This is a genomic window from Pontibacter sp. YIM B11418 (genome assembly GCF_059278805.1).
Genome location: NZ_JCAEMH010000004.1, coordinates 115,344 through 346,029, shown reverse-complemented (window position 1 = coordinate 346,029; position 230,686 = coordinate 115,344). Strand labels below are relative to the sequence as shown.

187 protein-coding genes and 2 tRNA genes (2 of these 189 only partly in view) are annotated in these 230,686 nt (G+C 50.4%); 116 read left to right on the top strand and 73 right to left on the bottom strand.

Annotated features, from left to right (window positions below):
* The 5 genes from AC4QZR_RS11980 to AC4QZR_RS11960 all read right to left on the bottom strand — a co-directional run.
* A protein-coding gene (locus AC4QZR_RS11980) for a S41 family peptidase (protein WP_494481129.1) crosses the window boundary here: on the bottom strand, window positions 1-895 show its start. It extends 929 nt beyond the left edge of the window; only the first 895 of its 1,824 coding nucleotides appear in the window; its start codon is at window positions 893-895; its stop codon lies off the left edge, out of view.
* Between the two features lie 40 nt (window positions 896-935).
* Window positions 936-1,367, bottom strand: coding sequence for a GNAT family N-acetyltransferase (locus AC4QZR_RS11975; protein WP_494481128.1), 432 nt, complete (start codon window positions 1,365-1,367; stop codon window positions 936-938).
* A 114-nt stretch (window positions 1,368-1,481) separates the two neighbouring features.
* Window positions 1,482-2,897: an alpha/beta hydrolase gene (locus tag AC4QZR_RS11970; RefSeq protein WP_494481127.1), complete on the bottom strand. Its 1,416-nt coding sequence runs from the start codon at window positions 2,895-2,897 to the stop codon at window positions 1,482-1,484.
* 55 nt (window positions 2,898-2,952) lie between these two features.
* Window positions 2,953-3,621, bottom strand: a complete 669-nt coding sequence (locus AC4QZR_RS11965; protein WP_494481126.1) for an SdpI family protein — start codon at window positions 3,619-3,621, stop codon at window positions 2,953-2,955.
* Window positions 3,622-3,626: 5 nt separating this feature from the next.
* Window positions 3,627-3,881 (bottom strand): autorepressor SdpR family transcription factor, encoded by a 255-nt coding sequence (locus AC4QZR_RS11960; protein ID WP_253402424.1) that lies wholly within the window; start codon window positions 3,879-3,881, stop codon window positions 3,627-3,629.
* Between the two features lie 289 nt (window positions 3,882-4,170).
* Here AC4QZR_RS11960 and AC4QZR_RS11955 point away from each other — a divergent pair, with 289 nt between their 5' ends.
* A complete protein-coding gene (locus tag AC4QZR_RS11955) occupies window positions 4,171-5,100 on the top strand; it encodes a DUF1684 domain-containing protein (protein ID WP_494481125.1) in 930 nt (309 codons plus the stop codon).
* 435 nt (window positions 5,101-5,535) lie between these two features.
* Window positions 5,536-6,195, top strand: a complete 660-nt coding sequence (locus AC4QZR_RS11950) for a thioredoxin family protein (RefSeq protein WP_494481124.1) — start codon at window positions 5,536-5,538, stop codon at window positions 6,193-6,195.
* 72 nt (window positions 6,196-6,267) lie between these two features.
* Here the strand turns inward: AC4QZR_RS11950 and AC4QZR_RS11945 are convergent, their stop codons facing one another.
* On the bottom strand, window positions 6,268-8,244 hold the full coding sequence (locus AC4QZR_RS11945; RefSeq protein ID WP_494481123.1) for a peptidylprolyl isomerase: 1,977 nt from the start codon (window positions 8,242-8,244) through the stop codon (window positions 6,268-6,270).
* Between the two features lie 128 nt (window positions 8,245-8,372).
* Here AC4QZR_RS11945 and AC4QZR_RS11940 point away from each other — a divergent pair, with 128 nt between their 5' ends.
* The 7 genes from AC4QZR_RS11940 to cysK all read left to right on the top strand — a co-directional run bounded on the left by AC4QZR_RS11940 (window position 8,373) and on the right by cysK (window position 14,060).
* Entirely contained in the window at window positions 8,373-8,867 is a 495-nt protein-coding gene (locus AC4QZR_RS11940; RefSeq protein ID WP_494481122.1) for a hypothetical protein, read from the top strand.
* Window positions 8,868-8,871: 4 nt separating this feature from the next.
* Window positions 8,872-9,366: a hypothetical protein gene (locus AC4QZR_RS11935; RefSeq protein ID WP_494481121.1), complete on the top strand. Its 495-nt coding sequence runs from the start codon at window positions 8,872-8,874 to the stop codon at window positions 9,364-9,366.
* Between the two features lie 507 nt (window positions 9,367-9,873).
* Window positions 9,874-10,230: a hypothetical protein gene (locus tag AC4QZR_RS11930; protein WP_494481120.1), complete on the top strand. Its 357-nt coding sequence runs from the start codon at window positions 9,874-9,876 to the stop codon at window positions 10,228-10,230.
* A 262-nt stretch (window positions 10,231-10,492) separates the two neighbouring features.
* A complete protein-coding gene (locus AC4QZR_RS11925) occupies window positions 10,493-10,729 on the top strand; it encodes a hypothetical protein (protein WP_494481119.1) in 237 nt (78 codons plus the stop codon).
* A 180-nt stretch (window positions 10,730-10,909) separates the two neighbouring features.
* Window positions 10,910-12,079, top strand: coding sequence for an MFS transporter (locus tag AC4QZR_RS11920; protein WP_494481118.1), 1,170 nt, complete (start codon window positions 10,910-10,912; stop codon window positions 12,077-12,079).
* A gap of 208 nt (window positions 12,080-12,287) precedes the next feature.
* A complete protein-coding gene (locus tag AC4QZR_RS11915; protein WP_494481117.1) occupies window positions 12,288-13,130 on the top strand; it encodes a serine O-acetyltransferase in 843 nt (280 codons plus the stop codon).
* Between the two features lie 12 nt (window positions 13,131-13,142).
* On the top strand, window positions 13,143-14,060 hold the full coding sequence (cysK, locus tag AC4QZR_RS11910) for a cysteine synthase A (RefSeq protein WP_253402441.1): 918 nt from the start codon (window positions 13,143-13,145) through the stop codon (window positions 14,058-14,060).
* 57 nt (window positions 14,061-14,117) lie between these two features.
* Here the strand turns inward: cysK and AC4QZR_RS11905 are convergent, their stop codons facing one another.
* Window positions 14,118-14,552: a DUF2267 domain-containing protein gene (locus tag AC4QZR_RS11905; RefSeq protein ID WP_494481116.1), complete on the bottom strand. Its 435-nt coding sequence runs from the start codon at window positions 14,550-14,552 to the stop codon at window positions 14,118-14,120.
* A 274-nt stretch (window positions 14,553-14,826) separates the two neighbouring features.
* On the opposite strand from AC4QZR_RS11905, the gene AC4QZR_RS11900 reads away from it, so the two are divergent.
* On the top strand, window positions 14,827-16,554 hold the full coding sequence (locus AC4QZR_RS11900; RefSeq protein ID WP_494481115.1) for an SIR2 family protein: 1,728 nt from the start codon (window positions 14,827-14,829) through the stop codon (window positions 16,552-16,554).
* A gap of 6 nt (window positions 16,555-16,560) precedes the next feature.
* On the opposite strand, the gene AC4QZR_RS11895 is transcribed toward AC4QZR_RS11900, so the two are convergent.
* From AC4QZR_RS11895 to AC4QZR_RS11865, 7 genes are all read right to left on the bottom strand, one after another.
* Window positions 16,561-17,151: a DUF4236 domain-containing protein gene (locus AC4QZR_RS11895; protein ID WP_494481261.1), complete on the bottom strand. Its 591-nt coding sequence runs from the start codon at window positions 17,149-17,151 to the stop codon at window positions 16,561-16,563.
* Between the two features lie 248 nt (window positions 17,152-17,399).
* Window positions 17,400-18,011 (bottom strand): hypothetical protein, encoded by a 612-nt coding sequence (locus AC4QZR_RS11890; protein WP_494481114.1) that lies wholly within the window; start codon window positions 18,009-18,011, stop codon window positions 17,400-17,402.
* Window positions 18,012-18,064: 53 nt separating this feature from the next.
* Window positions 18,065-18,754: a YbjQ family protein gene (locus tag AC4QZR_RS11885; protein WP_494481113.1), complete on the bottom strand. Its 690-nt coding sequence runs from the start codon at window positions 18,752-18,754 to the stop codon at window positions 18,065-18,067.
* A gap of 336 nt (window positions 18,755-19,090) precedes the next feature.
* Window positions 19,091-19,164, bottom strand: a tRNA-Ala gene (locus AC4QZR_RS11880).
* A gap of 119 nt (window positions 19,165-19,283) precedes the next feature.
* Window positions 19,284-22,637: a TonB-dependent receptor gene (locus AC4QZR_RS11875; protein ID WP_494481112.1), complete on the bottom strand. Its 3,354-nt coding sequence runs from the start codon at window positions 22,635-22,637 to the stop codon at window positions 19,284-19,286.
* 236 nt (window positions 22,638-22,873) lie between these two features.
* On the bottom strand, window positions 22,874-26,008 hold the full coding sequence (locus tag AC4QZR_RS11870) for a TonB-dependent receptor (RefSeq protein ID WP_494481111.1): 3,135 nt from the start codon (window positions 26,006-26,008) through the stop codon (window positions 22,874-22,876).
* Window positions 26,009-26,337: 329 nt separating this feature from the next.
* Window positions 26,338-26,976, bottom strand: coding sequence for a C40 family peptidase (locus AC4QZR_RS11865; protein ID WP_494481110.1), 639 nt, complete (start codon window positions 26,974-26,976; stop codon window positions 26,338-26,340).
* 72 nt (window positions 26,977-27,048) lie between these two features.
* Here AC4QZR_RS11865 and AC4QZR_RS11860 point away from each other — a divergent pair, with 72 nt between their 5' ends.
* Complete coding sequence (locus AC4QZR_RS11860) at window positions 27,049-28,452, top strand: FAD-binding oxidoreductase (RefSeq protein WP_494481109.1); 1,404 nt, start codon at window positions 27,049-27,051, stop codon at window positions 28,450-28,452.
* A 78-nt stretch (window positions 28,453-28,530) separates the two neighbouring features.
* On the opposite strand, the gene AC4QZR_RS11855 is transcribed toward AC4QZR_RS11860, so the two are convergent.
* A complete protein-coding gene (locus tag AC4QZR_RS11855; protein WP_494481108.1) occupies window positions 28,531-28,776 on the bottom strand; it encodes a hypothetical protein in 246 nt (81 codons plus the stop codon).
* Between the two features lie 11 nt (window positions 28,777-28,787).
* Entirely contained in the window at window positions 28,788-29,687 is a 900-nt protein-coding gene (locus AC4QZR_RS11850) for an alpha/beta fold hydrolase (RefSeq protein WP_253402475.1), read from the bottom strand.
* Between the two features lie 585 nt (window positions 29,688-30,272).
* Here AC4QZR_RS11850 and AC4QZR_RS11845 point away from each other — a divergent pair.
* Both AC4QZR_RS11845 and AC4QZR_RS11840 read left to right on the top strand, forming a co-directional pair.
* Complete coding sequence (locus AC4QZR_RS11845) at window positions 30,273-31,625, top strand: UDP-glucose dehydrogenase family protein (RefSeq protein WP_494481107.1); 1,353 nt, start codon at window positions 30,273-30,275, stop codon at window positions 31,623-31,625.
* 1 nt (window position 31,626) lies between these two features.
* A complete protein-coding gene (locus AC4QZR_RS11840; protein WP_494481106.1) occupies window positions 31,627-32,592 on the top strand; it encodes a UDP-glucuronic acid decarboxylase family protein in 966 nt (321 codons plus the stop codon).
* Window positions 32,593-32,673: 81 nt separating this feature from the next.
* On the opposite strand, the gene AC4QZR_RS11835 is transcribed toward AC4QZR_RS11840, so the two are convergent.
* Complete coding sequence (locus tag AC4QZR_RS11835; RefSeq protein ID WP_494481105.1) at window positions 32,674-33,918, bottom strand: tetratricopeptide repeat protein; 1,245 nt, start codon at window positions 33,916-33,918, stop codon at window positions 32,674-32,676.
* Window positions 33,919-34,028: 110 nt separating this feature from the next.
* Between AC4QZR_RS11835 and AC4QZR_RS11830 the strand changes: the two genes are divergently transcribed.
* The 12 genes from AC4QZR_RS11830 (at window position 34,029) to AC4QZR_RS11775 (ending at window position 46,306) form a co-directional block, all read left to right on the top strand.
* Entirely contained in the window at window positions 34,029-34,943 is a 915-nt protein-coding gene (locus tag AC4QZR_RS11830; protein WP_494481104.1) for a M20/M25/M40 family metallo-hydrolase, read from the top strand.
* Between the two features lie 306 nt (window positions 34,944-35,249).
* Window positions 35,250-37,496, top strand: coding sequence for a sodium-translocating pyrophosphatase (locus AC4QZR_RS11825; RefSeq protein WP_494481103.1), 2,247 nt, complete (start codon window positions 35,250-35,252; stop codon window positions 37,494-37,496).
* A 98-nt stretch (window positions 37,497-37,594) separates the two neighbouring features.
* Entirely contained in the window at window positions 37,595-38,137 is a 543-nt protein-coding gene (gene hpt, locus AC4QZR_RS11820) for a hypoxanthine phosphoribosyltransferase (protein ID WP_253402487.1), read from the top strand.
* 115 nt (window positions 38,138-38,252) lie between these two features.
* Window positions 38,253-38,843 carry an adenylate kinase gene (locus tag AC4QZR_RS11815; RefSeq protein ID WP_494481102.1) on the top strand — a complete coding sequence of 197 codons (591 nt, stop codon included), beginning with the start codon at window positions 38,253-38,255 and terminating at the stop codon, window positions 38,841-38,843.
* A 111-nt stretch (window positions 38,844-38,954) separates the two neighbouring features.
* Complete coding sequence (gene obgE / locus AC4QZR_RS11810; RefSeq protein WP_494481101.1) at window positions 38,955-39,947, top strand: GTPase ObgE; 993 nt, start codon at window positions 38,955-38,957, stop codon at window positions 39,945-39,947.
* 172 nt (window positions 39,948-40,119) lie between these two features.
* Window positions 40,120-40,686 carry a nucleotide exchange factor GrpE gene (locus AC4QZR_RS11805; protein ID WP_494481100.1) on the top strand — a complete coding sequence of 189 codons (567 nt, stop codon included), beginning with the start codon at window positions 40,120-40,122 and terminating at the stop codon, window positions 40,684-40,686.
* Between the two features lie 3 nt (window positions 40,687-40,689).
* Window positions 40,690-41,841: a molecular chaperone DnaJ gene (gene dnaJ, locus AC4QZR_RS11800; protein ID WP_494481099.1), complete on the top strand. Its 1,152-nt coding sequence runs from the start codon at window positions 40,690-40,692 to the stop codon at window positions 41,839-41,841.
* 195 nt (window positions 41,842-42,036) lie between these two features.
* Entirely contained in the window at window positions 42,037-42,948 is a 912-nt protein-coding gene (locus tag AC4QZR_RS11795) for an ABC transporter ATP-binding protein (RefSeq protein ID WP_494481098.1), read from the top strand.
* The gene (locus AC4QZR_RS11790; RefSeq protein WP_494481097.1) at window positions 42,941-44,275 is read left to right on the top strand and encodes an ABC transporter permease; all 1,335 of its coding nucleotides are present in this window, start codon (window positions 42,941-42,943) and stop codon (window positions 44,273-44,275) included. Before AC4QZR_RS11795 ends, AC4QZR_RS11790 begins: the two co-directional genes overlap by 8 nt.
* A 92-nt stretch (window positions 44,276-44,367) precedes the next feature.
* On the top strand, window positions 44,368-44,730 hold the full coding sequence (locus AC4QZR_RS11785) for a hypothetical protein (protein ID WP_494481096.1): 363 nt from the start codon (window positions 44,368-44,370) through the stop codon (window positions 44,728-44,730).
* Between the two features lie 93 nt (window positions 44,731-44,823).
* On the top strand, window positions 44,824-45,360 hold the full coding sequence (locus AC4QZR_RS11780; protein WP_494481095.1) for an STM3941 family protein: 537 nt from the start codon (window positions 44,824-44,826) through the stop codon (window positions 45,358-45,360).
* A gap of 58 nt (window positions 45,361-45,418) precedes the next feature.
* The gene (locus AC4QZR_RS11775; RefSeq protein WP_494481094.1) at window positions 45,419-46,306 is read left to right on the top strand and encodes a ChaN family lipoprotein; all 888 of its coding nucleotides are present in this window, start codon (window positions 45,419-45,421) and stop codon (window positions 46,304-46,306) included.
* A 332-nt stretch (window positions 46,307-46,638) separates the two neighbouring features.
* Here the strand turns inward: AC4QZR_RS11775 and AC4QZR_RS11770 are convergent, their stop codons facing one another.
* On the bottom strand, window positions 46,639-46,986 hold the full coding sequence (locus AC4QZR_RS11770; RefSeq protein WP_494481093.1) for a HesB/IscA family protein: 348 nt from the start codon (window positions 46,984-46,986) through the stop codon (window positions 46,639-46,641).
* Between the two features lie 156 nt (window positions 46,987-47,142).
* Here AC4QZR_RS11770 and AC4QZR_RS11765 point away from each other — a divergent pair, with 156 nt between their 5' ends.
* A complete protein-coding gene (locus AC4QZR_RS11765) occupies window positions 47,143-47,676 on the top strand; it encodes a DUF7935 family protein (protein ID WP_494481092.1) in 534 nt (177 codons plus the stop codon).
* A gap of 273 nt (window positions 47,677-47,949) precedes the next feature.
* On the opposite strand, the gene serA is transcribed toward AC4QZR_RS11765, so the two are convergent.
* From serA to AC4QZR_RS11750, 3 genes are all read right to left on the bottom strand, one after another.
* Window positions 47,950-49,842 carry a phosphoglycerate dehydrogenase gene (serA, locus tag AC4QZR_RS11760; protein ID WP_494481091.1) on the bottom strand — a complete coding sequence of 631 codons (1,893 nt, stop codon included), beginning with the start codon at window positions 49,840-49,842 and terminating at the stop codon, window positions 47,950-47,952.
* Window positions 49,843-50,069: 227 nt separating this feature from the next.
* Window positions 50,070-51,218, bottom strand: coding sequence for an N-acetyl-alpha-D-glucosaminyl L-malate synthase BshA (gene bshA, locus AC4QZR_RS11755; protein WP_253402509.1), 1,149 nt, complete (start codon window positions 51,216-51,218; stop codon window positions 50,070-50,072).
* A 69-nt stretch (window positions 51,219-51,287) separates the two neighbouring features.
* Window positions 51,288-54,239, bottom strand: a complete 2,952-nt coding sequence (locus AC4QZR_RS11750) for a serine hydrolase domain-containing protein (RefSeq protein WP_494481090.1) — start codon at window positions 54,237-54,239, stop codon at window positions 51,288-51,290.
* Window positions 54,240-54,600: 361 nt separating this feature from the next.
* Between AC4QZR_RS11750 and mutL the strand changes: the two genes are divergently transcribed.
* The 3 genes from mutL (at window position 54,601) to AC4QZR_RS11735 (ending at window position 58,305) form a co-directional block, all read left to right on the top strand.
* Window positions 54,601-56,427: a DNA mismatch repair endonuclease MutL gene (mutL, locus tag AC4QZR_RS11745; RefSeq protein WP_494481089.1), complete on the top strand. Its 1,827-nt coding sequence runs from the start codon at window positions 54,601-54,603 to the stop codon at window positions 56,425-56,427.
* 132 nt (window positions 56,428-56,559) lie between these two features.
* Window positions 56,560-57,321 (top strand): rhomboid family intramembrane serine protease, encoded by a 762-nt coding sequence (locus tag AC4QZR_RS11740; RefSeq protein WP_494481088.1) that lies wholly within the window; start codon window positions 56,560-56,562, stop codon window positions 57,319-57,321.
* A 69-nt stretch (window positions 57,322-57,390) separates the two neighbouring features.
* Complete coding sequence (locus AC4QZR_RS11735) at window positions 57,391-58,305, top strand: rhomboid family intramembrane serine protease (RefSeq protein WP_494481087.1); 915 nt, start codon at window positions 57,391-57,393, stop codon at window positions 58,303-58,305.
* Window positions 58,306-59,052: 747 nt separating this feature from the next.
* Here AC4QZR_RS11735 and mdh read toward each other — a convergent pair.
* Together mdh and tilS are read right to left on the bottom strand one after the other, a co-directional pair.
* The gene (gene mdh, locus AC4QZR_RS11730; protein WP_253402519.1) at window positions 59,053-59,994 is read right to left on the bottom strand and encodes a malate dehydrogenase; all 942 of its coding nucleotides are present in this window, start codon (window positions 59,992-59,994) and stop codon (window positions 59,053-59,055) included.
* A 160-nt stretch (window positions 59,995-60,154) separates the two neighbouring features.
* Window positions 60,155-61,495 carry a tRNA lysidine(34) synthetase TilS gene (gene tilS, locus AC4QZR_RS11725; RefSeq protein WP_494481086.1) on the bottom strand — a complete coding sequence of 447 codons (1,341 nt, stop codon included), beginning with the start codon at window positions 61,493-61,495 and terminating at the stop codon, window positions 60,155-60,157.
* A 121-nt stretch (window positions 61,496-61,616) separates the two neighbouring features.
* Here tilS and AC4QZR_RS11720 point away from each other — a divergent pair, with 121 nt between their 5' ends.
* The 9 genes from AC4QZR_RS11720 to AC4QZR_RS11680 all read left to right on the top strand — a co-directional run bounded on the left by AC4QZR_RS11720 (window position 61,617) and on the right by AC4QZR_RS11680 (window position 69,853).
* Window positions 61,617-63,455 (top strand): OstA-like protein, encoded by a 1,839-nt coding sequence (locus AC4QZR_RS11720; RefSeq protein WP_494481085.1) that lies wholly within the window; start codon window positions 61,617-61,619, stop codon window positions 63,453-63,455.
* 55 nt (window positions 63,456-63,510) lie between these two features.
* Window positions 63,511-64,335: an outer membrane protein assembly factor BamD gene (locus tag AC4QZR_RS11715; protein ID WP_253402525.1), complete on the top strand. Its 825-nt coding sequence runs from the start codon at window positions 63,511-63,513 to the stop codon at window positions 64,333-64,335.
* An 11-nt stretch (window positions 64,336-64,346) separates the two neighbouring features.
* Window positions 64,347-64,673: a DNA-directed RNA polymerase subunit omega gene (locus AC4QZR_RS11710; RefSeq protein ID WP_188502514.1), complete on the top strand. Its 327-nt coding sequence runs from the start codon at window positions 64,347-64,349 to the stop codon at window positions 64,671-64,673.
* 5 nt (window positions 64,674-64,678) lie between these two features.
* A complete protein-coding gene (locus AC4QZR_RS11705; RefSeq protein ID WP_494481084.1) occupies window positions 64,679-65,239 on the top strand; it encodes a flavoprotein in 561 nt (186 codons plus the stop codon).
* Window positions 65,223-65,882 (top strand): bifunctional phosphopantothenoylcysteine decarboxylase/phosphopantothenate--cysteine ligase CoaBC, encoded by a 660-nt coding sequence (coaBC, locus tag AC4QZR_RS11700; protein ID WP_494481083.1) that lies wholly within the window; start codon window positions 65,223-65,225, stop codon window positions 65,880-65,882. Before AC4QZR_RS11705 ends, coaBC begins: the two co-directional genes overlap by 17 nt.
* Window positions 65,875-66,780, top strand: coding sequence for a type IX secretion system protein PorD (porD, locus tag AC4QZR_RS11695; RefSeq protein ID WP_494481082.1), 906 nt, complete (start codon window positions 65,875-65,877; stop codon window positions 66,778-66,780). The genes coaBC and porD overlap by 8 nt, the downstream gene beginning before the upstream one ends.
* 69 nt (window positions 66,781-66,849) lie before the next feature.
* On the top strand, window positions 66,850-67,080 hold the full coding sequence (locus AC4QZR_RS11690; protein WP_494481081.1) for a hypothetical protein: 231 nt from the start codon (window positions 66,850-66,852) through the stop codon (window positions 67,078-67,080).
* Window positions 67,081-67,155: 75 nt separating this feature from the next.
* Complete coding sequence (recN, locus tag AC4QZR_RS11685; protein WP_494481080.1) at window positions 67,156-68,835, top strand: DNA repair protein RecN; 1,680 nt, start codon at window positions 67,156-67,158, stop codon at window positions 68,833-68,835.
* 199 nt (window positions 68,836-69,034) lie between these two features.
* Window positions 69,035-69,853 (top strand): enoyl-ACP reductase FabI, encoded by an 819-nt coding sequence (locus tag AC4QZR_RS11680; protein WP_188502518.1) that lies wholly within the window; start codon window positions 69,035-69,037, stop codon window positions 69,851-69,853.
* A 251-nt stretch (window positions 69,854-70,104) separates the two neighbouring features.
* On the opposite strand, the gene AC4QZR_RS11675 is transcribed toward AC4QZR_RS11680, so the two are convergent.
* Window positions 70,105-70,476: a cupin domain-containing protein gene (locus AC4QZR_RS11675; RefSeq protein ID WP_494481079.1), complete on the bottom strand. Its 372-nt coding sequence runs from the start codon at window positions 70,474-70,476 to the stop codon at window positions 70,105-70,107.
* Between the two features lie 17 nt (window positions 70,477-70,493).
* Complete coding sequence (locus AC4QZR_RS11670; protein WP_188502520.1) at window positions 70,494-70,724, bottom strand: Kazal-type serine protease inhibitor family protein; 231 nt, start codon at window positions 70,722-70,724, stop codon at window positions 70,494-70,496.
* A gap of 191 nt (window positions 70,725-70,915) precedes the next feature.
* Between AC4QZR_RS11670 and AC4QZR_RS11665 the strand changes: the two genes are divergently transcribed.
* The 3 genes from AC4QZR_RS11665 to AC4QZR_RS11655 all read left to right on the top strand — a co-directional run bounded on the left by AC4QZR_RS11665 (window position 70,916) and on the right by AC4QZR_RS11655 (window position 72,557).
* Window positions 70,916-71,305, top strand: a complete 390-nt coding sequence (locus AC4QZR_RS11665) for a CsbD family protein (protein WP_494481078.1) — start codon at window positions 70,916-70,918, stop codon at window positions 71,303-71,305.
* A 180-nt stretch (window positions 71,306-71,485) separates the two neighbouring features.
* Complete coding sequence (locus AC4QZR_RS11660; protein ID WP_494481077.1) at window positions 71,486-71,815, top strand: YtxH domain-containing protein; 330 nt, start codon at window positions 71,486-71,488, stop codon at window positions 71,813-71,815.
* A gap of 235 nt (window positions 71,816-72,050) precedes the next feature.
* Window positions 72,051-72,557: a YtxH domain-containing protein gene (locus AC4QZR_RS11655; RefSeq protein ID WP_494481076.1), complete on the top strand. Its 507-nt coding sequence runs from the start codon at window positions 72,051-72,053 to the stop codon at window positions 72,555-72,557.
* A gap of 89 nt (window positions 72,558-72,646) precedes the next feature.
* Here AC4QZR_RS11655 and lysS read toward each other — a convergent pair whose 3' ends face one another.
* Both lysS and AC4QZR_RS11645 read right to left on the bottom strand, forming a co-directional pair.
* Window positions 72,647-74,173 (bottom strand): lysine--tRNA ligase, encoded by a 1,527-nt coding sequence (gene lysS / locus AC4QZR_RS11650; protein ID WP_494481075.1) that lies wholly within the window; start codon window positions 74,171-74,173, stop codon window positions 72,647-72,649.
* A gap of 744 nt (window positions 74,174-74,917) precedes the next feature.
* Entirely contained in the window at window positions 74,918-75,946 is a 1,029-nt protein-coding gene (locus AC4QZR_RS11645) for a hypothetical protein (protein ID WP_494481074.1), read from the bottom strand.
* Between the two features lie 265 nt (window positions 75,947-76,211).
* Between AC4QZR_RS11645 and AC4QZR_RS11640 the strand changes: the two genes are divergently transcribed.
* The 3 genes from AC4QZR_RS11640 (at window position 76,212) to AC4QZR_RS11630 (ending at window position 81,497) form a co-directional block, all read left to right on the top strand.
* A complete protein-coding gene (locus AC4QZR_RS11640; protein WP_494481073.1) occupies window positions 76,212-77,372 on the top strand; it encodes a trans-sulfuration enzyme family protein in 1,161 nt (386 codons plus the stop codon).
* 181 nt (window positions 77,373-77,553) lie between these two features.
* Window positions 77,554-80,958 carry a choice-of-anchor J domain-containing protein gene (locus tag AC4QZR_RS11635; RefSeq protein WP_494481072.1) on the top strand — a complete coding sequence of 1,135 codons (3,405 nt, stop codon included), beginning with the start codon at window positions 77,554-77,556 and terminating at the stop codon, window positions 80,956-80,958.
* 152 nt (window positions 80,959-81,110) lie between these two features.
* Window positions 81,111-81,497 carry a hypothetical protein gene (locus AC4QZR_RS11630; protein WP_494481071.1) on the top strand — a complete coding sequence of 129 codons (387 nt, stop codon included), beginning with the start codon at window positions 81,111-81,113 and terminating at the stop codon, window positions 81,495-81,497.
* 100 nt (window positions 81,498-81,597) lie between these two features.
* Here the strand turns inward: AC4QZR_RS11630 and ggt are convergent, their stop codons facing one another.
* Together ggt and AC4QZR_RS11620 are read right to left on the bottom strand one after the other, a co-directional pair.
* Entirely contained in the window at window positions 81,598-83,340 is a 1,743-nt protein-coding gene (gene ggt / locus AC4QZR_RS11625; protein WP_494481070.1) for a gamma-glutamyltransferase, read from the bottom strand.
* A gap of 88 nt (window positions 83,341-83,428) precedes the next feature.
* A complete protein-coding gene (locus tag AC4QZR_RS11620; protein ID WP_253402555.1) occupies window positions 83,429-85,543 on the bottom strand; it encodes a carboxy terminal-processing peptidase in 2,115 nt (704 codons plus the stop codon).
* Between the two features lie 343 nt (window positions 85,544-85,886).
* Here AC4QZR_RS11620 and AC4QZR_RS11615 point away from each other — a divergent pair, with 343 nt between their 5' ends.
* On the top strand, window positions 85,887-86,450 hold the full coding sequence (locus AC4QZR_RS11615) for an arylesterase (protein ID WP_494481069.1): 564 nt from the start codon (window positions 85,887-85,889) through the stop codon (window positions 86,448-86,450).
* A 42-nt stretch (window positions 86,451-86,492) separates the two neighbouring features.
* Here the strand turns inward: AC4QZR_RS11615 and AC4QZR_RS11610 are convergent, their stop codons facing one another.
* From AC4QZR_RS11610 to AC4QZR_RS11590, 5 genes are all read right to left on the bottom strand, one after another.
* Complete coding sequence (locus AC4QZR_RS11610; RefSeq protein WP_494481068.1) at window positions 86,493-87,077, bottom strand: DUF4142 domain-containing protein; 585 nt, start codon at window positions 87,075-87,077, stop codon at window positions 86,493-86,495.
* 188 nt (window positions 87,078-87,265) lie between these two features.
* Window positions 87,266-87,802, bottom strand: a complete 537-nt coding sequence (locus tag AC4QZR_RS11605; RefSeq protein WP_494481067.1) for a hypothetical protein — start codon at window positions 87,800-87,802, stop codon at window positions 87,266-87,268.
* Between the two features lie 207 nt (window positions 87,803-88,009).
* Window positions 88,010-88,687, bottom strand: coding sequence for a fasciclin domain-containing protein (locus tag AC4QZR_RS11600; protein ID WP_494481066.1), 678 nt, complete (start codon window positions 88,685-88,687; stop codon window positions 88,010-88,012).
* Between the two features lie 168 nt (window positions 88,688-88,855).
* Complete coding sequence (locus AC4QZR_RS11595) at window positions 88,856-89,953, bottom strand: trypsin-like peptidase domain-containing protein (RefSeq protein ID WP_494481065.1); 1,098 nt, start codon at window positions 89,951-89,953, stop codon at window positions 88,856-88,858.
* Between the two features lie 50 nt (window positions 89,954-90,003).
* Window positions 90,004-90,576 (bottom strand): RNA polymerase sigma factor, encoded by a 573-nt coding sequence (locus tag AC4QZR_RS11590; RefSeq protein ID WP_494481064.1) that lies wholly within the window; start codon window positions 90,574-90,576, stop codon window positions 90,004-90,006.
* Window positions 90,577-90,719: 143 nt separating this feature from the next.
* Here AC4QZR_RS11590 and AC4QZR_RS11585 point away from each other — a divergent pair, with 143 nt between their 5' ends.
* The gene (locus AC4QZR_RS11585; RefSeq protein ID WP_188502535.1) at window positions 90,720-90,923 is read left to right on the top strand and encodes a hypothetical protein; all 204 of its coding nucleotides are present in this window, start codon (window positions 90,720-90,722) and stop codon (window positions 90,921-90,923) included.
* A 253-nt stretch (window positions 90,924-91,176) separates the two neighbouring features.
* Here the strand turns inward: AC4QZR_RS11585 and AC4QZR_RS11580 are convergent, their stop codons facing one another.
* On the bottom strand, window positions 91,177-92,364 hold the full coding sequence (locus tag AC4QZR_RS11580; RefSeq protein WP_494481063.1) for a proline dehydrogenase family protein: 1,188 nt from the start codon (window positions 92,362-92,364) through the stop codon (window positions 91,177-91,179).
* A gap of 173 nt (window positions 92,365-92,537) precedes the next feature.
* Between AC4QZR_RS11580 and AC4QZR_RS11575 the strand changes: the two genes are divergently transcribed.
* From AC4QZR_RS11575 to AC4QZR_RS11560, 4 genes are all read left to right on the top strand, one after another.
* Complete coding sequence (locus AC4QZR_RS11575) at window positions 92,538-93,659, top strand: chorismate mutase (RefSeq protein WP_494481062.1); 1,122 nt, start codon at window positions 92,538-92,540, stop codon at window positions 93,657-93,659.
* 76 nt (window positions 93,660-93,735) lie between these two features.
* Window positions 93,736-94,773 carry a 3-dehydroquinate synthase gene (gene aroB / locus AC4QZR_RS11570; protein ID WP_494481260.1) on the top strand — a complete coding sequence of 346 codons (1,038 nt, stop codon included), beginning with the start codon at window positions 93,736-93,738 and terminating at the stop codon, window positions 94,771-94,773.
* Window positions 94,770-95,999 carry a 3-phosphoshikimate 1-carboxyvinyltransferase gene (gene aroA / locus AC4QZR_RS11565; RefSeq protein ID WP_494481061.1) on the top strand — a complete coding sequence of 410 codons (1,230 nt, stop codon included), beginning with the start codon at window positions 94,770-94,772 and terminating at the stop codon, window positions 95,997-95,999. Before aroB ends, aroA begins: the two co-directional genes overlap by 4 nt.
* Window positions 96,000-96,005: 6 nt before the next feature.
* Window positions 96,006-96,524 (top strand): hypothetical protein, encoded by a 519-nt coding sequence (locus tag AC4QZR_RS11560; protein ID WP_494481060.1) that lies wholly within the window; start codon window positions 96,006-96,008, stop codon window positions 96,522-96,524.
* On the opposite strand, the gene AC4QZR_RS11555 is transcribed toward AC4QZR_RS11560, so the two are convergent.
* The 5 genes from AC4QZR_RS11555 to AC4QZR_RS11535 form a co-directional block, all read right to left on the bottom strand.
* Window positions 96,521-97,330 (bottom strand): ABC transporter substrate-binding protein, encoded by an 810-nt coding sequence (locus tag AC4QZR_RS11555; protein WP_494481059.1) that lies wholly within the window; start codon window positions 97,328-97,330, stop codon window positions 96,521-96,523. The two genes, AC4QZR_RS11560 and AC4QZR_RS11555, sit on opposite strands and share 4 nt — an antisense overlap.
* A gap of 92 nt (window positions 97,331-97,422) precedes the next feature.
* Window positions 97,423-98,493 (bottom strand): M42 family metallopeptidase, encoded by a 1,071-nt coding sequence (locus AC4QZR_RS11550; protein WP_220625301.1) that lies wholly within the window; start codon window positions 98,491-98,493, stop codon window positions 97,423-97,425.
* Window positions 98,494-98,592: 99 nt separating this feature from the next.
* Window positions 98,593-100,152, bottom strand: coding sequence for an acyl-CoA carboxylase subunit beta (locus AC4QZR_RS11545; RefSeq protein WP_494481058.1), 1,560 nt, complete (start codon window positions 100,150-100,152; stop codon window positions 98,593-98,595).
* 141 nt (window positions 100,153-100,293) lie between these two features.
* Window positions 100,294-102,894, bottom strand: coding sequence for an ATP-dependent Clp protease ATP-binding subunit (locus tag AC4QZR_RS11540; protein WP_494481057.1), 2,601 nt, complete (start codon window positions 102,892-102,894; stop codon window positions 100,294-100,296).
* 116 nt (window positions 102,895-103,010) lie between these two features.
* Window positions 103,011-103,616, bottom strand: coding sequence for a WbqC family protein (locus AC4QZR_RS11535; RefSeq protein WP_253402584.1), 606 nt, complete (start codon window positions 103,614-103,616; stop codon window positions 103,011-103,013).
* 196 nt (window positions 103,617-103,812) lie between these two features.
* Here AC4QZR_RS11535 and AC4QZR_RS11530 point away from each other — a divergent pair, with 196 nt between their 5' ends.
* Window positions 103,813-104,724, top strand: coding sequence for a lysophospholipid acyltransferase family protein (locus AC4QZR_RS11530; RefSeq protein WP_494481056.1), 912 nt, complete (start codon window positions 103,813-103,815; stop codon window positions 104,722-104,724).
* Between the two features lie 53 nt (window positions 104,725-104,777).
* Here the strand turns inward: AC4QZR_RS11530 and AC4QZR_RS11525 are convergent, their stop codons facing one another.
* Window positions 104,778-105,404 carry an L-threonylcarbamoyladenylate synthase gene (locus AC4QZR_RS11525; protein ID WP_494481055.1) on the bottom strand — a complete coding sequence of 209 codons (627 nt, stop codon included), beginning with the start codon at window positions 105,402-105,404 and terminating at the stop codon, window positions 104,778-104,780.
* 211 nt (window positions 105,405-105,615) lie between these two features.
* Between AC4QZR_RS11525 and mltG the strand changes: the two genes are divergently transcribed.
* From mltG to AC4QZR_RS11480, 9 genes are all read left to right on the top strand, one after another.
* Window positions 105,616-106,686 (top strand): endolytic transglycosylase MltG, encoded by a 1,071-nt coding sequence (gene mltG / locus AC4QZR_RS11520; RefSeq protein ID WP_494481054.1) that lies wholly within the window; start codon window positions 105,616-105,618, stop codon window positions 106,684-106,686.
* A 102-nt stretch (window positions 106,687-106,788) separates the two neighbouring features.
* A complete protein-coding gene (locus AC4QZR_RS11515) occupies window positions 106,789-107,202 on the top strand; it encodes an acyl-CoA thioesterase (RefSeq protein ID WP_494481053.1) in 414 nt (137 codons plus the stop codon).
* Window positions 107,199-108,173 (top strand): YihY/virulence factor BrkB family protein, encoded by a 975-nt coding sequence (locus AC4QZR_RS11510; RefSeq protein ID WP_253402594.1) that lies wholly within the window; start codon window positions 107,199-107,201, stop codon window positions 108,171-108,173. Before AC4QZR_RS11515 ends, AC4QZR_RS11510 begins: the two co-directional genes overlap by 4 nt.
* A gap of 174 nt (window positions 108,174-108,347) precedes the next feature.
* Window positions 108,348-108,432, top strand: a tRNA-Ser gene (locus tag AC4QZR_RS11505).
* Between the two features lie 216 nt (window positions 108,433-108,648).
* On the top strand, window positions 108,649-109,899 hold the full coding sequence (locus AC4QZR_RS11500; RefSeq protein WP_494481052.1) for a site-specific integrase: 1,251 nt from the start codon (window positions 108,649-108,651) through the stop codon (window positions 109,897-109,899).
* 420 nt (window positions 109,900-110,319) lie between these two features.
* On the top strand, window positions 110,320-111,087 hold the full coding sequence (locus AC4QZR_RS11495; RefSeq protein ID WP_494481051.1) for an AlbA family DNA-binding domain-containing protein: 768 nt from the start codon (window positions 110,320-110,322) through the stop codon (window positions 111,085-111,087).
* Window positions 111,088-111,195: 108 nt separating this feature from the next.
* Complete coding sequence (locus AC4QZR_RS11490) at window positions 111,196-111,975, top strand: ATP-binding protein (RefSeq protein ID WP_494481050.1); 780 nt, start codon at window positions 111,196-111,198, stop codon at window positions 111,973-111,975.
* Between the two features lie 822 nt (window positions 111,976-112,797).
* Window positions 112,798-112,926 (top strand): hypothetical protein, encoded by a 129-nt coding sequence (locus tag AC4QZR_RS11485; protein ID WP_494481049.1) that lies wholly within the window; start codon window positions 112,798-112,800, stop codon window positions 112,924-112,926.
* Window positions 112,927-113,049 carry a Fic/DOC family N-terminal domain-containing protein gene (locus tag AC4QZR_RS11480; protein WP_494481259.1) on the top strand — a complete coding sequence of 41 codons (123 nt, stop codon included), beginning with the start codon at window positions 112,927-112,929 and terminating at the stop codon, window positions 113,047-113,049. It begins immediately after the preceding gene.
* Here AC4QZR_RS11480 and AC4QZR_RS11475 read toward each other — a convergent pair.
* From AC4QZR_RS11475 to AC4QZR_RS11465, 3 genes are read right to left on the bottom strand one after another with little or no spacing between them, the layout of a single operon-like run.
* Window positions 113,046-113,735 carry a hypothetical protein gene (locus tag AC4QZR_RS11475; RefSeq protein ID WP_494481048.1) on the bottom strand — a complete coding sequence of 230 codons (690 nt, stop codon included), beginning with the start codon at window positions 113,733-113,735 and terminating at the stop codon, window positions 113,046-113,048. The genes AC4QZR_RS11480 and AC4QZR_RS11475 overlap by 4 nt on opposite strands.
* A gap of 16 nt (window positions 113,736-113,751) precedes the next feature.
* Window positions 113,752-114,501, bottom strand: a complete 750-nt coding sequence (locus AC4QZR_RS11470; protein ID WP_494481047.1) for an LVIVD repeat-containing protein — start codon at window positions 114,499-114,501, stop codon at window positions 113,752-113,754.
* Between the two features lies 1 nt (window position 114,502).
* A complete protein-coding gene (locus AC4QZR_RS11465; protein ID WP_494481046.1) occupies window positions 114,503-115,018 on the bottom strand; it encodes a hypothetical protein in 516 nt (171 codons plus the stop codon).
* Between the two features lie 223 nt (window positions 115,019-115,241).
* Between AC4QZR_RS11465 and AC4QZR_RS11460 the strand changes: the two genes are divergently transcribed.
* Together AC4QZR_RS11460 and AC4QZR_RS11455 are read left to right on the top strand one after the other, a co-directional pair.
* On the top strand, window positions 115,242-115,580 hold the full coding sequence (locus AC4QZR_RS11460; protein WP_494481045.1) for a transposase: 339 nt from the start codon (window positions 115,242-115,244) through the stop codon (window positions 115,578-115,580).
* A 382-nt stretch (window positions 115,581-115,962) separates the two neighbouring features.
* Window positions 115,963-116,487 (top strand): transposase, encoded by a 525-nt coding sequence (locus tag AC4QZR_RS11455; RefSeq protein WP_494481258.1) that lies wholly within the window; start codon window positions 115,963-115,965, stop codon window positions 116,485-116,487.
* Between the two features lie 600 nt (window positions 116,488-117,087).
* Here AC4QZR_RS11455 and AC4QZR_RS11450 read toward each other — a convergent pair.
* Window positions 117,088-117,426, bottom strand: coding sequence for a YegP family protein (locus AC4QZR_RS11450; protein ID WP_494481044.1), 339 nt, complete (start codon window positions 117,424-117,426; stop codon window positions 117,088-117,090).
* Between the two features lie 125 nt (window positions 117,427-117,551).
* Between AC4QZR_RS11450 and AC4QZR_RS11445 the strand changes: the two genes are divergently transcribed.
* Window positions 117,552-118,538, top strand: a complete 987-nt coding sequence (locus tag AC4QZR_RS11445; protein WP_494481043.1) for a helix-turn-helix transcriptional regulator — start codon at window positions 117,552-117,554, stop codon at window positions 118,536-118,538.
* Between the two features lie 357 nt (window positions 118,539-118,895).
* Here AC4QZR_RS11445 and AC4QZR_RS11440 read toward each other — a convergent pair whose 3' ends face one another.
* The 3 genes from AC4QZR_RS11440 to AC4QZR_RS11430 form a co-directional block, all read right to left on the bottom strand.
* Window positions 118,896-119,852 carry a DUF8464 domain-containing protein gene (locus AC4QZR_RS11440; protein ID WP_494481042.1) on the bottom strand — a complete coding sequence of 319 codons (957 nt, stop codon included), beginning with the start codon at window positions 119,850-119,852 and terminating at the stop codon, window positions 118,896-118,898.
* A 297-nt stretch (window positions 119,853-120,149) separates the two neighbouring features.
* Window positions 120,150-121,094: an ArdC family protein gene (locus AC4QZR_RS11435; RefSeq protein ID WP_494481041.1), complete on the bottom strand. Its 945-nt coding sequence runs from the start codon at window positions 121,092-121,094 to the stop codon at window positions 120,150-120,152.
* A 77-nt stretch (window positions 121,095-121,171) separates the two neighbouring features.
* Complete coding sequence (locus tag AC4QZR_RS11430) at window positions 121,172-121,636, bottom strand: JAB domain-containing protein (protein WP_494481040.1); 465 nt, start codon at window positions 121,634-121,636, stop codon at window positions 121,172-121,174.
* Between the two features lie 515 nt (window positions 121,637-122,151).
* Between AC4QZR_RS11430 and AC4QZR_RS11425 the strand changes: the two genes are divergently transcribed.
* Window positions 122,152-122,442, top strand: a complete 291-nt coding sequence (locus tag AC4QZR_RS11425) for a helix-turn-helix domain-containing protein (protein WP_494481039.1) — start codon at window positions 122,152-122,154, stop codon at window positions 122,440-122,442.
* 21 nt (window positions 122,443-122,463) lie between these two features.
* On the top strand, window positions 122,464-122,700 hold the full coding sequence (locus tag AC4QZR_RS11420) for a DUF1016 N-terminal domain-containing protein (RefSeq protein WP_494481038.1): 237 nt from the start codon (window positions 122,464-122,466) through the stop codon (window positions 122,698-122,700).
* A 393-nt stretch (window positions 122,701-123,093) separates the two neighbouring features.
* Here AC4QZR_RS11420 and AC4QZR_RS11415 read toward each other — a convergent pair whose 3' ends face one another.
* The 6 genes from AC4QZR_RS11415 to AC4QZR_RS11390 all read right to left on the bottom strand — a co-directional run bounded on the left by AC4QZR_RS11415 (window position 123,094) and on the right by AC4QZR_RS11390 (window position 130,297).
* Complete coding sequence (locus AC4QZR_RS11415; protein WP_494481037.1) at window positions 123,094-124,161, bottom strand: LacI family DNA-binding transcriptional regulator; 1,068 nt, start codon at window positions 124,159-124,161, stop codon at window positions 123,094-123,096.
* Window positions 124,162-124,432: 271 nt separating this feature from the next.
* Window positions 124,433-125,866, bottom strand: coding sequence for a Gfo/Idh/MocA family protein (locus tag AC4QZR_RS11410; RefSeq protein ID WP_494481036.1), 1,434 nt, complete (start codon window positions 125,864-125,866; stop codon window positions 124,433-124,435).
* Between the two features lie 47 nt (window positions 125,867-125,913).
* Window positions 125,914-126,606: a carbohydrate-binding family 9-like protein gene (locus tag AC4QZR_RS11405; protein WP_494481035.1), complete on the bottom strand. Its 693-nt coding sequence runs from the start codon at window positions 126,604-126,606 to the stop codon at window positions 125,914-125,916.
* Window positions 126,607-126,610: 4 nt separating this feature from the next.
* On the bottom strand, window positions 126,611-127,759 hold the full coding sequence (locus AC4QZR_RS11400; RefSeq protein WP_494481034.1) for a phosphotransferase enzyme family protein: 1,149 nt from the start codon (window positions 127,757-127,759) through the stop codon (window positions 126,611-126,613).
* Window positions 127,756-128,676, bottom strand: coding sequence for a nucleotidyltransferase family protein (locus AC4QZR_RS11395; protein WP_494481033.1), 921 nt, complete (start codon window positions 128,674-128,676; stop codon window positions 127,756-127,758). Before AC4QZR_RS11395 ends, AC4QZR_RS11400 begins: the two co-directional genes overlap by 4 nt.
* Before the next feature lie 577 nt (window positions 128,677-129,253).
* Entirely contained in the window at window positions 129,254-130,297 is a 1,044-nt protein-coding gene (locus AC4QZR_RS11390) for a LacI family DNA-binding transcriptional regulator (protein WP_494481032.1), read from the bottom strand.
* Window positions 130,298-131,055: 758 nt separating this feature from the next.
* Between AC4QZR_RS11390 and AC4QZR_RS11385 the strand changes: the two genes are divergently transcribed.
* From AC4QZR_RS11385 to AC4QZR_RS11365, 5 genes are all read left to right on the top strand, one after another.
* Complete coding sequence (locus AC4QZR_RS11385; RefSeq protein WP_494481031.1) at window positions 131,056-134,181, top strand: SusC/RagA family TonB-linked outer membrane protein; 3,126 nt, start codon at window positions 131,056-131,058, stop codon at window positions 134,179-134,181.
* A gap of 55 nt (window positions 134,182-134,236) precedes the next feature.
* On the top strand, window positions 134,237-135,694 hold the full coding sequence (locus AC4QZR_RS11380) for a RagB/SusD family nutrient uptake outer membrane protein (protein ID WP_494481030.1): 1,458 nt from the start codon (window positions 134,237-134,239) through the stop codon (window positions 135,692-135,694).
* A gap of 609 nt (window positions 135,695-136,303) precedes the next feature.
* Window positions 136,304-136,438: an Arm DNA-binding domain-containing protein gene (locus tag AC4QZR_RS11375; RefSeq protein WP_494481029.1), complete on the top strand. Its 135-nt coding sequence runs from the start codon at window positions 136,304-136,306 to the stop codon at window positions 136,436-136,438.
* A gap of 429 nt (window positions 136,439-136,867) precedes the next feature.
* The gene (locus AC4QZR_RS11370; RefSeq protein WP_220627772.1) at window positions 136,868-137,329 is read left to right on the top strand and encodes a mobile mystery protein A; all 462 of its coding nucleotides are present in this window, start codon (window positions 136,868-136,870) and stop codon (window positions 137,327-137,329) included.
* Entirely contained in the window at window positions 137,320-137,916 is a 597-nt protein-coding gene (locus AC4QZR_RS11365; RefSeq protein WP_494481028.1) for a mobile mystery protein B, read from the top strand. The genes AC4QZR_RS11370 and AC4QZR_RS11365 overlap by 10 nt, the downstream gene beginning before the upstream one ends.
* Before the next feature lie 450 nt (window positions 137,917-138,366).
* Here AC4QZR_RS11365 and AC4QZR_RS11360 read toward each other — a convergent pair whose 3' ends face one another.
* Together AC4QZR_RS11360 and AC4QZR_RS11355 are read right to left on the bottom strand one after the other, a co-directional pair.
* A complete protein-coding gene (locus tag AC4QZR_RS11360) occupies window positions 138,367-139,938 on the bottom strand; it encodes a Kelch repeat-containing protein (RefSeq protein ID WP_494481027.1) in 1,572 nt (523 codons plus the stop codon).
* Between the two features lie 7 nt (window positions 139,939-139,945).
* Complete coding sequence (locus AC4QZR_RS11355) at window positions 139,946-142,354, bottom strand: SGBP N-terminal domain-containing protein (RefSeq protein ID WP_494481026.1); 2,409 nt, start codon at window positions 142,352-142,354, stop codon at window positions 139,946-139,948.
* A 401-nt stretch (window positions 142,355-142,755) separates the two neighbouring features.
* On the opposite strand from AC4QZR_RS11355, the gene AC4QZR_RS11350 reads away from it, so the two are divergent.
* Both AC4QZR_RS11350 and AC4QZR_RS11345 read left to right on the top strand, forming a co-directional pair.
* Window positions 142,756-142,989, top strand: coding sequence for a hypothetical protein (locus AC4QZR_RS11350; RefSeq protein WP_494481025.1), 234 nt, complete (start codon window positions 142,756-142,758; stop codon window positions 142,987-142,989).
* 11 nt (window positions 142,990-143,000) lie between these two features.
* Window positions 143,001-143,141 carry a hypothetical protein gene (locus AC4QZR_RS11345; protein ID WP_494481024.1) on the top strand — a complete coding sequence of 47 codons (141 nt, stop codon included), beginning with the start codon at window positions 143,001-143,003 and terminating at the stop codon, window positions 143,139-143,141.
* 50 nt (window positions 143,142-143,191) lie between these two features.
* On the opposite strand, the gene xylE is transcribed toward AC4QZR_RS11345, so the two are convergent.
* From xylE to kduI, 13 genes are all read right to left on the bottom strand, one after another.
* Window positions 143,192-144,646, bottom strand: a complete 1,455-nt coding sequence (gene xylE, locus AC4QZR_RS11340) for a D-xylose transporter XylE (RefSeq protein WP_494481023.1) — start codon at window positions 144,644-144,646, stop codon at window positions 143,192-143,194.
* A gap of 40 nt (window positions 144,647-144,686) precedes the next feature.
* Complete coding sequence (gene xylA / locus AC4QZR_RS11335; protein ID WP_494481022.1) at window positions 144,687-146,018, bottom strand: xylose isomerase; 1,332 nt, start codon at window positions 146,016-146,018, stop codon at window positions 144,687-144,689.
* 32 nt (window positions 146,019-146,050) lie between these two features.
* On the bottom strand, window positions 146,051-147,535 hold the full coding sequence (locus AC4QZR_RS11330) for a xylulokinase (RefSeq protein ID WP_494481021.1): 1,485 nt from the start codon (window positions 147,533-147,535) through the stop codon (window positions 146,051-146,053).
* 94 nt (window positions 147,536-147,629) lie between these two features.
* Window positions 147,630-148,928: a TRAP transporter large permease gene (locus AC4QZR_RS11325; protein ID WP_494481020.1), complete on the bottom strand. Its 1,299-nt coding sequence runs from the start codon at window positions 148,926-148,928 to the stop codon at window positions 147,630-147,632.
* Window positions 148,929-148,955: 27 nt separating this feature from the next.
* The gene (locus AC4QZR_RS11320; protein ID WP_494481019.1) at window positions 148,956-149,450 is read right to left on the bottom strand and encodes a TRAP transporter small permease; all 495 of its coding nucleotides are present in this window, start codon (window positions 149,448-149,450) and stop codon (window positions 148,956-148,958) included.
* Between the two features lie 12 nt (window positions 149,451-149,462).
* Entirely contained in the window at window positions 149,463-150,524 is a 1,062-nt protein-coding gene (locus tag AC4QZR_RS11315) for a TRAP transporter substrate-binding protein (RefSeq protein ID WP_494481257.1), read from the bottom strand.
* Window positions 150,524-151,189, bottom strand: coding sequence for a bifunctional 4-hydroxy-2-oxoglutarate aldolase/2-dehydro-3-deoxy-phosphogluconate aldolase (locus AC4QZR_RS11310; protein WP_494481018.1), 666 nt, complete (start codon window positions 151,187-151,189; stop codon window positions 150,524-150,526). Before AC4QZR_RS11310 ends, AC4QZR_RS11315 begins: the two co-directional genes overlap by 1 nt.
* Window positions 151,179-152,198: a PfkB family carbohydrate kinase gene (locus AC4QZR_RS11305; protein ID WP_494481017.1), complete on the bottom strand. Its 1,020-nt coding sequence runs from the start codon at window positions 152,196-152,198 to the stop codon at window positions 151,179-151,181. The genes AC4QZR_RS11310 and AC4QZR_RS11305 overlap by 11 nt, the downstream gene beginning before the upstream one ends.
* Before the next feature lie 6 nt (window positions 152,199-152,204).
* Window positions 152,205-153,638 carry a glucuronate isomerase gene (gene uxaC, locus AC4QZR_RS11300; RefSeq protein WP_494481016.1) on the bottom strand — a complete coding sequence of 478 codons (1,434 nt, stop codon included), beginning with the start codon at window positions 153,636-153,638 and terminating at the stop codon, window positions 152,205-152,207.
* Between the two features lie 102 nt (window positions 153,639-153,740).
* Complete coding sequence (locus tag AC4QZR_RS11295; RefSeq protein WP_494481015.1) at window positions 153,741-155,168, bottom strand: tagaturonate reductase; 1,428 nt, start codon at window positions 155,166-155,168, stop codon at window positions 153,741-153,743.
* A 173-nt stretch (window positions 155,169-155,341) separates the two neighbouring features.
* Window positions 155,342-156,367, bottom strand: a complete 1,026-nt coding sequence (locus AC4QZR_RS11290; RefSeq protein ID WP_253402223.1) for a LacI family DNA-binding transcriptional regulator — start codon at window positions 156,365-156,367, stop codon at window positions 155,342-155,344.
* 37 nt (window positions 156,368-156,404) lie between these two features.
* Window positions 156,405-157,193: a gluconate 5-dehydrogenase gene (locus tag AC4QZR_RS11285; protein ID WP_253403331.1), complete on the bottom strand. Its 789-nt coding sequence runs from the start codon at window positions 157,191-157,193 to the stop codon at window positions 156,405-156,407.
* Window positions 157,194-157,200: 7 nt separating this feature from the next.
* Window positions 157,201-158,040, bottom strand: coding sequence for a 5-dehydro-4-deoxy-D-glucuronate isomerase (gene kduI, locus AC4QZR_RS11280; protein ID WP_253402225.1), 840 nt, complete (start codon window positions 158,038-158,040; stop codon window positions 157,201-157,203).
* A 440-nt stretch (window positions 158,041-158,480) separates the two neighbouring features.
* On the opposite strand from kduI, the gene AC4QZR_RS11275 reads away from it, so the two are divergent.
* The 20 genes from AC4QZR_RS11275 (at window position 158,481) to AC4QZR_RS11180 (ending at window position 189,510) form a co-directional block, all read left to right on the top strand.
* A complete protein-coding gene (locus AC4QZR_RS11275) occupies window positions 158,481-161,738 on the top strand; it encodes a SusC/RagA family TonB-linked outer membrane protein (RefSeq protein WP_255594012.1) in 3,258 nt (1,085 codons plus the stop codon).
* A gap of 21 nt (window positions 161,739-161,759) precedes the next feature.
* Complete coding sequence (locus AC4QZR_RS11270) at window positions 161,760-163,571, top strand: RagB/SusD family nutrient uptake outer membrane protein (protein ID WP_220625131.1); 1,812 nt, start codon at window positions 161,760-161,762, stop codon at window positions 163,569-163,571.
* A 35-nt stretch (window positions 163,572-163,606) separates the two neighbouring features.
* Window positions 163,607-165,208 (top strand): DUF5123 domain-containing protein, encoded by a 1,602-nt coding sequence (locus AC4QZR_RS11265; protein WP_220625132.1) that lies wholly within the window; start codon window positions 163,607-163,609, stop codon window positions 165,206-165,208.
* A 56-nt stretch (window positions 165,209-165,264) separates the two neighbouring features.
* A complete protein-coding gene (locus AC4QZR_RS11260) occupies window positions 165,265-166,755 on the top strand; it encodes a pectate lyase (RefSeq protein ID WP_220625133.1) in 1,491 nt (496 codons plus the stop codon).
* 17 nt (window positions 166,756-166,772) lie between these two features.
* The gene (locus tag AC4QZR_RS11255) at window positions 166,773-168,050 is read left to right on the top strand and encodes a DUF4861 domain-containing protein (RefSeq protein ID WP_494481014.1); all 1,278 of its coding nucleotides are present in this window, start codon (window positions 166,773-166,775) and stop codon (window positions 168,048-168,050) included.
* A gap of 62 nt (window positions 168,051-168,112) precedes the next feature.
* Complete coding sequence (locus AC4QZR_RS11250) at window positions 168,113-169,546, top strand: pectate lyase family protein (protein ID WP_494481013.1); 1,434 nt, start codon at window positions 168,113-168,115, stop codon at window positions 169,544-169,546.
* A gap of 3 nt (window positions 169,547-169,549) precedes the next feature.
* On the top strand, window positions 169,550-170,518 hold the full coding sequence (locus AC4QZR_RS11245) for a pectinesterase family protein (RefSeq protein ID WP_494481012.1): 969 nt from the start codon (window positions 169,550-169,552) through the stop codon (window positions 170,516-170,518).
* 202 nt (window positions 170,519-170,720) lie between these two features.
* Complete coding sequence (locus tag AC4QZR_RS11240) at window positions 170,721-173,705, top strand: SusC/RagA family TonB-linked outer membrane protein (RefSeq protein ID WP_494481011.1); 2,985 nt, start codon at window positions 170,721-170,723, stop codon at window positions 173,703-173,705.
* Window positions 173,706-173,734: 29 nt separating this feature from the next.
* Window positions 173,735-175,432, top strand: coding sequence for a RagB/SusD family nutrient uptake outer membrane protein (locus AC4QZR_RS11235; RefSeq protein WP_494481010.1), 1,698 nt, complete (start codon window positions 173,735-173,737; stop codon window positions 175,430-175,432).
* 87 nt (window positions 175,433-175,519) lie between these two features.
* A complete protein-coding gene (locus AC4QZR_RS11230) occupies window positions 175,520-176,758 on the top strand; it encodes a glycoside hydrolase family 88/105 protein (protein ID WP_494481009.1) in 1,239 nt (412 codons plus the stop codon).
* Window positions 176,759-176,767: 9 nt separating this feature from the next.
* Window positions 176,768-177,760 carry a pectinesterase family protein gene (locus AC4QZR_RS11225; RefSeq protein ID WP_220625140.1) on the top strand — a complete coding sequence of 331 codons (993 nt, stop codon included), beginning with the start codon at window positions 176,768-176,770 and terminating at the stop codon, window positions 177,758-177,760.
* 29 nt (window positions 177,761-177,789) lie between these two features.
* Window positions 177,790-179,496 (top strand): glycoside hydrolase family 43 protein, encoded by a 1,707-nt coding sequence (locus AC4QZR_RS11220; RefSeq protein WP_255594013.1) that lies wholly within the window; start codon window positions 177,790-177,792, stop codon window positions 179,494-179,496.
* A gap of 10 nt (window positions 179,497-179,506) precedes the next feature.
* Window positions 179,507-181,261, top strand: a complete 1,755-nt coding sequence (locus AC4QZR_RS11215) for a glycoside hydrolase family 28 protein (RefSeq protein WP_220625141.1) — start codon at window positions 179,507-179,509, stop codon at window positions 181,259-181,261.
* A 96-nt stretch (window positions 181,262-181,357) separates the two neighbouring features.
* On the top strand, window positions 181,358-182,176 hold the full coding sequence (locus tag AC4QZR_RS11210) for a rhamnogalacturonan acetylesterase (protein ID WP_494481008.1): 819 nt from the start codon (window positions 181,358-181,360) through the stop codon (window positions 182,174-182,176).
* Between the two features lie 78 nt (window positions 182,177-182,254).
* Window positions 182,255-184,738, top strand: coding sequence for a glycoside hydrolase family 95 protein (locus tag AC4QZR_RS11205; protein WP_494481007.1), 2,484 nt, complete (start codon window positions 182,255-182,257; stop codon window positions 184,736-184,738).
* 48 nt (window positions 184,739-184,786) lie between these two features.
* Complete coding sequence (locus AC4QZR_RS11200; RefSeq protein ID WP_494481006.1) at window positions 184,787-186,019, top strand: dienelactone hydrolase family protein; 1,233 nt, start codon at window positions 184,787-184,789, stop codon at window positions 186,017-186,019.
* Between the two features lie 21 nt (window positions 186,020-186,040).
* A complete protein-coding gene (locus AC4QZR_RS11195) occupies window positions 186,041-186,445 on the top strand; it encodes a VOC family protein (RefSeq protein ID WP_494481005.1) in 405 nt (134 codons plus the stop codon).
* A 51-nt stretch (window positions 186,446-186,496) separates the two neighbouring features.
* Entirely contained in the window at window positions 186,497-187,921 is a 1,425-nt protein-coding gene (locus AC4QZR_RS11190; protein ID WP_494481004.1) for a glycoside hydrolase family 28 protein, read from the top strand.
* Window positions 187,922-188,074: 153 nt separating this feature from the next.
* Window positions 188,075-188,779, top strand: coding sequence for a rhamnogalacturonan acetylesterase (locus AC4QZR_RS11185; protein WP_494481003.1), 705 nt, complete (start codon window positions 188,075-188,077; stop codon window positions 188,777-188,779).
* Window positions 188,780-188,823: 44 nt separating this feature from the next.
* A complete protein-coding gene (locus AC4QZR_RS11180) occupies window positions 188,824-189,510 on the top strand; it encodes a LamG-like jellyroll fold domain-containing protein (RefSeq protein WP_494481002.1) in 687 nt (228 codons plus the stop codon).
* Between the two features lie 108 nt (window positions 189,511-189,618).
* On the opposite strand, the gene AC4QZR_RS11175 is transcribed toward AC4QZR_RS11180, so the two are convergent.
* Window positions 189,619-191,265, bottom strand: coding sequence for a UxaA family hydrolase (locus tag AC4QZR_RS11175; protein ID WP_494481001.1), 1,647 nt, complete (start codon window positions 191,263-191,265; stop codon window positions 189,619-189,621).
* 308 nt (window positions 191,266-191,573) lie between these two features.
* Here AC4QZR_RS11175 and AC4QZR_RS11170 point away from each other — a divergent pair, with 308 nt between their 5' ends.
* The 11 genes from AC4QZR_RS11170 (at window position 191,574) to AC4QZR_RS11120 (ending at window position 205,358) form a co-directional block, all read left to right on the top strand.
* Entirely contained in the window at window positions 191,574-191,768 is a 195-nt protein-coding gene (locus AC4QZR_RS11170) for a hypothetical protein (protein ID WP_494481000.1), read from the top strand.
* A gap of 567 nt (window positions 191,769-192,335) precedes the next feature.
* Window positions 192,336-193,061, top strand: coding sequence for a DUF6088 family protein (locus AC4QZR_RS11165; protein WP_494480999.1), 726 nt, complete (start codon window positions 192,336-192,338; stop codon window positions 193,059-193,061).
* A gap of 1 nt (window position 193,062) precedes the next feature.
* A complete protein-coding gene (locus AC4QZR_RS11160) occupies window positions 193,063-194,037 on the top strand; it encodes a nucleotidyl transferase AbiEii/AbiGii toxin family protein (protein WP_494480998.1) in 975 nt (324 codons plus the stop codon).
* Window positions 194,038-194,605: 568 nt separating this feature from the next.
* Window positions 194,606-195,172 carry an RNA polymerase sigma-70 factor gene (locus AC4QZR_RS11155; protein ID WP_494480997.1) on the top strand — a complete coding sequence of 189 codons (567 nt, stop codon included), beginning with the start codon at window positions 194,606-194,608 and terminating at the stop codon, window positions 195,170-195,172.
* Window positions 195,173-195,235: 63 nt separating this feature from the next.
* Window positions 195,236-196,291, top strand: coding sequence for a FecR family protein (locus AC4QZR_RS11150; protein ID WP_494480996.1), 1,056 nt, complete (start codon window positions 195,236-195,238; stop codon window positions 196,289-196,291).
* A 91-nt stretch (window positions 196,292-196,382) separates the two neighbouring features.
* Window positions 196,383-199,505: a SusC/RagA family TonB-linked outer membrane protein gene (locus AC4QZR_RS11145; RefSeq protein WP_494480995.1), complete on the top strand. Its 3,123-nt coding sequence runs from the start codon at window positions 196,383-196,385 to the stop codon at window positions 199,503-199,505.
* 18 nt (window positions 199,506-199,523) lie between these two features.
* Window positions 199,524-200,852 (top strand): RagB/SusD family nutrient uptake outer membrane protein, encoded by a 1,329-nt coding sequence (locus AC4QZR_RS11140; protein WP_494480994.1) that lies wholly within the window; start codon window positions 199,524-199,526, stop codon window positions 200,850-200,852.
* 90 nt (window positions 200,853-200,942) lie between these two features.
* The gene (locus AC4QZR_RS11135; RefSeq protein WP_494480993.1) at window positions 200,943-201,935 is read left to right on the top strand and encodes a phosphodiester glycosidase family protein; all 993 of its coding nucleotides are present in this window, start codon (window positions 200,943-200,945) and stop codon (window positions 201,933-201,935) included.
* Between the two features lie 23 nt (window positions 201,936-201,958).
* Window positions 201,959-203,149, top strand: coding sequence for an Sb-PDE family phosphodiesterase (locus AC4QZR_RS11130; RefSeq protein WP_494480992.1), 1,191 nt, complete (start codon window positions 201,959-201,961; stop codon window positions 203,147-203,149).
* Window positions 203,150-203,186: 37 nt separating this feature from the next.
* Window positions 203,187-204,143 (top strand): sugar phosphate isomerase/epimerase family protein, encoded by a 957-nt coding sequence (locus AC4QZR_RS11125; RefSeq protein WP_494480991.1) that lies wholly within the window; start codon window positions 203,187-203,189, stop codon window positions 204,141-204,143.
* Between the two features lie 132 nt (window positions 204,144-204,275).
* Window positions 204,276-205,358 carry an SGNH/GDSL hydrolase family protein gene (locus AC4QZR_RS11120; RefSeq protein ID WP_494480990.1) on the top strand — a complete coding sequence of 361 codons (1,083 nt, stop codon included), beginning with the start codon at window positions 204,276-204,278 and terminating at the stop codon, window positions 205,356-205,358.
* 173 nt (window positions 205,359-205,531) lie between these two features.
* Here AC4QZR_RS11120 and AC4QZR_RS11115 read toward each other — a convergent pair whose 3' ends face one another.
* Genes AC4QZR_RS11115 through AC4QZR_RS11105 form a run of 3 tightly spaced genes read right to left on the bottom strand, consistent with a single transcriptional unit; the run spans window position 205,532 to window position 208,789 of the window.
* Window positions 205,532-206,908: a GH1 family beta-glucosidase gene (locus AC4QZR_RS11115; protein ID WP_494480989.1), complete on the bottom strand. Its 1,377-nt coding sequence runs from the start codon at window positions 206,906-206,908 to the stop codon at window positions 205,532-205,534.
* Window positions 206,909-206,963: 55 nt separating this feature from the next.
* Complete coding sequence (locus AC4QZR_RS11110) at window positions 206,964-207,950, bottom strand: glycosyltransferase family protein (protein WP_494480988.1); 987 nt, start codon at window positions 207,948-207,950, stop codon at window positions 206,964-206,966.
* A complete protein-coding gene (locus AC4QZR_RS11105; protein ID WP_494480987.1) occupies window positions 207,947-208,789 on the bottom strand; it encodes a UDP-2,3-diacylglucosamine diphosphatase in 843 nt (280 codons plus the stop codon). Before AC4QZR_RS11105 ends, AC4QZR_RS11110 begins: the two co-directional genes overlap by 4 nt.
* Before the next feature lie 591 nt (window positions 208,790-209,380).
* Here AC4QZR_RS11105 and AC4QZR_RS11100 point away from each other — a divergent pair.
* The 13 genes from AC4QZR_RS11100 to AC4QZR_RS11040 all read left to right on the top strand — a co-directional run.
* Complete coding sequence (locus tag AC4QZR_RS11100; protein WP_494481267.1) at window positions 209,381-209,662, top strand: hypothetical protein; 282 nt, start codon at window positions 209,381-209,383, stop codon at window positions 209,660-209,662.
* Window positions 209,548-211,044: a peptide MFS transporter gene (locus AC4QZR_RS11095; protein ID WP_494481256.1), complete on the top strand. Its 1,497-nt coding sequence runs from the start codon at window positions 209,548-209,550 to the stop codon at window positions 211,042-211,044. Before AC4QZR_RS11100 ends, AC4QZR_RS11095 begins: the two co-directional genes overlap by 115 nt.
* A gap of 276 nt (window positions 211,045-211,320) precedes the next feature.
* Window positions 211,321-212,043: an SGNH/GDSL hydrolase family protein gene (locus tag AC4QZR_RS11090; protein WP_494480986.1), complete on the top strand. Its 723-nt coding sequence runs from the start codon at window positions 211,321-211,323 to the stop codon at window positions 212,041-212,043.
* Window positions 212,044-212,099: 56 nt separating this feature from the next.
* A complete protein-coding gene (locus AC4QZR_RS11085) occupies window positions 212,100-213,128 on the top strand; it encodes a LacI family DNA-binding transcriptional regulator (RefSeq protein WP_494480985.1) in 1,029 nt (342 codons plus the stop codon).
* A gap of 127 nt (window positions 213,129-213,255) precedes the next feature.
* On the top strand, window positions 213,256-215,559 hold the full coding sequence (locus AC4QZR_RS11080) for a GH92 family glycosyl hydrolase (protein WP_494480984.1): 2,304 nt from the start codon (window positions 213,256-213,258) through the stop codon (window positions 215,557-215,559).
* Window positions 215,556-217,832 carry a GH92 family glycosyl hydrolase gene (locus AC4QZR_RS11075; protein ID WP_494480983.1) on the top strand — a complete coding sequence of 759 codons (2,277 nt, stop codon included), beginning with the start codon at window positions 215,556-215,558 and terminating at the stop codon, window positions 217,830-217,832. The genes AC4QZR_RS11080 and AC4QZR_RS11075 overlap by 4 nt, the downstream gene beginning before the upstream one ends.
* A 101-nt stretch (window positions 217,833-217,933) precedes the next feature.
* Window positions 217,934-219,373 (top strand): glycoside hydrolase family 125 protein, encoded by a 1,440-nt coding sequence (locus AC4QZR_RS11070; RefSeq protein ID WP_494480982.1) that lies wholly within the window; start codon window positions 217,934-217,936, stop codon window positions 219,371-219,373.
* 52 nt (window positions 219,374-219,425) lie between these two features.
* The gene (locus tag AC4QZR_RS11065) at window positions 219,426-220,370 is read left to right on the top strand and encodes an ROK family protein (RefSeq protein ID WP_494480981.1); all 945 of its coding nucleotides are present in this window, start codon (window positions 219,426-219,428) and stop codon (window positions 220,368-220,370) included.
* Window positions 220,371-221,007: 637 nt separating this feature from the next.
* Window positions 221,008-224,163, top strand: coding sequence for a SusC/RagA family TonB-linked outer membrane protein (locus tag AC4QZR_RS11060; RefSeq protein ID WP_494480980.1), 3,156 nt, complete (start codon window positions 221,008-221,010; stop codon window positions 224,161-224,163).
* An 11-nt stretch (window positions 224,164-224,174) separates the two neighbouring features.
* Window positions 224,175-226,061, top strand: coding sequence for a RagB/SusD family nutrient uptake outer membrane protein (locus AC4QZR_RS11055; RefSeq protein WP_494480979.1), 1,887 nt, complete (start codon window positions 224,175-224,177; stop codon window positions 226,059-226,061).
* Window positions 226,062-226,072: 11 nt separating this feature from the next.
* Entirely contained in the window at window positions 226,073-226,771 is a 699-nt protein-coding gene (locus AC4QZR_RS11050) for a DUF3823 domain-containing protein (RefSeq protein ID WP_494480978.1), read from the top strand.
* Between the two features lie 89 nt (window positions 226,772-226,860).
* Window positions 226,861-228,597, top strand: a complete 1,737-nt coding sequence (locus AC4QZR_RS11045) for a DUF4886 domain-containing protein (RefSeq protein WP_494480977.1) — start codon at window positions 226,861-226,863, stop codon at window positions 228,595-228,597.
* 124 nt (window positions 228,598-228,721) lie between these two features.
* Window positions 228,722-230,686: the 5' portion of a GH92 family glycosyl hydrolase gene (locus tag AC4QZR_RS11040; protein ID WP_494480976.1), read on the top strand. Its footprint extends 327 nt past the window's final position; 1,965 of the gene's 2,292 nt are visible here — the first part of the coding sequence; the start codon lies at window positions 228,722-228,724; its stop codon lies off the right edge, out of view.

Genomic DNA, 230,686 nt, shown 5'->3' with positions numbered 1-230,686 from the left:
GGCGATTATAAATACCCGTGCTGTTAGTAAAAGCCAGGTAAGCGTGCCCATCGTTGAGCGAGGTGGTTAAGTTTCTTGCTACACGCATAAAATCAGCCCTGGTCATGGAAGGGGATAGTTGCTGCACAGTCTGTACAAACACGCTGTCCCAAGCTGCTGCATTGTCCAGGTAAGGATGAAAGTGCTGGAACACATTCCAGAAGATGATCACTGTGGCCAATTTGTCTTCGTGTCGGTGGAGGTTAAGCTGGTATTTTTGGCTGAAGTGCCTGTGGGCCTGATTGCTTTTATAGTTGCTTTCGGTTAATACTAGCGGGAGGGAACAATGCAACTTATCTGTAAGCGGTACCGAGTAGAGGCTATCTGCAGAAAGTATTCTGTCTTTTGCCAGCAGATCCAGATAGGTCTTATGGTCAACATCCATTATCCTGCTTTTGTAAAGTCCCGAAATTTTTCTGGTGAGGATGGGGAGGTCGGCCTTATCTTGCCCAAGCCCTTGGTGAAGGTTATAATAGTAGCGGTTGCTGCTTTCCTGACCCGTAGTGCTTATACCTATGCCATCATCGGCACTGTGAATGCTTAAAAGCGGGGCAATCGGTCTAAAAACAGCTCGCAAAGCTTCTGCTAAAGCTTCTTCAGATGCCGCATTCAAAACACGTTGACTACCATGCGCGGCAATGTAGCTCCAGTTTATCTTGTCCTTTTTCTGCAGCGGATAAAAGTATTTGACAAAGCCATACACCCTGGCAAAAGCGAATAAATTTTTCACCTGATTTTCAGATAGGTGACTGTCGCGTGTTTGGGTCGTTTCAGTTGGCTGAGCCAACACAGAAGATGAAGTAAAAACGCAGAAAACCAAGGAAAGGGCTAAAAGAGCAAAGGACTTTAAGTTCATTTTTAAGGTATAAGGGGTGTGTCAGCGTATAGAAATCAGGCTAGAAAATCAGGTCGAACACTTTCTGTTCTTTGCTTTCGGTAAGGCCTGCTTTCAGGTAAAATTGGTGGGCGTCGGTTCGTGTTGTGTTGCAGCGTACCCTGATTTTTTGAACTGCAAAACCACTAGCCCATCCCTTTACTTTGGCAATCAGCTGTTGCCCTATACCTTGCCTTCGAAAGCCTTCGTCTATAACCAAACCTCCAATCTCCACAAAGGGCTCCGATTCCAGCCGGAAGGTATAGAAACCATGAATCCAGCCGATAATCTGTTGTTCTGCTATTGCTACAAAGCCACAATGATCTTCCCGGGCTAGCATCTGTTCCGTCCGATCCCGCATTTCCTTAACGGTCACGCTGTAGCCGAACTGGTGTGACAGAGCTGCCAGGGCTGGGGCATCCGCCAAAATGATTTCTCTGAATGCGAGTTGCATAGGTATAGCGATGGGTTTGAGAAGCTGAAGTGATAGCCCACTAAATGCGTATGCTATACCTTGAGGACCCACTAAGTGCTACTTCAGTTGCATCGGGCAAATCAACTTAAGTTTTTACTTAATCACTCCCTTCATCCAGTTACTAATAGTTTCCATCGCCACAGGTGCCATGGTTTCCTCTATAGTCCCGTACTCATGCACCTGGCCAGTGTCGGCGGTCTGGAAAATGTGGTTGAGGCCGGGCAGTTCCTTGATGGAATAGCGCTTGTTACCGGCGGCTTTCAGGGCTTTTTCGGTGGCGGCGAGGTTGGCGGCGGCAGGTACCTGCAGGTCTTTGCTGCCGTTCAGGGCGAGCACGGGCATTTTAAGCTGCTGCAGGGCAGGGGCAGGGTCGTAAGCCAGGAAATAGCGCATCCAGGGTGTCATGATCTGAGCGACAACGGCATTTTCTGCCTGGGGTGAGAACATAATCGCTAGCTGCTTGTCTTTATCGGTCAGGCTGGCTCTGGCTTCTTGCTCCAATGCCCGTATTTTTTGGGAGGCTTCAAACAACTCGGTATTTGAGGCAGCTACTTCAAACTGGGCGCGGCGCAGTTTCAGGTACTTTTGCAGTTCCTCTGTCTGTAACTGTGACTTCAGGATAGCTTCGTTCTGCGACACCAACAAGTCCACACCTGGTACGGCACTGCCCGCCATGAGTACCACAAAAGCTACGTCCTTGTTCGTGGCGGCCACACTGCTCGCTATCAGGGCACCCTCGCTTATACCCAGCAAGCCAACCTTTTCAGGGTTCACCTGCTGGTGCGTTTTCAGAAAGGTATAGGCTGCCTGCGCATCTGACACAAAATCCTGCGTCGTGGCCATGGTATGGTTGCCTCCAGACTTGCCGGCGCCGCGGTCGTCGAGGCGCAGCACGGCAAAGCCCTGGCGGGTGAGGTGGTCGGCCAGCACCAGAAAAGGCTTGTGCCCCATCAGGCTCATGTCGCGGTCCTGCTTGCCGGAGCCGGTAAAGAGAATAACAGCCGGATGTTTTCCCTTGCCAGTAGGTATGGAGAGTGTGCCTGCCAGTGTTATACCTGCTGCCTTGTTCTCCACGGTTACTTCCTGCTCCTGGTAAGGGTAAGGTTCTACGGGCATTTGCGGACGCTTCACTTCTGCTGGCTCGCCTTTGGCAAGGGGAAGCGGGAAAGCCATGCCTGCCTGCTTCCAGCTACCGCTTATGGTTTCCGGACCGGTAATTTTGCCAGCATAGGCAATACCGCCTGCCGGTATGCGCAGGTATAGGCTGTCTTGTTTGAGTTCGGTTTCAGGTATAGCCATGCCTTTTACTCCCTGCATCGGGATGTCCATGGTGGCAGTCAATTGGCCGCTTTCGCTGTTGCTTAGCCTGAAAATTACTGTTACGCGTGTGCCGGGGGCTTCTAGAGTGCCATGCCAGGGACCCGTGATCTGTGTTGGAGCCGTCCGTTGGGCCAGTGCGGTTACGGTACTGAAAAGGATAAGGCTGAGTGAAAGAAACAGGCGTGTCATGTTGAGCTTTGTGCGTTTTGGTGAGAAAGATTATACCTGTATAAATGTGTTCGTTTTATGAGTGCGACCCTAGTTCGCGTCGCTCGCGCCGGTAGGCCATAAACGAATAGACCACCGGGATGAGCACTGTCAGGGCGATCACGGCGATATAGAGCGTTTGCTGCATACCCATTTCAGGCAGAAATGCCAGCAGTATGAGCAGAATGCCACCGATGATCCACAGGATGCCGCCCAATCGGTGCGTCTTGCGCCATACCTGCTCGCTCTCCAGCGTCCAGGGCGTGCGAATGCCGATGAAGTAATTGGGCTTCACCGCCTGAAAGTAGTTGCCCAGGGCGATGAAAAGCCCGCCTATCAGCACGAAATGAATATTCTGACGGAAAACGTCCGGGTTCAAAGCATTGTGAATGAGAAACACAGAGAGTGCGGCCATAAAAATGACAAGGATGAAGCGCAATTGGTGGTACTTGCTGCCCATCTGGGTCAGTTTCCGTTTCGGGTCGATGTGCGGCAGGACCAGCATAATGAGGTTGAACAGGGCAGTTGTGCCTAGCACAATAAAGACCAGGGAGGTTTTGCTGGCCCAGCCGTCGGCCTCGCCTTGCAGGTTGAAGTGCACGGGCACTTGCTCTGGCAGACTGTTCCAAACCACAGCCAGGTATACCAGCGGAATGAAAACGATCGCCCAAAGGATGATTTCTCGGGTCAGGTTGTTGGCTTTCATAGTGTCTAATCTTTAAGCGTGATGATCCATTTCATTAAGTCGTCGAGCACTGTCGTGTTAAGCGAGTAAATCACGTACTGCCCCTGTTTCTGCGAGGTAACCAGCTCCGCCTGGCTCAGGATGTCGAGGTGATGCGATATACTGGGTTTGGTAATCTGGAAAGCCTCTGCAATATCGCCGGCAGTAAGATCCTTTTCCTTGAGCAGGTTCAGAATCTCCCTCCGTGTCTGATCATTCAGGGCCTTGAAAACTTTATTCACAATGTAATTTAGGTATTTAGACAAATATCTAAATAATAGCTAAAAGTTCAAAATAATTCGTAAATAATTATGACTGAAAGTCTGGTTGGATCTGCAGCAAGCTGCTCAATCTTCTTTTTGAGAATGAGACTCCAGGATCGCTACAGCTATACCTTGGGTACAAGCCTTTTCGTAGCCTTGTCTATGACATATCTCACCAGCCCTGCCAGAACTAAGCCTCCTAAAGTATGGGCTTCGTCAGGTTTTTTCTTACATTAGCAGAATTACATATTTTACCTGTTTAATTACCGTGCTTCGATTAAAACCCATTACGCTTTCCTTCTCCCTCTTTATCGCCCTGATACTGACAAGTGGATGCACCGAATACGACCAATCTGCTAAAAACCAGGCAGAAACAACACCCGAGTATGTCGCCAGTGTAGACGAGTGGCACCAGACGCGTGAGGCAAAGCTGAAGGAACCCGATGGATGGCTCACCCTGGCAGGTCTGTTCTGGCTGCAGGAAGGCGAAAACACATTTGGCAGCGGACCCGACAACAGCCTGACCTTTCCGAAGGGAAGGATTCCGGGTCGTGCGGGTGTGATCAATCTGAAGGGCGACACGGTAACCACCCGCATCAACCCGGGTGTTGAGGTACTACTGGAAGGTAAACCCGTGCGTGAAGCCCTGCTCTATACCTCCGGTATGGATTCCGTTCCCAAACTGTCGCACAGTTCGCTTACCTGGTTCGTAATCAAGCGAGGCAACAGGTATGGCATACGGCTCCGCGACCTGCAAAACGATGCTCTGGTACATTTCAAAGGGATAAAGCGCTTCCCTGTAAGAACCGACTGGCGTGTGAAGGCCAGTTTCGTGGCGCACCCTACACCAAAGCAGATCGCCATTACCAATATCGTGGGGCAAACCTCCATGCAGGAATCGCCCGGTACGCTGATCTTCACCCTGAACGGGCAGCAGTACCAGCTGGACGCGCTGCTGGAAGGAGAGGAGCTTTTCATCATCTTTGCTGACAGAACCAACGGCATCGAAACCTATGGCGCCGGCCGCTACCTCTACGCCGATAAGCCCGGCCCGGACGGCACCACAGTGCTCGACTTCAACAAGGCGTCCAACCCGCCCTGCGACTTTGTATCCTACGCTACCTGCCCGTTGCCTCCCCGCCAGAACTTCCTGCCCGTTATGATTGAAGCTGGGGAGAAGTCGTACGGAGAGTACTAAGCTATACCTTTAAGTCTTAATTGATTAAGTTTCTTTCATTGATTAGGTTCCTTCCTGGACTACCCAAGGTATACGGCCGGTTTTACCCGGGCAGGCAGATGAGCTACAGCCAGGGCACTTTAACGCTGGTATCGACCTACTGATTGCTGTCAGCGTCTGCAGTGTCAAGTATCAGGTATAACCAGCGTCGTCTTTGCATTTTGTCCAATTCGTGTTGCGCCCTGGTTTCAGCTACTTTGCAGCGATACAAAGCTGAGGCATCCATCTTCTGTTAATCCCGACGGGTTAAGCAAGACGCCTGACAGAAATTATAAACAATTTGGTGCAAAAAGGGTAGTATATAGCAGGGCACTCCACGGTGTTGGAATAGAACGAACTTATCGGGACATATAACTGTTAATATATAGTTTTGATAAAATTTTAAAGTAAAGCGTAATGATGAACAAGATGATGCCTAATACAGTAATTACAGCTGCACATCTGGCGCAGGCCATGAACTATACCCAGTACCGGGAATTAATTGACACACTGCTGGCCGAGAACAAAACCACGGGCACGGACCATTCTGAAGCCATGGTAGACTACACCCGCATGAACGCCCAGCGCATGCGCCGCGTCGAGAAAACCACGGAGCTGGACGATGAACTGGTAGAACTGATGCTGCGCGTACAGAACAAGATGATCTGGGTGATCGTGACGGAGGCCTGGTGCGGTGATGCCGCCCAAACATTGCCTGCCATTGTGAAGATAGCAGATGCCTCACCGCTGATTGACGTGAAGCTTTTGCTGCGCGACGAGCACCCGGAGGTGATAGACGCCTACCTGACCAACGGGGGCCGCTCCATACCGAAGCTAATCGTGCTCGACGCTGAAACGATGGAAGAGATCGGCACATGGGGACCAAGGCCGGCAGCCGCCCAGGAGCTGTTCATGGACATGAAAGCCCGGAACGTGCCTTACAATGAATTTGTAGAGAAGCTGCACGGCTGGTATGGCAAAGACCGCAGCAAAGCACTGTTGCAGGAGTTCAAACAGCTGATCCCGCAATGGGGCCGTCTGCAGCCAATCGAAGAGCAGCCAATGGAACGACTCTAAAAGTGCGTTTCATGAAAAAGCGGCGACCTTAGATAAAGGCCGCCGCTTTTTTTATACCTGTCTGATTCGGTCTTAGCGGGTTTTAGCTCGCAGGATCAGGTTGACTTGTTTGATCTTGTCGCCTACCTCCAGTTGGTGCACCACGTCCATCCCTTCTACTACCTTTGCAAAAATGGTATAGCGGCCATCCAGGTGCGGGGTGGGTGAGTGGGTGATAAACCATTGATTGCTCTCGGTGTCTTTTCCGGCAGAGGCCATGCCTACATAGCCTTCGCGGTAGTGCAGCGGAGCGAACTCAGAGCGGATAGAATAATCGGAGCTGCCCCAGCCGTCACCGCGCTTGTCGCCGCCCTGTGCCACAAAATTCGGTACCACACGGTGGAAGTACAGCCCGTCAAAAAACTGCTTGTTTACCAACTCCACAAAGTTAGCCACCGAGCCTGGGGCATCCTCCACAAAAAGCTCCAGTGTTATCGTTCCTTTCTCGGTTTCGATCACCACCTGCTGGTTGGGGTGCAGGGTCTGCACCAGTTTCCAGTCGATGGGGTGGGTAAATGGATTTTTGGGGGTTTCAGATTGCTCTTTCCCACTCAGGTAATCTATGGTTTTCTGCAATTCAATGTTGGTTTCCATGTCGCGGGGCAGCACAAGTTTCTGCTGCGCCTCGGTCAGGAAGGTGTGGTCGCGGTATACCTCCCGGAAGTTGAGTTTGGGGTTGCGGATCACACCCGCTGCCAGACCTGCCAGCGACACATCGCCGGAGGCTATACCTTGTTTAAAGATGTCGGCAAAGTTCTGCTCCATGGTTTTCGGGAAGTCTCCCTGCTGACGCATGGCGGTGAGCGCTTCCATGCCATACGTGCTGATGACAGGCTGCGACGACGCGGCGAAAGTTTCTTTGGCGATGAACTGGTAGTTGTTGTAGTCGGCGGAGAGGGCCTTGAGCAAGTGTGCTTTGTCGTATGGGTTGTCGGTGCTAAGGTATAGCTGCTGGTATTCCTGGCTCAGTTTGGCCTTGTCGGGGCTGTTGCGCAAGATCACCCAGATCAGACCGGCCCGCACCCGGCCGTCTTCCACTTGGGCAAGGGCTTTACGGAGTGTGTTGCTGTCCGCGCCGGCATAGTTGGCCTGCAGAAATTCTGTTGTGGCCACTGCCGTATTAATATTTTGATCGGTCAGGCCTGCCAGGATGGCCTTATCAATTTCCTCAAACTCAAGGCCTGCCATAGAGCGGATCGCACTCAGTCGCACGCGGTAATCGGGGTCGCTTTGCACGATACCGGAGAGCAAAGAAGCTTTATCACGGGCATTTACTTTGGCGAAAGCCTGTGCCACCGCCATGCGCACATCCGCCGATTCATCAGAAGTCACCACTGTAGTCAACTGCTGACGGTAAGGCGACAGGTCGAGCTTAGGGGTGCGGGCTAACTGGTGGGCAGCTGCCAGGCGCACCTCATACAATTTGCTGTCAGTCAGCCACTGCACAGCTTGTTTCACGGCCTGTGAGCTGCTGATTTGCCGCAAGCCCGCCCGGTACAATCCCCAGGCCTGGCCCGCCTGCGCGGTTTCGTTGGCCGCCTGGTAGTTTACCAGAAAGTTTAGCCCGCCGTTGTCAGCCAGTTTGCCGAGCGCCTCCAACACTTCCGCCTGCACTGCGGGGCGCTGCTCATGTTGCAGGTGCCGGATCATGGCCTGCTGGGCTTTCTTGTGCCCGATCTGGCCCAAAGCATAAGCCGAAGCTGTCCGGATCGCAGCGCTGGTGTCCGACAGTGAGGTCAGCAGCTGGGGTATGGCCAATGTGTCTTGTACCGAGGCAAATGCAAGTGCTGCCTCCCGGCGGTATTGCGGTTTCGGATGATTCAGGAAATTTAGGAGCTTAACCGTTTTGCGCTCGTCCTGCAAGGTATAGAGCTCGCGCAGGGTGGCGTCCGAAAACTTGTTGATGTGCTGCGATGTAGTATCGTTAGTCGCTGTCAAACTCTGCTGGGGCTGTTGACGGCAGGCTGCAAAGGCGGCAAGCGCAAATAGGAAGGTATAGCTTTTTTTCATCGTGTAGGCTTATGCGCTTCAATATACTAAATGCCTGTAATATCGCCCCGTTAAAATGTTTTGCCGTCAATTTGTTTGGCAGCTTTATAATTTTTAGTATATTGAATTCTTGAATATATATTTTTACGATGCAGCACACCAGCGTTAGCATACGTTTGTTCTCCAAACCCTATGGCATCAGGTCGCAGGTGGAGCGTCTGCTATTTGTACTTGCCCTGCTTTCTGTGGGTTTGCATGGTTGGCTTTTGTATCAGCTTATCGCTGTGCGGGACTTTCACTCCGCCATGACCTTCCTATACCTGTTTAGTCTATTGCCTTTCTCGCTTTTCATGGTCTCTGTGTGGCTCGACCACAATCCGGATTACCAGCGCCATCTGAGTATAACGGATTTTGGCGTGCGGTACCGACTGGGCTTTATGCAGCGGGAGCACGATTTTGAATGGGAAGAAGTCGAGCGCATGGTCATCAGCAGCCACGCACTTGGGTTTGAGCTCAAGAACGGAGAGCAGCACGCCGTTGCACTGGATACGGTGAACCATGCCAGAAAACTGCAGCGCATCCGGGACGAACTAGCGCAGATTGCAGCTGCAAAGGGTATAGCAATTGAAATAACACAAAACTAACCCTATGTATGTAAACCTCTACCCACACAAAGAGCTTAAAAAGACAAAGCAGATTCTGCTCTGGACAGGCATCCTGCTATTCTGCGGTGGTCTATCTGCCCTGGTCGTTGAGTTCATTGCCCGCGAAGAGATCCGGTGGGTTTGGACAAGCGGCGCCTTGATAGTAGGTGCAGTTGGTGCATTGGGTTTTGCCGTGGGGGCTGGCTATATTCAATTGAAGGATGCTTACTTTTCCATGACGCCGGAGCGCATCGCCTACCGGCTCACTTTGTATGGCCCTGAGCACACAATCTACTGGGACTCCATTGACAGCATACAGGCAACCGAGCATACCCTGGTATTTGACCTGAAAGACAGCAGGCAAATGATCATGCGGCTAGGGCATATCCAGAGTCCCGGAATTGCAAACCATGTGAGTGTTAGTATGCAGCTAGCCGCTATACAGCAGCAGGTTGAAGTAAACCAGGTACCTGCAAGCGCACAGGGCGTCAGGTCGTAGCTTTTATTTTCCTTACGGTCGTCGCATATAAGACTACTTCTTTTATACCTATTGGAGCAGGACTTTCTTCTTTCCCTGAGTCCCCTCAAAAGCCCGCATCTCTATACCTCTGTCGGCTATACCTGACTACTTTCCCTGTCCCTTAAACTGATTCCACGCTTGTCCAAATTCTCACTTATACTACCTAAATCAACTTCTTATAAATTGTATTTAATTTATTTTTAATAAAACAAACCAATTGTGTAGTACGGCCGTATTTTAAATTAATATTATTTGTAATTATTATTATATATTCTTTTAATATTTTTCGTTGCTGCCTGTTCGGTTCGTCTTGCTGTAGGTCTTCTATTCAATACAGTTTCCATGTACATCAGTCTTTATACAGCTCGACAATTGCGTAGGATCAAAGACCGGCTGCTTTGGTTGGGACTGTTTTTGGCTAGCGGGGGAGGATCAGCGCTAGTTTACAATCTTGTACTACGGGAAGATGCCCGCTGGCTATGGGGGATGGCAGCTTTCATAATTGTTCTGGTAGGGCTATACCTGCTGGCACTCAGCACAGATAAAATACCGCTCAAAAATAGCTTTGTGGACATATCACCTGATAAGATCTCCTACAGGCTCAACTTTTACGGCAAAGCATACAGCCTGGACTGGAGCGGCATCGCAGCCATGCATTTTAGCGACCACTGTGTGCTTTTCGACATAAGGGGCGGTTACCAGCGATCTCTGCTCCTCTCTGATATCGAGAGTCACAACAAGGCCAGCCAGGTGGCATTGGGCTTACAACTGGCCGCGCTGGAGCATAACATTACCGTCAATGGCGTCCGGTTTAATGTACCTGGTCCTGCCACGGGTTTGTAAGTCCCCTGTTTCTCCTCTCGTTCACACTGCGCCCGTCTTAAACCCGCGATAGCGCTCTCTTTCTCCTTTCTAATTTTCTTGTTTCAGGGATGCCTGGCGGCTATACTGCCCGTTACTGCGCTGCTTTCTTCCTTAGGCCGCTGGGCCAAGTGAGTGGTTTTAGTAATATGTATTTAAAAAGTATGATTAATTAATTTTTTAATATATATTTTTATTTTAATATTGCAATATATAATCTTCTCTCACCTTAAACAACCAGCTAATGAAATTAAGATTCTATGCAGCTTTAATCAGTGCCATGATGCTTTTCTCATTTGCCAGCTTCGCCAAAGCTGACCTGAAGTCTGATAAGTATGAGAAATCGACCAAAGCAAAGAAACAGGGAGTATCCGGTAACAAAACAGCTGCGAATTTTTCGTTTAAGTCTTCGGCGTACCAAAAAGATGGCCTGGTGAAAAAGAAGCGTTACAAAAAAGGCAGCTGCCCTGTCTTCGACTAATTTACAAGTCACCTTTCTATAACAAATTGAAGGCAGTCTGGAGGCTACTTATATTTTTAAATTGAAATCATACTTGACAACCAATTATAAGCACTTCAGCAACTAAATTACATACAGGCAGGTCTGCTGGGTTATAGTTTTGGAGCAATTGTTTTCGGAACTTGCGGCTTTAAACCGACTATGGCCGAACTGAAAACACGTGTGTATGGACTTCAATTTGGATTGCTGTGCCTGAGCTCTTTTCTTTTCTTTGCAAGCTTCAACATGATCATCCCGGAGCTGCCCAACTACATCACGCAGCTGGGCGGCGCTGAGTACAAAGGACTGATCATTTCCCTCTTTACGCTAACGGCTGGCCTGTCGAGGCCCTTTAGCGGGCAGTTGGCCGACAAGATGGGGCGTATACCTGTCATGCTGATCGGGGGAACTGTCTGTATCCTTTGCGGTTTCCTATACCCTATTACCGGCAGTGTGGCGGCATTTCTGCTGCTGCGTCTGGTGCACGGCTTCTCGACTGGGTTTACGCCAACCGGCACGGCTGCTTATGTAGCCGATATCATCCCGACGGAGCGCAGGGGCGAGGCGACCGGACTATTGGGTTTGGCCGGCAGTCTCGGTATGGCAGCAGGGCCGGCTATGGGAGCCTCTATCGCCAACAGTTTCTCGCTGGAAGCCATGTTCTATTCCTCTTCCGCCGCTGCTTTTTTATCAGTTGCCGTGGTGGCCCGCATGCACGAAACGCTGGACAACCCAAAGCGCTTCCGGATGGGACTGCTCAAAATATCCCGCAAAGAGATCTTCGAGCCCCGCGTGCTCAACCCTTCCATCGTCATGATGCTCACGGTGGTTTCCTTCGGCATCATCCTCACGATCATTCCCGATTTCAGTGAGCACCTGGGCATTCAGAACAAAGGCCTCTTCTTTACCAGTTTCACGCTTTCCTCGCTGGCGATCCGTTTTCTAGCCGGCCGGGCCTCCGATAAGTTTGGCCGCATTCGGGTGCTCAAGGTCAGTTCAGGGCTGTTGGTAGTCGCGATGGGCTTGATCGGCGGGGCTGACACGGCGACAGAACTGTTGCTAGCGGCGGCGGTGTTCGGTGTGGCGGTGGGCATGAACTCCCCCACGGTTTTTGCCTGGACCATCGACCTGAGTCACCCGGAGCGCCGGGGGCGGGCGATGGCCACTATGTACATTGCCATGGAGGCAGGTATAGGTTTCGGCGCCCTGGCCTCCGGCTGGATCTATGCCAACGACCCTTCCCGGTTTAGCCTGGTGTTTTGGACAGGCGGCGTGTTTGCCCTGCTCGGGTTCCTATACCTCAATTTGGTAGTGAAAGACCAGAAAAAGTAAATGGGTTATCATTTTGTAGGTATAGCTTATACCTACTATATAAGGTAGAGGCCTCCCACCAAAGGAGGTTTCTTTTTTTTGTGCCGCCAAATCACTGGCGACAATATTTCATGCAAGAGGTAGACAGAGGGTATTGCTTGGCCGTATAGCTATCTGTTGTGTAGACTGCAATAAAACTTTTGCCAGGACGAGTTGTTTCACCATCATCATGACCGCAATCAGCCAAGCTTTTATTGACCACCTGACAGCTGTGCATCAGCAGGCCCGCCATGTAGTGCCCCATTCCATGAGCTGTGCCTTTTTGGAAGGCGTGCTGCAGTTGCTCTTTCCATCGCTTTCAGAACGCTCTTTCAGCTCCCGATCCGAAGTAGAAGCCTATGCGATGATGTTGCACTCCGATCTGGAGAAGATACTGTTCAGAATAGAAGAGCGCCTTCCCGGTAAACCCCACGAGATAGCGGACGCCTACTTTGAAGCACTGCCTGGCCTGCAGCAGCAGCTCAACGATGACGCTGCTGCCATCGAGGCAGGCGATCCGGCTGCTGTAAACGTAGACGAGGTGATCCGGACGTATACCGGCTTTTTCGCCGTGGCCGTATACAGGCTGGCGCACCAGTTTTGCCGCATGGGTGTGCCCTTGCTGCCGCGCGTGCTCGCTACCTACGCGCACACCAGAACAGGTATAGACATCCATCCAAGGGCCAACATAGGCGCTCGCTTCTGCATAGACCACGGCACCGGCATCGTGATCGGGGAGACGGCCGATATCGGAAACAATGTGAAGATATACCAGGGAGTGACGTTGGGAGCGCTCAGCGTCGAAAAATCTATGGCCAATGTGAAGCGGCACCCAACCATTGAGGACAATGTGATCATCTATGCCGGCGCCACCATATTGGGCGGCAAGACGGTGGTGGGACACGACAGCATCATAGGAGGAAATGTATGGCTGACCGAAAGTGTTCCCTCTTTTGCCAGGGTATATCACCGTCCGCAGATAAAAGTGAGTTATTATGAAGATAGAACTGATGTTCTGAATTTTTCAATCTAAAAAGATACGCATATGAAAGCGCATAGCATACTGGAAACCATAGGCAGAACGCCCCATGTAAAGATCAACCGCATGTTTAAAGACAAAGCGGAAGTGTGGATGAAACTGGAGCGCGCAAACCCGGGCGGCAGCATCAAAGACCGCATCGCCCTGGCCATGATCGAGGACGCTGAGACAAAGGGCATTCTTAAAAAGGAAAGCGTGATCATTGAGCCAACCTCCGGCAACACCGGCGTGGGACTGGCTATGGTTGCCGCTGTAAAAGGCTATCACCTCATCCTGGTGATGCCGGAGTCCATGTCCATAGAGCGGCGCAGGCTGATGACGGCCTATGGAGCCAAGCTGGAACTGACACCACGCGAAAAGGGCATGAAAGGTGCCATTGAGCGTGCCCGCGAAATGCTCGAAGAACACGACTCCTCATGGATGCCCATGCAGTTTGACAACGAGGCCAACACGCAGGTGCACATCGAAACCACAGCACAGGAGATTCTGGCCGACTTTCCGGAAGGATTCGATTACCTGATCACCGGGGTGGGTACCGGCGGGCATATAACAGGTGTGGCCAAGGTGCTGAAGCGGCATTTCCCTAACCTAAAGGTATACGCAGTAGAGCCTTCCGCATCGCCGGTACTGAGCGGTGGCCAGCCGGGGCCGCACCCGATACAAGGTATAGGCGCCGGGTTTGTACCCGTTATAATGGATACCAGCCTGCTGGATGGCGTGGTACAGGTGGCAGCCGACGATGCCTATGACTATGCCAGACGAGCAGCTATGGAAGAAGGGATATTTGTGGGTGTGTCGTCGGGCGCGTCTTTGGCGGCTGTGCAGCAGAAGCTGGACGAAGAGATTCCGGATGGGGCACGGGTACTGACCTTCTGCTACGACACGGGCGAGCGCTATTTATCGGTAGAGGGGCTTTTTGTGTAGGGTATCTTCTAAAAAGCGCTGCCTGCTGCATTCTGCAACAGGCAGCGCTTTTTCTATTTAGGCAGCCAGTAGTTCCTGGATGTCCTCGTTCAGTGATTCTTTCACTTTCTGCAGCTGGCCATCGGTCATGGTGCGTTGCAGGGCTTGGAACACAGCCCGGAAAGCCGCCGTGATTTCTTCGTCCTGCTGAAAATCATTGTCTGCGGCAAAAGCGTTTTTGTTTCGGATGTAATTGATCCAGTCGTTTGCATCCCGGATTTTCACAGGTACCTTATTCAGGTCATAATGATCAAAGTAGACACCTTTCCAGAAAACGGGAAGTTGGGCAGCGAATTGTATGGCATCGTATACAGGCATTCTATCCCGTACAGATTGCAGCACAGCCCTGAAAATACGGCCGGCCTTGTTAAGATCCTCCGTCTGTAGCTCTGCTGCTACATCCTTCAGCAGCAATGCTGCGTCCTTGGTACTGTCTTCAAAAATAAATGGCATTGATCCTCCCTTCTTTAAGCGTTACGTCCTATATGTTACGGGCAGTAGGGGGGCATGTTCCGTTATACCTGTTTTCTCAGGTATAACTGTTCAGGATGTACAAATATAAAAAAACGAATCGCTGCATCGTTATAATTAACTACTGAATGATGCTATCGAAGCCTAAGGAGCATAAAATATGTAATTCTCTGAAACAGAATTATGTTAAGAAAATTATAGTGGATTTAGTATAAAATAATCTATATATTGTACCGGCAAAGATGCATCACATAGTATGAATACGCAAGTCTCCTCGGTAGCACATTCGATTTTTAACAACAAAGGCGCATTTGCGTTATTGCTCGGCTCTGGAGTGGCCGGAAGTGCTGGTATACCTGGCGATAAGGAAATAGCCTCTGATCTGATCAGGCAGATAGCTGTTCTGGAAAATGCGAAGTGTGAGCCGAATCCGGAGAAGTGGTTTTTCGAGCGGTTTGGAGAAAAGCCGGGCTATGCAAGCCTGCTGGAGCCGCTTGCCAACACCGAGACGGAGCGGCACAATCTGTTACGAAGGTACTTCGAGCCCAGTGAGGCTGAGTTGGAGCAGGGGCTGAAAAAACCAACGTCTGCTCATCAAACAATTGCCCGCCTGGTCAGCAAAGGATATGTACGGGTTATCCTGACGACTTCCCTGGACAGGCTGATGGAAAACGCCCTGAGGTGCATCGGCATAGAGCCTGTGGTGATCAGCAGCCCCAGCCATATCGTTAACTCCCTACCAATCGTGCATGCCCGCGTTACAGTCATCAAGATCAACGGAGACTACATTGATTCCAGCTTCCTGAATATAAAGAGCGAGGCAGACAAGTATGAGGAACGCCTTTCGGAGCTGCTGCGCTATGTGTCGGATAACTTCGGACTGATCACCTGCGGCTGGTCAGCCGAAAGTGACCGCGTGCTGAAGGAGGCGCTGGAGACCTCCAACAAATTCAGGTTCTCCAACTACTTCACTTACTCAGACCAGCTCGGAAACGAATTGGAGGAACTGGCCTACATCAGACGGGGAAAGGCTGTAAACGTGACGAACCCCGACTTGTTTTTCAAAGAACTGCAGGAGAAAGTGGAGACCCTTGAAAGTGCCAGGCCGTCCAACCTTTCAAAATCACAGATGGCAGTAATCAGCCTGAAGAAGTATATTGTGCAGGACGACCAGATCATATCGTTGCATGATCTGGTCAGGGGCGAAGCTGATCGGCTAAATGATAACTTTAATGCGCTGCCGGTTAACGGTATACCTGCCAAAGAAGAAATAAAGGCTCGGGTAAATTACTACTTCCATCAGTGCAATACGCTATGCGGACTGTTTGTGAACGGCGTTTATTGGGGCAGAGAACAGCACCATCCCATCTGGCTCAATAGCCTGGCCTGTTTTACGTCCGAAAAAGAGCGGGAAAGTGAGAGTGGCGTATGGCATGACCTGGAAACGCTGCCTGGCCTCATCTTCCTCTACAGTATTGGACTTGCCAGCGTCCTTAAGAAAGATTACAGGTTACTGTCGAAGATGTTTTCCATGACAGCGCACGTCAGGTATGGGGAGGCACCTATTCTGGATCACGTCCATGTTGCGAAGGTACTCGATTATGACACGTTGCGGGAAGCGATGGGAAACAGGCAGTTGGTGCCTATGTCCGAATTGCTGTTCTCGGAACTGAAGCCAATCTTCAGCTCCTTCCTTCCACACGATAGAGATTATGAAAACCTGTTCGACAGGTTCGAATACCTGCTGGCTTTGTCGCACACCAAGATAATGGGTAAAGGCAGGACTCCTGTCGGCCGATTCGGATATAGAGTGAAACAAAACGGCATCAAGCACCCCTTCGAACAGATCGCTACTGAGCTAGGAAACCACACGGAAGGCAACAGCCTGTTCTCGCCCTCCTTATTTGTCGATATCACTGACCTCAAGCATACCGAGAAGAAGTTTAAGGAATATTTTGACAAGCTTTCGGGGTATTATTTTTAGATGCTATTATAAGGCTTCAGGATTATTGAACGCAGATATTTGTAGCCAAAGTGTAAAAGCAAAAAGTATTAGACCTATAATCAATCTTGTTCTACCAAGCCGCCTTGATTCTGCAATCTCCGCTTCGCTTAGAGGTTCGTAACCTGTTATCACCTCTCTGTAGCCATTCAATCTTTGTCCTGTCTTATACCTTCTGTCTGATACATATACACCTTCCTGACCATAGATAGGTCTAGTCTTGGCATTGTATCGTTTATATGCCTTATAAAAGCAGTATATAGTAGGCAAATAGAAAGCGAAACCGAGTACTAGTGTACCAATAAAGATAAAATAGGAGGACCCTTGAGTTGACCCTAACACAGGCTTTTCTGAGCCTTGATATGTTGCAGAGGGTTGAGATAGTGACCCACCGCCTGAGCTTATTTTTTCTCTGTACGATAGTCCCGTCCCGGGTATCCCCATATTAGCATAAGCACCTCGATTGCCTATGTTGACACTTGCACCTCGTCTGCCGATTGTGGTGCTGACGCCGGATTTGCTGAAGTTGAGGCGAATACCTGGGACCACCTTAACACTCTTTCTGAACCTGAAACCCATCAGCATCTACAATTAGTCCTGTCCACGTATTCTTTGTTGCCGCTGCTGTTTTTATAATAGCATCCGCCTTGAGTTCCTTTATATAACGTATTGCCATTATAGCTTCCGCAGGAGGGGTCGGCGCTGCTATCGCCTCCGCATGACATTAACAGGCCGAAGCAGAATGTAGCTGTAAGCGTAAGTTTGTAGAGTTGTTTCATTGAGGAGTTTATGAAGGGTTATAGTTACATGTAGAATGCAACTTATTGCTATTTGCGCTTTACGTAGGTTTTGTTCCCGTTTTTATTGATGTAGTACTTCCCACCTCGGGGGCCCGTATGGATGGTTCTGCTTGGGGTGTAACTGCTGCTAGAAGAGCTATTAGTAGCTTTGTATGTAGAATTATTAGACTGCTTAACAGCAGGTGCTGCTTCTTTTGTAAGCAGCTTCTTGAAAGCATCTACGTCGGGGGTGCTGCCGATATACAATTCATTAACATACCCTATATGTTTACCTTTCTTTATAAGCCAATAGCCTTCAATGTAATCGGTAAGTAATACAGAGTCTCCCTTCTCGAGAGTGGATATGGAGGCTTCTATTGGATTGGGTTTAGATCGTAACTGTCCCGTCATTTTGATGGCAGCTGGGATGCTTAAGCCGCCATTTTTACCATAAGAAGCTAACAATTGTTGCTTTCCTTCCTGATACGCTAACTGCTCTTTTACTAAAGTGAGTGAGTCTGTTTTCTGGCGCACCTCCTGCTCTAAACGTGTCGCAGTTTGTTGAAGCCACTTGATGTCCTGAGGTAATTCCTTAATTTGGCTGTAAGCCATGCATGCAGACAGCAAGGTTAAAAGAAGGGTTGTTAGAAGTGTTTTCATGAGTTATCTATAGACTTATAAAGTTTTTAGAAGATATGGCTTATGTTGTTTTATCAGTTTGCCTCTACCGTTATAAAGGCACTGCTGGTAACGTCAATAGTCCGGAGATACTCTCTTCTCTCGACTACTTCTCTGAGCTTATCCAGATACTTCACTCTTTCTTGGCCAAGTACTTCTGTATTGTGTATTTTAACTGCAGTACCAGTCATGCAAACCATCAGCATGCCCTTATCACCACCAACCTCAGCGTAGTCTATATCGGCGCCGATAACCGCGTTACCCCCTAGCCGGATACACTTCAATCGAAGTTGTGTTAGGCAAAGATTCTCTCCATTGCTGATCTTGCTGTTATATGCTCCTGACTGTATACCGAAGAAATCCGTAAGGCTTGACTTGAATTCCGAAAACACACCGGTGCCGGTAGTAGACTGCCCCGTTACCATGTCAAGCACATTGTATTCCCACTTATGAGGGGACTGAAGAGAAATGACTGGCACGCAATCTATGATAGATTCAATAGTCTTGTCCAAAGCGTTGCGCTCAACAAAGAATTTCCCCTTTGAGACATCGTACAGTTTTTGTGCGCATTTCTCACAGTACTGTTCATGGCTTAGTCCAGAGTACTCATTGATAATCGGGATAAATTTTTTGCTTACCAGTTTGTTAGTGCCTAGTAGGCCTCCGGTCTTAAGTTTAGAGTCGCAATTTGGGCACTCGGTTAAGGTTTGTGCAGTTTGCTCCATATGACAAGGTAGATGTTTGGGGTGCTATAGTGTTCTTTTCAAAAGGTGAGCATCACCTGTACCGAGAAGGCTGACAGGCATAGGAGGCGTTGCGCCTTTTTAAGTCTGCATAACCGCAATCTATAATAATATTAGAATATATCAGTAAAAAATACTGATAATTTGTGACGCTTATGGCAGAGGACAAATTAATTTGCCGGTGGAGGGTAGGATGTAGAGTAACTAATAGTTTTCGATGGATCCGAAGGAACGGGAATAGAAGCTACTTACATGCAAATCGTATGCACAAAAAAAGGCCTTTATGAATTTTATTTCATAAAGGCCTTTTTATCAGTGTGGAGAATATCGGAGTCGAACCGATGACCTCTTGCATGCCATGCAAGCGCTCTAGCCAGCTGAGCTAATCCCCCGTTTGAGTGTCACAAAATTAGAACAAATTTTGAATATGCAAAAGCTGAAGCGCTAGTTTTTGTAAATAAAAAAGGCGGGACATTTGTCCCGCCTTTTTGTTGCAATGGTTGGATACTTCTTAGTTGAAGATGTAACGCAGACCAATTTGAGCATACCATGTAGTTGAAAGTGTTGTTACGTCTCTGAAAGGTTCTGTAGGAAGTACAGTTTTTCCGTTCTCTGTAACAGTTCTCATCTGGAAAGTAGGTACACCTTCAGCACTGATAGGTGCGTCTTTGGTGTTGGTTGTCAGGATGCTCTGCGCATTGTTGAACGCTGTGCTGATACCCCAGTTAGAGTTGATCAGGTTACCAATGTTCATCACGTCAGCGCTTATTTGAAGCGTGTTACGCTTACCACCGATGTTGGTGTAGATGTCCTGTAGCAATCTGAAGTCGAAACGGTTCAACCAAGGCATCAGAGCGCCATTACGCTCAGCATACTGGCCGCGTCTTGTGCTCAGGTAGTCATCGTTGTTGATGAAGTTGTTGAACGCTTCACGCTGCTGAGCCGCAGTGAATACTACAGTGCCTTTATCAACAATATCAACGAAGTTCAGGTTGTTAACATCATTTGGTACATACAGCAGGTCGGCGTTAATACCATCTTTGTTAATGTCACCATTGTAGGTATAAGAGAAACGTCCCTGATGTGAACCGTTGTAGAACAATGATACAGTAGTGGCCAGGCTATTGAAGTAGTTTACTTTGTAAGATAAGCTACCTACCACGTTATGAGGCACTGCATACTGAGAGTTGTAAAGGATCTGCTCGTTCGGGCCGTTTACAGACGGGCTGCCTAACCATGCAGAAGAGGCGTTTGATCCTGGGTTACTAGATACTTCAGTAGCGTAAGTATAGGTATAGTAAAGTGAACCAAACAAACCATTACGAGACGGAAGAGAAAGACCTACCGTGCTGCTGAAAGATTCGCCTTTCTCAGAAGTATTAGTCAGCACTACAGCAGTGTTAGCGTTAACAGCTTCATTGTATTTTGTGCTGTTTGCACCTGCAGGATAGTATCCTCTGTTGTCGTTCTCACCCTCACCGCCATAGTTCAGCGTTATAGGAGCATTTGCTCTGTTGGCACCAAACTGGTAAGCTGCATTCACGTCTTTTGTGTAGATAACGTCAGCAGTAGCTACCAGCGGCGTTCCAGGGATCGTGTAGTCAGCACCAACGCTCGTTCTCCATACCTTAGGCATTCTGAACTCGTTATCAACTAAGGCGAAGCTTGTAGGAACGCCAGCTCTTGGGTTCTTGATAAACACGTTCTGAGCACTTGCCGGCGTGTTGTTCAACCAGTAGTATTGTTCCGGTTGGAAACGGATGTCGCCAATCCAACCTGCAACTGATGCATAGCTGTTAGGTTCTACGTTGTTCTGGATTACACCAGAGTTCGAAGGCATGTTTGTCAACCACACGAAAGGAACACGGCCGTTGAACAGACCAGTACCACCACGCAGCTGCAAAGAACCATCACCGAAGGCATCAAAGTTGAAGCCGATACGTGGAGCCAGCATAATTCTGGATTTTGGCCATTCGCTGGTCGTGTACTTTTTGTCGCCACCTTCAGGAGATCTCAGCGTAAGTTCATCAATGGATTGGTTGGCAGTCAGGTCGTTCATGTAAACAGGCATGTCTGCACGCAAACCTAATGTCAAGTCCAGTCTGTCAGTAGCAGCAAACTTATCCTGGATGTAGGCGCCTGCTGTACCCAATACGATTGGAGCATAAGGATCCTGTCCCTCGTAAGGGTAAGTCAGACCGAACATGATTGGGGCTACTTCATTTTCAGTACCGGTTGTCAGGAAGTCTTCAACAGAGTTATAACGGTAGTAAGAAGTACCCAAACGGATGTACTGGTTACCAAACTTTTGTGACTCAAATGTAGCACCACCGGTTATCGTGTGCTTGCCAGCCAGGTAGGTCAGGTTGTTTGTGATGCTGTAGTTGTTATTCAGTACGTCGTTTCCATACGTAAACAACTCGTAGCCAAATGTCATGTAGTTGGTGCCACCATTCCAGATATCAACCATTGGGAAGATCTCGCTAGGAGAAGTACGCGTATCCTGGATGCGGCTATACGTTGCCAGTAACTGGTTAGAAAGACGGGAAGAGAATGTACTGTTCAATTCAGCAGAAGCTGAACGTACAATGTTTTCTGTATCGTACATGGTTTTAGCAAAAGCCATAGACTGATCGCTCACACGGTTTACAGTAGAGCGTGGGCTTGGGCCTGAGCTGCCGTTCACCAAAGAACCAGCCTCGCCTTTCACCTGGTTGTAACGAACCGCCAATTTGTGATTGTCGTTGATGTTCCAGTCAATACGAGCCAATAAGTTGGTGCTCTTAGTACCGTTATCGTTCGCGTAGCCTTCGTAAGCGCCCGGGTCATAACCCCAGGTGTTGATCAGGTGGTTACGCACCGCTTCAAGGTCAGATCTTTTAGTTCTGGCGATGTTCTGGTCAGGGTTAGCTACACCATCATCAGAGGCTTTCCAAAGGTTTACGGCAAATGGGTTCGTACCTTTTTCATCGATGTTCTCAGCATTTACGAAGAAAAATAGTTTATTCTTGATAATCGGGCCGCCTAAACGGAAACCTATAGTACGGCTTGATGTTTCATTGCCCTGATCAAGTTTTTCACCATTTACTCTTCTGCCATTCATGTCCTGGTTACGATAGAAACCATATACTGAACCAGAGAACTCGTTGTTACCGCTACGGGTAACGGCGTTGATGCCAGCACCGGTAAAACCTGACTGACGAACGTCGAAAGGAGCAATGTTTACTTGTACCTGCTCGATCGCGTCGATAGAGATAGGCTGCGAACGACCTCCAGGAAGTGGGTTGGAGTTTAAGCCGAAGCCGTTGTTAAAGTTTGCACCGTCAATCTGAACGTTGTTAAAACGACCATCACGACCTGCAAAGCCATTACCGTTAGCCTGTGGCGTAAGACGGGTGAAGTCTGTAAGGCTTCGTGTTACGGTAGGCAGCGTAGCAATCTGCTCAGTGCTTACGTTAGTCGCAGCGCCAGTTCTCTGGGCGTTGAATACGGAAGACTGGTCAGCTGTCACCATCACTTCCGATAACTGAGTACCACCGTCAGAAAGGGTAGCATCCAGCACGTAAGGGCGGCCAAGCTGCAAAGTGATGTTTGTGAAAGACATAGGCTGGTATCCTATGTAGCTTACTTCGATGGTGTAAGGACCACCGATACGGGTGTTGGCGATGTTAAAGCGACCTTCTGTATTGGTCACTGCGCCATACGTGGTGCCCGAGGGCTGGTGTGTTGCTCTTACGGTTGCCCCGATCAAAGCTTCACCTTTCGAATCCTTCACGGATCCACTCACGCTACTTGTAGTTACCTGGGCGTGTATAGTAACCACGCACAGCAACATAAGCAGTGTTGATAGTAATAACTTTTTCATAAAAGATTGATTGATTTTTGCTCGCAAAATTAGAGGGTATATTTCGAAATGCAACTACTTACAGATTAAATTATTATTAATAAAATGTCTTATGTTATTTGCTTTTTACCGCCAATAATTTATTGTAATTTGCAAACGTGCTATTAGTCTTAAACACTGATTGCCAAAAGGAAAGGCGAAGCCATAAAGCTTCGCCTTTCCTTTTGGCAATCAGTTAAAATAGGACGCCGCTTTCTTTAATTGAAAATGTACCGAATGCCAAACTGGGCCCTCCAGCGCGACGAAAAGTCGTTCACAAAATAGGGCTCGCCATCTGTCAGGCCGCGTCCGGTATAGTTGAACCGGGGTGTCGTGGTGCCCGGCTCGTAGCCAACAAAGTCAATGGCCTGGAAAGCGTTGAAAGTAGCCGTGTACTGACGGCCCCAGTCCTTGTTGAGCAGGTTGGTGAAGTTAAAAACGTCTAAGGTTAGCTGAAGCCGATGGTTGTTGTCATTCTGACCTATATAAAAGTCCTGCATCAGGCGCAGGTCAATCTGGTTCGTCCAGGGTAGCCTGTCCTCGTTTCGCTCCGCATACTGGCCGCGTCTGTTGCTCAGGTAGTCATTGCCACTGATAAAGGCGTCCAGCGCCTGCCATTGCTGTTCAGCTGAGACAACAGTGCCATCCCGTTCGGTATAAGGAACCAGGTTTATCTCTGACGCATTGCTCGGGATGTAGATCAAGTCATTCGTTCTGCCTGCATCGCTGTTCACGTCACCGTTATAGATGTACGAAAGCGGCACCCCCGACTGTCCGTTGTAGAAGGCGGAGATGGTGGTGCCTGCAAAGCCCAGGTAATTTAGATTATAGGTAAGGCCAGCCACCACCCTCGAACGTACATCATTGTCGGCAAACGCTTCTCTTACACTATTGAGGCCCTCTACCTGGTTTACATTGATCCAGTTGGACCGTGCCTGGCTGGAGTTGCCGGGGTTCACATCTTTGGCTCTGGAGTAGGTATAGGCCAACGAACCCGAAAGGCCGTTCTCCATATAGGTTTTCTGTAACTGAGCTGTCAGGCTGTAGCCATAGCCACGGCTGGTGTTGGTCAGGTAGATGATGTCCTGGAAATTGTTGCCCTGTATGCGGCCGAACACAGGCCGGTTGTCTGCCCCCGTCAAGGTGCCCGTCTGCTCCAGGTTCAGGTTCTGGTAATAGATGTTGTTCAGATTTTTGGAGTATATACCTTCCAGGGTCGCTACCAGGTCAAAGGGAAGTCGTTGGTCAATGGCTGCGTTGACCCGGAACAGCTGCGGGAACTTAAAGTCTGGATCGGTGATGTTGATCTCGGCTGTCCGGTCCGACAGGCCCACGGTGGTGGCAGTAGGCTGGGTGGTAGGGTCTGGGTTGAAACGGATCTGCTCCAGAATCGGGCCCGAAGTAAGTGAGAGGCTACCCAGCATTTGCCCTGTATTGGTATACTGATTGGCGATCCACACAAACGGAGCACGGCCAGTGAAGATACCGGCGCCGCCGCGCACCTGCGTATTGCCATCGTCCATTACATCCCAGTTTACGCCCACGCGGGGCGATAGCATAAATTGAGCGCCCGGTGTCTTGTCCGTAGCCAGGCCTCTGCTGGCGAATGCTTCGTTGAACTCCTCGTTGGCGGCAGGCTCGTCGTTAAAGGTCGGGATATCTAAACGTATACCTGCTGTCAGCTTCAGGTTGTTGAGAACCGCATATTCGTCCTGCGCATAGAAGCCGAGTTGAAAGGCGGAAAATTCGGCGCCCTGCTGGCGGTTGTCGGTCCTTGAATAATTTCGGAAGAACTCGCCTGGCGCTGTTTCGGCGGGGGTGCCGATCGCTTCAAAAGCCTCCAGCGAGTTGTATGTATAAGCACCGAACTCCTGGCGGATGAACAGGTTGTAGGTTTTGTAAAACTCATTGTGCGTTCCCAGCGTGATCGTGTGCTTCCCTAAAAACAGGTTAAAGTTGTCGGTGATGGTGATTACATCCTGGTCGAGCTGGTTTTGAGCTGAAAAGGGCTCGCTGCCCAGCGAAATGGTGCGGCCACCTGCCAAGCGGACTTGCACGCTCGGGAAAGGGTTGCCGATGATGTCTCGGTCATCACGCACTGCCGTAAAACCAATCAGGGCCTCGTTGGCATACCGGCCTCCAAACTGGCTGCGCAGCTGCAGCACGGTGGAGTTGGTCGTGCTTGGGAAATACTCAGCGTTGTTGGAGAACCGCAATGCGTTTGGTGTTCTGGAGTTGTCAATGTTCTCGCCATAAACGTAGCTGTGGCGGAGTGTAAGCTGGTGGTTGTCGGTGATGTTCCAGTCGAGTCGGGCAAAGATCTTGTCGCTCTGGGTTTCATCGTCTATGCCCCTGAAGCTGCCCGGATCGTAGCCCAGCCGATTGGCGACGCTCAGCACGCGGTTGGCCTCGTCTACTGTAATATTGGAGCCGGCGCTACCGGGTTCGAACAGGAGCGGGGCCACGCGTTTAGTTTTCTCACCGTTCACAAAAAAGAACAGTTTGTCTTTGATGATCGGGCCACCAATGCGCAGACCGGTCTGGTAGTCGGTAAAGTCCGGCAGCCTAGTGCGCGCATCATCCGGACTCTTGCCCACCAGGCGCTCATTGTTGCCAAAATAATAGGCCGAGCCCGTGAATTTGTTCGACCCGCTACGCGTGATGGCATTGATGCCGCCTCCCGTAAAGCCGCTTTGTCGCACATCGAAGGGTGCAATCACCACCTGTATTGCCTCAATGGCATCCAGCGAGATGGGCTGCACGCCGGTCTGTCCGCCGTTGGTGCCGCTGGCCGAGAGACCGAACACGTCGTTGTTCACGGTGCCGTCTATCGAAAAGTTATTGAAGCGATTGTTCTGGCCGGCAAACGATATACCTGATCCGGATGTAGTAGCCTGCGGCGTGATGCGGGTGAAGTCATTCAGACTTCGGCTGATGGTAGGCAGCGACTCCAACTGCTCTGTCGACACGTTGGTGGCAGCGCCCGTCCTGTCGGAGTTGATGACTTTGTCCTGTGTCGCGGTGATCTGTACCTCGCCAAGGGTAGTCGTGCTTTCTGAAATGGTGAGGTCCAGTCTGAAGTTTTGGCCAAGTGCCAGGTTAATGTTGTCGAATCGTTGCTCCTGGTAGCCAACATAAGAGGTGCGTACGGTATAGGGCCCACCTACACGCATGTTCTGGATATTGTAACGGCCTTCTGCATTCGTGGCAGCTACATACTGCGTGTTGGTCGGGTTGTGGACCGCAATAACTGTTGCGCCAGGCAGTGGGGAACCGTTCTGGTCCTGCACTACGCCGTTCATGGCCGCAGTTGTCGTACCCTGTGCCCATACCAAATGGCTGCTTAACAGCAAAAGGAGGGATATAAGCAACTTTGTGTAAATAGTCCTCATAATACTTATAAGTTAGATTGAAAAAATATAACTTCTTATAAGTACGTATGTATGAGGTTTTTATCTCTTATTTGATGTTAAATTTTAAGACCAGGCTGGGCGGTGCTTATTTTAATTAAAATAGTGCATGCTCTGTGGTTCAGGCATAATCCCTGTTGTACTTTTTAGGTATAGTGTAGGCCATACCTGTTCCGAGGTATAGCCAGTGCTGGCCAGAAATGAAATTATACCTGTGGCTGGTCGGTTTGTCTAAAAAATTTGCAGTGAAATGCCAAGGTCCCCTATGCACCTTACTCATCAAAAGGCCGCACCGCCTTGATGAAGATCTTTTGCCAGTAATCGGAGTAGAGGTTATTCTCGATAACACCCAGGCTGGTGGAGGCGTGTATGAATTTGACTTCGTTATCGTTGTTCACTTCCGTTACCATACCTACGTGCGTGATTTCCCGGCTGAATTTGTTAGCCCCGAAAAACACGAGGTCGCCCTCTTTCAGTTCTCTCACCTTTACAGTTTTTCCAAAGCGGCTCTGCTCCTCCGATGTGCGGGGCAGGTTCACATTAATGCTCTGGAAAGAGGTGCAAAGCAGGCCGGAACAGTCCATGCCTACGCGCGTGGTGCCGCCCCACTTATAAGGAGTGCCGGTGTAAGAGCGGGCTGTTTGTATAACCGTTTCCACGTTCTCATCGAGGCGCCGTGCGTTGGGCACATTCGTGCGGCTGGTCCGGTCTTTGGAAGCTACCTTGCCTTTCCCACCGCTCCGAGCGGCCATTCTGGCTTGTTTGCGGGACTGTCGCTTTTCTTCGGCTATCTCCCTGGCCGACTTATAGGTCTCGCCACGCTTGCTGAAGGTGGGCTTCGCTGACTGACACGAAGCCACCAAGCCGATAAAAAAGATAAATAATAGGTAATTGGTAATTGATGTTCTCAAAGCGTAACTTGGTAATTAGTGGCTAAAATTTTGTCAGGCTTGCTAAATTAAGCATAAGCTATTTAATATAAAATGAATTTTAATAAGATAACCCAGAATCTGGTGGAAGCCTTCGCCAATATCGTCGGGCAGGAGCACCTGGTACTGCCTGCTGACCAGGAAGGTATGGTGCGCTATACCCACGACGAAACCGAAGACCTGCGCTACCTGCCTGAAGTTGTGCTCAGACCTAAGAACGTTGAAGAAATCAGTCGTATTATGCGGCTGTGCCACGAAAACGCTATACCTGTAACTCCTCGTGGTGCCGGTACCGGATTAAGTGGAGGGGCGCTAGCCGTGCATGGTGGTGTCGTACTATCCATGGAGCGTTTCAATACTATCATCTCCATTGACGAGCGCAATCTGCAGGCTACCGTAGAGCCCGGCGTTATTACGCAGGTATTCCAGGAGGCAGTGATCGCGAAAGGGCTTTTTTATCCGCCAGACCCTTCGAGCCGGGGCAGCAGCCAACTGGGCGGTAATCTGAGCGAATCGTCGGGCGGACCTCGCGCAGTGAAGTATGGCGTGACGAAGGATTACGTGCTGAACATGGAAGTCGTGCTACCAACTGGTGAGATTACCTGGACCGGTGCCAATGTGCTCAAAAACGCCACAGGATATAACTTGACACAACTCATGGTCGGTAGTGAAGGGACTCTGGGGATCATCACCAAAATTGTCTTCAAACTTATACCTTACCCGACTCAGAACCTGGTACTTCTGGTGCCCTTCCGGAAAGAAGAGGAGGCTGCCGCTGCCGTATCGCGAATTTTTATAGCAGGCATCGTACCATCCGCGCTAGAGTTTATGGAGCGCGAGGCCATTGAGTGGACCTGTAGGTATGTTGGCCTAGAAGTGCCAATGGCAGCTGACGAACGCGCCCACCTGCTCATAGAACTGGACGGCAACGACATGGACCTGCTGTACAAGGATGCCGAGCGGGTGTATGAAGTACTGGAGACGTTTGATGTAGGCGATATACTCGTTGCTGACAATGAAAAGCAGAAAGAGGACCTATGGCGGCTGCGCCGCAGCGTGGGTCATGCCGTGAAAAGCAACTCTGTTTACAAAGAAGAGGACACGGTGGTGCCGCGTGCAGAACTGCCGGTGCTGCTTCGGGGTGTGAAGGAAATAGGAGAGAGGTATAAGTTCAAGTCGGTTTGCTACGGGCACGCAGGCGACGGCAACCTGCACATCAACATCGTGAAGGGTGACATGTCAGACGATGACTGGAACAACAAGCTGCCCGAAGGTATAAAGGAGATATTCAGGCTGTGTGTTTCGCTGGGAGGCACCATTTCCGGGGAGCATGGCATCGGTCTGGTGCAACGGCCTTACATAGGTATAGCGCTAAGCGATGTGCAACTTAGGCTGATGCAAGGTATAAAGCTGCTCTTTGACCCGAAAGGTATACTGAACCCCGGAAAGATATTTTAGAAAAGAAAGCGGCAGTCATACAATGGCTGCCGCTTTTATAGGTATAGAACCAAGGTATACCCTGGCTGTCGGTAATTATCAGGATTTACGGTCATGGTCCGGCTTTTTGTCTGCTAGATCCATATCCATTTGTCGAAGTGTGTCCCAGGACTGTAACAGGTTGCGCGGTGTTTCGTGCAGTTTGGGCTGCGATGCGTCTGGCTGCTCTCCTTTTTGCTGGCCTGTGCTCATGCTATGCAGCTCGCTCTGGGCCTGGTTGTCCTTCTCTGTCGCCTGGTGACTTCGAAATAAAGCTTCATTTAAGTTTTTATCGGGTTCCATCATAATCGCTCGTTTTAGGTGTTGTGTAATGTCTTCTCCTTTTTCTTGTCTTCCTCTTTTATAAAATTACTAACGTACTGTGCCACCTCATCGGCGTGCTCTTCCATCAGAAAATGCCCGCTGTCCTCAAAGTGCAGCACATAGCATTCATGGAAAAACTTTTTCCAGCGCTGCAATGCCTCGATTCTGACAAGTTTGTCACGTTCACCCCATAGGATAAGGGTCGGAATGTCCTGGATCTTTTTACGCTCCTTCCAAAGTTCATCATACCACTTGCTGACGCCCACCAACTCCCGTGCGAAGGCCAGCGAACTGACCGTGTCATCAGGGCCGCCCAGCCCGAGCGTGTATTGATCCTTTAGCTTTTCCGGCATGTTGCTCTCCTGCCCGAACAGTTCGTGCACCAGTTGGTTCGTAGTGAGATTGAGCTTGGAGTGCAGAAACTTGCCAAGGGGGCCGATCAGATATTTGCTGGCTTTTGAAAAGACATGATGGTTAGACAGTGACCAGGTCCAGGTGTTGAGCATCACGATGCTCCGGACTTTTTCGGGATATTTGATGGCATAGGCCAGGCCGATTGGTGCACCAAAGTCATGCACCAGCAGGGTGAAGTCGGTCAGCCCAAGGTGTGCCATCAGTTGCTCGAAGTTGACGGCATGGGCCCTTGGCTTGTAGCTCCAGTCCTTAGGCTTGTCTGACAGGCCAAAGCCAATCAGGTCCAACGCCACACAGCGGTACTTTTTGCTTAGGAGCTTGATCAGGTTGCGATACGCGAATGACCAGGAAGGCGTGCCATGAATCATCACGATCGGGTGACCTTCCCCCTCATCGATATAATGCATCTTGCCGGCTTCTAATTCCAGGAACTTGGATTTGAAGGGATATTCTTTGGTGTCCAGCCAGTCTGGTTTCATAGGTGACTCAGGGTGTTAGCTTCCCTTATCTATACTTGAGACCGGCACTCAGGTTGTAGGGAAAAGTAAAAATGTGCCCTGCGTATTTAAATTAAATGAAAAGCGGCACCTGGGCTACGTATAAAAACAGACGCCTTATCAACACAGGCTGTCAGGTCGGGAAAAGGTCGAATTGATTTATTTTAATTTTTGAGGACATACCGCAACACTTTTGTGCTGAACAAAGTAAGACAAGGCGCCGGTTCGCGGTATTTTGGAGGAAAGACACTGCCATGCGATCAAATCACCAGACAGTAGAGAGGTTATCGCAGTGTAGCCAATTCAAATCTTCTTAAAAAAAAATGTGTAATTTTGTCTTTTTAAAAGCGTGTGTTTCATGGGGAACATCCCTGTGCAACTATTTATAGTTTTATCAAGAAATGAGTGTTTCTTATATAAATTGCTGCTTTTAAAACAACAATTCCCTCGCTTAAAAGGGCAAAGAGGTAAGAAAAGACGGCAAGAACATGCTCGCTAGTTTGTTGAGACTGCGTATTGATTATTTTAAAAAATTTTAAGTTTGTATTTCAATAATAACATTTACCTATGAGAATAGCTGTAGTTGGCACCGGTTACGTGGGCCTGGTGACGGGCACCTGCTTTGCCGAGGTGGGCATTGACGTGACCTGCATCGACATCGACTCCAAGAAAATAGACAACCTCAAGCAGGGCATCCTGCCCATCTACGAGCCCGGTTTGGAGGAGATGGTGTTGCGCAACTCCCAGAAGGAGCGCCTTTCCTTCTCCACTAACCTTGCCGAGAGTATGCAGGGCTGCCAGGTGGCCTTCATCGCTGTGGGCACGCCTCCGGGCGAGGACGGCTCGGCCGACCTGAAATACGTGCTGGCCGTGGCCCGTGAGATCGGCCGCTCCATGACTGACTACCTGGTGGTGGTGACCAAGAGCACTGTGCCGGTGGGTACGGCCGCCAAGGTGCGCAACGCCATCCGCGAGGAGCTCGAGGCCCGCGGCGCCGACATCGCCTTCGACGTGGCCTCTAACCCTGAGTTTTTGAAGGAGGGGGCCGCCATCGACGACTTCCTCAAGCCCGACCGCATCGTGGTGGGCGTGGACTCCGAGCGTGCCGAGCAGGTGATGTCGAAGCTCTACAAGCCTTTTTTGATGAACGGCCACCCGCTCATCTTCATGGACATCCCCTCTGCTGAGATGACCAAGTACGCGGCCAACGCCATGCTGGCCACCAAGATCTCGTTCATGAATGACATCGCCAACCTGTGCGAGATCATGGGTGCCGACGTGAACATGGTGCGCAAGGGCATCGGCTCGGACGCCCGCATCGGCAACAAGTTCATCTACCCGGGCATCGGCTATGGTGGAAGCTGCTTCCCCAAGGACGTGAAGGCCCTTATCAAGACGGCCTCCGAGAACGGCTACCAGATGGAGGTGCTCAAGTCGGTGGAGACGGTGAATGATCGTCAGAAGTCGGTGCTCTTTAATAAAGTGATGAACTACTTCTCGGGCGACCTTTCGGGCAAAACCTTTGCCGTGTGGGGACTCTCTTTCAAACCCAAAACGGACGACATGCGCGAGGCCCCCTCGCTGGTGATCATCGAGAAGCTGCTCGCTCAGGGCGCCAGGGTAAAGGCCTACGACCCGGTGGCCATGAAGGAGGCCAAGCACTCGCTTGGTGATACGATCGAGTACGGCAAGGACGAGTATGAGACCCTGATCGACGCTGACGCGCTGCTGCTGGTGACCGAGTGGCCTGAGTTCCGCTCACCTAACTTTGCCGTAGTGAACAAGCTAATGAAAGAAAAGGTCGTGTTCGACGGCCGCAACATCTATGATGCCCGTGAGATGGAGGAAAAAGGCTTCACCTACTTCGGCATCGGTGTCAAGCAGGCCATGGTTCCACAACAAACAAAGGAGACGGTATAGCATGGCCAGAAAAAGAGTATTAGTAACGGGTGGTGCTGGGTTTCTCGGCTCCCACCTGTGCGACAGATTCATAGCCGAAGGCTACCATGTGATCGCGATGGACAACCTGATCACCGGCAACCTCGAGAACATCGAGCACCTTTTTAAGCTGGAGCAGTTTGAGTTCTACCACCACGACGTAAGCAAGTTCGTGCACGTGCCGGGCAAGCTGGACTACATCCTGCATTTTGCCTCGCCTGCCAGTCCGATCGATTATCTCAAGATTCCGATCCAGACGCTGAAGGTGGGCTCGCTGGGCACGCACAACCTGCTGGGCCTGGCCATGGCCAAGAAGGCCCGCATGCTGATCGCCTCCACCTCGGAGGTGTACGGCGACCCGCTCGTGCACCCGCAGAGCGAGGACTATTGGGGCAATGTGAACCCGGTGGGGCCGCGCGGCTGCTACGATGAGGCCAAGCGCTTCCAGGAGGCCATGACCATGGCTTACCAGATGCACCACGGGCTGGAGACGCGCATTGTGCGCATCTTCAACACCTACGGTCCGCGCATGCGATTAGACGATGGCCGCGTGCTGCCTGCCTTCCTGAGCCAGGCCCTGCGCGGGGAGCCGCTGAGCATTTTCGGTGACGGCAGCCAGACGCGCTCCTTCTGTTATGTGGATGACTTGGTGGAGGGCATTTACCGCCTGTTGCTGAGCGACTACCACATGCCAGTTAACGTGGGTAACCCGTCTGAGATCACCATCAGGCAGTTTGCCGAGGAGATCTGCAAGCTGACCGGCGTGGAGCTCAACATCGAGTACCAGCCGCTGCCGACCGACGACCCGCAGAAGCGCCAGCCGGACATCACGCTGGCTAGGCAGGTACTGGGCTGGGAGCCGAAGGTAGACCGCGCCGAAGGCCTGCAGCGTACGCTCGAGTATTTTAAGCAAAAAGTAAAGGTGCCAGCCGAACGTATGGTGAACTAGGCACTGCGCGAAAGATAAAAAAAAGCCCTGACAGCGAATCTGCCAGGGCTTTTTGTTTAAGGTATAGCAAGTATACCAAGCTTAGATCTTTTTGTGCGCTTTCATGAAGTCTTTTGCCTCTTTGTTGGCAGCGTGTTTCTTGTCGGTAGCTTCCAGTACTATATTATAGTAATGCTTCGCCGTTTTCAGCTCACGCTCCTGTTTGGCAATGCGGGCGAGGTTTAGGTAAGAGTTGACAAAATAACCGGAATCACGCTCATTGCTCATCTCGGCGAATGTAATGGAGTTCTGATAGTAAGCTTTTGCCTTCTGGAAATCACGGTACTTGTTCTGGTTGATGTAGGCCAGGATATAAGAGGCGTAACGCCCGCTAACAGCTTCGTAGCCCGGCATGCGCCGATCTAGCTTGCTCAGGATATCAAGGCACACCCGCTCGGCCATCGTAAAGTGACCCTGCACAAAAAGCGCACGTGCGTAGAAGCGCTGGAAGTAGGCATTGTTAGGATATTTCTCTACAAGTCCTTTTACTAGATCGAGCGCTGCTTCCATATTGCCTTCTTCGTTGGCGTATATTTTCATCAGGAAGAACTTTGCCTCCGTACCGGTATAGAAGCCGTTGTTGGCTACGTAGCGCAATTGTTTTATACCTAGTCGCTTGTCGCCGCTCGGGAAGAAAGCCAATACGGGGCGCAGCATCTTGTAGTTTTCGTGAATCCAGATGGAGTAGTAATTGAAGAGCGCCTCTCCAAACAAAAACTCCGGGCTCAGGCCGTTGCCGGCTTTGGCTTTTTCCAGATACTCGAGTGATCGCTTGCTGGCAATAGTGGCTTTGCGCCAGTTACTGCGTTCGGAATGCAGGCGTCCGGCAAAGCCATTTGCGGCTGACAAAAAGAAGGCGGCTTCGTAGTCCTTGTTATTGGCGTCGTAGAGCTTCTCCGCTTTCATGATGGTAGAGTCCATGTAAGCGAAGAACAGATCATCATACGCCAGGGTTTGAATATTGGTAGGCACGATCTTCCACCACTGGCTGAGACCCATCAGGAAATAGGGCAGCGGATGATTGGGGTAGCGGCGGCGCAGGGATTTGAATTGCTTTTCGGCCAGCTCGTACTTGAAGTTGTACATATTGTCCACGGCACCCTCCAGTTCGTATTGGATGTCTTTGTCCATGAGCAGCATGCCCTTGATGTTACCGGCCGCAGGAATCACCTCTACTGATTGTATTGTCACCTCTCTGATAGCCGTGTCAGACTGCTCCTTAGAACCCTGCCCAAAAGACAAGTTAGTCAGGATGATACCGAGAAACGCAAGTACAATCTTTTTCATAGGTCAAAAGAAAAGTCCGGAGTGCCGTGCTAATAGCTCCTTATCTGGAGAACAGGTACTAAAAGTACAACAATTATATTAATTTTGAATTGATACAAAAGAAATATTGCATGAAACTTCTGAAACGACTCTGCAGCATACACGCACCATCCGGCAACGAAAAAAAGCTATCCGATTTTCTGCTTAACTACATTGAGGAACAGAAAGTTCAGTGGAAGCGACAACCAGTAATTATACATGGAGAAGGTTTTCAGGATTGTATTTTGTTAATATTCGGAAAGCCTAGAACGGCCATTTTTGCACACATAGACTCAATTGGATTCACCGTGCGCTATGGCAGACAGCTGGTGAAGATCGGTGGTCCTGACCTGGAAACCGGTTATACGCTGGTGGGAGAGGACTCACAAGGGAAAATTGAGTGTACACTGGAGTTTGATGAGGAAGAGCACGAGATCAGCTACAAGTACGAACGGGAAATAGAGCGGGGAACGGAGCTTGTCTTTAAGTGCGATTTCCGTGAAACCCAGGAAACAGTGCAGTCGTGCTACCTTGATAACCGACTGGGGGTGTGGAGCGCATTAAAAGTTGCTGAGACTTTGGAGAACGGCATCATCGCATTTAGTGGTTGGGAAGAGCACGGCGGTGGCTCCGTGGCCTACCTGGCCAAGTATATCGCGGAGCGTTACGGCGTGCACCAGGCGCTTATTTCAGATATTACCTGGGTAACCGAGGGTGTGAAGCCGGGAGAGGGCGTGGCGATCTCGATGCGCGACAGCCTTATACCCCGCCGGGCTTATGTTGAGAAGATCATAGGTATAGCCAAAGCCTCCGGTATACCCTATCAGTTGGAGATAGAAGGTTCAGGCGGCAGCGATGCCAAGGAACTGCAACACGGACCCTACCCCTGGGACTGGTGCTTTGTTGGCGCTCCCGAAGACAATGTGCACACCCCGAACGAAATTGTGAACAAGAAAGATATTGAGAGTATGGTGGCAATGTACAGGGAGTTGATGGCGAAGTTATGATCTGAATTATCGGATAGGGTAAGAGGGCTGCCAGGTATAGGCGGCCTTTTTTATTTGTTTACGTGGCTGTAGTGAGGCTTTTGAGACAAGGGACTTTCCAAAAAGAGTTAGGTTCAAGCGTATGGTTTCGGTTGAAAGTGTAGTACTGTGCACAAATGACCTAACAATGAGCGGTATAACCTGCACATTAGGTACAGGGCTTTGGAAGTAAATATTTGGAAAAGTCAAACGAATAGGCTTTCTTTAATAGCTATATATAGCAATTTCAGAATCTCAACCCTTATTTACAAAACTAACTCTTATTGAATGGAACCTATTCTCTACGCAATTCCTGGATTTGGTCTGGCGGCCCTCATTTATACCTTTATAAGGTCGGCCTGGGTAACGAAGCAAGCAGCAGGCAACGAACGCATGACGGAAATCGCCCGTCACATTTCTGATGGCGCCATGGCTTTCCTGAAGGCGGAATACAAAGTGCTCTTCTACTTCGTAGTCATCGCCAGTTTATTTCTTTTTTATCTGGGCTATACCGGTGAGAAATCGCACTGGACGATTGTATTAGCCTTCATCATGGGTGCTCTTTTTTCAGCTGTTGCCGGCTTTATCGGTATGCGCATTGCCACTAAGGCCAATGTGCGGACGGCAGAAGCAGCCCGTACAAGTTTGTCACGCGCCCTCAGTGTGTCATTTGCCGGTGGTTCAGTAATGGGTATGGGCGTGGCCGGTCTGGCCGTGTTGGGCCTGGGCTCGCTCTTTATCGTGCTCTACTACTTCTTTGTTTACAGTGTGAATGGCAGCGTGAACGGCCACGAAATGGAAGTGGCCCTTGAGGTGCTCACCGGTTTCTCGCTAGGTGCTGAAAGTATTGCGCTTTTCGCGCGCGTGGGCGGCGGTATCTATACCAAAGCTGCCGACGTAGGGGCTGACCTGGTTGGTAAAGTGGAGGCAGGTATACCGGAAGACGATCCGCGTAACCCCGCAACCATTGCTGACAACGTGGGTGATAACGTAGGTGACGTGGCAGGTATGGGCGCCGACCTTTTTGGCTCGTATGTGGCCACTATTCTGGCCACGATGGTGCTGGGCCGTGAAGTGGTTTCGGAGGATAATTTCGGTGGTATGGCTCCGATCATTCTGCCGATGTTCATTGCGGGTCTGGGCATTTTGTTCTCTCTGATCGGTATGTTGTTCATCCGGGTAAAAGAAGGCGGTAACGTGCAAGGAGCCCTCAACCTGGGTAACTGGATCTCTGTCGCCCTGACAGCCGTTGGCGCTTATTTCGCCATCCACTGGATGCTGCCTGAAAACATGAACCTGCGCAACTTCGAATTTACCTCAAACGGTGTGTTCATCGCCGTGATCGTGGGTCTGGTAGTGGGTACTTTGATGAGTATCATCACGGAATACTATACGGCCATGGGCAAAAAGCCTGTTAATTCGATTGTGCAGCAATCTTCCACAGGCCATGCCACTAACATCATCGCTGGTCTGGCAGTAGGTATGCACTCTACGGTGTTGCCTATCATCGTTTTGGCTGCCGGTATCGTGTTGTCATATGCTTCTGCCGGTCTGTACGGTGTGGCGATTGCAGCAGCTGGTATGATGGCGACTACAGCCATGCAATTGGCTATTGACGCGTTCGGCCCTATTGCCGACAACGCCGGTGGTATAGCCGAGATGAGCGAACTGCCAAAAGAGGTGCGTGGTCGTACCGACATTCTGGATGCCGTGGGTAACACCACCGCCGCTACCGGTAAAGGCTTCGCGATCGCATCTGCCGCCTTGACATCACTGGCCCTTTTTGCGGCCTTCGTAGGTATAGCTGGCATTGATTCTATTGACCTTTATAAAGCACCCGTACTAGCCGGCCTGTTCATTGGTGCCATGATTCCGTTCATTTTCTCGGCGCTTTGTATCGCGGCGGTTGGTCGTGCGGCCATGGCCATGGTGCACGAAGTGCGCCGTCAGTTCCGCGAAATTCCGGGGATTATGGAAGGTACCGGTCAGCCAGAGTATGAAAAATGCGTGGCCATTTCCACAAAAGCTGCTATTCGTGAAATGATGCTGCCAGGTGCCATTGCCCTGATCGTGCCGGTGTTAGTAGGCTTTGGTTTCAGAGACGTATTCGCTGATACTCCGTCAGCAGAGATCCTGGGCGGACTGCTGGCAGGTGTAACCGTATCGGGTGTGCTGATGGCGATGTTCCAATCCAACGCCGGCGGCGCCTGGGACAATGCCAAGAAATCGTTTGAGAAAGGCGTGGAGATCAACGGTAAGATGGAGTACAAAGGCTCTGATGCTCATAAAGCTTCGGTAACGGGCGACACTGTGGGTGACCCATTCAAAGACACTTCCGGTCCTTCCATGAACATTCTGATCAAGTTGATGTCGATCGTGTCCCTGGTAATTGCGCCGCACATCGCCACGGAGCGTACGCCGGCTATACCTGAAGAACCGAACCTGAACATGGAGATACAGCAGGAGGCCCCGTCTACCGGGCAGATAATTAATCCAGACAATACAGTTATCGTGGCTGGTTTAGCAACCCGATAGCCAACACAATCTTTATCAGTATAAATAAGCCCAGCCATGAGGTTGGGCTTATTTTTTATTATCCGTACCTTTGTTTGCCAATAAGACCGATACGCTATATGGAGCCCCGTACCATCACGATTCACGATTGTGACTTCAGTACCTACCTGTACGAAGAAGAAATCATTGCACGCATAGTGATGCTGGCAGAGCAAATTGAGCAGGACTACACTGGTAAAAACCCACTGTTTCTTGCAGTACTGAACGGATCGTTCATGTTCACGGCCGATCTGATGAAGCGGATCAACATACCTTGTGAGATATCATTCATCCGCATGTCGTCTTACCAAGATATGCATAGCACCGGCCATGTAAGGGAAGTGTTGGGCCTGACAGAGGAAATTGAAGGGCGAGACGTGCTGATCATTGAAGACATTGTGGATACCGGGCACACGGTAAATGCATTGCTTCAACAGCTTCAGGAAAAGAACCCTGCGTCGATCGAGATCATTACTTTGCTCATGAAGCCGGAGTGCCTGCAGCACCAGCTGGATGTGAAGTATGTGGCCAAGGCTATACCGAACGATTTTGTAGTAGGCTACGGGCTCGACTATAACGGACTGGGCCGCAACCTGCGCGATATTTACAAGATCGTGTCCTAAATAAACTGGGCCACCTGAGACCAGAACGACCACCTGGGATTCGGCACAGCGCAAAAAATATTGAACAATACACCGTTTTTATACTTAAATTTGTTTTTTATCATAAATCATAGATATGCTCAACATCGTTTTGTTTGGCCCTCCAGGTGCTGGTAAAGGTACACAAAGCCAAAAGCTGATAGACAAGTATAACCTGATACACCTGTCAACGGGTGATTTGCTGCGCTCCGAAATTGCCGCAGGCACCGAACTGGGGATGAAAGCTAAATCGCTGATGGATAACGGCCTCTTAGTGCCAGACGAGGTAGTGATTGGCATGATCGCAAACAAAGTGAGAGAGAACAATCACGCTGGCGGGTTTATCTTTGACGGATTCCCACGCACGGTGCCACAGGCGCAAGGTCTGGACAAGCTCCTGATGGACCTTGGCACTGAGATATCCTGCATGATTGCCCTGAAAGTGGATGACGAAGAGCTGACCAAGCGCCTGTTGCTGCGCGGACAGACTTCCGGCCGCCCGGATGACCAGAATGAAGAGCTGATCCGCAAGCGTGTAGTGGAGTACAATACTAAAACGACACCAGTTGCGGACTACTATGCCGGACAAAGCAAGTATTACGCAGTAGATGGTATTGGGGAGATTGATGAGATTTTCCACAATATCTGCGCGCATGTCGATAATCTGAAAGAGAAGCAAAAGAAGTAATTTTCTGCTCAGCTTTTATTAGATAGAATACAGAAGGTATAAGCAGGCCGGAACTCAAACGCTCCGTTCTTGCTTATACCTTATAATTTATACCTGTTAGCATTACCTACATTGGCCCAATCCAACTTTATTGATTACGTAAAAATCTGTTCCCGCTCCGGACACGGTGGCGCTGGCTCAGCGCACCTTCATCGCGACAAACGCACCGCCATGGGAGGTCCTGACGGCGGTGACGGGGGCAGAGGAGGCCATATTATCCTGCGTGGCAACGCACAGCTGTGGACTTTGCTGCACCTGCAGTTCCGCAAGCACGTGATTGCTGAAAATGGTCAAGGCGGGGGGCCGAGCCATTCTTCAGGTGCGCAGGGAAAAGACGACGTGCTGGAAGTCCCACTGGGAACGATCGCCCGTAACGCTGAAACCGGCGAATTTATGTGCGAAATCACCGAAGACGGACAGGAGATCATCCTGACACCGGGCGGACGTGGTGGCCTTGGCAATGCGCACTTTAAGTCACCGACCAACCAGACACCGCGCTATGCCCAGCCGGGTGAGCCAGGTATAGAGGAGTGGGTAATTCTGGAACTGAAACTTCTGGCCGATGTCGGCCTGGTAGGATTTCCGAATGCCGGTAAATCTACTTTGCTATCTGTGGTATCAGCAGCGAAACCGAAGATCGCCAATTATGCCTTTACCACGTTGGAGCCTAATTTGGGTGTTGTTGCTTATCGTGACTACAGATCCTTTGTGATGGCCGATATACCGGGTATAATCGAGGGTGCTTCGGAAGGAAAAGGCCTTGGCCTGCGTTTCCTGCGCCATATCGAGCGTAACTCCATGCTCCTGTTTATGATCTCATGCGATAGCCCGGATATAGCGGAGGAGTATAAAATACTGGTGAACGAGCTGGAAACTTTTAATCCGGAGCTACTCGACAAGAAACGCATTCTGGCGATCACCAAAACCGATATGATCGACGACGAGCTGGAAGCGGAGATGCGTGAGACCTTACCAAAGGATATTCCAGCGGTTTTTATCTCCAGCATGACGCAGAAAAATATCACGCAATTGAAAGACATGATCTGGTCAGCACTCAACTCGTAGTCCGTCAGTCTTCATACAAATACAAATCGGTAGAGGCTGCAAGGCTTACTACCGATTTTTTTTAGCAGCAGCCATCTATCAATTAATAAATGCCAATCTGGCACGAAAGCAGAATTGGCAAGACAATTGAAAAGACCAAATAGACCTATCAACCTATAATTCTTAAGGCATTATGTCAGAGAAAGATATCAAGAAAGAGCAGGAAAACGCAGAACTACAGGATAACACTGCCAATACGGAAGAAAATAACGTGCAGGGGCAGACCGAGGAGACAGCAGAAGAAACTGGCTCTGAAACCCAGGCCGACGCCGAACTGGCAGAGATGAAAGATAAGTACATCCGCCTGATGGCCGAGTTTGAGAACTTCAGACGCCGCACTAACAAAGAGCGCATGGACCTGCTGAAAACAGCAAACGAAGATTTGATGAGCGAACTGTTGCCTGTGCTGGACGATATGGAGCGTGCCCGTCAGTCAATGGAAGCAACTAAAGAGGTAGACGCTTTGTTGCAGGGCCTGGAGCTGGTGTTTCATAAACTGAAGCACGTGACACAAATCAAAGGTTTGAAGCCGATTGAGATTAAGGCAGGAGATGATTTTGACAGCGACTATCATGAAGCTGTTACCCAGATCCCGGCTCCATCAGAAGAACTGAAAGGCAAAATAGTAGACGTAATCGAGAAGGGCTATACCTTGAATGAAAAGGTGATCCGCTTCGCGAAAGTTATAATAGGAGCTTAATCAATGGCTAAGAGAGATTATTACGAGGTTTTAGGTGTAAGCAAAGGAGCTAGTCCGGAGGAGATTAAGAAGGCTTACCGTAAGCTCGCTATTAAATTTCACCCCGACAAAAACCCCGACGACCACACGGCGGAAGATAAGTTTAAGGAGGCAGCTGAGGCATACGAAGTGCTGAGCGACCAGCAGAAGCGCCAGCGCTATGACCAGTTCGGCCATCAGGGTATGAACGGCGGCTTCGGCGGCGGTGGCGGCATGAACATGGAGGATATCTTCTCCCAGTTCGGCGACATTTTCGGTGGTGCTGGCGGTGGCGGATTTGAGAGCTTCTTTGGTGGCAGCAGCCGTCAGGGTGGCCGACGCACCCGCAAAGGCAGCAACCTACGCATTAAGCTAAAACTCAACCTCGAAGAAATTGCCAACGGCGTTGAGAAGAAGATAAAAGTAAAACGCTATGTAGCCTGCGGTACCTGCGGCGGCAACGGCGCCGAAAACGGTACCGATATGCAGACTTGCGGCTCTTGCCAGGGGTCGGGCCAGGTGCGCAAGGTGGTGAACACCATGCTGGGCCAGATGGTGAGCACGGCAACCTGCCCCACCTGTAACGGCGAAGGACGCATTGTAACCAAAAACTGCGAAGCCTGTCACGGTAGCGGTCGCGAACTGCAGGAAGAGGTGATCACGATCAACGTGCCGGCTGGCGTAATGGATGGCATGCAGCTGTCTATGAGCGGCAAAGGCAACGTGCCGGAGCGTGGCGGTGTGCCGGGCGATTTGCTGATTCAGATTGAAGAAGAAGAGCACCCAAGCCTGAAGCGCGACGGTAACAACGTGATATTCGACCAGTACATCAGCTTTATCGACGCTGCGCTTGGTTCCGATATAGAAGTGCCAACCATCGGTGGCCGCGTGAAGATCACAATAAAGCCGGGTACACAGAGCGGTGAGATCTTTAGACTGCGTGGCAAAGGCGTGAAAGACATCAACGGCTATGGCAAAGGCGATCAGCTGATCCATATTAACGTATGGACGCCGAAAACGCTGAGCAGCGAGGAGCGTGCCACACTGGAGCGTCTGCGCGATTCCAACAATTTTGCACCGCACCCTGGTAAGAGCGATAAAGGCTTCTTTGAGAAAGTGAAAGACTATTTCCAATAAGCTATTCAATGGCTAGATAAAAAAGCCTGCCTTTTCAGTAGAGAAGGCAGGCTTTTTTGTTGCTACTATACCGCAGCACCCGTATTTGGTATAGCCCATACCTGCGTTAGTCGATTAAGTATAGGGCTTTATTGATATTGCTTGTCACTCAGCCCTAAAAAGTCTATTTTTGAACATACCAAAAGGTTATAAGCATTGAGCATACTTAGAATAGATGGCGTCACCAAGCGTTACGCCAACCACACTGCCCTTGATAACGTCAGCTTCGATATCCCGGCTGGCTGCATTTTCGGCCTATTAGGACCAAACGGAGCAGGCAAAACATCCCTGATCCGCATCATCACCCAAATAACAGGAGCCGACTCCGGCGAGATATACTTCAAAGGCGAGAAACTGCGCCCGTCGCACATCAAGGACATGGGGTACCTGCCTGAAGAGCGCGGTCTGTACAAAAAAATGAAGGTAGGGGAGCAGTTGTTATACTTGGCCCAGCTCAAAGGCCTGACCAAAGACGAGGCTACGGCCAGAATCAAAGAGTGGGTGCTGCGCTTTGAGATAAAAGAGTGGATGAACAAACACATCGAAGACCTTTCGAAAGGGATGCAGCAGAAGGTGCAGTTTATGGCCACCGTGATGCATGAGCCTTCCCTGATCATTCTCGACGAGCCTTTTTCCGGCTTCGACCCCATCAATGCCAACCTGATCAAAGACGAGATCCTGCGTCTGCGCGACAATGGAGCGACTATCATTTTCTCGACGCATCGCATGGAGTCGGTGGAGGAATTGTGCGATAACATCGCCCTGATCAACCGTTCCCGCAAGGTGCTCGATGGGCCCGTGCGCGAGATCAAAGACACTTATAAGACCGATACTTACCAAGTGATCGGCAACGGACAATTGCTCATCACGTCGCCGGATTTTGAGGTGCTGGAGCAGCATGATAACCACGGTGTGTTCCGCGCTTCTATCCGTTTGCTCGACGGCGCTTCGCCAAACGACTTGCTGCGTTACCTGATCCAGCGCGTAGAGGTACACTCTTTTGTGGAGCTGGTGCCGAGTATCAATGACATTTTTATCCGAAAAGTAAAAGAAACCTACCATGCATAAGATCTGGCTCATCATACAACGCGAATACCTGACACGCGTGCGGAAGAAAAGCTTCATCATCATGACTTTCCTGACCCCGCTGTTGCTGGCCGCTTTCATGGTTATACCTGCCTGGTTGGCCACTATATCGGACAGTGAGGATGTGGTGATGGTGCTGGACGAGAGCGGACTCTTTGCCGATAAGCTGGAAAGCAAAGAAGACCTGAAAATCATCCCGATAGCCGCCGGTTCGCTGGAACAGGCCAAAACAGCCTATCAGGAGACCGACTATACCGCCTTGCTGCACATCCCGCAACTCGACCTGGACAAGCCGGAAGGTATACGACTTTACTCGAAGAAGAACACCAGTCTGCAGGTGAAATTCAGGCTGGAGAATATGCTCGAGAAAGAAATTGAGAGTCAGCGTTTTATGGCCTCAGGTATAGATCGCGAGATGCTCAACAAGATGAAAGCCAACGTGACCATGACGACCGTGAACCTGAGCGAAAGCGGCGAGCGCGACAGCAACGTTTGGGTGACCTCGGGCGCGGGTATCATCGGGGCGGTGATTATCTATTTCTTCATTTTCCTGTATGGCGTGCAGATCATGCGCGGCGTGATTGAGGAGAAAACCAACCGCATTGTGGAGGTGATGATTTCGTCGGTGAAGCCTTTTCAGCTGATGATGGGCAAGATCGTAGGTATAGCTGGTGTGGGCCTAACGCAGTTTTTGCTCTGGGTGGTGCTGTCAACCATTGTGGTGGGCAGTGTGCAGGCGGCGTTTGATATCAAGCCAGCGCCTACCCCAATTGAGCAGATGCAGGCCGGACGCGATTTAGCGACTGGCGAAGAGTCGGCCCAGACTCAGGAAGAAAGCCAGGCGAATATGCTGTCAGAGGTGAGCAGTGCCATTTCTAATTTGAACTTCCCGCTATTGCTGGGCTGCTTCCTGTTTTACTTTTTAGGCGGCTACCTGCTGTACGGCTCACTCTTCGGGGCCATTGGCGCCGCCGTGGATAACGAGACCGATACGCAGCAGTTCATGTTCCCGATTACGATCCCACTGATCATCTCATTCATCATGTCGTACACCGTAGTGATCCAGAATCCTGACGGGCCTGTGGCGTTCTGGATGTCGATCATTCCGTTTACGTCGCCGATCGTGATGATGGTGCGCATCCCGTTTGGCGTTCCGGCCAGCGAACTCCTGCTCTCGATGGGACTACTCATTCTGGGCTTCATCTTCACCACCTGGATCGCCTCCAGAATCTACCGCGTAGGTATACTGATGTACGGCAAGAAGATCAACTACAAAGAATTATCGAAGTGGTTGTTTTACAGGGTGTAGATTATACCTGTGTTCGGTGTAATCTGTTCAAGTATAGTTTTTTACTTACTGTTTTATTGCTCTTCTCTTGTGAGAGTAATAAGGCGAAAGACTTGGATAAGGCGGATAAGCAGCGTTTCAGCTTTGCCGAACTTCCCACGCCTGTAAAAGAGACTATTGAGGTATATATTACTGAGACTTATAAGCCGGAATCCAACCCTGCTATTTCGTTAGACGATGGCGTAGAGGTAAGCTATAACAGATCGGGAGGGGGTAAAAATTGGATTGAAGATATTCAGAATAACTTTCATGTGTTCACAGTAAACGGTACAGAAATGAGACTGAGGGGAAATCAAGGTGCTCCTTTTATAATTTACGATTCTGTACTTTACTACACTAAGGAGCTGAATTTTATGGAAGAACGATATGAAACTGCAATTTATATTGGTATTGACTTAGCCCCGTTTCTAAATTAAAACTTAATCTAATAAGGTATATATTTAGAATAGCTGGTTCTTCGGAGCCAGCTATTTTTTTGTAACTTGATAGGGAAAACTTAATATTTAAAAATGACCCAGAGAATAGAAATACCGCTTAGCAAAGCGAAAATGATGCTCTTTATGGTGGGAGCCGTCGCATTCGTCGTTATAGGCGCTTTCTTTGCAATAGAGCCGGACAGATTCATATCTTCAATTTTCAGAAGTGAGGAAATTATCCGGATAGCTGGAGTTGCTGCTGTGTTGTTCTTTGGGTTAGGAGCAGTGTACTTCTTTAGAAAATTATTCGATAAGAAGGTAGGGCTGACGATTGATGAGGACGGTATTACGGATAACTCAAGTGCGGTAAGCGTTGGTTTAATTGAGTGGCAGGATATAACTGGTGTAGAAACACTGGAGATCGCATCGAACAAGATAATGCTATTGCATACTAACAATCCTGAGAAATATATGGCGCGTGCTACTAATATGTTCTCCAGGAAATCAATGCAGGCGAATCATAAGATGTATGGAACACCCTTGTCCATTACAGCGAACTCGCTCCAGATTAAATATAAAGAATTAGAGCTGCTGGTATGTGAAGAATTAGAAAACAGGAAAGTGCTCTAAACCACTGAGCCGAATAAGTTTCCTAAACAAACAACTTGTTAAAGTAAATAACGAAAGGATGACCAATTTTTCCCTTCTCACACTCCTGTTGCTTATGTTGACTACAGGTATAGCAGCTGCCGCTGACAATGACAAACCCGCCTATCAGCTCTTCAACGCGAAGGGCAAGCAGGTAAGGTATAGCAAAATGCTGGAAGAGCTGCAGAAGGCCGATGTGGTGCTGTTCGGTGAGCAGCACAACGACCCAATTGCGCACTGGCTGCAGCTGGAAGTAGCCAAAGACCTGCACAAGGCGCACCAGCAGAACTTTGCCATCGGTGCTGAAATGTTTGAAGCTGATGTGCAGTTGGTGCTGAACGAATACCTGTCCGGGCAAGTAGCGGAGAACAACTTTGAGCAGGAGTCGCGGCCTTGGAACAACTACAAGACCGACTACCGACCGGTGGTGCGCTTTGCCAAGGAGGCATCTATACCTTTCATCGCGACGAATGTGCCACGCCGCTACGCCGCCATGGTATCAGCTGGCAGCCTGAAAGCGCTGGAAAATGTGTCGGCAGATGCCAAACGTTACATAGCACCGCTGCCTGTGCCGGTGGATATGGATTTGCCGGGGTATAAGAACATGCTGGCCATGTTCGGCGGCAGTACCCACGGCAATACCAAAAGCGAAAACATTGTGCAGGCCCAAGCCCTAAAAGACGCAACCATGGCGCATTTTATCTTACAGCAGGTAAACAGCGGTAAAAAAATGCTGCACCTGAACGGCGCCTACCACTCCGATAATTTTGAAGGGATTGGCTGGTATCTGAAGCAAGGCAATCCACAAGTTAAGACTCTCACCATTACCACCGTGCTGCAGGAAGATTTGGACAAGCTAACGGAGGAAAACAAGCAAAAAGCGGATTTTATACTAGTTGTGCCGGCAAGTATGACGAGGACTTATTGAGTTTGAGAGCTAATGAATCTGAGAGTTAGTCCATGGAATTTTTACTAAGTGATATCTTATTTGCCGGAGTAGGCTGGTTATACCTTCTGATAAGGTATAGGAAGAAAGAGTTTATTACAAAAGTTCTGGCGGACAAGTATGAAGGCAGCTACAGTAAGGCAGGGAGTTCACTGTCGCTAAGTGCCGTTGCTATCCTTTTTGGACTGATGCTTACGGCTTTTCTAATAGCCGTACTGTTTGTCTATTTGAAAAACGTTCTTCAGGTATAAAAACAACAAAGCCCGGCCAATTGGCCGGGCTTTGTCTTTCTACTAAAGAGAAAGAAGGTCCTTTTATGCAGAGAACGAGCTTCCGCAGCCGCAGGTACTCTTGGCCTGTGGATTGCTGAAAACGAAACCACGAGCGTTCAGGCCGTCCTGGAAGTCCACTTCCATGCCCAGCACATACATTGCATGCTTCTTGTCCATGATCAGGCTCAGGCCGTCCAGGTTGTAAACCTCATCCGTGTCCTTGGCCTTGTCGAAGCCCAGCAGGTAAGACATACCCGAGCAGCCACCGCCTTGCACGCCAATGCGCAGGCCGTATTCTGCAGGTACGTTCTTCTCTTGCATTATATTTCTAACCTCAACCAGCGCTTTTTCAGTAAGCGTTATCGGTGCAGTTTTTGTTTCAGTTGCCATAGTCTGTTCAAATTTGAAATGGAGCTGCAATTTACGCAATTACTTGCAATTTTGCTGCGGCTCCCGAATGTATTAGAGAAACAGCTATACCTTCAAAATGATTCATGCTAACCTAAATTAATTTTTTCCGATATTTAAGGTTCAAAACAATTGCAAATGGAAGAAGGTACCAATATTATACTCGACATACTTAAGATTTCTATACCTGCCATATTGGTAGCTGCAGTAGCTTACTCTATTATCAAAAAACACCTGGAGCGCGACTACAAACTGCGTCTCCTGGAACTGCGCCAAAAAAATGCCGAGGTGGTAACACCTATCCGTCTGCAGGCCTACGAGCGCATTGTGCTCTTGCTGGAGCGCATCACGCCAAGTAATCTCCTGTTGCGGGTGAGCGGTGGCGGCCATACTGCCGCAGAATACCACCGCATCCTGCTCACCGAGATCCGTAACGAGTTCAACCACAACATGTCGCAGCAGGTCTACATGACGGAACAAGCCTGGCAGCAGGTGCGCCATGCCCGCGAGGAAGTCGTGAATTTGATCAACAAATCCTATCAAAGTCTGGGCGAGAAGGCGAAAGGCACTGAACTGGCCAAGCGCATCCTGGAGAGCGTCCTCAACAACGAGATCGACCCAACCGCAAGAGCCATCAGCTTCCTGAAGCAGGAAATCGGTCAGGTGTTTTAGAGTTAGAAAAATTGAAGTGAAGCGGCGTTAACCATAACGTCGCTAATGCCGGGACAGGCTATACCCAATTATGCCAATTCTGGGCATATAGCCTAACATGTCATCTCGCAAGAATTGAGAGATCTGGATTATTGCATCACAGTGGTAGTGCTCCAGATTTCTCCCAAAACGAGGGCCTCTACCTCCAGGTCGAAATGACAAGAACATGTATTAGTTGACGGCACCGATTCTAGCCTTCCCAATACATGTTCCAGCCATACCTGAAACTATACCTTAATACAGAATCCTGAACTTGATTGTAGCCGGTACCTGCTTCATCTCCTCAATTACTTTCTTGTCATACAGCTTGTCGATGTCGGTGATCACGTAGCCGATTTGTTCGTTGGTTTTCAGGTACTGGCCAAGAATGTTGACCTGATTACCGGCCAGCACGTTGTTGATGTTGGCTAGCACTCCCGGCACGTTCTGGTGAATGTGGATCAGGCGGTGCGCGTTTTTCAGTTCCGGCAGCTGGATGTTCGGGAAGTTTACGCTCTGGTAGCTGTTGCCCGTGTTGATGTACTCCATAATACGGCTCGGTACAAACATACCTATGTTTTCCTGTGCCTCCTGTGTGCTGCCGCCGATGTGTGGGGTCAGGATAACGTTAGGCAGGCCACGCAGTTCGCTCACAAACTCTTCGTCGTTGGTGGCTGGCTCGTAAGGGTATACGTCTACCGCAGCGCCATGTATTTTTCCTGATTTAATAGCCGCTACCAAAGCAGGCAAATCCACGATATGGCCCCGACTCAGGTTCAAAAAGATGGCCCCGTCCTTCATGGCAGCAAATTCTTCGGCACCGAACATACCTTCATTGCTGGTGCGGCCATCCACATGCAGACTAACAATATCAGACGTTTTGAGGAGTTGTTTTAGCGTCTCGCATTTACGGGCATTGCCGAGCTGCAGGCGTTCTATCACATCATAATAGTACACATCCATCCCCAGCGCTTCGGCCAGCACCGAAAGTTGTGCTCCAATGCTGCCGTAGCCTATTATACCTAGTTTCTTATCGCGAACCTCTACACTGCCTGTCGCGGACTTGTCCCAAATACCCTGGTGCATTTTGGTGCTTTTATCCACCACGTTGCGGCAGAGCATGATGATCTCCCCGATGGCCAGTTCTACTACGCTTCGGGTATTGCTGTAAGGGGCGTTGAACACGGCTACGCCTGCATCAAGACAGGCCGTAAGATCGATCTGGTTAGTGCCGATGCAGAAAGCGCCGATACACATCAGTTTGTTCGCATGCTCGAGTACCCGTTTGGTTACCTGCGTTTTGGAGCGTATACCTAGCACCGACACATCTTTGATCCGCTCGCAGAGCTCGTCCTCGCTCAAAGCACCCGAAACAGTTTCGATCTGGTAGCCTTCGCGCTTGAACAACTCCACAGCCTTGGGATGCACATTCTCCAGCAAAAGTACCCGAATCCGATTCTTAGGATAGGAGATCGCCATCGGCAGGTTGTGCTGGTACAGGAACTCATCCAGACTAGGAGCTACGTTATCGGCTTTGGCCACTACACTATCGCGCACCACGTTTTCGGTGAACGCGTAGAACTTATTGGCCAGTCCAGCCTCCTTTATTTCGTAATCGGTATAGCCATCGCCAAGCACGTACACATCGCCTTCCAGCGCCAGCTCTTCGAGTAGCTTTATTTTACCCCGGTCCAGGCAAAGCAGGTTCTCTTCATCAAAACCAATGATATTACCCTGTTCATCAAACTTAAAAGTATTGGCATAAATATTCTCTTCCTTGATGCCATACTCGGTCACGATCGGGGTGATGAATTCCTTAAAGCCGCTCGACACAATCAGTATATTATCGGCGTAGGCCTGAAAGAACTCTTTGTTGCGTTTGATAGAGTCCGACACCCTGTTCTGCAAAAGGTGGATCAGCGGTTTCAGGTGACGGCGGTTCGCTTTGAGCAAGGCCAGACGCTTGGACAAACCTTCGGTAAACGAACTTTTTCCTTCCATGGCACTATTGGTCAGATCCATGATCTGCTGCAGAATCTCTGCTTTGTTCTCTTCACCTTCGAGCGTTATCTCGCCCAGTTCATCCAGCGCCTCTACCTGTGTAAACGTGCTGTCGAAGTCGATGATGTAGTATTGATCTTTTGCCATAGTTTGGTCGGGTAATAGGGTAGTAGGTATAGGTATGGATAAGGTATACAGGACGCTCACGCCATATTAGCAGTGAAATTTCCCTTAAGTGCCTCCCGATCCAGATCTCTTTTTTCGTCGAGGTGACAGTACTGGGATGATCGTGCACGACACCATAAAGTAAAGATAGGACATAAAAAAATCCGGCAACAGGTATAGCGGCCGGATTTTTTGTCTTTATTCCTGAATTACAGTGGATTACTGGTTTCAGCCAATTGTGCGTCGATGATGCGCTGATAGAATTGCTCGTAGAGCGGCACAATCTTCTCGATGTCGAAATCGTGGGCACGAGCCAAGGCGTTTGCCTTAAAAGTCGGCAGATTGGCATCGTCGAGGATAAGCAGTGCGTTGTGCACCATGTCATCCACGTCGCCTACGTTGCTCACAAAACCAGTGAGGCCGTGCACGTTCAACTCAGGTATACCGCCGGCATTGGTCGAAATTACGGGTACTTCGCAGGCCATCGCCTCGAGTGCAGCCAGGCCAAAACTCTCTTTCTCAGACGGCATCAGGAACAGATCGGCGACGGAGAGTACTTCTTCCACAGCCTCCAGCTTACCCAAAAAGCGCACATCATTGTAAATATTCAGATCGCGACACAGCTTCTCCATTTTAGGGCGCTCAGGTCCGTCACCCACCATCAACAGTTTGGAAGGCATTTGCTCACGTACTTTGGCAAAGATCCGGATCACGTCCTCCACGCGCTTCACACCCCGGAAGTTGGAAGTATGCACCAGGAGTTTTTCGTTGTTCGGACTGATGGCCGCCCTAAAGTGATCCTTTTTCTGGCGCTTGAATTTGTTCAGGTCGATGAAGTTAGGTATAACCTCAATGTCTTTTTCGATCTGGAAAAACTCGTACGTCTCGGTACGCAGACTCTCCGACACAGCCGTTACGCCATCAGACTGGTTAATGCTGAACGTTACCACCGGCTCAAAAGAGGCGTCCTTGCCCACCAGCGTAATATCTGTGCCGTGCAGTGTTGTGATGATAGGTATGTGGATACCCTTGGTGCGCAGGATTTGTTTGGCCATGTAAGCCGCCGAAGCATGCGGTATGGCATAGTGCACGTGCAGCACGTCGAGTTTCTCGAAACGGGCGATGTCTACCATCTTGCTGGCCAGCGCCAGTTCGTAGGGCGGGTACTGGAAGAGCGGGTAATTAGGGATGTAAACTTCGTGGTAGAACAGGTTCTCGTTGAAAAAGTCGAGCCGGGCCGGTTGGCTATAAGTGATAAAGTGTACCTGATGCCCTTTGAGGGCAAGCGCCTTGCCGAGTTCAGTGGCGACCACGCCGCTTCCCCCGAAGGTAGGGTAACAAACTATTCCGATTTTCATGGTTTTATGCTGAGGAAACAACAAGTGCAGCCCCACGCGGAGCTGCACTTGTTAACAATCCATTCTATGTTAAGTTTTAGGAACAATCGATTTATAAATCACATCGTGTATACGGGTGCGGATGTTATACTTCACCAGTTTAGAGTTGCCTGCGTCCGGGTATACCCTGTTGCTCAGGAAGATGTAGATCAGCTGGTTCTCCGGATCAACCCAGGCACCTGTACCTGTGAAACCTGTATGGCCGAAGGTAGCTTTCGAAGCCAGGTTCGAAGTCGGACCGTTGCCGTCAGGGTCGGGTTTGTCCCAGCCCAGGCCGCGGCGGCTGGTGGTGGACTGTCGCTTCGAAAACTCCGTCACCACCGGGGTGTTGTAGAACTTGTGGCCGCCGTAGTTACCGTTCTGCAGGTTCATTTGCAGGAGTACCGCCAGGTCGTTGGCGTTGGAGAACAAGCCTGCATGGCCACCCACACCGCCCATCATGGCAGCGCCCTGGTCATGCACCGTTCCCCAGATCAGATTCTTGCGGAAGTAATTGTCATCCTCGGTCGGCACAATCACATCGCGCTGGTGTTTCAGGAGCGGGTTATAGGTCATGGTGCTCAAGCCGAGCGGACCGTAAAAGTTCTGATCCATGAACTCATTCAGCGGCTGGTTCAGCATACGCTCCGACATGCGCTTGAGAATATAGAATCCCAGGTCGCTGTACTGATAGCTGTAGGTTTTAGCAGCTTTAGGCTTCACTAGCAGCGGCGAGCGCACTGTCCAGGCCCACAGCGAGTCCTCCATCGATTTGATGGAGTAGATGCCCGGCACCACTTCGTTCGGGAACACATCATTTTGCGCGCTGGCGTAGAAGGTCTGGTTCAGTTGTAGCTTGTCCAGCGTTTTCTGCCAGTGCGGTATACCTGCGCGCAAACCCGATTGGTGCGCAAGCACATCGCGAACCACTAAATTTGCTTTGTTGGTACCTTTCAGCTCCGGCAGGTATGTCGCTATTTTTTCATCGAGGTTGATCTTGCCCTGGTCTTTCAGGAACATCACGGCCTGCAGCGTAGCCGCCACTTTGGTGATGGACGCAATATCGTATACCGTGTTGTTTGTTACCGGCTTTTTCTTGTCGTAGGTATAGTGGCCGTATGATTTGTTGAAGATCACGGTGCCGTTTTTTACCACCAATACTTGCGCGCCCGGCGTTGCAGCATAAGCAATGGCTTCGGTAGCGATGTTGTCGATCTGGGTCAGGGTTCTGGAGTCCATGCCTACGCTCTCCGGCGTGCCGTACTTCAGGCGACCAAGGGAAGGCGTGGCTATACCTGTACCTGCTTTTAGGGTAGCCGAAGCGGTTACCGGCAGATTACCTTTTGCTGCACGGGCACCAAACAGCACCTGCGGCACCAGCGACTGCGAAATCGGGTTGTCTTCGTAGCCGGCCACCAGCCACTCGCTCTTGTCGAAAAACTTCAGGCTATAGGCGTTTCCAAATACGGCTACCACTACTTTTTTGTCGGTGCGATCCTGTAGATATTTGATGAAAGCACGTGTACCCAGACCAATTCCGAAGTCGCGGAAAGGGGTGTTGTTCATGCCATGCACACTCACGACCACCACATCATGGTCCTGCAGCTTAGATATAAGTTTAGTAAAGGCAGTATCCGGTGCGAAGCGGTCTTTGATGCTGAACTTGGTTACCGGAGCGTAGTTGCCCAGTGTTTGCTGGAAAATGCTGTTTGGTCCTGTGCCAATTGCCACCGATGCAATGCTCAAAGTATCAAGATTGCGGAAAGGAATGAGGTTGCTTTTGTTGCGGGCAACGGTTACGGCATGCTCATACAGCTGCTCCTGTACCACATTGCTCAACGGACGATCCACGTCTTGCTGCAGATTGGTCAGCGATACCGGCTTGTAATTGTTCAGACCGGCCCAGTACTTGGCATGCAGGATCTTACGCACACGCTGGTCAATGTCTTCTTGCTTAATTTGCTTGGCCGCAATGGCTTCGTTGATTTTGCGTAAAGCAGTTGGCACATCCTCCGGGAACAGCAATACGTCGTTACCGGCCATCAAAGCTTTTAAATCCACCTCACCAGGCTTGTAGAAGCTGCTCACGCCTTTCATGTTCAGAGCGTCGGTAAACACAAGGCCCTTGTACTTCATCTTTTCTTTCAGAAGTCCTGTTACAATGGGTTTGGAGAGCGTAGCTGCCTGGTTCTTAGTCGAGTCGATCTTGGGCATGTGCAGGTGCGCGACCATCACGCCCATCACACCGGCCTCAAAAGATTTATGGAAAGGATATAGCTCCACCTCCGAGAGGCGTTTCATGTCGTGATTCACTACCGGAAGGGTCAGGTGGGAGTCGGTGTCGGTATCGCCGTGGCCGGGAAAGTGCTTGGCTACGGCAATCACGCCGTGGTCCTGCAGGCCTTTGATATAGGCCACACCGCGACGAGCTACTTCTTCCTTGGTCTCGCCGAAAGAGCGGTTGCCGATCACCGGATTAGCAGGGTTCACATTCACATCTAATACCGGTGAGAAACTCACATGTACACCCATACGCTTCATTTTAAGCGCAATTTCGCGGCCCATCAGGTATACGTACTTGTCGTCATCAAGCGCGCCCAGCGTCATTTGCTTGGCGAAGTGCATGCTACTGTCTAGGCGCATGTTCAGGCCCCACTCAGCGTCCAAAGCGATCAGCGCGGGCACTTTTGCCTTGCTCTGGAAGCGGTTGGTTAGTTGCGCCTGCCGCACCGGGCCACCCTGCATGAACATGATACCGCCCACATTGTAGCGGGCTACAAGCGTATCGATCTGGCGGAAGTGTTTTTCGTCTTTGTTGGAGTAGGCAGCCACCATAAACAGCTGGCCCAGACGCTGATTGGGAGTCATAGATGTAAAGACACTGTCTACCCAACTTTGCTCTTTAGAAGCCACAATGATGTTGTCTGACGGAGTCAGTGACATCAGCGGACCCATGCCGAGAAAGATAAGTATAAGTAATCCTAAGCTAAAACTCTTCAACATCCTGTACTGGTATTATTATATTGGAACAAGTCGAAATTACCCCTATTTTTGCAGAAGGTGGTTCAAAAAACGAGAAAAATTATTTCCGGTCTTTTTTGCCTCCCTTAGGCGGTATGGCAGATGGTTCTTGTAGGTGCTAACGGCCCGAGAGTCACAAGTCATGCAGCTTCTCAAGTTAAAATCAGAACCCCAGACTTTCTATGATTTCCGATCACGTTTTGCAACTGGTCTGTAAATTAGTAATAAAATTCGTTCTGAATAAGTTCTGTTTTGACAAAATAGTATATTCAAAAACCCGGCCGTTTTCGGAAATCGGGTGCTCCGAAGGGAAGATACCATTAAATTGAATTTGAAATAGCGGATGTCCGATATTATACACTTATTGCCCGATTACCTTGCCAACCAGATAGCTGCCGGCGAAGTGGTGCAGCGGCCTTCATCTGTTGTGAAGGAGTTGCTCGAGAACGCCATAGACGCCCGCGCCACCAGCGTGCAGCTGATCGTGAAGGAGGCGGGAAAACAACTGGTGCAGGTAGTGGACAACGGAATCGGTATGTCGGAAACTGACGCCCGCATGTGTTTCGAGCGACACGCCACTTCCAAGATCAAATCCACTGAGGACCTCTTCCGGATCCGTACAATGGGATTCCGGGGCGAAGCCATGGCCTCGATCGGAGCAGTGGCGCAGGTAGAGCTTAAAACAAAGCCGCACGGCGCCGAAACAGGCACGCGCCTGTTGGTAGAAGGCTCCACGGTGGTGTCGCAGGAGCCCGCTGCTATACCTGCAGGATCATCTATTGCTGTTAAAAATCTCTTCTATAACGTACCCGCCCGCCGCAACTTCCTGAAGACGAACGCGGTGGAGATGCGCCATATCCTCGACGAATTCCAAAGGGTGGCGCTGGCGTACCCGGAAGTAGCTTTTACGCTGCACCACAACGATGTAGAGATTTTCAGTCTGCCGGCAGGTAAGCTGAGTCAGCGCATTGTGGGCGTGTTTGGCAACAACTACAAAGAGCAAATGGCTGGCTGCGAAGAAGAAACGCCTTTTATGAACGTGCGTGGCTACATCGGCAAGCCTGAGTTTGCCAAGAAGACCCGGGGTGAGCAATTCTTCTTCGTGAACAACCGTTTTATCAAGAGCGGCTACCTCAACCACGCCGTGATGACGGCCTACGAAGGACTCCTGCCAAAGGACAGCCATCCGTTCTATGTGCTTTTCATCGACATTGAGCCGGAGCGGATCGACATCAACGTGCACCCAACCAAGACCGAGATCAAGTTTGAGGACGAGAAGACGGTATACGCCATTGTGCATGCTGCCGTGAAAAAATCGCTGGGGACGCATAATATTGCGCCTTCGCTTGATTTTCAGAGTGATGTGAACTTTGCGCCGTTGCAGCCGATCCGAATGCAGCATGGGGGAGAGGGATTTGAAAATGAAGGCACATTCTCAGGCTTTAAGGCACCATCCTCACCCAAAAAGGCTAGTTCCAATGGCTGGGAACAGCTTTACGAACCTTTGCGCAATACGCAGCCGGTACAGCATCAGGAAGAGCGAATCACGTCGCCATCAGGTATGGGCTTGCTCGACGATACGTTTGCTGCACCCATGACCACGTCCAGCAAAACTTTGCAGGTACATCACAAGTATTTGTTGGTGCAGGTAAAGTCAGGGGTGATGATCATTGACCAGCAGGCGGCGCAGGAGCGGATCCTGTTTGAAAAATACATGGCCTCGCTGCAGAAAAAAATGGTGACCTCGCAGGCGCTTCTTTTCCCGCAGACCATCGAGCTGTCGCCAGCAGATTCGACTTTGGTGAAGGAGCTTCGGGCAGAGTTTCAGGAACTGGGTTTCCAGTTCGAGGACTTTGGCGGCAACACCATCATCCTGAACGCTATACCTGCCGACGTGCAGGCGGCCAACGAGAAAGAGCTGCTCGAGGAACTGATCGAACAGTACAAAAACAATCTGGCCACGCTCAAGTTGGATAAACGGGAGAACCTTGCGCGGGCCATGGCCAAGCGACTGGCTTCCAAGCTGCAGCCGCGCATGTCAGACCTTGAGATGAACTCGCTCGTAGACAAGCTGTTTGGCTGCGAGGTACCTAACTATACCCCCGGCGGACAAAAGACATTGGTTATCATGGAGCTCGGTCAGCTGCATGAGCTTTTTCTGAAGGGGTGATTTTGAATTGTTAAATTGTTGATTGTTAAATTGTTGTTTTTGCTTTTCTGAGTTCGTTCTTAGGTATAGGTATAGCCAACAGGTATAGCAAGCGACGCGAGAAAAGAGGATAAGATGTTCAATATAACCCCCATGGTCAGGAACCTCCTGATCATCAACGTGGTGGTGTTCATGCTGCAGTCAATTGGTGTGTTCGACTACCGATCATTCGCACTGCACCACTTCGGCTCCGACTATTTCCAGCCGGTTCAGATATTCACACACATGTTTCTGCATGGCGGCTGGGCGCATTTGTTCAGCAACCTATTTATGTTGTTCATTTTTGGGCCTCTACTGGAGCGCTTCTGGGGCTCACAGCGCTTTTTAGCTTTCTATTTGATTACAGGTATAGGGGCTAGTTTAATGTACTCTGGAGTGCGTGCATATGAATTGCATAACCTAGAGCAAGAAGCAGTGCAGTATATCGAAAATCCGACTCCGGTTGGCTTTCATAATTTTATGGAGTCGCATTTCTCTGGTAATTACGATAAGAGTTTAGCCATTAATTTTCAACGCAATCCTGATAGTCCGGAATTTGTTGAGCATACAAGCAGTATAGTACGAAGTGCATTTAGTGCTTCCTTTAATTCACCAATGCTAGGTGCCTCTGGTGCCATATTTGGAGTGCTTATGGCATTTGGTATGCTCTTCCCTAATCTTGAGCTCTTTCTGTTGTTTCTGCCTTTCCCCATCAAGGCCAAATATTTTGTGTTTGCTTATGGGGCTATAGAGCTGTACACGGGCTTTAACAGGGTGCCGGGCGATAACGTGGCGCACTTTGCACACCTGGGAGGTATGCTGTTTGCGTACATTCTTATTAAAATGTGGCAACGCAACGATTATCAGGATACGTAATAGTAAAAACAATAAGTATAAGATAGCAAGGCATAAAAGCCTTTCCGCTCTTTTCAGCTAACAGGTATAATGAGTATCATCCAAGACATAAAAGACTCTTTCCGGCAGCAAAACAATACCCTGAAGCAACTGATTCTGATCAACGTCATCGTTTTTGTGACTTTGATCGTGCTTCGTACGGTACTGTACCTGACCAGTAGCAGCTGGGCCTACACGGGGCTGATGCGATTTATCGCGCTCCCCTCTGACCCGCTCGTTTTCATCACCCGTCCCTGGACGATCATTTCGTATTTCTTTACTCACGAAGGTTTCCTGCATATCATCTTCAACATGCTCAACCTCTACTGGTTCGGGCAGCTGATTCGCGAGTACCTTGGTGAAAAGAAATTGCTGAGCCTCTACATATTGGGAGGTATAGCCGGAGGTATACTTTACATACTGAGCTACAACCTAATCCCGTATTTTGCCGACCGTGCTGCCTACGCCGTGATGATCGGTGCCTCGGCCAGTGTGCTCGCGGTGGTCGTGTCGGCGGCTACGCTGATCCCGAACTATACCTTCAACCTGATTCTGATAGGTCCGGTACGAATCAAGTACATCGCTGCCTTTCTGGTGATTTTGTCTATTTCCGGGGCTGTGGGAGATAATGCCGGGGGTAACATTGCGCACTTAGGTGGCGCTCTCTTCGGCTGGCTTTTCGTGAAGCAACTGCAGCGCGGCCGCGACATGGGACGTCCCTTACACAGCACCATGGATTTCTTCACAAACCTGTTCAGGCGCCGTCCGAAACTGAAGGTAACGCACCGGCAGAAAGCCACAGTCGGGAATGATTCCCGCCCATCTTCTGGCTACCACACAGGGTATGCCGGCAAGCCCAGCCAAATGGAGATTGATCTGATCTTAGATAAGATTTCTGTGTCGGGTTACGAGAGTCTTTCGAAAGAAGAGAAACAAAAGCTGTTTCAGGCAAGTCAGAAGGATTAATCAGGTATAATTATTTTCTCGCTTGGCCAGCGGGGCTCTGTGCGATGGCGCGAGCGTCCTCGCTCGTGTCTGCTATGGTGGGGCCTCCGGCCCAGGTATAGGTATAGCTTACTTTATTTTCTAGCAATTGCAATCACAGGTATAGCGACTCGAATAGCTTTATAGTTTCACCTGTGCGGCGGGCAGTTTTTGCTGTGTAGCTAAGGCTTGTACTAAGGTATAGCAACCTATGTTGTTTTATAGCTTGCCCTGGCCGGGCAGGCCTTACTTTTTTCCTTGATGAAAAGAAAGAGGGCCCCTACCCCCAGTAGGCAAAAAAATCAAGACGCTTCAAACTCGCTGAACGCTCAAACAGTGGAGCGTCGAAAAATGCACCTGGCTAATGCTGTTTGTTTCATGGCGCAGGTGCAAGTTAGCCTTGCTATACCTGCCAGTGGTACGTATGGCATGTGTCAAATCCTACAGCACTTATACCTAACTATAGCAATGGCAGAAAGGTCCCCCTTTGAAGGGGGCAGGGGGATGTTAATCGTGCACATGAAACTGTAGCTACATAGTATATACCTAGAGAATTGGTAGTTACAGATTCCCCGCCTTGGATAAGGAGGGGGTAGGGGTGGTTGGACCCGGTATCTGTGAGAATCTTGTCAATCCTGAGGGTAAGGCCCCTATGTAAAAATTCAAACAAAAAAAGCGCCGCTCCTTTGCAGAAGCGGCGCATTTCGTATCAATAAGTAGGTATAGCGATTAAGCTTTGGAGGCGTTGATGTTATCCAGCGCTTCCATTACTTCTTTCACGTGACCGCGTGAGGTTTCAAGCAGTTGCTTCTCGTCTTCGTTCAGTTGCAGTTCGATGATTTTTTCGATACCGTTCTTACCCAGGATTACCGGAACACCCAGGTATACGCCATCGATGCCATACTCACCTTCGAGCTTCACGCAAACAGGGAATACACGGCGCTGGTCGCGCACGATCGCCTCCACCATCTGAGCAGCCGCAGAACCCGGTGCATACCAGGCAGAAGTACCCATCAGTTTCACCAGTTCACCACCACCGTTCTTGGTGCGGTCAACAATAGCGTTCAGTGTTTCTTCGTCGATCAACTCAGTTACCGGGATGCCACCTACTGTTGTGTAGCGTGGAAGTGGAACCATGGTATCGCCGTGGCCACCCATCAGTACTGCCTGGATGTCTTTTGGAGATACGTTCAGGGCCTCAGCCAGGAATGCTCTGTAGCGGGCAGTATCCAGGATACCAGCCATACCCATAACCTTGGTGCGTGGCAGTTTAGAGGTGATATGCGCTGCGTAGGTCATCACGTCAAGTGGGTTAGAAACCACGATGATGATGGCGTCAGGCGAGTGCTTTACGATGTTTTCTGTTACCGACTGCACGATACCGGCGTTGGTAGAGATAAGGTCATCGCGCGTCATGCCCGGCTTGCGTGGCAGACCAGATGTGATTACTACCACGTCAGAACCCGCAGTTTTGCTGTAATCGTTGGTTACGCCAACAGTGCGCGTGTCGTATAGGTTGATGGGAGCTTTCTGCCAGATATCAAGCGCTTTGCCCTCAGCAAAACCTTCTTTAATATCCACTAAAACTACTTCGTTCGCGATTTCGCGGTAAGCCAATACATCGGCGCATGTCGCACCAACGTTACCAGCTCCAACTACGGTTACTTTCATTGTAGGATATACTTTAATTATGGTTTGAGAATCAGTTTACTTCCGTAAAATTAGAAAAATCTATTGTTAAAAGCGTGCTTTTCGGACAAAAGACTATGTGACAAAAGACAAAGGATTTTTAATTATCCGTACATGAAGGCTTTTGTCCAGGATTCATTTGTCAGGAAGCCGCAGGCTTCCGCTGCAACGAGACCTCCAGCACCTGTTCCGTCTTCTCAGTTACTTTAAAGCGGTTATCGAGTCGCTGGCCCACAATCCAGACAATAGACTGCTCTGATACCAATACCAGCGTTTTGGCTTTAAGGTTGGCCGGGATCTTCTTGTCGATCATGAAATCGCTGATTTTCTTTTTGCCGTTCATGCCGAGCGGTACAAACCAGTCGCCTTCCTGCCAGGGGCGCAACTTCAGCGGGAATTTAAGTAAGCCGGCATCCAGGGCAGCCACATGGGGTTTTGTGTTGAGCTTATACTCACTGGCAGGTACATAGCGCAGCGTCAGGTATACGTGCTCCTCGTTTACTTCAGTCTGTCCTTCGGCTATGCTTACACTGCCAAAGCGACTCAGGTTGCGGGGCGTGATCACGAGCTGGTCGCGGTCTTTGACCAGGGTATGGCTCGGCGAGTCGAATTGTTTGCCCGGTATACCTTCCAGCGCCTCCACCAGTTCCAGTACCACGGTATAGCTGAAATTAAAAGGTCTCAACAGCTCGTGCAGCACAACCGGCAGACCCGTCGCGTTCTGCAGCGGCACCAATGACAGGTATACGGCGTCTTCGGCCTCCTTTATACTTTGCTGGCGCAGGTTGTCGATGTAGGCGTGCACGATGGCCTCGGCCTGACTTACCCGCTCGGCCGTATGCTGCATGGTTTCCTCCAGGTTCGGGTTGATTTCCTTGAGCACCGGAATTACCTCATGCCTGATTTTGTTGCGCTGGTACTTTGTTGTCTCGTTGGAGGTGTCTTCGCGCCAGATCAGTCGCTGCTCGGTCACGAAATCGAAAATATCGTCTTTAGTAACGGTGAGCATTGGCCGGATGATGTAGCCGTTTTTGGCAGGTATACCGTGGAACCCTGCTATACCTGTGCCCTTGGTGAGGTGCAGCAATATGGTCTCTGTCAGGTCGTTGCTATGATGGGCTGTGGCAATATAGTCGTAACCTTCCTGCTGGCGCACCTGTTCAAACCAGGTATAGCGGAGTGTGCGGGCTGCCATCTGGGTCGAAAGTTTCTCCTGCGCAGCAAAGGCCCGGGTGTCGAAATTCTCGGTAAAGAAGGGCACCTCGTACTTTTTGGCCAGTTTTTTGGCGAAGAGTTGGTCGGCCTCTGCGTCTTCGGCACGTAGCCCGAAGTTGCAATGTGCAATGGCAAACGTATACTTAAGCTGGTGCAGCACTTCGCAAAGCACAATGGAGTCAATGCCGCCGCTCACAGCCGCCAGTATTTTGCTGTCGGGCTCGCAAAGGGTATGGGATTGGATGAAACCGGAAACTTTCTGTAGCATAAGGCAGCGGCTGGTATATTTTTTATAATTTTGAAGTTAAGATCAGGCAAAGGCTGCAGGTATAGCAACGTTGGAATGAAACGTCATCTCTGATCAAGCCCTTGTCTTTTGTCCATAAAGCATGAACATCACAAAACTAGTCTATTCTATTCTCTTTACGCTATTGTCGCTGACAGTTTTGGCGCAGGAGCAGAAGCCTCCGGTGACTCCGCGACAGGCGGCGCAGAAAGTTCGTCCGCCGCAGCCGCCCAAAATTGTGCCGCAGCAACAGCCACCACAGCCGCGCCTCAACCAACCGCAGCAGGCTCCCCAACAACCCCGCACGACACCACAGCAGGATACAGCACGTCCGATGCAAACGCCGGCACAGCAAGGGCCTCAGCAGCAGGGACAGCAGGATCGGGTGCAATTGAAAAATACAGAAGAATTGATAGGCACAATCATCAATGGGAAGCGTGTCAACAAGCTGATCGGCAATGTGATTTTTAAGCAGAAGGAGACATTGCTCTATGCTGATTCAGTGTACCAGTACCGTGACAGCGAAATACTGGAGGCTTTTGGTAACGTGCGCATCAACCAGGCCGATACCGTAACGATGACAGGCACGAAGGCGATTTACGATGGCGCCAAACGCACCGCCAAAATGAGTGGCGGCGTGACTATGCAGGACCCCAACATGACGCTCACGACGCCAACCCTGGACTACAATATGGATTCACGCACGGCAGTTTATACCGAAGGCGGCACCATCGTGCAGCCCGAAAACCGCCTGCAGAGCCAGCGCGGCACATATGACACGAATTCCAAGGTCTTCACCTTCCAGCAGAACGTAAAAGTGTTCTCGCCAGACTACGAGATCACGGCGCAGAACATGCGCTACAACACCGAAACCAAGGTAGTTTACTTCCAGGGGCCAACTTTTATAAAAGGCCAGAATGGCGACCTTTATGCGGAACAGGGTACTTACAATACCGTCACCAAAGTGTCGCGCTTTGGTCGCAATGCCTATATCGTGACGCCGGAGTACCGTTTGGGAGGCGATGACCTGTACTATGACGAAGCCCGTGGCTACGGAGAGGCGAAAGTGAATATGACCATGCGTTCCCTCAAAGACGACGTGACCATACGCGGACAGGTCGGTCGGTACTGGCGCGAGCAGGGCGTGGCCAAGGTATGGGGCAATCCGGTGATGGAATCGATCATGGACGGCGACACGCTGTACATGTCCGCCGATTCGCTTATTTCCCGCGAGGCAAAGGCAGACGGACAGCCGAGTATGCTGTTCGCTTTTAACAACGTGAAGATCTTCAAATCAGACCTGCAGGGCACGTGCGACTCGCTCAGCTACAACAGGACTGACTCGCTGATGTACATGCACCGCAACCCAACACTGTGGAGTGAGCAGAGCCAGATCGTGGGCGATACCATCCGCATCCACATGCGCAACAAGACCATCGACAAGATGTACATCTTCAATAACTCATTTATCACCTCCGAAGACTCACTCCAGAACTACAACCAGGTGAAAGGCCGCAACATGGTGGCGCATTTTCAGGACGGCCGCATGCGGCGGGTGAATGTGAATGGCAACGGCGAGAGCATTTATTTTGCGCTGGAGGGCGATTCGGTGCTGACAGGTATGAACCGGGCCGTGTGTAGCGATATGGTTTTAAACTTTGCAGAAAATAAAGTCAAATCTATTTCGTTTCTTGTTAATCCGGAGGCTAAATTCATACCACCGCACGAGTTGCAGGCCTCTGATCGAAGGCTGGAGGGATTTGCCTGGCTGGAAGAACTCAGACCCGATAAGAATGAGGTGGTGAACCCGCGGGCATCGGTAAAAGAACCGGCTGCGCCTGCAAAAGTCGGTACGCCAGCAAAAGGCAAGGCATCGGGAACCAAGTCAGGTCAGTCCAAAGGCAAAAAGCCTGCTGCCAAACCGACGCCGGTCCGCCAGTAAACACTATATTTTCACGCTTGTAAATCACAGGGATATTGTATAATTTTGCCCGTTCATGAACAAAGGAATCCTGCATACCGTCGTAATGTTGTGCCTGTTGGTTTTTGCAACCAGCTGCAGCAACTTCCAAAAGCTATTGAAAAGCAACGACGTTGACCTGAAATACAAAGCCGCGCTCGAATACTACGAGAAAGGAGACTACTACCGTGCCAACCAATTGCTGGAGCAGGTAATGCCTTTGATGACGGGAAGAGAAGAGGCCGAGAAAGCCCGTTTCTACTACGCCAACACGCACTACCAGCAGCGGGAGTATATGCTGAGCGCTTTCCAGTTCCGCACTTTCTACGAGACATACCCGCGCAGCGAGTTGGCTGAAGAGGCGATGTTCCTGCAGGCCAAGTCACTCTTCAACGACTCGCCGGACTTTGAACAGGATCAGACCAGCACCGTAACGGCCATGGAGTCGATCCAGGAATTCCTGGTGCGCTACCCGAACAGCCAATATGCGGCAGAGGCCAACACAATGTTCGATGATCTGAGCGCCAAACTGGATCGGAAGTCCTTTGAAAGTGCCCGCCTGTATTATAAGCTGCGTAACTATAAGTCGGCTGTAGTGGCATTCACAAACTTCCTGCGTGAAAATCCGTCTTCCCCTTATGCTGAGGAAGCCTCTTATTTGAGAATAGATGCACAGTACCGTTACGGGCTGGATAGTGTGCCGGACAAGCAGCAGGAGCGTTTCACAGAGGCAATTGACTTCTACCAGGCCTTCATCGACCAGTATCCGGACAGCCGTTTTCTGCGTAGTGCCGAGCAGGTATACGCCAGCACGCAGTCAGAACTCGAGAAAATAAAGAAAACTAACCCAAGCAATTCATAAATCAAGTATATATGGCAATCGTTCCATCATCAATCGTTACCCGTAACATGGCCGACTTCGCAAAGCAGACCGGCAATGTGTACAAGTCTGTTTCGGTGATCTCTAAAAGAGCAAACCAGATCTCTGTGAAGCTGAAGGAAGAGTTGAACTCTAAGTTGGCTGAGTTTGCGACAACAGTGGATAACCTGGAGGAGGTATTCGAGAACCGTGAGCAGATCGAAATTTCTAAATACTACGAGCGCCTGCCAAAACCAACTAACCTGGCTATCGAGGAATTCCTGGAAGGCAATGTATACGTTCGTACACCAGACGTAGAGACTGACGAAATATCGCTGTAAGGCGCATGCTCCGGAATCGGAAAATAGTATTGGGAGTTTGCGGGAGTATAGCTGCTTATAAAGCAGCCATGCTGGTCCGCCTACTCGTGAAGGCAGAAGCAGAAGTACAGGTAATCCTGACCACTTCTGCTTCTGCCTTTATAACCCCGCTCACGCTGGCGACCCTTTCCAAACGGCCGGTGCTCACCGAGTTTGTGCTCAACGAGCAGGGTGTCTGGAACAACCACGTGGAGCTGGGTCTTTGGGCCGATGCCATGGTGGTAGCGCCTGCCAGCGCCAACACAGTAGCCAAATTTGCCAACGGGTTATGTGACAACCTATTATCAGCTACTTATTTGTCGGCACGTTGCCCGGTGTTTGTGGCTCCGGCCATGGACCTGGACATGTACCGGCACCCGGCAGTGCAAGCCAACTTCACCAAACTGCGGGGGTATGGAAACTCCATTATTGAAGCAGGGTATGGCGAACTGGCCAGTGGACTGGTAGGACAGGGGCGTATGGCAGAGCCCGAGGAAATTATTCGCGTACTAGAAAACCACTTTTCAGGCATTGGAAAAACTGTTTGAGGGCAAAACCGTGGTGCTGACCGCCGGCCCAACGTATGAGCCGATTGATCCGGTGCGCTTTATCGGCAATCACTCGACCGGCAAAATGGGCTATGCACTGGCCGAGTGCTTTGCCAGTCGGGGCGCACAAGTAAAGCTCGTGGCTGGCCCTACTAACCTGCAGGCACAGCACGAAGGTATAACGGTTATACCTGTCACGACAGCCGATGAAATGTATGCGGCCGTAAAACAGCTGGCTCCTGCAGCTGATATTTGGGTATTTGCTGCCGCTGTAGCCGATTACAAACCCAAAGTCGTTGCTACCAAAAAGATAAAAAAAACCGGTGCCGAACTGACGATTGAACTCGTGAAGAACGTTGATATAGCAGCTGCGCTCGGCAAAGAGAAGCGAGACGATCAGTTTGCCTTAGGCTTTGCTTTAGAGACAGACAACGAAGACAGTAACGCCCGCGAGAAGCTGAAAAAGAAGAACCTGAACATGATCGTGCTGAATTCGCTCAATGATCCGGGCGCTGGTTTTAAGCACGATACAAATAAAATCACTATTATTGAGGAAGATAATACCACAGCTTTTGAGTTGAAACACAAAAGCGAAGTGGCACAGGATATCGTCAACCTGATCTGGGAGAGACTCTATGTTTAAGCGACTGTTTGTTTTGCTGTGTGTGATGGGAATGGCCCTGGGAACTCGCGCCCAGGAGTTGCAGTGCGATGTGGTGGTTAACAGCGAACAAGTAGCTTTTGCAGACCGGCAATTGTTCACCGAAATGCAGAACCGCATTTTCGAGTTCATGAACAACCGCCGCTGGACAAACCAATCTTACAGAGTAGATGAGCGCATTAAGTGCCGCATCCTGATCAACCTGACCGAGATGCCTGAAGTTGGTACTTTCCGGGCCAATGTGCAGGTTGTGTCGGTACGGCCAGCTTACGGTACCGGCTACGAATCCACACTTTTCTCGTTTATCGACCGCGACTGGCTTTTCCAGTTTAACGAGGCTCAACCGCTCGACTTTGCCGAAAATAATTTTACCGGTAACCTGTCGGCCATGCTTGCTTACTACGCCTACATGATCATCGGGATTGATAACGACAGCTTTGCCAAACTGGGCGGCTCACCTTCTTTTGACCGGGCACGTGGCATCCTGAACCTGGCAGCTTCACAGAACTCTATTTTTCCAGGTTGGCGTCCGTTTGAGGGCAACCGCAACCGCTACTGGATGATCGACAACATGCAGGACCCGGTGTTTGTACCGTTTCGGGAGGGCATCTATACCATGCATCGCCAGGGGATGGACCTGATGGTGCAGGACCCGGAAAAAGCCCGCAAGGCGACGCTCGACGTGTTAAGGAACATCCAGAAGATATCGCAGCAGAAGCCCGGCGCGGCGGTGATCCGCTCTTTTTTTGAAGCCAAGTCAGATGAGTTGGTGAATATTTTCAAAACGGCCGCTCCCGCCGATAAGCAGGCCGCTTATACCTTGCTCACGCAGGTGGACCCTACCAACAACACCAAATACGAAGTACTTCTCCAACGCTAAGCCTTTTCCAAATTTCACAGAAAGCGCGTATCTTCACGGGGCGGATGGGTATACCTGTGCGCTATACCTATGGGCAAACGCCAGATCAGAATCAATCGAAACAAATTGGCCGACCACCTGCCCGATCTTCTGCAACAGCAGACGGTGCAAGTGGTGTTGAGAACCCGCGTGGTGGTGCAGGGCGTGTTGCAGCATGTCTCCGCTGAAGAACTGGAGTTACTCGACGGCCGGCGTAGCAGGCACACTATACCTGTGGCGGAGGTAGAGGAAGTGATTTACGACATTGAAGCACCTTATTAAAATACACCTGAATTATCGAACTAAGTCCGGGCATTAAGTCTTATACCTTGTGACAAGCGTCTTGCATCCTGATATATGCTGATTGATCTTAAAATAAAAAACTACGCACTGATAGAGCAGTTGGAAATGAATCCATCGCCGGTGCTCAATATTATAACTGGTGAAACCGGTGCCGGTAAGTCCATTATGCTGGGCGCCATCGGACTGTTGCTTGGTAACCGTGCTGATTCTAAATTGCTTTTCAACCAGGAGCAGAAGTGCGTGATTGAGGGGGTGTTTGATATTTCACAGTATAACCTCAAAGAGGTGTTTGTAGCCGAAGACCTCGACTTTGATGAACAGTGCATTCTACGCCGCGAGATCAGCCCGAGCGGAAAGTCGCGTGCCTTTGTGAACGACACGCCGGTAACGCTGGATGTGCTCCGCAAAATAGGGGAGAACCTGATGGACATCCATTCGCAGCACGACACGCTGCAATTAGGCGACACCAGTTTCCAGCTCAACATACTCGACATCTATGCGGGCAACACCTCACTGGATATTTATGCGGGCAATCTCTCCTACCTGAAAGATTACAACGAGGCGTACCGCAGGTATAAGAAGCTCGAAGGCGACTACAAGAAACTGACCGATCAGCTGGCGCAGGCGCAGAAGGAGCTGGATTACAACACTTTCCTGCTCAACGAACTCGAAGAGATCAACCTGCAGCAAGACGAGCAGGAGCAGCTGGAGACAGAACTGAAGGAGCTGGAGAATGCCGAGGACATAAAACTGAAGCTGACGCAGGCCGTGCAGTACCTCACTGAATCCGAGTTTAACATCACTTCGGCCCTGAAAGACACCGTGCAATTGATCAATCAGTTAGCTGCTTTCTCACCGAAATATGAAGAGTTGCGCACACGCACCGAGAGCTGCATGATCGAGCTCAACGACGTGGCCGGTGAACTGGAGGACGCTGAGCGTCGCACGGAAGCAGACCCGGCGCGCACCACGGAGGTGCAGGAGCGCCTGAACACCATCTATACCTTGCAGCGAAAGCACCAGGTGCAGACCATTGCAGAGCTCCTCGAAATACAACGCGAACTCGAAAACAAAGTAGGCAGTGTCCTCAACCTGGACAATGCCCTTTCCAGCACCGAAAAAGCCATGAAAGAGGCCGAAAAGGAAATGCTGGAGAAGGCTGCTGTGCTTTCGGAGCGTCGTAAAGCCTCGTTTGGCCAGTTCGAAAAGGAGCTCTATACCTTGCTGGCCGAACTCGGAATGCCGAACGCCCGCATTGTCATTCAGCACAAAGCCGCCGCACCAACCGCTACTGGTACCGACGAGATCAGCATTCTGTTCAGTGCCAACAAAGGAGCCCAGCCACAAAGTTTGGTGAAGGCCGCCTCCGGTGGCGAATTCTCCCGCCTGATGCTGAGCATCAAGTACATGCTGGCCGACAAGACCGCCCTACCAACCATCGTGTTCGACGAGATTGACACAGGTATATCCGGTGAGGTGGCCGTGAAAGTGGGTAAGATGATGCAGCAAATGGCGCAGAAGCACCAGATCATTGCCATTTCGCACCTGCCACAGATCGCAGCGCAGGGCAACTCGCATTACTTCGTGTACAAGCATGACACCGAAGACCGCACGATCAGCCGCATCAAAAAGCTGAGCGAGAAAGAGCGTGTGGATGAAATCGCCCACATGATTGCGGGCGCCAACCCAAGTGCGAGTGCCTACAAGAGTGCCAAAGAATTGCTATCGTTGTAAGTTCACCCGAGTTGTTCCTTTACCGGGAATCCTAAACCAAAAACAGGAAAGGGGATGGACGGAGAAGCGGGCTTGTGTGAATGATGGCTGCTTTGAACTTGAGTTATACCTAGTTATTGCTATATTGCTGCCTGATTTCCGCGGACTATACCTAACTGGCGGGAATCATGAAATTTTAAAACATTAACCTGACAAATACATGTCTTATAATCTGCTTAAAGGAAAGAAAGGAATCATTTTCGGAGCGCTTGACGAAAAGTCTATTGCCTGGAAAGTAGCGATGCGTGCCAAAGAAGAGGGCGCAGAGTTTGTGTTGACCAACGCCCCGATCGCGATGCGTATGGGTGAGATCAACAAATTGGCTGAAGCCTGCAACGCGCAGATCATCCCTGCTGACGCTACCTCTGTGGAAGACCTGGAAAACCTGTTTGCCAAAGCGCAGGAGATTTTAGGCGGTAAGCTCGACTTCGTACTGCACTCCATTGGCATGAGCCCGAACATCCGCAAAGGCAAGTCTTACGGCGATCTGAACTACGAGTGGTTCCAGAAGACGCTGGACATCTCGGCGCTGTCTTTCCACAAAGTGATGCACGTGGCTGAGAAGCAGGACGCGATGAACGAGTGGGGTTCGATTGTTGCCCTTTCTTACATAGCAGCCCAGCGTGTGTTTCCAGACTATACGGACATGTCGCACGCCAAGGCATTGCTCGAGTCAATTGCCCGCAACTACGGTCACCGTTTCGGTAATCTGAAGAAAGTGCGCGTAAACACGGTATCGCAGTCGCCAACTAAAACAACGGCCGGTACCGGCGTGGGTGGTTTCGACGCGTTCTATGACTATGCTGATAAGATGTCGCCTCTTGGCAACGCTTCTGCAGAGTCTTGCGCCGATTACTGCATCACCCTGTTCTCTGACCTGACCCGTATGGTGACCATGCAGAACCTGATGCACGACGGCGGCTTCTCTTACATGGGTATCTCTGAGGATGTGGTAGAGATGCTCAATAAGCAGTCTTAGTCCTTAAGATTTGGAGATTTGAAAATGTGAAGATTTGAAAATGAATCTCGCAAGTCCTTAAAATATGAAAAGCCCCTAGTGCTATATGCATCAGGGGCTTTTTTTTGATCTTTTGCTCGTTTGAATTAAGTGGAAAGTAGCGAAACCCACGGTCACTCTTGTCTATGTACGACAGCACATCTCCAGATTTTCAAATCTCCACATTTTCAAATTCTCACATCTTCAAATCTCCAAATCTCCCCATCTTCAAATCAACCCTCCTCCCGGTGTACTTTGGTGAAATCGAACGCAGGGACGCAGACCGACCAGTACTCAGTTTCCTCGTCATAAGGGTTGGAGTAGCGGATGCGTGACCCGGCTTTGATCAGGATGGACTCGCCTGCTTCTACCACCACTTCCTCGCCATCAATCTCAATTAGCTTGCGGCCGCGCAGCACGATGGTGATCTCGTCGAACTCCGGCGTCTGGTGTGGCTCTCCCCAGTGCGGAGGCGCCACCATGTGGGCCACGCTGAAGGCGTCGGTATGTGTGGAGACTTTGCCGAAGTGTTCTTCTATTAGCTTGCCGTCGTTGGTCGGCACCCGGAAAGGCTTGGTCTGCTTGAAATATTTCTTCTCAGTCATAGGCTGGCAGGTATAGCTTAGGATTTAGTGGCGCACTCGCCTTTGGTATAGGAAGTCACACCGGAGCGGTCAGCTGTGCAGGCATTGCCATAGGTTTTTCCGTCGCAGCCGCACACCGGGTCGTACTGCATGGTACACATCCGGTCAGGGTCGATCTTCGCTTGATCGATGCAGGGTATTTCGCTGTTTTTGCAGGAGTAGAAGACACTCAGAGCCAGAAAGGCTGTTACGAACGCTGTTTTTTTCATGGTGTTTTATTTGTTGTGGTTTATACGCACTTATTGGAGGACGGAGCGGAGCAACATGCTGCAAACTAAGTATGCACCGCCCCGTATGTAATGGAACGTAAAATAAATCGAATATAAGTATAAGGACGATACTTTCTATTTTAAGAAACCAAGCCTTATCAAATAAACAGCACCAGAACATGATAAACAACATGAACGACGAAAAAGGAAAGATTTTGCTGGCCACGCTGGCCGGTATTGGAATAGGCGTAGCGGCAGGTATACTGCTGGCCCCCAACAATGGCCCGGACACACGCGACAGCCTGAAAAGAACATTGAGCAAAGCCGGTGAGGACCTGGAGCGCACCGTGAAAAACCTGATGGACAAGCTCGAGAGCAACAAGGTGACAGACGATGGCAGCAGCCTGGTGATGCGCGGATCCTGGGACGACGTAAAAGGCCAGCTGAAGCAGAACTACGCCGAGCTCACCGAAGATGACCTGACATATGTGGAAGGACAGGAGGATGAACTCTGGGGCCGTCTGCAGCAGAAATTAGGCAAAACCAAAAACGAGATCATGAAAGTGATCAGAGACTTATAAAAGCACACTGATCATAATTAAAAGCTCAGCAAAGTGTTTTGCTGAGCTTTTTTTCGTTAATTAGGTGCAGTATAGTATAAAACTGTAGTATAGTTATAACTTAATACATGGCTTCCTCGTTATTAGGTCAACAGTTGAAATTAAAGAAACCAAATCCAACAATTTATAATAAACAGAACTATGAAAGATAATAGCGGAAAAGTAATGCTTGCCCTGTTGGCAGGCGCTAGCGCTGGCGTAATTGCAGGTCTACTGATGGCTCCTGACACAGGTGAGCAGACCAGAACTGGCATCAAAAAGTGGGCTAACAAACTGAGCAAAGACCTGGAGAAAAACCTTCAGACTGGCCTTGACGAAATCAAGAACATGAGCAACGAAGCCATGAACAAAATGGGTAGTGCTAACAAAAACGGTGGCAACACTGGCGGCACTACTTCCTCTTCATCAACTGGCTCTACTGGCTCATCTGCTGGTACAAACACAGGTGGTTCTTCAGTAACTAACGTTTAGTACATAGCCCTTTCAGGAACTATACGAAAAGCTTAGCTCACGCCCGGGGCATATGTGCCCGCTGAGGCGAAGACTAGCTTTGAAAAGATGAATGGCCTGTCCCTAACTGGGGCGGGCCTTTGTTTTTAGGGCCTTTTGAGCTGAATTGCGCTAACCTTCGGACTTTACTCCCGTTATTATTTTAGAGCATATAAGAAGTTGGCAAGAAAGAATTCACATATAACCTAAGAAGACTATGAGAACGAAAACGGATTACAGCAGCCTGGGAGAGTCCAAAAGCACATACAGCAACACCCCACGAACTTCCTCAACACACAGCTACGTAGGCAAAGAATCGAGCGGAAACGTAACACATTCTTCAGTTCGGGAGCCCAAACACCAGCCGCAAACGCAGCAGCGTACTGTGTATAGCAGCGGCAGTCGTAAGGACTCTTCCTCCGGCTCGCATGGGGAGAGCAGCGGCACCTTGGGGGTCGCCATGGGCCTGCTCGCAGGCGCCAGCGTAGGTGTGCTGGCAGGTATACTGATGGCGCCCGACAGTGGCCGCATTACCCGTCGCCGCCTGTCCGACTCCGCCGCCTGGGTAGGCCGCGGCATCAACGAGAAACTAGGCACGGGCAGGGTTAAGACAGAGTCGTGGATCAGCAAGGCAGAAGGAAGCCTGAAAGATGTGACCAATAAGGTAAAAAGCAGCCTGTCAGGCGAAAACAGAGACAGGTACGAAACTGGAGACAGATACTAAAGAGCAACCGGCAGGATGCCGGCGCCTATAAAACAGAAATGGCCCGCTATACCTTAGCGGGCCATTTCTGTTTTATGAAATCTTATCTTTTACTCTTCCCTCTTCTCCGGCTTCATCTGCGGGAAGAACAGCACGTCCTGAATGGAATGCGAGTTGGTCATGATCATGCTCAGGCGGTCGATGCCGATGCCCAGACCGGCTGTTGGCGGCATGCCGTACTCGAGCGCACGCAGGAAGTCTTCGTCCAGCACCATGGCCTCGGTGTCGCCACGCTTGCCAAGCTCCAGCTGCTCCTCAAAACGGGCGCGCTGATCGATCGGGTCGTTCAGTTCAGAGAAGGCGTTACAGATTTCCTTGCCGTTGCAGATCGCTTCGAAACGCTCTACCAAACCCGGCTTGTCGCGGTGCTTCTTGGCCAGCGGGCTCATTTCCACTGGGTAATCGGTGATGAAAGTCGGCTGTATCAGGTATGGCTCGCAGGTCTCACCAAAGATCTCGTCGATAATCTTGCCTTTGCCCAGTTTTGGATCCACTTTTATACCTAGCGACTCAGCTGTCTGGCGCAGTTCCGGCTCTTCCATCTCCGAGATATCGATCTTGGTGAAGTGCTCGATGGCCTCAAACATAGTGAAACGCTTCCAAGGGCGCTGGAAGTTGATGATTTTCTCACCTACTTTTACCTCTGTAGTACCGTGCAGGTCCATGGCTACTTTCTCCACCATTTCCTCTACCAGGTCCATCATCCAGTTGTAGTCTTTGTAGGCTACGTACAGTTCCACCTGCGTGAACTCCGGGTTGTGGAAACGGCTCATACCTTCGTTACGGAAGTCCTTGGCAAACTCAAATACACCATCGAAACCACCTACGATGAGGCGCTTCAGGTATAGCTCGTTGGCAATGCGCAGGTATAGCGTCATGTCCAGCGTGTTGTGGTGCGTCTTGAACGGACGCGCCGCCGCACCGCCGTACAGTGGCTGCAGGATAGGGGTTTCTACTTCTAGGTAGCCTTGATTTGTCAGGTATGAACGCATGGAGTTTACCAGTTGCGTTCGCTTACGGAACGTCTCACGCACGTGTGGGTTCACAATCAGGTCCACGTAACGCTGGCGGTAACGCAGTTCCGGGTCTGTAAAACCATCGTGCACGATCTCGTTGCCGTTCTCATCAACCTCACGCTTTACGATCGGCAGCGGACGAAGTGACTTGGTCAATACCTTCAGCTCCGTTACGTGTACCGAAATCTCACCTACCTGTGTGATGAAAGCATAGCCTTTGATACCGATGAAGTCACCGATGTCGAGCATCTTTTTGAACACGGTGTTGTACATGTCCTTGTTTTCGCCCGGGGCAATGTCGTCGCGGGAAACGTAGATCTGGATTCGACCGGTGCTGTCCATGAGTTCAGCAAACGAGGCTTTGCCCATCACGCGGCGGCTCATCAAGCGACCAGCCAGAGTTACTTCCTGGTAGTTGTTCTTCTCCTTATCGAAATTCTCCTTTATCTCTTTGGCCGTGGCCGTCACTTCAAATGTTTCGGATGGATATGGGTTAATGCCCATTTTCTCCAGCTCTTCGCGCTCGTGGCGTCTGCGTAGTTCCTGTTCGCTGAGTTGCATGCGATTTTAGTACTAAAGGTGACTGTTATATATAAACTGCAAAATTGCTAAATAATCAGCAGCTTTTAAAAGGTTAATTGGTGATTGTTAAAGGTTAAGGGTAATAGAGTAGAGAAATGGAGTAGGGGGTTGCAATTGTGCATGGGCTATGCTTTGTAGTCACGGCTGGTGCAGGTGTAGTAAACTGTGTTGTATTATAGCTTCGCCTGTGCGGCGGGCAATGTCCTATGGCGCGAGCGTCCTCGCTCGAGACTAATATGGTGGGGCCTCTGGCCCAGGTATAGCTGATTATACCTTGCTGTGTTTCAACTGCGTGTTGTAGGTATAGCAACCAATCTTGTTCTATTGCTTCGCCTGTGCGGCGGGCACTCACTTTTTGTCTTGACACAAAAAGTAAGCAAAAAGGTCAAGACCCTCCAAACTCGCTGAACGCTCGGACAGTGGAGTGTCGTAAAGAGCACCTGGCTGAGGTGAATTGCTTCGTAGTGAACGTGCAAGTTAGTCTTGCTATACCTATCAGTGGCCTGTCACAGTCACAATTAAGACTTATACCTGAGAACCGGCAGTGCGGAAAACTCCCCCTTTGAAGGTGGCAGGGGGATGTTAATCGTGCACGATAATCCTGTCAATTCTTTAATCCTGTAAATCCTTGGGGTAGGGGCCCTATGTAAAGATTCAGACAAAAAAAGCCCCGGCAAGCAAAACTTGCCGGGGCTCCCATATATGTAGTAGAATAAATCGGACTTAAGCAGCGGTGCGGAGTTGCTGCTCGTCGTCCTGCAAAAGCGGTTTTACTTTATCCTGCAGTCTGGCTGCCACAAACGAGTTCTGCAGATAGGCCGGCAGTTCCTGCACAAAGGCCTCGTACTGCTGCAGACTCATGGCCTGCGCCACATAGCACTCATGTATACCGTTCAGGTAGCTCACAATCTGAAGCAGCGAGTCGTGGAACAGCTTGAAGTCGATATCGGACTGCACGAAGCGCTCGATCTCGCGGTGTGAGCTGGAGATGCGCAACCTGGCAAGCAAATCGAACAGCGTGGTATAGCCCATGCGCCAAGTCAGCTGCTGCCAATGCTGCGGACCAAACTTCTGCAACACTTCACCCGTGCGGCTGCTGCGGATGGCGGTGTTCGGGTTTGCCTGCACCTGCTGTCGCACAGATTTAGCCTTCATGCGACGCGTGGTCTTCAGAAACTGACCGATCTGCGACTGCGCTTCGAGCTCCTTGCCCGCAATCTGCAAGCCCGGCTTGTAATGCGCCAGCGGCAAACGGTTGATGCGGAAGTCATCGTAGTGCCCCGATGCATAAAAGCTCATCGCCTGCGGGTAAGCATTCTTCACGATCAGGCGGCCCGCTTCGCGCATCACCAGTGACTCATTGCTGGTCTTGATTTGGCGGGTATGCAGGAAAGCCTGCAAACTTGCAAACACGGTATAGTAAGCCTGCGGAAACGTCCAGTGCAGGGCATTTCGGATATAGTTCTCATCGCCCAATTCGGCTGTGGTGCGCAGAGCATACTCTGTATTCCAGCTGTTGAGCAAGAGTTTCTTCACCGCTTCCAGATCTTCATCCGATAACGCAGCAGGTACATCCTTAAAGTAAGCCAGCTGCTGCAGACCCATCCCTTCATAGTGGTCGAGGTGGTAATTGATCGCGAAAAAGTAGTTCAGGAACACCTGCGCCGGGATGGATTTATACCATTCCTTGTCCAGCTGTTTCTGCTCTTCCGGATACATGGATATGATGTTTTCTTCTTCTTTCTCTTTCATGTATTTACAACATTTTTAGCCTGCTAACAGTTGCATATTTCAGGTATAAATGTAGTGTTTTAATGATTTTATTGGTCTGATAATCAGTAGTTTATGAACTATCAGAAAAATATTTTCTATGCCCGTAAAATGCTGTTGCAGTGGCTGCTTTAAAGGCAGGTTTTGGTCATGCCTATACCTGTAAAAGAGAGGTAATTGTGAGAGGGAACATTGATAACCCGAAGTCCGAAATAAGAGTACAAGAGGGGGATACAACCCTTATACCATGGACCTATCTTACATCCTCAACGAACTGGGCGAAGACCGCGAACTGTACTTTAATGCAGTAACGCCTCCCATCCTGCAGACCAGCAATTTCGCCAGTAAAACAGTGGACGAGATGCGGCGAATGCTTCAGAATGAGGCGGAGTCTTACCTGTATACCCGCGGCAACAACCCCACTGTGACCATGTTCGAGAAAAAGATGGCGGCACTGGAAGGAGCGGAGCATGCCATTGCCTTTGGAAGCGGGATAGCGGCCGTCTCTGCGGCAGTGCTTTCGCAGCTAAAGGCAGGTGACCATGTAGTGTCGATTGATAAACCCTACGGCTGGACGAATATGTTGATGACACGCTTCCTGCCCAGGTTCGGGGTAGAAGTGACCATGGTGGACGGTACCGACACAGAGAACTATCGCCAGGCCATGCGGCCTAACACGAAGTTGCTATACCTGGAGAGCCCGAACTCCTTTACCTTTGAGCAGCAGGATATAGCAGCCATTGCGGCACTAGCCAAAGCGCATGGCTGCAGCACCATCATCGACAATAGCTTTGCCTCCCCGCTCAACCAAAACCCCCTGCAGATGGGCGTTGACCTGGTTGTGCACTCCTGCACCAAGTACATCGGTGGCCACTCCGACACCATGGGCGGCGTCATCTGCGGCAGTCGCGACATGATCAACAGGATATTCGGGGGAGAGTTTATGACGCTTGGCGCTATCCTGGCACCGCACGATGCCTGGCTGCTGATACGCGGTCTGCGCACGCTGCCCATACGCATGGAACGTGTCGCCGAGACGACCCGAAAGGTGGTGGCCTGGATGGAAAAGCAGGAGAAGGTTGAGAAGATCTATTACCCTTTCCTGCCCTCGAACCCGCAGTTCGAACTGACCAAAAAACAGCTGCGCAACAATACCGGGCAGTTCACGATTGCGCTCCGATCAGACGATATGCAGCGGGTGGAAGATTTCTGCAACAGCCTGCAGCACTTCCTGATGGCCGCCTCCTGGGGTGGGCATGAGTCACTGATCTACCCGGCAGCCGCTTACTACAACAAAGAAGGGAAGTACTCAGGCAAGCTCCCTTTCAACCTGGTGCGCTTTTATATCGGACTGGAGGATGCCGACTATTTAATAAAGGACATTGAGCAGGCCCTGGCTAAGGTATAGCAGGTCTAAAATATACATTTAAAATTATATTAATGTTTTGTTAACATTGGATTGAAAGCGTCTGCTTACCTTTGTATCCGATGGATCTTCATGCGCTCATCTGTGCCCGTATCCCATTGCGCGACAGTGCAGTACACTCTCGCGTCTCCTACTTATCAGAAATCAAATCTCTCTTATACCTATGTTTAAACATCTACAAAAAGCCTCTGCTTTTGTGCTGGTCAGCTGTGCCTTTTTGGCTGGCGGAGAAGCCTTAGCGCAGACAAACCCGCAGCCACAGCCGCTGCCTTATTCGCAGGACTTCTCTAGCCTGGAGCATGCTTCTACTGCGTATCCAGACGGATGGCAAGGATGGTTACTGGCTACTAGTCCCGGAGCTAGCTTCAGAACAACTCCGGCGACTGCTGACAGAGCCATGTTGGCCAACAGTACATCTACCACCACCAATGGTACGATTCACAACTACAATGGCAAGATAGGTTTGCTGAATAGCGGTTCTGTAGACCTGAGCCTGGCCTTTGCCATCAACACATTGCAAAAGACTGCTGTCAATGTGGCTTTTGATATGATGACGCTGCGCAATCCATATGACGGTGGAAGCAATACCCGTATCAACGAAATCGTGCTGCAATACCGCGTTGGAACAAGCGGAAATTTTATCAACATTGAAGGTACAGGATACCAGAACAACACGGAGAAATGGGCTACGAGCGGTAACACGGAGCCTCAGAAAGTAGAATCTTTTACCGTAACGCTACCAGAGGCAGCTGAAAACCAGGAGGTGGTGCAGTTGCGCTGGGCTACACGCCAGATCAGCGGCGGCGGCTCCAGACCCAGCTTTGCCGTGGACAACATTGAGGTGACTAGCCTGAGCGACAGCAAGAATCCCATCGTGCTGGCGCCTGCTTCACTTGCCTTTGGTGAAGTGGCCGCCGGTCAGCCAACTACTGTTTCATATACCTTGACCAGCGCCAACATCACCGACAATGTGCAACTAACGGCGACAGGAGGCTTCATTGTTTCAAAACAGGCGACTTCTGGTTTCGTTACCAACCTTTCCTTCACAGCTGAGGAGATGGCCGCCAACCCTACTGTGTTTGTGCAGGTAACGCCAACTACAACAGGCGCTTTGTCGGGCACGCTTTCGCATAGTGGCCAAGGTATAGCTACTGTCGTAACTGAGCTGACAGCCAATGCAGTTAGCCCATTTGCTCAGGACTTTAACAACTGCTCTACCACACTGCCAGGCGGCTGGAAAGCCTATAGCGTAACTGGCGACCAGGTATGGGGCTGTACGACTTTCGGAAGAGAAACTGCTGAAAACCCACGTAACAACGGCGTGCAAATTAACGGTTATGCCGGCGGCGCCCAAGACAACGAAGACTGGATGATTTCTCCTGCGCTGGACCTTGCTGATTTCAACATTGCCGCCCTTTCTTTCTGGAGCCGTACTGCCTTTACAGGTCCTGGTCTGAAACTGATGGTGTCGACAGACTATGATGGCAGCAGCGCACCTGCCACTGCCACCTGGACAGAACTGAATGGCGATTTCCCGGCTGCCGCTTCTGACGTGTGGAAGCAGTCGATTGTGAACCTCACTGCTTACAAAGGTGCATCTGTGCATGTGGCTTTCGTCTATACCTCTGGAGTTGACGTAAATGCTGCCCGTTGGACCCTGGACGATTTCGCTGTGGAGAATGTAGACCAACTGTTGGTTGCCAGTGACTTCAGCGTGGACTTTGGATTGGTGGAAGTACCGAATGCTTCTGCTCCTTATACCTTCAGTTTCTCTGCATTGGGCTACCCGGCAGGTATGACGCTGTCAGTAGGTACCGATTTCGAGCTCTCCAAAAACGGACAGGTATACGCTTCTTCCCTGACTTATACTGCTGCTGAAGCGAGTGCTTCAAACCAGGTATACCTGCGTTATAAGCCAGGCAGCACCAAGTTACGCTCCACTGGTCAACTGACCTACACAAGCGGCGATTTCTCTGTGGTGAAAGGAAACCTGACCGGCACCTCCCTGCCGAAAAGCAGCACCCTGGACATCGTGTCCTGGAACCTGGAGTGGTTTGGCGCTGACAAAGACGACAGAGGCGCAGAATTAGGTCCGGATAATGAGGAACTGCAGTTTGCTAACGCTAAAAAGGCACTACAGACACTGGACGCTGATATCATTGCCTTCCAGGAGATTGCAAACGATGCCGCTATGGCCAGCCTGATAGCTGAGTTGCCAGCCTATGATTTCGTTCGCTCTGATGTGCATTCGTACTCCTGGGACCCAAGCCGCAACCTGGTACCACAAAAACTTTATGTTGCCTACAAGAAGGACGTAATTAAAGTGAAGAGCCAGAAAGTGCTGCTCCACAAACTATATCAGGATGTGATTGCCGGTACAGCTACGTTGCCAGATTACCCGGCTGCACAGACCAGTTTTTGGGCAAGCGGTCGTCTGCCACTGATGGTGGAACTGGAAGCAACAGTAAATGGCGTGACGCAGCAGATTTATGTGGTGAACCTCCATACCAGAGCCAACTCCGGTACCAACGTGACGCCATACAACCAGCGCAAGTACGACGTGCAGGTGTTGAAAGACAGCCTGGCGGCACAGTACCCGAACGTAAACCTGGTGATGCTGGGCGATATGAACGACGATGTGGACGTTTCTGTAGTAAACGACCTGCCTTCTACCCTGAGCCCGTTTGTGCAGGACGAAAACTACAAAGCACTGACCTACGACCTGAGTGTAGCTGGTGGCTATACCTACGCGAGTGGCTCTTTCCAGAGTTTCCTTGACCACATCATCGTGTCTAAATCTTTGGTGGATGAGTATATCGAGGAATCTGTTACAATTGAAAACCAATTGCTCAGCCTGATCCCGAGCTACAGAAACACCACCTCGGACCACGTGCCGGTATCGGCTCGCTTCAGCTTCAGTGCTACGCCAGCCGTTGCTTTCTCAGCACCTACACTGACGGCAACTGAAGGCGATGCACCGTTTGCCGTGAACATGAGCATCTCGGCCGCACAGCCAAAAGCGCATACCGTATACCTGACTGTGAAGGACGGTGCCACCGCCACTGCAGTTGATTACATGACTGCCCCGGTAGCCGCAAACAACGTGATTGCAGTTGAGGTGCCTGCTTATGCTACATCAGCCACATTCGACGTGAGCATAGTAGACGACAAACTGACGGAGCCAACTGAGCAGGTAAAGTTCCACATCAACAACGTAACCACCGACCTGGGTATAGCCGCTGCAGCCCGTAGCTTCACGCTGGCCATCCGCGACAACGACTTCCCGGCAGGTATAGCCAACGGTCAGGACTTGGCTTTCCGTCTGTATCCGAACCCAACACAGGGCCCTGTGGTGAATATCTCTTTGCCAGTAGAAGTATCGGTGATGGATGAGATGACACTGGAGCTGCGTTCTGCCAACGGTACCAAAATGTATGAATTAAACGGTAACCTGAGCACCGTGCAGCAGCAGCTGAACGAGAAGGTAGCCGGTCTGCGTAACGGCATGTACTATGTGCAGGTAGCGGTGCAAGGCAAGGTATACCAAGCCAAACTGGTACGAAACTAGTTTATATCAACTCAAAAAAGCGGCCTCCTGTCTTACGGGAGGCCGCTTTTTTTATGTACAGGTATAGCAATTCCTTATCTGGAGTCGTTCAAACAGGTATAACTAAGCCGTAAATCAATCGGTATGAAGTAAACGAACCAATGGAAAAAACTATGACAGACAAACCGCAAATCATCAACAATGTGCATGCCGCCACTCTGATCGGAACAGGCCTGAGTAGCTATTTTATGAATGAGAAGCGACCCAAGACGGCGCTTATACCTGCTGTGGCCGGAAGCGGGCTACTGCTTCTGAGCAAAAATCTGGAGAAAGGCGACCAGACTATGGCCCATGTGGTAGTCGGCATCACCGGACTCCTGCTGGCCCAGACCCTGCGCTCGTTCCTGCAGGCTGCCGTACCCGACGCCGAAACAGAAGCAAAATTTGACACGACTACCTTAAACCGCCGGAAGCTGATGTTCGGCCTGATGAGTACCACAGGTATAGCCGCTATGGCCAATTACATAGGCGGATTCATTGAAAAGCGAAAGAACGGCTAAGGTATAGCTGACACAAAAGAGAGAACCCGCAGATGCTATACCTGCGGGCTCTCTTTGTTTTGTGAGTAATGAAATCAAAAAGCCGGTTGGCTATACCTGTTTAGAAGCCAACTGCAGTATCGTCGCCGCGCGGGTCGGCACCGCCTTCGAGTTTGCCGTTAGGTAGCACCAGTATACCTTCCACAGCGCCATACCTGCCTCTCTGCTTTAATTTATACCCTTTGCTCTCCAGCACGGCTCGTACTTCAGGCGAGATGGCATTCGGTTCGTGCTGTATCTCATCGGGGAGCCACTGGTGATGAAAGCGGGGAGCAGCTACAGCCTCCTGCATGGTCATATCATGCTCCACCACGTTCAGGATCGTTTGAAAAACGGAAGTGATGATAGTAGATCCTCCCGGGGTTCCCACTACCATAAAGAGCTTGCCGTCTTTTTCCAGGATAGTTGGTGTCATGGCGCTGAGCATGCGTTTACCGGGCTGCACGGAGTTTGCTTCGCCTCCAATCAGGCCAAACATGTTCGGTACACCGGGCTTCGCGCTGAAGTCGTCCATTTCGTTGTTGAGCAGGAAACCAGCACCTTCTACCACTACCATGGAGCCGTAGCCGCCATTGATGGTCGTGGTGATGGAAGCGGCGTTGCCAAACTGATCCACAATGCTGAAGTGGGTTGTCTGATCTGATTCGTACACCGGCAGCACACCGGCTTTCACTTCAGAAGATGGCGTGGCACGTTCCAGGTTCACGTTCTGCATACGCTCCTGCAAATAGCTACGATCCAACAGGCCATTGCTGGGCACTTTGTAAAAATCCGGGTCGCCGAGGTAGGTGGCGCGGTCAGCGTACACGCGGCGCTTGGCCTCCGTCATGATCTGGATGGTCTGGGGCTGCTGCCAGCCAAAGCTTTTCAGATCATAGGGCTCTACCATGGCGAGAAGTTGCATGAGTGCTATACCTCCGCTCGAAGGCGGCGACATAGAGGTAACTTTCAGGTCTTTATACTGACCCGTAATCGGCGTGCGCCATACCGCATTGTAATCACGCAGGTCCTGGTGCGAAACCAGTCCTCCACCGCGTTGCATTTCTTTCACGATCAGGTCGGCTGTCTCGCCTGCGTAAAAACCATCACGGCCTTTGTCGCGGATGCGCTCCAGGGTGCGGGCCAGGTCCAGATGATAAAGTGTATCACCTTGTTGCCAGGCCTGCTCACGTGTCAGGTAGGGGGTATGCTTGTTATACCTGATCATTTCTTCCTGGGCATTGTTGAGCATACGAGCTTCACGGGCAGTTAATATTACACCGCGGCGGGCTAGGTCGATGGAAGGCTGCACTAGTTCGGCAAAAGGCAGGGAGCCTAGTTTTTCGTGCAGCTTGATCATACCGTCAACAGAGCCGGGTACGCCTGCTGCCAGGTGGCCGAGCAGACTCAGGTCAGGTATAACATTGCCCAGCGAGTCGAGGTACATGTCGCGGTGAGCGCCTGCGGGTGCTTTCTCCCTGAAGTCAAGTGCTCCGGTTTCGCCGGTATGATGGCGGTACACCAAAAATCCGCCGCCGCCAATGTTACCTGCCACCGGATAGCAAACTGCCAGCGCGAACTGTGTGGCGATGGCTGCGTCGTAAGCGTTGCCACCCTTGCGCAGTATCTCTAAGCCAATGTCAGAAGCATCGGGGTGGGCAGACACCACCATGGCCTTGTCGGCTACGACGCCACGTTTACCGGCTTCGGGTTGGGTTTGAGGGCGGGGTGCACAACTTGAGAAGGCGAGGAGCACCGTTGCAATACAGGACAAGGTATAGCGCTTCGATCGGAAGAAGCTCTGAAGCGGGTTGAAGTGTTTCATGAGTAAGGTATAGGTAAGGCGAAGATGCAAAATAAAAAAAAGCCGGCTATCTACATAGCCGGCTTCCATTATTGTCAATTAAGAACGATTACTTAATATCGTTTTTAATGATCGCTACTGCTTCCTCCACATATACGTCTTTCTGCAGTGACTTCAGGAAGTCTTTGTTACGGGCCATTTTGGCAGTGTCTCCCGCCAAGGTCTGCAAATCAGTTTTGAGACGTGATACGTTGAGCACCGGAATGTTTTTCTGAGCGTCCTCCAGTTGCTTGTTCGCTACCTCGCTCTTTTTGTCTTCTTCCATGTACTTCTTCAGACTCAGGGAACGGGATGTGATGTCCACCTGCTTTTTCAGCCTTTCGCCGCTCTGCTGAATAATTTTGAAGCTCTCGTTACCAGAAACGCGACTCTTGCTGCTGGCCTGTATTGCCGGGATGTTAAGCTTGGCGCGCGACCATGGCTTATAGCGGGCCGGAGAAATTTCGTCGAACGGCAGGGCGTATTCCTGCTCTTTTTCACCGAACTCCAGGTAGCTGTAGGCGTCTGGTAGAATCACATCAGGCGTTACACCACGCAATTGCGTTGTGCCACCGTTGATGCGGTAGAACTTCTGGATAGTCAGTTTGAGCGCTCCGAATGGCTTGTAAGGGTCAAACTGCGATGGCAGGGCTTCGTCAATCTCCACGAACTGCTGTACAGTGCCTTTGCCGAAGGTAGGAGTACCTACAATCACGGCGCGCTTATAATCCTGCATGGCCGCTGCCAGAATCTCGGAAGCGGATGCACTGTTGGAGTTCACCATTACTACCAGCGGACCGGTATACTGTACTTCCGGGTCGCGGTCGTCGAGCACGACGGTTTTGCCGGCAGACGTACGGATCTGAACGATCGGGCCCTGGTCAATGAACAGACCGGCCATCTCAACAGCGTCAGCAAGCGAACCGCCTCCGTTGTTGCGCAGGTCCAGTACCAGTCCCTGCATACCGGCAGCTTTCAGTTTCTCGACTTCAGCCTTTACATCCTCGCCGCTGTTACGGCCACCTTTGCGCTCAAAGTCGGCATAAAAACCAGGGAGCTTGATGTACCCGATCTTCTGCTTGTCGTCAATCATCGCGCTCTGTGCGTAGGTCTCTTCAAACACGATCACGTCACGTACGATCGGGATGATGCGGGTACTACCGTCAGGCTTGCGCACGGTCAGGCGTACTTCCGTTCCTTTTTTACCACGGATAAGCTGAATAGCATCGTCCAGGCGCATACCTTCTACCAGTACAGGATCACCGCTGCCCTGGGCTACTTTCTGGATCGCATCGCCCGGCTTCAGATCGCCCTGCATATACGATGGGCTGCCTGGTACAATTTCCATCACCTTGATTTGTCCATCCTTCTCCTGCAGAGAGGCACCTATACCTTCTAGTCGGCCGGTAAACTCAATATCAAAGTCTTTCTTGGCTTTAGGAGGGAAATAACCTGTATGCGGATCGTATACGTTCGCTACTGCGTTGATGTAAGTAGAACGTCGGTCGTCACGCGTTACCTGGTCCAGGCGCTTATAGAGCTCATTGTAGGCTGTCAACACTTTTTCGCGTGCTTCTGCTTCCATCTGTTCCATGGTCTTGCGCGTTTCTTTGCTATCTGCGCTCGCGGTAGCTTTTTCCTGCTGCTTTTGCATGTCAGCCAGGCGCACCAATGTCTGGTACTTCAACTGCTTTCGCCAGGCTTCCTTCAACTCGTTTTTATCTTTGGCGAATTTGAGTTTCTTACCGTCCAGTTCAATGCTCTCCTCTTTAGAGAAGTCGAATGGCTTGCTTAGTATCTCTTTGTAAAAGGCTTCAGATTCCTTGGTGCGCTTCTCGATCAGGTCAGCTGAGATATCAAAAAACTCAAACGAACCGGCGCGAAGCTGGTCATCCAGTTGTGTCTCGTACTGGCGCAGCATGGCCACATCTGACTCAAGCAGAAATTTCTTGTTAAAATCGAGTCGGTCCAGGTATAGCCCAAAGGCTTTTTTCGAGAAGCTGTCATCTACCTTCTCCGGCTTGTAGTGCATGGTACTCAAACCCTGCATCAGGGCTTTGATCAGTATCTCGTTTTTCCCGGCAGGCGTGCTGTTGTTTTTGCTGTACAGGATAAATGAGCCCGTAAGCAGGACCACGGCCAGTACAGAAAGGAATATTTTTAATCTGGTTGTCAAGGATAGCATCTAATTAAGTTAGTTGGACCACACATTGTCTACGCAAAAGTAGTGCCGTAGATGAGGCCACGGGCATTTCTTTTAAGGCGAGTCCTAATGTAGTATAAATATCGCTTTATCGCAAAGCAGCGCGTCGGCTCAGCATAAACAAACAGGTTGCCTGCTTGTTTTACGGAAAGCCGCACTTCTTTATATAACTGTTCAGACTTTTTTTTCGTTTCCGAAGCATGCCTAAACCTTGCGACCTGACCCGGATGATCTCGTCTGGTATGCAGCACTTTTGCTCTCTTCCGCACAGGTATAGCTGTTGCAGCTCCTGGTGCTCAGCAAGGTATAGCAGGACCAAACGACTATGAAGACACTACTTTTTTTCGGGGATAGCCTGACAGCGGGGTATGGCTTGCCGACAGCACAGGCCTATCCGTCGCTGATACAGGAGAAGTTGAGAACGGAAGGATATAATAGCTATACCGTGATCAATGCAGGCATTAGCGGCGACACTACGTCAAGCGGCCTGTACCGGCTGGACCGCTGGCTGTCTGCGCCAATCGATGTATTTGTGCTGGCGCTCGGAGCCAACGATGGACTACGGGGCATACCTGCTCGGGAAACCTCCCAGAACCTGCAGCAGATCATTGACAAGGTAAAACACAAACACCCGGAAGCGCAGATCATTCTGTCAGGTATGGAGATCCCTGCCATTGTGCCGGGGCGCTACGCAGAGGAGTTCCGAAAACTGTTTCGGGAGTTGGCCATTAAAAATAATGTAGCCTTTGTCCCTTTTCTGCTGGAAGGAGTGGCCGGTATGCGCCACCTCAACCTTCCCGACGGCGTGCACCCGAATGCAGAAGGTCAGAAACTACTGGCCCGCCATACCTGGGCAGTTCTGGAAAACGTACTTAAGAAGGAAGTTTAAACAAAACAGGCGGTGCTGTCAGCTCCGCCTGTTTTTGTAGCATTAGTTTTTGTTGTCCTGCCTGAGCTCCATGGCATTTTCCATCTGCGCCCGGATTTCTTTTCCCGTATTACGGGCCCACAAATTAAAGGTGGTGTTGTCTGTCTCCGCAATGTCTTTCACGTTATCCTCAAACTTCTCAAGGGCATCTTTGTGGGCTTCTACCACGGTGTCCCAGTAGGCACGGTCAAATTCATCCGTATTTTTATCGCGGAGCTCCTGCACACGTCCGGCATGATCTTCTTCCATTTGCTGTGGCAGGGTAACGCTATACTGTCCTGACATGTCTTGCAGCTCGTCAAGCTTTTTGGAGTACAGGTCTACCATCTGCTGGCCATAGTCACGTACCTGCTGGGTTGTACCTTTTTCGACTGCCAATTTGCCCAGTTCTACCTGCTGTGTGCTGATGCTGTGTGCTTTGCCCATAAATTCACGCTTGTCTTCGCTCAGGGTAGAATCTACTAGGGTGGTTGTGTTCATTTCGGTGTCCACCTCAGCAGTGGTGTTGGTTTCCTGCGTATTGGAGTTGCAGGATGTAAAGGCAAGCGTGCCCAGTGTGAGGGTGGCTGCCATCCATAGGTTTTTCATAGTCTTATTTTTTTGCTTTTGATATTTCTGATTGTTTTAAGGGCATACGGAAAAACGGTCAGTATATGTTCATTTTATTGTATACCGGCCTTCCCTCTACATCAGGTAGGGTAGGCTATAAAGACAAAGGCTCGACTTTGCCACGAGGGGAAAGCCAAGCCTTTGATTTTATGTAAGGCAATCGGGCCTTAGTAATAAATATGCTCTCCGCGATTCTTCTGGAAATGCTCTTCGAAGTAACGGGCATCTTCTGATGTGCGCGGCTTAAAGCCCAGCACGATGTTACCTTCTTTCACGCCTTCTTCATAAACCTTAGCGCGTTCTTCAGGTATACCGGCGCCCACCAGGGCACCGATCAGGCCGCCTGTCAGGCCACCAGCACCAGCACCTGCCAGGGCAGCTGCCAACGGACCTGCCACTACCAGGCCCAAACCAGGTATAGCTACGGAAGTACCAATGGCTGCCACAGCACCTACAATGGCGCCGAGCGTACCGCCTATGGCCGAACCGGCTCCGGCTCCCTCCAGCGATTTGTTACCCAGTTCGGTATCGCCGTCGCGGTCCAGGTCACCGCTAAAGTGGCGCTTGCGTCCCTCGTCCGACAATACTACGTTGATATCGTCTTTGTCATATCCGCGTGCACGTAGTTCTTCATAGGCGCGCTCTGCGCTGTCACGGTCCCGGAACATGGCTGTCATCATGCTCGTATTGCTTACTCTTTCCATAGTTGAATTTTTAAGTTTGTATTAGTGTAATTTAAGGATGCCTACTTTTTTGCAGACTAGTTTATTGTAACGGCTCACCTACTCTATGGTTGCAAATTGAAGTTAGGCAGTACGCGTTTCCCCTAAAATAAGCGGGTTTTTTGAAAGATGATCATAAAAAAGCCTTCCGTATAGGAAGGCCTTTTCAGTTTATTATAATGTTGTTGGTTATTCTTTGTCAGTTACGGCATCAGCAGTTACCAGCACACGGTCCACCACATGGATCACACCGTTGTTGGCCTCAATGTCAGACTCTACAATACTGGCACCGCCAATAGTGAAGGAGTTAGGGGCAGCGCCTGCGCTAGCTACTTCAATATAGTCATCCTGACCTACCTGGATACGCTGGTTAGCCTGCAGCTGGCTTGTCATCACTTTACCCGAAATGATGTGGGCCTGCAGGATCTGAATCAGTTCGTTTCTGTTTTCTGGTTTTTTCAGATATTCTAATTGGCCAGCAGGGAGCTTCTCAAAAGCCTCGTTAGATGGGGCAAAGATGGTAAACTCACCTTCCTGCTCAAAGGCTTTTGAAATATTGGCTGCCTGTACCAACTCCATGAAAGTAGAGATTTCGCTCTTAGTTCTGGCCGCGTCTAATATAGCCATAGAGCTTGTCTCACCAGTTACGCCCATCGTGGAAGAAGTATCCAGGTCCGTGGTAGTGGTTTCAGTAGTTACTTCTGTTTCTGTGGTAGTAACATCATCACCGGCCATGGTAGTTGTTTCGCTCATGGTTGTGGTTTCGTCCATGGCAGTAGTGTCCATTGTGTCGTTACTGCTGGCGCAGCTGTATAAAAAGCCTGCGGCAAAGACAGCGGCAAGAGGTTTTAGCATTCGCATTTTCATAGTTGTTACTTTATGGTTCATGATTAAACAAATTGTACATCTTTTGTCAGGATATACATGGTCTATTTAACTGCATCTTTTTAAAAAAGTTATAAAAAAAGAGGACTATCTGTGCTTAAATGCCAGATAGTCCTCCATGGTGTTGCAATAAAGCAATATTACCGTGCCTTAGTTATACACTTTCACGACAAAAATATAGTCCTGAAGTTTCTTTAACTGCTGTGTACGCGAGGTTCCGCTCAGGTTGTTTTGCTGCGGCAGGCTTACTGTTAGTCCATTTTCTCTCTCCTTCATTTCTGTTACCATTTGCAGCAGGTAAGAGGATTTCACTGCAAAAGCGGCTCCTTCCTGACCTGCCTGCTTGCCGTTGATCACGCCAATGACGTTACCTTTGTCATCGAGCAGCGGACCACCACTGTTACCCGGGTTGAGCGGGATGGAAATCTGATAAGAAGTAGTATCGCCTTCGAAACCGGAAGCGGAGCTCAGCGAGCCCTCGCCAAACACGATGTCTTCGCGGGGGAAGCCGAGGGTATACACACGCTCGCCCAAATCGGAAATGGCTGTTTTGAAGGTATAAGGCAGTTTGCCGAAACCAGCAAAGGCCGGATCTTCTACTTTCAGAATGGTCAGGTCGTAATCGGTGTTGCGGTGCACTTCCGTTACCTTGTACTTCAGGCCGGCCTTATTTTCGATTAGGATAGAGTCTGCTCCCTGAATAACGTGTGAACTGGTGACGATGTATCCGTCGGGGCTGATGGCGAAACCAGTACCACTGAAGCGTGCCGAACGCGGGGCCGGTGCGGCGGCGTCCGCGCTGGCGATGCCATTGATGATGGCACGCTGTTCTTTTTTGATCTTTTCAACCTCACGGCGGAGTTCCACGTAGCGGGCAGTCTGCTGCTGAACAGGTTTCTTTATTTGCTGGACACTCCAAAGCGTGCCAAACACCGACAGCAGCGAAACGCTGGCAGCAACCGCCATGGTCTGGGCATGCTTCTTAAAGAACACTTTCCAGGCTATCAGCTCGCTGTTTACAGTTTGCGAACCGGTTGCCATTTCTGTGTGGATGCTGTTGAGTTTATGGCGCAACTGCTGGCGCTGGCCATAATGCTGCATGGCCTGCAGTACTTGCCGGTGCTCCTGTACCTGGTCAGCAAGCCGCGGGTCGGAGAGCAAAAGCGCCTCAAAGACAGCTTTCTCCTCAACCGGCATAGTGCCCGCCAGGTAGCGCTCTATTTGCTCGTAAATGCGGTGGTCAAACATGGTTATCTAAAAATACCTTTCACAAGGTGCTAAAATTCATTTCGTCTATGCTATACCTCTGGTTTGTAAGAGGTGAAGAATAACTTCTTGAGGCGTTGCAGGCACTTGTACTTCTGGTTTTTGGCCGTGTCGGTGTTGGTGTAGCCAAACTTCTCTACAATATCTTGCATGCCCTGCGCCCGGATGTAAAAGTCCTCCAGCAAGGAGCGGCAAGGTTCGCCAAGTTGGTCCAGCGCCTCGGCCATCACGCCGAACTGCTTTTCGTTCTCCTCATGCTGCGGCACGTCCTCCTCCAGCGACAAGTAGTTCTCAGAGTCCTCTATGCGATTCGCGTAGCGACCTTTCTCTGCCAGTCGCTTGAGCCACAGTCGGCGGCACACGGAGTAGAGGTAAGTCTTGATCTGGCAGCTGAGCTCCAGGCTGTTGCTTTTGATCTTCTCGTAGAAGACGATCACGCCTTCCTGATAAATGTCTTTCGCCTCGTCATCAGTTCCACTGTTGCTGATGATGAAATGAGAGATCATCGGGAAGTGCAGTTTATACAGATGTGCGAGTGCGCGGTCATCGTCATTCCGGATTCCCTCCATGATCGCCTCATCCGTCTCATACAAACTCTTCCTCATGCCGTTCTGATTTTAATACGCCGGGCCGCTTTTTGTAACCCAACAAAAAAATATTTTAAAAAATAAAAAATACCGGGTTACCTATCCGGGTTTCCGGTATGAAGTTCAAATTCGAAACCAAAACACTTAATCACAAACACAAAATGAAAAAATTGTTCAAATTCGCTTTCGTAGCGTTCGCCCTGGTAGCTTTCACAGCTTGCAACACTGAAGAAACTGCAACTGAAACTGAAGCTGTTGAAACTGAAGTAACTACTGAAGAAGAAGTTGTTACTGAAGAAGTTGAAGCTGACTCTACTGTTGAGACTACAACTGTTGAGACTGACTCTACTGTAACTGTACAGTAATCAATCAATAGCAGAACTACGGATTATACCTTATAGTTCTAAACACATAAGAAGGCCCTGCAGCAATGCAGGGCCTTCTTATTTTTTGTGCTGTTCAGTAGACTCAACGTAGTTTTAGAATTATTAAGTATCGCCTTTAGCGCATTTATAAAGTTAATTCAAAGCCTTACACCCCCATAGTCGCAAATTTCATACTCCCGTTCTCACCTGATCGCAAGAGGGCAGTCTCCTGTAGAGCCCGTTAAAATGGACCCTACCGCTTCGCTTTCTTACGGCGCTCCATCTCCTTGCTGATCAGGCCAAACTCGCGGCTGCTCTGCCCGGCAATCGCCGTGTTCTCGTTGGCGCGGCGCAGCAGGTAGGGCATCACAGCCTCTACAGGGCCGTAAGGCACGTACTTGGCTACATTGTAGCCGGCATTGGCCAGGTTGTAGGATAGGTTATCGCTCATGCCGAAAAGCTGGGCGAAGAACACGCGCTCATCGTTAGGCGCTATACCTTTCTCGTCCATCAGTTCCATCAGCAGGTAGCAGCTGGCTTCGTTGTGCGTGCCGGCGCAAAGCGATACGCGGTCGATGTGGTCGATGCAGAAGCGGAGACCGTCGTTGTATAGCTTGTCAGAAGCTGCTTTGGTCGGGTTGATCGGGCTTGGATAACCTTGCTCTTCGGCGCGCCTGCGCTCTTTTTCCATGTAGGCACCGCGCACGGGCTTGGCTCCGAGTATGTAATTTTTGGCTACGGCGTTCTCATAATCGCGTGCCAGTGCGTCGAGGCGGTCGTGGCGGTAGAGCTGGTAGGTGTTGTAAACGATGGCTTTCTCTTTGTTGTAGAGCTCCATCATGTCGTAGGCCATGTTGTCGATCGTGTCCTGAAACCAGCTTTCCTCGGCATCCACAAACACGCGCACGTCGGCTTCATGGCAACGCTGGCAAATGTCCTGCACCCGCTTCAGGCCACGCGCATAGGCGGCCTGCTCTTCAGCAGTGAGTTTTTCGCCTGCCTGCACCTTCTCCAGGAGCGCTGTGCTCATCAGGCCCGTCACTTTAAACACCGAGAACGGGATGTTCTTGTTGCCGCGCGCTTTCTCTACAGTGCGCAAGATCTCATCCCGGGTATCGTCAAAGCTTTTGTCAGAGCCTTCGCCCTCTACCGAGTAATCGAGGATGGTGCCGATATTGTACTTAGCCAGTTCACGGATGGCACGCTCCGACTCTCCGATCGTTTCGCCACCGCAGAAGTGGTTGAAAATGGTTGGTTTGATGATAAACTTAACCGGCAGGTGCAGTTTGAGTGCGAAGTTCAGCAGATTGCCACCCACCTTCACAAAGGTGTTGCTGTTCATGGACTTGAACAGCAGGTACATTTTATAAAGTTCAGCGTCTGACTTGGATGAAAAAGCGACGGCTGTATCGTCGAAAGAAACGTTGGTAACCGGGTTCATTTAATAACATGTTAATCGGCGCAAAGATAGTGTAAGTGTTAAAGTTATACACCATGGAAGCCTGGTCCTTGAGGTATATTTTTGTACTGTTCTTTAGAGTCACCATTCCCTTAAACCAGATCCGCTGCATAACTGTTGTAATTGTCGTACCTTTGTATGGACAATTGACACCGATGGATTTCAAAAATAAAGACACCTATTTCACTGATCTGCTGGCTGAGCGAGGCAGACCGCTGGTGATTGCCGGGCCTTGTAGCGCCGAGAGTGAGCAGCAGGTCATGCAGACCGCCGAGGCCTTGAAAAAGCTGGATGTGCACCTCTTCCGGGCGGGTATCTGGAAGCCGCGCTCCCGCCCCAACACCTTTGAGGGGGTAGGTGAGCAGGGACTGGCGTGGCTGGCCCGTGTGAAGGAGGAGCTGGGGATGCGGGTGACGACCGAGGTAGCCACCGGTCGCCATGTAGAGGAAGCCCTGAAACAAGGTATAGATGTGCTGTGGATTGGCGCCCGCACCACCGTAAACCCCTTTGCTGTGCAGGAAATAGCCGACGCGCTTAGCGGGGTAAATATACCTGTGATGGTGAAAAACCCTGTGAACCCGGATCTGGCGCTCTGGATCGGGGCGATCGAGCGCATTTACCAGGCAGGTATAACCGACCTGGCCGCCATTCACCGTGGTTTCTCTTCGTACCAACCTTCCAAGTACCGCAATGCGCCAGTCTGGCAAATTCCGATCGAGCTGAAAGCGCGTTTCCAGAACCTGCCTGTGATCGTGGACCCGAGTCACATTGGCGGCACCCGTGATTTGATCTACCCCCTGTCGCAGCGGGCGCTTGATATGGGCTGTGATGGCGTGATGATTGAGACGCATCCGAACCCGGCGGAAGCCCTGAGCGATGCGGAGCAGCAGGTGACGCCAGCCTCTCTGGCTGATATTCTGAGCAAGCTGCAGGTGCGCAAAACGAATTACGACGACGTGGAGTTGGTGAACCGGGCTGAGGAACTGCGTCTAAAAATAGACGCCGCCGACCACGACCTGATCGGGGCGCTGGCGAAGCGCATGGCATTGGTGGAGCAGATAGGAGAGTATAAGAAGCAGAACAATGTGCAGGTGCTACAGCTCGAGCGCTGGAAAGAAATTTTCCGGACCCGCGCTGACTGGGCCGCTGAAGCAGGTATAAACCCAACCTTTGTAGAAGAACTCTACAAGCTGATCCATGTGGAATCAATCCGTAAGCAAACCAGCATCATGCAGGCCGGAAATCCGAAGGCAAAACCTGACACCAAGCCGGAATAAGCCTCGTAAGCGTATACCTGAACGTCGGTTCACAGCCGACGTTGTTATACCTATACCTGACGAAACAAAAATCATCGTGACTGAAAGCATATACATCGGGCGGGACGTGCTGCCGCAACTGAAAGCGGTGCTGCAGAACCTCGCCTTCTCTAAAATAGCCGTGCTGGTGGACGAGAACACCCTGCTGCATTGCTATCCGCAGGTAAAGCCATACCTTCCCGAACACGACCTCATCCAGATACAGAGCGGCGAAACACATAAAACGCTGCAGACCTGCGAGCACATCTGGCAGCGCATGACCGAGCTCAACCTGGACCGCTGGTCGGTGCTGGTGAATCTGGGCGGCGGCGTGATCGGGGACATGGGCGGTTTCTGTGCAGCCACGTTTAAACGCGGGATGTACTTTGTGCAGGTGCCTACTACACTTTTGGCGCAGGTAGATGCCAGCGTAGGCGGCAAAACAGGTATAGATTTCCACGGACTCAAGAACCACATCGGGGTATACAAAGAGCCCAAAGCCGTCATCATCGACCCGACTTTTCTTAACACGCTGCCACAGCGCCAGCTCAAGTCGGGCTATGCCGAAATTATCAAGCACTGGCTAATCGCCGACACAGCGGCCTTTGAAGAACAGCGCCATATCGGGCTTTTCACCGAAGACTGGGACGCACTGATCCGTCATTCGGTAGGTATAAAGTCTACCGTGGTGGAGGCCGATCCGTTGGAAGGCGGCTACCGCAAAGTGCTTAACTTCGGCCATACCGTGGGCCACGCCGTAGAAAGCTATCTGATGGAGAAGCCCGGCCGAGAACTATTGCATGGTGAGGCCATTGCCGTCGGGATGCTTTGCGAGGCTTACCTTTCCGTGAAGAAAGAGTTGCTCACCAAACGGGAGATGGACCAGATCGAGACGTTTATGGTGTCGATCTATGAAAAGGTGAAACTCACGGAAGAAGATATTCAAAGCATGGCCAAACTGGCTTTGCAGGACAAGAAAAACACACACTCTACCATTAATTGCACGCTGTTGCAAGGTATAGGAAAGGCCGTTTGGGACCAGCCTGTTACCCTTGCCGAAATACAGGAAGCCTTGCGCTACTACCAACTACTATGATTAAAACCATTACTCTTTCTCACCCGACAGGTATACTGAAGGGTCGTGTACAATTGCCGGCCTCTAAAAGCGAAGCCAATCGTGCTTTAATTATCTCAGCTCTTGCCGGTGAAAAATCCGAACTGCAGAACCTGTCTGAGGCCAACGACACCCAACTCCTGCAAAAGCTCCTGAAAAGTGATGCTGACACAATCGACGCCGAGGATGCCGGCACGGTCATGCGCTTCCTGATTGCCTATTATGCTATAACCGGTCAGCAGAAAACACTGACCGGCACCGAACGCATGTGCCAGCGACCGATCAAGGTGCTCGTAGAGGCCTTGCAGGAACTAGGCGCAGGTATAGCATACCTGGGGGAAGAAGGCTATCCGCCCCTCCAGATCAGCGGCTTTAAAGGCAGCGGCAGAAAGCACTTGAAAGTGCGCAGCGACATCAGTAGTCAGTATATTTCGGCTTTGCTGATGGTCGCGCCTTTGCTGCCGGAAGGCCTGGAACTGGAACTGGAAGGCAAGATCAGTTCACGCCCGTACATCGAAATGACTTTGGCTTTGATGCAGCATTTTGGGATAGAGGCCAGTTTTGAGGACAACACGATCACGGTGCCGCATCAGAAATACCAGCCAGCCACATTCGCTGTGGAATCGGACTGGTCTGCGGCTAGTTATTGGTACAGCATGGCGGCCCTGGCCAAAGAAGCCGATATTACTTTGCTCGGGCTGCGGGAGGACTCTCACCAAGGCGACAAAGCCATCGTGGACATCATGCGCCGGTTGGGCGTGTATACGGAGTTCAAGCCCGAGGGAGTGCGACTCACCAAGAAGCATGCGGAGAAAAGAGTAACGTTTGACTTTAGCAACTGTCCTGATCTGGCGCAAACCATCGTGGCGCTGTGTGCCGCCTCCGGTATAGCCGTCGAGATGACTGGGTTGGAGAGCCTCCGCATCAAAGAAACGGATCGTATCCAGGCTTTACAGATCGAAGTTTTGGGTATGGGTGCTTCACTGGACGAGAGAACGCCGGGCATTTTTCAGATGAACCCGACACTGATGATCAACCGGGAATTGAATTTCAGGACTTACCAGGACCACCGCATGGCCATGGCGTTTGCTCCCATCGCTTTGCTGCAGTCTGTTCAAATTCAGGAACCGGAAGTGGTGCGCAAGTCCTACCCACGGTTTTGGGAGGATCTGGAGAAAATGGGGTTTGAGGTAAGGTATAATGATTAGGGATTAATGGATAAGCGCTATTTGTACGGAGATGCCGGTCTGATCGAGGTGCTGTTGCCACAGTTTGAGTTGATGGAGACTTCTGCTGGTGGGTATGCTGCCGTTTACAAAGATCCGCTCACCAACTCCTTTTGGCTAAAGTACTACGCGACCACAGCCGCAGCAGGCGGAGGCTACCTCACTTTAATGCGACTACCAGCCCCTTCCACCGAAAACCTAATCGAGATTGCCATTCGCACATTTTTCGAAGACGAAGCGGTTGCGGCTGTTTTGCGTCTGCTAGATGAAGAGGCAATTGAGAAGAAAGAGTTCCGGCGGCAACTCATTGAAAAGTTAGAGCAGGCAGTTGAAAAAGGCGATTTGCAGCGCGACCGTGCCTTTCAAATTATCAAGTTCGCGAACCTGGCTGACCCGATGAACAAACGGGAGATTGTAGGAAAAACCGGTGCTGACGTGCAAGTAGATGCCGCCTATTTTGCAGGTATAGCGGAGCGGGCAGAACGGTTGCTGAAGCGCCTTTCTTAGTTCGCTATACCTTGCTTGACTTCTTCGATTATACCCTGCAAATACGCTGGTGCCTGTAGTAAGCGGCTACCGTACCAGCTGAACATCTCCCCATCCACCACTTTAATCACTGCCTCCGGGCACATTTCCTGAAACTCGCCAAAATGCTTTTCCTGAAAAGGGTAAGGCTCCGATGACAGTAAAATTAGCTTTGGAGCGGCGGCCTGTAGTTGCTCCGGTGATACCTCCGGATAACGGGGCTGATCGGCGAAAATGTTTGAGAATCCGCAGCGCTGCAGCAGGTGGTCGATGAAGTTGTTGCTGCCCACGGCCATGTAAGGTTTGCGCCAGATGAAGTAGGCGGTAGGTATAGCAGGGTGCGCGGGCTGCAAAGTGTTGAAACCAGCCCCTATACCTTGTCTGATTTTCTCTGCCCTGGCCTCCGTTCCGGTCAATTCACCTACCTGGCTGATCATCTCAAGAGAGTCCTCTAAGGAATAGATATCGCTCATCCAGACCGGATACTTGTCCTGTAGACCAGCTATACCTTCTTCATAGTTCTCCTCCTTGTTCCCAATAATCAGATCAGGCTGCAGTTCATCAATCAACTCCAGTTTAAAGTTCTTCGTGCCGCCGATCATGGTCTTTTGTTTCACTTTCTCTTCGGGGTGGATGCAAAACTTGGTGACACCGACAATACGATCATCTAGTCCCAGGTCGAAAAGGAGTTCAGTTTGTGAAGGCACCAGCGACACAATGCGCTGTGGCAGTTGCGGCAGCGTAACGGTAAGGCCCATCTGGTCGGTGAAGGTATAAGGAAAGAGCATAGTCAAAAGTAAAGAATTCGGGAAGGCTTTAAAACAAAAAACCACACAAGCCGCTCAGGACTGTGTGGTTTCTCTCAGGCTAAAAGTGATTTCTATTTCAGGTACCGGAAGTCCTGATTGTCCTCAATTTTTAGCAGTGTTTCATATATCAGTTTCGTTACGTTCTCCACATCGTCTTTGTGTACGGTCTCTACGGTTGTGTGCATGTACTTCAGCGGCAGGGAAATCAAAGCCGAGGCTACACCCGCGTTAGAATAAGCAAACGCATCGGTGTCGGTTCCGGTTGCACGTGAAACGGCGGAGCGCTGGAACGGAATCTCTTTTTCCTGCGCGGTATTTATAATAAGATCACGCAGGTTGTTTTGTACCGCCGGACCATAGGCGATCACAGGACCTTTGCCACAGTGGATGTCACCGCTGTTCTTCTTGTCATACATCGGCGACTGCGTATCGTGCGTCACGTCGGTGATAATGGCTACGTTCGGGTTGATGCGGTGTGCGATCATCTCAGCGCCACGCAAACCAATCTCTTCCTGCACCGCATTCACGATGTACAGACCGAAAGGTAGCTTGTGCTTGCGCTCGTGGATCATGCGGGCCACTTCAGCGATCATAAAACCACCAACACGATTGTCCAAGGCACGGCCCACGTAAAACTTGTCGTTCATCACCGTGAACTCGTCCTCAAAAGTAGCCACGCAACCCACGTGTATACCCATTTTCTCTACCTCTTCACGGTTGCTGGCGCCGCAGTCCAGGAACACGGTTTCGATGGTAGGGGCCTTGTCATTCTCTACCTTGCGCACATGAATGGCCGGCCATCCGAAAACAGCCTTCACAATGCCCTTGGAGGTATAGATGTTCACGCGTTTGGAAGGAGCGATCAGGGCGTCGGAGCCACCGTTGCGCTTCAGGTATAGGTAGCCTTCTGGTGTGATGTAGTTCACAAACCAGGAAATCTCATCGGCGTGTGCTTCGATTACTACCTTGTATTCGGCCTCCGGGTTGATTACACCCACCACTGTGCCGTACGTGTCAACGAAATAGTCCTCAATGTAAGGTTTGATATACTCCAGCCATAGTTTCTGGCCTTCAGACTCAAAGCCGGTAGGAGAGGAGTTATTCAGGTATTTTTCTAGAAAATCGAAAGATTCTTTTCTCATTAGATTAGTTTTCAGTAATGTATACACAACGGTTGTTAAACATAACGAGCATGTACAGCCAGATGTTCTGTGGCTGCATATGCTCGTCGAACAACTTAATTAAAGCGGAATATTTCCGTGCTTCTTGCGTGGCAAGGTCACTGCCTTGTTCTCCAGCATTTTAAAAGCTTTGATCAGCTTGGCGCGGGTTTCGTTTGGCATGATCACCTCGTCGATGAAGCCACGGTGCGCAGCACGGTATGGCGTCGCAAATTTGTCTTTGTACTCCTGCACCTTCTCGGCCAGTTTCGCAGCCGGATCTTCGGCTTCAGCGATCTCACGTTTGAAAATGATTTCGGCAGCACCCTGCGCGCCCATCACCGCGATCTCAGCCGTTGGCCAGGCGTAGTTCATGTCGGCACCGATGTGCTTGGAGTTCATCACGTCGTAAGCACCGCCGTACGCCTTGCGCGTAATCACCGTGATACGTGGTACGGTCGCCTCGCAGAAAGCATACAGCAGCTTGGCTCCGTTCGTGATGATGCCACGCCACTCCTGGTCGGTACCTGGTAGGAAGCCCGGAACGTCTTCCAGTACCAGCAATGGCACGTTGAAGCTGTCGCAGAAGCGCACGAAGCGGGCGGCCTTGGTGCTGGCGTTGATGTCGAGTACGCCGGCGAGTACGGCAGGCTGGTTGCCCACGATACCAATGCTGCGACCACCCAGACGGGCAAAGCCTACCACGATGTTCTCACCGAAGTTCTTGTGAACTTCAAAGAAAGAGTCTGCGTCGATGATGCCCTCGATCACCTCACGCATGTCGTAAGGCTGGTTCGGGTTATCAGGTATAATGGTGTCGAGTACGGCACGGGTTTCGTCCGCTTTTTCCTCGTAGGGTACCGACGGTGGAAGTTCTTCGCAGTTCTGCGGCACGTAGCTCAACAGCGTCTTGATGTGATTAATACACTCCACTTCGTTGGCGCAGGAGAAGTGCGTGACGCCGCTCTTGGTGCTGTGCGTGCTGGCGCCGCCCAGTTCTTCAGACGTTACGTTTTCGTGCGTTACCGTTTTCACCACGTTGGGTCCGGTCACGAACATGTAGGACGTGTCCTCCACCATCATGATGAAGTCGGTGATGGCAGGGGAGTACACCGCGCCACCCGCGCATGGCCCCATGATAGCCGAGATCTGAGGTATAACGCCAGAGGCCAGTGTGTTGCGGTAGAAGATGTCAGCGTAGCCACCCAGCGATACAACACCTTCCTGGATACGGGCTCCACCTGAGTCATTCAGACCAATTACGGGTGCACCGTTTTTCATGGCCAGTTCCATGATCTTTACAATCTTTTCGGCATGTGTTTCAGAAAGTGAACCGCCCAAAACGGTGAAGTCCTGTGAGAAAACGTATACCAGACGCCCATTGATGGTGCCGAAGCCGGTCACCACGCCGTCGCCGAGGTAGTACTGCTTGTCCAGACCAAAGTCCTTGGAGCGGTGCATCACAAACTTGCCAATCTCCTCGAAAGAGTTTTCATCCATTAAAAGGTGAATGCGCTCGCGGGCCGTCAGTTTGCCTTTTTTGTGCTGTGCTTCTATTCTATCCTGTCCGCCGCCAAGCAAGGCTTCGGCGTTTTTGCGCTCCAGCGTTTCTATCTGGCCTTTTCTGATTTCTCCTGCCATGAAATGGGGTATATCTGATTTATCTGATACGAATTGATTAATTGTCAAATTTAAAAACTATAAGCCGAAAACAGCTATAAACCAGACAAAAAATAAGGGCTGTCCCACACGGGACAGCCCTTATACCTTAGGTCTTATGCCTTATTTGTCAGATTTCTCACCGTCGCCCGAAGACTTGGTTGGCTCGGTCTCTTCCTCTTCTCCGTCGTTGGCCATACCTTTGTTTTTCTTGCCATTGCCTTTTTTCGACGCGAAGGTCAGTTTCTCTTCGCCTTCCTTGTAGTCCACCATCATGGTGTCGCCCTGTGCGATCTCGGCTTTCAGTATCTCTTCCGCAATCGGGTCTTCGATATACTTCTGAATAGCACGGTTCAGCGGACGGGCACCATACTTCGGATCATAGCCTTTCTCAGCCACGAAGTCCTTCGCTTTGCTGGTGAGCTCAATCTTGTAACCCAGGGACTCGATGCGCTTGAAGAGCCTGCCAAGCGACAGCTCGATGATCTTGTGCATATCCTCACGACCAAGTGAGTTGAACACGATCACATCATCCAGACGGTTCAGGAACTCTGGTGAGAACGTCTTCTTGAGGGCACTTGCAATAGTGCCTTTCATGATTTCGTCTACGTTGTCCTGTTTGGTCTTCGACATGAAACCGATACCGGCTCCGAAGTCCTGCAGGTCGCGTGCACCAATGTTGGAGGTCATGATGATGATCGTGTTACGGAAGTCCACCTTGCGGCCCAGACCGTCCGTCAGAATACCATCGTCCAGCACCTGCAAGAGAAGGTTGTATACATCCGGGTGCGCTTTCTCGATCTCGTCGAGGAGTACTACAGAGTATGGCTTACGACGGATCTTCTCCGTCAGCTGACCACCTTCTTCGTAGCCTACGTAGCCCGGAGGCGCTCCCACCAGGCGAGATACGCTGAATTTCTCCATGTACTCACTCATGTCGATACGCACCAGCGCGTCGTCTTTGTCGAACAGGTAAGTGGCCAGCACTTTGGCGAGCTCCGTTTTACCTACACCAGTCGGACCCAGGAACACGAACGAGCCGATCGGCTTTTTCGGATCTTTCAGGCCAACGCGTGTACGCTGGATAGCTTTCACCAATTGCTTGATGGCTTTTTCCTGACCAATCACTTTTCCGCTCAGTTCATCGGCCATGTTCAACAGCTTCTGACCTTCGTTCTGTGCGATACGTTTCACCGGTATACCTGTCATCATGGCAATAACCTCTGCCACATTTTCCTCTTTTACCGAATAACGCTTCTTCTTGGTCTCTTCTTCCCAGTTCTTTTTTGCTTGTTCGAGCTGGTCAATCAGTTTTTTCTCTTTGTCGCGTAGTTGGGCAGCCTCTTCGTACTTCTGGCTCTTCACCACGCGGTTTTTCTCTACCTTGATATTCTCAATCTGCTCTTCGAGCTTCAGGATATCCTCCGGTACCACGATGTTGTTGATGTGCACACGCGCACCCGCTTCATCCAGAATATCGATCGCCTTGTCCGGAAGGAAACGGTCGCTCATGTAGCGGTCCGAAAGCTTCACACAGGCCTCGATTGCCTTATCAGTGTAGTTTACGTGGTGGTGATCCTGGTACTTGTCTTTGATGTTGTGCAGAATCTCCATGGTCTCTTCCGGTGTGGTAGGATCTACCATCACGATCTGGAAACGACGGGCCAACGCACCATCTTTCTCAATGTACTGGCGGTACTCGTCAAGCGTGGTCGCGCCAATGCATTGTATTTCGCCACGGGCCAGGGCCGGCTTGAACATGTTGGAGGCATCCAGCGAACCGGAAGCGCCACCAGCACCTACAATTGTATGCAGCTCGTCAATGAACAGGATCACGTCCGGAGACTTCTCGAGCTCGTTCATCACGGCTTTCATACGCTCTTCGAACTGACCACGGTACTTGGTGCCCGCCACCAGAGAGGCAAGATCCAGGGTTACCACACGCTTGTTGAAGAGCACGCGGCTTACCTTTTTCTGTACAATGCGCAGCGCAAGCCCTTCAGCAATAGCTGTTTTACCTACACCAGGCTCACCGATCAGGATCGGGTTGTTTTTCTTACGACGGCTCAGTACCTGGGCCACGCGTTCGATTTCTTTCTCACGGCCCACAATCGGGTCGAGCTTGTCATCTTCTGCCAGTTTGGTCAGGTCACGGCCAAAATTATCGAGCACCGGAGTGCGCGATTTTTCACCGGGCTTCTTGCTCGAGCTGCTGCCAGCGCGTGAAGAACCAAACAATTTGTCAGAATCATCATTATCGTCTGTGTCAGACGATGCCAGTGGATTATTGCTATGATAATCCAGAGAGTCTCTTATCGCTTCGTAGTTCACGTTGAATTTCGCTAGGATTTGTGAAGAAATATTGTCCTCATCCCGAAGGATGGATAATAAGAGATGTTCAGTACCTATTATATCACTCTTGAAGATCTTGGCCTCCAGGTAAGTAATCTTAAGCACCTTCTCAGTTTGCTTGGTAAGCGGAATGCTGCCGGTAATGTTGCTGTTCTGAGAAGCGGTGTTTCGTGTAGCCTGTTCCAAAGCGTACTTCAGTTCATCTATCGAAACACCCAGCTTCTTAAGCAAGGCGATAGCAGTTCCTTCTCCCTCGCGGATCATGCCCAACACCAGATGCTCAGTGCCAATATAGTCATGTCCGAGACGGATAGCTTCCTCACGGCTGAGTGAGATCACCTCTTTCACTCTGTTCGAGAATTTAGCTTCCATGTATACTCTTTAAAAAATGTAAAGGTCTAAAAATGTTGTAACTCGTTGAGGCTAACAGGAAAAGCCCCTGATTGTTAACAAGCCCGAGTCAGCAAAGGTTTAGTTTTGCAGGGGCATTATTGTAAGTAGGAAAGCGACTTCGGACCCTGTGTGAACAACAAGTCAATTATACTAAGGTCTTGTACAAATTGTTTGCCAAATACTTGTGTATAGGGTTGTACGTACAAGTTGTCAGGAATGATTTTAGGATGTATCCTATTTCTGAGGTCGAGCATCCCCTCCGGTTGCCCTGTCTGATAGCTGTCTGTGAACCCGATTGTCGGGTCTAGTTTCAGAAATTTAAGATAAAGCCGCAATAAATCAACGTTCAGGTCAAATAAATATTTCGGCTGCCGCTCATATACCTCTTTCAGGTAGTCGCTGTAAAATTCAAAATAAGGCGCCCGCCCGTAGGCCGCCTGTATCGTGCGCCAGTGCACGTTATACCATTTCTGGGTATAGTCAATCTCTATTTCAGTGATCAGGGTCTTGTCTTTGCTGTTGCCCCGCAGCACCGGCACGCTCAGCGGCACCATGCCCTGCGCCGTGAGCACATGGCAGCGGTTGCGGTAGCTCTGCTTCACGTAGTTCTCGTGTTTTTCTATGATCAAGCCATCCGCCCGCAGCGCCTGCGCGAAGTACTGGATGGGCGGGTGGTACATGGTTTCGGTAAGGAGAAGCAAGACAGTTTGGAAGTTAGAAAGTTAAAAAGTTAGACAATGGACTTTGTGACAAAGGATAAAAGACTAGGTAAATTCAAAAAAAGTCCTTTGTCTTTTGTCAAGTGATCTTTTGTCTGGAGTTACCTGCGAAATAAGCACGATTTCTTTAATTTCATAATGCAGGTATAGGTTGTACCTTTGCAGGCGATCTATACCTGTGAAAGAATCTCCGAACATACCCATACTTTATTATCCGCTTTGGTGGTTGCTCAAAGGCCTGTCTTTGTTGCCGCTGCCTGTCCTATACCTGCTCGCTGACTTTTTGTTTGTGCTGGTGTATTATGTGATCGGCTACCGCAAAAAAGTTGTGTTGCAAAACCTGCGCAATTCCTTTCCTGAAAAATCAGAGAAGGAAATCCAAGGTATAGCTAAGGCCTTTTACCAGCAGTTTCCCGACCTGATCGTGGAGATACTGAAGCTGGCCTCGATGGACGCAGCCGAAATGCGCCGCCGCATTGTGTTCACTAACCAGGAGGTGCTCGATGACTTTGTTCAACAGAATAAGACTGTCATCACCATGGGCTCTCATTCCGGCAACTGGGAATGGGTTTTATCAGCCGGCTCGGTTCAGTTTGGTTTCCCGTCAGAAGGTATATACAAACCACTCAAGAATGAATTCTTTGAGGAGTTAATGCTATACCTGCGCGGCCGGTTGGGTGCCCGCCTGATCAAGATGAAAGACACGATGCGCGATTTTGTGCGAAATAGAAAGACGCCGCGTGTGGTTGCCATGCTCTCAGACCAGACGCCTCCTTACGGCGAGATTCAATTCTGGACCACCTTCCTTAACCAGGATACGCCTTTCTTTGTCGGTGCCGAAAAACTGGCGCATGCTTTTGGGTGTCCGGTACTGTTCCTGGATGTGGAGCGAATCAAACGCGGCCATTATCGCCTTACATTTGAGGTGCTATCTGATGGCAGCACCAAACCCGAAGAAGGCACCTTTCCGATCACCGAGGCCTTCGCCCGCAAACTCGAAACCTCCATCCGCCGAAACCCTGCCAACTACCTCTGGACGCACAAGCGGTGGAAACATAAGCGGCCGAAGGCCACAAGTACAGAGTCCTGAGTGACTAGTTCTGAATTAGTAAATTCCAACTATGGACTCGAGACTCAGAACTCCTAAAGATATTCCTCAATATCTCCCGCACCTTCTCTAAGCACTTCAAAATTGTTGGCGACGTCTACTACAGTTGAGGCGATATTCTGGCCGGGACCACCGTCAATCACGGCATCTACTAAGTTGCGGTATTTTTCATAGATAAGTTCCGGATCGGTACTATACTCCAACACCTCGTCCTCGTCACGGATGGAGGTGGAAAGAATCGGGTTGCCGAGTTCCTGCACCAGCGCCAGGGCAATTTTGTTGTCGGGCACGCGTATACCTACCGTTTTCTTTTTGCTGCCGGCATAGCGGGGCACACGGCTACTGGCATCCAGCACGAAAGTGAAGGGGCCGGGCAGTGCCTTTTTCATCACCTTATAAGTAGGCGTGTCGATCTTGGCATAGTCGGAAATGTGCGTGAGGTCGGAGCAAATAAAGGAGAGATTCACCTTATCCGGCTTCACGCCTTTGATCTGGCAGACGCGCTCCACGGCTCTTGTATTGTGGATGTCGCAGCCGAGGCCATAGATGGTATCCGTCGGGTAAATGATCACTCCGCCGTTGCGCAGTATCTCGACCGCTTCCTGTATTCTTTTGGGCTGTGGATTATCCGGATGTATGTGGAGGAAAACAGCGTTGGCCATAGTTTTATCGTGTAAAGTTGAGCACTAGGTAGGACATACTGATTAAAAGCCCGCTGCGTTGCAGGTATAGCCTTTCAGATTAGTGGATGAAGCCATTCGAACAGATGCCGGTTCAAAATTAGTCAGATAAGAAAGAATAGTGTTATTTTTGTAGCCTAAACTATACAGGTCCGGAACCTGACATCCTTTTCCGGGCTTATTTATTTACATTATGGCTAACGAAGTCACCCCACGCAAACGCGTCAAGAAAGAGAAAAGCATGTGGCTACCCGGCATTATTGTGCTGTTTCTGTTCCTGTTTGTGAGCTTTTCCTACTACGCCTACCAGATCGTGTATACGGCCAACGTAGACACCAAAGGGCAGGATACTTATGTCTACATCCCGACCGGCGCCAGCTACGAGCAGGCCCTCGACTCAGTGGAGGCCACCGGTACCATCATCGACCGCCTGTCGCTGCGCTTCATGGCCAAACTTATGGACTATGACAAACTGGTAAAGCCAGGCAGGTATAAGATCGAGAACGACTGGAGTAACCGCCAGCTGATCGGCGTGCTGCGCTTAGGTGAGCAGGCACCGCTCAAAATCACGTTCAACAACATCCGGCTGCGCAGCCAGCTGGCCGAGAAACTGGCCGCTGCCGTAGAGCCATCGACTGAAGAAATTGACAGCCTGCTCAACGACCAAGAGTATCTGCAGACGCTCGGTTTCGATACGACCACGGTGGTGAGCATGTTTATACCTAATACCTACGAGGTATACTGGACCATTAAGGCGCCAGAACTCATGCAGCGCATGAAGACCGAGTACGAGCGCTTCTGGACCGACGAGCGCAAAGCCAAAGCCGAAGCGCTGGGCTTTTCTCCGAAAGAAGTATCGACGCTGGCCTCTATCGTTCAGGCCGAAACGATCAAGAACGACGAGAAGCCGCGTGTGGCCGGCGTATACCTGAACCGTCTGCAGCGCGGTATGAAACTGGAGGCCGACCCGACGGTGGTATATGCTGTGCGTGACTTTAGCATCCGCCGCGTTCTCAACGTGCACCTGCAGCACGACTCACCTTACAACACTTATAGGTATGCCGGTTTGCCTCCGGGCCCGATCAACGTGCCGGATATCTCCAGCATCGACGCCGTGCTCAATCCGGAAGCGCACAAGTACATCTACTTCTGCGCCAAAGAAGATTTCTCGGGTTACCATAGCTTCGCAGTTACGCACGCCGAGCACATCGCCAACGCACGCCGCTACCAGCGAGCACTGACAGAGCGGAATATTTTGAAGTAAATTGTTTAATTGCTGCATTGTTAAATTGTTGATTCGCAGGTATAATAAATGCCTGCAAGAGGTCAACCATTTAATAATTTAACCATCCAACCATTTAAACAAATGTTCGAATCAGAAGTACAGATACGCGTACGCTACGCCGAAACCGACCAGATGGGCTATGTCTATTATGGCAACTACGCGGCCTACTACGAGGTGGCCCGCACGGAGGTGTTCAGGAGACTAGGTATACACTACAAGGAGATGGAAGCGACCGGTACCATGATGCCTGTGCTCGAGCTGAAGTGTAAGTATATCCGTCCGGCCAAGTACGACGATCTGCTGACGATCAAGCTCTTTGTTAAGCACAAGCCCCATGGCTCGCGTATAAAGTTTGAGTACGAGGTGTATAACGAGGAACAGACGCTGCTGAACGTGGGCGAAACCACCATGGTGTTTGTCGATATGAAATCAGGGCGCCCAACGGCTATACCTGCGCTCATACACCAGAAGTTGGACGGATACTATAGCGAATGAGGCTGAACCAGCAATATCTGAAGCGCCGCAGAGCGTATCGCAAATTTATCGTGTTCCTGAAGAGGTGGCGATTCAACAACGGCCAGTCTTCGGTATACGAGGTGGCCGATGTGCTGTTGGGCGAACTCAGGCTGGACTCCGTTACCAAGCGCGCCTCGTACATGGCCTTCAACTTTACGCTGGCCATCTTCCCGACCATCATCTTCCTGTTCACACTCATACCTTACATGCCCAGCATCCTGTCGCTGGACCTGGGTGAGAGCATTCTCAACTTCCTGGCTGATTTCCTGCCCGAAGAGATGTACACGGTAGCCTACGGCACCATCGACGACATCGTGAACAAGCCACGCGGGGGACTGTTGTCCTTCGGTTTTCTATTCGCCCTGATTCTGTCCACTAATGGTATCATGTCGCTGATGGATGCCTTCGACAAGAAGTACCATACCTTTTACAAGCGGCCCTATTTTAAAAAGCGGGTGATTGCCACGGTGCTGACCATTGCGCTTTCTTCTATCCTGTTTCTGGCTGTAGCGGCGATCTTCTTTGGGCAGTGGATATTAGACGTACTTGTCTTTTACGAGGTCGTGACCGAGAGCTATACCTATACCTTGATCGTGATCCTGAAATATGTGGCCATTATCCTGCTATTTCTGCTGGCTACGTCGCTGATCTACTATTATGTGCCCGCCATCCAGGACAAGTGGCCTTTCATTTCGGCCGGTGCAGTAGTGGCGACTATCCTGATCTTTCTGGTGTCAATGATCTTTTCGCTCTACATCAGTGCCTTTGATACCTACAATAAGTTCTATGGTTCCATTGGCGCCCTCATCGGTCTCATGATCTGGCTTGACTTTGTGTCGATGATCTTGATCCTGGGCTTCGAGATCAACGTGAGCATCGACACGGTAACAAAGCGCCTCACCCGCAAGACGGCACAAAGCGAAGCAAAAGCTGCTTCGGCAGCGGTCTGAGAATCTAGTCGGCAGGTATAAGCGACCGTTGCGAGGTTTAGCAGCGATGCTCTGAAAAATTTTACGCTTCTAAATCAACTGCTTATACCTGAAATGCTCCAACCGGCGAAAAATATTTGCGTATAGCTTTGAAAATTCAGCGCGACACTATACTTTTGTGCTCGATTCAATTACAGAGAGTTGGCGGAGTGGTCGAACGCGGCGGTCTTGAAAACCGTTGACTGTAACAGGTCCGGGGGTTCGAATCCCTCACTCTCTGCGGAGTAACTTATCAGTTAGTATAAAAAGCCCTTAAATCAGCGATTTAAGGGCTTTTTTTGTTTTCAGCCCCACCTGAATTTTACGATTTCTCTCCTTTCTGAGGTAACCAATTCGGGTACCCGAAGCCGATCCTTTTCCGGGTACCCGAATTGAGGTGTAACTAGCTGGTTATAAATAAGATGTACAGATATTTTACATCTTGTGCAGCCTTTGATTGATTGTTAAATTCAAGCATAAAAGGAGGAGTTGTATGGACACCAAGATCAGTATCCTGTTCTACGGCAGGAAAGCCAAGACCACCAAGGACAACCTTTTGCCCATCTACCTGCGCGTCACGCTGCAGGGCAGGCGCCTGGAGCTCAGCACCCACCGCTACGTCTCACCTGACCGTTGGTCGATAGAGGCGGGCAAAATGAAGGGCAGCTCAGCCGAGGCCCGGAGCGTGAACGCCTATCTGGACACGCTGCGGGCTAAGGCCTATGGCCACCACCGGGAACTGCTCGAGGAAGGCAGGCCCGTGACGGTGGAGGCGTTCAAGGAGAAGTGGATGGGGGTGGAGGAGAAGCCGGTGCTGCTGCTGGAAGTATTCCAGATGCACAATGAGCAGATGAGGCAGCTGGTGGGCAAGGACTACGCCGCGGGCACCCTGGAGCGCTACAGCACCTCCCTGCAGCACACGAGGGACTTTATCCGCTGGAAGTACGGCTTAGAGGACATGGACGTGAAAAAGCTCTCCTACGGCTTCATCACCGACTACGAGTTCTGGTTCAAGACCGTGCGGGGCTGCGCCCACAACACGACCATGAAGTACCTGGCCAACTTCAAGAAGGTCATCCACCTGTGCCTGAAGAACGGCTGGCTGGAGCGCGACCCCTTCCTGGGCTACAAAATGAGCAAGCGGGAGGTGGTGCGCGAGTGCCTCACCGAGGCCGAGCTGCAGCGGATGGCGGAAAAGGACTTCGTCACCGACAGGCTGGGCCAGGTGCGGGACGTGTTCCTCTTCAGCTGCTACACCGGCCTTGCCTATGTGGACGTGCAGCAACTCAAACGATCCGAGATCGGGGAGGGGATGGACGGGGAGCGGTGGATCTTCACCCGGCGGCAGAAGACCGAGACGCCCTCCCGGATCCCGCTCCTGCCCGTGGCCCTGCAGATGGTGGAGCGCTACCAGGACCACCCGCAGTGCCTCTACCAGGACCGGGTGCTGCCCGTGCTCAGCAACCAGAAGATGAACGCCTACCTCAAGGAGATCGCCGACGTGTGCGGTATACGGAAGACGCTCACCTTCCACATCGCCCGCCATACCTTTGCTACTACTGTTACCCTAAGTAACGGGGTGCCCATCGAGACGGTCAGCCGCATGCTGGGGCACACTAACCTGAAGACCACGCAGCACTACGCCAAGATCCTGGACCGGAAGGTGAGCGAGGACATGCAGCAGCTCCGCGAGAAGCTAAAGCTATAGTTGACAGTAGGTACCATTTTAGCAACCAGCCCGACTATAAAATTCTTATTTTCAGCTTTGGCTCTTGATTTGCAATTCGCGAATTGAGAATTAAATATCATGAGAAAACACGGTGGCATGCGGCCGTAAGACATCGTCATACTGCTTGCCATCACGGTGAGAGGTGATGCGCCCTGGATGATGAAGGATTTGACCCATGAGTTTGGCATCAGTGCGTCGGAGGTGTTAGAATCCATCCACAAGTTCTACGTGGCAGGGCTTTGACAAGCCAAAGCAGAAAGTGATGCGCCAGGCATTACTCGAGTTCCTTGTCTTTGGGGTGCGCTACGTATTTCCGCAGTAACCCGATGCTATGGTAAGGGGAGTGTCTACCGTCATCAGCCCACCAGTATGGGTAAAAGTAAAAGAGACTAAATCGTTATGTTAGAAGATAGTGAATTCGATAAAAAATCGCTGAGGTTGGTACAGGGTAATACTACAGATTGGGCTGAGATGGCGAAGGATTGTGTTTGTTTTGCCAATGGCAAAGGTGGGACGATATATATCGGAGTCGAAGACGACTCCGATATGCCTCCTGCTGATCAAAGGATCAAAAAATCTATTGTAGAGAAAATCAATCAGGTAATTCCCCAGCGAACCATAAATGTGGGTATTAGTGCGACCATACAGACTGCACCTAATGGTGGAGATTTTATCGAGGTTAAAATATACAGAAGTACTCAGACTATTGCCTCCACGTCCGATGGTAAATACTATATGCGTATAGCCGATGAGTGTAAACCTTTGATGCCTGATGAAATGATTCGTGTGGCTGCTGAAAAGCAAGCGTTTGTATGGGAGGAAAAGGTGGCAAGAAAAGTACACATAAGCCAAGCTGATGGTGCTAAGCTAGGTAATTTTTTAAGTGATGTGCGGAATTCGGAGCGTGTAAGCGGCTTCGTTAAGGAAATGTCTCAGGATGAGATGTTAGAGTACTACTTCTTCACTAGCGGTGATTGCCTGACAAATTTAGGTGTGCTTTGGATAGGCCAGCGCAAAGACAGAGCCTTAATGCACTATTCGCCTGCTGTGCAGTTCATTAAATATGATGAAAACGGTGTTAAAGTGAACAAGCGAGTTTGGGACGATTACACGCTTAACCCGAAGGAACTTCTTAATGAAATAATTACAGGTATACCTGATTGGTGAGAATCAATAGAGATTGCCGATGGAATATTCCGGAGGACTATTCCCAACTATAATAAGGTAGTGATCAGAGAGCTGATAGCAAATGCTTTAGTACACCGGGTTTATACTATGCGTGGTGATATTTTCATTAATCTTTACCACGACCGCCTAGAAATTCATTCACCTGGGCTGCTTCCTTTAGGTGTTACCCCCTCCAACATCATTAGCAAATCTATTCACCGCAATACGCACCTGGCCAAAGTGTTCTATGACTTGATGCTAATGGAGAAGGAAGGTAGCGGTTATGACAAGGTATACGAAGTGTTACTACTTCATGGTAAGCCCGAGCCAATAGTAGAGGAATGGGATGATCGAGTAGTAGTAACGGTTATGAAGAATATCATCAGTACTGAGGTGGCTAAGCTTATGTCGCGAGCCAATGATGACTATGGCCTTAATCAAAAGGAGATAATTACACTGGGTTTGATTGCACAACACGGTACTATGACAGCTATAGAGCTGAGCAAGAAGCTTAATGTGAGAAATAGTGATGGGTTAGCTTATTGGTTGGGGAAGCTCTTGAAGCACGATATAATCCATAGTAAGGGCAAAACAAAAGGAACTGAATATCATGTCAACCCTGAGTTGCTTAGACAAATAGATTTCAAAGGCAAAACAGACCTTAAAAAGATTGAGCCGCACAGGCTTCAGGAACTTATCTTGATGGATTTGGAAACATATCCTGGGAGTTCCATTGGAGATATAAATGAGCGCATAGGGCCGGAAATAAATAGAAATAAAGTAAAAAGGAAGTTGGCTGAACTTGTTGATTCCAAAATTCTATACACAGAAGGTGTGTTGAAAGGTACTAGATACTTTATAGATCATAATCAAAGAAATAATGAATAAATGATCCATAAATGATCTATAAGTGATCCAGAAATGATCTTGGATAAAATACTGTTAACCCCAAAGAGGAAGTATGCGACTGAATAGATGCACTTTGAGTTTGTTTCGCATGAAATTGCTTATAATCCCCTAAACAAATTGTGTTTGACCATTCTAGAAAGATATAACGAAAACCCGCAGTGTCTGAACCAGGACCGGGTACTGCGGGTGTTAAGCAACCAGAAGATGAACGCCTACCTCAAGGAACCGACGAGTGCGGCATCTGCAAGACGCTCACCTTCCATTCCTTCGTTACCATCGTCACCCTCTCCAACAGGATATCGATCGAGACGGTCAGCCGGATGCTGGGGCACCGCAACCTGTAGACCACCCAGCACTACGCCAAGATCCTGGACCAGAAGGTGAGCAATGACATGCAGCAGCTCCGGGACAGGCTCAAGAGGAAAGCGTGAAATAAGGTCACTTTGTTAGTTCATTGGAGATGCACCCCCTCAGCCTCTGGGCAAGGGTAGGGGCTTGTCCAGACGGAGAGCAGGCACTAAATTTACTGTAAAGGTAAAACTTAGCAGCACTTTCCTTCACCGTTGATACGGTGTGTCTGATCGAGTGGAAAAGGGTGTTATTTTAATCAGATATTGGTGATGATAAAGAAATAGTAAAGGATATGCTCCTTGTAATGCAGGCCTTGCGGCACTTGCCATCAGGCTGTACACTGCTCGTGTACTAAGTTGGGACGTGAAGTGAAGAACGTGTACCATTGTGGTACATATAATATGATTCATGTACCAAAGTGGTAGTTGTGTCTCATATTGTATCAAGCCTATGAAATTAGAGACCGGCAAACCCTATAACAGTTTACTACCACTCCTTCCGCCACAGGATCAAATTGAGCCTGTCGCTGTCCTAAAGCAAGAGAGCAAGGCGGCCATTGCTTTGGCCGAGCTCAAGTGACTGGCACGGACACTCCCTAACCAGGGCATCCTCATCAATGCCATTGTGCTGAAGGAAGCGCAGGCCAGCTCGGAGGTTGAGAATATCATCACAACGCATGACAAGCTTCGCGAAAAAGATTAGAAAGCCGCCCCGATCATTATCCCGAGCAGCAAATGCAAGCCGGAATAGCCATAGTCCATGGCATTTCTGTTGTAGCGCTCATGGGAATAATCAGTTTGGATAGAGCTGTTTTTGATGCCTGCCCCGGAGTAAAAATCAAACAGGAGGTGGCCATCCAATGCAGGAACCTGCAGGCCAAACAAGGCCACCCCTCCTATGCGGTTGATCTTCTCGTTAAAAGGCCGGAGGCGGTATTTGTATACCTCCAAACCCTCCGGGTCCATTTCTTTAACCCAGCCATCTCTTTTGAACTCTAAATTAAAATGGTGGTAATTAACGCCATAGGCCAAGTACACCCTGCTTTTATCTGGGCTGGTGTAGTTGTTTATGTAGATTTTGTGCTGCACCTCTGCACCATAACCTAACACACGGTCATCCTCGCTGTCTTCCCAATTACGCCCCGCAAAAAGATCCACGGTTTTCGATTTACCATTATAAGCCCGTGGTGAGAAAACAAAGCCATGCCTGCTCCCTTGCTCCGGAATGCGCTCCAGGTACAGGTGCAAGCCGTTAATAAGCAAATGCTGCGGACTGAATTTTATACTTATGGTTTTATCAGGAGCAGCCTCTAAAGCCTGTGCGTTGCCCTGTAGCAGAGAAGAGAAAAAAAGAAGTATAACGACAACAGCAACCCTTTTTAGCATCATAAGAGAATGTTTTGGGCTAGATAGCCGGCTTGATTGAAATAGTGCTCAGCAACACCAGTTTCTCATCCTCATACTGGTACTGGTAAAGGCCATCACTGCCTATAACCAGCAGTCTGCCGTTATCCGGTATCACATCAAAAGCGTTTATCCGGAAGTGTTGCTCCAGCTCCAGGTTCATTACATCGGTAGCATTGTATACTTTCAGCCCTTCGTCGCATACAAATAGCCTGGTGTTGGCTATACCTAAACCTTTCGGGTTCGTCATGCTGTACTGCTTCAGGAGTGTCGGATCGTTTATGTTTTGCAGATCAATCACCTGCAGCTCATTTATGGCCAACCTGCAGGCAGTGCCGGTGCTAAGGGTAACGTAGGCGTAGCGCCCGTCTGTCACCACGGGGTCGCAGCTCACCACGTGCTGATACTGCGAGATATGCTGGGGAAACGCCGGGTTTTTGACGCTAAAAATGTGCATGCCTGTTTGGGTGCCAATGAAAAGCATATCCTCAAAAGGAAAGATCGTTTCGATGCCAAACCCTATCGGGAGCGACTGCCCCTGCTGTGGGTCTTCGGGTGTGCTAATATCGAAAATGTTCAGGCTTGAGTGATCTACCGTATACAAATGATTTCCGCTGATGGCAAACCTGGCCATAGAACCACCCTGGCCCTGTGCGCCATCCGCCGAGGGCGAGGCAGCGTTATCGCTGGTGCAGGAAATGGCTGCCATGCAAACCAGAACGGAAGAAGCGATATGTAGAAGTCTTTTCATGTTATTCCGGCTTTTTAAGTTCCCAACCTACAACAATGGCATCTTCCGGAGCGCCTGCCCTGTTATAGTATACTTCCAGGTTATCTGGTGGCAACAGGCTTGGCAGCGCATCGCGCACACGCTTGGCAACCTGAATAGCCTCCATCCCGCTTAATTTTATGGCAACAAGGTCTACGGCATTATCCACATACAGCACGTCATCTTTCACGGCCATATCCACGCAGCCCGGCACCTGAATAAAGGCCATATTCACAGGCACCTTCGGGTTTTGGTTGTTGATGATGTGCACGCCTTTGTACTGCTCGTTTATAAGTATATAGCTGCCGTAGCGGTAAATTTTACCAGGGTTCGAGATCGTCCGTGGCTCCTTCTTTAGAATGGAGGACTCGAGCTGTTGCCGGCTCATCAGAATGGGAGCGTAAGCTGATTCAGGCATAGGATCTACGCTGCCCGGGCAGGAACAGAGCAACGGCATCAGGAGCAGCAGCAGCAGAAAGTTTTTTGCTTGTTTTCTCATACTAGTGACAGGATTATAACTGGGGAAGACTAACCATTAAATATATTAATTACTTATTATACTTCACTATGTTCTTTATTTAATAATAATTTAATAATCCTCACGCGCCTCTACATGCCAAGGCAGGAAAGGATATTCCATGGGAATTCAGTGGTATTGTCTACCAGATAAAGGAATCCGATATTTGTCTTGTCCTGAATAGGTTGACACTAAGTCGACAAAAATGCAGGAAAGAAAATTAAGAGAACGTATCGTAGCCGAGTACCTCCTGGGCGGGCGGAGGTACCGTAGACTGGGGGAGAAACACGGCATCAACTTTTACCAGATCCGCCTTTGGGTTCTCAAACACCAAGGCCAGATGAAGAGTCCACCAAAATTCAAGAGCGTCAAGCTCTCTCCGGATTTGCAAACAGATGCCCCCCTTCCCACTGACGTGAAGGAACTCCAGGCCGAGCTGCGCAAGGTAAGGCTTGAAAAGGAGGTGCTTTTGGAAGTGATCAAGATAGCCCAGGAGGAGCTCGGCACTCCCATCTTAAAAAAGTCTGGTACCAGGCAATCCTGAGAGTGGAGCAAAGAACGCCCTTCCAAGTAGTTGGAGTGCTTTGCCGCTTGTTTGGTTACAGTAGCCAGGCGTATTACCAACATCTCAAAACAAGGCAGCAGCAAGCGCTGCAAGAGGACTTGCTGGTGCAGGAGGCACTGCGAATACGTAGCTCTCAGAAGCGGCTGGGGGCGCGCAAAATGCTGGTAATGATGTCACCTTTTATGGCTGCCCATGGCATTGCAATAGGTCGAGACGCCTTTTCCAAACTCTTGCGTGGGCGCGATCTGCTAATCAGGAAGCGAAGGCGCTCCAAGACTCAAACTACTTTCTCTAATCACTGGCTGCGCAAATACGAGAACCTGACTGTCGGGTTTGTGCCCAAGGCAGCCGGGCAGCTTTGGTGAGTGACATCACCTATATTCACTTGGAGGAAGGCTTTGCCTATCTGAGCCTGGTCACCGATGCTTACAGCCGCAAGATCGTCAGTTTTTACCTAAGCGGAGATCTTGCGGCCCGGGGATGCATTCGGGCTTTGGAGATGGTCCTTGCCAACTGCCCCATGCAAGGCTATCTGACCCATCACTCTGATAGGGGTATCCAGTACTGCAGCCAAGGGTATGTGAGGCTGCTGCAGGAGCGGCGCATCGCCATCTCCATGACCCAAAGCGGCGACCCGCTGGAGAATGCGCTGGCCGAGCGGGTGAATGGCGTCCTCAAGCAGGAGCTCCTGGAGACGGTGTACCCCGGCTTCGCGGCGGCCCAACTAGCCGTGGCCACGGCAGTGAGCATCTACAATTATCAGCGCCCACACTCAAGCGTGGCCATGCTCACGCCTGTGGAGGCGCACGGCAGGACCGGCGAGCTGAAGAGGCACTGGAAAAACCATTATCCTGACAAGAATGGAAAGGAGGTGCCTGTGCAGTAGGGTGCAGGCCAAGAAGGTTTGTCGCTGTTTGGGGAGGCTGCATATCCTGCTGCTCCTTTGCCAACCTAAAGAAAGAGAAGCGCCGAGTTCCGAGGTAAGCTCCACAGGGGCCGACACCCGTGGAAGGCTTTTTGCATGCAAAAATACATCTTGCTCGCTGTACCAGACCGCAGCGCGTTTTCCCTGCCGCAGGAGGGGGCAGGCTTCTGAGGCGTTAGTGATTGTAGCGTGTTATCTACTCCTGTTTTATGATGAAAGTGAGCATACGGTGCAGATGAGAACACAAGCTCGGCCGGAAAAGGAAAGTAGTGAGAGTAAAGCAGGGGCAAAGGGCGTGTAGCTGGCGGTGTGAGCAGTGGAGAAAAGCGCAAAGAGCGCCTAGTGTCTAACAGTAGCAGCGGAACCGGAAGACTTCATGCCGGACCCGCCAATAGTAGCCCTCGGCAGCAGTATATGATAACGGAGAAGGTAGACAAATGCTTTATCATCAGAAGAAACAATGGCACAGAACGGGCACACCCTTTACATTCAATACTACAATGCCACCTTGTTAGCCATAGGCTTCACAAGGTGGCATTGTAGGTTAACCTCACAAGATGTTTATGAGATGTCTTCAATAGGGGCGCCCGGAGCGTCTCTTTTAACGGCCTCGATGCCTCCCTCGCGCGCTGAACGCGTTGTGTAGTTCTCGCTTCTCCCAATGATCTCGCCATTGCTGGCTTTGAGGTTAAAGGTATAATTGTTCCAGCTGTCTCTTCTGTCATAACGGGAATCATAGGGTGCGTTTGCCCTGACAGCCGCAACGCCATTCAAGCAAGACTGCTTTGTTGTATAGCCTTCTCCATTAAGGATGATTTCCCCGTTCCGGGAGCGAAGTCTATAGTAGTACTGATTGTTGGAGGTGCTCTTGAACACCTGGAATTTTGGGTTGCTTGCCATATATTTTCCTTTGGTTTATAACAAAGCTATTGCAGGTGAACGCAATCTTTTTGCGTTCTTCTAAAAATATTTAACTTGTTGAAAAATATCTGCTTATGCCGAAATCTAAGCATGCGATCGTGCGCTTGCGGCTCATCAATGAGTGCCTGAGGAGAAAGGGTAGAAAGTATTGGTCCAAGAAGGAACTGATAGACAAAATTAGCGAAGCAAAAGATATCACGATAAGTGAGAGGACGCTTGATGGCGACATCTACCTGATGCGTTACTGCTCACAGCTTAACTATAATGCCCCAATAGCTTATAGCAAAAAAGAGAATGGCTATTATTACACTGATCCGGAGTATACTATTGAAAACCTTCCTTTAAGTGAGGTAGAGCTGAACGCACTTGCTACGGCAGCAGCTACTCTTGGGCAGTACAGGCACATGGCTCTTTTCAGTGAGTTCGCATCCACCGTGAACAAGGTAATTAACCTGGTCCAGCAAGTTAGTTCTCGCCAACTTGGAGCAAATACGGGGTTTATTGATTTTGAGAAGGCTCCATATGTTAAAGGAAACGAATATCTTGATGTACTCATTGAAGCAATCAGAAACAGATACCCAATTAGGCTCTCTTATAGAAAGTTTGAGGATGTACACCCAAAGAACCGCACTATTAGTCCTTACCTGCTCAAAGAGTATCGTAATAGGTGGTATTTAGTTGGGTTGCAGCATGAGACAGATAGCCTGAGAAAGTTTGCCTTGGACCGCATACACAATCTTGAAAGTGCGCTGAAGGTACCTTACATGGAGAAAGCAGACTTCAAGCCTGAATTGTACTTCAAGAATGCCATAGGTATTTCTCAGGAAGAGGGCCAGGTGGAGGAGGTTGTGCTTTCCTTCTCGCCTTATGACGGCAACTATGTGAAAACGCAATATTTACATAGCTCCCAAGAACTTCTGATTGATGATGACAAAGAAGTTAGGATAAAGCTGAAAGTTGTGCTTAATTATGAGCTGGAAGCCACTATACTTAGCTTCGGGAAGGAAGTGAGGGTGATCGCGCCAGAAACACTAAAACAGAAGATTCGACAAACACTTGATGCATGTAAAAAGCAGTATCAGGACTACTAGTCAAGTAGTAGCCTTCATAGTTCAGTTATGGTACAGTCTTTTTACACTTAAGGTAGATTTATAAGAAGTCAATGAGTCTTGATTTAATCATGCCCTACTATCACCCTCCTAGATTTTGGTAAGGAAGGCTTTAATCCTAATTTAGGAAATTGACTACGGAGCAGAAGAGTTCATCTTTCTCGTTTTATGCTTGAGTTAAGTACATAAAAGAAATAAATTATATTATAATAGACACCAGGAAGCTCGGAGAGCAGGGGATTTGGATGTTCGCTGTGTTTAAAATTGTATTGATATTTGAATATGTTATGTGGAAAGTTTGGCTCCCTACATGACAAAACACAAACTTGCTCCCTGCGCTTAAAGCCCCTTCCTCTTAGCTCCTTTCCAAGTGCCAAATCCTTGTAGCAGCCGTTTTGCCTGATGCGGCTTTGCCACCAACAGCTCGTTCACATCCTTGTAGTTTTGGTAGAGGGAGGAGAGGTCCCGGCAGTTCGGCACTGACTGGAGCAGCCGCTCACTTGCCATTCTACCTGCCTGATCAAAGTCCAGGAAGAGGAGTACCCGCCGGTGCCGGCCGAGTATGTCCAAGCTCTTGCCTAGCTGTGTAAGGGAGTTGAGAACCAGGAAGCTGGAGCTAGTCGAGAGGCGTGGCCGAAGCTCGAGGAGGGAGAGAAAATCCATGAAACCCTCCAGCAGGCAGACGGTGCCCGCGCCGCCAGGGATGTAGGTGATGTCCTTGGGGGAGGAGGAGCCCTTGAACCAGCTATTGCGCAGCTCGTAACCGCCCGAGCGATTTTGAAACCCGATGGCTTGATAATGCCTGGAGCCGATGGCAAAGCTGACCGCCCGGCAGTAGGGATGTGCCGTTTGGAGGCTGATACCCCGCTGCCCGAGGTAGTCTGCCAGCGGGCTGTTCTCCTCCAGCGGCTTTGCCGCCAGCACTTTGATACTATTGAAGGGCGCTGGTGAGAGAGGGGGAACTTCTCCCTCGGCTCGTTTCCCTGTTGACTGTATACTCAGGTTAAATGCTGCTGTTGAAGTAATAGTCTGTCCGGAAAGGAGCTGGATGACCTCCCGGATGGAGGCGGTGCGGTGGAGGCGCATGGCCAGGTCAAAGACCTTGCCGCCCTCCCCGCAGCCGTGGTCGTACCAGCGGTTCAGCTGCGTGTTGACCTTGAAGGAGGGGGTGCGCTCGGCCATCCGCACCGGGGAGATGTACCACCAGTCGCAGCCCCTTTTGTAGGCGGGCTGGATGTTCTGGCTGGCCAGGAAATCGGTAATGGCGATTTCGTTGTTGATCTGTTGAATGTTCATCGTTTCTTATCTTTTGCAGGTGTGAAAGCGCTTTCGTTGTGTAGCTGCCGTTCTTTGGAGAGCATGACAGCCAGAGAAAGTCCTTTGTGTTTCATGTTCTTGACTCCTTTTAAAGGTAGAGAGGCAGTACTTAATTTTTTCACAAGGCCATACACAGTTGGGGAAATTTATGCACGCGCCTTTAAGTTTAAATGAGCCGATTAAATAGTTTATTCGGCTCATTTGTATCGTTTATTTGAGTCGAATAAATAGGATGGTAAAGGGCTATCCGCTTTACTGGACAGCCCTTTGCTTTCCCTAAGCAGCCTGCTTATCTGCAAGTGTTGCCCCTTTGACTTGTTCGGCTTTCAGATCTAGGATATAGCTGGCCGCTTTGAAGGCCTTGTTGCCGGCATAGATGATCATCGTGTTGTCCTCCCGGAGCCGGCTGATCCAGCCTTGCAGGTAGGCTATCGAGTTCTGGAACACGGCCTCCTTTATACCGGTGATGGCGCAGAGGAAACTGGCGCCCATCTCGGCGACGAGCTCCTCTTTGCTGTAGGCCTCGTCCCCGAAGCGGCTGGCCTTTTCATCTTCTGAGAAACGGTTGAGACGAGCGTGGTGGCCCGTGGCGTGGATCAGCTCGTGGAAGAGCGTGGCGTGGTAGGCCTCGGGAGTGAGGAAGCGCCCAGGGTCCGGCATCTGCACAGTGTCCTTGACTGGCGCGTAGTAAGCCTGCGCGCCGCCGTGCAGGACCTTAGGGCTAGGCTGGGGGAAGCTGTCCACCACGTGCTGGCAGGCTTCGAGTATCTGTGGCCCGGACCGTTTGGGCATGGTGGGCAGCTGGAAGTCCACGCCCTCCACCTGGTCGATGTTGAAGACGGTCCAGAGGAAGGGGATGAACCTTCTGCAGGGATGGCCTTGACCTTCGGCCGTCTGATCTACTGTCTGGTCCTTCTCTTTCGCCTCATAGATCTTCCAGTAGACGATGGGGGTGCCTTTCTGGCCCTTCCGGACACGGCCACCCATTTCCCGGGCCTGCTTAAACGTGAGAAAGTAGGGCGCCGTGTAATTGTTTTTCTCGGTGACGTGGTGGAGGTAGAAGGCGTTGAAGCCCTCATAGGGGCGGCCGGAGGCGTAGTTTCGGGGAAGCCCGTACGTACTCCAGGGCTTTTGCCAGATGACTTTTCCCTGCTGAAGCTCAGCGATGATTTCGCTAGTCACCTGCTCGGCCAGGTGGTTGAATTTCTGATAGGCGTTCATAAGATTGAATTTTAATTGATGAAAACAAATGGAAGGGAGGCAGGGGCCGTTCACGGCCCCTGCATAAGCAAGAGGGGCTACAGGAGCCCCTCGTCTGCCAGAGAGTAATATCCCTCGCTGGTGAGGATGATGTGGTCGAGGACGACGATGTCCAGAAGCTCCCCTCCTCGTTTCATTTTCTGGGTCAGCTGCAGGTCCGCCGCGCTTGGTTTGAGGTTGCCCGAAGGGTGGTTGTGGGCGAGGATGATGCCGGAGGCGCAGGCCTTGAGGGCGGCCGCGAAGATGAGCTTGGGATCGGCCACGGTGCCGGCCACGCCGCCCGTGGAGACTTCATAAATGCCAAGTACCCGGTTGGCCCGGTTGAGCAGCAGCACCTTGAACTGCTCGACAAACTCCAGTTTGCCCGTATCCCAGCCGGCTTTGAGCACGTGGTAGGAGTCGGCAGAGGAGGTGACCTGGGGTCTTTCGGAGGATTTTACTTTGTTGCGGTAGGTGAGCTTGATCTCAGCTACTCTGGCGAAGGTGTTGACGGTCTTTTCCATAATCTCTTGTTTTTAAAGTGTGAGGAAATTGATTATGGTGCCCCACTCGCCTTCGGAGCCGGACTAAAGGCAAGGTGGAGCCAAAGAAAATGCGGAGGGCTCCCTTCAGGGATACCCATTTTGTTTGGACGACCTTGGCGCAGCGTACCTGTGTCCGGACCGCAAGGCTACCTTTGCGCCAAACCAAGTGACGTTGGATCTTGCCTTCGGAATGGCTTTGAGCGTGGGATCTAAAGGAAAGCTATCGCTCTTTTGACTTCTGTTGATAGCTATGCCCTCTCAGCCAATGTGGGGATGAGTTTTAGTTGTATCAGCCTTGGATGTAAGATGCTTAATAAGCTTGTGCATAAGCCTGATACAGCTTGATTCAGATTAAAATGATAAGATATTGAACTCAGGTGGAGTATATTTCCCTGGCTTTTGGCTAAAAAAATTTTTCACTAGTAGGGCTCATGTTGTGAAAAGGAAGGAAGATAACAGGACATCTTTCACCTGTAACCCAAACAAGCAAAACGATGCCTATAGAAATCATCACCAAGCAAGACCTGCTCCAGGCCCACCGGCAACTGCTGGAGGACTTGGTAAAACTGATCGGAAAGCAGCAGGCTGAGGCGCCGAAGAAAGTACTCAAGTCCGCCGAGGTGCGGCGCATGCTGCAGGTCTCTCCCTCCACGCTGCAGAAGCTGCGGGTGGAAGGCACGCTGCCCTCGGTCAAGGTCGGGGGCACGCACTACTATCGCTCAGAGGATATCACCAAACTCCTGAATGGAAAGCGGGGACGGCATGACATTGGATCTGCCCCTTAGGGGCGTTTACAGGCAAGCGGGGTGACAGGTGCCTGCGTCTCCCGCACCTGTTCCTCTGACAAGGACTACTGGCCAGTGCTGTTGCATTGGAACATCACACTGGCGCAGCAGCAAACTAAGGGTTGGGGATCCAAAGTGATTCAGACGCTTTCTGATGGCATACGCAAGGAATGCCCGGAAGTGCAGGGCTTCTCTTGCCGGAACATGCTGTATATGCGGCAGTTTGCTTTTGTTTACCCTGGGTCTGTATTTACGTAACAACCGGTTGCGCAATTGCCCTGGGCACACCATGTGGTATCGTTGCTAGGGTAGAGGATGGGCAGCAGCGGCTCTTCTACAACCCTAAAGCCATAGAGAACGGCTGGTCCAGAAATGTGCTAATTCTACAGATTAAGTCAAGCCTTTACTATCTTCCATCGAGGGAAGCCTTCCGTCAAGGTTCCTGAAACTGGGATATGAAACTGTATTGTAAATGGTAAGAGCAAAGGCATGGTAGCTGGCTTTGCAAGAAAGCCAGCTACCAATAAAGTTTACCAGTCACTGTTGGCAGAAGCAAGAATGATGGTTAATCAGCAGTGACCTCGGCAGGCAGCATGGGAGTAGGGTCTGATTCCTGTCTGTATTGCATTAACTAACGCGCAAAAAACTTTACTACATGTCTGCTTCAATGTAGTAGTGCAGGTTTTCCTTTGTGATAATATCCAGCGGCAGGTATTTGATGGGGTTATTCTTTTTCTTAAAGATCAGATGATCCGCTAATCCATGGATGCCCCAGTAGCCTTGCCCTTTGGGGTTCTGATTGATCAAAAAGTCGATCTGGCCGCTGTTCAGGTAGTGCAGGTTCTTCTCAATCAGGTCATAACCGACCAGGTTGACATGCTGCAGGCCCTGCTGGAAAAGGTACTCGGCTACAACATTGGCTTTGGAGTTGGTTACAAAAATGCCTTTGATATCTGGGTGGGCCTTGAAGAGTTCATCTAATTGCTGCGGAATAGTTTGCTGCTGCTTGCTTTGGAGGTCTGTCTGCAGCACGTGCATGAGCTCGTCCAGACCCTGCGCCGCAAAGTAATCCACAAAGCCCTGCTCTTTGTGGATCAGGTGGGTGGAGTTTTGTATATCCTCGTCGATATGTGCTACTACAAAAGTGGCCTTGCCTTTATAGCCAAAGTGAAGGAGCTTACCTGCCAGCACCCCACTCTGGTAAGAGTCCTGCCCAATATACATGAGCGGTTCACAAGCAGGAATGTGCGTGTTAAACAGCACAAATGGAATTCCGTCTCTCTTCCACTTGCTGAAGTAGGAGAGGGACTGGCGGTAAAAGATAGGGGCTATCAGGACGCCACTACAGTTTGACTCAGATGCCTTGTCCGCCTCTTTTACAAAGGAGCTTGCATCGAAAGGATCAAAAATGTACCGAGTGACACGAATGCCGTATTGGTGTAGTTCTTTTTCAGCTTTTTCAACACCAGCCTGCGGGGCCTGCCAGTACCGGTCAACAGCCGGGTCAGGTATAAGTGCGGCAATGTTGTAGATTTTATTGGTGACAAGGGCCCTGGCTATGATGTTGGGGGTGTAGTTAAGTTCTTCCGCTATTTTAAGTACCCGCTCCCGCACTTCTTCAGCCACACGACCCCGGTTGTGAAGCACGCGGTCCACGGTGCCTGTCGATACGTTTGCTTTCTCAGCTATATCCTTTATTCTGACGATTTGATTACCCACGTGCTACACTATCCAATTGAACACTTACCCTAGTCAGGAAGGTGCCTGTTATCAGTGAACCTGCTTTCACTTCCCTGACTCAAAAATATTAATTTAAATTCATAATCAGCGCATACAGTTTTGCTATAACAGCGATACCGGTTACCCAACAAAAAAGAATGACGGTGCCTGGCTCCAATAGAGCCAAGTACCGTCGTTCTCCAATCTACCAATAGCCTTAGCGCTTTTTACAGGTGACAGCTGACAGAAAGCGCTAAGGCCGGGTGTACTGTCAGATTCTGACATTTGTGGTGCCTGCCCCCTGCAGCGATATGTCTACCGGTGCATTTTTCTGCCAGGCGCCCGCTGTAAAATCAGGAACATCGATGGAGTTGGAGCGGTTAGCCACCGACCATTCGCTCAACAGGCCAACCGCTGTCCAGGAAGCAGCATCATATACATCCTGATCCAGTGGCAGTCCGTTACGCAGGCAGTCGATCAGGCGCCATTCCATCAGGAAATCCATGCCACCGTGGCCGCCGATTTTTTTTGCCATTTCGCCCAGTTTCTTGATGATCTCCGGGGTGTATTGCTCTTCTACCGCCTTAAACTCCTCCGGCTTAAGCCATCCGTTGTGCCCTGTGGCGATTTTCTTTTCCGGCCATTTGCGGGCAATGCCCTTGGTGCCACTCACCAGGTGGATTCGTGAGTAAGGGCGCGGCGTCGTCACGTCGTGCTGAATCATCATGGTTTTTCCTTTCTTGGTGCGGATGGTGGTCGTGTTCATGTTGCCACGATAAGTGTCCTGCACGTAAGGCGTAAAGAAGGAGTCCTTCGCAGCCAATCGCTTTGCCTCCTCGTACATCTGGAAATCATCGGTCGATACCGATACCAGATAGTCCATAGCATCGCCCCGGTTGATGTTCATGATCTGGCAGATTGGGCCCAGGCCGTGCGTGGGGTAGAGGTTGCCATTCCGGGTCATGTTTTCTTTCAGGCGCCACATGTTTTCGTAGCCCTTTTTAGAGAAGTTCAGGTCCAGCAGCTGGTGGATGTAGGCTCCCTCACCATGAATGATTTCCCCGAAATAACCCTGCCGGGCCATATTCAGGGTGAGCATTTCAAAGAAATCGTAGCAGCAGTTCTCCAGCATCATGCAGTGTTTTTTGGTACGCTCAGAGGTCTCAACTAACTGCCAGCATTCTTCTATTGTCAGGGCAGCAGGCACTTCTACTGCCACATGTTTGCCCTGTTCCATCGCATACAATGCCATGGGCGTATGTGTGTCCCATGGGGTAGCGATGTAGATCAGGTCAATATCATCACGTTCACACATCTTTTTCCAGGCATCCTCGCTGCCTGCGTATGAAGTCGGATTATGGTTGGTGCTGCTGTCAGCTAGCTTCTTTTGTACTGCCTGTACTTTTTCCGGTACCAGATCGCAGAGACCTTTGATCTCTACCCCCTCAATTCGGTTCATGCGCATTACGGCACCCGGGCCTCTCATGCCCAGCCCTATATACCCTACCCGTACTTTGTCAAGCTTAGGCGCCCTGTAGCCGGACATGTTGAATTGCTGGGTATGGGAGCGACCTGCCTGTTTTTGTGCCTGGTCAGTACCTGCTGGGATGGCTGCTGTAGCACAGCCGCCCAAAAGACCGGTTCCCGCCAGACCAATGCCAGCCAGACCAGTTAGTTTGAGGAATTCTCTGCGATTGTTACTCATGGTGATCTCTTTAAGTCCAGATGATATGTTTTAAGGTTGTTTATGCTTTAAAAAAATGAAGGCTGGTGTAGTCCCCCCTCCTCTTGATACTCCGTCGTCAGAAACTGCAAGCTTCCGAAGAACGCTGGCAAGTGAAAGTTTGGTGTCGGAGTCTGCAGCTGATTCCAAGCCAGGAAATGGGGGACGGGTAATTCGTCTCCACATTTATAGAAGTTACCGCTGGCCTGCACCTTTTCCAGACTGGTAAAGCTATGCTCGGTGAATGCGGATACAGGTATAGCCAGTGTGAGGTGCCAGGTTTTAAGTGGCGATGTGGTGTTTCCAGCCCGCAGGCTGGCAAAGCGTCTTATTTTAGAGACCGTGTCTGGGTGCAGTAGCTTCCTGTTGTGACGGTCAGGACCAAAGCCTGCACGGCATGTGCCCAGACAGTTAAATTCCAGATTATAGTACTCGTTCTCTCCCTGAAAAGAGATAAAAAACTCAACACAGCTATCCTTGTATACCGGGTCATGGGTATTCCGGTACCTGGCCTGCACAGAGGCCTCACGAACATAATACTTCAGGAAGATGCAATCGCCACTATAAGCAATAGCAAAAGCCGCGTCTGGTTTTTCGTCAGTAGATAGCCCAAGGGAGTTGCTGATCTGTTGCTGGGGTAGCTTATCCAGTTCAAGGGAAATCAGTTTCAGCAAACTGTCCTGTTGCAGGTGGTGGAGGAAGGGGATCTGTATATGGTTCATAGCTTTATCCAGGTCGTTGTGAAACCATTTGACGACACGAGGCGAGAATTCCCTCTATTATCCCCTGAAGCAATTCGGACTTTTCTTCAAGAACCTCGACTAGCCGGAATTGTGCTCTGCACCGTTGCAGGTTATGCGCCGGGAAATGCACCTTATAATAGTGATCTCCATCAATGTAGTCTGTCAGGAAGCGGAGGCCCATGATGAAAGGGAGCAAGGTGATTCCGACCGACAAGGAGTCTATCTCCTGGTCGGTCAATGAATGATGCGTCTCTTCCAGAAAACCCTGGGTAAAGCTACAGAACAGGTTAAGATCAATATCTATTTTGCTTAAATCCTTTTCGTCCTCAGGCGTGGTGACGGCAGTGGTTCGGATGGCATCCCCAAAGTCATAGGCTACGAACCCCGGCATGACGGTATCCAGATCAATTACGCACTGTGCTTTGTCCTGGCTGTCGAACAGCACGTTGTTAAACTTAGTGTCGTTGTGTGTGATACGTAGTGGTAAACTCCCTTCACGGCCAAGCCTGATGATCGCCGCCATGGCATGCGCACGCTGCCTGACAAACTGAATTTCAGGCAGAACCTCTTTTACTCTGCCGGCCATATTTTTCTCGAGGGCTGTTTCAAACTGCTTCAGCCGATACTCTACATTATGAAAGTCAGGTATGGATTCGTGTAGTAAGCGGGCATTCATATCAGCAAGCAGTGCCTGAAAGCGTCCAAAGGCTTTACCACCTTCATAAGCCTGCTGCGCGTTTTCAACTACATCGTAGCTGCGTGTGCCTTGCAATAAAAGGTAAAGGCGCCAATAGTTGCCAACCTGGTCCTGATGATACATGGCGTGTTGATGCGTCGGAATAAGTGTTAGCACTTCCCGGTCTGACTGCTTGCCTGGCATGGCATCCAGCTTCTTCCTCAGGTGAGCAGTAACCTGTTCAATGTTTTGCATTAGCTGCGGTACATTCCTGAACACATGGTGGTTAATGCGCTGCAAAAGATAATCAGGAGCAGTTGGTACCTGGTTCTTGACATAGTAAGTGTCATGGATATGGCCTGAACCATAGGGTGTTATACTGGCAACATTCCCCTCTATGGCAAAATGAGAAAGAACGTTATCGAAGTTGGATGCGGCTTCCGTGTTATCTTTCATTGTGTTGTCTCCCATAAATTCTCAGGATAGACCTTGGCTTCCACCAGGCTATTGATGCGTTGCATAGCTGTTGATTTATCAGCTGGATAAGTCACTCCAAACCATTTCTCGGGAGTTGGTATTACCCTAACCCGAGCTTCACCAGCAGCGATCATTTTATTGACCACTGCCGGCAAGTAAAACTCTGCCTTCAGGTCGCGCCCTTTCTCATGCAGGAACTCCTTGAGGTACTTCTCAAAATATGAGAATATGTTTGGCTTAAACGCCATCAGGTTCATAGACACCATAGCATTGCCCTGCAACTGCTTATGGGATGCGTCTTCATCCTGCACCAGAATTTCGCCGCTGTCTGTACGTACGATTTTGGTTAGTTCTGTTAGGGAAGCAAGGGAGCCATCGGGGGCAACACTACAGATGCCACGGGATACACTTCCATGTTCAGAAAGTGTGTTTGCGAGTTGGAATCCGATCAGCCCGTGCTCCTGGCAATCTGTGCTGTTGTTTAAGAATTCAACGGTCATGCTGAGCGACTCATAGCCATAAAAGTCGTCCGCGTTGATAACAGCAAAGGGTTCGTCTATGTGAGAGGAGGCTACCCATACCGCATGGCCTGTACCCCATGGCTTTTCCCTCCCTTCGGGGACGCTATACCCTGTTGGCAGCATGTCAAGCTCCTGTGTCACGTATCCAACGGGAACATGGTTGGGTACCCTGTGCCGCATGACGGCCTTGAATTCCTCGGCTATCGATTGCCGGATGACGAAGAGGATCTTGCCAAACCCAGCCTTTACAGCATCGTGGATAGCGTAGTCGATGATCGTTTCTCCATTGGGCCCGAAGCCATCCAGCTGTTTCAAGCTGCCATATCTGGAGGCCATACCCGCTGCTAAAACCAGTAAAGTGGGACGTTTCTGCATGTAATAGAAATTAGGTGTCGTGACGCCCCGCCTAGTTGAGGCTAATCACAGGTAGGGAATTCACCCAGTATGAAAAAGCTGCCTGACAGAAAGCCACAGCTGCGTACTGTTGTAAAAAGACTGCTGTTCGGCCAACCAGAGGGAACAGGATCGCCTCCATTAATCCAGTAGCTAGTGCTTTCACGCCAACAGTCACTAAAAGTAGAAATGAAGACTATACAAAGCAAGAAAAATTTTATAATGTTTACGAACACGCAGTACGTTTGTTCGATAACACACCTCATGCTACAGGCAGTTGGTTCAATTTCGTCTGTCACGTCTTTTAATGGTAGGTCAGGAGTGCGCAAGGGTTTCGAACCCCTTCCAAGCAAGGTATAAGAAAGGAAGACAGTGCCTGCAGGCCAGCCCATAGCAGGATTCAAGGGACGCCTGGCAAGTTTTACCTGAACCAGCAGGCAGGAGAGCAGCCTGGTATTGTGTTTGTGAATCCGAAATCCTGAAAGGGTTCATAGCTAGGCATGGTGGTGCCTGAGGTTACCGCTATAGCAGATGCCGTGAAAGATCTTAAGGGGTTTAACTACTGAAAATGGTGCTCTTCCTTCAGGTTTTCTACAAGTTGGGACGCTATCATGACCTTATAATATGCCTGTGACTTTTTATGGTCCGTTCCTTTAGATGATAGCAGGTCCATGAGAATCTCCGTCGCCCGCTGCCCCTGATGATAGGGGAATTGCTCTACAGAGGCCAAAGGAGCGTGCGACATGTAATTCGTCATGGGCAGGTTGGCATAGCTCACATACTCCAGTTCTTCATTAATTCTTATGCCGAGCTTCCTGGCATGATTTAAAGCATAAAGCCACACGTAATCATTGAAAGTGACCACAGCAGTCACCTTGCGCTTATTCGCTAGCAGCTGATCGAGTGCGTTTTGGGCTCCCTTCTCAGTCAAGTCACAGTCCACGACCAGGGATGGATCAAATTTCAGTCTGTTCTTTAACATTGCTTTGATGTAGCCCTCCCGCCTCTCGGTGCTGGCGTAAAGTGTATCAGGCCCGTTGATCATCCCGATGGCGCGGTGTCCTTTCTTTAAGAGGTAAGTGACTGCCTCAATGGTTCCGGTGACCATGTTGCATGAGACCGAATGTATATTTTCTTTCGGCGGGATCCTGTCAAAAAACACGACAGGTATGTTGTATTGGCTAAGGCTGTCAAAATGCTCAAATGAGGATGTGTTCTTGGAAACAGAAACCAACAGGCCATCCACCCGATGGTGTTTCATTTTCTCCACCAGTTGTTTCTCCTTTTGTTCGTCGTCATGTGACTGTGCCAGTAACACGGTATAGTTCCGCTTATAAGCAGTGTCTTCTATTGCGCTGATGGCAGCCGAGAAAAAGGCTTCCGAAAGCTCTGGCAGAATGACGCCGATCGTGTAGGTTTTGCCTTGTTGAAAGAAAATAGCTGTTTGGTTTCGCTCATAATTAAGCTCCTTAGCGAGCTTCTTTACCTTTAAGCGGGTGGCCATGCCTATGGTAGGATGGTCATTTAGAGCCCTTGACACCGTAGAGGTAGAGATGTTAAGAATTTTAGCAATTTCCTTTATCGTTGTCGGTTTGCCAGTCATGTAATCGAAGCGTAGTACTCTTTAAAAATAGACATAATGCGTGGCAATGTAAAGCAGTAAGCCGGGATTAATATTGTTTTGTAGCAAGAATACTTGTTATAGCGACTCTTTATGCGTGTGCGATAACAGGTTATGTAAATGCTTGCAGCTGTTGCCTAAGCAGGAACTTAATTACTTCTATCCACAGGCCTTTCTTGTTGGTTCACCTTCCCCTGGTCTATATGCTTTAACCAGCGGCTTTTTTTAATGAATTGCCTCATTTCACCCGGTGAAGCATAGGGTGAAAAGTTTTACGCAAACGTTTGAGTAATTTCTGAGGAGCTGAAGTTGAGAGGCATCCTGTATTGCCTCTTGGGAGAGTTCCTGCTTTTCGCTGCTGCCACCACCCGAATGCCTGTTTCAAATACCGTGGTGCTGTCTGAAGCTGCTCCTGAGCAGCTTTTTGCTTTCACAATGCGCCTCTTCGTTTGCGTCCTCATCCCCCGGCCAAGCTATGCTGTCTGCCTGTAGCGTGGTAGAATAGGGTAAGGTGGGATCAAGCGCATGGCTTTAAAGGAGGTACAGGCAGGCGCTTGGCAATGTATGGTTAAACAATGATTTTAAAAAATCAAAGGCTGGGTCTTTTGCAAACGTTTGCGTTGTGATTTCGGAGCTAAGGGTAGAGGATAGAATATTATTATTCTTAAATTAAATCATGCGTTATCGCACACACTATTATATTTTGACAATCTAACCTGGAACCACTAAGCTCAAAAAGTATGATTGAAAACTACAGAAATGATGGAGCTTTTCTTAACAGAATGCTCCACCTGCTAAGTCGAAGGACTGGTAAGCTTCTCCAGCCGCTGCCACTCCTGGCAAGTATACTATGCTTTCTGCTTGCCTTAAACCCCTTATTTGCGCAAAGCAAGCAGGCAATACGTGGCAAAGTAGTGGATGATAGGAATCAGCCGCTTATTGGCCTGACGGTGGTCGTGAAGAACTCAACCACCGGCACGACGACCAATGCAGAAGGTGACTACACCATCACAGCCGCTCCATCTGATGTGCTGGTCTTCTCTTATATAGGTTATCAGGCGAAGGAGGTGCCTGTGGGTAGTCAAACGACGATCAATGTGACCATGGCGACAGATGCCAAAAGTCTTGATGAAGTTGTCGTGGTAGGCTACTCGAGCAGGTCACAGTCAGAACTGGTAAGCTCGGTATCAGTGGTGAGTGGGGAGAAGTTACGGGATGTGACCAGTAACAATACAGCTACGATGTTACAGGGAAAAGCTTCCGGTGTGGTGGTGTCGAGTGCCAGCGGCCAGCCCGGCGAGGCGCCAACCGTGCGCATCCGGGGGACAGGTTCCATTTCTGCCGGGGCGGAGCCGCTGTATGTGGTGGATGGCATCATTGGCGGAACTGCCAATCCAACAGACATTGAATCGATCACTGTGTTGAAGGATGCTGCTGCTACAGGCCTATACGGCTCCAGGGCTGCCAACGGTGTGATTGTAATTACCACGAAGCGGGGTAAGGCCGGTAAAACGCGGGTGTCTTATAACGGCACCACAGGTGTGAGCCGCCGCACGACCGGTAATTTTGAGGTGATGGACGGGCAGCAGCTGTTTGACTACACCAGCCGGATGTACCAAAACGACTATACCGGCAAGCGGAATAATCACATTGCGACGCTCAGCAAAACAACACCTAACCCAACAGAGGCAGAAATAAATGCTTACCTGTCCTCCAAGAGCTTCCCGGCGACCTATGGAGATTATGTAAAAGGTGTTCTGCCTGCCCAACCGGGAAACACAGACTGGCTGGATGAAGCTTTCAGAACCGGCATTACCAACAACCATCAGCTCTCCGTGTCAGGCGGCTCGGAAAAGACCCGTTTCTACCTTAGTGGAAACTACTTCCAGGAAGAAGGTACGGTCGTGAATACAAGTTATGAACAGACCAACTTCAGAGCAAACATCACCCACGACATCAACCCGGATGTAACAGTCACGGCAAGAGTCAACACGCAGTTTTCAACCAGAAACAATGATCCATCTGGTGCCATCTACCAATCATTCATCAACATGCCCTGGGACAGTCCCTACAACGAGGACGGTACAATCCGGTATGTGGATGCCAGCACGAGTGAGTGGTACGGCCGTGACAGAAGTAATTTCCTGTACACAAGCCAGTATAATTACAACAAACGCAGAGGCCAATCGCTGGATGGGGACCTGAAGCTGGAATATAGGATAACAGACTGGCTCTCGTTTTCTACGACCAACAGGTACAGTGTGGGCAATTCACGCGCTGAGTCCAACAACGATTCGCGTACACCCGGCGGCAAGTCTGTGAATGGCTCCCTGAGCAATACGTATAGCTATAACAATAGCTTCCTGACCTCCAACCTCCTGACTACAAGCAAGCAGTTTGGCCAGCATAATGTGAGGGGAATACTGGGCGCTGAGTATCAGGCTAACTTCAACGATGGCATGAATGCGACAGGACAAGGCATTTTTCCCGGACTGGAGGTGCTGGATGCTGTCGCCAAGCCTGTCACAATTGGGGGTTACAAGTCAGAAAGTAAGTTCATGTCCGGCTTCCTGAATGTGGACTACGATTACGACGGCAGGTACTTTGCCACGGTGTCCTATAGGAGAGACGGCTCTTCCCGCTTCGGTCAGGACAAGCGCTTTGGCGATTTCTACTCCATTGGCGGCGCCTGGTCTCTTTCCAACGAGGATTTCTTTCAGGATCTTGCCAGTACGATCCACCTCTTCAAGGTGCGAAGCAGCTACGGTGTGACTGGTAATGCCAACATCGGCGACTTTGCAGCACTGGATCTCTATCAGTTTAATGTGCAGTATGCCAACCAGCCCGGTGGTTTTCCGCGCCGCCTGGTGAACCCGAACCTGACCTGGGAAAAGGCGCACACCTTTGATGTCGGCCTGGAGGTAGGTTTGTATAGCCGGGTGAATCTCACCGTGGACTTCTACAACAGGACCAACAAGGCTATCCTGCAGGATGTGCCGCTGTCCTCTGCCACGGGCTTCTACTGGCAGACGCAGAACATCGGCTCCGTTAGAAACAAAGGGATTGATATAGAATTAAGCACGCAGAACCTGACAGGGGACTTTACCTGGGAAACAGACTTCAACCTGTCTTTTAACCGCAACAAGGTTTTGGAGTTGTATGGTGGGCAGCCCATAGAACAGGGCAACCAGCGCATTGAGGTAGGGCAGCCGATTGGCTCCTGGTACATGAGAGACTGGAAAGGCGTGGATCCGGCTACGGGGGCTCCGCTGTGGTTACTGAGAAAGTATGATGCGGAAGGCAACTTCGCGAAAGACACCGTGACGACTTCTTATAACAGCGCCACACGGGTATACACCGGTACGGCTGTACCTAAATTTTCCGGAGGTTTCCGCAACACCTTTGCCTATAAAAACTTCACCCTGTCTGCTTTCTTTAATTTTGTATACGGTAACAAGGTATACAACTACAACCGGGAGCTGTTCGATGCAGACGGAGCTTACCCAACCTACAACACGATGGTGTTGCAGGACGGCTGGAGCCGCTGGGAGAAAGAGGGCGACATGGCCACGCATCCGAAAGCGGTCTTGAACGGCAACCTGGCCTCTAACAAAGTCTCGTCGCGTTACCTGGAGGATGGCAGCTACCTGCGTCTGCGCAACATCACCCTATCCTATAATCTGCCGGCCGCCTTTGCTTCTAAGTTGAAGGCAGAAGGGGTGCGGGTGTTTGCCAGCGGTGACAACTTGTGGACATTGACCAATTTCTCAGGTATGGACCCGGAAGTGGATTTGACCACCGGCTCCTCTGTCACAAGATATCCCATCAGCAGGAAGCTCATGATCGGCGTTAACGTTGACTTTTAACCCTTAAACCCAATCAGCCATGAAACTTAGTTTTAGAAAATATATTTTCCCAGCTATGCTTAGCACCCTGGTGCTTGCCGGCTGCTCCGATGATCTGGAAGTTAAGCCTTACGATGGGCTTACGTTTGATCAGACAACCAATACGCCTGAAGGACTCAAAGCTGCTACTATCGGAAACTACAGTTATCTGAAAGACAGCTATTATACCCGCAATTATCACATGCTGACTGAATATGCCAGTGACAACGTGGCGTTGAGCGGCACTACTACGGATCCTTTATTCTACGCCTACAATTACCAGCACCTCACCTCGATGTCCATTACCACAAACTTCTTCCGGAAGGCTTACCAGGCAATATACGGAACAAACGTGGTGATTGAGAAGCTAAAGGAGGGGCAGTCCTCGGAACTCGACCAGATACTGGGCGAGAGCTACTTTCTACGAGCCATGGTGCACTTTGACCTGGTGAATGTTTTCGGACGCCCTTACGCGCAGGATCAGGGGGCGTCGTTGGGAATCATGATTCGGGACAACACCGATATAAACGATCTGCCGCCCCGAAGTACAGTAAAGCAGACGTATGAGTTCATTCTCAGAGACCTGGAGAAGGCGGCGCAACTGATGGGCAGCACCAAGAATAGTAGCTTTGCCTCAAAAGAGGTAGCCTATGCGCTTCTGTCCAGGGTGCACCTCTTTATGGAAAATAACGAGAAGGCGATTGAGTATGCGAACATGGTGATCAACTCCAACCGCTATGCCTTGGTAAGCACGGCTGATCTACCCAAGTATTTCTCGTTCGCCAGCGAAAGCAACAAAGAGACGATTTTCGCCATCAAGCACACCATACAGGATGACAGAGGCTGGGCTTCTCTTGGGTCTATGTATCTGAGCGATGGCATGGGGTACGGTGAAATGTATGCCTCAGCCAGTTACCGTAACCTGGTTGATAAATTTCCTGATGACAAGCGCAGAGAGTTTATTGTGCCGGTATACCTGAGAAATGCAGATGGCTCGATCAGAACAGGAGCCGATGGCAAACCATTGCTGGCCGCAAGAAACAGTTATGAGAAGTACTTCATTACAAAATATTCTTATCAGGAGGGTGTGGTTACGTTGAGCTCTCCGGTATACCTGCGTCTGGCAGAAATGTACCTCAACCGCGCGGAGGCCAATGCCAAGCTGGGGAACCAGGCTGCTGCGTTGGAGGATGTAAACCTGATCAGGCAACGGGCTGGCTTATCAGGCGATGCCCTTTTCTCCCCTTCTAACATGATGGGCTATACCAGTGTGTTGGACGTAGTCCTGGATGAGCGCCGACTGGAGCTGGCTTGGGAAGCGCATCGAAAGTTTGATGTGTTCCGCAATAATCGCACGATGGTTCGCAACTACCCAGGAACACACCTGCCTTCCGGGCAAACAACCCAGGAAATACCTTATACACATCCACGGGTCGTGTTCTTTATTCCGGAAGAGGAGATCATACTGAATCCTAACCTGGTTCAAAATCCATAGCCTAGGCGGCGGTAAAAGAATCTTTCGTTAAAGTTGCTTCGGACGGAAGATGTGCCTCGTTCAGGACTTTAAGCAGCGGGCAATCTTGTATTTGTATCTGAAATATCAAAATGGGGTGTTAGAAAGGTCAGAAGGGTGGCGTGATAAAATAAACTCAGAGACCCCTGACTTTCGAAAGCCGCCAGGTTTTTCCTCCTGGGTGAAGCGTCTCAGCCTGTTTGCGCGCATGGTGTTTACTGGCATAGGAAGATTTCTGAGTTGGAGCGATGGAATTGTGGGCGCATGCGATGTAGAAAGGGTGGGCATTGACACAGCAAAGAGATAGGCGGCACCTTTCATGAGCCTGTCACGCTTTTGAATGCGACTAAGGAACCTTCATCACCATTGAGTACCCTATTAGTTAGCAAATAAGCCCTTAAATTAGCGATTTAAGGGCTTATTTGTTTTTAGCCCTACCTGAATTTTACATTTTCTCTCCTTTCTGAGGCAGCCAATTCGGGCACCCGAATTGATGTGCAACCAGCTGGCTGTAAGCAAGATGTACTGTGTTTTTACATCTTGTGCAGCCTTCGGTTGATTGTTAAATTCAAGTATAAAAGGAGGAGTTGTATGGACACTAAGATCAGTATCCTGTTCTACGGCAGGAAAGCCGACAACCTTTTGCCGATCTACCTGCGCGTTACGCTGCAGGGTAGGCGGCTGGAGCTGAGCACCCAACGCTACATCTCGCCCGAACGATGGTAGGCCGAGGCCCGGAGCGTGAACGCCTACCTGGACACCTTGCGGGCAAAGGCTTATGATCACCACCGGAAGCTGCTTGAAAGCCTGCGGACCTACTATATTTTTTAATTCTAAGCTGTGAGAAGCGGAATTTTCATAGTGTTATACCACTAACCATGCAATAACCTCAAGCTCTATATGTCTTCACGTTTTCTTGATATTTCTTTGCACACATTCTCGCAGCGTTATTCTGTATAATCAACGTGTAGGTTGACTGAAATTGTCAACAAATCAACTAATATGTTTACTTATTAAAAATAATAGTATACTTTTATGTTTACTATAGCACGGTATGTGTAAACCAATATATTTACTTTATTCAAGAAAAGTAAACTAATATATTTACCTTCATCAAGTAACAGTAAACAAATATGTTGATTAATTAAGGTGTTTATGCGAAATAAAAAGAAATTACTGCTGGAGCAATTGGATCGAAAAATTGCTCCTTTAAAGGTTTTGACTAAGACTCCAGTCCCGGAACAAGGTTGGATTCACGCTATTCGGGTCGCACTTAACATGACTTTAGAGCAGTTAGGTCATAAGCTGGGCAAGACAAAGCAAGGCATCAAAAAGATAGAGGAAAGAGAAGCTACAGGTACCGTCTCCCTAAACGTGTTGAAGCAGGTAGCTGAAGCGCTTGACATGCAGCTCGTGTACGGCTTTGTGCCTAAGCAAGGGTCAATGGAGAAGTTGGTCGATCAACGAGCACAGCAACTAGCCAGAAAGATCGTCCTAAGAACAAGTCAGCACATGAAGCTGGAGAACCAGGGAAATAGCGATGACCGGATCCGGCAGGCAATCGAAGAGCTAGCTGAAGAACTTAAACGTGAAATGAAGGGCACGTTATGGGATTAGAATATGCCTACCTGGATGGCCAGACTCCTTTAGATGAAGAAGAGAAAGAAGGACTGCTACTCAAAACGATCACCTCACACGGGGAACTGGACGAATTCGAACAGCTAAACATTGAAAAGGCAATCGCCTGGACCATGAACACCAGGTTTAAGAAGGATGCCATATTGACTGAGAAGTTTATCAGAACGCTGCACAAACGCATGTTTGACGATGTCTGGAAGTGGGCAGGTGAGTTCAGGAGATCTGAGAAAAACATTGGGGTGGCTTGGGTTACAATAGGTATGGAGCTCAGGTACCTGCTAGACGACACCGCCTATTGGATCAATAATAAAACGTATCCCCAAGACGAGATAGCGATCCGCTTCAAGCACCGGCTGGTCAATATCCACTGTTTCCCAAACGGGAACGGGCGGCATTCACGCATCATGGCAGACATCATCATGGAGTCCATCTTTGGTGAAGATGCCTTCACATGGAACAGATCCAACATGGTGAAGGCGGATGCTACGCGCAAAGCCTACATTGCCGCCATTCGAGCCGGCGATAAAGGCGATATAGCGCCGCTGCTTCAGTTTGCGAAAAGCTGAGCCTTATGCGGGAAGGTATTGGGAGCAGGAGATAGTAACTGGGCATGGGCTCTTTCTTCCCTAAGATTGTATACCGGAAGTAGGGTAATTAACTTTTACTTTCTCAGCTTGATGTTTGTGAAATAAAGCAGTAGATTTGATTAAAGAAAACACTAGAATCCTCAGGAGGAGGCAAATTCGGGTGACTGCTGAATTTTAGAGTTATAAGTAACTGATAATAAATGTGTTGTGACTTGGGTTCAAGTCCTTGCAACAGCCGTTTCGTCTGCCGCGGCTTAGCCACCAGCAGTTCATTTACATCTTCATGGCCCTGGTAGGTGGAGAAGAGATATCCCGGCAGTTCAACTCTGATCGGAGCAGCCGCTAAAAGTTGTAAGGGTGTCTTTCAGGAAGATCAGCAAGTTTATGCCCTTATTGCTTATACTGGTTGCGGAGTCAGGCACCCCTGTTCTAGGGTATAAATGTGTAAACAGGGAGCGACTTACTTGAGTATAATCCATCAGTACCTATCAGCAAGCCCAGGTTTCTGTCAGCGGTTGCGTATTTATTGATAGGCACATTCCCGTTGAACTTCGACACGCTGCTCCAGCTATCTGCCAGTGGGTCATACCTGAAAAAAGTTCTGTACAACTCACGGGTATCTATCGTCGCAAAAACCCCTATTTCCCCGAGTCCTACGTATCCTACGCCATCTACTGAAAAACCTGTGAAGCCGGTGTAGCCATTGCCGGGATAGTCTGATTTTCTTGTCCAGCTGTTTGAACGGACATCGTAGGCCCAGTTCTCTTTGTTGGTGCGGTTCCGTTCGTTTCCCCCAACAATGTGCAGCTGTGGTCCCACCATAAAGCTTGCACAGCCACTTCTGCCGAACTGCGGAAAATCAGCAAGTTGCTTCCACTGCTTTGTCCGCAGATCATAGGACCACAAGTCGTTCTTAAGTTTCAGGGCACCAATTGACCAGCTTGGGGGAAGATCGTGGCCCAGGCCAAAATACAGCTTGTCTTCAAAGACCCCTGACACTGCACTGACTCTCGCCGCAGCAGGAATGTCACCTTCTTGGCTCCAGCTGTCATTCAGGATATTATAAACCAGGTGCTTGGCGGTCGTTTCGCCTGAAAGATTTCCATTGAATTCTTCCCCTCCCAGAAAGTGAACGTGTGGATGCTTCACTACGATAGCAGGGCTTTTCAAGAACCACTGGGGACCGAATGGGGTCAGATTAACCTTATGACCTGTCTTGTAGTTTTGTTTGAAAAACTCAGTTTTACCGGATTTGAACTGAAGGGCGTACACCCAGTCACCATACGCGAAAGTTGTAGTGGAATGCCAATTATTGAAAGGAAGGTCTAGCACTCTGACCCACTTTCCTGGCAACAAAGTGATTTTCTCTTTATAGGTTATCAGAACATCATCAATCTGAATGGATAACGTGTAGCTGCCAGCCAGCAGGTCTTGGGGCAGTTCTGCCTGGAAAACGCTTCCGGCAGGACTCTTATAGCGAGCACCTACCTGAAGGGGGTATTGGTCGAGGTAAATGGCGAGGTGCTGGTCCGGGTTTAGGTCCTTTAGGTTTGTTGAGATAGTTAGTGGGGAAAGGTTGCTGATTTGCGTGGAAGATACCCCCGTAATGGCAGGCGTCACGGGTTTGAAGGCCTGGGTCTGCGAATAAACCGTATGATTCTTTAACTGTGAAAAAGCCCTGATGTGGTAAGTTTTGCCGGTATCAGGGCTGGAATAAACATAGGAGTAAGAGATGGATTCTCTGGCAGTCCCAACCTCTATCACCTTTCCTCTTTCCAATGTCGGTGTCTCGAACTCTGAAATGATGAAGCCGTACCTGATCTCCTGATCAGAAGTGGTCTCCATTTTGGCTTCCAGGGCTAAATCAGCGATGTGCAGCATTTCTGCTTTTTCCAGTGTCACTGACACCTGTGTTTTGACGGGGAGTATGTCTGCTTCCTTTTGGCATGCGGCGAGGAGCAAAAAAGTCAAGACAGGTATAATTATGCGGATGTAGTACATCAGAGTATCAGCGTTGAATGATGATCTTTTGCGCATGCATCTGATTGGCATGAGTCAGTCGTAAAATGTAGAGTCCTGGTTTTATGGGACTTATGTCGAATGTATTCCTGGAGCTGTCCTCCGGTCGTATTGATCTGCGAAACAGCATGCGGCCATCAGTTGCAATCAGCTCTAAGATGGCGGGGGATTTTTCTAAAAACAGCAAATCGATTGTTAAGGCATCGTCAGCTGGTGCCGGATAAACCTGTACTGCTTCACGCAGGCTGGGAGCAGCAACTTTCTGGGCTTTAACGCTCCAAACGGCTTGCTTACCATCCTCTGCCTCGACCGTTAGCTTTGCATCCGTGGAGAAGTCGTGCGCATGACCGGGAGGACTGAGAATCTTCGCTCCGGGTGACAAGACCAGGTGTTCTATCGTTTGGTGCCAGTCTGCAGACTGGGCTAAGCTCACCGCAATGACTCTGTCAATATCGTTGATCCTGCTGGGGCCGAGCTGGTCCTTCAGGCTGATATCCAGAATGCTGTTCTCACCGCGCAGCTTTCTGCTGACATGAAGGCTCCAGTTACTTTTTTCTCCGTTCTCTGCCGTAATGAGCAATTGCCGGGGCTGTGAAAAGTCGCTTATTTGAAGTGGGTCAGGCGAAACGGTAGCAAAGTCTGATGCCTTGAAATCGGATAACCTTAGATTACCCGGATCTACGTCATTTGCGACAAGAACATCTACTCTTTTATGGAGGCTGTCAATCAGCACATGGAGCTGCCCCGGGAATTCAACAAGCTCGATCGCGTTTTCGGTGCCAAAAGTCTTTTTAACCTGTAGTGTCCACTGCTGCTCCTTGCCTGAATGACTGATCACTGTCACTTTCTGAGGGTGATTAAAATTGGCAGATAGACTCAAGGGCGCTTTAAGGCTGGCACCTTCGGACACATATAGTTTGGGGTTGAGACGCGCTAAGTTCGATCCAGGGCCAACAAAAGCAGTCACTACCTTGTTTTCATGATTAATACCGGCTGATGAAATCTGCCCATCTACAAGGAAGCTCAGCACATTGGCGTGGTTCTGCGCTGCCATCAGTTCATCGATGGTGAGCTTTACCAATACATAATTCCTATTCGGGGGAATGTCAAGGATCGTACCGCCGACCTTAAAACTGTTTTTGACCCGTGATTCCAGTAATAAGTAAAGCGCCTTGTCCTTTTTGCTGTACAGCAGGGAGGAATTGGATAAGCTGTTACTTGAAGAGGCTGGAAGCTTTTTGGTGATATTCAATTCACTGTCAAGCAAAAGGAAACGAAAGTCACGTTCCGTTAGCATTTCCCCATCGAAGGGTGCTTTATCTGTGTCAAAATTGGCCGGTGGCCCCGAGATCAGGGCCAACAGGGCGTTTTCATGGATGCGCTGAATATCAAAGTTTCCAAACACTCTGTATTTTTGCTGGTAAAGCTCATTCCAATAGAAGAATTCTTTCTCTCTAACAACATCTCCATAGAGATCCGTTATCCTGATTTTATTGTGGGTGTCATAAGATCCCCGGACAGGATCACGATAACTTGAATGCCCCGCCTGGATCAGGAAGGGTTCGCTCAGGTGCGTGCTGCCGTGCATATCAGTTGCAAAGGATTTATGCTTGAGGGGTTCTCCCTGGTGATTCAGGTGCTGCCAATAAGGGGTTGTGGTGGCAGATTGAAAATAGGAAAGACGGTCACTCAGCGGAACAAGCGTGCCAGCACCGCCAATGTATAAGTTTTTTAGTACTTGCTCCTCTCCGGTTTCTGCATCCAAGGCACAGAAGAAAACAGTAGGCACCAGGTCCCTGTCGCGGGTGGCAAGGGTGTTCAACGCCGTTTTGTCAGAATTCAGAAAAAGGGCGTAAGCGCCGACGTGGTAAAGGGTGTTGGTGTGGGGATCGAATCTTAATTCAGCGGTGTGTATGTGATAGTTATAGGTATTATACACTGTGGACCAATTGTATTCCCCATCCTTACTTATTTTGAAGGTCAGTACATTTGTAGCATAACTGTTGGAGGGCGTGCCCTCGGGAGTCTTTCCAATAGGGAAAGTGCCGTTCATTGCTTTTAGATCGAAGCCATTAGTGCCCGCAAAAATGAGGATACCGTAAAAATTTCCGGATGGATCCAGCGTGAAATTTATGACCTGGTCACTTTGCCCGGCAGGATAGCTAAAATTGATATCCCATAGGATGACCCCATCGGAATTCATTTTGGTGATAGACCCGGAGTTACTGTTTGACGGATGTGTGTTGACCAGATAGATGTTTCCGTCAAGGTCCGTTTTTACAGTAACCTGACTGTCATAGCCGTTCTTCGGAAAGACTTTGACCCATTCCACCTTTTGGGCGGCGACTGGGCATGAAAGCAGTAGAAGAGGCATTAAAAACGTATAAATCCGGCGCATGGCTCAGGAACGATGAGGATTAAGAGCAAATTTGCTGTAATTTCTATATAAAGATATCAAAATATTTATCTGGTACGGAAGGTATTCACAACGGTTGCAGTCTTTGATTTATAAAGAAGGTCACCTTGACTTAGGAGATCTTCACTATTTGATCTGAAAAGCATATAGAAGGAACAGTGCTCGCAGTCACTGGAAAAACTCCGCTGTTGCATGTGTCACGGTCACTGTAATTTCTGTAGGAGGCTATAAAGTCTCGGGACTACTTTGAAATCAAATTAAATGTAAAAGTTTAGGTACGTGAATGAAAACAGTATGTAAACTAAGAATATGCTGCTGAATATCAGTTCGATGAAGGATAAGGCAATTAGGCTGACAGAGAATGGAAAGCCCCTCATGTTCTTTTGAAGGACATACTGGAAAGGGATCTGTTCTATGATGAAGAGGCTTGGATGCCCTCCCTGGAGGCGCTTGCACAGGCACCCGGGATAAAGTATGTTAAAATCAGAAAGTATGTGGAAGAAGTATACCTTGACCTTGTGCTGGACTCAAGTACTTGCGCGCCTTCGCAGATGCATGGCCTGACTTCGTGCAAGCGCCGCCTGCACAAACCGGTTTGGCGCTCCCGGCAACGATAGAAGACAGATTTGTGCAAGCGTTCCTTGCACAAATCACCTGGTACCACCACGTGACGTTCCTGGAAAAGGACAAGAACGAGGCCGTGTATGGACAATATTTTATCTCTTGCCAGAAGACAGGCCCCCATGACCCACAGACTCCTGCTTTCTGACTCCATTATAATGATTTGCCAGTTCTGGCAGAGGCAGACCAGGTAGTTTTCTATGCCTTGGTTTTAGCGGCAATTGGTGGTGCCTTATGCTGGGCGAGTGCAGCCCCGCCGGTCCACAAGGTCTCCATTTCCTCCAGCGACTTGTTCTTCGTCTCCGGCACCATCTTCCAGACAAACAGCAGCGACAGCACGCTCATCACCCCATAAAAGCCGTAGGTGAAAGCCCCGCTGAACTCCATCATGGAAGGGTAGGTAGAGGAGATAAAGTAGTTGGCCGCCCACTGCGCCGCAACAGCCACGGCCACGGCTTTGCCCCGGATCCTGTTCGGGAAAATCTCGGAGATAAGCACCCAGCAAATTGGTCCCCACGACATCATAAAGGATGCCGTGTAGAGGATGATGAACACGAGCGTACTGATACCGATCACCTCGAAATAGGAGAGCCCCGCAATGGCGAACATACCAATGGCCATCCCGACCGAACCCACCATCAGCAAAGGTTTTCTGCCCCATTTGTCTACGGTAAGTATAGCCACTACGGTGAAGATCACGTTTATCACACCCATCACCACGGTTTGCAACATCGAGGCATCCTTGCCGGCGCCCATGCTTTCGAAGATCCTCGGGGCATAGTACAGCGCCACGTTAATGCCCACAAACTGCTGGAAAACCGAAAGCAGAATCCCGATTACAATCACCGTTTTGCCATATGACAAGAGTTTGCCGGAATGGTGCTCCACCGTATTTTTGATCTCTGCCAGAATAAGGCTGGCGCGTGAGGGGCCGTTTACTTTTGTCAGGATCTGCAGGGCCTCGCTGTCCCGGCCTGCCATGCTCAGGTAGCGCGGCGACTCGGGCACGAAAAAGAGCAACACCCCAAACAAGCCGGCAGGTATAGCCTCTGATAAAAACATCCTGCGCCAGCCCACTTCGTTGAGCCACTCGGGCGACTGTCCGCTGGCAATGCCCCAGTTGACAAAGTAGACCACCAGCATCCCGAAGATGATGGCAAACTGGTTGAGTGACACCAGGCGGCCGCGCAGGTTAGCCGGCGCAATCTCCCCGATGTATACGGGGCAAACCGCAGAAGCCAGTCCAACGCCTATGCCGCCGATGATGCGGTAGAAGTTGAACATGTACAACAGACCCATGGTCGGCTCGCCCTGGTTAAAGAACAAAAACTCAGGATAGGCAGAGCCCAGCGCCGAGAGAAAAAACAGGACTGCCGCCAGGATCAGTGTCTTTTTTCTGCCGATGCCAGAAGAGAAGAACCCTGAAATGGCACCTCCGATGATACACCCAATCAAGGCGCTGGAAATAGTCGCCCCGTGTACCCAGGTGCTCAGTCCCTGGCTCGTGATCAGGTACTGCTGTACTGATTTCTCGGCCCCTGATATCACGGCCGTATCGTAGCCAAAGAGGAGACCGCCCAGGGTGGCAATTAACGTGATGCCGGCGATGTAGGGGAGGTTCTGCTCCGCCGCCGCTGTTTCGTTCTTTATCATAAGGAAGTGAGTAAGGGGTTGATGTTTAGCTCCCAGCTTTTTAGATAAAGCGGTTGATCAGGTTCTCCAGGTACTCCTGGCGGCCGCTTCTCACTTCGGGCTCCCCGTGCACAATGGCGTAGTCGCGCAGCTCTTCCAGCGTCAGCTTGCCTGCTTCGTATTCCTGGCCTTTGCCGCTGTCAAAGGAGGCGTAGCGCTCTTTCCGGATCTTCCTGTAGTCGGAGTTTTGCAGGATGTTGTCGGCCGTGATCAGGGCGCGGGCGAAGGTATCGGCACCCCCGATGTGAGCGTAGAACAGGTCGGCTGGATCAGTAGAATTTCTGCGGATCTTGGCGTCGAAGTTGATGCCACCGCCTTTCAGACCACCAGCCTCCAGGAACACCAGCATAGCCTCTGTCAGTTCGTTGATGTTGTTCGGGAACTGATCCGTGTCCCAGCCGTTCTGGTAGTCGCCGCGGTTGGCGTCGATAGAGCCCAGCATACCGGCATCGGCAGCTACCTGCAGCTCGTGCTGGAAGGTATGACCGGCCAGCGTCGCGTGGTTCACTTCGATGTTCAGTTTAAAATCGCCCAACAGGTCGTACTGGTGCAGGAAGCCGATCACCGTGGCGGCGTCGTAGTCGTACTGGTGCTTGGTCGGCTCCATCGGTTTCGGCTCGATGAAGAAAGTGCCTTTGAAGCCCTGGCTGCGGGCATAGTCCTTGGCCGTGTGCAGGAAGCGGGCAAAGTGCTCCTGCTCGCGCTTCATGTCCGTGTTGAGCAGGGTCATGTAGCCTTCGCGGCCACCCCAGAACACGTAGTTCTCGCCGTTCAGGGCAATGGTAGCGTCCAAAGCGGCTTTCACCTGCGCGGCCGCATGCGTGAGCACATGGAAATCGGGGTTGGTGGAGGCACCATTCATGTAGCGGCTGTGCGAGAAGACGTTGGCCGTGCCCCACAGGAGCTTGATACCTGTCTCCTGCTGCTTCTGCTGGGCATATTCCACCATGGTCTGCAGACGGTGCTCGTTCTCCAGAATGTCGTTGCCATAGTCCACCACATCCACATCATGGAAACAGTAGTAAGGCAGCCCCAGCTTGGTGATGAACTCAAAAGCGGCGTCCATTTTGTCTTTGGCTCTGCCAATCACGTCGTCCTGCTTGTTCCACGCAAACCTGAGTGTAGGTCCGCCAAAAGGGTCGGAGCCATCCGCGTTGAAAGAGTGCCAGTAGGCCACCGCGAAACACATGTGCTCTTTCAACGTTTTGCCCGCCACCACGCGGTTCTCGTCGTACCAGCGGTAGGCCAGTGGGTTGTCCGACTCCAGTCCTTCGAATTTGATCTTGTCGATGCCTTTGAAATATTCGGTTTGGGGTAAGGTATGGTTTGCCATAAGGTATGGGGTTAGCTTATTTGCAATTAAGATTATGCGTCGTTCAGGTGTTTTTCGAGCAGGGCTTTCCATTCCTGGTACACCGGCTCATACTGGTTGACCGCTTTGGGCTCCACAATCCGCAGACTTTTACTATTGGTGAAGGCCTCTTTCTCGGAGGCGAATGCTTTCACCCCAATGCCAGCACCCAGGGCAGCACCTATACTGCCATCGTTCAGGTACAGCTCTACAGGTACATGGGTAGCGTTCACAAAAGCCTGAGTAAAGGAATCGCTTAGGAAGAGGTTTGCCTGCCCTGCCCGGATGATGCTTGGGTTCATGCCGTTCTCGCGCATAATATCCAGTCCGTAACGGAAAGCAAAGGCTATACCTTCCTGCACCGCCCGGAACATATGGGCTTTTGTGTGGAGATTTAAATCAATGCTGTGGAAGTGTGTGCCTACGATCTTGTTGTTAAGCATCCGCTCTGCTCCATTCCCGAAAGGAATCACCCTCAGGCCGTTGCTGCCGACAGGTATAGCCGCGGCCATTTCATTCATATCGGCATAGCTTATACCTGGCCCGGCCATATTTTTCATCCAGCGGTTCAGACTACCCGTGCCGTTGATGCATAGCAGCATACCCAACCTTTTCTGGGAGTCGGTGTAGTTGACGTGGGCAAAGGTGTTCACCCGGGACTGCGGATCGTAGAGTAGCTTGTCGCTCACGCCATAGATTACACCCGATGTGCCAGCCGTAGCGGCCACCTCGCCGGGCTGCAACACATTCAGCGATAGGGCATTGTTCGGCTGGTCACCTGACTTGTAGGTCACCGGTATACCTGCTTTCAGGCCAAGTTCATTGGCTATGTGTTGCTGCACGCTGCCGTGTTCTGAAAAAACAGGATGAATGGCAGGTATAAGCCTGCTGTCGAAATTATAGTAACCGAGCACATCGGTGGAAAGGCTGTTTTCCAAGAAGTCCCAGAATACCCCTTCTGACAAAGCTGAGACACTGGTCGTAACTTCGCCGGTGAGTCGCATGGCCACGAAGTCGCCCGGCAGCATGATTTTGTCGATGTTGTAGTACAGTTCCGGCTCGTTGGCCTTCACCCAGGCCAGTTTGGAGGCCGTGAAGTTGCCCGGTGAATTGAGCAGTCTGGATAGGCTTCGTTCTTCGCCGATTGTCTTGAATGCCTTGTTGCCAATCTCCACAGCACGGCTGTCGCACCAGATGATGGCGTTGCGAAGAGCCTGCTGTGCTTCGTTTACCACCACGAGGCCGTGCATCTGGTAGGCTATACCTATCGCGCCGATATCCTTGGGGTTATACCTGTTTGTTGCATTCACCTTCAGGATAGCGGCTTTAGCGTGTTCCCACCACATATCCGGTGCTTGTTCAGCCCAGCCGGCTTTCGGGGCCAGGATGTCCGACTCATCTTCCGGGTGCTGGGCCGATGCCAGGCACTCCTGTGTCTGGGCATCCACCACAGAAACCTTGATCGAAGAAGTGCCTACGTCTATACCTAATAGGAGCATAAAATAGTTTTAAACTGCTTAAAGGTGATTAATAGGATGACGATGTAACTACGCTGACTTATGCAAAACAGCCCATCAATCATTTAGTCAGGCACTATAGGCCGAATGCTTCCGGCAACCAGAGGCTAAGCGCAGGGATGTAGGTCACCAGCAATAAGGCCACCAGCATAGCTACAAAAAGCGGAACCAGTGGTTTAATTACTTTGCTGATACTGATATTAGCCACTCCGCAGCCCACAAAGAGCACAGAACCTACAGGAGGAGTACAAAGGCCAATGCAGAGGTTGAATACCATCAGGATGCCGAAATGCACAGGATGCACACCCATGGCCGTCACAACTGGGAGGAAGATCGGCGTAAAAATGAGCACAGCTGGTGTCATGTCCATGAAGATGCCCACAAACAAAAGGATCAGGTTGATGATGATCAGGATGACGATCTTGTTGTCGCTGATGGAGAGCAACGCATCGCTTACTGCCTGCGGAATATTTTCAAACGACATCACCCAGGACATACCCATCGAGGTGCCGATGAGCAGCATCACAATGGCTGTGGTGATCACGGTCGTGATCAGGATTTCTGGCAGGTCGGCTACTTTCACCTCGCGGTATACTACCATCGACAGCACCACCGTGTAGAGCACCGCTATCGCCGAGGCCTCCGTAGCCGTGAAAATACCCGCTATGATGCCCCCAATCACAATAAAGAGTAGGAATAGGCTTGGCAGAGCATCGATAAACTTTCTGAAAACCACGCTTAGCGGAATGCGATCGCCTACCGGGTATTTGTTTTTGTAAGCCATAAAGCCAGCCATACCAATCAGTGACATACCCAACAACAAACCCGGCACATAGCCTGCCACAAACAAGGCGGCAATTGATACGCCACCGCTTGCCAGGGAATACACGATCAGGATATTGCTTGGAGGAATGATCATGCCTGTTGTGGCCGAGGTGATGTTCACAGCGGCGCTAAAGGATCTGGAGTAGCCCTCCTTCACCATGCGCGGGTTCATGATGCCGCCAATGGCCGAGGCCGCCGCTACCGCTGACCCTGAAATGGCGCCAAACAGCATGTTTGCCACAATATTCACGTACGCAAGTCCGCCAGGCAGCGTGCCGACCATGCTTTTGGCAAAATCAATCAGGCGTGTGGCTATGCCGCCCCGGTTCATGAGCTGACCGGCCAGAATGAAGAAAGGTATAGCCAGTAGTGCGAAGCTGTCCAGGCCGGTAGCCAGGCGCTGGGCCAGTGTTGTGAAGGCCGGTACGGGCGCAATGCTGACCAGCATGGTAAGCAGCGCGGAGATACCGATAGAAAAGGCAATGGGTACGCCGATGATCAGAAGGAAGAGAAAGCTGACAATCAGTACGATGATTTCAATAAATTCCATAAGCTCCTTTTATAAATGTGTTTGTTGCTAGGCCAATTCTTTCCCGATTTCTTCTGGCTCTGCGCCTTGCTGACGCATATTCACCAGACTGTAGTAGATGATCAGCAGTCCACTGAGCGGGAGCACAGTGTACACATAACCCAGCGGAATATTGAGGGCTGCCGATGTTTGCTCCAGCTTCAGGGTAATATAAACAAGCTTGATGCCGCCCCACACCAGCACTAAAAAGGCGAATGTTGCTACGACCAAATTTGTGAAAATGCTCAGGTTGCGTGCTTTCTTGCCATGCATTTTAGAGGGAAGTATGTCGATGGCCAGGTGCATCTTTTTGCCAGCCACGTAACTGGCGCCCAGCAAACCAACCCAAATCAGGATGAAACGGGCCAACTCGTCTGTATAGGAGCTGGGTGACTTCATGATATACCTGGAAGCTACCTGCCAGAGTACGTTCAGTACCATCAAACTCATCAGCCCGACAAGTAACCAGAATAACGCTTTATCTATTTTTTCTCTGATTTTCATTGGTGCTGGTTTTTAGGGTTTTGGTACGACTACGATTGCCTCTTTTTGGTTGCCCGTCTGGCGGATGCGCTGGATCAGGCTGTATACCTCGGGTTCATTTTTGAAGCTCTCATACATGGGCTCCACCAGCTTGGCAAAAGGTGCCTTATCCGGTGTGCTCACCGTTACGCCGGCATCTCTTATTGCCTGGAGGGCTTCTATTTCAGCTTCTTCCCACAGTTCACGCTGTACCTGCGCCGATTCGTCGGCAGCCTCCTGCAGCCACTGCTGCTCCTGTGGTGTGAGGCTTTCCCACACCACCGTGCTGATCAGCAGAATGTCCGGGATCATGGTGTGCTCGTTCAGGGAGTAGAATTTGCTTACTTCGTAGTGGCGCGACAAGAAGAAACTAGGCGGGTTGTTCTCAGCTCCGTCTACCACGCCTTGCTGCAAGGCCGTATAAAGTTCCCCCCAGGATACTGGGGAGGCAGCTCCACCGAAACTCTTGATCATGCTAAAAGCGGTATTGCTGGCCTGTACCCGGATCGTCATACCACGCAGGTCGGCTGGAGAGTCGATAGGTTTCTTTGTGCTGTAGAAGCTGCGGCTGCCGGCATCGTAAAAGCAGAGGCCACGTAGCCAGTATTTTTCTCCTCCTTTGAGCAGATCGTCGCCAATGCTGCCGTCCAGCACATCGTAGTAGTGTGTCTTGTCGCGGAAGACGTAAGGCAGGCTAAGGGCTTTGAAATTTGGGGAGAAGCTTTCCATCACGGCTGCCGACACCTTGGTCATGCCGATGCTGCCGATCTGCAGGAGCTCGATGCTTTCGCGTTCACTGCCGAGTTGCGAGCCCGGGTAGATGTCGACTGTCATCCTGCCACCGGATTTCTCTTTGACCCGATCAGCCATATAGACCATGGCCTTGTGCACAGGGTGTGTTACTTCAAGGGTATGGGCGAGCTTAACTTCAGTTGTCTGGCTTATTTTCTGGCAGGAGTTGGTAACCAGCAGGATGGCAAGGAGAGAGGTACATATTGCAGAGCGCTTATACCTGTAAGCGAAGCGGGAGATGAGGTATAGGTTTAGATTTTGCATCATTTCCTTCTTACAGTTTTCACGATCTCGGTTGCCTTTCTCGTCAGTTCATCCAGCTTGGCATAGTCTCTGTTTTCAAGGATGTCCTTGCTGATCATTTTTGAGCCCATACCTACTGCACAAACGCCGGACTTAAACCAGGTGTTGATGTTGTCCTGGTCGATCTCAACGCCTCCTGTTGGCATGAAAAGCTGACCAGCAAAAAGCTCTTTGATGGACGATACATAGCCCGGCCCCAGCACATTGGCCGGAAATATTTTGATAAGCGCTGCCTGGTGCTGCTGGGCAGTGTGTATTTCGGTTGGGGTAAAGCAACCCGGTATCCAGAGCAGGCCGGCTTCGTGTGTCAGGTCGCCCACGGCAGGGTTTATGATCGGGCACACAATGTAGTCTGCTCCCGCCTCTATGAAGGCTTCAGCCTGATCGGTGGTTTTGATCGTGCCGATGCCCAGGTGCAGGTCAGGGTATAGTTCGGAGAGTTCTTTTTTAAGGAATCGGAAGTTTTCGAGTGCTGCAGGGCCTCTGTTGGTGTACTCCAGCGTTCGGATGCCAGCCTGATACAGCGTCTTCACAACCTCCAGGCTCACCTTGGGGTTTTCGTAGAAGAACAAGGGCAGTATGCCCTGTTCCAGAATGGCGTTTAGGGCGCTTTCTTTAGTTTGCATAAGCTGAAATGGTATCGTTTATCTCTGCAACCGTGCTGGTGGTGGCATCACTCGGGATGAATAATTTCTTGAAGGCAGCGGCTGTGGCAAACTCCAATGTTTCAGTAGAGGGGAGCTGGTGGTAGAAACCATAGATCAGACCTGCCATAAAACAATCGCCACTTCCCACCTTATCCAGAATCTGCTCTACCTGGTATTCATGCGAGGTATAAAGACTACCCGCTTCCAACAGCGTAGTAAAGTACCGAATGCCCTGCTGATAATCAAATCGAAAGGTGTTGGCAACCGTGCGACATTTCGGGAATTTTTCCAGAATAGCCTTTGAAGTTAATACAGCATGCTGCTGCAGGCTTTCTTTGTCGAGGTTTGCGATCAGGCCCTCATCCAGCGGTATACCCAACATTTTATTGGCTGCCCAGATGTTGCCCATGATCAGGTCACAGTACTGTGCCAGGGCAGGCATTACCTCCACCGGGTCTTTGCCATATTGCCAGAGCTTGGCGCGGTAATTCAAGTCCAGCGAGATGGTAATATTCTTTTGCACCGCTACTTTCAGGGCTTCTTCGCATACATCAGCAACGGATTGGTTGATAGCGGGACAGATCGCGCTGAAATGAAACCAGCTTACGCCTTCAAATACTTTATCCCAGTCGATGATGCCCGGCTTCAGATCAGCATAAGCCGATCCGGCCCGGTCATAGATCACACCGGTGTTTTTCAGGTCTTTTCCTTTTGGCAGGAAGTACAGGCCAACCCGGTTGCCCTGGTACACCGTGTGATCCGTCTGCACCTGGCGTTTGTTGAGGTAGCCGACTAACTGCTCCGCCACAAAGTTGTCAGGTAGGGCGGTCAGGTAAGTAGAAGGTATACCCCAAAGGGCCAGCGCCGTTGCCACATTGGCTTCTGCGCCGCCTACATAGAACGGTAGGTTGTTCTCGCGTAGCCACTGTCCCTCCTCGTCAGGGCATATCCGGAGGAGCAACTCGCCAAAAGAAAGTACCTTGCCCATAGCTGTTTAGAAGTTAAAATATGACTTGGCGTTGTTGTAGCAAATGTCTTCCACCATCTGGCCTAACCAGGCCATTTCGCTGGCCGGAAGCTCACCGTTTTCCACGTCGTTGCCGATCATGTTGCACAGGATTCTTCTGAAGTACTCGTGGCGCGGGTAAGAAAGGAAACTGCGCGAGTCGGTGAGCATTCCTACAAAGCGGCTCAGCAGACCCATGTTGCTCAAGGCGTTCAGTTGGCGCTCCATACCGTCTTTCTGATCGAGGAACCACCAGGCCGAACCGTACTGGATCTTGCCCGGCGTGCTGCCGTCGTTGAAGTTACCGATCATGGTAGCGTATAGCTCGTTCTGGCTCGGGTTCAGGTTGTAGAGGATCGTCTTGGCCAGTTGGTTCGAGTTGTCCAGCTTGTCCATGAACCTGGCCAGCGGACGCGCCACGTCAAAGTCACCGATCGAGTCGAAGCCGGTATCCGGCCCGAGTTCGCGCATCATGCGGGTGTTGTTGTTGCGCAGCGCTCCGAGGTGGAACTGCTGCGTCCAGTTTTTGGCGTGGTCCATCAGGGCCAGTTGCATCAGCATGGCCGACTTAAACTTGAGCACCTCCTCTTTCGTGAGCGGCTGCTTTTGCAGCGCCTTCTCAAAAATGGCTTTTACTTCCTGCTCGGTATAGTTCTCGGCATACATCGATTCCAAACCGTGGTCTGAAAGGCGGCAGCCATTCTCATGAAAGAAATCGTGGCGCTGCTGCAGGGCGTCCAGTAATCCCTGGTAGTTGTCGATGGCTATACCTGAGGCCTCAGCCAGTTTCTGCAGATAGGGTAGGAACACGACCTCATCGTCAATGGCCAGTACTTTATCGGCGCGGAAAGCCGGCAGTACCTGAATGCCAAAGTTGTCGGCCTTAATCTTCTGGTGATGTTCCAGCGTATCAATCGGGTCGTCGGTGGTGCAGATGATCTCTACGTTCATCTTTTTGAGAATGCCACGCACGCTGTATTCGTCTGTCTGCAGCATGTCGGTGCAGGCATCGTAAATCTCGCGGGCTGTCTCCGGCTTGAGTATGGTGTCGATGCCGAACGGGCGCTTGAGCTCCATGTGCGTCCAGTGGTAAAGTGGGTTGCGCATGGTGTAAGGCACGGTTTCGGCCCACTTTTCAAACTTGGCATAATCGTCGGCATCGCCGGTGCAGAAGCGTTCCGGCACGCCGTTGGTGCGCATCGCACGCCACTTGTAATGGTCGCCTTCGAGCCAGATCTGGGTCAGATTCTTGAACTTGCGGTCGTTGGCAATGTCCTGCGGCGACAGGTGGCAATGGTAGTCGATGATGGGCATGTTTTTAGCATGCTCGTGGTATAGTCTTCGCGCCGTCTCTGTCTGCAACAGAAAGTTCTCATCCAAAAAAGGCGTAATGGTGTAAGTGTCTGTAACTGTGTTTCTCATGGGTATGGTATAGGCAGTGCCTATTGAATTCTGATGTATACCTGAAAGTCCCTGTATCGGAGCTTTCTGTTTTAAGCGGGTATAGCCAGGCTATACCTGCCGCTACGCTATATTCGCTTGCTTTTCTGCCCGTTTCAAGGCTTTCAATTCCGTTGCCACTAAGTCCGCTAATCCCGGGATCTCAGTCAGGTCGGTATCCCAGAATTCTTTATTGGCCAGCACAGCATTTGCTACTTCCTGCGCAGACTCCAGTTGCCACGCCTTCATAAAGAAAGTGAGTACTTCCGGGGTATCGTTCAGCGGAATGTGCTCGTTGTTCCATTCTCCCTTGTAGAATAGTATAAGTGCTGCTAGTGCCTGCAGCAGTCGTTTTGGTAACTGACCTTTGCGCTTGTGGTACTCCAGCACCGATGGCAGCACACGCACCCTGTACTTTGATATGGAATTAAGGGAGATGCTGATCAATTCGTGGTAGATGAACGGATTCTGGAAACGCTCAATCACGTCGTTGGCGAATTGTTCCAGCTCTTCCTGTGGCAGGTCCAGCGTCGGGATGATTTCTTCAAAAATAGCTTTCCGGATAAAGCTGCCTGCCTTGCTGTCTTCAATGGCTTCGCGCACTGTGCGAAGTCCCTGCAGGTAGGCTACCGGCACAAGAGCGGTATGTGCTCCGTTCAGGATGCGCACTTTGCGGGTACGGTAAGGGGTGAGGTCCTCTACAAACTTAACCTGCAGGTCAGCCTCGTGGGCCGGGAAAGCGGCTCTCACCACTTCGGGAGACTCGATCACCCAAAGGTGGAATGGCTCAGCCTTAACCACCAGGTTATCCTGGTAGCCGAGTTCCTGCTGTATTTCCTGTATGTTATCTTTCGGGAAGCCCGGCACAATGCGGTCTACCAGTGTGTTGCAAAAGTGATTGTGCTGCTCGATCCAGGTGGTGAAATCAGCCGGTAAGCTCCAGTGTTTGGCGTAGGCCAGAATGGAGTAGCGCAGGGCCTCTCCGTTTTTCTCGATCAGTTCGCAAGGGATCAGGTATAGCCCTTTATCGGCAGCGCCTCCAAAATGACGGAAACGGTGGTAAAGCAAGGCCGTCAACTTGCCCGGGAAGCTGTTAGGGATGCGCTCCATACCTGTGTCAGCCTCATCGAAAGCAATGCCTGCCTCTGTGGTGTTGGAAATCACAAACTGCAGCTCAGGATTTTCGGCCAGTGCCAGGTAGGCCTTGTAGTTCTCGTAAGGGTTAGTCGCATCCGCGATGCAGCTGATCAGGCGTAGCTCGCGGGTCGTTTCGCCACCCTGTATACCTTCCAGCAAAACGTGGTATAGCCCCTCCTGTTGTTGAAGCAGATGCACAATTCCTTTATCCAGCGGCTGCACGATGTGTACCTGCCCATCGAAATTGGTGCGCTCATTGAGCAAGTCGATGATCCAGTCTACGAAACCGCGGAGAAAGTTGCCTTCCCCGAATTGCAATACCTTCACTGGGTGCCGCTGCGGCAAACTGGCTGTACGACGGTTGAGCTGCTTCATAATGATCTGATGTTGAATAGGTATAAGCCCCTGTTGTTAGATGTTCCTTCTTACTATTTTGTGCTATGCTGATGGCACCCTGTTTTTGTTAAAACTGTGCAATCGATTGTATTGTGTCTCTAAAAAACAGCCGCCTTTTACAGCGGCTAAGGTATAGCTTACGGCAACCCCGACTACTTGCGCAGCGAGGACTTGCGGGTAATCAATTCTGGTTTCAAGACTGTCTTCTGCGACACGATGCCTTTCTCACCAGACTTGAAATGCTCGAAAAAGAGTTCCGCCGTGATATTGCCCATCTTGATACTGCGCTGATCCACGGTAGTGAGCGGCGGATCTGTGAACGAGGTAAAGGGTTCGTTCGAGAATCCGGCCAGTGCCACCTGCTGTGGTATCTGTATGTCGCGCTCCTTCAGTACCTGCATGGCACCCATGGCAGCATAGTCACTGGCAGAGAACACCGCATCCGGCATTTGCTTGAGCTTCAGTAGTTTTTTCATGCCCTCTCTGCCGTCTTCCAACTGCAAATCACCTTTAATCACCAGCTGCTCGTCATACGGTATATCATAATCACGCAGGGCATCGGTATAGCCACGCAGACGCTCTTTAAAAACGCTCACTTTCTTGGGGCTCGTAAAATGCGCAATGCGCTTGCAACCCTGCTGGATCAGGTGCTCCACCGTTTTATAGGCGCCCAGGTAGTCATCGATCATCACCTGGCTCACTTCCAGCTCGTCGGTGGTGCGGTCAAACAGCACCAGCGGTATACCTTTCGACTGCACCTTTTTGAAGTGATCGAAGTTCTCGGTGTTCTTACCGATAGAGGCGATGATGCCGTCTACCCGTGCATTCAGCAACGCCTCAATGGTCTGCACTTCTTTCTCGTAGTTGTCATACGACTGGCAGATAATCACCTTATAATTCAGGTTGTTGGCGATCTCTTCTATACCTCGCACCACAGAGGCGAAAAAGTAGCGGTCAGCCGTCGGCACGATCACTCCGATGATGTAGCTCTTGCCATGGCGCAGTGCCGCTGCAATGTTGTTGGGCTGATAATTCAGCTGTTTGGCAGTCTTTAGTACCGCCTTTTTGGTGGCGTCGCTGATGCGCGGATTGTCGTTAAGCGCACGCGATACCGTAGAAGCCGTAATATTTAGCTTCTCTGCAATATCATGTATAGTTACTTTCGTCTTTGTTGACATATCTGTCTCTTAAGGCTTTTACCGGAATCCCGGAGCCCTACTGTTCGTTGGCCGGTTTACCGATGGTTGCTAATATACCACCATCTACATAAATAATCTGGCCATTTATAAAATCGCTGGCTCTGCTGGAGAGAAAAACTGCTGTCCCGCCCAGATCCTCTGGATCACCCCAGCGACCAGCCGGGGTACGGCGCACAATAAAATCGTTAAACGGATGTCCGTCTACTCGGATAGGGGCCGTTTGCTCCGTTGCAAAGTAGCCCGGCCCGATGCCGTTCACCTGTATGTTATACCTGGCCCATTCCGTAGCGAGGTTGCGTGTCAGCATTTTAAGGCCGCCCTTGGCAGCCGCATAAGCCGAAACTGTATCGCGGCCCAGTTCGCTCATCATGGAGCAGATGTTGATGATCTTGCCCTGGCGGCGCTCCACCATATACCTGGCCACGTGCTTGGAAACGATAAAGGGGGCGGTGAGGTCCACGTCCAGCACCTGCCGGAAATCTGCCTCGTCCATCTCCAGCGCAGGTATGCGTTTGATGATACCGGCATTGTTTACCAGGATGCTGATCGGGCCAACTTCTTGTTCTATTTGCGCAATGTTTTGCTTTACCTGCTGGGCGTCCGTCACGTCGAACAGGTAACCGTATGCGGTCAGACCGGCTGCTCTGTAACTTGCCAGTGCCTCTTCCATTTTGGATGGTGTGTGGCCGTTGATAACCAGCGTAGCGCCTGCCTCGCCTATTGCAGTGGCCATGGCCATGCCTAAACCGTGGGTGGCACCAGTTATCAGGGCAACTTGTCCGGTCAGGTCAAACAATGCGTTCATGCTCATCTTATTTCAGGTCAGTAGGTGCTACTTTATCCATGTCATTGTAATCCAGGTTTTCTCCGGCCATACCCCAGATGAAGGTATAGTTGCTGGTGCCGGCGCCGCTGTGAATGGACCACGGTGGCGAGATAATAGCCTGGTTATTTTTCACCCAAAGGTGGCGTGTCTCCTCCGGTTCTCCCATAAAGTGGCACACGGCCTGGTCTTCCGGTAACTCAAAGTAGAAGTACGCCTCCATACGGCGGTCATGGGTATGGGCCGGCATGGTGTTCCATACGCTGCCCGGCTGCAACTCGGTAATGCCCATCTGCAGCTGGCAAGTCTCCACAACACTATTGATAAGCACTTTGCGGATGATGCGGTGATTCGAGTTCTCCAAAGCGCCCAGCTCTACTGTCTCGGCTTCGCTCAGCGATACCTTGCGGGTAGGGTAGGTGTGGTGCGCAGGGGCAGAGTTAAAGTAATAGAGTGCCTTTCCTGTTTGGCTTGTATTGAAATAGATCTCTTTGGCACCTTTTCCTATATATAAAGCCTCTTTTGGGGCCAACTCATAGGTCTCGCCGTCTACGGTCACACTGCCTGCCGCTCCAACATTGATAATGCCAAGCTCCCGGCGATCCAGAAAGTGCTCGGAACGCAGCGTCGGGAAGGTTTCCAGTTTTAAAGGCTTCTCTACTGGGTGGGCACCGCCTACCACCAGTCTGTCGTGCAAGGTATAGGTTGCGTGCACGGTGTCCGCTTTAAACAACTGCTCGATCAGGAAGTGCTCACGAAGTTTTGCTGTATCATAGTTCCGGCTGTCTGCCGGGTGGGTAGCGTGTCTTACTGTATAGGTTATGCTCATGTCTTTTTTATACTGTCAATGTGCGTAATCGTTTGCGCAAAGTAATAAATATTTTTACACAACAATAATAATTTTAGCAAAATTATCTCAGGTATAGGGCAGGGTATAAGAAAATGAATTTTTAAACTAAGATTTTAAAATGTCAATAAAAGGGCTTATTTCTTAGTTAATTTTCAAAAATGTTTAAACAAGGTTATTGAAAAATGATTTATTGAAAAATAAAAGAACTTTTTATTGTTTTTTTTGAGGAGAGTTATTAAAATGCAATCGGTTGCGCAAATTATTTGTGCAAGCAGGGCAGAAGTTTAGGTTCAAGTGGTGCAACTAAGTCGCCATTCAGAGAATTTAGGTTCAGCCAACCACGCGCCGAAAATACTTATACAAGGTTTTAAACCTGAAGAATAAATACAGTCCTTATAATAACAAACTAATCTATACCTATGCAACATGTTTTACTAAAGAAGATGAAATACCAGCTCACGGTATTGTTTGTCTTCGCCGCCTTTGCCGGCGCGTTTGCCCAGGGCTTTACTGTAACGGGCAAAGTAGTGGATGAGAAAGGGGAGGGTCTGCCCGGGGTAACCGTCCTGGTGAAGGGTACTACGGTGGCTACCCCAACGGATGTGGAGGGTGGTTACAAGCTGGTTGCTCCAAGTGGTGATGCTGTGTTGGTGTTCCGCTTTATTGGTTACCAGCCGCAGGAGCTGCAAATAAGCAACCGCAGCACGGTAGATGTAAGAATGGAGCCCGACGCAAAGGCGCTGGATGAAGTAGTGGTGATCGGTTACCAGGAGGTGTCGCGTAAAGAGTTGACGGGTTCTGTTTCGTCGGTCGGTGCCAAGCAGCTGCGCGATATACCTGTGAGCACGGCAGCGGAGGCGCTCGCCGGTCGACTGGCAGGTGTGCAGGTGACCACCTCTGAAGGACAGCCGGGTGCCGAAATCCAGATCCGGGTACGTGGTGGCGGTTCGATTACGCAGGATAACTCTCCTTTATATATAGTAGACGGTATCCAGATGGAGAATGCGCTTTCTGTGCTTTCTCCTCAGGAAATCGAGACGATTGACGTGCTGAAAGATGCTGCCTCTACCGCAATTTATGGTGCCAGAGGTGCCAACGGTGTAGTATTGATCACAACGAAAGGTGGTGTGGAAATGCCGACGCAGGTGACTTACAATGGTTTTGCCGGTGTGCGCAGCATTGTAAATAAGCTGGACGTGATGAATCCTTACGATTTCGTGAAATACCAGTACCAGATCTACAACTTCAACACAAACCAGGAAACACGCGATAACTTTGTGACGCGCTACGGTCGTTACGAAGACATTGATATTTATCAGAACATGCCATTCACCGATTGGCAGGACGAAGTATTCGGTCGTGATGCTTATAGCCAGACGCATATTGTAGGAGTATCAGGTGGCTCTAAAATAACAACCTTTAATGTAACGCTGAACCATACCGATGAAGATGGTATCATGCTGAACTCTGGTTTTGTAAGAACACTGGCTTCTATTAAGTTTGATCATAAAATAAGTGACCGCCTGAAAGTAGGGGTGAACAGCCGCTACAGCCGCCAGCGAATTGACGGTGTGGGTACTTCCAGCACAGGTTCACAGAGCACCAACAGACTCAGAAACTCAGTTCGTTTCAGACCATTTGTTGCCCCGGGCCAGGAAAACGTGATCGATGAATTTGATCCGGAATTTGCAAACCTAACCAACCTGACCAGCCCTGTTTTACTAGCCAATCAAGAGCTAAGAAATGATTACCGCAACGACCTTTTACTAAATGGCTGGGCGAGCTTTGATATCATCAAAAACCTGACGGCAAGAACTGTGTTCGGTATCACGTCAAATAACCGGGATGTGAACATCTTCAATGGCCCGGTGACAGGTATTGCGCGTCAGAATGCAGGTATGCCTGTCGTGCAGTTGCAGGCAGGGGAGGCGCTTTCAATTACAAACTCCAACACGCTGAACTACCGTTTCACGGTAGCTGATGCGCATAAGTTTGACGCTCTGATCGGACAGGAGATCTGGCAACGCAAAACGACTAACCGTAACATCACCACCAAGTGGCTACCAGAAGATATCACACCAGAGCAAGCCTTTGCAGGTATACAGAAAGCAACTCCTCCGGCTGGTCTTATCCAGGATGCACCAACCACAGCGGAATCAGAACAAAGACTTCTTTCGTATTTTGGTCGCTTGAGCTACAGCTTCAACGACAAGTACCGCGCCGTATTCAACCTTCGTCGTGATGCTTCTTCGCTGTTCTCACCTGAGAACAGAGTGGGCTACTTCCCATCAGCCTCGGTTGCATGGCACATTGGAGAAGAAAACTTTATGGCCTTTTCGCAGAAATGGCTATCTGACCTGAAAGTACGAGCTAGTATAGGTGAAGTAGGTAACAACCGGGTTGGGGTTGACCTTTGGAAGACAATGTTTGTGGCAGCCGGCAACGACGGGTATGCTTTCAACGAAGCGATCACACCGGGCTTTGCCGCTAACGACCTGGCCAACTCGAACCTGAAATGGGAGACTACTTTATCCAGAAACCTTGGCTTCGATTTTTCCATTTTCAATAACCGCATCAACGCCTCTATCGACTTGTATAAAAACAGTACCAGAGACCTGTTGCTTCGCGCCAACATTCCACAGACCAGCGGTTACGAGTGGCAGTTCCAGAACATCGGTGAGACAGAGAACAGAGGTCTGGAAGTACAGTTGAACGGTATCGTGGTAGATACCAAAGACTTTACCTGGTCTTCTAACTTCAACATTGCTTTCAACAGAAATAAGATCGTAAGTCTGGGCCTTGACCCAAGTGGCGTACCGCGTAACTCATACCTGGTTGAGTCTGGCTGGGTAAACAGCCTACAGGACTTTATTGTAGAGGTGGGGCAGCCAGTTGGCCAGTTCTATGGTTACATGACCGATGGTTACTATACCTTGGATGACTTCAACCATACCTTTAACGAAGAAACCGGAGCCTGGACCTATACCTTGAAAGAGAATGTGCCGGATAGCCGTGCCGTTGCATTAGGTAACAGAGCTCCTCAACCTGGCGATCTTAAACTGAAAAAACTGGCTGATACAGGAAGCAATCTGATTACGACAGAAGACAGAACCGTGCTCGGCAACGCACAGCCTAAGTTCATTGGTGGCTTTAACCAGCAGTTTGCTTACAAGGGGTTCGACTTAAGTCTTTTCATGAACTTCTCTTATGGCAACAAGGTGTACAATGCCAACAAAGTTGAGTTCACGACTCAGTACCTGTACCGCGATAACAACATGCTGAGCCTGATGAACGACAGATGGCAGTGGTATGACGATGCCGGTCAACTGGTGACAAACCCAGAGCAGCTTGCCGCCATGAACCAGGACGCAAAATACTGGACACCGGCTGGCGGTCAGTACTTCCTGCACTCATTTGCGATCGAAGACGGTTCTTTCCTACGCATCAGCAACCTGACACTGGGTTACTCGCTACCTGAGAGCCTGTTGAAGCGAACAGGTTTCATCTCTAAGTTCCGTGTGTATGGCACCGTGAACAACCTGCTCACCATTACGGGTTACTCTGGTTACGACCCGGAGGCCAACACCCGTCGCAGTAACCCGCTGACACCAAGTGTTGACTACGCTGCTTACCCACGCAGCCGCTTCATACTGGGTGGTGTAAATGTTACTTTCTAGAATATTAAAGCATTAGCAAAGATGAAAAAGTCCTATATAAAGTCACTTGTTCTGTTCCTTGCCATGGGGGGAAGCCTGACATTTACATCCTGTGAGCATTACCTGGATGTGGAGAACCCTTCTACTATTTCGCAGGATGCAGTTTTTACCAGTGTATCCTATACCAACTCGGCAGTTATCAGCATCTACAACAGGTTGATGGGTGATAATACGTATGGTAGCCGCATCTCGACCCTGTACCCAAATGCAGCTGATGACTTCAGAGTGGGGGGTGCCTACAATCCGCTCGACCGAAGAGGTATCAGTGGCTATGGCGTGCACCCGGATAACACAGAACTATTCAGACCCTTTCTGGAGCTGTACTCAGGTATAGAAAGAGCCAATATCGCCATCAAATACATACCTGCCTCCAATCTCTATACCAACGGCACTGCTGCTGAGCAGGCAGCCATGCGGAAGCTGCATGGTGAGGCGCTGACACTGCGTGCCGTGTTTTATCACGAGTTAATCCGCAACTGGGGTGATGTCCCGGCACAGTTTGAGCCTTCTGCTGATATTCCAGACCTCAACCTGCCCAAGACTGACCGCGACGAGATCTATGACCGACTTCTGGATGACCTGAAACTGGCTGCAGAATTGGTGCCGTGGCGCTCAGAATCTGGCGACCCGAGTACCCGCGTGACGAAAGGTGCCGTGAAAGGTCTGCGTGCTCGACTGGCCCTGGCCCGTGGCGGTTACTCACTCAGAAGAGATAGCCGCGCCATGGAGCGCCGCGCTGATTACAAAGACTATTATCAGATTGCGCGTGACGAAACCTGGGATATCATCCAAAGTGGTCAGCATGGCCTGAACCCAAGCTATGAGAATATATTCCGCGGACTGCACACCACATCCATGGATCCAACAGGGGAGCGTATTTTTGAAGCAGGTGCCTATGGCGGTAACGCCCGCACGGACAGTAAACTGGGCTACTCGAACGGACTCAGAATAGATGCTAGCTCCAGTTACGGTCAGGCAAACGGACAGCTGGAAGCCATTCCGACTTACTTCTATGAATTCGACCAGATAGGAGACTCCAGAAGAGATGTGACATTGGCTTACTTCTCCATCAACAAAGATGACCAAATTGACCTGTCAACCTCTATACTGATGCGCGACGGTAAGTTCAGAAAATACTGGACAGGTATAACCGGCACAAACCAGACCCTGGGTATCAACTGGCCGATCCTGCGCTATGCTGATGTGCTGCTGATGTTTGCCGAGGCTGATAACGAACTGAAAGGTGGTCCGAGTGGAGAGGCAGTAGCCGCTTACGAAGCAGTAAGAAGAAGAGCTTTTGCCGGAAATGAAGACAGAATGGGTGTGGCGCCAACCGATCAGCAGGGCTTTTTCCAGGCAGTGGCCCAGGAGCGTCTACTGGAGTTCGGAGGTGAGGGCATCCGCAAGTATGACTTGATCCGGTGGAATCAGCTGGAGAGCGTGATCAACCAGACTCGCGCTAATCTGGTGGATTTCCGAAATGGAACAGGCAGGTATGCCAACGTGCCAAACTATGTGTACGTGAAACTGACGCCATTCCGCAACAGCCCTACTGTAGCACAGGAAATGGCAGGATTGGACCTGATCGGAGGCTCTGTATCAGAAGCGATGTATACCCCAGGGCCAACCTCTACCCCGGAAGGCTATACCCGCAAGAACTGGCGTGCCGCATTGAACGATACCTATGCCGAGCAGTTTGCCGTTGCTTTCCAGCCAGGACAGTCAGAGCTGTTCCCGATCTACTCCGGTGTGCTTAACCAGAACTTCAGGCTAACACAGGATTACGGATATTAATTTTTAATCAGATCATGAAATTAAGCTATCAAGAGATGACAAAATATTTAAAGAAAATATCCGGTACGCTGCTTCCTGTGCTGATGCTGGGGCTGGTGACTGTGGCTTGTAAAAAAGAAGTGGATTCTCTGGATCCGATGCGCATGTTCACACCGGCCGGTGCAATACAATCCGTAAGCGGGGAAACGCAGGTAAAGCTTACCTGGAATCCATCGCTCTACACAACAGCCAGCAGCGGCGTAACTTATACCGTGGAAGTGGCAGCTGATACACTATTTGCAACGCCGGTTTTGCTCACTGTTCAAACCGATACATCAGGTGTCGTTTTTACAGATGATCAGCTAGACGCAAGAGTCGATTACTATGCCCGCATCTGGGCCAATACGCTGGGCGAAAGACCTGAGTCTAAGCCAGTGGTTAGTAACCGATTCAGAATAAGAGGCGAGCAGATTTTCGAAACGATGTTCGATTCTGATGTGATCGAGAACGCCGTGATTCTCAAATGGCGAGAGTCGCCGGGATTAACCCGAATCGTGCTAACGCCAACTGCGCCTGCCGGCAACCCGATCGAGGTGCCACTTACGGAGGCCCATGTGCAGGCAAGACAGATACTGATAGAAGGGCTCCGTCCGAGTACAGCCTACACGGCTGAAATTTTCCGAAACAACTCCTCTAAAGGTACGCGCAACTTTACTACGAAAGCAGCTTCGTTTGCAGGTGAGGTCATTGACCTGACAGGCATTACAAATAGACCATCTGTACTGCAGGATACACTTCCACAGATTCCATCGGGGAGCACGGTGCTGCTGAAGCGAGGGACACGCTATACAATAAGCTCTACCGTTAACCTGGATCGATCAGTTACGATCATGAGTGCCAACAGCTTTAATCCAGAACTGGCTGAAATTTACTTCACCAGCAACTTCAACTTCACGGAAGGTAGCCAGATTGACTCTGTGGTTTTCAAAAGCGTGGCCATGCGCAGCGACAATTACTCAAGCCGCTATGTGTTGAATGCGAACAAAGCATTCGCAGTTGGTAAGATTAAGTTTGAAGCTTGCCATACTGAAATCTTCAGAGGCTTGGTACGCCTCCAAAGTGCTGGCACAGTAGTGGACAAGTTCCAGATTCTGAACAGCGTGGTGGACAGCTTGTCGAACTATGGTGTGCTGACAATTGATAATGCGGGTGCCGATGTGAAAGACATCGTGTTTAAGAATAGCACCTTTTATAAGATCGAGCGCTTCATGACCAGTAAGGCTCCTTCAAGATCGATTCTGATTGAGAACAGCACGTTCAGCGAAGTACCGGAAGGTGGTCGCTATTTGATTGACTATACCACTTCCAATGATGTAACCGGAGGTATCAAAGTGAACAACTCCATCTTTGGAATTGGAAAAAGTGCAGGAGGCAACAGGGCCGTGTCGGGTATAAGGGCTGGCAATAGTACCTTGATAGAATCCGGTAGTACCCACGTGACGTCTGATCTGGAAGTGACTTCGAATGAAATACCGGGTGTTTCAACTTATAGCGGTACCACTTTCGATCTGTTCAAAGATCCTAGAAATGGTGATTTTACGCTCATCGACAACAACTTCCAGGGCCGCAACAATGCTGGTGACCCACGCTGGAGATAAATAATTTAACGGGTGTGGTCTACAATAGGCCACACCTACCTTAACATTAGCCTGCCATGTATCATCGTGTTTCCAAAACAGGGTTATGGGTTTGCCTGACTGTCTTAGGACTATCCTTGTCATTTGCGGCCTGCAAGAGCAAACCTGAGCCTGCGCCAAAGGTAGAGGAACCGACTGCCGGAGGACCTGTTCCGATCAATGAGACAGCCCTGGCTTTTCCGGGAGCCGAAGGTTTTGGCAAGGATGCGACGGGCGGACGTGGCGGTAAGGTCATTAAAGTGACCAATCTGAACGACTCCGGTACAGGCAGTTTGCGGGCTGCTATTGCGGCGGCAGGCGCCAGGATCATTGTGTTTGAAGTATCCGGTACTATTACATTAAACTCCAGACTAACCATTAACAACGGCGATCTAACCATAGCAGGGCAAACAGCTCCAGGCGATGGCATCACGATCCGCCATTATCCGGTGGTGGTGAATGCAGATAATGTGATCATTCGCTTTATGCGTTTCCGGATGGGAGACGCTGCCGGGCAGGAAGCAGATGCGTTGGAAGGGCGCTTCCGCAAGAACATCATCGTCGACCATTGCTCCATGAGCTGGTCTACCGATGAGTGCGTTTCCTTCTACGCCAACGAGAATTTCACCTTGCAGTGGTGCATTATTTCGGAGAGTCTCCGCAACTCTGCTCATGCAAAAGGTGCGCACGGCTACGGCGGAATTTGGGGCGGCAAAAATGCTTCGTTTCATCACAACCTGCTGGCACACCACGACAGCCGCAATCCGCGTTTTGGCGAGGAAGCCGGTAAAGCCTTTGCCCTCACCGACCTGGTGGATGTGCGTAACAACGTGACCTTTAACTGGGGAAACAACAGTGCCTATGGCGGGGAGGCCATGAACATCAACATCGTGAACAACTATTACAAGCCAGGGCCTGTCACGACTAAAAAGGAGCGCATTTTTTCGATTGATAAGAATAAGAATGTGGGCACAGAGGTATACGACATCTGGGGCAAATTCTACATTGATGGAAACGTGGTGGAAGGCAGTGCCCGTGCCACGAATGACAACTGGACCTACGGGGTATACAACCAGTTTCATGGCAGCTACGGCACCGTTTCTGCCGCAGACAAAGCCGCCATGCGTCTTGAATCTCCACACCCTATCCATAATAACGTGACCACGCATACAGCTGAAGTCGCATACCAAAGGGTGCTGGCCTTTGCCGGCGCTTCCCTGGTGCGTGATGCCGTGGATGTGCGGGTAATGGACAATGTTCGCAATAACTCTTTCACAGCACCAGGCTCCAGCGGTAGCACAAAAGGCATCATCGATTCGCAGGAGGATGTGGGCGGTTGGCCCGAACTGAAATCGAAACCTGCGCCAAAAGACACAGACGGGGACGGTATACCTGACGAATGGGAAATTGCCCATAACCTGGACCCTAGTAAGCCGCAGGATAAAAGAAATCTAAGTACCGCCTACGACGATATCGAAGTGTACATCAATAGTCTTGTGCATGATATCATAAAAGAGCAGGTGAAATAAAGACGATAACAGAAAAGATGAATTACAAAATGAAGGTGTGGAAAAAAGGAGCATGTGTGCTGGCAGCTGTATTGCTGAGTATCAACCTTTCGGCGCAGGATCTGCGCAAGGAGTATCCGAAGTCCTTCACCGTGAAAGTAACGAATCCCCTTGGCCAGGAGCGTGAAAGTGCTCCGGTATACCTGAACGCGCAGGAGTTAAAGAAGAAGTACCCAGCGTTTAACTCAAAAGCATTTGTGGTGCTGGATGGCAAAACAGAAATAGCCAGTCAGTACAACCAGAAAGACGGTGACAAGCCGGGCGTGTACCTGGTGCTTGACAAAATGGCTCCCAAAGCGACCCGTACCCTGACAGTGCGCTACAAAGAAAACGGGGAAACGAACCGCAACTATACCAAACGCACGCAGGCAGAGCTGTCGCACAAAGTAGGCGGTGAGTTCAAGGATCGCAAGTATATAGGCGGCACCTTCCAGAATGTGGATTCGCTACGGGTGCCCGATGAGGTGACCGACCACTCTTTCTACATCCGCTACGAAGGTCCGGGTTGGGAGTCTGATAAGGTAGGCTACCGCTTTTACCTCGACTGGCGCAACGGTACCGATGTGTTTGGGAAAACAACCCACGATATGGTGCTGCAAAAGGCAGGGCAGGATGGTTACGACTCATACCACGAACTGCAGGACTGGGGCATGGATGTGCTGAAAGTGGGTAAATCGTTGGGGGTAGGTACGCTGGCACACTTCCACAACGGAGCTGCCAACCGCATGGCCGAAACCGACAGCATGATCAGTGTGATCACCGAGAATGGACCGGTATACTCGTCCATCCGGACAAACTACTACGGCTGGAAAATTGCCGGCATGAACCTCGACATCAACTCCAACATCAACATACATGCCGGCACCCGGCTCACGCACCACCAGGTAGATATAGCAGGCGACAAACCACACAACTTGGCCACAGGCCTGATCAAAGACAAAAGAGCGAAGCTGCATACAAAGAAAGGTGGTAACGGGGAGTGGGGCTATATTGCCACCTACGGCAAGCAGAGTCTGAATGGCGAAGGCGACAACTTAGGTATAGCAGTGCTTTTCCGTCCGCAGGATTTCATGGAGTTCACGACCGATGAGCACAGCCATGTGGTGAAGCTGAAGCCAAACGGCAACAAGCTCGAGTACTACTACCTGGCTGCCTGGGAACTGGAGCCGGAAGGTATAAAAGACGAAGCTGCTTTCCTGCAGTACCTGGACAATACTGCCCGCGAACTGGCAAACCCGTTACAGGTAAAATTTTAAAGAATGATCACAAGGTATAGTCCTGACAAGAGCACTATACCTGTAGCATAAAATTGATTAGCATGACAACCCGAAACGAACTGAAGAAATTGATATCAAATAGCGTGGCGCTATTGGTAGTATGCCTGGCCGGGTGCGCAACGCACCCGACAGGTATACCTGTCGGGTCTTCAGGGGAGGCAGTAACCACATCCACGACCACAGCTATACCTGCTGAAGCGAAGGAGCTTGCCTTCCCGGGAGCAGAGGGCTTCGGTAAGTATACCACCGGCGGTCGAGGGGGAGAGGTAGTCTATGTCACGAATCTGGAGGATAGTGGGGAGGGCAGTTTACGCAAGGCCATTCAGAAAAAGGGGCCACGCATTATTGTGTTTGCCGTGTCAGGTACCATCGTGCTGAAAGAACCACTGGATATCAACAACGGAGATGTGACCATAGCAGGGCAGTCAGCGCCCGGAGATGGTATTTGCATCAGCAACTATCCGGTCAGTATTAAAGCAGATAACGTGATCCTGCGTTACATGCGTTTCCGGTTGGGCGACGTGGCGGGTCAGCAGGAAGATGCATTGAGCGGTAACAGAGGCCGCAGCAATATCATCATCGATCATTGCTCTATGAGCTGGGCTACCGACGAGTGTGCTTCTTTCTACCGAAACAAGAACTTTACATTACAATGGAGCATCATCTCCGAAAGCCTGAACGAGTCAGTACATGCTAAGGGCGACCACGGCTACGGCGGCATATGGGGTGGGGAAGGCGCCAGCTTTCACCATAACCTGATCGCTAACCACAGCAGCCGCACGCCTCGTTTCTCCGGCTCCAAATCTACTCCAAACAGCCCCGATGAACTGGTGGATTTCCAAAACAATGTCATCTTCAACTGGGTGCACAACAGTTCTTATGGTGGGGAGAAAGGGCGCTATAACATGGTGAACAACTATTATAAAGCCGGCCCTGCGACTATCTCCACTAAGAAGGATCGCATCGTGAATCCCTCGCAGCCATACGGTAAATTTTACGTGACCGGCAATCATGTGGAAGGCTTCCCAGTCATCACCCAAAACAATTGGGCTGGCGGTGTGCAGGCTGACCATGTAGATTCTGTGAAAACGGCTAATCCTTTCGAGGTAATGACCATTAATGAACAAAGTGCCGCGCAGGCTTATGAGTTGGTGCTGACCCATGCCGGAGCCAGTCATAAACGTGATGCCGTTGATGCCCGCGTGGTAGCCGATGTACGCTCCGGCAAACCAACCAGCGGCAAAAAGAAGAACGGTATCATCGATTCGCAGCAGGACGTGGGCGGCTGGCCGGAACTAAAGTCGGCCCCTGCTCCGGAAGACAAAGACCAGGACGGCATACCGGATGCCTGGGAGCTCCAGCATAATCTGGACCCGACGAACCCAGCAGATGCAGCCGGCTATACCTTAGACAAGCAGTACACCAACGTGGAGGTATACCTGAACAGCCTTGTAAAACCAGTAGCGGAACTATAAGAAATGAAATACCTCCTGCTCATATTGTTTATGCTGAGTTTTTCGGCCTTGCAGGCCCAGCACAAAAAGCTGGTGGTGGCGCAGGACGGAAGCGGCGACTATAGCAGTGTGCAGGAGGCAATCGATGCTATACCTGCTTTCCCGGTCGGGGGTGTGGAAGTGTTTGTGAAAAACGGTACTTACCGTGAGAAAGTGGTGATCCCTTCCTGGAAGACCGACTTCCACCTGATCGGAGAGGACAAGCACAAGACGATCATTTCCTGGGACGATTACTCGGGCAAAGGCGACATCAATACTTTCACGTCCTATACCGTGTTGGTGCAGGGAAATGGCTTCAGAGCCGAGAATATTACTTTTGAGAACACTGCCGGACCGGTAGGCCAAGCCGTGGCGCTGCACGTGGAGGCCGACCGGGCGGTGGTTCAGAACTGCCGCATCATTGGAGACCAGGACACGCTATACGTTGGCGTAGGGGGCAGCCGGCAGTACTTCGTGGATTGCTACATCGAGGGCACGACGGACTTTATTTTCGGGCCCGCCACGGCAGTGTTTGAGCGCTGCACCATCCAGTGCAAAAAGAACTCCTACATCACGGCGGCCTCTACGCCACAGGAACAGCCATTTGGCTTTGTGTTCCTGAACTGCACCGTAACAGCAGCCGACGAAAAGCTGCAGGTATACCTGGGCAGACCCTGGCGACCATACGCCCAAACAGTGTTTCTGAACACAAAGCTCGGCAAACACATTCGTCCGGAAGGCTGGCACAACTGGAACAAACCAGAGGCGGAGCAGACAGCCTTCTATGCCGAGTACAATTCCTCTGGCCCGGGTGCTATACCTGAGAAACGTGTAAAATGGTCGAGACAACTGACGGCAAAAGAAGCCAAGCGCTTTACGCCCGAAACGATACTGGCCGGAAAAGATAATTGGAAGCCACTAACCAAAGCGACTAAAACGCCTATGACAGAATAAAAAAGATAAAACCGCGTGCTGTTTCCCGGGGCTGATAAGGTGTTTCCAGGACTAGCAATCTGATACCCTGCGTCACCGAAGATTAAGGTGGGATAGCCCAGCATCTTCTGAGTATTGACTGAATTAGCATTTAATTAAAGCTATGCACACAATTCACTTACAGAGCCAAAAATTCTACACACTTATGAAAATTTTGATACTTATGAAGATGAGGTACTTACTGGTAATTCCTCTTTTCTTCGCTTCGGTGGCGGTTGCCGTCGCGCAAGGGTTAACAGTGCAAGGAAAAGTTACAGATGACAAAGGAGAAGGTTTGCCAGGGGTAACAGTGTTGGTGAAAGGTACTGCAAGTGGTACTGCCACCAACTCCATGGGAGAGTATACCCTGAATGTTCCGAGTGGTACAGGTACATTGGTTTTTTCTTACATCGGATTCAGTACGCAGGAAGTCCCCATCAATAACAGGACAGCTATCAATGTAACACTTGCAACCGATGCCAAAGCTTTGGAAGAAGTGGTGGTGATCGGGTATGGCACAGTGAAGAAGTCGGATCTAACGGGTTCTGTTGCTTCGGTGCGCGGAGAGGACCTGACGGCTATACCTGTGACAAGCGGTTTGGAAGTATTGCAGGGTAAAGTACCGGGCCTCGACCTGACCAGAAGCAGCGGTCAGGCAGGAGCAGGTGTAGACCTGAGAGTACGAGGTACCAGGTCTATCGGAGCAGGTAACGGACCGCTGGTGCTGGTAGACGGTATACGCTATGACGGCCCGCTCGACGTGAACCCGAACGACATCGCTTCCATGGAGATTTTGAAAGACGCGACAGCCACGGCTATCTATGGTTCACTGGGCGCCAACGGTGTAATCCTGATTACCACCAAAAGCGGTTCATCAGGTAAGGCGAAAGTTTCCTTTAACTCCTACTATGGTATCCAATCCAGAAACGGATATGCCGATATTATGACCGGCCCTGAGTGGGTGGAAATGAGAAGAGAATCCCGCAGAACAGTAGGCGAGTGGAGCAGCCCGGCCGATGATGATAAAATTTTTAACCCTGCACAATTGGAGAACTTCAGAAACGGTATCTACACCGACTGGGCAGATGAAATACTGGGAACCGGAAGCCAGCAAAACTACCAGATAGGTATAACCGGCGGTGCTGATAAACTGAGCTACTACCTCTCTACAGAATATTTCGACGAGAAGGGCCTGCTGAAGAACGACAGGATGAAAAGATATAGCGGCCGCCTGAATGTGGGCTACAATGTATCGGAGAAACTGAAAGTAAGTACCAACCTGATGTATACCTATCGTGACCGGGATCTGAGAAGAGATCCGCTGAACCAGGCAAACAAAATGAGTCCGTTGGGCAGACCTTACGATGCTGAGGGTAACTTCACTACTTTTCCTGTAGGCGATGCATCCACGTTGAACCCGCTGGTGGATGAGCAGGCTGGTGCCTTCGAGAACAACGAGCTTAACAAGCGTTTCTTTGGCAACCTCTCTGTGGATTATACTCCTATCAAGGATCTGGTATTTACCTCACGTTTTGGGGTAGATCAGTTTAATAACCGCAACGGACTATACGCTGGCACCAATACTATTGAGACGGGTGCAAACGGTCAGTCTTTGGCAAGAGCAGAACTTACAAACTTCTCACGACTAACATGGGAGAATTTTGCCAACTACTCCAAAACGCTGTCAGAGAACCACGAACTGTCAGCTATGATCGGCACCAGTATCTGGTCCGAAACTACAGAGGCATTTTCTGCCCAAGGGCGTAATTTACTTTCTTCTACCTTCCTCTTTCACAACTTAGGCGCTACGCAATCAGCTTATCAGTTGGGCAGCGATTTAAGAGAGCAGAGCCTGGCCTCTTTCTTCGGCCGACTGAACTACAAGCTTCTCAACAAGTATTTGTTCACCTTCGTGATGCGTGCTGACGGAGCTTCTGTATTGGCAAATGGCAACAAATGGGATTACTTCCCCTCTGCTTCGGTGGGTTGGTTGCTGAAAGAAGAAAGCTTTTTGCAGGGCGTAAATGCTATATCTGATTTGAAACTGCGCTTAAGCTACGGACTTTCCGGCAACAGTTCAGTTAGTCCTTACCAGACACTGGGTAGCCTGGGCAAATCTACCTATGCCTTTGATCAGGGTAGTTCCGAGGCACCTGCTTTCGGATTTTACCCTGCCACACTGGCTACACCCGCGCTGGGATGGGAGACAACGGCAACAACTAACTTAGGCCTGGATTTCGGCTTATTCAACAACCGGGTTGTAGGTACACTGGATGTTTACCAGCAGGATACCCGGGATTTGCTTCTGCCAAGAGCACTTCCTACCTCCACCGGATTTGAAAGAGTAATTTATAACGTGGGTGAGACCCGTAACAGAGGCATAGAATTGCAATTAGGTACGGTGAATATTGATCAGCCCAACGGCATTAGATGGTCATCCGACTTCAGCTTTGCCAGAAACAAAGAAGAGGTACGAGCACTGGCTGATGGCGTGGATCGCGACCTGACACTGGGCGAATATGGCCTGTTTGTGGGGCATCCGATAAACGTTTTCTACGATTATGAGAAAATAGGTATCTGGCAAGTGGGCGAGGAAGAAGCAGCGGCCAAAAACCAGCAGCAGCCGGGCGACATCAAGGTAAAAGACCAGAATAGTGACGGCATCATTACACCGGAGGACAGAGTGGTGATCGGTAATGCAAATCCTGACTGGACGCTGGGTGTGACTAACCGGGTTGGCTACAAAGGGCTGGAACTTTCCTTTATGGTGAATGCCCGAATCGGAAATACTATCATCAGCGAGGCGGCCGGTTCTTACAAAATAGACGCGCTGGAAAACGGACCGATGGTAGACTACTGGACGCCGGAGAACCCGACCAACGCCTACCCAAGACCAAACGCAGGCACGAGCCGCGCCAGCACGCGCTACTATACCACACTGCAGTATGTGGATGGTTCTTTCGTGAAGGTGAGAGACATCACCCTGGCTTATAGTTTCCCACAAGGTATAGCAGATAAGTTGAGGCTATCTAACCTGAGAGTGTATGCAACGGCTAAGAACTATTTTATTCTGAAGAGTAACATAGCGCCTTATGATCCTGAGCGCGGTGGAGCCCTGAGCTTCCCGATGACGAGACAAATGGTATTTGGCCTCAATGTTTCATTCTAAGAAGTGAAGAACATTTAAAATCTGCAATCATGAAAAAGATATTCTATAGCATACTCGTTCCTGTTCTTCTCCTAGGAACAGCTTCCTGCGAATCTTTCCTGGACGAAGAAAACAAATCGGGTCTTACCTCTGAAGCTTATTACAAAACAGCTGAGGGGGCAGAAAGCCTGGTGAACTCCCTGTATACGCCCATGCGCTTCTGGTATGGTAAGGAAAATGGTATTGCGTTGACAGAGACCGGCACCGACATTTTCACCCGAGGAAACGGTATGGAAAATCCGCCGGTGGCACTCTATAATTCAGACCTGTCTGGCGCCAACGCACCGATCAACTTTTACTGGACCCGCTTTTACTCTGCAGTGAATGCCTGCAATGCCGCTGTAAAAAGAATCCCGGAGTCTGCCCTGGCCGAGAACTTAAAGACAACCAGGCTGGCAGAAGCCCGTTTTCTGAGAGCGTTTTACCTGTGGCACATCGTGGAGACCTGGGGCGGCGTACACCTGACAACAGAAGAGTCTATTGGGTTAGTAACAACGGCTAACCGAACTCCGGTTGAAGCTTTCTATACCCAGATATTTGAAGATCTGCAGTTTGCCGCCGATAACCTGGCGCCAACCAGCTCGCAGTACGGTCGTGTGACAAAACCGGCGGCAGAAGCCTTTATGGCACGCATGCACCTCTACCGCAAAAACTATCCGGAAGCGGCAAGTCTGGCCAAGAAGGTGATCAGCGAGTACAACTTCAGCCTGGTGCCAAACTATGCAAACCTCTGGAGCATCAGCAATGTCAAAAACTCAGAAATCGTGTGGCATGTCAACTTTACTGCTGACCTGATCCTGAACCGGGAGTTTGATGGCCCGACGGCCAGCACCAGCGATGATATCCTGCTGCGTGACGGCGGTAACAATGCGCACCTGTTCTTCCTGATGACCTATGATCAGGTAGCAGGTATGCAGCGTGATATGCGCTATGGACGTCCGTTTGCACGCTTCATGCCGACAGCCCATTTACTCGACTTGTTTGATGAGACCAGGGATGCCCGTTTTGATGCTACTTTCGAAACTGTATGGTATGCCAACAAGCCCGGTACTTATAAAAAGACGCTGTCAAACGGGAGTGAGGTGAATGTGACTTTTGCAGCAGGTGATACGGCTATCTTTGCAAGCAAGCATATAATATCAAACGCCCGGAAGGATGGCAGGAAGTATACGATCATCGATAGAAGCAGAACCTACAATGTAAATGCCGGTGATGCGCCTGTTGTGCGTGACAGGTATATGTCGCTGAAGAAGTTTCTGGAACCAAACCGCCTGACCATTTCTCAGCAGCAGGGCCAGCGCGATGCCTTTGTTATTCGTCTTGCCGAGTTATACCTGATTGCCGCCGAAGCAGAAATGATGCAGGGAAATACCGGAGAAGCTGTAAATTACATCAACACTGTTCGCAGAAGGGCCGCATTGCCGGGCAAGCAGGCAGAGATGGAGATTACGGCAGACCAACTCAACATCGAATTTATACTGGATGAGCGGGCACGCGAGTTTGCCGGAGAGCAACAGCGCTGGTTCGACCTGAAACGCACGGATAAACTGATAGAGCGGGTGAAGAAGTTTAATCCGGATGCTGCGCCGAACATACAGCCTTTCCATATGCTCCGGCCAATTCCGCAGGCCCAGCTGGATGCGGTTTCTAACCCGGGCGAGTTCAAACAGAACGAAGGATACAACTAGCCGGTCCGGAGGGGGAGGTAGTAATCTTCCCCTCAGATCAGCTATTTAAGTGAAGATAATCTAAGGAAATACCTTTTTACCAAACTTATGAATATTGCAAAATATACCTTGCCTGTACTGCTGGCCTTAGCCACTGCCTGTAGCTCGGGCGGATCGGCAACTGAAGACACCGCGCAGACCCAGACCGTTGCCGCTGAAAAGCCATGGTCTGTGTGGATGGCAGATTCTGATATCAAACGAAATCCGGAGGGGTGGATGATTGATTTCAAAGAAAAGCCGAAATGGGACTATACGCAAGGCTTATTTGCCAGTGCCATCGAGCAGGTATGGGAGAAAACAGGTGATGAGAAGTACCTGACCTACATCAAGGCTTTTGCGGACACCATGATCAGCGAAGACGGCACGATCATGACCTACAAGAAGATGGACTATAACATCGACCGTGTGAATCCGGGCAAGTTCCTGATGGAGCTCTATAAAGAGACAGGCGACAACAAGTATAAACTGGCTGTGGAGGAACTGCGCGACCAGATGCGTACCCACCCCCGCACCAAAGAGGGAGGCTTCTGGCATAAGAAAATTTATCCACACCAGATGTGGTTGGATGGCCTGTACATGGCTTCACCGTTTCTGGCGCAGTATGCAGTGGAGTTCAACGAGCCTGCCATTTTTGACGACGTGGCCAATCAAATCGTTTTAATAGACAAGTATACCTGGAATAGTGAGAAAGGCCTCTGGCACCATGGCTGGGACGAGAGCCGTGAGCAAAAGTGGGCTGATTCGGAGACTGGTAAATCGCCACATGTATGGGGACGTGCCATGGGCTGGTATGCGATGGCGTTGGTAGATGTGCTGGACTTCTTCCCGAAAGACCACCCCAGGAGGCACGAAATACTGCAGATAACCCAGAAGATGGCAGGTGCTCTGGAACAGTACCAGGACAAGAACACCGGACTTTGGTACCAGGTAGTAGACCAGGGCGACAAAGAAAGAAATTACCTGGAAGGCTCGGCATCCAGCATGTATACTTACTTTTTGGTAAAGGCCGCGAAAAACGGACACATTGATCAGAAGTACATGCAGGTGGCACAGAAAGGGTATGATGGTATACTCAATAACCTGATCCAGAAGAACGAGGATGGCACGATCAGCATCACGAATGTGTGTGCTGTGGCTGGGCTCGGCGGTACGCCTTACCGTGATGGCACTTATGAGTACTACATCAACGAGGAGCGCCGGAACGATGACCCCAAAGCGGTAGCGCCTTTTATCATGGCTTCGCTTGAGTTTGAAGAGCTGAACCAGTCAAAAGTATCTGCAAAGTAATCCGAAACCATGCTTACAATTACCAGGTATACCGCCCTTCTTACGCTGCTGTTCTGCCTTTTCCTGGTGCAGGCGCAGGCGCAGAAGCAGCATGACTTTGTGGTGGCGCAGGACGGTAGCGGTGACTTTAAATCAGTGCAGGAAGCTATCGATGCAGTACCGGATTTTCGAAAAAACACCACGACCATCTACATCAAAAAAGGCGTGTACAAAGAGAAATTGGTGCTGCCGACTTCCAAGACCATGGTGAAACTAGTGGGGGAGAATGTGCAGCACACGGTACTTACCTACGATGATTACGCCTCCAAAAAGAACCGCTTCGGCGAAGAGATGGGCACTACCGGCTCCACCAGCTTCTTTATTTTTGGAGATGATTTCTCTGCCGAGAATATCACCTTCGAAAACTCTGCTGGTCCGGTAGGGCAGGCAGTCGCGGTGCGCATTGACGGTGACCGGGTGATGTTCACCAACTGCCGTTTTCTGGGTAACCAGGACACGCTATACCCGCACGGCGAGAAAAGCCGGCAGTATTACAAGAACTGTTACATCGAAGGCACGACCGATTTTATCTTTGGTTGGTCCACGGCTGTGTTTGAGAACTGCGAGATTTACAGCAAAAAAGGCGGCAGTTACGTGACGGCCGCCTCTACACTGGAAGGTGCACCTTACGGCTTTGTGTTCCTCAACTGCCGCCTTACCGGCGACGCTCCGAAAGACTCTTACTACCTCGGTCGTCCCTGGAGGCCACATGCCAAAACGGTGTTCATCAACAGCTACCTTGGTCCGCATATCAAGCCCGAAGGCTGGCACAACTGGAACAAGCCAGAGGCGGAGCAGACGACTTTTTATGCCGAGTATAAGTCCAAAGGGCCGGGTGCCAAGGCAGGCAAGCGGGTCAAGTGGGCGCACCAACTCAGCAACAATCAACTCGACGATTATACCTTAGAGAAAATATTCGACGGCTGGATACCGGGAGAAAGACCAGAAACAGCCAGTAAATAGATTTTTCACCTTTTTGAAACACGATTGCCATGACTCAGAAACCTGTACTTTACGCTGCCGTTTGCTTTTCATTTCTGCTCAGTTCCTGTTCAGGATTCGCGCAGCAGGACAATACAACCGCGACAGCAGAGACAATACAGTCAACACTAACTCCGGTTTCGGAGGTATGGGTGGCTGATTTGGGAGATGGCAGGTATAAGAACCCGATCCTGCATGCCGACTACTCTGACCCGGATGTGGTGCAGGTGGGCAAAGATTACTACATGACCTCTTCCAGCTTTAATGCTATACCTGGGTTGCAGATTCTGCACTCCAAAGACCTCGTGAACTGGAGCATCATCGGTTACGCACTGGACCGCAACACGCCATATGATCATTTCTCCAGGCCACAGCACGGCAATGGGGTATGGGCACCTTCCATCCGCCACCACAACGGGGAATTCTACATCTACTGGGGCGATCCGGATTTTGGTGTTTACATGGTGAAGACCAAAGACCCGGCCGGACAATGGGAGAAGCCGGTACTGGTGAAGGAAGGTAGAGGCCTGATCGATGCTTGTCCGTTTTGGGATGAAGATGGTAAGGCCTACCTAGTGCACGGCTGGGCCGGAAGCCGCGCAGGTATAAAAAGCATCCTCACATTGAACGAAATGAGCCCAGATGGTACGAAGGTGCTGGACGAAGGCATGATGGTATTTGATGGGCATGATGCGCACCCAACCGTCGAGGGGCCTAAGTTTTACAAGCGCAACGGTTACTACTACATTTTTGCGCCGGCAGGAGGTGTGTCGACGGGTTGGCAACTGGTGCTGCGCTCTAAAAACGTGTATGGCCCTTACGAAGAGAAGATTGTGATGGACCAGGGCAGTACACCGGTAAACGGTCCGCACCAGGGTGCCTGGGTTGGGACTACGACAGGAGAGGACTGGTTCATACATTTTCAGGATATAGAGGCGTACGGCCGCGTGGTGCATCTGAACCCGGTGAAGTGGGTGAATGACTGGCCGGTGATAGGTAGTGACAAAAACGGTGATGGAAAAGGTGAGCCGGTACTGACTTACCAGAAGCCAAACGTAGGCAAGGTATACCCGGTAGCCACTCCGCTGGAATCAGACGAATTTGACGGCCATACCTTGGGCCTGCAGTGGCAGTGGCATGCCAACCCAAAATCAACCTGGGCTTTCCCGACGGGTACCAAAGGTCAGTTGCGACTGTTCACGGAGCAGCTGCCAGAAGACTTCAAAAACTACTGGGACGTACCGAACCTCCTGCTGCAGAAGTTTCCGGCAGAAACGTTTACGACCACTACCAAGCTCAAATTCACACCAAATCCGAAACTACAGGACGAGCGCACTGGCCTGATCGTGATGGGCGAAGATTATGCCTATGTATCGCTGGTGAGCAAGCCCGATGGGCTATACCTGACTTACAACACCGCTACTAAAGCCCATCAAGGAACCCCTGAGAAAGAAGAAGTACTCGGCAAGCTGAATGGCAAAGAGGTATACTTCCGGGTGAGTGTGAGCAAAGATGCCAAGTGCCAGTTTAGCTACAGCGAGGACGGCACAGCTTTCAAAACGGTGGGCGCGACCTTTACAGCTGTACCAGGCCGCTGGATAGGCGCTAAGGTAGGCTTGTTTGCCACCCGCCCAGGCAAAACCAACGACTCCGGCTTTGCCGATGTGGACTGGTTTCGAATCACCCCTAACACGACTAAAATTTCTGTAAGAGACTAAAGCTGAAGATATGATTACGAAGAAGTTCTTGAAACACCGCTTGTTCCTGCTGGCAGGTATAGCTGGCACCCTGCAGTTCGGCTGCCAGCAACAACCAGCCGCTACGGCCACTGCAAATAACCCTGCAACTGCCCCTGTGGCAGCAACAGCCAGTACTGCCAACTACGATTGGGTATACGAAGGCATCGAGTTTGATATGCCACGTGTGCAGGAGCCGACTTTTGGCAACTACCGCGTTAGTATCACCGATTTTGGGGCCGTAAGCGATGGCCTCACCAAAAACACAGCTGCCTTTGAAAGAGCTATTGCCGATGTATCTGCTAAAGGCGGTGGCACTGTGGTTATACCGCGTGGGATGTGGTATACAGGCCCTATTATCATGAAAAGCAATATCAACTTGCACGCAGAAGAAGGTGCGCTTGTACTGTTCAGCAAAGATTTCGACGATTATCCGCTTGTGAAAACCAGCTTCGAAGGACTCAATACTTACCGTTGTCAGTCACCGATTTCAGGTATTAACCTAGAGAACATAGCCATCACCGGCAAGGGTGTGTTTGACGGAAACGGTGATGCCTGGCGCCCTGTGAAGAAAGGTAAAATGACAGAATCGCAGTGGAAGAACCTGGTGAAATCGGGTGGTGTGCTGAGCGATGACGGCAAGGTATGGTACCCATCCGAAAGCTCGAAACGCGGTGATACGAAAGACAACTTCAATGTGCCGATCCACTTCACCAAGAAGGAGCAATTTGAGCCCGTGAAAGATTTTATGCGTCCGGTGCTCCTGAGTATCGTGAACAGTAAAAAAGTAATGCTCGACGGTCCGACTTTTCAGAATTCTCCGGCCTGGAACCTGCACCCGCTGATGTGCGAGGACGTGACCATCCGCAACCTGACCGTGCGCAACCCCTGGTACTCGCAGAACGGCGATGGCCTGGACCTGGAGTCCTGCAAGAATGCTGTGGTGTATAATAACACGTTCGATGTAGGTGATGACGCCATTTGCTTCAAATCCGGTAAAGACAAAGACGGACGCGATCGCGGCCTACCAACCGAAAACGTGATCGTGAAAAACAACGTGGTTTACCATGGCCATGGGGGCTTCGTGGTGGGTAGCGAGATGTCTGGCGGCGTAAGGAACGTGCACGTGTCGAACTGTACTTTCATTGGTACTGATATCGGACTGCGCTTCAAAAGCACACGCGGACGTGGCGGCGTGGTGGAAAATATCTGGATCTCCAACATCGACATGATCAATATCCCGACACAGGCCATCAGCTTTAACCTGTTTTACGGCGGTAATTCACCGGTAATGGATGCTGAACAAGGCGATGCCAAGAAGGAAGAAAAACTGGAACCTGTAACTGAAGAAACGCCTGCTTTCCGAAACATTTATATGAAAAATATCAACGTGGCGGGTGCTGACCAGGCACTGGCTCTGCAGGGTTTGCCAGAGATGAACCTGCAGAACGTGAATATTGAGAACTCCATACTGAAAGCGAAAAAAGGTATAACCGCTGTTGACTCCGATGGCATTGTGCTTAAAAATGTGAAAGTGGAAACCGAGCAAGGTCCGGCCCTGACCATTTACAACAGCAAAAACATCGATATCACTGGCTTTAGCTACAACGAGGGTAAAGAGCCCGTGGTAAAGGTGCTGGGACCTAAAACAGAGAAGGTGCGCCTGGAGAAAAAAGACTTTAACAACGCCACCAAGCAGGTTTCGAAAGGCAAAGACCTGACTGGTACGGCACTCAATATTGAGTAATAAGAACTTTCATTTGAAACACTAAGCATGGTCACTCTAGGGCCATGCTTTTTTATCTTTTTACAACAAAACTGTTATACCTGAAGCAAACCCATTATGCAAAAAATAGCTTTCGGACTTGCGGCCATAGTACTAAGTATCGTGCTGGTGGCTTTTGTACCCTTCAAGAAAAAAACTGTAACGGTATACCTGATCGGCGACTCTACCGTGGCAGACTACACCGGCGACTATGACGATAAAGATTACATGACCACCCGCTATCCGGTGGCCGGCTGGGGACAGGTGTTTCAGCCTTTCATGCGGCCTGATAGCCTTCGCAAGCTCAGGCACCTGATCAAAGCCGACAGTGTGATTGTAGCCGATAAAGCCCGGGGAGGGCGTAGTGCACGCACTTTTTTTGAAGAAGGACGCTGGGCAGAGGTATACCGGTCGCTGCAGAAAAACGACCTGGTGCTGATGCAGTTTGGCCACAACGATGCAGCAGAAAACAAACCCGAGCGCTATACCAATGTTACCGCCTACAAAGAGTACCTGCGCCTGTTCGTGCACCAGACCCGCGAGAAAGGCGCCATACCTATCCTGCTGACGCCCGTGAACCGCAATTACCCCTGGAAAGACGGCAAACTGAGCAATGTACATGGGGACTATCCGCAAGCAGTAAAGGATGTAGCCAAAGAGCTGAACGTGCAACTGATCGACCTAACGCAGCTATCCATTGATGCCTTCACAGCCAAAGGACAGGACTATGTGACAGACAATTATTTCATGAACCTGCCTGCCGGCAAGTATACAGCCTACCCGGATGGTCAGAAAGACAACACACATTTTCAGCCGGAGGGAGCAACAGCGGTGGCGCAGCTAGTGTTTCAAGGTATGCAGGAGCTGAAGGAGACGAAAGCAGCAGCTAAGAAATAGCGCAACTGCACCCCAGCTCTCAGAAATAACACCTGCGGCATACTGCATGGGCACATTCACCTATAAAACCCGGACAATATGAACATCAGACGATATTTTCTCTGGCTCTTTCTTTCTCTTTGGATTGGTGTAGGCAGCGCTTCAGCCCAAAAAGAGGCCAGCATATACCACAAGCTATGGTATAAACAACCTGCCATCAACTGGAACGAGGCACTGCCGCTTGGGAACGGTCGTCTGGGTGCCATGGTGTTCGGCCAGCCGGCTCGGGAACAGTTGCAGCTGAACGAGGAAACGGTTTGGGCCGGGGAGCCAGGTAACAATGTGTTGCCAGCCCTGAACAGCGCGTTACCCGAAATCAGAGCCCTTATTGCCGCTGGAAACTACAAAGAAGCGCAGGAATTGGCAACTGAAAAACTGCCGCGACAACCTGCCGCCGATAACAATTATGGCATGCCCTATCAGCCTGTCGGCAATCTGTTTATTTCTTTTCCGGGGCACGAGCAAGCCACAGACTATTACCTCGATCTGGACATTCAACAAGCCATCGCAACAGTTTCCTACAAAGTAAACGGCATCACATTCAAGCGGGAAATATTCTCGTCCTTTACTGATGATGTTGTAATCGTGCGCCTTACAGCTGACAAGCCCAAGAGTATAAACTTTATCGTTTCTGCTGATAGTCCCCACAAAAATTACACGGTCAGAACACAAGGTAACCAGCTGATAATGAATGGTGTTTCCGGAGATGTTGACAATAAAAAAGGCAAGGTGAAATTCCAAACGCTTGTGCAGCCTGAAACAGAGGGAGGCAAGATTACCAGCACATCAAATGGGGTACAGGTAAGAGGAGCCAATGCCGCCACAATCTATATCTCTATCGGGACGAACTTCAAAAGCTACAGAGACCTGAGTGGCGACGGCGAGACAAAAGCTGCCAAGCTACTAGCCGGCGCTGTTAAAAAGAAGTATAAGAAAGCAAAGGAGGAGCACACGGCCTTCTACAGAAACTACTACGACCGTGCATCCCTTGATTTGGGCACAACAGCGGATCTGCAGAAACCGACCGATGAACGTCTGGCTGCCTTTGCCCGTTCAAACGATCCGCATCTGGCGGCACTGTATTTTCAGTTCGGGCGCTACCTGCTTATCTCCAGTTCGCAGCCGGGTACGCAGCCTGCTAACCTGCAGGGCATCTGGAACGACAACATCGCACCGCCCTGGGACAGCAAGTATACCGTCAACATCAACACCGAAATGAACTACTGGCCGGCTGAGGTAACCAACCTTTCGGAAATGCACGGCCCCCTGTTCAGCATGCTGAAAGACCTGTCGGAGTCGGGTAAGGAGAGCGCATCTAAAATGTATGGCGCCCGGGGCTGGATGATGCACCACAACACGGACATCTGGCGGATAACCGGCCCGATAGACGGTGCCTTTTATGGCATGTGGCCGATGGGAGGCGCCTGGCTGACGCAGCATTTGTGGCAGCACTACCTGTATACAGGCGATCAGGCTTTCCTGAAGGAGGTATACCCGGTGCTGAAAGGATCAGCCATGTTTTATGCGGATGTGCTGCAAGAGGAACCCACAAACAAATGGCTGGTAGTGAGTCCGTCCATGTCGCCAGAGAACAAACACCAGAGCGGCGTGTCTATCTCCGCTGGCACCACCATGGACAACCAGCTTATCTTCGATCTTTTTAGCAATGTGATCAGGACTTCTGAAATCCTGAATCTGGACCAGGCGTTTGCAGACTCGCTACGCACCATGCGCGACAGGCTGCCGCCGATGCAGATCGGGCAGCACAACCAGCTGCAGGAGTGGCTGCAGGACTTGGACAGAAAAGATGACAAGCACCGTCACGTTTCCCATCTTTACGGCCTGTTTCCGAGCAACCAAGTTTCGCCATACCGCCATCCCCAGTTGTTCGAAGCCGCCAAAAACTCGCTCGTTTACCGCGGCGACAAATCCACGGGCTGGTCTATGGGATGGAAAGTGAACCTATGGGCCAGACTACTCGATGGTAACCGGGCCTATAAATTGATACAGGACCAGCTGACGCCTGCCGGAACGGAAGGCAAAGGCGAGAGTGGCGGCACCTATCCGAATCTGTTCGACGCACACCCGCCTTTCCAGATCGATGGTAATTTTGGCTGCACGGCAGGTATAGCCGAGATGTTGCTGCAGAGCCATGACGGGGCACTGCATGTGCTTCCGGCGCTGCCCGATGTGTGGCAAAGCGGCGAGGTAAAAGGACTGGTGGCCAGAGGCGGCTTTGTGATAGACATGGCTTGGGAGGCAGGAAAAGTGAAAACACTGAAAATCCACTCGAAGCTGGGCGGCAACTGCCGCATCCGATCAAGCGAACTGCTGCAACTTGCCAGCAAGGGTAACCTGAAAGAAGCTGCCGGTGAAAACACGAACTTCTTTTATCAGCAAGCGGCCATTAAAGAGCCATTGGTGTCGGAAAAGGCACAAGTGCAGGCGGGAGGTATAGCCCATGTGCTGGAGTTCGATCTGGCAACTGAGAAAGGAAAAACCTATTTGTTGAAGTTAAACTAAGGTATAGCCCCATCTTTGGGTAAAGGTATACCGGCTTAAGCGTAGCAAGTGAAGGGAGAAGGAATAAAAACAAGTAATTTTTATAAGCGAACAGCAAAGGTATACCTATGGCTATTGGTGATGCTAATGGCCAGCACGGCCGTGGCGCAGAAGTCGGACGTAGGCAACTTCTATCCATTGCTTCAGTCACACGTCGCCAAAGAGAACAGTAGCCTTTCGTACTTGAACAGCAAACACCGCAAGGCAGAAAAGTGGCGCAAGGTGGCGAAAAACAAACTGCAGGAGCTGCTGGCTTACAACCCGGAGCCTGTGCCGTTGGAGAGCCAAATCATCAGCACGACCAAACGCGATGGCTATACCCAACACCTGGTGCGCTACAACGTGAGTGCGCATCAGCAAACTGAAGCCTTCTTGCTTATACCTGACAACCTCACCAAACCGGCTCCGGCCGTTATCGCCCTGCACGACCACGGCGGCTTTTACTTTTTTGGCAAGGAGAAGCATAGTTTGACGGATGATCAACCAGAGGTGCTGGTGGAGTATATCCAGAACCTGTATGAAGGCAGGGCTTATGCCGACGAGCTGGCGAAAAGAGGCTTTGTGGTGCTCTCGCCGGACGCACCTTACTTCGGCTCACAGAAACTGGAACCGGATCAGGTGAGCGATGATCTGACCAAAAACTACCGCAAGCAGCTCACAGGAGATCAGGACGCTGATATCAAGGTATACAACAAATTTGCCAATGGGCATGAAGTGGCTGTGAACAAGACAATACTGGCAGCTGGCACCACTTGGCTCGGCATGATTGTGCACAGCGACAGAGTAGCCATAGATTTCCTACTGTCGCGGCCGGAGGTAGACCCGGAGCGGATTGGTTGTGTGGGCCTATCGCTGGGTGGCTTGCGCAGTACCTATCTTTTCGGACTTGATTCTCGCATCAAAACAGGTATAGTGGCCGCTTTTTCCACTACTTTCGAGCACATGCTGCAAAACCACACCCGCCATACCTGGATGATGTACGTGCCACGGCAGTATCAGTACCTGGACCTGCCGGACGTCGCTTCGCTGAACGCACCTCGGCCTTTGCTGGTGCTCAACTGCCAGCAAGACAAGCTGTTCAGTCCTGCCGGCATGAAAGCGGCAGAAACAAAACTAACGGCCATCTACAGCAAAATGAAGGCCACCGAGAAATTCAAGGCGAGCTATTACGACGTGCCACATTCGATGACTATACCCATGCAGGACGAAGCCTTTGAATGGCTGGAGAAGTGGCTGAAATAAATACGAACAAAGAATACCTTTATGAAATTAGAACACTTTGCCCTGAATGTAGAAGACCCAATCGCTATGGCGGCATGGTATGTGAAGTATTTGGGCATGACAATCGTACGGCAGATGGAGCAGGCGCCTTTTATGACTTTTCTGGCCGATGACAGTGGCCGGATCATGATCGAAATATACCTGAACCCGGCTGATGAAGTACCGCCTTACCGGGAAATGAACCCCCTGTTGGTGCACCTGGCCTTTGTGTCACAAAACCCGAATGCGGACAGAGACCGTCTGGTGAAAGCTGGTGCCACGCTGGTAACGGAGCAGTACCTGGAAGATGGCTCCCATCTGGTGATGCTGCGCGACCCCTGGGGCTTGGCGGTGCAACTCTGCAAAAGAGGCACGAGCATGCTGACCGAAAAAGAGCAGGACAGCTAGTAAAGAACAGCCCTCTGGCCACATCTGAACATTCATTGCAAATTACTGATTATGGGAAAGTATCATTTATTGGCTTTTGTAACCTGCTGTTTGCTGTTTCTATGTTCATGCTCCCAGCCTGTTCAGGAGAGTCGGGAGCAGGCAAGCACGCAGACCGATGCCTGGGATAAAGTAGAGGATATTCTGCGCCAAATATCTCCGCCGTCATTTCCGGACAGGGATTTCCTGGTTACTGCGTATGGGGCCGTTGGGGATGGGACAGTTGATTGTACCGAAGCATTCCGGAAAGCAATCATGGCCTGCGTCGAGGCAGGAGGAGGACGCGTGGTGGTGCCGGAGGGGAAGTTTCTGACAGGGCCTATCCATTTAAAGAGCAACGTGAACCTGCACGTGGTAAAAGGGGCCACCATACTTTTTTCAACTGACCCCGCTGATTACCTGCCACTGGTGCATACCCGCTGGGAAGGCGTGGAGTTGATGGGCTATTCGCCTCTGATTTACGCCTTCGAAGAAAAGAATATCGCCATAACCGGAGAAGGTATCCTGGACGGCCAAGCCAACGAAACCAACTGGTGGCCCTGGAAAGGACAGAAAAAACATGGTTGGAAAGAAGGTACGCCAAATCAGACGGAGCCGCGGGCTGCGCTGTTTCAGATGGCAGAGGACGGTGTGCCGGTAAGTGAGCGGAAGTTTGGGGAAGGCTCGTATCTGCGGCCGCAATTTGTACAGCCTTACCGTTGCGAAAATGTGCTGATTGAGGGTGTGACGATCATCAATTCACCGATGTGGATTCTGAACCCTGTGCTTTGCACGAACGTGACCATTCAGGGAGTGACTGTCGAAAGTCAGGGCCCGAATTCGGATGGCTGCGACCCGGAGTCGAGCCGAAACGTGCTGATAAAGGACTGCCACTTCAATACCGGGGACGACTGCATCGCCATCAAGTCGGGCAGAAACGCCGATGGCCGCCGCATCAATGTGCCTAGTGAGAACATCGTCATACAGAACTGCACGATGGAAAACGGGCATGGGGGAGTCGTGATCGGAAGCGAGATATCGGGAGGCGTGCGCAACGTGTTCGCGGAGAACTGCAGGATGAACAGCCCGCTCCTGGACAGGGCGCTGCGCATCAAGACGAGCTCCATGCGGGGTGGCATCGTGGAAAACATCTACCTGCGCAACATTGAAGTGGGACAGGTAGCGCAGCAGGTGGTTCGCGTGAACATGTTCTACGAAGACTCCGGCTCGTTTATGCCGACTGTACGAAACGTTGAGGTGCGCAACATGAAGGTACGCAACGGAGGCAAGGTAGGCGTGCTGCTGGAAGGGTATGAACAATCGCCGGTAGAGAACCTGCGCCTGGTGGATGTGGAGATAAATGGCGTGGAGGAACCTTACAAATTTTCTAACGTGAAGAACATCCAATTCGAAAACGTCACCATCAATGGGGAAAAAGTAGTATTGCCTGCAAATTGAGACTGGGATAATGAGGTAAACAGAGGAGAAGCTTTAATTAAATGCTCCGGTTTATACCTTATACCTGTGTAACATAGGTAAGTAGCTATACATAATGAACAATCACAAAGAACTAGTATGAGAATATTCCTTCTTTTAACCACCGCATTTCTGATGTCTTTACTGCTTGCCCAGCAGAAGCAACCTATCAAGGTATACCTGATCGGTGACTCTACCATCTCCATCAAAGAAACGAAAGCCTACCCGGAAACAGGCTGGGGGATGCCCTTCGTGCATTTCTTTGACTCCAGTGTGACGGTAGACAACCGCGCTAAGAATGGTCGCAGTACCCGCACTTTTATAGAGGAGGGGCTGTGGCAACCCGTGTCAGATCACTTGCAGGCGGGTGACTATGTGTTCATCCAGTTCGGTCACAACGATGAGGTAGAAACAAAGAAAAGCTATACCCCGAAAGACCAGTACAGGGCCAATCTGAATCGCTTTATCACGGAGGCGCAGAAGAAAAAAGCTATACCTGTGTTGCTCACACCTGCTGCCCGGCGCCAGTTTGACGAGGCCGGCAAAATAGTAGGAACGCATGAAGATTATGCAGCTATTGTGCGGGAAGTGGCCAAACAGCGGAAAGTGGCCGTGATTGACCTGGACCGGAAAAGTCAGGAGCTGCTGCAGCAGTTCGGGCCTGAAAACTCTAAGCACCTCTTCCTGCAATTAGAAGCGGGCGAACATCCGAATTATCCCGAAGGCAAAGATGATAACACCCATTTCAGCGAATTAGGCGCACGCAAGATGGCCCAGTTGGTGCTGGCCGAAATCAAAGCCCAGAAGCTGGAATTGGCAGACAGAATTGTTAAAAAGTAAGCGTGTTGGTGCCGCAATAGATGTGTGTATCAGGTATAAACGAAATGAAAAATAAAAAGCCGTCGTGGAGAAACGCTGCAGTAGGAGTGATGCTCGGCATCACATGCCTGTCAGGTATAAGCTGCTCTAAACCCAGAACACAGCCACCGCAGCCTGATGAGAAGGTATGGACCTTGAACTCCCTGACATCTATTGCGGGACATCAGCCAACTGTTTGGGGAAACCCGAAGTTGATTGATGTGGGGGCAGGGGAAAAGGCAATTGCGTTTGATGGTATAGACGATGGGTTATTGACCAACTCAAACCCGATTGCCGGAGCAGGGGAATTTGAAATAGAGGTGGAGTTTATGCCCTATGCTGGTTTTCCCGATAACATTGAGCAGCGCTTTCTGCACATTCAGGACCCCGCTAACCCGGATCGGAGAATCCTGATTGAGCTTCGACTCAACAATCGACAGCAGTGGTATGCAGACTTCTTCATGCGAACTGAGAACGCTGCACTCACTCTGATTGACTCTACGAAGACACATCCGGTTAATGAATGGGCTACCATCAAGCTGCATTACAGGCAGGGTCAAATGAGAGGTTTTGTGAATGGTACAGAAGAAGTGTCGGGAGAGATCACCTACCTGCCCATCAGCCCTACCGCCAGCACCTCTATTGGCACCCGCATGGATAAGCGCTCATGGTTCAAGGGTGAAATCAAAACAGTACGTTTTAATACAAAGTAAGACGTCACCAGCTGAACTTAGGTATAGAAAAAGGCCGGATCCTCCTAAGAAGAACCGGCCTTAACCCCATTTAACAAACTCAAAAAAATCTGTTGTCCTTCAGGCGTATTACAAGGATACGCCTCGTTTCCAAGGTATAAAGTCATCCTGCCCGAGCACTTGAGCTTTGGACTGGATGTTGCCACTGGCTACTTCAATAATGTAGTCCAGCATCGCTTCACCCATCTCTTCAATGGTCTTCTCGCCGGCAATCACCGGGCCTGTGTCCACATCAATGATGTCCGGCATACGCAGGGCCAGTTTGGTGTTGGAAGACACTTTGATGACCGGAGCGATCGGGTTGCCGGTTGGCGTGCCGAGGCCTGTCGTGAAAAGGATAATGTTCGCGCCTGAACCAGCCATGGCCGTGGTGCTTTCCACGTCGTTGCCCGGCGTGCAGAGCAGGTTCAAGCCTGGCATCGTGGCATACTCACCATAGTCGAGCACATCTACCACAGGGGAAGTACCACCTTTTTTGGCCGCACCCGCCGACTTGATGGCATCCGTAATCAGGCCGTCTTTGATGTTGCCCGGGCTAGGGTTCATGTCGAAACCAGAGCCAGATGCTATAGCCGCACTTTCATAGGCACGCATCAGCTCCACAAAACGGTCAGCCGACTTTTCATCTACGCAGCGGTTGATAAGCTCCTGCTCTACGCCGCACAGCTCCGGAAACTCCGACAGCATGGACTTGCCGCCCAGCGCGACCACTAGGTCCGAGACATGGCCCACGGCCGGATTAGCGGAGATGCCAGAGAAACCATCAGATCCTCCACACTCCAGACCGATCACCAGTTTGCTGAGCGGTGCAGGTTCACGTTTTTGTTTATTAGCCTCTACCAGGCCCAGGAACGTACGTCGGATGGCCAGCGTGAGCAACTCCTGCTCTGTGCCCTCCTTTTGCTGCTCCAGTATGATGAGGGGCTTAGAGAAATTAGGGTTAAGCGCCTTGATTCGCTCTTCAAGAATAGGCACCTGCGCATTCTGGCAGCCCAGGCTCAGAATAGTAGCGCCTGCTACGTTTGGATTATGAATATATCCGGCCAAAAGAGCGCACAGCATATCCGAGTCCTGTCGAATGCCGCCACAGCCGCCTTCGTGTGTCAGAAACTTAATGCCGTCGATGTTTTCAAAAATGCGGTGTTGTCCGTTTGAGGAGGTCGGGTTAAGTGGCAATTGGGCAATTTCTTCTGTTTTGCCCGCTTGGTATAACTCCACCATCTGCTGCACATAGCTCTTGTATAGGTCCTGTTGACTAAAGCCCAGGTTCTCCATAAAAGCCTGCTTGATGGTATCTACGTTACGGTTTTCGCAAAACACCAGCGGAATCACTAGCCAATAGTTACCTGTGCCTACCTGTCCGTCTTCGCGGTGATAGCCCAGGAAAGTCTTGTCCACCCACTTGGACACGTCTGGCGCCTGCCAGCCAATGGTTTTGGTCTTGCCTGTAAAGCCCGATACCTGGTGCTTCACATTGCCTGTGGTCAGGATGCCGCCGGCAGGTATAGCCTCCACGGCTTTTCCCACCAGAGAACCATACATGATGATCTCCTGGCCCGGTGCAAGCTGCTGTTCGGCAAACTTATGCTTGGCAGGAATGTTTGTGACGATCCCAATCTGTCTGCCATTGAATTCTACCACCTCACCTGCCTGCAGGTCTGTTAAGGCGACCAGCACATTATCCTCTGGATGAATCTTTAAAGTATTATTTGCCATGCTGTTTAAAAGCTCTTGTGTGCAATCGATTGCGCATAATGACAATTATACAGAAGTTTTTTCGGAAATAAAAGATTTGGAGGAAGTACTTAAGAAAAGCGAGTGAATCATGGCAGTCGGGAGTTGTGATCATCTTATTTCTTGAAGATATTCCACTTTGCTCGAGCGCATGGTGGTATATAATTGGGAGAGAAGGTTGATATAATGTCTTAGAATACCTGTCTATACATATAACATTTGCAGCTAATACACAGTGAATCAAGTGGTGCGCTATTCCCTGTGTTGAATTTTTAGGTGTTTGTAAATAAATGATTATCAGTGACTTGTTGATAGGTTCGAGGCCCAGTGTCTCCCGCATCTGTTCCTCTTACAAGGGCTGCTGGCCAGTGGTGTTGCTGGATAAGGTAAAGAATGATCAGGAGCGGCTCTTCTACATCCGTAAAGCCATTGATAACAGCTGGTCCAGAAATGTGCTGAGACTGCAGATCAAGTCCAGCTTTTAACGGCAAGGTGGAAGCCTGACAAACTTCGAGCTAAAGCTTCCGGTATCTAGGTCAAGGAAGAACCGTTTTTAAGGAAGTGCGGATAGTGTGCTACCCGCATGTTCCCAACAGGCAGTGCTGCATGGGTTCGTTCTCGCCGTCCTTGTACCATTAATAAAATGTCTGGTTAGCTTTAAGCTATGGCTTTAATCATTTTACCGGCCAATTCGGCCAATCAGCGGCCAATTCCAGCCCGTTCATATTAAAAGAGCTGGAGTTGACATAAGGCTGAGCCACCGGTATCTCTACGATAAAGAGGGTGCCTGAAAGCATCGGTTCTCCTGCGCCTACTTTAAAACAGATGATGAGCGGTATTTTTTCGAGGTAGAAATTCCTTCAGCTAGTAGATTTTTACCTAGGCGATTACATTGTTCTAACAACTGGCTCAGCCTCTACTCTTCCTTAAACGCTTTATAGTCCCTATAGAAGTTTTATATAGGTTGTAATGTCAAGTATCTTGCGCAAAATACTTGACAAATGGTTGTCCTGTATTATCTTTGCTTCTATTAGGCAATGTATTAGTAATCAATGAATGTAACAGCGAAAATAGGATACAAGATCAATAGGATACAGGAAGGCACTACATTTAAGTACCAGCAGCTGGGTATTGACCGGGCAGAATATAGTGCCGCTGCCAAAGCCATTGAAAGGTTTGTCAAGAAAGGGGTTATCAAAAGATTATCTACCGGAGTATTCTACAAGCCCAAACAATCTGTTTTTGGTGAGTTGAGACCCAGGGAAGAAGAATTATTGAAACCATACCTATTCCAGGGTGAAAAACGCATTGCATACATTACCGGAGGATCATTATACAATCGTATGGGGCTGACCACGCAGGTTCCCCAAACTATTAAGGTGGCCAGCAAAGTAAAACGGGTAACAACCAAAATTGGAAAAATTCAGGTAAAGCCGGTCAAAAGTTATGTGGATGTTACCAACGAGAACTACTATCTGCTTGAAATATTGGATGCACTCAAGGATTTTAAGACCATACCTGATTTGGACAGAAAATCGGCTATCATTTTGTTAAAGAATGAAGTCAGCAAGCTTACGGATAGTGACCGCTCAAAGACAGTTAGGTATGCTCTACAATATCCGCCAAGAGCACAGGCGTTGCTAGGTGCTATACTTGAGTTTTCTGGGGCAAGGAACGGCGCCGAGATTTTAAAAAATAACCTGAATCCGCTTACCTCCTATAAACTCGGAATCAAAGAAGTAATTTTGCCAACTGCACCGAAATGGAATATATATTAACATGAACTTACACAGCAACAAGGAACTATTACAGGATGCCATACTTGCTACGGCAGCGTATCTTGGAATGCGGGATGTTTATGTAGAGAAGGATTATTGGGTAACCTTTGCTTTATACGAGATATTTCATTCGAGTATAGCCGGGCAGGCCGTTTTCAAAGGCGGTACCGCGCTTTCAAAATGTCATAAGCTGATAGAGCGATTCTCGGAGGATATTGATATGGTGGTACTGCGTCATGCAGATGATAATGATAACCAGTTGAAGAGGAGAATTCGGGCAATCAGTAAAGTGGTAGAGGGTGGGATTCCCGAAATAGAGGTAGAAGGGTTAACCAACAAAAGGGGAAACATTCGAAAAACTGTTCACCGGTACAACAGGATCTTTGATGGAAACCTCGGACAGGTAAGAGAGCACATCGTAGTAGAAGCTACCTGGTTAGGGAATTTTGAGCCATTCTCTGAAATGCCGGTCAGCTCCTACATCTATGGAATGATGAAAGCCAAAGGACAGGAAGAACTGATCGAAAAGTACAACATGGCTCCATTTACCGTTCAGGTATTGAGTAAGCTGAGAACATTCTGTGAGAAGATCATGAGCTTAGTCAGGTTTTCCAGATCAGAAGATCCAATAGCAGATTTAAGAAATAAAATCCGGCATGTGTATGACATCCACCAGATGTTGAAAGATGACGAGTTACGGCAATTCTTCAGGAGCAGTGAATTTGATGAAATGCTCATAAAAGTGGGACGTGATGATATGGTTGGCTATAAGAACAATAATGTTTGGCTAACAGAACATCCTGCCGCAGCTTTGATCTTTGATAAGCCAGAGGAAACATGGAAACAACTGAGTAATGAATACAATGGCAAATTTAAAGACCTGGTAACGGGTGTATTTCCAGCAGAAGGAGCCTTAATTGAAACGCTACATGAGGTAGCAAATCGGCTTAAAGAAATTGCATGGCAAGTAGAATAATATTTACAGGTTTATTAGAAGTTGCACTGTGTCCGCTTTGCCCAGGTTTTCCAGGGTGAGCATATTGTCTACGCACTACGTAGACAATAACCTGAACGCACCTCTGGATCATCATGTGCCTGGACTGGGGGATAAGCTGATTACAGTTGACATCCATAGTGGCTATAAACCTTAGAATATATGAGTAGGTGAATCAACTTCTACTTTCTCAACTTGATGTTTGTAGAATAAAGTAGTAAATTTGATGAAAGGAAACCCCAGATCCTCAGGAGGAGGAAAATTCGGGTGATCGCTGAATTTTGGAGTAATAAGTAATTGATAATAAACGTGTTGTGGAGTGGGTTCGAATCCCTCACTCTCTGCAAAGCCTGCAAACGATAAGTTTGCAGGCTTTTTTGTTTTTTTAAGATACTTGAATTTTAGGCATTATAGCCTTTCTGAGGTAGTCTATACCTGACCATTCCGACTGCTACACGTCTCAGTGCTGTAACACCGATTTAACAGAAACTTAACCCACGCGCTCCTGAAATGTTGGTTCCTTTGTACAGGATTAACCTTTACCAGCGTGATGACTTCTGAAAGTACCGACCGGCTAAGCATAAGACCCACCCCAGATGAGGCCGCTTTTGAGAAGCTATATGACGAGTACCACCAAAAAGTATACTTCTACTTCCGCAAACAGACCCACTCTGAGTTTATGGTCGAGGAGCTCGTGCAACTCACCTTCATCAAATTGTGGAAGCACCTGGACCGCCTCTCCGACGAAGTGCCACTCTCTTCCCAGATCTTCCGGATAGCCCGCACCACGCTCATCGACACCCTGCGAAAACAAGCGGTGGAACGCGAGGCACTGCAGCGCGCGGAACTCCCTGGGGAACATGCCTATACCGAAAACACTGTGTACACCCACTACCTGCAGGAAGAGATAGAGGCGGCTGTGGAAAAGTTGCCGCCGGTCCGCAAAAAGGTTTTCCAGCTCAGTCGTTTCCAGGGCCTCTCGTATCAGGACATCGCCCGGGAACTTTCCATCTCCACCAAAACCGTGGAGGACCACCTCACCAAAGCCACCAAGCATTTGAAATTGCTCCTTAGGTATAGCCATGTGCTGCTGTGGGCCTGGCTCGGCTCATGTTAAATAATTGTTTCCGGCAGGGGACAGGCTGTTGAGGATCGTATTCACTGTGTTTAGATACTACAAATGGAACCACGCCAGATCGAGCGATTTCTGCAAAACAAAGCCAACGCCAGCGAAGCCAGCGCGGTGGCCCGGTATCTGGAAGAAAACCCGGTGGCGCTCGAGCAGCAGCTGCCGGAATCCGAGTGGGAGCAAACCAACAGCAGGGTATGGCTGAAGGAGAAAGTATCACAGCGGATGCTGCGCCACATACAGCGCGAAGTCGGAATGCAAGACAAAAGCAACTGGAACCTGCGCATAACGGCCGTTGCCGCCTCCATTGTTCTGGGACTTTTCCTGGTCGGGCAGCTATACCTTGACCGCACACCTGTTAGTACCAAAGTCGCAGCAGCAAATGATATAACAGAAGGTGTATTTGCTGTGAAAGCGAATAACTCCCTTCGACCGGTGGCCTTTATGCTGGAAGACGGCTCTACAGTGGAATTGCTGCCAGGAGCTGAGATCACCTATTCGCAGCCTTTTGTGCAGGACGACCGGCGCATGCTATACCTCAAAGGCGAGGCCGTGTTTAAGGTAACCAAGGACAACCTGAGACCCTTCACTGTGCAGGCTGGCGGACTGTCAACTACTGCGCTCGGCACATCCTTCAGCGTAAAAGCGCCTGGCAGGGATAAACCTGTGCTGGTACAACTCTATACAGGAAAGGTGGTCGTAAAAGCGGCCTCCAAAGCAATGCGGCAAAAGGTAAAGGAAGTATACCTGATACCAGGCCAACAGCTTGAATTTGGTACGGAGTATCCGGAAGGGCGGGTGAGTACCATAGTGGAGGCGATACAAAACCCGAAGCGCTTGCCTCCACGGCCTGAAATGGAAGAAGGCACCATGACCATCAACGGCGACATCATCGAGTTCAGCAAACGCCCTTTACCTGCGGTGCTAAACGAGCTTTCCAGGGTATACGCGCACGATATCCGCTACAGGCAAGCCGATATTGCCAGGATCAGTTTTACCGGTAAGATCAGCACCACCGATTCGCTGGAGCAGGTGCTGCATACAATCGCTGTGCTCAACGAGCTGAAATTGAAAAAGGAGCAGAACAGCTACCGCATCAGGAAATAAATCAGATACATAAAAATTGCTCCGTCAGTCGACGGATGAAACGCTCTGGCAACAGGACGTAATGGGAAATCTTTATCCAAACACATACACTATGAGAGTTAAGTTTATCAGGAAAGGCCGGCCAATATGGCCGAAGGTTCTTTTGTTTTTCATGCTGGCCGTCCTGTACGGGCATAGCGGTTATGGCCAGGCTGCACCGGAGCAGGTAGTAGGCGTGGTGCAGGATGGTAACAGCGAGGCGCTCATCGGCGTGTCGGTGCTGGCCAAAAACGAAAGCACAGGCTATACCAGCGGTACCACGTCCGACGCAGCAGGTATGTTTTCCTTCAGTAGGCTACCACTCGGCGGTCCGTATACCTTCACGTTTAGCTACATCGGTTTCGAATCGCAGTCATTAACTGGTTACACCCTGGAGGAAGGGGAGAAAGAATCCCTGATGGTGAAGCTGAAAGTAGCTGAGTCGAAGCTCAACGAGGTAGTGGTGATTGGTTACGGCCAGAACACCCGCCGCAACATCACCACAGCCATCTCCAGCGTAAACCCGGCAGATGTGGCGGACCGTAACGTGCCGAGTGCCAACCAGTTGCTGCAGGGCCAGGTGGCAGGCGTAAACCTGACAATAAGCAACGGTACGCCCGGTGGCGCTTCCCGCGTCAACATCCGGGGGCTGAGCTCGATCAACGGTGACAACGAACCGCTGTATGTAGTAGACGGCATTCTAATCTCCAAAGCACGGGCCAGCTACAACTATACCGGCGAGTTCATCCAGGATCCGCTCTCGCTGATCAATCCTTCCGATATTGAGTCCATCCAGGTGCTGAAAGATGCCGCCTCGGCCGCCATTTACGGGAGCCGCGCTGCCAACGGCGTGATTCTGATCACGACCAAACAAGGTCGCAAAGGCGAACCCAAGATCACGGTTTCGCAGGTGTCAGGTATACAGACGATGCCTAAAAAGCTGAATTTGCTCAATCCACAGGAGTACATTAGCCTGCAGCAGGAGGCCGCGGATAACTATAACCGCGATTTGGGCCTGATCCCGGGCAAAAGCGGTTACATCGACATCAACAAAGTGCTCGGCAACGTGCCGGCTGATCCGTACGATGTGAATTGGCAGGATCTGATCATCAACGAGGGAGCTGCAACGCATCAGACTGATTTTTCATTCAGTGGTTCCAGCAACACCGTGAAATACTATACCTCAGTAGGTTACCAGAACCTGGAGGGGTTGTTGAAAAATAGTGCGCTGGAACGCTACTCTTTGCGTACTAACCTGGATTTTACCCCAAATAAAGTCCTCAATTTTGGTCTGCGATTTGGCGGTAACTATACCAACAGCTCCTCGGCACCAAACGGCGACCAGGGCACGGCGCTTTTCCAGCGTTCGCTCGAGCAACGCCCCTATGACCGGATTTACAAAGACGATGGCACGTTCAACATCGGCGGTAAGGACATCCTGCGCCACAATGGCGTGCAGGTGTTGGAAAACGATCTGATCGAGGACAAAAACTACCAGGCACTCATTAACCTGTACGGCAACGTCAACTTCCTCAAATACTTTACCTGGCACACAGCCTACAACGCCGAACTTCGCTTTGGCCGCGGCTTCCGTCACCAGACCCGCCTGCACCCCTACGCATCCGGCAAAGGCCTGACCATCGATACGCGCGGCAACCGGGTGTCGCAAAACATCGACAACACGCTGACCTTCTTCAAGAATTGGGGCGGAGACCTGAACACGGAAGCCATGGTAGGCTATACCTTCTACCAGGATGCCTACGATTTTAACAACGCCCAGGGCACGGAGTTTCCATCGGATGACTTCAGGCACATTTCCTCTGCCACGGTCACAACGGCAAGCGGAGACGCCAACAAGTATGCGATGGAGTCTTACCTTGGACGCATGCAGTTGGACTACAAAGGCCGCTATTTCCTGTCGTCTTCGCTGCGCTACGACGGCTCTTCCAAGTTTCACAAAGACAACCGCTATGCTTACTTCCCTTCTGTGTCGGCGGGCTGGGTATTCACAAGCGAGAACTTCTTCCCGACAGCCGAATGGATGGAGTTTGGCAAGCTGCGCGCCAGTTGGGGCAAGACCGGCAACCAGGATGGCATCGGCATCTACAGCTACATGCCGCTGGCATCGGGCGGGTACAACTACGGCGCCGAAACCGGTTTGTCGGTTACCTCGCTGGGGAACCTGGATCTGAAGTGGGAGACCACCCGACAGACAAACTTCGGCCTGGACCTTTCGTTCCTGAGCGGCCGTCTGGCACTTACCTATGACTACTTCATTAAGAATACCGACGACCTGCTTTATAATGTGCCGACACTGGCCACCAGCGGCTTTACGCACCGCACTACCAATATCGGTTCCATGGAAAACAAGGGGCATGAATTTACCCTGACCAGCGTCAACATGGAGAGGGATCGCTTCCGCTGGAGTACCAGCCTGAACATGGCTTCTATCCGCAACCAAGTGACCAGCCTGATCGGCAATGAGCCGATCCAGGTTGGGGGCTGGAACGCTATTATTCCAGGCCAGCCGCTGGGCGTGTTCTACGGGTATAAGCAACAGGGCATTTACCAGCACATCGAGGAGATTCACGAAGCGCTGCAGAAACAGGGAGTGCGCCCGGGCGACATGATCTTTGAAGACTTGGACGGAAACAACCTGATCAACTCGGCCGACCTGTCGGTGATCGGCAGCGCCCAGCCCGACCTGTACGGCGGCCTGACCAACAACGTGGAGATCGGCAACTTTGACATCTCGCTTTTTGCGACCTTCTCTCTCGGCAATGAGATCGCCGCTGCCTGGCGCTCGGGCCTGGACCACATGGGTGGCCGCGACTACAACCAGATAAAAGATACCTACGAAAACCGCTGGACCGGACCGGGCACCAGCAACGATGTGCCGCGTGCCACCAAAAGCGCCTATAACATGAAGAACAGCAGCTACTTTGTGGAGGACGCGTCTTACCTGCGCATCAAGAACCTGACCATCGGCTACAAACTGCCTACCTCGATGCTGCAGAAGCTGGCCATCCAGCAGGCGCGGGTATACCTGTCCGGCAACAACCTCTATACCTTCACCGGTTACAGCGGCTACGACCCGGAGGCTTCCAGCTCACTCGACGCCCGCTCGTTTGGCATCGATAACCTGGTGACGCCACAGCCACGTGGCTTCATGGCTGGGATCAATGTAAGTTTCTAATTTTTAACAGCGTATAACATGTTTCGAACATACAGACTAGCAGCTTTCAGTATGGCCCTGGGGGCAAGCGTTCTTTTCTCCTCGTGCAGTAAAGAACTCGATGTAACACCGGAGAGCGCCGTATCGCCTGATCAGATCAACGAGAGCAATATCGGCTTTTTCCTAAACGGCCTCTACCGCGCCGCCACCCCGGAACGGGACAACTACCTGATCAACGACATCCGGGGCGGCAACTATACCTGGACTCCGCTTTCCGGCAACAACAGCGCCTACGGCCGTCTGATCACCGGCAACGGGGTAGACGACGGGCTGAGCTATTCGTCATCACTTTGGAAAAATACCTACAGGACCATTTATAGCGCTAACAACGTGATTGAGGCCAGTGATAAGCTGGGAGGACAGGGAAGCGTGAAAGTGGTGAAAGCTGAAGCGAGCTACCTAAGGGCCCACCTGTACTACCAGTTGGTAACTGCTTTTGGCGGCGTGCCAGTAATCGTGGAAAACACGACCGAAAACCTGCCGCGCAACACCGCCGACCAAGTATGGGAGCAAATCATCAAAGACCTGGATTTTGCCATCGCAGAGGCTAAACCGCTGAAAGAAGCCACCAACAAGCGCGTGTCCAAAGAAGCGGCTACGGCGCTGAAGGCGCGCGTATTGCTGGCCAGAGGCAACAAGGCCGAGGCGGCTCAGCTGGCGCAAAGCGTAATCCAGAGCAGCGGCTTGGGCCTGGTGGCCGATTATGGTAGCATCTTCCGCAACACGGCTTCTTCCCGCGAAGTGCTTTTTGCCTTCGCTAACCTCAAAACCGAAACCAACCAGCGTTTCTCCAGTTTGTTCTGGCCTTACGGCACGACCTGGGCAGGCTCCTACTTTGTGCAGCCTTCCACCGAAGTACTGGAGTCGCTCTATACCCCGGCCGACGTGCGCGGCGCGGTGAACATCGACACCATTTACAATGCCGACAAAACCTATAACGTGATCGTGAGCAAGTACTGGGATGTGCAGCCGGTGATTGTAAGCCGCCTGTCGGAAATGTATTTGATCAGTGCCGAAGGGCTGCCTTTGGAGCAGGGCATCACCTTCCTGAACGAACTTCGCCGGATCAGAGGCGTGGAGGCGTACGAGACGACTGATTTTGCCACACCCGAAGCCTACCTAAACGCGGTGCTGGAAGAGCGCAGAAGAGAGCTCTATAGCGAAGGATTCCTGTTTTTCGACCTGGTGCGCACGGGCAAGGCGATCGACCTGCCCAATATTCAGAATGCCAACCAGTATGTGCTGCCGATTCCCGGTGACCAGCTCAACCTGTCGAATGGTGTGCTGACGCAAAATCAGGGGTATTAAGAACCAGGATGAAAATAGATTGATTGATTGTTTAACTGAGGAAGGAGTCAGCCGTTAGGGTTGCTCCTTTCTTTTTAACTTCCCAACTACATGCATTTTAACTTCAACATGACATTTAAAAAACTCAGCTTTCTGGCGCTTGCGGCAGGTATACTGGCGGCCTGCCAGCCCACGAAACCGGAAACAGGTCTCCAGGCCGTAGCAAAAGTAAATCCGGTACTCCAGGACACAGCTGGCTGGAAGATCGACACGCTCTCTACCGGCTTTATAAAGTATAACTTCACCCAATATTACCAGCCGTTTGCCTCGGCGCAAATCGTGAATGTGCTGGAGGTGGACCTGGCCTCAGGTAAGTATGATCTGGTGCTGGACAACGTGTTTCCGGAGGATTCATTGTCGGCTGTGGCGGAAGCGCACCAACCGGCCCTGGCAGCCATCAACGGCACCTATTACGAACTGGTGGAGAACGGGCAGTCTTCCTCTTTTTTCAAGGCGGATAACGAGATCAAAACATCCGTGACCGTGCCGACCGATCACAAACTTTTCTGGAAACACGAAGGCGCGTTTTATTACGATGGTGCCAAAAAGCAAATGGGTATCGCTTACGGCGACAACGCTTCCTACACGCAGATGCCCTATGCCAACATCATTTCCGGCTCTCCGATGCTTATCTTCGACTACAAGCCCGTGGGTGAGACTTTTGCCAAATCGCAGGACAAGCCTCTGGAGCAGCTCGATTACGAGCACCCTGACCGGCACCAAGGGGTGCGACATCCGCGCACGGCCATCGCCACTGTGGATAAAAAACGGGTGCTGTTCATCACCGTCGATGGACGTCATGCAGGTAAGTCCGCAGGTATGTCGGCCAAAGAACTGACGCAGTTCATCCGGAAATACTTTAACCCACCGTACGCTCTGAACCTGGACGGTGGCGGCTCGACCACCATGTGGATCAAAGGGGAGGGTGTGATCAATTACCCGACCGACAACAAACGCTTCGACCACTACGGGCAGCGCCGGATCCGCAATTATATCATGGTAACTGATAAGTCCGCAGGCGCAGCTTCGGCGGAAGGGAAGTAGTCTGTTCTTATAAGAGATAACCCATGAAGCTAAAGAAATTTGCCCCATTACTGTGGGCCTGCCTGCTGGGATTCGGTGCAGATCTGCACGCCCAGTCCGCAGCAAAAGCAGAGGAGAAAGTAAAGCTGCCGGATATACCTGGCTACCAGACCCTAAAGTGTGATTTCCATATGCACACGGTCTTTTCGGACGGGCACGTGTGGCCGTCCTTTAGGCTGTACGAGGCAGACCGCGACGGACTGGACGCCATTTCAATCACCGAGCACATTGACTACGAAGGCTATCCGGACGAGATCAGCAAGGATTACAACAAGTCGCACCAGATCGCTACGGAGTCGGCTGCCAAAACCAATGTGCTTGTGATACAAGGGGTGGAGATCTCTCCCCGCGTGACGCCTTACCACCACAACGCCCTGTTTGTAAAGGATGCCAACAAGTTGCCTTCCGATTACATGAAAGACGGGAAAAGTAAGTTTGTGATGAAGGACAACCCAACGGAAAAACAGCTGCTGGCTCCTTTCCGCGAGGCCAAAAAGCAGGGCGCATTTATCTTTTACAATCACCCCAACTACCGGTGGTGGGACAAGGACAAGTATGGCCTGGACCTCTTCTCGGACCTGCATAGGAAAATGCTCGCAGAAGGGTTGCTACATGGTGTAGAAGTCGTGAATTCGGGTATCTACAACCTGGAAGCCCACCGCATGGCCGAGAAGTATAACCTGACCATGCTGGCTAATTCTGACGAGCACAGGGACATCAGCTATACCTACCGCCACACGCACCGGCCGATGACGCTTGTCTTCGCCGCGGAACGCTCGGAGGAGGGAATCCGGGAGGCGCTGCAGGCGCGACGCACGGCGGTTTACTTTGACGATTACTTGGTGGGCCGTGAAGAGGAGATGGATGCCTTCTTCAAAGCCTCCCTGGATATAAAGGCTGTGAAAAGCACCCAGCGCAACGTCGAGCCTGTCATCAAGATCCACATTCAAAACAACTCCGACATCCCCTACAAAGTGGTGTGCCAAAGCGATCATGACTTCGAGAACCTGCCGCTGGGCCGCATCACCCTGAAACCCCATGAGACGGCAAAGCTGACCTTAAAGACTTTGTGGCAGGAGTTGCAGGAAGTGGCGCTTCGCTTTGAGGTGCAGAATGTACTGGTTTCCCCGGAGAAAGCACTTGAGACGGAGCTGCGGGTCAAGGTGACCGAGTAATAAAGAAAATATAACACGACCCTTAATTTGAAAAAGCGTGAAAAAAGCCTTCAGTAAACCTTTGCTGGTGTTGGTCATATGCTTCGTGGCGGCAACATCTGCTGTCGCTGGCCTGCCCAAAAAGGCACCGAAACCCCTCAAAATTGGCTATGCGCTGGGACTGACCAAAGTGTCTGCGGAACAGATGCAGTATGCCAAGTCAGTTGGAGTGGACTATGTGGAGATTTCCTTCGGAGGCCTGATCGACGGCAACCGGAATTTCAAAGTGAGTGATGAGGAGATGACGGCCCTTATGCAAAAGGCCAAAAAAGCAGCAGACGACGCCGGCATTCAGGTATGGTCCATCCACATGCCCTTTGGAAAGCGCATTGACCTCTCTCTGACAGACGATGAAGAGCGCCAGCAGGTGGTAACCATGCACCGGAAAGTGCTCGGGTACTGCAAAATCCTGCAGCCTAAGATCATTCTCTTCCACCCAAGCTATTACCTGGGCCTCAACGAGCGCGAGGCCCGCAAGAAGCAGCTGGTCAAATCGGCTACTGAGCTCAACGAAACAGTCCGGGGCATGAAGGCGACGATGGTGGTCGAAAACATGCTGGGCCCCGAACTGCTGGTGGACGCGGAGCGGGAACGCCCGCTGTGTCGTACCGTGGAAGAGACTGTGGAGATCATGAACCGTCTGCCCAAAAGCATTTATGCGGCCGTGGACATGAACCACATCAAACACCCTGAAAACCTAATCCGTGCTCTGGGCAAACGCCTGAAATCGGTGCACATCGCGGACGGCACCGGGGAGGCGGAGAATCATTTCTTCCCTTGTTCAGGACAAGGGACCAACAACTGGACCGAAATACTGGCAGCCCTACACGAAGCCCGCTACACTGGCCCGTTCCTGTTCGAAAGTGCATTTGACGACGCCCGGGATCTGAAAGCCTGCTACGAATCGATGTATAGCACCTTTATAGAAGAGAAACAATTGCAAGGCAGAAAGTAAGCAGGTATACAGGTATAGGGATCAGGGCGACTGACGTGCGGAAACGCGTTAGTCGCTTTTTCTTGCTTTTCATACTGCACGTGATTTTTTACCTTCTAAAAGTGAGCACAGCGGACACTTAGAGAACGACTTATGAGAAAATCTTTACTTCTTTTGCTGCTTGCCTGGAGCCCTCTGTGCCTGCTGGCGCAGCAGGAAACCGACATTAAATTTGTAGACGGTAAAAGCCTGACTCTGTCCGGGCGTTGGGGAGCCGGCAATTCGGAAATCTATCATCGGTTGGATTCAGCTGAACTGACCAGTCTGCCTGAAAAAGTACGGAGGCTCGCAACCAATTCAGCCGGACTTCAATTGCTATTCCAGACAGACTCCCGAAGCATACAGGTGAAATGGACCCTGGAGGAGTACATGAATTTGTGGAACATGACCCCGTTGGCCATCAACGGACTGGACCTGTACGGCTGGAATGGCAGCGCCTGGCAGTATGTTGCTTCTGCAAAGCCATCTGGTGTTGCGAATACGGCCACGTTTATCTCGAACCTAGACGGTGCGATGCGCCATTACAAGGTATGCCTGCCCTTGTATGCAGCCGTGAAAAGCATCGAAATCGGCGTGGCAGAAAAGGCTAAGATCAAACCAGCAGACAGAACATACCTGCCATCTAATAAAATAGTCTTCTACGGGTCGAGCATCACGCAGGGGGCCTCCGCCTCCCGCCCAGGTATGGCCTACCCGGCGATCGTGTCCAGGGACCTGAATGTGGGAACGGTTAATTTAGGCTTTAGTGGGGCAAGTAAAATGGAAATCGAGATGGCCGAGATTCTGGGTAAAACCCCGGCTGATCTGTATGTGCTCGACTGCGTGCCCAACCCCTCTCCGGAAGAAATCAACAGCCGGGCCGTCCCATTCATCAAACGGCTCCGGCAGCTACAACCGAACACCCCGATCTTACTGGTCGAAAGTATATTCCGGGAAAACGGGCACTGGGATGCAAAAGTCAACGAAAGGGTAACCCAACAGAATGCAGCCTTGCGGCAGGCTTACCAGCAATTACTCCAAGAGGGATACCGACAGCTCTACTACATTCTGAGTCACGAACTGACCGGCCACGACCACGACGCCATGGCTGATGGCGTGCATCTTTCCGATCTGGGACAAGCCAAAGTTGCAGAAAGGGTTAAGCAGTCAATAAGCCATATCCTGAAGATCCGGTAGTGCGCCTTGCAACAAAAATGCCCGCCAAACGGCGGGCATTTTTTCCTTAACTAAACTAATCTCACCTTATTAACTAACCTGAAGTAAAGGTATAGCCCTTATCTGACTTAAAAAATGGGTGCGAGCAGGCTTAACAGTAATATAATGGGGGGTAATGCAGCCATAACATGCTGCTACCAAATGCTGCCCCGAAGGAAGTCGCGATACCAGTAGCCCGAGCTTTTAATGGTTCGTTGCTGCGTCTCGAAATCCACGTGTACCAACCCAAAGCGCGGGTCGTAGCCTTCGGCCCACTCAAAGTTGTCGACGAAAGACCAGACAAAGTAGCCCTGCACGTTCACGCCCTCCAGCCTGGCCCGCAGCACCTGTTGCAGGTAACGTTTCAGGTAACATAACCGCTCCGGGTCATGCACCTGTCCGTCCCTGAGTTCATCCGGAAAAGCGGCACCATTCTCGGTGATGATAAGCTTGGGTATACCTTCATAATGGCTATACTGGTGCAGCATGTGGTAGATGCTTTCCGGGTATACTTCCCAGTTCATCAGGGTATACGGCACGCCGCGTTTGCGGGCAGGCACCAGGACTGCCTGCAGAAAAGGCGTCCAGAAAGCATATTTCACCACCTCCCGGGTATAGTTCTGCACCTCAATGAAATCAAAGTTGAACGCCAGCTTTTCTTCGTCCCCCGGAAGCATATACTTCTCAATGCGACGCATGAACCGGAGGTCGTCCAGCGGGTAACCCAGCCCCAGCGCTGGTTCCAGGAAGAGGCGATTTAGCAGGGCGTCCACCCGTCGGGCTGCCTGCATGTCTTTTTCGCGTTGTCGTAGCGGTTCTATATGGGAGCAGGAAAAGGTCGTGCCCACCTCCGCCTCGGGTCTTAAATCTTTAATGACTCTGCCACCGGCTGCCTGGCTAAGGGCCGCATGATGCACGGCAGGTATAAACGAACCAAAACCACGTCGGCCGGGCGCGTGCACCCCCAGGAAATAGCCGGCCCCAGTAAACACCATTGGCTCGTTCAGCACCATCCAGTGTTTCACCCGGTCACCGTAAAGGTTCACCGCCAGGGCAGTATACTCCTCAAACCTGCCCACAATATCGCGGTTTGCCCAGCCCCCTTTCTTTTCCAGTTCGTGCGGCAGGTCCCAGTGGTAGAGCGTCAGCCAGGGCGCTATGCCGAGCTCCAGGCAATGATCAATGAGACGATCGTAATAGGCCACCCCATGCTGGTTTACGCAGCCGGTACCAGCTGGCAGAAGCCGGGGCCAGGAGAGGGAAAAGCGGAAGTTAGGTATAGCCATGGACTGCATCAGTTCCAGGTCATCGGGGTAGCGGTTAAAGAAGTCGCAGGCATGGTTGCCGTGGTGGCGCTGCCTGATCTTTCCCTTTTTGCCAGAGAAGACATCCCAGATGGAAAGCCCTTTGCCCTCCGCTTCGTGTGCACCCTCGATCTGGTAGGCTGCTGTGGAAACTCCCCACTTGAAATGATCGCCAAAGGCTGACCTGTTCAGTTCAGGCTGTTTGTTTACGTTGTTACTATCTATCATACAAAAAGCAGCTTCCTTTGCCAGGAGCTGCTGCGTTAAAAGCTTTAGAACTTGGTTAGGCGTTTTCGTGCACAATGCGCTGCACGATGGCTTCGGTTTCGTCAGGGTAGTCTACCTGTATCGGCAGCCCGTGCTCCAGCCAGTCGTAAATCTTTGGCAGGTGTTTCTTCTTCAGGCTTTTGATCGTGGCAACGCCCATATGCTGAAGGACGGCGGCATTGCATGCCTGCTCAAACTGGTTCTTCATGGGCACGACCAGCAGTTTCTTCTGCAGGTATAACACTTCAGATGGTGTCCCGAAACCTGCCGCACACAGCACACCTGCAGCAGATGCCATGCTTTGCAAAAAGGCTTCGTTCTGGATAGGCTTCACCGATACGTTCTGGTGCCGGAAGGACTGCTTGTTGTGTTTGGAGAAAACCTGCCACTCGATTTGCCTGAACTGCGTGAGTCGGTTCACGATTTTATGATCGTCGTGGGCAGGCAGGTATACCGTATAGTGCCCCTGGTTGCTGACCTCCAGTTCCCGTACCTGTCTTCGGATAACGGGCGTGAAGATGGTGTCATCAAAGCGGGCGAAATGAAAGCCATAGTTGGCAGTGGTCGGAGCGTAATTCTTCAGAATGAATTTCCCCATGTGGTCCGCTTTCTCCGGTTTCGGCACCTGTTTGTTGAGCACCGCCACCTGGTTGCTCAACCCGACGCAATGTTTTTTGGCCAGCAGGCAGGCCCAGGCAGAGATCGGCTCGAAGTCCGAAACGACCAGACTGTAATTTTTTACGGGGAGCTGCCTTATTTCCCTGTAAAAGCTTCGGGAGTTGGCCTGGGCAAGGGTCCTGTAGAAGTCTACGCCGCCGTTTTTTCCGAAGATGAAACTCATCCCCTTCATGCGGTACTTCACAGGATAGGGCAGGGGTAGGTCTACCTGGCAGCCGCTTACCAGCAGGTCGACTTCGCCATGCTGCTGCAAAGCAGGAATAATGTCCAGGGCTCTTGTCAGGTGGCCGTTGCCGGTACCCTGAATGGCATACAGAATTTTCAAGCGGTCTTTAGATTGAATTCCACCATCATGCTTTGGAAGAGCTGTATACTAGTTGGTATATGCTCTTCCTCTTCCTCCATCACCACGACGTCCAGATCTTCTCTGAACTTGTAGAGGCTCCAAGCTCTACTGTTATACTCCAGGGCCGTCAGGTTCTCAATCCAGTCCCCGGAGTTGAGGTAGGTAACCTTTCCGGCGTGATTAGAGACATCACGCATTTCAGGTTGGTGAATGTGGCCGCAAACCACGTAATCGTAACGGTTTGTGATGGCTATGTCGGCGGCTGTCTGTTCGAAGTTGTTGATGAACTTAACGGCGCTCTTCACCCTATTCTTGATATTGCGGGAAAGGTACACCTTGTCCCGGTTGAGCTTAAGACAGCAGAAGTTGACCAGGCGGTTGAGCAGGATAAGCAGGTCGTAGCCCTGGGCGCCCAGTTTGGCCAGCCATTTCGAGTGCTGCATGGTGACGTCAAACACATCGCCGTGGAAGAACCAGGCTTTCTTGCCGTCAAGCTCCAGCACCAACTTATTCACGATTTGAAAAGAACTCATCTGAAAGCCTTCAAACTTACGCAGCATCTCGTCGTGGTTTCCGGTAATGTAGTATACCTTGGTCCCTTTTGCGATGAGGCCCATCAGGTGCTTGACCACTTTCATATGGCTGGCCGGCCAGTAGCTTTTGCTGAACTGCCAGATGTCGATGATGTCACCGTTCAGGATGAGGACGTCAGGATGGATGCTCTTCAGGTATGCGAGGAGCTCTTTGGCATGGCACCCGTAGGTGCCCAGGTGCACGTCCGATAGAACGGCTACTTCAACTTTTCTTTTTTTTGCCATATACCAGGCGTGGGTGAGATTTGGTAAACTTTTATAAACTTAAAAGGAGAGTAGAGGGAATGCAGTCGGTAGAGGGGAATGTCCAGAAGCTTCCGCGCTAAGATGCGAATAGGATTGTCGGTTACACGTGCCATTGCTTTCATGCTTTAATCGTTTAGAAAAATCCCCTAGGCTAAAGCTCTTTTTTCACTTTCCAAAAGTATGGAGAGGATGTTAAGTGCACGTTATGAGTGGGTTATGCTTATGTTATATTTGGGAAAGGAACGCGAAAACGTAGGCAGGCTGAGAAGGGTTTGTCTGCTGGTAGAGATACCAACACCAAAAAGGCCTGCCAACAAGAAGCTTACAGACTTTTTTGCTTTTAGCCCCACTTGCATTTTACGTTTTGTGCCCTTTTTGAGGTAGCAGATTCGGGAGCCTGAAGCCCTCCCGGTCGATGTAGTTCTTACAGCTTTCTTCAACAATTGACTGCAAAAGTTGTAAACCAGTCTCAAATAAATAGTACATAGCATTGATTCTGATCGTGCAGGTTTTTTTGTTTTGCTGGCGGGCAAAGTATGTTTACTTTCAAACAAAATTTGCGAATAAAGAATGTCTACTACTAAAACTGCTACCAAATCAAAGCACCCTAAAGGTCTCTATTACCTGTTCTTCTCCGAGATGTGGGAGCGGTTCGGCTTCTACCTGATGCTGGCCATCTTCTTCCTTTACATGATCGATGCACAAAATGGTGGCCTTGGGATTTCCAAGGAAAGCGCATCCGATATCTTCGGGACGTTCATTGCTTTTGTTTACCTGACTCCCTTCTTGGCGGCCTGCTTGCTGACCGGGTACTGGGGTATAGGCTATCGATCTCCATTGGCGGTATCCTGATGGCTATTGGCTATATCGGGCTGGCTTTGCCGGGCGATCTGGCAATGGTCGCTGCGCTTGGCCTGATCATCATCGGTAACGGTTTTTTTAAACCAAATATCTCTACCCTTTTAGGCGGGTTGTACTCCACACCCGAATACCAGGATCAGAAGGACACAGGTTATAACATCTTCTACATGGGTATTAACCTGGGAGCATTTATTGCGCCCTTCGTGTCTTCTTACCTTCGGAATAACTATGGCTGGGGCTACGCTTTTGCAGCTGCAGGCGTAGGTATGTTCCTGGGTGTTATCATTTTCTGGCTGAGCAATAAGCATTACAAAGATGCTGATGTGCGCAAGCCAGCCGCGGCCAACGATATGTCGCTCACCCGTATTTTTAGTGTGGTGATATTACCTGCAGTCGTTGCCGGCGTGCTGGGCTGGGTGCTTATACCTGGGGATATTTTCGGCTCAAACTCAACAGACGCCTTCTTATTTGGTGCTATCCCAATTATGGTGTTCTACGGTTCGCTTTGGGCACGCGCTTCTTCAGAAGATAAACGGCCAATTGCCGCCCTGCTCTCCATTTTTGCTGTAGTGATCGTTTTCTGGGCCATCTTCAAGCAGAACGGTACAGCGCTTACTACCTGGACCGAATATTATACCGATCGTGAAATGGTAGATGAGCTGACCGGGCCAGCCGGCACGATTGGTATGGTACAGGAAGTGGATCAGAGCCTGGCAACCGTGCCGGATTATGATGAAAACTTCCGATCGCGTACCGATGCCGATGGCAAAGTAGTGACCAAAGAGGGAGTGGCGCCGTACTTCAATAACCTGCCCAAGGATCAATGGCCGGCCGAAGGCCAACCCCTGAAACTGGTCTCGACGGAGCTTTTCCAGTCCATCAACCCTTTGTTTGTTATTCTGCTCACGCCACTGGTCGTGTGGTTTTTCGGCTTTTTGCGGCAGCGGGGCAAGGAGCCCTCAACGCCTGCCAAGATTATGTGGGGCCTGATCATCACGGCCATGAGCACGCTGGTGATGGTGGGTGCCGTGTTTGCCGGTATGAATGGCGCAGAAAAAAGCTCCGCGATGTGGCTGGTTGGTTCCTACGCCGTGATTACGATGGGGGAGCTTTTCCTGAGCCCGATGGGCCTTTCCCTGGTGTCAAAGCTGAGCCCGCCTCGCCTGACTGCCCTGATGATGGGTGGCTGGTTCCTGGCTACCTCCATCGGCAACAAATTATCAGGGGTACTGGCCAGTATGTGGGACAGGTATGACCACAAGGCCTGGTTCTTCGTGGTAAACTGCATTGGGTCGTTACTGGCAGCTTTTGCCATATTACTGATGCTCCGGTGGCTTCGGGAGATCGTGAAAACGCACACTGGCAAACAGTAGGCTCTATACCTTCAGACTTACCTAAAATCAGCCTGGACTTTCACCCGGGCTGATTTTTTTTATTTTGTACACAACCCGAAGTATGGCACTGAGTCTTCATTTTCTGACTGAGCTTTGTAACGACCCATAGGCCACCCATTCGGGAGGAGTTTGCTAATCAGATTAAAAATAATAGTTTTACGATAGGATAAGAGTCTTTCGCTTCATATTAGAGTATGTTGGAGCCTGGCTTTATCATGACATCCCACACCTTTGAATAAAGATTAAGTTAACATTATGAAGAAATTACTATCCCTCTTTGCCCTCCTTTTTACAACTGCTACTACTTATGCACAGGATTGGCCTAACCTGAAAAAATATGAGGCTGCTAATCAGGAGATCATTGCCTCTACTAAAAACCCAAAAGCTGTCTTTATGGGCAACTCGATCACAGAGGGTTGGTGGCAACAGCGCCCGGAGTTCTTCGAGAAGCATTGTTTTGTTGGAAGAGGGATCGGTGGGCAAACGACGCCTCAGATGCTAATACGATTTACTCCTGATGTGATTGACCTGAAGCCTGAGGTAGTGGTGATTCTGGCTGGAACCAATGACATTGCGGGAAACACCGGACCTTCCTCCGTAAAGATGATCACAGACAACCTGGCGGCCATGGCGCAGCTGGCGAAAGCAAATGGAATAAAAGTAGTGTTGAGCTCTATATTGCCCGTGAAAGAGTATCCGTGGAGCAAAGACGCTGATGCCGTTGGAATGATTGGGCAGGTGAATACCTGGATGAAGCGTTATGCAGCCGAACAAGGGTTCGTTTACCTGGATTATTTCTCTGCGATGGTGGATGACGAAAAGGGACTAAAGAAGAAATACTCGGGTGACGGCGTGCATCCGGATCTGAAGGGATATGCCGTGATGGAGCCACTGGTGCTGAAAGCGGTTGAAAATGCCCTGAAACAGGGTAAAAAGGAACCAAAGAAAACTAAAACCTCCAGGACCAAAAGCCTTTAAGCTTATCTACTCTTCCTGATGGAAGCATCATCCTAACGCTACTGCTATACCTGAAATTGAAACCCAAACGTCCCTCCATTAAAGACATTGCGGCTAACCTCAATGTCTCCGTAACGACCGTATCCTTCGTCCTGAACGGCAAAGGGCCGGAGATGCGTATTTCTGAGGAAGTTATCCAGAAAATCCTTAATTACGCTAAAGAGATCAATTACACTCCGAACCAGCTTGCACAGAGCCTGCGCACCGGCAAGTCTAACGTCATCGTTTTTATGGTGGAGGATATCTCCAACCCCTTCTTTGCACGGTTAGCCCGCATCATTGAAGTTACTGCCTATAAGAAAGGCTACAAGGTTATTTTCTGCAGCAACGAGAACGACGACCGGCACACCGAAGAGCTCCTTCAGGTTTTCAGGGATCAGAAGGTAACCGGCTATATTATTATACCTTCGGCAGGGGCCAAAAAACAGATCATGGCCTTGTTGGAGGAAGACGTTCCGATGATTCTCTTCGACCGCTATTTCCCTGAGCTGGAAACGAATTATGTGGTGATTGACAATGAGAACGCTACTTACAAGGCTACGAAACATCTTATTGGGAATGGCTACAGGAATATTGGCTTTGTAACGATTGCGTCAAAACAGACCCAGATGATAGACCGCCTGAAGGGGTATAGTAAGGCGGTGAAAGAGGCGAAGCTCCAAAGCAGGGTGCTTGAACTGCCGTTTGTGAATCCTTCGGAAGGAGAAGGGCTTATGCGGAATTTCTTTGATGCAAATCCGGAACTGGATGCCGTTTTCTTTGCGACCAACTATCTGACTCAGCGGGGATTACTGGTGATGCGGGAGCATTTTCCTGGTAAGCTGAATGAATGGGGCATTATGACTTTTGATGATAACGAATTCTTCCGCATTCATACACCTTCTATTTCCGCGGTAGCCCAGCCACTGGAAGAAATCGGAAACAAATTGATGGAAATTATGCTGGAGCTGCTAAAAGGGGAGAAAAAAACAGTGCATCAGGTGGTGCTAAAGGCGGAGTTGAGGGAGCGGGATTCTTCCAGGGCGAAGAACGCCAGCAGCATTTAATAACAGCCGCTTATTCTATTGAATCTTATCTGAAGTGAAACTTAGGGGCTCAAAATGTAGGAATTCCTTGTTTGCGTGGTCCATTCTCCCCTAGAATCTGCGGACATAGACAATAGCAAGTTTGCAAATGAGCGATTTTTTTAGTTTTTTGCTAAAACGATTTAGGAGTGACATTATGAGCAAGTATACAATTAAGGTCTTAGGGCTGTTATGTGGACTAATACTGGGTAGCTGTTCGACGGTTCAGAAAGCTATTGTAGAGCCCGTAGACCATGTTAATCCCTATATGGGGAATATTAGTCACCTGCTGGTGCCGACTTACCCCACCATGCACCTGCCTAACGGCATGCTCCGGGTCTACCCCGAGCGGGACGACTACACAGGCGTACGACTTAAAGGTCTTCCCGTCGCAGTCACCAGTCACAGGGGAAGCTCCGCTTTTAGTCTGAGCCCCTACCAGGGTCCTGCGTCTGGGCTACAGTCTGTTATCAGGTATAGCTACGATCGGGAAAAGATCACGCCCTATTCGTATTATGTCTACCTCGACGAGCAGGAGATGGACGTACATTATGGACTTTCGTCTCAGGCCGCCCTTTATGAGATCAACTTTGGACGTCAGGAAGATACCTATCTGGTAGTAAGTTCCAGGCAAGGCCAATTGGATTGGGACGGAAAGGCCCTCTCGGGCTACCAGGAGCTGGCAAACAACACGCGCATCTACGTTTACATAGAACCCGAAACGCAACCTTCCGAAGTCTCTGTGTTGCAGGAAGGAAAGATTTCAGTCGGGTCTTCTGCAACTGGCCGGGAAGCCAGCCTTGTAATGGAATATCCTGCCGCACTCCAGTCGCTGAAGCTGCGCTATGGAATCTCCTTTATTGATGCCGTTCAGGCAAAACAAAATATGCTGCGCGAGGTAGCTGGCAAGAGCATCGCTGAATTACAAACCCAGGCGCGTAAACAGTGGAACGAAACGCTGGGCAAGGTAAACATCGCCGGTGGCTCTCCTGATGAGCGTACTGTCTTCTATACCTCCCTATACCGCACGTTCGAGCGGCCGGTGAATATTACAGAAGATGGCCGCTATTTCAGTGCGTTTGACGGAAAAGTGCACAAAGCCGATCGTGACTTCTATACCGACGACTGGATCTGGGATTCCTACCGGGCGCACCACCCGCTAAACGTACTAATCGATCCGGCCAAAGAAGAAGACATCCTGAACTCCTTTGTACTGATGGCACAGCAAATGGATGAGTTCTGGCTGCCGACTTTCCCCGAGATCACGGGCGACAGCAGGCGGATGAACTCTAACCATGGCGTGCCCACCCTGCTGGATGCCTGGCGCAAAGGCCTTCGCAACTTCGATCTGAAAGCGGGTTACGAGGCTGCCAAGAATGCTATTACAGATAAAACATTGGCCCCCTGGTCAGCCGCCCCTGCAGGAGAACTCGATCGTTTTTACAAGAAGAAAGGCTTTATCCCGGCGCTAAGACCAGGAGAGAAAGAGTACATCCCGGAGGTGAATTCGTTTGAGCGCCGTCAGGCCATTGCCGTAACGCTGGGAACCGCCTACGACCAATGGGCGTTGGCCGGGATTGCTGAAGAACTCGGTTACCACGAGGGTGCAAAATTCTTTCAGGAAAAATCTTACAACTACAGGCACCTGTTTAATCCGAAAACCGGTTTTTTCCATCCGAAAGATTCTTCCGGAAACTTTATTGAGCCATTCGACTACAAATTCTCCGGTGGTATGGGTGCCCGGGATTATTACGGGGAGAACAATGCCTGGACCTACCAGTGGGATGTGCAGCACAACGTGGCCGACCTGATCTCGCTGATGGGAGGACGCGAAGCCTTTCTGCAGAACCTGGACCAATTGTTTGATGAGCCGTTGGGCAAAAGCAAGTTTGATTTTTATGCCCAGTTACCCGACCAGACAGGCAACGTGGGGCAATTCTCCATGGCCAATGAGCCTTCCCTCCATATTCCATACCTGTACAACTATGCAGGCCAGCCCTGGAAGACCCAGAAAATGATCCGCTTTTTGGTAGACACCTGGTTCCGGAATGACTTGATGGGGGTTCCCGGTGATGAAGACGGAGGAGGTATGTCTGCCTTTGTTGTTTTCTCCCAGCTTGGGTTCTATCCGGTAACGCCCGGTATGCCGGTTTATAACATCGGCAGCCCGCTATTTGAGAAGGCGACTCTAGACCTTGGAAACGGAAAGCAATTCACGATAATTGCCAAAAACTATGACCCGGAGCATAAGTACATTCAGTCGGCCCGCCTGAACGGAAAGGAGTGGAATAAACCGTGGTTCTCGCATCAGGATATCATCAATGGCGGGGAGCTGGAACTGACCATGGGTTTAAAACCTAATAAAGACTGGGGAACAGCTGAAGAAGCTGCTCCGCCTTCCATGCAGAAATGAAGTATTGGGGTTTCCATATCACGTTAGCAGTTCTTCTGCTAGGCATGGGCTTTTCGGCCTACGCCCGGCAGGAGCAGGGCCTGGTGCAGTATGTCAATACGCTTCAGGGGACCAATTCCTCTTTTGAGCTAACTTACGGCAATACCTATCCCACTACCGCTTTGCCTTTCGGCATGCATACCTGGACCCCTCAGACTGGCAAAAACGGAAATGGCTGGAAATACCAGTATGCAAAAGACTCGATCAGAGGCTTTCAGCAGGCACACCAATGCAGCTCCTGGAGCGGCGACTACGCTGTTTTTTCACTGATGCCGGTAGTAGGGCAACTGAAACTGCATGAAGACGAGCGCGCCACCCGATTCAGCCACACGAATGAAATAGGCAAACCTCACTACTACAAAGTCACTTTCGACAACCAGATCACCACCGAGATTTCCCCCACCGAAAGAGGCGCCCATCTGCGCTTCAGCTTTCCCGAAGGAGAGAATTCATACCTGATACTGGATGGCTATACCGGTCTAAGTTCGGTTATAATCGATCCAGAAAACAAGCGCATCACCGGCACAGTTTCCAATGGCCGTCTAGTCGGGAAGCTGATCAATTACTTTGTAGTTGAGTTTGACCAGCCTTTTAAAGCCTACGGGACCTGGGAAAACCGCAAAGGCGGGCAATGGCCTGGAGTAACATCTGCAGAAGGGAGGGGAGTTGGCGCTTACATAGAATTTGCATCAGGGAGGCAGGTACAGGCCCGGACAGCCTCTTCTTATGTAAGTCTGCAACAGGCAAAGCTTACCCTGGAGCAGGAGCTCGGGAAACATGACAGCCTGGAAGACACTAAAGAGGAAGCTCGCCAGGTATGGAACCAGCAACTCGGGAAGATCGTGGTGGAAGGCGGCACAGAGGAGCAGATGCGTACCTTTTATTCGACCTTGTTCCGTGCTAACCTGTTCTCACGAAAATTCTATGAAATAAACACTGAAGGAGAGCCCTATTATTTCAGCCCCTATGACCTGAAGCTGCATAAAGGTTATCTTTTTACGGACACCGGATTCTGGGATACGTTCCGGGCTCAGTTTCCTCTCAATACGATTTTGCATCCCACCCAGCACGGGCGCTACGTTGCCGCTTTGCTGGATGTACATGAGCAGAGTGGCTGGCTGGCGAGCTGGTCCTTCCCCCATGAAAACGGTGGTATGATCGGCAATCACGCTATTACTTTACTTACTGACGCCTGGGTAAAAGGTATACGCACCTTCGATCCGCAAAAAGCACTGGAGGCCTACCATCATACGGCTACAAACAAAGGTCCATGGGGTCCTTCGAACGGACGGGAGGGCTGGAAAGAATACTATACCTTAGGCTATGTGCCTTACCCAACCTATGAAGAAGGAACTGCCAAAACATTGGAGTACGCCTATGATGATTTTGCCGGTTACCAGCTTGCAAAAGTGACCGGGAACGACTTTTACGAAGGAATCTTTGAGCGGCAGATGTACAATTACCGGAATGTGTTCGATCCGGCAACCGGCTTTATGCGGGGGCGCCAGGCAGATGGGCAATGGAACCCGAATTTTGACGCTTTTGAATGGGGTGGCCCTTATACCGAGGCCAATGCCTGGCATTACCTCTGGTCGGTGTTCCACGATGTTCAGGGATTGATTGACCTGCTTGGGGGCGAGAAGCAGTTTGTGAGCAAGCTAGACTCGGTGTTTTCCTCACCCAATACGGTAAACACAGGCTCCTACGGCTACATGATACATGAGATGACGGAGATGCAGCTAGCCAACATGGGGCAATATGCGCACGGCAACCAACCCATCCAGCACATGATCTACCTGTATAACTATGCCGGTCAGCCCTGGAAGGCCCAGTGTTGGGCCCGGGAAGTGATGGAACGCTTATACAATTCTACAGAAAATGGCTATCCCGGAGACGAGGACCAGGGACAGACCTCTTCCTGGTATGTGCTGAGTGCTTTAGGATTCTACAGTGTAACTCCGGGTACGGACGAGTATGTGCTGGGAAGCCCGGTTTTCAGAAAAGCGACCATCAACCTGGAGAACGGGAAGCAATTTGTCATCGAGGCGGAAGGCAACAGCAAAGAGAACGTGTATATCAGGTCTGCCAAATTAAATGGTAAAGCCTATTCAAAGAACTTTATCCGGCATCAGGATATCATGAACGGAGGGCGGCTTCAGTTTAAAATGGGCAGTAAGCCTAATAAGTCAAGAGGAACAAAGGAAAGCGATAAGCCATACTCTGTCTCCCGCTGAACTTACTCCCGGGGAAATTTAAGTCTCTGAAGACGATCAGGAATAGAAGTATGGGGAGAGCAGCCGTCATACTGGTAGTAGAAAGTGAAATAAGGTAACATATGAAAAGAAGAAATTTTATACAGAATGTAGCGCTTGCCGGGGGATTCGTTATGCTGGACCCATTGTCCGCGGTAGGAGCGCCATCACTTACCGATACTTTGTTCAAGCGTTTTCCGGAGGTGAGAACTCCAGAGGCGAAACGTAATTTCAGCAGCAAGGTGATTGAGAAGGCTATCAAGGAATTCGGCAAAAAGGTGAAGGATGAAGAGCTCGCCTGGTTGTTCAACAACTGCTTCCCCAACACACTGGATACCACCGTTACCTATTCCGAAAAGAACGGACGTCCGGACACCTACGTGATCACCGGCGACATCGACGCGATGTGGTTGCGCGACAGTTCGGCACAGGTATGGCCATACCTGCCATTCACTGAAAAAGACAAGAACCTCAAGAAACTGATCGCGGGTGTCATTAACAGGCAGACCAGCTATATTTTGAAGGATCCCTATGCGAATGCCTTCTACAACGACCCGACCCAAACAGGCCACTGGGTAAAAGACATCACCGACATGCAACCGGGCGTGCACGAACGCAAGTGGGAGATCGATTCCCTGTGCTACCCGATCCGTTTGGGCTACGGCTACTGGAAGACCACCGGCGATACATCACCCTTCAACGCAGACTGGCAAAATGCCATCAAGCTGATCCTGAAAACTTTTAAGAACCAGCAGTTGAAAGACGGGAAAGGCGACTATAGTTTCCAGCGGGAAACGGCTGCAGGTACTGATACCAGAGCGCTGCAAGGCTATGGCTATCCTGTAAAACCAGTGGGATTGATCGCTTCGGCTTTCCGGCCGAGCGACGATGCGACTGTGTTTTCCTTCCTGGTACCTTCCAACTTCTTTGCAGTGGTTAGTTTGCAGCAGGCGGCCGAAATGATGACGGAGCTTGCCAAAGACAAAGCAACAGCCAACGAGTTGAAACAGCTTAGCGAAGAGGTAAAGGCTGCCCTACAGAAGCATGCGGTGGTAAACCACCCCAACCACGGGAAAATCTATGCCTTTGAAGTGGACGGCTATGGAAACCATTTGATGATGGATGACGCCAACGTTCCGAGCTTGTTGTCACTTCCATACCTGGGCGCTGTTGATGCTGCCGGGGATCAAATTTACAAAAACACTCGTAGCTTTGTTCTCTCACTGGATAACCCATTCTTCTTTAAGGGTACTGCGGCAGAAGGTATTGGTGGGCCTCACATTGCGGTAGATACGATCTGGCATATGTCGATCATCATACAGGCCTTGACCAGTAAGGATGATGCTGAAATCCAGAAGTGTATTGGGATGCTGAAGTCGACACACGCGGGCACCGGGTTTATGCACGAGGCATTCCACAAGGATGATGCGTCTCAGTTTACCCGCAAGTGGTTCGCCTGGGCGAATACCTTGTTCGGGGAGTTGCTATGGAAGACGTATCAGGAAAAAACGCATTTGCTATAGGGGAGTGGCTGTGGCCGAGCTAAATAAACTACAGCTAAATCAGATTTGATGAATGACAAAGGATAGAAAGATTGCTCTGGGAGTTGACATCGGAGGGAGTCATATTACGGCAGCGGCAGTGTGTTTGGACCAGTTCAAGATCATTCCCGGGACCAGTATAAACAGAAAGATAGACAATAAAGCTTCAAAGGAAGCTGTTTTAGAAGCCTGGGCCGGTACGATCCGGGAGGTGCTGGAGACCCGAATCCCGACATTGGGACAAGGAAGTACCGGGATAACAGGTATAGGTATAGCGATGCCTGGCCCGTTCGATTATCCCAATGGAATCGCGATGTTTGAGGGAAACAACAAGTATGAATGCCTTTACAAGGTGGATGTCCGCAAACCGTTGAGTGAGCTGGTAAACATTCCGGTAGAGAAAATCCATTACTTCAACGACGCCTCTTCCTTTGTGGTGGGCGCAGCCTTACAAACGCAGGTGCTTCATAAGAGAACCGTAGGGCTCACCCTGGGCACCGGTTTCGGGGCAGCATTCCTGGTCAACTCCCTGCCTGCGATAGAGGGGGAGCAGATTCCGGAGAATGGGTGCCTGTGGGATAAGGGCTTTAAGGCTGGTATCGCCGACGATTATTTCTCTACCCGCTGGTTTGTGGGGAAGCATGAGGCAGCTACGGGGAAAACCTGTAGCGGCGTGCGGGAGATGGTTGCATCAGGCCATACGTCGACCCAACTGATTTTTGGGGAATTTGTTGAAAACCTGACAGTGTTCCTAAGGCCGTATCTGGAGAAATTTGAGGCAGAAGCGCTCTTAATTGGAGGCAATATCTCCAGATCGCACCACCTTTTCGTAGAGGCCCTGAGAGCATCTCTTGGTATACCTAGTGGACTTCAAATTGAGATTGTGGAGGATACAGAAAACTGTAATATGCTGGGAGCATCGCATTTGATGCAACTGGACTACTGGCAGCAACAGTCTGCGTTGAAGGCATTCTTCTAAGGCTATATTCTCTTTGTTAGTGTATCTGGTCTGTCGAAATACAGACTATTAAGGTATAAGGACCTGGTTGGTTTTTCTTCAAAAGGAAAGCCAGGCAGGTCCTCTTACTTTATATAGATGGTACCCTTTCGGGTTCAGTTCATACCTTATGCTTCAGCCTATACCTATCTCTTAAGCCTTTCTATAGACAAGACGATAATACTTCTTTCAACCACCAAACCCTGCGTGAGTGAGTACTCTCTATGGTGTTACTGTATTGATTTACAGTATTTTGAGAGTGGCGTTACAACGCAAGGTTATGATTTTCCTCTTGTTACTTCTTCCACCAGGTTATTGTAGCCTCCATAGAGGGTGAATAGGGGAGATGTATACCTTAGCTTCCTGGTTGTTTTCCTATATTATTTTGCAAAAGTCAGGTATAGTATTAACCCCATGTTAAGCCTGGATGATGGCCAGGTTAACAAATTGGGCGTTTTCGGAGAACAAGACAAATTATTATTAGGGTTTTTCTATTAATGCTGTTGTATTTTACTAAAACGTTTTAGTATATTTGATATCATTGTGGAGCGACGCTTTTCAGCCGATCAGGTTGACGCGAAACCATAAGAAGTTCAAAGTTCAACTAACATCAAAAGTTATGACAAATAGATACTCTAACAGGTATTTGCGTAAGGGATGGGGGCTGGTGTCTTTCGCTGCTCTCCTGTCGTACTTTCCTTCTCAGGCAGGTGCCTCGCTTTACAATGTGCCCGAAAACGACATGGCGCTTGCGTTCATGCAGGACCAGGCCACGATAAAGGGCAAGGTGGTAGACGATCAGGGGATGCCCCTGCCGGGTGCCAGCATCGTGGAGAAGGGGACAACCAACGGCGTGACTTCCGATGCTGACGGTAACTTCACCATAAAAGCCGGATTGAATACTGTGCTTGTCGTTTCATACCTGGGCTATAAATCTCAGGAGGTGGAAGTTGCCGGCCAGACTAATCTGACTATCGGGCTGGAAATGGATGCAACAGGCCTCGGAGAGGTGGTTGTGGTTGGCTACGGTACCCAGAAGAAAGAAAACCTAACTTCTGCCATTTCCACTATCAGAGCCAAAGACATTGTTACTACGACCAGTTCCAGCCTGGCACAAAGCCTTCAGGGTAAAGTCCCGGGTCTGCAGATTCGTCAGCAGGACGGAGAGCCGGGTAGCTTTTCATCCTCCATCAATATTCGTGGGTTCGGAGAACCTCTTTATGTAATCGACGGGATCGTGCGGGATGGAGGAGTAGAGTTTCAGCAGCTTAACCCCAACGACATTGAGAGTATTACCATACTGAAGGATGCCTCTGCTGCCATCTACGGCTTGAATGCTGCCAACGGAGTAATCCTGGTGACCACCAAGAAGGGTAAATTAGGGAAGCCTTCCTTTAATTATACCGGTACAGTAGGCTTCCAGAGGCCGACTGATGTGCCGGTGATGTCGGATGCAGCGCAGTATCTTGAAATGTACAACGATGCTGTTTTTTATCGCGACAAGAACCACTACATATCAGCCGATGAACTGCAACGCTGGCGCGAGGGAGGTGCCGGCTATACGAGTACGAACTGGTTTGACGAAACCTTCAAGGACTATGCTACCCAGCACCAGCACAATTTCTCCGTGCGTGGAGGTACAGAAAAGGCTGACTACTTCGTGAGCCTTGGCACCTACTCTGAGGGTGGCTTATTTAAAAGCAACGACATCAATTACAACCGGTATAACTTCCGCTCCAACCTCGGCCTGCAGCTTACCAACAACCTGAGGGTGGAAGTAATGCTCTCCGGCAGGTATAGCGAAAGGGAATACCCGGGGGGTGACGGATTCATGTGGATCTACAAAGGGACCATCATCAGCCACCCGCACGAACGTCCTTTCATCAACGATAACGCTGACTACCCTGCCAATATCCACAACCAGCAGAATCCGGTGTTGATGGCTCAGAACCGATACGCAGGCTACACCACCAATGAGAACAAGGACTTCACATCCTCTGCCTCCCTGGCCTGGAGTGTTCCTTTCCTGGAAGGACTGGAAGCCAGAGCTACCGCTTCCTATGACAGCCGGAACATGTTTAACAAAAACGTATGGAAAAACTACACGGTCTACTCACAGGATTTAACGCCGCAGGTGATCAATCCGCCACGGATTGCAAACGCCATCGACGATGCCAACCGTCTGGTGTTCCAAGGCCAGTTAGCGTATGAGAACACGTTTTTGGATCGACACAATGTCAGTGCAACGGCAGTTTTCGAACAGAAATATTACGAGAAGAAATACTCATACCTGAAACGGGAGTACGACTTCTTTACCACGGATGTGGTGGACTTCGCGGGTGGGCTTCAGACCAACTCGGGCAGTGAAGTAGAGGAAGCCACCATGTCCTACATCGGTCGCGTTAACTACGACTTCTCATCAAAATACCTGGCAAGCTTCGCCTTCCGTTACGACGGGTCTTACCGCTACGCACCGGGCAACCGCTGGGCGTTTTTCCCGACTGTTTCTGCAGGATGGAGAATTTCGGAAGAGAATTTTATCAAAGACAACCTGAACTTTATCAACGATCTGAAGATCAGGGCCTCTTATGGACAGATTGGCGAGAACGTGGGGGCTCCCTTTCAGCACGTGCTAGGGTTTAGTCCATCGCCCAACCAAGGCGCAGAATTCACCAACGGTATTGTGACAGGTGGCATGGTGGCCCCGGGTGTGATCAACCCGAACTTCACTTGGGTGGAGTCAACGATTGCTGACATAGGCATAGAAGGTAGCTTCTTTAACAACAAACTGAGCTTTGAGGCGGACTACTACGAAAGGGAGAAAACAGGAAAGCTGAAAACCCGTGAAGGCGGCTTGCCTAACACTTTTGGAGGGGAAATGCCGATAGAGAACCTGGAGAGTGAATTAACGAGAGGCTTTGACTTCATTGTTTCTCACCAGAACAATATCAACGATTTCAACTACGGGGTAAGTGTCAACATGAACCTTGCCCGTACGATGCACAAAGTGGTAGACAAGCCGGAGCCCACCAGCAGCATGGACCGCTGGAGACACGGCTTCCCGAACAGATGGAACGATATCCAATGGGGTTATGACCGCACGGGTCAATTCCAGAACCAGGAAGATATCAACAACGGCCCGATTCACGGTGGCAACCAGGGGAACTCACAGATTCTACCGGGAGACTACATCTACGATGACGTGAACGGAGACGGAATCATCGATGGCAAGGACATGATGCCAATCTTCAGAAACGGTACTCCGAAGCTGTTCTACGGACTTACGCTTACCGCCGGCTACAAGAACTTCGACATGACTGCCGTTTTCCAGGGGGCATCCTTGTACACCATCCGATTCAATGAGGTATACAGCCAGATGTTCTTCAATGGCGGTAACATCCCTGCTTACTTCTACGACAGATGGCACCTGGCAAATCCTTACGATCCGAACTCAGAGTGGGTACCGGGAAGATGGCCTGCCAACCGTTTTGCAGAGTATATGCAGTCTTCCTACAGAGAGAGTGATGCCTGGAGGATGAATGCCAGCTACCTGCGCATGAAGAGCATTGAGATTGGGTATACCATCCCGTCGCAAATCACTGGCAGGTCTTTCCTTAACCAGGTACGGATCTACGCCAATGCGCATAACCTGTTAACATTCTCTGATTCTTTCCTGAAACAATTTGACCCTGAAAAACATGAAGGGCAGTACCAGGCCGGTTACAATTATCCGCTGATGCAGAGCTTTAACTTCGGAGTGAATGTTTCTTTTTAACTAGCAAAATCATGAAAAATAGAAGCTTAAAATATTTATTCATAGCCCTTCTGGTAGGAACCTTCAGCTCCTGTAATGATTCCCTGGACGTTGAACCGAAGAACAAAGTACCTGCAGAAGCGGTGCTTTCTGACCCGAACGGTATTCGTAGTTACCTGGCGAATATGTATTATGAATTGCCGGTAGAGGATTTCGTGTATTTCCCACGTGCAGGTTTTAACTCCCGCGGTAACACAGGTTCCCTGTCGCTATCCCAATACGGACTGGAAGCCATTCACTCAGAGTGGCCTAACTGGAATGAGTTCAACAACCAGTGGTGGACACGCGGTTACCAGCTCAACCGGGATATCAACCTGCTGGAGGAATCTGTGGCTAAAGTTAATTTCTCTGAAGCAGAGAGAAGCGCCATTGAAGGGGAGATCGCATTTCTTCGTGCCTATACCTATTATGGTTTTGTGAAGAGGTATGGCGGGGTGCCCATTATTACTGAAAATCAGAACTATTCTACCGATTGGGAGAGTCTCCGTGTGCCACGCAATACCGAGAAAGAGACCTGGGATTTTGTGCTTGCCCAATTAGACATTGCTTTTGACAAACTACCGGAGACCAGAAATAGCCTGGACGAAACGAAGCGAAGAGCCACGAAATGGGCTGCGGCCGGCTTGAAATCGCGCGTTGCCCTGCATGCTGCTTCTGTGGCTAAGTACTGGAACCGCGCTCCGCTTTCAGGACAAGCTGTCGATGCCGGATTGGTAGGTATGCCAGCGTCTGAGGCAAACCGCTACTACCAGGAGGCTATTAAGGCTTCTGAGACAGTGATCAATTCCGGTCGGTTTGGCCTATACATGGCGAACCCGTCCAGTCCGCAGGAAGCTGCCAGAAACTACCAGAAACTGTTTATGCAGCCAAACGACGCCATGACAGAAGTGCTCTTTATGAAAGGGTACGGCCATGCGGGCGGTCCGCTGGCCCATGACTACGATGGCTGGAATAACCCCAACCAGACAGGGGAAGGCTTCCCACACGTTGGGCGTACCAACCCGGTACTGGAGCTGGTTGACCGGTATGAGAATTATGAAAAACCGGGAGAAGCTTCTCCCATCGTCACGACCGCCGACGGGCAGGTACAGCTAGGGGATTTTAACCCTTCTGCCGATTACATCCGGTTTTCTACTCCGGAAGAGATCTTCCAGGGAAAAGATGCACGTTTCTTTGCTTCCATCATCCACCCTGGCGCGGTATGGAAAGGTACGGAGATCGTTATTCAGGGTGGCGTCATTCGTCCGGATGGAAGTGCCTTAACTACGAAAGGCTCGGTTGAGCACAATGGCACAACCTATCATGCCTACGGGGCAGCGACCACTAACCAATACTCTGGTTTTGATGGAACACCGAACATGACGCGTACAGGCTTCCTGTTGAAGAAGTTTTTGGATGAAGGAGCCAGCATCAACACCTGGTTACAATCAACCACCGACTTTATTGACATCCGTTACGCGGAAATCCTGCTGAACTATGCCGAAGCAGTAGCCGAGAGTGGACAAGGAAATGCAGATTTGGCCAGCCAGGGGCTGAACGCCATCCGGAGAAGGGCAGGACACACGGTTTCTATACCTCTGACACTGGAGAATGTGTTGCGGGAGCGCGCTGTGGAACTTGCCTTTGAGAACAAGGAGTACTGGGACCTGATCAGAAGACGCACCTACCACCAGATCTTCAACAATTACGTGAAAACTGCGCTGGTGCCGATGCTAGACCTGCGCGGAGAGGAGCCAGCCTATATCTACATCAGGAAGAGAGTGCCGGGAGCTCAGCCCAATACCTTCCCCGAGAGAGATTACTACAGTGGCATCCCGGGTGTAAACAACAACGGAGTTATCCAGAATCCTCAGCATTAAGAAAGACAGTTATGAAAAGTATCAAGACATTAAGCATTGCCCTGGCAAGTCTGTTTCTTCTGGGTGGTTGCGAATTGAACGAGCTCGATAATTATGAAGGTCCGAATGCAACCATTAATGGCGGCATTTATGATAAGGAGACAGGTGAACTCATTCAGCAGGACATCATTAACGGGATGCAGATCGAATACATCGAGCATGGGTTTGAGAATCCCCAGACCCAGTATGTGGTGGTGAAGAACGACGGTACCTACCGCAACAACCTGATGTTCGCAGGAGACTATACCATCAGGCCAGTACGCGGCAACTTTGTGCCGGTGGAGCCTGAGGAGATTGTGGTGAAGGGGAATACCGTGAAGAATTTTGAGGTGCAACCCTACCTCCGCGTCAGAAACGCCAGGATCGAACGGCAGGAAAACAAGATCGTCGCAACTTTCAATCTCGACCAGACAGTGACAAACAACGTGAGCCGGATCGGGCTATTTGCCCATCAGGAGCCTAACGTAGGCGCTCCCCTGAATACTGTGTCGTCGGTAGTCAACCTCAATGAGGTAACCAACGATGTAACAGAGTATAGATTGGAAATTAACCTGGAAGCTCATAGTGGCAGCCTGAAACCCGGCAATAAGTACTATTTCAGGGTAGGGGCCTTAGTTGACGCTCCCGAGGCAAAATACAACTATGCACCGCCAGTTCTTATTGAATTATAATGTGCAAGGAAGCCTCGTGCAAGCCTTTCTCGGAAGCACCTGCACGAGGCTCCCTATACCTGACATCAATCAACTAATCATCTGAAAATATGAGACCTTTTCTACAAGGACAAATGAAAGTGCTCCTGTATGTAATGCTGAGCCTTTTCTCCCTGACTGCCATCTCTTGTGATAAAGACGATGAGGTACCGGGCATTGAGCAGTCGGTAGTTTTGGATACCAGTAGCAAGACGCTTCCGGTGGGAGGTGAGCTGGTAGTGAAGCCTACCTTCGAACCCAAAGTGAACCCGCAGCGGACCTACAGCTGGGTTACCAGCAACCCTGATGTGGCGGGTGTCAAAATGAACGACGACCATTCCGCCGTCATCACCGCCAAAAGAAGTGGGGTTTCCACCATCACATTTATCTCTTCCGACAGGAAGGTGAGCGCCACCTTTGACGTGACTGTCACTGGTCCGGAAGACGACGGCGTGATCAAGGTGCTGGCTATTGGAAACAGCTTTTCTGAAGATGCGATAGAAAGCTACTTATACGAACTGGCAGCGGCCAAAAATATTCCGATCGTGATCGGCAACCTCTACATCGGGGGTGCTTCGCTGGAACAACACTGGAGCAATGCGGAGGGCAACGCTCCTGCCTATGACTACAGGAAAATCGAGGAAGGCGAGAAGACGAACAAGTCACAAACGACCATTGAATACGCTGTAAAGGACGAGAACTGGGATTATGTCAGCTTCCAGCAGGTAAGCGGCAGTTCAGGGAATTACGAAACCTTTACCACGCCACTGCCTGCCCTCGTGAAGTATGTAAAAGAGCGCACTACGAATCCGGAGACAAGGTATATCCTTCACCAGACCTGGGCTTACTCAGAAAACTCTACCCACTCAGACTTCCCTAATTATGGCAATGACCAAAAGGTGATGTATGCTTCTATTGTGCAGGCGTACCGGAAAGCGAAGATTGCCTACAACATGGACTACGTGATTCCGGCGGGCACCGCCATACAGAACGGGCGCAGCACCCTGATTGGCGATAACTTCACCCGGGACGGCTACCACCTGGATTTTGGGATCGGCAGGTATACGGCAGCAAGCACCTGGTTCGAGGCACTTACCGGCATCAGCGTAGTGGGCAACCCTTACAAACCAGCTGGCCTGACAGATCTTGAAGCTGAAATAGCACAACACGCTGCACACGCTGCAGTCCTAAACCCGGACAAAATTACCGTTCTATCCGATTATCAGCCAGCGCCGGCAGCGCCATTGACAGCACCGGTCTATGTGAACTTCGGACACAAGATCGTTCCTAAGTGGAACACTTTAGGAGACCATCACGAAGGCGCTTCCATCGGAAACCTGAAAGACGAGAATGATGCCTTTACCAATATTGCCCTTGTGGTGACGCAACGATTCAATGCGATGAACGAGGTAGGGGAGAGCGAGACCAACACGGACTTCAATATGCCAGCAGATGTTTCGACCCAATCCTATTACGGTAACACTCGCGGCGTGTGGCAGAATCTGGAGATCAGACAGAGCCAGTTTACGTTGTCAGGTCTCGATAAGAACACTACCTATAACCTGTGCTTCTTTGGGTCAAGAGCTGGTGTTGGCGATAACCGCGAAACGAAGTTCATCGTTTCCGGAGAAAACGCGAAGACGGTATACGTTCAGACCTCGAGCAACAAGGACAAAACGGCATGTGCCGATGGCATACAACCCGACTTCAATGGTACGATTACGGTTACTGTAACTGCGGGTGAGAATAATAACAACGGATCCGGCTTCTATTATCTGAATGCCATGAGGCTGGCTCCGGGAAAATAAAATTGGTTGATTGTTAATAGATTAGGTTAATTGAGCCAGAGTTCACTTCACTGTGGACTTTGGTTCTTTTTTATAGGCGGTACTAAGCCCGCTGCCATAACCGATGAAAATTAATACGTTGCGTATGAGATTTGTTTTTTGCCTCCTTGTACTTATTGCCTTAAGCTTCTCTGCCAAGGCTCAGAATCATATTGTAGAAAAAGTAGAGCATCCGGTCGACTGGGTGAATCCGCTGATGGGAACAGACTCCAAGCGCGAGTTGTCTAACGGAAACGTTTACCCCGTCGTCGCCCGTCCCTGGGGCATGAATTTCTGGACCCCGCAGACGGGCAAGATGGGAGACGGCTGGATCTATATGTACAGCGCAGACAAGATCCGGGGTTTTAAGCAAACGCACCAGCCCTCCCCCTGGATGAACGACTACGGGCAGTTCGCCATTATGCCCATTACGGGGGATCTTCGGGTGCGCGAAGATGAACGCGCCAGCTGGTTTTCGCACAAAGCTGAGATCGTGAAACCCTATTACTACAGCGTATACCTGGCAGATCACGACGTAACCACTGAATTTACCCCTACTACCCGAGCGGCTTTCTTCCGCTTCACTTTTCCAGAGGCAGAGCAGGCTCACATCATTCTGGACGCGCTGGATATGGGGTCCCATGTCAAAATTATTCCGAAGGAAAGAAGGATCATCGGCTATACCACCAAGAATAGTGGGGGCGTACCAGACAATTTCCGGAATTACTTTGTCATCGAATTCGATAAGGATTTCGAAGCAGCGCATACCTTCAGTAACTATGAGATTTCCGATAAGCCGGAAGCAGAGGCAAATCACGTAGGGGCAGCTATTTCTTTTAAAACCAAGAAAGGGGAAGTGGTGCACGCCAAAGTGGCCTCCTCATTCATCAGTCACGATCAGGCATTGCTTAATCTGCAGGAACTGGGGAACAAGAACTTCGAGGCTGTAAAAGCAGACGGAAGAGCAGAGTGGGATAAGGAACTTGGGCGCATAAAAGTGGCCGGTGGCACCTACGATCAGACCAAGACCTTCTACTCGAGCTTCTACCGCAGCCTGCTGTTCCCGAGGAAGTTTTATGAGATCGACAAAGAAAATAAAGTAGTGCATTACAGTCCGTATAACGGGAAAGTACTGCCCGGCTATATGTTCACTGATACAGGCTTTTGGGATACCTTCCGTTCGCTTTTTCCTTTCCTGAACCTGATGTACCCGGAGTTGAACGCGCAGATGCAGGAGGGCCTTGTAAACGCTTACAAAGAGAGCGGCTGGCTTCCGGAGTGGGCAAGCCCCGGCCTGCGAAACGTGATGGTGGGGAACAACTCGGCTTCGGTAGTGGCGGACGCTTACCTCAAGCTCGGGAAAGAGCATATCTATGATATTGAAACGCTCTGGGATGCCGTGATGAATGGTGCCAACAACGCAGGTCCGTTGACTGCAGTAGGGCGTGCCGGCGCATCGTATTACAATGAACTGGGCTATGTGCCTTACGATGTGGAAATTAATGAGAATGCCGCCCGTACGCTGGAGTATGCCTACGATGACTTTGCTATCTACCAGCTGGCAAAGGCCTTGAAAAAGCCGGATGATGTGGTAGAACTATACAAGCAACGCAGCCTTAACTACAAAAACCTGTACGACCCGGAGCACAAGCTGATGCGTGGCAAGAACAAGAATGGGGAATTCCAATCACCATTCAATCCGTTCAAATGGGGCGACGCTTTCACAGAAGGCAACAGCTGGCACTACTCCTGGTCGGTGTTTCACGATACGCAGGGGCTTATTGACCTGATGGGAGGGAAAAAGGAATTCGTAGCCCAGCTGGATAAGGTGTTCAGCCTGCCGCCTGTCTTTGAAGAAAGCTATTACGGGCAGGTGATCCACGAGATCCGTGAAATGCAGATCGCTAATATGGGCCAGTACGCGCACGGCAACCAGCCGATCCAGCACATGATCTACCTGTATAACTATGCCGGCGAACCCTGGAAGGCACAATACTGGGTGCGTGAAACCATGGACCGGATGTACAAACCCACACCCGATGGATACTGTGGCGACGAAGACAACGGACAG

Excerpts from the sequence above, each read along its gene's own strand:
- AC4QZR_RS11975 (WP_494481128.1), bottom strand. The coding sequence starts at position 1,367 with ATGCAACTCGCATTCAGAGAAATCATTTTGGCGGATGCCCCAGCCCTG.
- AC4QZR_RS11970 (WP_494481127.1), bottom strand. The coding sequence starts at position 2,897 with ATGACACGCCTGTTTCTTTCACTCAGCCTTATCCTTTTCAGTACCGTA.
- AC4QZR_RS11965 (WP_494481126.1), bottom strand. The coding sequence starts at position 3,621 with ATGAAAGCCAACAACCTGACCCGAGAAATCATCCTTTGGGCGATCGTT.
- AC4QZR_RS11950 (WP_494481124.1), top strand. The coding sequence starts at position 5,536 with ATGATGAACAAGATGATGCCTAATACAGTAATTACAGCTGCACATCTG.
- AC4QZR_RS11945 (WP_494481123.1), bottom strand. The coding sequence starts at position 8,244 with ATGAAAAAAAGCTATACCTTCCTATTTGCGCTTGCCGCCTTTGCAGCC.
- AC4QZR_RS11940 (WP_494481122.1), top strand. The coding sequence starts at position 8,373 with ATGCAGCACACCAGCGTTAGCATACGTTTGTTCTCCAAACCCTATGGC.
- AC4QZR_RS11935 (WP_494481121.1), top strand. The coding sequence starts at position 8,872 with ATGTATGTAAACCTCTACCCACACAAAGAGCTTAAAAAGACAAAGCAG.
- AC4QZR_RS11930 (WP_494481120.1), top strand. The coding sequence starts at position 9,874 with ATGGCAGCTTTCATAATTGTTCTGGTAGGGCTATACCTGCTGGCACTC.
- AC4QZR_RS11925 (WP_494481119.1), top strand. The coding sequence starts at position 10,493 with ATGAAATTAAGATTCTATGCAGCTTTAATCAGTGCCATGATGCTTTTC.
- AC4QZR_RS11920 (WP_494481118.1), top strand. The coding sequence starts at position 10,910 with ATGGCCGAACTGAAAACACGTGTGTATGGACTTCAATTTGGATTGCTG.
- AC4QZR_RS11915 (WP_494481117.1), top strand. The coding sequence starts at position 12,288 with ATGACCGCAATCAGCCAAGCTTTTATTGACCACCTGACAGCTGTGCAT.
- cysK (WP_253402441.1), top strand. The coding sequence starts at position 13,143 with ATGAAAGCGCATAGCATACTGGAAACCATAGGCAGAACGCCCCATGTA.
- AC4QZR_RS11905 (WP_494481116.1), bottom strand. The coding sequence starts at position 14,552 with ATGCCATTTATTTTTGAAGACAGTACCAAGGACGCAGCATTGCTGCTG.
- AC4QZR_RS11900 (WP_494481115.1), top strand. The coding sequence starts at position 14,827 with ATGAATACGCAAGTCTCCTCGGTAGCACATTCGATTTTTAACAACAAA.
- AC4QZR_RS11895 (WP_494481261.1), bottom strand. The coding sequence starts at position 17,151 with ATGGGTTTCAGGTTCAGAAAGAGTGTTAAGGTGGTCCCAGGTATTCGC.
- AC4QZR_RS11890 (WP_494481114.1), bottom strand. The coding sequence starts at position 18,011 with ATGAAAACACTTCTAACAACCCTTCTTTTAACCTTGCTGTCTGCATGC.
- AC4QZR_RS11885 (WP_494481113.1), bottom strand. The coding sequence starts at position 18,754 with ATGGAGCAAACTGCACAAACCTTAACCGAGTGCCCAAATTGCGACTCT.
- AC4QZR_RS11875 (WP_494481112.1), bottom strand. The coding sequence starts at position 22,637 with ATGAAAAAGTTATTACTATCAACACTGCTTATGTTGCTGTGCGTGGTT.
- AC4QZR_RS11860 (WP_494481109.1), top strand. The coding sequence starts at position 27,049 with ATGAATTTTAATAAGATAACCCAGAATCTGGTGGAAGCCTTCGCCAAT.
- AC4QZR_RS11855 (WP_494481108.1), bottom strand. The coding sequence starts at position 28,776 with ATGATGGAACCCGATAAAAACTTAAATGAAGCTTTATTTCGAAGTCAC.
- AC4QZR_RS11850 (WP_253402475.1), bottom strand. The coding sequence starts at position 29,687 with ATGAAACCAGACTGGCTGGACACCAAAGAATATCCCTTCAAATCCAAG.
- AC4QZR_RS11845 (WP_494481107.1), top strand. The coding sequence starts at position 30,273 with ATGAGAATAGCTGTAGTTGGCACCGGTTACGTGGGCCTGGTGACGGGC.
- AC4QZR_RS11840 (WP_494481106.1), top strand. The coding sequence starts at position 31,627 with ATGGCCAGAAAAAGAGTATTAGTAACGGGTGGTGCTGGGTTTCTCGGC.
- AC4QZR_RS11835 (WP_494481105.1), bottom strand. The coding sequence starts at position 33,918 with ATGAAAAAGATTGTACTTGCGTTTCTCGGTATCATCCTGACTAACTTG.
- AC4QZR_RS11830 (WP_494481104.1), top strand. The coding sequence starts at position 34,029 with ATGAAACTTCTGAAACGACTCTGCAGCATACACGCACCATCCGGCAAC.
- AC4QZR_RS11825 (WP_494481103.1), top strand. The coding sequence starts at position 35,250 with ATGGAACCTATTCTCTACGCAATTCCTGGATTTGGTCTGGCGGCCCTC.
- hpt (WP_253402487.1), top strand. The coding sequence starts at position 37,595 with ATGGAGCCCCGTACCATCACGATTCACGATTGTGACTTCAGTACCTAC.
- AC4QZR_RS11815 (WP_494481102.1), top strand. The coding sequence starts at position 38,253 with ATGCTCAACATCGTTTTGTTTGGCCCTCCAGGTGCTGGTAAAGGTACA.
- AC4QZR_RS11805 (WP_494481100.1), top strand. The coding sequence starts at position 40,120 with ATGTCAGAGAAAGATATCAAGAAAGAGCAGGAAAACGCAGAACTACAG.
- dnaJ (WP_494481099.1), top strand. The coding sequence starts at position 40,690 with ATGGCTAAGAGAGATTATTACGAGGTTTTAGGTGTAAGCAAAGGAGCT.
- AC4QZR_RS11790 (WP_494481097.1), top strand. The coding sequence starts at position 42,941 with ATGCATAAGATCTGGCTCATCATACAACGCGAATACCTGACACGCGTG.
- AC4QZR_RS11780 (WP_494481095.1), top strand. The coding sequence starts at position 44,824 with ATGACCCAGAGAATAGAAATACCGCTTAGCAAAGCGAAAATGATGCTC.
- AC4QZR_RS11775 (WP_494481094.1), top strand. The coding sequence starts at position 45,419 with ATGACCAATTTTTCCCTTCTCACACTCCTGTTGCTTATGTTGACTACA.
- AC4QZR_RS11770 (WP_494481093.1), bottom strand. The coding sequence starts at position 46,986 with ATGGCAACTGAAACAAAAACTGCACCGATAACGCTTACTGAAAAAGCG.
- AC4QZR_RS11765 (WP_494481092.1), top strand. The coding sequence starts at position 47,143 with ATGGAAGAAGGTACCAATATTATACTCGACATACTTAAGATTTCTATA.
- serA (WP_494481091.1), bottom strand. The coding sequence starts at position 49,842 with ATGGCAAAAGATCAATACTACATCATCGACTTCGACAGCACGTTTACA.
- bshA (WP_253402509.1), bottom strand. The coding sequence starts at position 51,218 with ATGAAAATCGGAATAGTTTGTTACCCTACCTTCGGGGGAAGCGGCGTG.
- AC4QZR_RS11750 (WP_494481090.1), bottom strand. The coding sequence starts at position 54,239 with ATGTTGAAGAGTTTTAGCTTAGGATTACTTATACTTATCTTTCTCGGC.
- mutL (WP_494481089.1), top strand. The coding sequence starts at position 54,601 with ATGTCCGATATTATACACTTATTGCCCGATTACCTTGCCAACCAGATA.
- AC4QZR_RS11740 (WP_494481088.1), top strand. The coding sequence starts at position 56,560 with ATGGTCAGGAACCTCCTGATCATCAACGTGGTGGTGTTCATGCTGCAG.
- AC4QZR_RS11735 (WP_494481087.1), top strand. The coding sequence starts at position 57,391 with ATGAGTATCATCCAAGACATAAAAGACTCTTTCCGGCAGCAAAACAAT.
- mdh (WP_253402519.1), bottom strand. The coding sequence starts at position 59,994 with ATGAAAGTAACCGTAGTTGGAGCTGGTAACGTTGGTGCGACATGCGCC.
- tilS (WP_494481086.1), bottom strand. The coding sequence starts at position 61,495 with ATGCTACAGAAAGTTTCCGGTTTCATCCAATCCCATACCCTTTGCGAG.
- AC4QZR_RS11720 (WP_494481085.1), top strand. The coding sequence starts at position 61,617 with ATGAACATCACAAAACTAGTCTATTCTATTCTCTTTACGCTATTGTCG.
- AC4QZR_RS11715 (WP_253402525.1), top strand. The coding sequence starts at position 63,511 with ATGAACAAAGGAATCCTGCATACCGTCGTAATGTTGTGCCTGTTGGTT.
- AC4QZR_RS11710 (WP_188502514.1), top strand. The coding sequence starts at position 64,347 with ATGGCAATCGTTCCATCATCAATCGTTACCCGTAACATGGCCGACTTC.
- AC4QZR_RS11705 (WP_494481084.1), top strand. The coding sequence starts at position 64,679 with ATGCTCCGGAATCGGAAAATAGTATTGGGAGTTTGCGGGAGTATAGCT.
- porD (WP_494481082.1), top strand. The coding sequence starts at position 65,875 with ATGTTTAAGCGACTGTTTGTTTTGCTGTGTGTGATGGGAATGGCCCTG.
- AC4QZR_RS11690 (WP_494481081.1), top strand. The coding sequence starts at position 66,850 with ATGGGCAAACGCCAGATCAGAATCAATCGAAACAAATTGGCCGACCAC.
- recN (WP_494481080.1), top strand. The coding sequence starts at position 67,156 with ATGCTGATTGATCTTAAAATAAAAAACTACGCACTGATAGAGCAGTTG.
- AC4QZR_RS11680 (WP_188502518.1), top strand. The coding sequence starts at position 69,035 with ATGTCTTATAATCTGCTTAAAGGAAAGAAAGGAATCATTTTCGGAGCG.
- AC4QZR_RS11675 (WP_494481079.1), bottom strand. The coding sequence starts at position 70,476 with ATGACTGAGAAGAAATATTTCAAGCAGACCAAGCCTTTCCGGGTGCCG.
- AC4QZR_RS11670 (WP_188502520.1), bottom strand. The coding sequence starts at position 70,724 with ATGAAAAAAACAGCGTTCGTAACAGCCTTTCTGGCTCTGAGTGTCTTC.
- AC4QZR_RS11665 (WP_494481078.1), top strand. The coding sequence starts at position 70,916 with ATGAACGACGAAAAAGGAAAGATTTTGCTGGCCACGCTGGCCGGTATT.
- AC4QZR_RS11660 (WP_494481077.1), top strand. The coding sequence starts at position 71,486 with ATGAAAGATAATAGCGGAAAAGTAATGCTTGCCCTGTTGGCAGGCGCT.
- AC4QZR_RS11655 (WP_494481076.1), top strand. The coding sequence starts at position 72,051 with ATGAGAACGAAAACGGATTACAGCAGCCTGGGAGAGTCCAAAAGCACA.
- lysS (WP_494481075.1), bottom strand. The coding sequence starts at position 74,173 with ATGCAACTCAGCGAACAGGAACTACGCAGACGCCACGAGCGCGAAGAG.
- AC4QZR_RS11645 (WP_494481074.1), bottom strand. The coding sequence starts at position 75,946 with ATGAAAGAGAAAGAAGAAGAAAACATCATATCCATGTATCCGGAAGAG.
- AC4QZR_RS11640 (WP_494481073.1), top strand. The coding sequence starts at position 76,212 with ATGGACCTATCTTACATCCTCAACGAACTGGGCGAAGACCGCGAACTG.
- AC4QZR_RS11635 (WP_494481072.1), top strand. The coding sequence starts at position 77,554 with ATGTTTAAACATCTACAAAAAGCCTCTGCTTTTGTGCTGGTCAGCTGT.
- AC4QZR_RS11630 (WP_494481071.1), top strand. The coding sequence starts at position 81,111 with ATGACAGACAAACCGCAAATCATCAACAATGTGCATGCCGCCACTCTG.
- ggt (WP_494481070.1), bottom strand. The coding sequence starts at position 83,340 with ATGAAACACTTCAACCCGCTTCAGAGCTTCTTCCGATCGAAGCGCTAT.
- AC4QZR_RS11620 (WP_253402555.1), bottom strand. The coding sequence starts at position 85,543 with ATGCTATCCTTGACAACCAGATTAAAAATATTCCTTTCTGTACTGGCC.
- AC4QZR_RS11615 (WP_494481069.1), top strand. The coding sequence starts at position 85,887 with ATGAAGACACTACTTTTTTTCGGGGATAGCCTGACAGCGGGGTATGGC.
- AC4QZR_RS11610 (WP_494481068.1), bottom strand. The coding sequence starts at position 87,077 with ATGAAAAACCTATGGATGGCAGCCACCCTCACACTGGGCACGCTTGCC.
- AC4QZR_RS11605 (WP_494481067.1), bottom strand. The coding sequence starts at position 87,802 with ATGGAAAGAGTAAGCAATACGAGCATGATGACAGCCATGTTCCGGGAC.
- AC4QZR_RS11600 (WP_494481066.1), bottom strand. The coding sequence starts at position 88,687 with ATGAAAATGCGAATGCTAAAACCTCTTGCCGCTGTCTTTGCCGCAGGC.
- AC4QZR_RS11595 (WP_494481065.1), bottom strand. The coding sequence starts at position 89,953 with ATGTTTGACCACCGCATTTACGAGCAAATAGAGCGCTACCTGGCGGGC.
- AC4QZR_RS11590 (WP_494481064.1), bottom strand. The coding sequence starts at position 90,576 with ATGAGGAAGAGTTTGTATGAGACGGATGAGGCGATCATGGAGGGAATC.
- AC4QZR_RS11585 (WP_188502535.1), top strand. The coding sequence starts at position 90,720 with ATGAAAAAATTGTTCAAATTCGCTTTCGTAGCGTTCGCCCTGGTAGCT.
- AC4QZR_RS11580 (WP_494481063.1), bottom strand. The coding sequence starts at position 92,364 with ATGAACCCGGTTACCAACGTTTCTTTCGACGATACAGCCGTCGCTTTT.
- AC4QZR_RS11575 (WP_494481062.1), top strand. The coding sequence starts at position 92,538 with ATGGATTTCAAAAATAAAGACACCTATTTCACTGATCTGCTGGCTGAG.
- aroA (WP_494481061.1), top strand. The coding sequence starts at position 94,770 with ATGATTAAAACCATTACTCTTTCTCACCCGACAGGTATACTGAAGGGT.
- AC4QZR_RS11560 (WP_494481060.1), top strand. The coding sequence starts at position 96,006 with ATGGATAAGCGCTATTTGTACGGAGATGCCGGTCTGATCGAGGTGCTG.
- AC4QZR_RS11555 (WP_494481059.1), bottom strand. The coding sequence starts at position 97,330 with ATGCTCTTTCCTTATACCTTCACCGACCAGATGGGCCTTACCGTTACG.
- AC4QZR_RS11550 (WP_220625301.1), bottom strand. The coding sequence starts at position 98,493 with ATGAGAAAAGAATCTTTCGATTTTCTAGAAAAATACCTGAATAACTCC.
- AC4QZR_RS11545 (WP_494481058.1), bottom strand. The coding sequence starts at position 100,152 with ATGGCAGGAGAAATCAGAAAAGGCCAGATAGAAACGCTGGAGCGCAAA.
- AC4QZR_RS11540 (WP_494481057.1), bottom strand. The coding sequence starts at position 102,894 with ATGGAAGCTAAATTCTCGAACAGAGTGAAAGAGGTGATCTCACTCAGC.
- AC4QZR_RS11525 (WP_494481055.1), bottom strand. The coding sequence starts at position 105,404 with ATGGCCAACGCTGTTTTCCTCCACATACATCCGGATAATCCACAGCCC.
- mltG (WP_494481054.1), top strand. The coding sequence starts at position 105,616 with ATGGCTAACGAAGTCACCCCACGCAAACGCGTCAAGAAAGAGAAAAGC.
- AC4QZR_RS11515 (WP_494481053.1), top strand. The coding sequence starts at position 106,789 with ATGTTCGAATCAGAAGTACAGATACGCGTACGCTACGCCGAAACCGAC.
- AC4QZR_RS11510 (WP_253402594.1), top strand. The coding sequence starts at position 107,199 with ATGAGGCTGAACCAGCAATATCTGAAGCGCCGCAGAGCGTATCGCAAA.
- AC4QZR_RS11495 (WP_494481051.1), top strand. The coding sequence starts at position 110,320 with ATGTTAGAAGATAGTGAATTCGATAAAAAATCGCTGAGGTTGGTACAG.
- AC4QZR_RS11490 (WP_494481050.1), top strand. The coding sequence starts at position 111,196 with ATGCGTGGTGATATTTTCATTAATCTTTACCACGACCGCCTAGAAATT.
- AC4QZR_RS11485 (WP_494481049.1), top strand. The coding sequence starts at position 112,798 with ATGAAATTAGAGACCGGCAAACCCTATAACAGTTTACTACCACTCCTT.
- AC4QZR_RS11475 (WP_494481048.1), bottom strand. The coding sequence starts at position 113,735 with ATGATGCTAAAAAGGGTTGCTGTTGTCGTTATACTTCTTTTTTTCTCT.
- AC4QZR_RS11470 (WP_494481047.1), bottom strand. The coding sequence starts at position 114,501 with ATGAAAAGACTTCTACATATCGCTTCTTCCGTTCTGGTTTGCATGGCA.
- AC4QZR_RS11465 (WP_494481046.1), bottom strand. The coding sequence starts at position 115,018 with ATGAGAAAACAAGCAAAAAACTTTCTGCTGCTGCTGCTCCTGATGCCG.
- AC4QZR_RS11460 (WP_494481045.1), top strand. The coding sequence starts at position 115,242 with ATGCAGGAAAGAAAATTAAGAGAACGTATCGTAGCCGAGTACCTCCTG.
- AC4QZR_RS11450 (WP_494481044.1), bottom strand. The coding sequence starts at position 117,426 with ATGGCAAGCAACCCAAAATTCCAGGTGTTCAAGAGCACCTCCAACAAT.
- AC4QZR_RS11440 (WP_494481042.1), bottom strand. The coding sequence starts at position 119,852 with ATGAACATTCAACAGATCAACAACGAAATCGCCATTACCGATTTCCTG.
- AC4QZR_RS11435 (WP_494481041.1), bottom strand. The coding sequence starts at position 121,094 with ATGAACGCCTATCAGAAATTCAACCACCTGGCCGAGCAGGTGACTAGC.
- AC4QZR_RS11430 (WP_494481040.1), bottom strand. The coding sequence starts at position 121,636 with ATGGAAAAGACCGTCAACACCTTCGCCAGAGTAGCTGAGATCAAGCTC.
- AC4QZR_RS11425 (WP_494481039.1), top strand. The coding sequence starts at position 122,152 with ATGCCTATAGAAATCATCACCAAGCAAGACCTGCTCCAGGCCCACCGG.
- AC4QZR_RS11410 (WP_494481036.1), bottom strand. The coding sequence starts at position 125,866 with ATGAGTAACAATCGCAGAGAATTCCTCAAACTAACTGGTCTGGCTGGC.
- AC4QZR_RS11405 (WP_494481035.1), bottom strand. The coding sequence starts at position 126,606 with ATGAACCATATACAGATCCCCTTCCTCCACCACCTGCAACAGGACAGT.
- AC4QZR_RS11400 (WP_494481034.1), bottom strand. The coding sequence starts at position 127,759 with ATGAAAGATAACACGGAAGCCGCATCCAACTTCGATAACGTTCTTTCT.
- AC4QZR_RS11395 (WP_494481033.1), bottom strand. The coding sequence starts at position 128,676 with ATGCAGAAACGTCCCACTTTACTGGTTTTAGCAGCGGGTATGGCCTCC.
- AC4QZR_RS11390 (WP_494481032.1), bottom strand. The coding sequence starts at position 130,297 with ATGACTGGCAAACCGACAACGATAAAGGAAATTGCTAAAATTCTTAAC.
- AC4QZR_RS11385 (WP_494481031.1), top strand. The coding sequence starts at position 131,056 with ATGATTGAAAACTACAGAAATGATGGAGCTTTTCTTAACAGAATGCTC.
- AC4QZR_RS11380 (WP_494481030.1), top strand. The coding sequence starts at position 134,237 with ATGCTTAGCACCCTGGTGCTTGCCGGCTGCTCCGATGATCTGGAAGTT.
- AC4QZR_RS11375 (WP_494481029.1), top strand. The coding sequence starts at position 136,304 with ATGGACACTAAGATCAGTATCCTGTTCTACGGCAGGAAAGCCGACAAC.
- AC4QZR_RS11370 (WP_220627772.1), top strand. The coding sequence starts at position 136,868 with ATGCGAAATAAAAAGAAATTACTGCTGGAGCAATTGGATCGAAAAATT.
- AC4QZR_RS11365 (WP_494481028.1), top strand. The coding sequence starts at position 137,320 with ATGGGATTAGAATATGCCTACCTGGATGGCCAGACTCCTTTAGATGAA.
- AC4QZR_RS11360 (WP_494481027.1), bottom strand. The coding sequence starts at position 139,938 with ATGTACTACATCCGCATAATTATACCTGTCTTGACTTTTTTGCTCCTC.
- AC4QZR_RS11355 (WP_494481026.1), bottom strand. The coding sequence starts at position 142,354 with ATGCGCCGGATTTATACGTTTTTAATGCCTCTTCTACTGCTTTCATGC.
- xylE (WP_494481023.1), bottom strand. The coding sequence starts at position 144,646 with ATGATAAAGAACGAAACAGCGGCGGCGGAGCAGAACCTCCCCTACATC.
- xylA (WP_494481022.1), bottom strand. The coding sequence starts at position 146,018 with ATGGCAAACCATACCTTACCCCAAACCGAATATTTCAAAGGCATCGAC.
- AC4QZR_RS11330 (WP_494481021.1), bottom strand. The coding sequence starts at position 147,535 with ATGCTCCTATTAGGTATAGACGTAGGCACTTCTTCGATCAAGGTTTCT.
- AC4QZR_RS11325 (WP_494481020.1), bottom strand. The coding sequence starts at position 148,928 with ATGGAATTTATTGAAATCATCGTACTGATTGTCAGCTTTCTCTTCCTT.
- AC4QZR_RS11320 (WP_494481019.1), bottom strand. The coding sequence starts at position 149,450 with ATGAAAATCAGAGAAAAAATAGATAAAGCGTTATTCTGGTTACTTGTC.
- AC4QZR_RS11315 (WP_494481257.1), bottom strand. The coding sequence starts at position 150,524 with ATGCAAAATCTAAACCTATACCTCATCTCCCGCTTCGCTTACAGGTAT.
- AC4QZR_RS11310 (WP_494481018.1), bottom strand. The coding sequence starts at position 151,189 with ATGCAAACTAAAGAAAGCGCCCTAAACGCCATTCTGGAACAGGGCATA.
- AC4QZR_RS11305 (WP_494481017.1), bottom strand. The coding sequence starts at position 152,198 with ATGGGCAAGGTACTTTCTTTTGGCGAGTTGCTCCTCCGGATATGCCCT.
- uxaC (WP_494481016.1), bottom strand. The coding sequence starts at position 153,638 with ATGAGAAACACAGTTACAGACACTTACACCATTACGCCTTTTTTGGAT.
- AC4QZR_RS11295 (WP_494481015.1), bottom strand. The coding sequence starts at position 155,168 with ATGAAGCAGCTCAACCGTCGTACAGCCAGTTTGCCGCAGCGGCACCCA.
- AC4QZR_RS11290 (WP_253402223.1), bottom strand. The coding sequence starts at position 156,367 with ATGTCAACAAAGACGAAAGTAACTATACATGATATTGCAGAGAAGCTA.
- AC4QZR_RS11285 (WP_253403331.1), bottom strand. The coding sequence starts at position 157,193 with ATGAACGCATTGTTTGACCTGACCGGACAAGTTGCCCTGATAACTGGT.
- kduI (WP_253402225.1), bottom strand. The coding sequence starts at position 158,040 with ATGAGCATAACCTATACAGTAAGACACGCTACCCACCCGGCAGACAGC.
- AC4QZR_RS11275 (WP_255594012.1), top strand. The coding sequence starts at position 158,481 with ATGCAACATGTTTTACTAAAGAAGATGAAATACCAGCTCACGGTATTG.
- AC4QZR_RS11270 (WP_220625131.1), top strand. The coding sequence starts at position 161,760 with ATGAAAAAGTCCTATATAAAGTCACTTGTTCTGTTCCTTGCCATGGGG.
- AC4QZR_RS11265 (WP_220625132.1), top strand. The coding sequence starts at position 163,607 with ATGACAAAATATTTAAAGAAAATATCCGGTACGCTGCTTCCTGTGCTG.
- AC4QZR_RS11260 (WP_220625133.1), top strand. The coding sequence starts at position 165,265 with ATGTATCATCGTGTTTCCAAAACAGGGTTATGGGTTTGCCTGACTGTC.
- AC4QZR_RS11255 (WP_494481014.1), top strand. The coding sequence starts at position 166,773 with ATGAATTACAAAATGAAGGTGTGGAAAAAAGGAGCATGTGTGCTGGCA.
- AC4QZR_RS11250 (WP_494481013.1), top strand. The coding sequence starts at position 168,113 with ATGACAACCCGAAACGAACTGAAGAAATTGATATCAAATAGCGTGGCG.
- AC4QZR_RS11245 (WP_494481012.1), top strand. The coding sequence starts at position 169,550 with ATGAAATACCTCCTGCTCATATTGTTTATGCTGAGTTTTTCGGCCTTG.
- AC4QZR_RS11240 (WP_494481011.1), top strand. The coding sequence starts at position 170,721 with ATGAAGATGAGGTACTTACTGGTAATTCCTCTTTTCTTCGCTTCGGTG.
- AC4QZR_RS11235 (WP_494481010.1), top strand. The coding sequence starts at position 173,735 with ATGAAAAAGATATTCTATAGCATACTCGTTCCTGTTCTTCTCCTAGGA.
- AC4QZR_RS11230 (WP_494481009.1), top strand. The coding sequence starts at position 175,520 with ATGAATATTGCAAAATATACCTTGCCTGTACTGCTGGCCTTAGCCACT.
- AC4QZR_RS11225 (WP_220625140.1), top strand. The coding sequence starts at position 176,768 with ATGCTTACAATTACCAGGTATACCGCCCTTCTTACGCTGCTGTTCTGC.
- AC4QZR_RS11220 (WP_255594013.1), top strand. The coding sequence starts at position 177,790 with ATGACTCAGAAACCTGTACTTTACGCTGCCGTTTGCTTTTCATTTCTG.
- AC4QZR_RS11215 (WP_220625141.1), top strand. The coding sequence starts at position 179,507 with ATGATTACGAAGAAGTTCTTGAAACACCGCTTGTTCCTGCTGGCAGGT.
- AC4QZR_RS11210 (WP_494481008.1), top strand. The coding sequence starts at position 181,358 with ATGCAAAAAATAGCTTTCGGACTTGCGGCCATAGTACTAAGTATCGTG.
- AC4QZR_RS11205 (WP_494481007.1), top strand. The coding sequence starts at position 182,255 with ATGAACATCAGACGATATTTTCTCTGGCTCTTTCTTTCTCTTTGGATT.
- AC4QZR_RS11195 (WP_494481005.1), top strand. The coding sequence starts at position 186,041 with ATGAAATTAGAACACTTTGCCCTGAATGTAGAAGACCCAATCGCTATG.
- AC4QZR_RS11190 (WP_494481004.1), top strand. The coding sequence starts at position 186,497 with ATGGGAAAGTATCATTTATTGGCTTTTGTAACCTGCTGTTTGCTGTTT.
- AC4QZR_RS11185 (WP_494481003.1), top strand. The coding sequence starts at position 188,075 with ATGTCTTTACTGCTTGCCCAGCAGAAGCAACCTATCAAGGTATACCTG.
- AC4QZR_RS11180 (WP_494481002.1), top strand. The coding sequence starts at position 188,824 with ATGAAAAATAAAAAGCCGTCGTGGAGAAACGCTGCAGTAGGAGTGATG.
- AC4QZR_RS11175 (WP_494481001.1), bottom strand. The coding sequence starts at position 191,265 with ATGGCAAATAATACTTTAAAGATTCATCCAGAGGATAATGTGCTGGTC.
- AC4QZR_RS11170 (WP_494481000.1), top strand. The coding sequence starts at position 191,574 with ATGATTATCAGTGACTTGTTGATAGGTTCGAGGCCCAGTGTCTCCCGC.
- AC4QZR_RS11165 (WP_494480999.1), top strand. The coding sequence starts at position 192,336 with ATGAATGTAACAGCGAAAATAGGATACAAGATCAATAGGATACAGGAA.
- AC4QZR_RS11160 (WP_494480998.1), top strand. The coding sequence starts at position 193,063 with ATGAACTTACACAGCAACAAGGAACTATTACAGGATGCCATACTTGCT.
- AC4QZR_RS11155 (WP_494480997.1), top strand. The coding sequence starts at position 194,606 with ATGACTTCTGAAAGTACCGACCGGCTAAGCATAAGACCCACCCCAGAT.
- AC4QZR_RS11150 (WP_494480996.1), top strand. The coding sequence starts at position 195,236 with ATGGAACCACGCCAGATCGAGCGATTTCTGCAAAACAAAGCCAACGCC.
- AC4QZR_RS11145 (WP_494480995.1), top strand. The coding sequence starts at position 196,383 with ATGAGAGTTAAGTTTATCAGGAAAGGCCGGCCAATATGGCCGAAGGTT.
- AC4QZR_RS11140 (WP_494480994.1), top strand. The coding sequence starts at position 199,524 with ATGTTTCGAACATACAGACTAGCAGCTTTCAGTATGGCCCTGGGGGCA.
- AC4QZR_RS11135 (WP_494480993.1), top strand. The coding sequence starts at position 200,943 with ATGCATTTTAACTTCAACATGACATTTAAAAAACTCAGCTTTCTGGCG.
- AC4QZR_RS11130 (WP_494480992.1), top strand. The coding sequence starts at position 201,959 with ATGAAGCTAAAGAAATTTGCCCCATTACTGTGGGCCTGCCTGCTGGGA.
- AC4QZR_RS11120 (WP_494480990.1), top strand. The coding sequence starts at position 204,276 with ATGAGAAAATCTTTACTTCTTTTGCTGCTTGCCTGGAGCCCTCTGTGC.
- AC4QZR_RS11115 (WP_494480989.1), bottom strand. The coding sequence starts at position 206,908 with ATGATAGATAGTAACAACGTAAACAAACAGCCTGAACTGAACAGGTCA.
- AC4QZR_RS11105 (WP_494480987.1), bottom strand. The coding sequence starts at position 208,789 with ATGGCAAAAAAAAGAAAAGTTGAAGTAGCCGTTCTATCGGACGTGCAC.
- AC4QZR_RS11100 (WP_494481267.1), top strand. The coding sequence starts at position 209,381 with ATGTCTACTACTAAAACTGCTACCAAATCAAAGCACCCTAAAGGTCTC.
- AC4QZR_RS11090 (WP_494480986.1), top strand. The coding sequence starts at position 211,321 with ATGAAGAAATTACTATCCCTCTTTGCCCTCCTTTTTACAACTGCTACT.
- AC4QZR_RS11080 (WP_494480984.1), top strand. The coding sequence starts at position 213,256 with ATGAGCGATTTTTTTAGTTTTTTGCTAAAACGATTTAGGAGTGACATT.
- AC4QZR_RS11075 (WP_494480983.1), top strand. The coding sequence starts at position 215,556 with ATGAAGTATTGGGGTTTCCATATCACGTTAGCAGTTCTTCTGCTAGGC.
- AC4QZR_RS11070 (WP_494480982.1), top strand. The coding sequence starts at position 217,934 with ATGAAAAGAAGAAATTTTATACAGAATGTAGCGCTTGCCGGGGGATTC.
- AC4QZR_RS11065 (WP_494480981.1), top strand. The coding sequence starts at position 219,426 with ATGACAAAGGATAGAAAGATTGCTCTGGGAGTTGACATCGGAGGGAGT.
- AC4QZR_RS11060 (WP_494480980.1), top strand. The coding sequence starts at position 221,008 with ATGACAAATAGATACTCTAACAGGTATTTGCGTAAGGGATGGGGGCTG.
- AC4QZR_RS11055 (WP_494480979.1), top strand. The coding sequence starts at position 224,175 with ATGAAAAATAGAAGCTTAAAATATTTATTCATAGCCCTTCTGGTAGGA.
- AC4QZR_RS11050 (WP_494480978.1), top strand. The coding sequence starts at position 226,073 with ATGAAAAGTATCAAGACATTAAGCATTGCCCTGGCAAGTCTGTTTCTT.
- AC4QZR_RS11045 (WP_494480977.1), top strand. The coding sequence starts at position 226,861 with ATGAGACCTTTTCTACAAGGACAAATGAAAGTGCTCCTGTATGTAATG.